General features: G+C 73.4%; 211 protein-coding genes, 5 pseudogenes and 1 riboswitch (2 of these 217 cut by a window edge). Of the genes and pseudogenes, 91 read left to right on the top strand and 125 right to left on the bottom strand.

The annotated features are described in order from the left end of the window. From ACQEVU_RS18980 to ACQEVU_RS18965, 4 genes are all read right to left on the bottom strand, one after another. Positions 1-849 carry the 5' portion of a phosphotransferase gene (locus tag ACQEVU_RS18980; protein WP_433325250.1) on the bottom strand. The gene continues 336 nt to the left of window position 1, outside the view, so the window shows 849 of its 1,185 coding nt (coding positions 1-849); its start codon is at positions 847-849; its stop codon lies off the left edge, out of view. Continuing rightward, entirely contained in the window at positions 846-1,166 is a 321-nt protein-coding gene (locus ACQEVU_RS18975) for a glycoside hydrolase family 15 protein (RefSeq protein ID WP_433325248.1), read from the bottom strand. Before ACQEVU_RS18975 ends, ACQEVU_RS18980 begins: the two co-directional genes overlap by 4 nt. 5 nt (positions 1,167-1,171) lie before the next feature. Then, a complete protein-coding gene (locus ACQEVU_RS18970) occupies positions 1,172-1,732 on the bottom strand; it encodes a putative glycolipid-binding domain-containing protein (protein WP_433325246.1) in 561 nt (186 codons plus the stop codon). A 97-nt stretch (positions 1,733-1,829) separates the two neighbouring features. Beyond that, positions 1,830-2,327 carry a MarR family winged helix-turn-helix transcriptional regulator gene (locus ACQEVU_RS18965; RefSeq protein WP_433325244.1) on the bottom strand — a complete coding sequence of 166 codons (498 nt, stop codon included), beginning with the start codon at positions 2,325-2,327 and terminating at the stop codon, positions 1,830-1,832. Between the two features lie 111 nt (positions 2,328-2,438). Between ACQEVU_RS18965 and ACQEVU_RS18960 the strand changes: the two genes are divergently transcribed. Continuing rightward, on the top strand, positions 2,439-3,458 hold the full coding sequence (locus ACQEVU_RS18960; RefSeq protein ID WP_433325242.1) for an SDR family oxidoreductase: 1,020 nt from the start codon (positions 2,439-2,441) through the stop codon (positions 3,456-3,458). Between the two features lie 94 nt (positions 3,459-3,552). Here the strand turns inward: ACQEVU_RS18960 and ACQEVU_RS18955 are convergent, their stop codons facing one another. The 3 genes from ACQEVU_RS18955 to ACQEVU_RS18945 form a co-directional block, all read right to left on the bottom strand. Then, the gene (locus tag ACQEVU_RS18955; RefSeq protein ID WP_433325240.1) at positions 3,553-7,497 is read right to left on the bottom strand and encodes an eCIS core domain-containing protein; all 3,945 of its coding nucleotides are present in this window, start codon (positions 7,495-7,497) and stop codon (positions 3,553-3,555) included. A 237-nt stretch (positions 7,498-7,734) separates the two neighbouring features. Continuing rightward, positions 7,735-8,961 carry an RNA polymerase sigma factor gene (locus ACQEVU_RS18950; RefSeq protein WP_433325238.1) on the bottom strand — a complete coding sequence of 409 codons (1,227 nt, stop codon included), beginning with the start codon at positions 8,959-8,961 and terminating at the stop codon, positions 7,735-7,737. Beyond that, complete coding sequence (locus ACQEVU_RS18945; protein ID WP_433325236.1) at positions 8,961-9,377, bottom strand: YciI family protein; 417 nt, start codon at positions 9,375-9,377, stop codon at positions 8,961-8,963. Before ACQEVU_RS18945 ends, ACQEVU_RS18950 begins: the two co-directional genes overlap by 1 nt. 248 nt (positions 9,378-9,625) lie before the next feature. On the opposite strand from ACQEVU_RS18945, the gene ACQEVU_RS18940 reads away from it, so the two are divergent. Beyond that, entirely contained in the window at positions 9,626-10,129 is a 504-nt protein-coding gene (locus tag ACQEVU_RS18940; RefSeq protein ID WP_433325234.1) for a DUF302 domain-containing protein, read from the top strand. Between the two features lie 23 nt (positions 10,130-10,152). On the opposite strand, the gene ACQEVU_RS18935 is transcribed toward ACQEVU_RS18940, so the two are convergent. Continuing rightward, positions 10,153-10,446, bottom strand: coding sequence for a hypothetical protein (locus ACQEVU_RS18935; protein ID WP_433325232.1), 294 nt, complete (start codon positions 10,444-10,446; stop codon positions 10,153-10,155). A gap of 448 nt (positions 10,447-10,894) precedes the next feature. Here ACQEVU_RS18935 and ACQEVU_RS18930 point away from each other — a divergent pair, with 448 nt between their 5' ends. Beyond that, the gene (locus ACQEVU_RS18930) at positions 10,895-11,824 is read left to right on the top strand and encodes a hypothetical protein (RefSeq protein WP_433325230.1); all 930 of its coding nucleotides are present in this window, start codon (positions 10,895-10,897) and stop codon (positions 11,822-11,824) included. A gap of 359 nt (positions 11,825-12,183) precedes the next feature. On the opposite strand, the pseudogene ACQEVU_RS18925 reads toward ACQEVU_RS18930, so the two are convergent. Beyond that, positions 12,184-12,309 (bottom strand): annotated as a pseudogene (locus tag ACQEVU_RS18925) (uridylate kinase); the annotation flags it as partial. A gap of 137 nt (positions 12,310-12,446) precedes the next feature. Then, the gene (locus ACQEVU_RS18920) at positions 12,447-13,256 is read right to left on the bottom strand and encodes a polysaccharide deacetylase family protein (protein ID WP_433325228.1); all 810 of its coding nucleotides are present in this window, start codon (positions 13,254-13,256) and stop codon (positions 12,447-12,449) included. Between the two features lie 203 nt (positions 13,257-13,459). Between ACQEVU_RS18920 and ACQEVU_RS18915 the strand changes: the two genes are divergently transcribed. The 3 genes from ACQEVU_RS18915 (at position 13,460) to ACQEVU_RS18905 (ending at position 16,482) form a co-directional block, all read left to right on the top strand. Further along, on the top strand, positions 13,460-14,074 hold the full coding sequence (locus ACQEVU_RS18915) for an HD domain-containing protein (protein ID WP_433325226.1): 615 nt from the start codon (positions 13,460-13,462) through the stop codon (positions 14,072-14,074). A gap of 575 nt (positions 14,075-14,649) precedes the next feature. Further along, positions 14,650-15,900: a PQQ-binding-like beta-propeller repeat protein gene (locus ACQEVU_RS18910; RefSeq protein WP_433325224.1), complete on the top strand. Its 1,251-nt coding sequence runs from the start codon at positions 14,650-14,652 to the stop codon at positions 15,898-15,900. A gap of 78 nt (positions 15,901-15,978) precedes the next feature. Continuing rightward, positions 15,979-16,482 (top strand): hypothetical protein, encoded by a 504-nt coding sequence (locus ACQEVU_RS18905; RefSeq protein ID WP_433325222.1) that lies wholly within the window; start codon positions 15,979-15,981, stop codon positions 16,480-16,482. Here the strand turns inward: ACQEVU_RS18905 and ACQEVU_RS18900 are convergent, their stop codons facing one another. After that, on the bottom strand, positions 16,483-17,022 hold the full coding sequence (locus tag ACQEVU_RS18900) for a hypothetical protein (RefSeq protein WP_433325220.1): 540 nt from the start codon (positions 17,020-17,022) through the stop codon (positions 16,483-16,485). A gap of 327 nt (positions 17,023-17,349) precedes the next feature. On the opposite strand from ACQEVU_RS18900, the gene ACQEVU_RS18895 reads away from it, so the two are divergent. Then, a complete protein-coding gene (locus tag ACQEVU_RS18895; RefSeq protein WP_433325218.1) occupies positions 17,350-17,862 on the top strand; it encodes a hypothetical protein in 513 nt (170 codons plus the stop codon). A gap of 519 nt (positions 17,863-18,381) precedes the next feature. Next, entirely contained in the window at positions 18,382-20,499 is a 2,118-nt protein-coding gene (locus tag ACQEVU_RS18890) for an FAD-dependent oxidoreductase (protein WP_433325216.1), read from the top strand. A 178-nt stretch (positions 20,500-20,677) separates the two neighbouring features. Here ACQEVU_RS18890 and ACQEVU_RS18885 read toward each other — a convergent pair whose 3' ends face one another. Continuing rightward, a complete protein-coding gene (locus ACQEVU_RS18885) occupies positions 20,678-21,187 on the bottom strand; it encodes a hypothetical protein (protein WP_433325214.1) in 510 nt (169 codons plus the stop codon). 317 nt (positions 21,188-21,504) lie between these two features. Between ACQEVU_RS18885 and ACQEVU_RS18880 the strand changes: the two genes are divergently transcribed. Then, on the top strand, positions 21,505-21,951 hold the full coding sequence (locus tag ACQEVU_RS18880; protein ID WP_433325212.1) for a GNAT family N-acetyltransferase: 447 nt from the start codon (positions 21,505-21,507) through the stop codon (positions 21,949-21,951). Here the strand turns inward: ACQEVU_RS18880 and ACQEVU_RS18875 are convergent. The 3 genes from ACQEVU_RS18875 to ACQEVU_RS18865 all read right to left on the bottom strand — a co-directional run bounded on the left by ACQEVU_RS18875 (position 21,924) and on the right by ACQEVU_RS18865 (position 23,940). After that, positions 21,924-22,130: a hypothetical protein gene (locus tag ACQEVU_RS18875; RefSeq protein WP_433325210.1), complete on the bottom strand. Its 207-nt coding sequence runs from the start codon at positions 22,128-22,130 to the stop codon at positions 21,924-21,926. The two genes, ACQEVU_RS18880 and ACQEVU_RS18875, sit on opposite strands and share 28 nt — an antisense overlap. 104 nt (positions 22,131-22,234) lie before the next feature. Next, complete coding sequence (locus ACQEVU_RS18870) at positions 22,235-22,705, bottom strand: hypothetical protein (RefSeq protein ID WP_433325208.1); 471 nt, start codon at positions 22,703-22,705, stop codon at positions 22,235-22,237. Next, positions 22,702-23,940 carry a molybdopterin-dependent oxidoreductase gene (locus ACQEVU_RS18865; protein ID WP_433325207.1) on the bottom strand — a complete coding sequence of 413 codons (1,239 nt, stop codon included), beginning with the start codon at positions 23,938-23,940 and terminating at the stop codon, positions 22,702-22,704. Before ACQEVU_RS18865 ends, ACQEVU_RS18870 begins: the two co-directional genes overlap by 4 nt. Positions 23,941-24,142: 202 nt before the next feature. Between ACQEVU_RS18865 and ACQEVU_RS18860 the strand changes: the two genes are divergently transcribed. Further along, positions 24,143-24,676, top strand: coding sequence for a DUF84 family protein (locus ACQEVU_RS18860; RefSeq protein WP_433325205.1), 534 nt, complete (start codon positions 24,143-24,145; stop codon positions 24,674-24,676). Positions 24,677-24,706: 30 nt separating this feature from the next. On the opposite strand, the gene ACQEVU_RS18855 is transcribed toward ACQEVU_RS18860, so the two are convergent. Genes ACQEVU_RS18855 through ACQEVU_RS18845 form a run of 3 tightly spaced genes read right to left on the bottom strand, consistent with a single transcriptional unit; the run spans position 24,707 to position 27,497 of the window. Next, positions 24,707-26,182, bottom strand: coding sequence for a glycosyltransferase 87 family protein (locus ACQEVU_RS18855; protein ID WP_433325203.1), 1,476 nt, complete (start codon positions 26,180-26,182; stop codon positions 24,707-24,709). Beyond that, positions 26,179-26,847, bottom strand: a complete 669-nt coding sequence (locus ACQEVU_RS18850) for a TIGR04282 family arsenosugar biosynthesis glycosyltransferase (RefSeq protein WP_433325201.1) — start codon at positions 26,845-26,847, stop codon at positions 26,179-26,181. The genes ACQEVU_RS18855 and ACQEVU_RS18850 overlap by 4 nt, the downstream gene beginning before the upstream one ends. Then, positions 26,844-27,497 carry a glycosyltransferase family 2 protein gene (locus ACQEVU_RS18845; protein ID WP_433325199.1) on the bottom strand — a complete coding sequence of 218 codons (654 nt, stop codon included), beginning with the start codon at positions 27,495-27,497 and terminating at the stop codon, positions 26,844-26,846. The genes ACQEVU_RS18850 and ACQEVU_RS18845 overlap by 4 nt, the downstream gene beginning before the upstream one ends. 155 nt (positions 27,498-27,652) lie before the next feature. Here ACQEVU_RS18845 and ACQEVU_RS18840 point away from each other — a divergent pair, with 155 nt between their 5' ends. Then, positions 27,653-28,705: an NAD-dependent epimerase/dehydratase family protein gene (locus ACQEVU_RS18840; protein ID WP_433325197.1), complete on the top strand. Its 1,053-nt coding sequence runs from the start codon at positions 27,653-27,655 to the stop codon at positions 28,703-28,705. A 290-nt stretch (positions 28,706-28,995) separates the two neighbouring features. On the opposite strand, the gene ACQEVU_RS18835 is transcribed toward ACQEVU_RS18840, so the two are convergent. Genes ACQEVU_RS18835 through ACQEVU_RS18815 form a run of 5 tightly spaced genes read right to left on the bottom strand, consistent with a single transcriptional unit; the run spans position 28,996 to position 33,017 of the window. Continuing rightward, positions 28,996-29,862 carry an HNH endonuclease family protein gene (locus tag ACQEVU_RS18835; RefSeq protein WP_433325195.1) on the bottom strand — a complete coding sequence of 289 codons (867 nt, stop codon included), beginning with the start codon at positions 29,860-29,862 and terminating at the stop codon, positions 28,996-28,998. 40 nt (positions 29,863-29,902) lie between these two features. Continuing rightward, entirely contained in the window at positions 29,903-31,081 is a 1,179-nt protein-coding gene (locus ACQEVU_RS18830; protein ID WP_433325193.1) for a hypothetical protein, read from the bottom strand. Positions 31,082-31,105: 24 nt separating this feature from the next. Continuing rightward, positions 31,106-32,035 (bottom strand): hypothetical protein, encoded by a 930-nt coding sequence (locus ACQEVU_RS18825; RefSeq protein ID WP_433325191.1) that lies wholly within the window; start codon positions 32,033-32,035, stop codon positions 31,106-31,108. Beyond that, entirely contained in the window at positions 32,032-32,529 is a 498-nt protein-coding gene (locus ACQEVU_RS18820; protein WP_433325189.1) for a hypothetical protein, read from the bottom strand. Before ACQEVU_RS18820 ends, ACQEVU_RS18825 begins: the two co-directional genes overlap by 4 nt. Further along, entirely contained in the window at positions 32,526-33,017 is a 492-nt protein-coding gene (locus ACQEVU_RS18815) for a hypothetical protein (protein ID WP_433325187.1), read from the bottom strand. The genes ACQEVU_RS18820 and ACQEVU_RS18815 overlap by 4 nt, the downstream gene beginning before the upstream one ends. Before the next feature lie 141 nt (positions 33,018-33,158). Between ACQEVU_RS18815 and ACQEVU_RS18810 the strand changes: the two genes are divergently transcribed. Both ACQEVU_RS18810 and ACQEVU_RS18805 read left to right on the top strand, forming a co-directional pair. Continuing rightward, positions 33,159-33,527, top strand: a complete 369-nt coding sequence (locus ACQEVU_RS18810; protein WP_433325185.1) for an integrase — start codon at positions 33,159-33,161, stop codon at positions 33,525-33,527. A gap of 204 nt (positions 33,528-33,731) precedes the next feature. Then, a complete protein-coding gene (locus ACQEVU_RS18805) occupies positions 33,732-34,469 on the top strand; it encodes an alpha/beta hydrolase (protein ID WP_433325183.1) in 738 nt (245 codons plus the stop codon). Between the two features lie 48 nt (positions 34,470-34,517). Here the strand turns inward: ACQEVU_RS18805 and ACQEVU_RS18800 are convergent, their stop codons facing one another. Beyond that, positions 34,518-35,405 carry an NmrA family NAD(P)-binding protein gene (locus ACQEVU_RS18800; protein ID WP_433325181.1) on the bottom strand — a complete coding sequence of 296 codons (888 nt, stop codon included), beginning with the start codon at positions 35,403-35,405 and terminating at the stop codon, positions 34,518-34,520. Between the two features lie 50 nt (positions 35,406-35,455). Between ACQEVU_RS18800 and ACQEVU_RS18795 the strand changes: the two genes are divergently transcribed. Together ACQEVU_RS18795 and ACQEVU_RS18790 are read left to right on the top strand one after the other, a co-directional pair. Next, positions 35,456-36,166, top strand: coding sequence for a TetR/AcrR family transcriptional regulator (locus tag ACQEVU_RS18795; RefSeq protein WP_433325179.1), 711 nt, complete (start codon positions 35,456-35,458; stop codon positions 36,164-36,166). Further along, positions 36,163-36,354, top strand: a pseudogene (locus tag ACQEVU_RS18790) (helix-turn-helix domain-containing protein); the annotation flags it as partial. The gene ACQEVU_RS18795 and the pseudogene ACQEVU_RS18790, both read left to right, overlap by 4 nt. A gap of 23 nt (positions 36,355-36,377) precedes the next feature. Here ACQEVU_RS18790 and ACQEVU_RS18785 read toward each other — a convergent pair. The 4 genes and pseudogenes from ACQEVU_RS18785 to ACQEVU_RS18770 form a co-directional block, all read right to left on the bottom strand. Then, positions 36,378-37,397, bottom strand: a complete 1,020-nt coding sequence (locus ACQEVU_RS18785; RefSeq protein WP_433325177.1) for an ImmA/IrrE family metallo-endopeptidase — start codon at positions 37,395-37,397, stop codon at positions 36,378-36,380. A gap of 61 nt (positions 37,398-37,458) precedes the next feature. Then, positions 37,459-38,016 carry a hypothetical protein gene (locus ACQEVU_RS18780; protein ID WP_433325175.1) on the bottom strand — a complete coding sequence of 186 codons (558 nt, stop codon included), beginning with the start codon at positions 38,014-38,016 and terminating at the stop codon, positions 37,459-37,461. 65 nt (positions 38,017-38,081) lie between these two features. Then, on the bottom strand, positions 38,082-38,528 hold the full coding sequence (locus tag ACQEVU_RS18775) for a hypothetical protein (protein WP_433325173.1): 447 nt from the start codon (positions 38,526-38,528) through the stop codon (positions 38,082-38,084). Positions 38,529-38,645: 117 nt separating this feature from the next. Then, a pseudogene (locus ACQEVU_RS18770) lies at positions 38,646-39,059 on the bottom strand (DUF1775 domain-containing protein); the annotation flags it as partial. 27 nt (positions 39,060-39,086) lie between these two features. On the opposite strand from ACQEVU_RS18770, the gene ACQEVU_RS18765 reads away from it, so the two are divergent. After that, complete coding sequence (locus ACQEVU_RS18765; protein ID WP_433325171.1) at positions 39,087-39,518, top strand: PepSY domain-containing protein; 432 nt, start codon at positions 39,087-39,089, stop codon at positions 39,516-39,518. On the opposite strand, the gene ACQEVU_RS18760 is transcribed toward ACQEVU_RS18765, so the two are convergent. Next, entirely contained in the window at positions 39,495-40,034 is a 540-nt protein-coding gene (locus tag ACQEVU_RS18760) for a copper resistance CopC family protein (protein WP_433325169.1), read from the bottom strand. The two genes, ACQEVU_RS18765 and ACQEVU_RS18760, sit on opposite strands and share 24 nt — an antisense overlap. Positions 40,035-40,147: 113 nt before the next feature. On the opposite strand from ACQEVU_RS18760, the gene ACQEVU_RS18755 reads away from it, so the two are divergent. Genes ACQEVU_RS18755 through ACQEVU_RS18740 form a run of 4 tightly spaced genes read left to right on the top strand, consistent with a single transcriptional unit; the run spans position 40,148 to position 43,389 of the window. Then, complete coding sequence (locus ACQEVU_RS18755; RefSeq protein ID WP_433325166.1) at positions 40,148-40,654, top strand: copper chaperone PCu(A)C; 507 nt, start codon at positions 40,148-40,150, stop codon at positions 40,652-40,654. A gap of 1 nt (position 40,655) precedes the next feature. Beyond that, positions 40,656-41,855: a Dyp-type peroxidase gene (locus ACQEVU_RS18750; protein ID WP_433325164.1), complete on the top strand. Its 1,200-nt coding sequence runs from the start codon at positions 40,656-40,658 to the stop codon at positions 41,853-41,855. A gap of 45 nt (positions 41,856-41,900) precedes the next feature. Next, positions 41,901-42,374 (top strand): hypothetical protein, encoded by a 474-nt coding sequence (locus tag ACQEVU_RS18745; RefSeq protein ID WP_433325162.1) that lies wholly within the window; start codon positions 41,901-41,903, stop codon positions 42,372-42,374. A gap of 4 nt (positions 42,375-42,378) precedes the next feature. Next, entirely contained in the window at positions 42,379-43,389 is a 1,011-nt protein-coding gene (locus ACQEVU_RS18740; RefSeq protein ID WP_433325160.1) for an RNA repair domain-containing protein, read from the top strand. Here ACQEVU_RS18740 and ACQEVU_RS18735 read toward each other — a convergent pair. Further along, the gene (locus ACQEVU_RS18735; RefSeq protein ID WP_433325158.1) at positions 43,373-44,035 is read right to left on the bottom strand and encodes a response regulator transcription factor; all 663 of its coding nucleotides are present in this window, start codon (positions 44,033-44,035) and stop codon (positions 43,373-43,375) included. The genes ACQEVU_RS18740 and ACQEVU_RS18735 overlap by 17 nt on opposite strands. A 148-nt stretch (positions 44,036-44,183) precedes the next feature. After that, positions 44,184-44,396: riboswitch (cobalamin riboswitch) on the top strand. Between the two features lie 111 nt (positions 44,397-44,507). Here ACQEVU_RS18735 and ACQEVU_RS18730 point away from each other — a divergent pair. Beyond that, positions 44,508-46,808, top strand: a complete 2,301-nt coding sequence (locus ACQEVU_RS18730) for a ribonucleoside-diphosphate reductase subunit alpha (RefSeq protein WP_433325156.1) — start codon at positions 44,508-44,510, stop codon at positions 46,806-46,808. Further along, positions 46,799-47,803, top strand: coding sequence for a ribonucleotide-diphosphate reductase subunit beta (locus tag ACQEVU_RS18725; protein ID WP_433325154.1), 1,005 nt, complete (start codon positions 46,799-46,801; stop codon positions 47,801-47,803). The genes ACQEVU_RS18730 and ACQEVU_RS18725 overlap by 10 nt, the downstream gene beginning before the upstream one ends. 98 nt (positions 47,804-47,901) lie before the next feature. On the opposite strand, the gene ACQEVU_RS18720 is transcribed toward ACQEVU_RS18725, so the two are convergent. Further along, entirely contained in the window at positions 47,902-48,876 is a 975-nt protein-coding gene (locus tag ACQEVU_RS18720; RefSeq protein WP_433325152.1) for a DMT family transporter, read from the bottom strand. A 73-nt stretch (positions 48,877-48,949) separates the two neighbouring features. On the opposite strand from ACQEVU_RS18720, the gene ACQEVU_RS18715 reads away from it, so the two are divergent. Beyond that, a complete protein-coding gene (locus tag ACQEVU_RS18715; protein ID WP_433325150.1) occupies positions 48,950-49,870 on the top strand; it encodes a LysR family transcriptional regulator in 921 nt (306 codons plus the stop codon). 64 nt (positions 49,871-49,934) lie between these two features. Here ACQEVU_RS18715 and ACQEVU_RS18710 read toward each other — a convergent pair whose 3' ends face one another. Continuing rightward, a complete protein-coding gene (locus tag ACQEVU_RS18710) occupies positions 49,935-50,075 on the bottom strand; it encodes a hypothetical protein (protein WP_433325148.1) in 141 nt (46 codons plus the stop codon). Between the two features lie 148 nt (positions 50,076-50,223). Here ACQEVU_RS18710 and ACQEVU_RS18705 point away from each other — a divergent pair, with 148 nt between their 5' ends. Continuing rightward, complete coding sequence (locus ACQEVU_RS18705) at positions 50,224-51,675, top strand: sialidase family protein (protein ID WP_433325146.1); 1,452 nt, start codon at positions 50,224-50,226, stop codon at positions 51,673-51,675. Here ACQEVU_RS18705 and ACQEVU_RS18700 read toward each other — a convergent pair. After that, a complete protein-coding gene (locus ACQEVU_RS18700) occupies positions 51,669-52,685 on the bottom strand; it encodes a hypothetical protein (protein ID WP_433325144.1) in 1,017 nt (338 codons plus the stop codon). The genes ACQEVU_RS18705 and ACQEVU_RS18700 overlap by 7 nt on opposite strands. Before the next feature lie 222 nt (positions 52,686-52,907). Here ACQEVU_RS18700 and ACQEVU_RS18695 point away from each other — a divergent pair, with 222 nt between their 5' ends. Together ACQEVU_RS18695 and ACQEVU_RS18690 are read left to right on the top strand one after the other, a co-directional pair. Further along, positions 52,908-53,657, top strand: coding sequence for a carboxymuconolactone decarboxylase family protein (locus ACQEVU_RS18695; RefSeq protein ID WP_433325142.1), 750 nt, complete (start codon positions 52,908-52,910; stop codon positions 53,655-53,657). A 103-nt stretch (positions 53,658-53,760) separates the two neighbouring features. After that, the gene (locus tag ACQEVU_RS18690) at positions 53,761-54,645 is read left to right on the top strand and encodes an alkaline phosphatase family protein (RefSeq protein ID WP_433325140.1); all 885 of its coding nucleotides are present in this window, start codon (positions 53,761-53,763) and stop codon (positions 54,643-54,645) included. Positions 54,646-54,657: 12 nt separating this feature from the next. On the opposite strand, the gene ACQEVU_RS18685 is transcribed toward ACQEVU_RS18690, so the two are convergent. The 3 genes from ACQEVU_RS18685 to ACQEVU_RS18675 form a co-directional block, all read right to left on the bottom strand. Next, on the bottom strand, positions 54,658-55,329 hold the full coding sequence (locus ACQEVU_RS18685) for a response regulator (RefSeq protein WP_433325138.1): 672 nt from the start codon (positions 55,327-55,329) through the stop codon (positions 54,658-54,660). After that, positions 55,326-56,915, bottom strand: coding sequence for an ATP-binding protein (locus tag ACQEVU_RS18680; RefSeq protein WP_433325136.1), 1,590 nt, complete (start codon positions 56,913-56,915; stop codon positions 55,326-55,328). The genes ACQEVU_RS18685 and ACQEVU_RS18680 overlap by 4 nt, the downstream gene beginning before the upstream one ends. Before the next feature lie 123 nt (positions 56,916-57,038). Further along, the gene (locus tag ACQEVU_RS18675) at positions 57,039-57,563 is read right to left on the bottom strand and encodes a DUF6221 family protein (protein WP_433325134.1); all 525 of its coding nucleotides are present in this window, start codon (positions 57,561-57,563) and stop codon (positions 57,039-57,041) included. Positions 57,564-57,803: 240 nt separating this feature from the next. On the opposite strand from ACQEVU_RS18675, the gene ACQEVU_RS18670 reads away from it, so the two are divergent. Next, positions 57,804-58,415 carry a hypothetical protein gene (locus ACQEVU_RS18670; protein WP_433325132.1) on the top strand — a complete coding sequence of 204 codons (612 nt, stop codon included), beginning with the start codon at positions 57,804-57,806 and terminating at the stop codon, positions 58,413-58,415. On the opposite strand, the gene ACQEVU_RS18665 is transcribed toward ACQEVU_RS18670, so the two are convergent. From ACQEVU_RS18665 to ACQEVU_RS18630, 8 genes are all read right to left on the bottom strand, one after another. After that, positions 58,391-58,570 carry a hypothetical protein gene (locus tag ACQEVU_RS18665; RefSeq protein WP_433325130.1) on the bottom strand — a complete coding sequence of 60 codons (180 nt, stop codon included), beginning with the start codon at positions 58,568-58,570 and terminating at the stop codon, positions 58,391-58,393. The genes ACQEVU_RS18670 and ACQEVU_RS18665 overlap by 25 nt on opposite strands. 11 nt (positions 58,571-58,581) lie before the next feature. Continuing rightward, on the bottom strand, positions 58,582-59,241 hold the full coding sequence (locus ACQEVU_RS18660; RefSeq protein ID WP_433325128.1) for a VanZ family protein: 660 nt from the start codon (positions 59,239-59,241) through the stop codon (positions 58,582-58,584). Between the two features lie 55 nt (positions 59,242-59,296). Next, positions 59,297-60,490, bottom strand: a complete 1,194-nt coding sequence (locus ACQEVU_RS18655) for an RNA polymerase sigma factor (RefSeq protein ID WP_433325126.1) — start codon at positions 60,488-60,490, stop codon at positions 59,297-59,299. An 8-nt stretch (positions 60,491-60,498) separates the two neighbouring features. Continuing rightward, positions 60,499-60,852 carry a YciI family protein gene (locus tag ACQEVU_RS18650; RefSeq protein WP_433325124.1) on the bottom strand — a complete coding sequence of 118 codons (354 nt, stop codon included), beginning with the start codon at positions 60,850-60,852 and terminating at the stop codon, positions 60,499-60,501. Positions 60,853-60,876: 24 nt separating this feature from the next. Next, complete coding sequence (locus tag ACQEVU_RS18645) at positions 60,877-61,290, bottom strand: DUF6069 family protein (RefSeq protein WP_433325122.1); 414 nt, start codon at positions 61,288-61,290, stop codon at positions 60,877-60,879. Between the two features lie 109 nt (positions 61,291-61,399). Continuing rightward, a complete protein-coding gene (locus tag ACQEVU_RS18640) occupies positions 61,400-62,335 on the bottom strand; it encodes an ABC transporter permease (protein WP_433325120.1) in 936 nt (311 codons plus the stop codon). Then, the gene (locus tag ACQEVU_RS18635; protein ID WP_433325118.1) at positions 62,332-63,210 is read right to left on the bottom strand and encodes an ATP-binding cassette domain-containing protein; all 879 of its coding nucleotides are present in this window, start codon (positions 63,208-63,210) and stop codon (positions 62,332-62,334) included. The genes ACQEVU_RS18640 and ACQEVU_RS18635 overlap by 4 nt, the downstream gene beginning before the upstream one ends. Continuing rightward, the gene (locus ACQEVU_RS18630) at positions 63,207-63,662 is read right to left on the bottom strand and encodes a GntR family transcriptional regulator (protein ID WP_433325116.1); all 456 of its coding nucleotides are present in this window, start codon (positions 63,660-63,662) and stop codon (positions 63,207-63,209) included. Before ACQEVU_RS18630 ends, ACQEVU_RS18635 begins: the two co-directional genes overlap by 4 nt. 177 nt (positions 63,663-63,839) lie before the next feature. Here ACQEVU_RS18630 and ACQEVU_RS18625 point away from each other — a divergent pair, with 177 nt between their 5' ends. From ACQEVU_RS18625 to ACQEVU_RS18615, 3 genes are read left to right on the top strand one after another with little or no spacing between them, the layout of a single operon-like run. After that, positions 63,840-65,078: a cation:proton antiporter gene (locus tag ACQEVU_RS18625; protein ID WP_433325114.1), complete on the top strand. Its 1,239-nt coding sequence runs from the start codon at positions 63,840-63,842 to the stop codon at positions 65,076-65,078. Beyond that, positions 65,075-65,521 carry a CBS domain-containing protein gene (locus ACQEVU_RS18620; RefSeq protein ID WP_433325112.1) on the top strand — a complete coding sequence of 149 codons (447 nt, stop codon included), beginning with the start codon at positions 65,075-65,077 and terminating at the stop codon, positions 65,519-65,521. Before ACQEVU_RS18625 ends, ACQEVU_RS18620 begins: the two co-directional genes overlap by 4 nt. Then, a complete protein-coding gene (locus ACQEVU_RS18615; RefSeq protein WP_433325110.1) occupies positions 65,518-66,816 on the top strand; it encodes an ArsB/NhaD family transporter in 1,299 nt (432 codons plus the stop codon). The genes ACQEVU_RS18620 and ACQEVU_RS18615 overlap by 4 nt, the downstream gene beginning before the upstream one ends. A 107-nt stretch (positions 66,817-66,923) precedes the next feature. Here the strand turns inward: ACQEVU_RS18615 and nhaA are convergent, their stop codons facing one another. Then, positions 66,924-68,138, bottom strand: a complete 1,215-nt coding sequence (gene nhaA / locus ACQEVU_RS18610) for a Na+/H+ antiporter NhaA (RefSeq protein WP_433334984.1) — start codon at positions 68,136-68,138, stop codon at positions 66,924-66,926. Between the two features lie 127 nt (positions 68,139-68,265). Beyond that, on the bottom strand, positions 68,266-68,445 hold the full coding sequence (locus ACQEVU_RS18605; RefSeq protein WP_433325108.1) for a hypothetical protein: 180 nt from the start codon (positions 68,443-68,445) through the stop codon (positions 68,266-68,268). Positions 68,446-68,629: 184 nt separating this feature from the next. On the opposite strand from ACQEVU_RS18605, the gene ACQEVU_RS18600 reads away from it, so the two are divergent. The 3 genes from ACQEVU_RS18600 to ACQEVU_RS18590 are packed head-to-tail and all read left to right on the top strand — an operon-like array spanning position 68,630 to position 71,262. Then, a complete protein-coding gene (locus ACQEVU_RS18600; protein ID WP_433325106.1) occupies positions 68,630-70,036 on the top strand; it encodes a ferredoxin reductase family protein in 1,407 nt (468 codons plus the stop codon). A 9-nt stretch (positions 70,037-70,045) separates the two neighbouring features. Further along, positions 70,046-70,468, top strand: a complete 423-nt coding sequence (locus tag ACQEVU_RS18595; protein ID WP_433325104.1) for an FMN-binding protein — start codon at positions 70,046-70,048, stop codon at positions 70,466-70,468. After that, positions 70,465-71,262, top strand: coding sequence for an FAD:protein FMN transferase (locus ACQEVU_RS18590; RefSeq protein WP_433325102.1), 798 nt, complete (start codon positions 70,465-70,467; stop codon positions 71,260-71,262). The genes ACQEVU_RS18595 and ACQEVU_RS18590 overlap by 4 nt, the downstream gene beginning before the upstream one ends. On the opposite strand, the gene ACQEVU_RS18585 is transcribed toward ACQEVU_RS18590, so the two are convergent. Continuing rightward, positions 71,216-72,313 (bottom strand): hypothetical protein, encoded by a 1,098-nt coding sequence (locus tag ACQEVU_RS18585; protein ID WP_433325100.1) that lies wholly within the window; start codon positions 72,311-72,313, stop codon positions 71,216-71,218. The two genes, ACQEVU_RS18590 and ACQEVU_RS18585, sit on opposite strands and share 47 nt — an antisense overlap. 56 nt (positions 72,314-72,369) lie before the next feature. On the opposite strand from ACQEVU_RS18585, the gene ACQEVU_RS18580 reads away from it, so the two are divergent. Both ACQEVU_RS18580 and ACQEVU_RS18575 read left to right on the top strand, forming a co-directional pair. Next, positions 72,370-72,501: a hypothetical protein gene (locus tag ACQEVU_RS18580; protein ID WP_433325098.1), complete on the top strand. Its 132-nt coding sequence runs from the start codon at positions 72,370-72,372 to the stop codon at positions 72,499-72,501. 16 nt (positions 72,502-72,517) lie between these two features. Further along, on the top strand, positions 72,518-73,255 hold the full coding sequence (locus ACQEVU_RS18575; protein WP_433325096.1) for a hypothetical protein: 738 nt from the start codon (positions 72,518-72,520) through the stop codon (positions 73,253-73,255). Positions 73,256-73,261: 6 nt separating this feature from the next. On the opposite strand, the gene ACQEVU_RS18570 is transcribed toward ACQEVU_RS18575, so the two are convergent. Then, positions 73,262-75,436 (bottom strand): ABC transporter permease, encoded by a 2,175-nt coding sequence (locus ACQEVU_RS18570; protein WP_433325094.1) that lies wholly within the window; start codon positions 75,434-75,436, stop codon positions 73,262-73,264. 112 nt (positions 75,437-75,548) lie between these two features. Here ACQEVU_RS18570 and ACQEVU_RS18565 point away from each other — a divergent pair, with 112 nt between their 5' ends. The 3 genes from ACQEVU_RS18565 to ACQEVU_RS18555 are packed head-to-tail and all read left to right on the top strand — an operon-like array spanning position 75,549 to position 79,323. After that, positions 75,549-76,130, top strand: a complete 582-nt coding sequence (locus tag ACQEVU_RS18565; RefSeq protein ID WP_433325092.1) for a PadR family transcriptional regulator — start codon at positions 75,549-75,551, stop codon at positions 76,128-76,130. Next, positions 76,127-76,852: an ABC transporter ATP-binding protein gene (locus tag ACQEVU_RS18560; RefSeq protein ID WP_433325090.1), complete on the top strand. Its 726-nt coding sequence runs from the start codon at positions 76,127-76,129 to the stop codon at positions 76,850-76,852. Before ACQEVU_RS18565 ends, ACQEVU_RS18560 begins: the two co-directional genes overlap by 4 nt. Then, entirely contained in the window at positions 76,849-79,323 is a 2,475-nt protein-coding gene (locus ACQEVU_RS18555; protein ID WP_433325088.1) for an FtsX-like permease family protein, read from the top strand. The genes ACQEVU_RS18560 and ACQEVU_RS18555 overlap by 4 nt, the downstream gene beginning before the upstream one ends. Positions 79,324-79,366: 43 nt before the next feature. Here the strand turns inward: ACQEVU_RS18555 and ACQEVU_RS18550 are convergent, their stop codons facing one another. The 9 genes from ACQEVU_RS18550 to ACQEVU_RS18510 form a co-directional block, all read right to left on the bottom strand. Then, positions 79,367-80,260 (bottom strand): undecaprenyl-diphosphate phosphatase, encoded by an 894-nt coding sequence (locus ACQEVU_RS18550; RefSeq protein ID WP_433325086.1) that lies wholly within the window; start codon positions 80,258-80,260, stop codon positions 79,367-79,369. Between the two features lie 65 nt (positions 80,261-80,325). After that, positions 80,326-80,865 (bottom strand): hypothetical protein, encoded by a 540-nt coding sequence (locus ACQEVU_RS18545; RefSeq protein WP_433325084.1) that lies wholly within the window; start codon positions 80,863-80,865, stop codon positions 80,326-80,328. A gap of 233 nt (positions 80,866-81,098) precedes the next feature. Beyond that, positions 81,099-82,565, bottom strand: coding sequence for a glutamate synthase subunit beta (locus ACQEVU_RS18540; protein WP_433325082.1), 1,467 nt, complete (start codon positions 82,563-82,565; stop codon positions 81,099-81,101). 223 nt (positions 82,566-82,788) lie between these two features. Next, a complete protein-coding gene (locus tag ACQEVU_RS18535) occupies positions 82,789-83,643 on the bottom strand; it encodes an amidohydrolase family protein (protein WP_433325080.1) in 855 nt (284 codons plus the stop codon). A gap of 64 nt (positions 83,644-83,707) precedes the next feature. Beyond that, positions 83,708-85,570 carry an RICIN domain-containing protein gene (locus ACQEVU_RS18530; RefSeq protein WP_433325078.1) on the bottom strand — a complete coding sequence of 621 codons (1,863 nt, stop codon included), beginning with the start codon at positions 85,568-85,570 and terminating at the stop codon, positions 83,708-83,710. 60 nt (positions 85,571-85,630) lie between these two features. Continuing rightward, positions 85,631-86,866: an ABC transporter permease subunit gene (locus ACQEVU_RS18525; protein ID WP_433325076.1), complete on the bottom strand. Its 1,236-nt coding sequence runs from the start codon at positions 86,864-86,866 to the stop codon at positions 85,631-85,633. Beyond that, on the bottom strand, positions 86,856-87,857 hold the full coding sequence (locus ACQEVU_RS18520; protein WP_433325074.1) for a sugar ABC transporter substrate-binding protein: 1,002 nt from the start codon (positions 87,855-87,857) through the stop codon (positions 86,856-86,858). Before ACQEVU_RS18520 ends, ACQEVU_RS18525 begins: the two co-directional genes overlap by 11 nt. Beyond that, the gene (locus ACQEVU_RS18515) at positions 87,854-88,840 is read right to left on the bottom strand and encodes an ABC transporter permease (RefSeq protein ID WP_433325063.1); all 987 of its coding nucleotides are present in this window, start codon (positions 88,838-88,840) and stop codon (positions 87,854-87,856) included. Before ACQEVU_RS18515 ends, ACQEVU_RS18520 begins: the two co-directional genes overlap by 4 nt. Next, positions 88,837-90,297, bottom strand: coding sequence for a sugar ABC transporter ATP-binding protein (locus ACQEVU_RS18510; RefSeq protein ID WP_433325061.1), 1,461 nt, complete (start codon positions 90,295-90,297; stop codon positions 88,837-88,839). Before ACQEVU_RS18510 ends, ACQEVU_RS18515 begins: the two co-directional genes overlap by 4 nt. 252 nt (positions 90,298-90,549) lie before the next feature. On the opposite strand from ACQEVU_RS18510, the gene ACQEVU_RS18505 reads away from it, so the two are divergent. The 7 genes from ACQEVU_RS18505 (at position 90,550) to ACQEVU_RS18475 (ending at position 98,939) form a co-directional block, all read left to right on the top strand. Next, positions 90,550-92,079, top strand: coding sequence for a UxaA family hydrolase (locus tag ACQEVU_RS18505; RefSeq protein WP_433325059.1), 1,530 nt, complete (start codon positions 90,550-90,552; stop codon positions 92,077-92,079). 34 nt (positions 92,080-92,113) lie between these two features. Next, positions 92,114-92,875 (top strand): SDR family NAD(P)-dependent oxidoreductase, encoded by a 762-nt coding sequence (locus tag ACQEVU_RS18500; RefSeq protein WP_433325057.1) that lies wholly within the window; start codon positions 92,114-92,116, stop codon positions 92,873-92,875. After that, the gene (locus ACQEVU_RS18495; RefSeq protein ID WP_433325055.1) at positions 92,872-93,624 is read left to right on the top strand and encodes an SDR family NAD(P)-dependent oxidoreductase; all 753 of its coding nucleotides are present in this window, start codon (positions 92,872-92,874) and stop codon (positions 93,622-93,624) included. The genes ACQEVU_RS18500 and ACQEVU_RS18495 overlap by 4 nt, the downstream gene beginning before the upstream one ends. Next, entirely contained in the window at positions 93,621-94,997 is a 1,377-nt protein-coding gene (locus ACQEVU_RS18490) for an FAD-binding oxidoreductase (RefSeq protein WP_433325053.1), read from the top strand. The genes ACQEVU_RS18495 and ACQEVU_RS18490 overlap by 4 nt, the downstream gene beginning before the upstream one ends. Beyond that, positions 94,994-96,070, top strand: a complete 1,077-nt coding sequence (locus ACQEVU_RS18485; protein ID WP_433325051.1) for a (Fe-S)-binding protein — start codon at positions 94,994-94,996, stop codon at positions 96,068-96,070. The genes ACQEVU_RS18490 and ACQEVU_RS18485 overlap by 4 nt, the downstream gene beginning before the upstream one ends. Then, on the top strand, positions 96,067-97,059 hold the full coding sequence (locus ACQEVU_RS18480) for a LysR family transcriptional regulator (protein ID WP_433325049.1): 993 nt from the start codon (positions 96,067-96,069) through the stop codon (positions 97,057-97,059). The genes ACQEVU_RS18485 and ACQEVU_RS18480 overlap by 4 nt, the downstream gene beginning before the upstream one ends. Positions 97,060-97,286: 227 nt before the next feature. Beyond that, entirely contained in the window at positions 97,287-98,939 is a 1,653-nt protein-coding gene (locus tag ACQEVU_RS18475) for a cellulose binding domain-containing protein (RefSeq protein WP_433325047.1), read from the top strand. Positions 98,940-98,989: 50 nt separating this feature from the next. Here the strand turns inward: ACQEVU_RS18475 and ACQEVU_RS18470 are convergent, their stop codons facing one another. From ACQEVU_RS18470 to ACQEVU_RS18435, 8 genes are all read right to left on the bottom strand, one after another. Beyond that, positions 98,990-100,384 carry a sugar porter family MFS transporter gene (locus ACQEVU_RS18470; RefSeq protein ID WP_433325045.1) on the bottom strand — a complete coding sequence of 465 codons (1,395 nt, stop codon included), beginning with the start codon at positions 100,382-100,384 and terminating at the stop codon, positions 98,990-98,992. 123 nt (positions 100,385-100,507) lie between these two features. Next, positions 100,508-100,828, bottom strand: a complete 321-nt coding sequence (locus ACQEVU_RS18465) for a GYD domain-containing protein (protein ID WP_433325043.1) — start codon at positions 100,826-100,828, stop codon at positions 100,508-100,510. Next, positions 100,809-104,897, bottom strand: a complete 4,089-nt coding sequence (locus ACQEVU_RS18460) for a glycoside hydrolase family 38 C-terminal domain-containing protein (RefSeq protein ID WP_433325041.1) — start codon at positions 104,895-104,897, stop codon at positions 100,809-100,811. The genes ACQEVU_RS18465 and ACQEVU_RS18460 overlap by 20 nt, the downstream gene beginning before the upstream one ends. Next, complete coding sequence (locus tag ACQEVU_RS18455; RefSeq protein WP_433334982.1) at positions 104,894-105,757, bottom strand: carbohydrate ABC transporter permease; 864 nt, start codon at positions 105,755-105,757, stop codon at positions 104,894-104,896. The genes ACQEVU_RS18460 and ACQEVU_RS18455 overlap by 4 nt, the downstream gene beginning before the upstream one ends. A 26-nt stretch (positions 105,758-105,783) precedes the next feature. Next, positions 105,784-106,770, bottom strand: coding sequence for a carbohydrate ABC transporter permease (locus ACQEVU_RS18450; RefSeq protein WP_433325039.1), 987 nt, complete (start codon positions 106,768-106,770; stop codon positions 105,784-105,786). A gap of 17 nt (positions 106,771-106,787) precedes the next feature. After that, the gene (locus ACQEVU_RS18445; protein WP_433325037.1) at positions 106,788-108,056 is read right to left on the bottom strand and encodes an ABC transporter substrate-binding protein; all 1,269 of its coding nucleotides are present in this window, start codon (positions 108,054-108,056) and stop codon (positions 106,788-106,790) included. Positions 108,057-108,480: 424 nt separating this feature from the next. Next, on the bottom strand, positions 108,481-110,637 hold the full coding sequence (locus ACQEVU_RS18440; protein ID WP_433325035.1) for an FUSC family protein: 2,157 nt from the start codon (positions 110,635-110,637) through the stop codon (positions 108,481-108,483). 73 nt (positions 110,638-110,710) lie between these two features. After that, positions 110,711-111,202, bottom strand: a complete 492-nt coding sequence (locus ACQEVU_RS18435; protein ID WP_433325033.1) for a hypothetical protein — start codon at positions 111,200-111,202, stop codon at positions 110,711-110,713. A 328-nt stretch (positions 111,203-111,530) separates the two neighbouring features. On the opposite strand from ACQEVU_RS18435, the gene ACQEVU_RS18430 reads away from it, so the two are divergent. Beyond that, positions 111,531-113,012, top strand: a complete 1,482-nt coding sequence (locus ACQEVU_RS18430) for an NCS2 family permease (protein WP_433325031.1) — start codon at positions 111,531-111,533, stop codon at positions 113,010-113,012. Positions 113,013-113,075: 63 nt separating this feature from the next. On the opposite strand, the pseudogene ACQEVU_RS18425 reads toward ACQEVU_RS18430, so the two are convergent. The 3 genes and pseudogenes from ACQEVU_RS18425 to ACQEVU_RS18415 all read right to left on the bottom strand — a co-directional run. Beyond that, positions 113,076-113,611, bottom strand: a pseudogene (locus tag ACQEVU_RS18425) (aldehyde dehydrogenase family protein); the annotation flags it as partial. Next, positions 113,572-113,784, bottom strand: coding sequence for a hypothetical protein (locus ACQEVU_RS18420; RefSeq protein ID WP_433325029.1), 213 nt, complete (start codon positions 113,782-113,784; stop codon positions 113,572-113,574). The pseudogene ACQEVU_RS18425 and the gene ACQEVU_RS18420, both read right to left, overlap by 40 nt. 133 nt (positions 113,785-113,917) lie before the next feature. Further along, positions 113,918-114,259: a hypothetical protein gene (locus tag ACQEVU_RS18415; RefSeq protein ID WP_433325027.1), complete on the bottom strand. Its 342-nt coding sequence runs from the start codon at positions 114,257-114,259 to the stop codon at positions 113,918-113,920. A 249-nt stretch (positions 114,260-114,508) separates the two neighbouring features. Between ACQEVU_RS18415 and ACQEVU_RS18410 the strand changes: the two genes are divergently transcribed. Next, entirely contained in the window at positions 114,509-115,129 is a 621-nt protein-coding gene (locus ACQEVU_RS18410) for a helix-turn-helix domain-containing protein (protein WP_433325025.1), read from the top strand. Between the two features lie 16 nt (positions 115,130-115,145). On the opposite strand, the gene ACQEVU_RS18405 is transcribed toward ACQEVU_RS18410, so the two are convergent. The 24 genes from ACQEVU_RS18405 to ACQEVU_RS18290 all read right to left on the bottom strand — a co-directional run bounded on the left by ACQEVU_RS18405 (position 115,146) and on the right by ACQEVU_RS18290 (position 141,322). Further along, positions 115,146-116,204: an alpha/beta hydrolase family protein gene (locus tag ACQEVU_RS18405; RefSeq protein WP_433325023.1), complete on the bottom strand. Its 1,059-nt coding sequence runs from the start codon at positions 116,202-116,204 to the stop codon at positions 115,146-115,148. Continuing rightward, positions 116,201-117,220, bottom strand: coding sequence for an LLM class flavin-dependent oxidoreductase (locus ACQEVU_RS18400; RefSeq protein ID WP_433325021.1), 1,020 nt, complete (start codon positions 117,218-117,220; stop codon positions 116,201-116,203). Before ACQEVU_RS18400 ends, ACQEVU_RS18405 begins: the two co-directional genes overlap by 4 nt. Next, entirely contained in the window at positions 117,217-117,540 is a 324-nt protein-coding gene (locus ACQEVU_RS18395; protein WP_433325019.1) for a TIGR04076 family protein, read from the bottom strand. The genes ACQEVU_RS18400 and ACQEVU_RS18395 overlap by 4 nt, the downstream gene beginning before the upstream one ends. A 3-nt stretch (positions 117,541-117,543) precedes the next feature. Next, complete coding sequence (locus ACQEVU_RS18390; RefSeq protein WP_433325017.1) at positions 117,544-118,518, bottom strand: NADPH:quinone oxidoreductase family protein; 975 nt, start codon at positions 118,516-118,518, stop codon at positions 117,544-117,546. Continuing rightward, a complete protein-coding gene (locus tag ACQEVU_RS18385; RefSeq protein ID WP_433325015.1) occupies positions 118,515-118,895 on the bottom strand; it encodes a nuclear transport factor 2 family protein in 381 nt (126 codons plus the stop codon). The genes ACQEVU_RS18390 and ACQEVU_RS18385 overlap by 4 nt, the downstream gene beginning before the upstream one ends. Next, positions 118,892-120,109 carry an amidohydrolase family protein gene (locus tag ACQEVU_RS18380; RefSeq protein WP_433325013.1) on the bottom strand — a complete coding sequence of 406 codons (1,218 nt, stop codon included), beginning with the start codon at positions 120,107-120,109 and terminating at the stop codon, positions 118,892-118,894. Before ACQEVU_RS18380 ends, ACQEVU_RS18385 begins: the two co-directional genes overlap by 4 nt. Then, a complete protein-coding gene (locus ACQEVU_RS18375) occupies positions 120,106-121,764 on the bottom strand; it encodes a hydantoinase B/oxoprolinase family protein (protein ID WP_433325011.1) in 1,659 nt (552 codons plus the stop codon). The genes ACQEVU_RS18380 and ACQEVU_RS18375 overlap by 4 nt, the downstream gene beginning before the upstream one ends. Further along, positions 121,757-123,436 (bottom strand): hydantoinase B/oxoprolinase family protein, encoded by a 1,680-nt coding sequence (locus ACQEVU_RS18370; protein ID WP_433325009.1) that lies wholly within the window; start codon positions 123,434-123,436, stop codon positions 121,757-121,759. Before ACQEVU_RS18370 ends, ACQEVU_RS18375 begins: the two co-directional genes overlap by 8 nt. Next, positions 123,433-125,469, bottom strand: a complete 2,037-nt coding sequence (locus ACQEVU_RS18365; protein WP_433325007.1) for a hydantoinase/oxoprolinase family protein — start codon at positions 125,467-125,469, stop codon at positions 123,433-123,435. The genes ACQEVU_RS18370 and ACQEVU_RS18365 overlap by 4 nt, the downstream gene beginning before the upstream one ends. Beyond that, positions 125,466-127,382, bottom strand: a complete 1,917-nt coding sequence (locus ACQEVU_RS18360) for a dipeptide ABC transporter ATP-binding protein (RefSeq protein WP_433325005.1) — start codon at positions 127,380-127,382, stop codon at positions 125,466-125,468. The genes ACQEVU_RS18365 and ACQEVU_RS18360 overlap by 4 nt, the downstream gene beginning before the upstream one ends. A 10-nt stretch (positions 127,383-127,392) precedes the next feature. Continuing rightward, positions 127,393-128,250 carry an ABC transporter permease gene (locus ACQEVU_RS18355; protein WP_433325003.1) on the bottom strand — a complete coding sequence of 286 codons (858 nt, stop codon included), beginning with the start codon at positions 128,248-128,250 and terminating at the stop codon, positions 127,393-127,395. Next, on the bottom strand, positions 128,250-129,260 hold the full coding sequence (locus tag ACQEVU_RS18350) for an ABC transporter permease (protein ID WP_433325001.1): 1,011 nt from the start codon (positions 129,258-129,260) through the stop codon (positions 128,250-128,252). Before ACQEVU_RS18350 ends, ACQEVU_RS18355 begins: the two co-directional genes overlap by 1 nt. Continuing rightward, entirely contained in the window at positions 129,261-130,895 is a 1,635-nt protein-coding gene (locus ACQEVU_RS18345; protein WP_433324999.1) for an ABC transporter substrate-binding protein, read from the bottom strand. Positions 130,896-131,145: 250 nt separating this feature from the next. Further along, the gene (locus tag ACQEVU_RS18340; protein WP_433324997.1) at positions 131,146-132,138 is read right to left on the bottom strand and encodes an amidohydrolase family protein; all 993 of its coding nucleotides are present in this window, start codon (positions 132,136-132,138) and stop codon (positions 131,146-131,148) included. Beyond that, complete coding sequence (locus tag ACQEVU_RS18335) at positions 132,135-132,653, bottom strand: 3-hydroxyanthranilate 3,4-dioxygenase (protein WP_433324995.1); 519 nt, start codon at positions 132,651-132,653, stop codon at positions 132,135-132,137. Before ACQEVU_RS18335 ends, ACQEVU_RS18340 begins: the two co-directional genes overlap by 4 nt. Next, entirely contained in the window at positions 132,646-133,062 is a 417-nt protein-coding gene (locus tag ACQEVU_RS18330; protein ID WP_433324993.1) for a RidA family protein, read from the bottom strand. Before ACQEVU_RS18330 ends, ACQEVU_RS18335 begins: the two co-directional genes overlap by 8 nt. Then, positions 133,059-133,781, bottom strand: coding sequence for a 2-keto-4-pentenoate hydratase (locus tag ACQEVU_RS18325; RefSeq protein ID WP_433324991.1), 723 nt, complete (start codon positions 133,779-133,781; stop codon positions 133,059-133,061). The genes ACQEVU_RS18330 and ACQEVU_RS18325 overlap by 4 nt, the downstream gene beginning before the upstream one ends. Continuing rightward, the gene (dmpG, locus tag ACQEVU_RS18320) at positions 133,778-134,797 is read right to left on the bottom strand and encodes a 4-hydroxy-2-oxovalerate aldolase (protein ID WP_433334980.1); all 1,020 of its coding nucleotides are present in this window, start codon (positions 134,795-134,797) and stop codon (positions 133,778-133,780) included. Before dmpG ends, ACQEVU_RS18325 begins: the two co-directional genes overlap by 4 nt. Positions 134,798-134,829: 32 nt before the next feature. Continuing rightward, complete coding sequence (locus ACQEVU_RS18315) at positions 134,830-135,711, bottom strand: acetaldehyde dehydrogenase (acetylating) (protein ID WP_433324989.1); 882 nt, start codon at positions 135,709-135,711, stop codon at positions 134,830-134,832. Further along, positions 135,708-136,520 carry a 2-keto-4-pentenoate hydratase gene (locus tag ACQEVU_RS18310; RefSeq protein ID WP_433324987.1) on the bottom strand — a complete coding sequence of 271 codons (813 nt, stop codon included), beginning with the start codon at positions 136,518-136,520 and terminating at the stop codon, positions 135,708-135,710. The genes ACQEVU_RS18315 and ACQEVU_RS18310 overlap by 4 nt, the downstream gene beginning before the upstream one ends. Further along, on the bottom strand, positions 136,517-137,977 hold the full coding sequence (locus ACQEVU_RS18305) for a 2-hydroxymuconic semialdehyde dehydrogenase (RefSeq protein WP_433324985.1): 1,461 nt from the start codon (positions 137,975-137,977) through the stop codon (positions 136,517-136,519). Before ACQEVU_RS18305 ends, ACQEVU_RS18310 begins: the two co-directional genes overlap by 4 nt. Next, a complete protein-coding gene (locus tag ACQEVU_RS18300) occupies positions 137,974-139,296 on the bottom strand; it encodes an FAD-dependent oxidoreductase (RefSeq protein ID WP_433324983.1) in 1,323 nt (440 codons plus the stop codon). Before ACQEVU_RS18300 ends, ACQEVU_RS18305 begins: the two co-directional genes overlap by 4 nt. Beyond that, on the bottom strand, positions 139,293-140,510 hold the full coding sequence (gene kynU / locus ACQEVU_RS18295; RefSeq protein ID WP_433324981.1) for a kynureninase: 1,218 nt from the start codon (positions 140,508-140,510) through the stop codon (positions 139,293-139,295). The genes ACQEVU_RS18300 and kynU overlap by 4 nt, the downstream gene beginning before the upstream one ends. Next, positions 140,510-141,322: a tryptophan 2,3-dioxygenase gene (locus ACQEVU_RS18290; protein WP_433324979.1), complete on the bottom strand. Its 813-nt coding sequence runs from the start codon at positions 141,320-141,322 to the stop codon at positions 140,510-140,512. Before ACQEVU_RS18290 ends, kynU begins: the two co-directional genes overlap by 1 nt. 119 nt (positions 141,323-141,441) lie before the next feature. Between ACQEVU_RS18290 and ACQEVU_RS18285 the strand changes: the two genes are divergently transcribed. The 3 genes from ACQEVU_RS18285 (at position 141,442) to ACQEVU_RS18275 (ending at position 143,951) form a co-directional block, all read left to right on the top strand. Further along, positions 141,442-141,873 (top strand): Lrp/AsnC family transcriptional regulator, encoded by a 432-nt coding sequence (locus tag ACQEVU_RS18285; RefSeq protein WP_433324977.1) that lies wholly within the window; start codon positions 141,442-141,444, stop codon positions 141,871-141,873. Positions 141,874-141,985: 112 nt separating this feature from the next. After that, positions 141,986-142,999: an AI-2E family transporter gene (locus tag ACQEVU_RS18280; RefSeq protein ID WP_433324975.1), complete on the top strand. Its 1,014-nt coding sequence runs from the start codon at positions 141,986-141,988 to the stop codon at positions 142,997-142,999. Between the two features lie 16 nt (positions 143,000-143,015). Continuing rightward, a complete protein-coding gene (locus ACQEVU_RS18275; RefSeq protein ID WP_433324973.1) occupies positions 143,016-143,951 on the top strand; it encodes a polyphosphate kinase 2 family protein in 936 nt (311 codons plus the stop codon). A 192-nt stretch (positions 143,952-144,143) separates the two neighbouring features. Here the strand turns inward: ACQEVU_RS18275 and ACQEVU_RS18270 are convergent, their stop codons facing one another. Further along, a complete protein-coding gene (locus ACQEVU_RS18270; RefSeq protein WP_433324971.1) occupies positions 144,144-144,671 on the bottom strand; it encodes a winged helix-turn-helix transcriptional regulator in 528 nt (175 codons plus the stop codon). 74 nt (positions 144,672-144,745) lie between these two features. Between ACQEVU_RS18270 and ACQEVU_RS18265 the strand changes: the two genes are divergently transcribed. Continuing rightward, positions 144,746-145,342: a dihydrofolate reductase family protein gene (locus ACQEVU_RS18265; RefSeq protein WP_433324969.1), complete on the top strand. Its 597-nt coding sequence runs from the start codon at positions 144,746-144,748 to the stop codon at positions 145,340-145,342. Continuing rightward, complete coding sequence (locus ACQEVU_RS18260; protein WP_433324967.1) at positions 145,336-146,133, top strand: MBL fold metallo-hydrolase; 798 nt, start codon at positions 145,336-145,338, stop codon at positions 146,131-146,133. The genes ACQEVU_RS18265 and ACQEVU_RS18260 overlap by 7 nt, the downstream gene beginning before the upstream one ends. 18 nt (positions 146,134-146,151) lie before the next feature. Here ACQEVU_RS18260 and ACQEVU_RS18255 read toward each other — a convergent pair whose 3' ends face one another. Beyond that, positions 146,152-147,399: an amidohydrolase family protein gene (locus ACQEVU_RS18255; protein ID WP_433324965.1), complete on the bottom strand. Its 1,248-nt coding sequence runs from the start codon at positions 147,397-147,399 to the stop codon at positions 146,152-146,154. 67 nt (positions 147,400-147,466) lie between these two features. On the opposite strand from ACQEVU_RS18255, the gene ACQEVU_RS18250 reads away from it, so the two are divergent. Continuing rightward, positions 147,467-148,123, top strand: coding sequence for a trimeric intracellular cation channel family protein (locus ACQEVU_RS18250; protein WP_433324963.1), 657 nt, complete (start codon positions 147,467-147,469; stop codon positions 148,121-148,123). Between the two features lie 25 nt (positions 148,124-148,148). Here ACQEVU_RS18250 and ACQEVU_RS18245 read toward each other — a convergent pair whose 3' ends face one another. From ACQEVU_RS18245 to ACQEVU_RS18235, 3 genes are all read right to left on the bottom strand, one after another. Next, positions 148,149-148,724 carry a DedA family protein gene (locus tag ACQEVU_RS18245; RefSeq protein ID WP_433334978.1) on the bottom strand — a complete coding sequence of 192 codons (576 nt, stop codon included), beginning with the start codon at positions 148,722-148,724 and terminating at the stop codon, positions 148,149-148,151. Between the two features lie 209 nt (positions 148,725-148,933). Beyond that, entirely contained in the window at positions 148,934-151,234 is a 2,301-nt protein-coding gene (locus ACQEVU_RS18240) for an FtsX-like permease family protein (RefSeq protein WP_433324961.1), read from the bottom strand. Beyond that, positions 151,231-151,914: an ABC transporter ATP-binding protein gene (locus tag ACQEVU_RS18235; RefSeq protein ID WP_433324959.1), complete on the bottom strand. Its 684-nt coding sequence runs from the start codon at positions 151,912-151,914 to the stop codon at positions 151,231-151,233. The genes ACQEVU_RS18240 and ACQEVU_RS18235 overlap by 4 nt, the downstream gene beginning before the upstream one ends. A gap of 205 nt (positions 151,915-152,119) precedes the next feature. Here ACQEVU_RS18235 and ACQEVU_RS18230 point away from each other — a divergent pair, with 205 nt between their 5' ends. Further along, positions 152,120-153,412, top strand: a complete 1,293-nt coding sequence (locus ACQEVU_RS18230) for a sensor histidine kinase (RefSeq protein ID WP_433324957.1) — start codon at positions 152,120-152,122, stop codon at positions 153,410-153,412. Beyond that, complete coding sequence (locus tag ACQEVU_RS18225; protein WP_433324955.1) at positions 153,409-154,101, top strand: response regulator; 693 nt, start codon at positions 153,409-153,411, stop codon at positions 154,099-154,101. The genes ACQEVU_RS18230 and ACQEVU_RS18225 overlap by 4 nt, the downstream gene beginning before the upstream one ends. A 7-nt stretch (positions 154,102-154,108) precedes the next feature. Here the strand turns inward: ACQEVU_RS18225 and ACQEVU_RS18220 are convergent, their stop codons facing one another. From ACQEVU_RS18220 to efeO, 6 genes are all read right to left on the bottom strand, one after another. Beyond that, positions 154,109-155,251 carry a glycosyltransferase 87 family protein gene (locus tag ACQEVU_RS18220; RefSeq protein ID WP_433324953.1) on the bottom strand — a complete coding sequence of 381 codons (1,143 nt, stop codon included), beginning with the start codon at positions 155,249-155,251 and terminating at the stop codon, positions 154,109-154,111. Positions 155,252-155,328: 77 nt separating this feature from the next. Further along, positions 155,329-156,000 (bottom strand): response regulator, encoded by a 672-nt coding sequence (locus ACQEVU_RS18215; RefSeq protein ID WP_433324951.1) that lies wholly within the window; start codon positions 155,998-156,000, stop codon positions 155,329-155,331. Continuing rightward, positions 155,997-157,271 (bottom strand): sensor histidine kinase, encoded by a 1,275-nt coding sequence (locus ACQEVU_RS18210; protein ID WP_433324949.1) that lies wholly within the window; start codon positions 157,269-157,271, stop codon positions 155,997-155,999. The genes ACQEVU_RS18215 and ACQEVU_RS18210 overlap by 4 nt, the downstream gene beginning before the upstream one ends. Positions 157,272-157,279: 8 nt before the next feature. Then, positions 157,280-158,128, bottom strand: coding sequence for an ABC transporter permease subunit (locus ACQEVU_RS18205; RefSeq protein ID WP_433324947.1), 849 nt, complete (start codon positions 158,126-158,128; stop codon positions 157,280-157,282). Continuing rightward, positions 158,125-159,051, bottom strand: a complete 927-nt coding sequence (locus ACQEVU_RS18200) for an ABC transporter ATP-binding protein (protein ID WP_433324945.1) — start codon at positions 159,049-159,051, stop codon at positions 158,125-158,127. The genes ACQEVU_RS18205 and ACQEVU_RS18200 overlap by 4 nt, the downstream gene beginning before the upstream one ends. Positions 159,052-159,188: 137 nt before the next feature. Continuing rightward, positions 159,189-161,111: an iron uptake system protein EfeO gene (gene efeO, locus ACQEVU_RS18195; protein ID WP_433324943.1), complete on the bottom strand. Its 1,923-nt coding sequence runs from the start codon at positions 161,109-161,111 to the stop codon at positions 159,189-159,191. Between the two features lie 109 nt (positions 161,112-161,220). Between efeO and ACQEVU_RS18190 the strand changes: the two genes are divergently transcribed. The 4 genes from ACQEVU_RS18190 (at position 161,221) to ACQEVU_RS18175 (ending at position 164,779) form a co-directional block, all read left to right on the top strand. After that, positions 161,221-161,613: a BlaI/MecI/CopY family transcriptional regulator gene (locus ACQEVU_RS18190; RefSeq protein ID WP_433324941.1), complete on the top strand. Its 393-nt coding sequence runs from the start codon at positions 161,221-161,223 to the stop codon at positions 161,611-161,613. Beyond that, on the top strand, positions 161,610-162,515 hold the full coding sequence (locus ACQEVU_RS18185; RefSeq protein ID WP_433324939.1) for a M48 family metalloprotease: 906 nt from the start codon (positions 161,610-161,612) through the stop codon (positions 162,513-162,515). Before ACQEVU_RS18190 ends, ACQEVU_RS18185 begins: the two co-directional genes overlap by 4 nt. An 84-nt stretch (positions 162,516-162,599) precedes the next feature. After that, complete coding sequence (locus tag ACQEVU_RS18180) at positions 162,600-163,406, top strand: COG4705 family protein (protein WP_433324937.1); 807 nt, start codon at positions 162,600-162,602, stop codon at positions 163,404-163,406. Positions 163,407-163,489: 83 nt separating this feature from the next. Next, positions 163,490-164,779 carry a COG4705 family protein gene (locus ACQEVU_RS18175; protein WP_433324935.1) on the top strand — a complete coding sequence of 430 codons (1,290 nt, stop codon included), beginning with the start codon at positions 163,490-163,492 and terminating at the stop codon, positions 164,777-164,779. A gap of 41 nt (positions 164,780-164,820) precedes the next feature. Here the strand turns inward: ACQEVU_RS18175 and ACQEVU_RS18170 are convergent, their stop codons facing one another. Then, positions 164,821-165,705, bottom strand: a complete 885-nt coding sequence (locus ACQEVU_RS18170) for an ABC transporter permease subunit (protein ID WP_433324933.1) — start codon at positions 165,703-165,705, stop codon at positions 164,821-164,823. Beyond that, entirely contained in the window at positions 165,702-166,613 is a 912-nt protein-coding gene (locus ACQEVU_RS18165) for an ABC transporter ATP-binding protein (RefSeq protein WP_433324931.1), read from the bottom strand. The genes ACQEVU_RS18170 and ACQEVU_RS18165 overlap by 4 nt, the downstream gene beginning before the upstream one ends. A gap of 611 nt (positions 166,614-167,224) precedes the next feature. On the opposite strand from ACQEVU_RS18165, the gene ACQEVU_RS18160 reads away from it, so the two are divergent. The 3 genes from ACQEVU_RS18160 to ACQEVU_RS18150 all read left to right on the top strand — a co-directional run bounded on the left by ACQEVU_RS18160 (position 167,225) and on the right by ACQEVU_RS18150 (position 171,406). After that, positions 167,225-168,214 (top strand): extracellular solute-binding protein, encoded by a 990-nt coding sequence (locus ACQEVU_RS18160; protein WP_433324929.1) that lies wholly within the window; start codon positions 167,225-167,227, stop codon positions 168,212-168,214. Between the two features lie 601 nt (positions 168,215-168,815). Beyond that, positions 168,816-169,784: an ABC transporter substrate-binding protein gene (locus tag ACQEVU_RS18155; protein ID WP_433334976.1), complete on the top strand. Its 969-nt coding sequence runs from the start codon at positions 168,816-168,818 to the stop codon at positions 169,782-169,784. A 107-nt stretch (positions 169,785-169,891) separates the two neighbouring features. After that, on the top strand, positions 169,892-171,406 hold the full coding sequence (locus ACQEVU_RS18150; RefSeq protein WP_433324927.1) for an alpha/beta hydrolase: 1,515 nt from the start codon (positions 169,892-169,894) through the stop codon (positions 171,404-171,406). On the opposite strand, the gene ACQEVU_RS18145 is transcribed toward ACQEVU_RS18150, so the two are convergent. Together ACQEVU_RS18145 and ACQEVU_RS18140 are read right to left on the bottom strand one after the other, a co-directional pair. Beyond that, complete coding sequence (locus ACQEVU_RS18145) at positions 171,380-172,456, bottom strand: DUF6183 family protein (RefSeq protein ID WP_433324925.1); 1,077 nt, start codon at positions 172,454-172,456, stop codon at positions 171,380-171,382. The two genes, ACQEVU_RS18150 and ACQEVU_RS18145, sit on opposite strands and share 27 nt — an antisense overlap. A gap of 23 nt (positions 172,457-172,479) precedes the next feature. Then, entirely contained in the window at positions 172,480-173,328 is an 849-nt protein-coding gene (locus ACQEVU_RS18140) for an ion transporter (protein WP_433324923.1), read from the bottom strand. Between the two features lie 179 nt (positions 173,329-173,507). On the opposite strand from ACQEVU_RS18140, the gene ACQEVU_RS18135 reads away from it, so the two are divergent. From ACQEVU_RS18135 to ACQEVU_RS18125, 3 genes are read left to right on the top strand one after another with little or no spacing between them, the layout of a single operon-like run. Beyond that, positions 173,508-173,996, top strand: a complete 489-nt coding sequence (locus ACQEVU_RS18135) for a cation:proton antiporter regulatory subunit (RefSeq protein ID WP_433334974.1) — start codon at positions 173,508-173,510, stop codon at positions 173,994-173,996. A 7-nt stretch (positions 173,997-174,003) separates the two neighbouring features. Continuing rightward, entirely contained in the window at positions 174,004-175,227 is a 1,224-nt protein-coding gene (locus tag ACQEVU_RS18130) for a cation:proton antiporter (RefSeq protein WP_433324921.1), read from the top strand. Then, positions 175,224-176,165: a glycosyltransferase family 2 protein gene (locus tag ACQEVU_RS18125; RefSeq protein WP_433324919.1), complete on the top strand. Its 942-nt coding sequence runs from the start codon at positions 175,224-175,226 to the stop codon at positions 176,163-176,165. Before ACQEVU_RS18130 ends, ACQEVU_RS18125 begins: the two co-directional genes overlap by 4 nt. On the opposite strand, the gene ACQEVU_RS18120 is transcribed toward ACQEVU_RS18125, so the two are convergent. Genes ACQEVU_RS18120 through ACQEVU_RS18110 form a run of 3 tightly spaced genes read right to left on the bottom strand, consistent with a single transcriptional unit; the run spans position 176,137 to position 180,166 of the window. Further along, positions 176,137-176,928 (bottom strand): class I SAM-dependent methyltransferase, encoded by a 792-nt coding sequence (locus ACQEVU_RS18120; protein ID WP_433324917.1) that lies wholly within the window; start codon positions 176,926-176,928, stop codon positions 176,137-176,139. The two genes, ACQEVU_RS18125 and ACQEVU_RS18120, sit on opposite strands and share 29 nt — an antisense overlap. Next, positions 176,928-178,070 carry a glycosyltransferase gene (locus tag ACQEVU_RS18115; protein ID WP_433324915.1) on the bottom strand — a complete coding sequence of 381 codons (1,143 nt, stop codon included), beginning with the start codon at positions 178,068-178,070 and terminating at the stop codon, positions 176,928-176,930. The genes ACQEVU_RS18120 and ACQEVU_RS18115 overlap by 1 nt, the downstream gene beginning before the upstream one ends. After that, positions 178,067-180,166 (bottom strand): hypothetical protein, encoded by a 2,100-nt coding sequence (locus ACQEVU_RS18110; RefSeq protein ID WP_433324913.1) that lies wholly within the window; start codon positions 180,164-180,166, stop codon positions 178,067-178,069. The genes ACQEVU_RS18115 and ACQEVU_RS18110 overlap by 4 nt, the downstream gene beginning before the upstream one ends. Before the next feature lie 110 nt (positions 180,167-180,276). On the opposite strand from ACQEVU_RS18110, the gene ACQEVU_RS18105 reads away from it, so the two are divergent. The 3 genes from ACQEVU_RS18105 to ACQEVU_RS18095 all read left to right on the top strand — a co-directional run bounded on the left by ACQEVU_RS18105 (position 180,277) and on the right by ACQEVU_RS18095 (position 187,417). After that, positions 180,277-181,320, top strand: coding sequence for a lysylphosphatidylglycerol synthase domain-containing protein (locus ACQEVU_RS18105; protein ID WP_433324911.1), 1,044 nt, complete (start codon positions 180,277-180,279; stop codon positions 181,318-181,320). An 80-nt stretch (positions 181,321-181,400) separates the two neighbouring features. Further along, positions 181,401-184,439, top strand: a complete 3,039-nt coding sequence (locus ACQEVU_RS18100) for an FtsX-like permease family protein (protein ID WP_433324909.1) — start codon at positions 181,401-181,403, stop codon at positions 184,437-184,439. Next, positions 184,436-187,417 carry an FtsX-like permease family protein gene (locus ACQEVU_RS18095; RefSeq protein WP_433324907.1) on the top strand — a complete coding sequence of 994 codons (2,982 nt, stop codon included), beginning with the start codon at positions 184,436-184,438 and terminating at the stop codon, positions 187,415-187,417. Before ACQEVU_RS18100 ends, ACQEVU_RS18095 begins: the two co-directional genes overlap by 4 nt. Before the next feature lie 3 nt (positions 187,418-187,420). On the opposite strand, the gene ACQEVU_RS18090 is transcribed toward ACQEVU_RS18095, so the two are convergent. Then, the gene (locus tag ACQEVU_RS18090; protein WP_433324905.1) at positions 187,421-188,284 is read right to left on the bottom strand and encodes a hypothetical protein; all 864 of its coding nucleotides are present in this window, start codon (positions 188,282-188,284) and stop codon (positions 187,421-187,423) included. Between the two features lie 147 nt (positions 188,285-188,431). Here ACQEVU_RS18090 and ACQEVU_RS18085 point away from each other — a divergent pair, with 147 nt between their 5' ends. The 3 genes from ACQEVU_RS18085 (at position 188,432) to ACQEVU_RS18075 (ending at position 192,186) form a co-directional block, all read left to right on the top strand. Next, entirely contained in the window at positions 188,432-189,379 is a 948-nt protein-coding gene (locus ACQEVU_RS18085) for a cation diffusion facilitator family transporter (protein WP_433324903.1), read from the top strand. A 215-nt stretch (positions 189,380-189,594) separates the two neighbouring features. After that, a complete protein-coding gene (locus ACQEVU_RS18080) occupies positions 189,595-190,734 on the top strand; it encodes a hypothetical protein (protein ID WP_433324901.1) in 1,140 nt (379 codons plus the stop codon). A 261-nt stretch (positions 190,735-190,995) separates the two neighbouring features. Next, on the top strand, positions 190,996-192,186 hold the full coding sequence (locus ACQEVU_RS18075; RefSeq protein ID WP_433324899.1) for a sugar efflux transporter: 1,191 nt from the start codon (positions 190,996-190,998) through the stop codon (positions 192,184-192,186). Positions 192,187-192,199: 13 nt separating this feature from the next. On the opposite strand, the gene ACQEVU_RS18070 is transcribed toward ACQEVU_RS18075, so the two are convergent. Further along, a complete protein-coding gene (locus ACQEVU_RS18070; RefSeq protein ID WP_433324897.1) occupies positions 192,200-193,051 on the bottom strand; it encodes a lytic transglycosylase domain-containing protein in 852 nt (283 codons plus the stop codon). A 122-nt stretch (positions 193,052-193,173) separates the two neighbouring features. Between ACQEVU_RS18070 and ACQEVU_RS18065 the strand changes: the two genes are divergently transcribed. The 5 genes from ACQEVU_RS18065 (at position 193,174) to ACQEVU_RS18045 (ending at position 197,990) form a co-directional block, all read left to right on the top strand. Beyond that, entirely contained in the window at positions 193,174-194,199 is a 1,026-nt protein-coding gene (locus ACQEVU_RS18065; protein ID WP_433324895.1) for an MGDG synthase family glycosyltransferase, read from the top strand. Further along, positions 194,196-194,912 carry a polysaccharide deacetylase family protein gene (locus ACQEVU_RS18060; RefSeq protein ID WP_433324893.1) on the top strand — a complete coding sequence of 239 codons (717 nt, stop codon included), beginning with the start codon at positions 194,196-194,198 and terminating at the stop codon, positions 194,910-194,912. Before ACQEVU_RS18065 ends, ACQEVU_RS18060 begins: the two co-directional genes overlap by 4 nt. Then, positions 194,909-195,874, top strand: coding sequence for a UDP-glucose 4-epimerase GalE (galE, locus tag ACQEVU_RS18055; protein WP_433324891.1), 966 nt, complete (start codon positions 194,909-194,911; stop codon positions 195,872-195,874). Before ACQEVU_RS18060 ends, galE begins: the two co-directional genes overlap by 4 nt. A 145-nt stretch (positions 195,875-196,019) precedes the next feature. Then, entirely contained in the window at positions 196,020-197,387 is a 1,368-nt protein-coding gene (locus ACQEVU_RS18050; RefSeq protein ID WP_433324889.1) for a sensor histidine kinase, read from the top strand. Positions 197,388-197,444: 57 nt separating this feature from the next. Further along, on the top strand, positions 197,445-197,990 hold the full coding sequence (locus ACQEVU_RS18045) for a hypothetical protein (protein ID WP_433324887.1): 546 nt from the start codon (positions 197,445-197,447) through the stop codon (positions 197,988-197,990). A gap of 7 nt (positions 197,991-197,997) precedes the next feature. Here ACQEVU_RS18045 and ACQEVU_RS18040 read toward each other — a convergent pair whose 3' ends face one another. Then, complete coding sequence (locus ACQEVU_RS18040) at positions 197,998-198,690, bottom strand: hypothetical protein (RefSeq protein WP_433324885.1); 693 nt, start codon at positions 198,688-198,690, stop codon at positions 197,998-198,000. After that, positions 198,687-198,998 carry a PadR family transcriptional regulator gene (locus ACQEVU_RS18035; protein ID WP_433324883.1) on the bottom strand — a complete coding sequence of 104 codons (312 nt, stop codon included), beginning with the start codon at positions 198,996-198,998 and terminating at the stop codon, positions 198,687-198,689. Before ACQEVU_RS18035 ends, ACQEVU_RS18040 begins: the two co-directional genes overlap by 4 nt. 94 nt (positions 198,999-199,092) lie before the next feature. Between ACQEVU_RS18035 and ACQEVU_RS18030 the strand changes: the two genes are divergently transcribed. From ACQEVU_RS18030 to ACQEVU_RS18020, 3 genes are read left to right on the top strand one after another with little or no spacing between them, the layout of a single operon-like run. Beyond that, positions 199,093-199,947, top strand: coding sequence for a hypothetical protein (locus ACQEVU_RS18030; protein ID WP_433324881.1), 855 nt, complete (start codon positions 199,093-199,095; stop codon positions 199,945-199,947). Beyond that, positions 199,944-200,666 (top strand): ABC transporter ATP-binding protein, encoded by a 723-nt coding sequence (locus ACQEVU_RS18025; protein WP_433324879.1) that lies wholly within the window; start codon positions 199,944-199,946, stop codon positions 200,664-200,666. The genes ACQEVU_RS18030 and ACQEVU_RS18025 overlap by 4 nt, the downstream gene beginning before the upstream one ends. Then, on the top strand, positions 200,653-201,471 hold the full coding sequence (locus tag ACQEVU_RS18020; RefSeq protein ID WP_433324877.1) for an ABC transporter permease: 819 nt from the start codon (positions 200,653-200,655) through the stop codon (positions 201,469-201,471). The genes ACQEVU_RS18025 and ACQEVU_RS18020 overlap by 14 nt, the downstream gene beginning before the upstream one ends. 17 nt (positions 201,472-201,488) lie before the next feature. Here the strand turns inward: ACQEVU_RS18020 and ACQEVU_RS18015 are convergent, their stop codons facing one another. Next, entirely contained in the window at positions 201,489-202,529 is a 1,041-nt protein-coding gene (locus ACQEVU_RS18015) for a LacI family DNA-binding transcriptional regulator (protein ID WP_433324875.1), read from the bottom strand. 32 nt (positions 202,530-202,561) lie between these two features. Between ACQEVU_RS18015 and ACQEVU_RS18010 the strand changes: the two genes are divergently transcribed. Both ACQEVU_RS18010 and ACQEVU_RS18005 read left to right on the top strand, forming a co-directional pair. Continuing rightward, a complete protein-coding gene (locus ACQEVU_RS18010; RefSeq protein WP_433324873.1) occupies positions 202,562-203,830 on the top strand; it encodes an MFS transporter in 1,269 nt (422 codons plus the stop codon). Between the two features lie 60 nt (positions 203,831-203,890). Next, positions 203,891-204,523: a hypothetical protein gene (locus ACQEVU_RS18005; protein WP_433324871.1), complete on the top strand. Its 633-nt coding sequence runs from the start codon at positions 203,891-203,893 to the stop codon at positions 204,521-204,523. Positions 204,524-204,542: 19 nt separating this feature from the next. Here ACQEVU_RS18005 and ACQEVU_RS18000 read toward each other — a convergent pair whose 3' ends face one another. Beyond that, on the bottom strand, positions 204,543-206,918 hold the full coding sequence (locus ACQEVU_RS18000; RefSeq protein WP_433324869.1) for an FtsX-like permease family protein: 2,376 nt from the start codon (positions 206,916-206,918) through the stop codon (positions 204,543-204,545). Next, a complete protein-coding gene (locus tag ACQEVU_RS17995) occupies positions 206,909-207,409 on the bottom strand; it encodes a histidine kinase dimerization/phospho-acceptor domain-containing protein (protein ID WP_433324867.1) in 501 nt (166 codons plus the stop codon). The genes ACQEVU_RS18000 and ACQEVU_RS17995 overlap by 10 nt, the downstream gene beginning before the upstream one ends. 219 nt (positions 207,410-207,628) lie before the next feature. On the opposite strand from ACQEVU_RS17995, the pseudogene ACQEVU_RS17990 reads away from it, so the two are divergent. Continuing rightward, positions 207,629-208,825 (top strand): annotated as a pseudogene (locus tag ACQEVU_RS17990) (ABC transporter permease). A gap of 11 nt (positions 208,826-208,836) precedes the next feature. On the opposite strand, the gene ACQEVU_RS17985 reads toward ACQEVU_RS17990, so the two are convergent. The 3 genes from ACQEVU_RS17985 to ACQEVU_RS17975 all read right to left on the bottom strand — a co-directional run bounded on the left by ACQEVU_RS17985 (position 208,837) and on the right by ACQEVU_RS17975 (position 211,786). Next, positions 208,837-210,015 (bottom strand): ankyrin repeat domain-containing protein, encoded by a 1,179-nt coding sequence (locus ACQEVU_RS17985; RefSeq protein WP_433324865.1) that lies wholly within the window; start codon positions 210,013-210,015, stop codon positions 208,837-208,839. 6 nt (positions 210,016-210,021) lie between these two features. Next, positions 210,022-210,825 carry a class I SAM-dependent methyltransferase gene (locus tag ACQEVU_RS17980; RefSeq protein WP_433324863.1) on the bottom strand — a complete coding sequence of 268 codons (804 nt, stop codon included), beginning with the start codon at positions 210,823-210,825 and terminating at the stop codon, positions 210,022-210,024. A gap of 94 nt (positions 210,826-210,919) precedes the next feature. Further along, positions 210,920-211,786, bottom strand: a complete 867-nt coding sequence (locus tag ACQEVU_RS17975; RefSeq protein WP_433324861.1) for an HAD family acid phosphatase — start codon at positions 211,784-211,786, stop codon at positions 210,920-210,922. A 171-nt stretch (positions 211,787-211,957) separates the two neighbouring features. Here ACQEVU_RS17975 and ACQEVU_RS17970 point away from each other — a divergent pair, with 171 nt between their 5' ends. Next, the gene (locus ACQEVU_RS17970; protein WP_433335384.1) at positions 211,958-212,917 is read left to right on the top strand and encodes a hypothetical protein; all 960 of its coding nucleotides are present in this window, start codon (positions 211,958-211,960) and stop codon (positions 212,915-212,917) included. 11 nt (positions 212,918-212,928) lie between these two features. Continuing rightward, positions 212,929-213,390 carry a MarR family winged helix-turn-helix transcriptional regulator gene (locus ACQEVU_RS17965; RefSeq protein WP_433324859.1) on the top strand — a complete coding sequence of 154 codons (462 nt, stop codon included), beginning with the start codon at positions 212,929-212,931 and terminating at the stop codon, positions 213,388-213,390. A 9-nt stretch (positions 213,391-213,399) separates the two neighbouring features. On the opposite strand, the gene ACQEVU_RS17960 is transcribed toward ACQEVU_RS17965, so the two are convergent. The 5 genes from ACQEVU_RS17960 to ACQEVU_RS17940 all read right to left on the bottom strand — a co-directional run bounded on the left by ACQEVU_RS17960 (position 213,400) and on the right by ACQEVU_RS17940 (position 218,933). Then, positions 213,400-214,065 (bottom strand): response regulator, encoded by a 666-nt coding sequence (locus ACQEVU_RS17960; RefSeq protein WP_433324857.1) that lies wholly within the window; start codon positions 214,063-214,065, stop codon positions 213,400-213,402. Then, positions 214,062-215,213, bottom strand: a complete 1,152-nt coding sequence (locus ACQEVU_RS17955) for a sensor histidine kinase (RefSeq protein ID WP_433324855.1) — start codon at positions 215,211-215,213, stop codon at positions 214,062-214,064. The genes ACQEVU_RS17960 and ACQEVU_RS17955 overlap by 4 nt, the downstream gene beginning before the upstream one ends. 17 nt (positions 215,214-215,230) lie before the next feature. Then, entirely contained in the window at positions 215,231-216,193 is a 963-nt protein-coding gene (locus tag ACQEVU_RS17950; RefSeq protein WP_433324853.1) for an ABC transporter permease subunit, read from the bottom strand. Continuing rightward, positions 216,190-216,918 (bottom strand): ABC transporter ATP-binding protein, encoded by a 729-nt coding sequence (locus ACQEVU_RS17945; protein ID WP_433324851.1) that lies wholly within the window; start codon positions 216,916-216,918, stop codon positions 216,190-216,192. The genes ACQEVU_RS17950 and ACQEVU_RS17945 overlap by 4 nt, the downstream gene beginning before the upstream one ends. A gap of 89 nt (positions 216,919-217,007) precedes the next feature. Further along, on the bottom strand, positions 217,008-218,933 hold the full coding sequence (locus ACQEVU_RS17940; protein WP_433324849.1) for a BTAD domain-containing putative transcriptional regulator: 1,926 nt from the start codon (positions 218,931-218,933) through the stop codon (positions 217,008-217,010). A 35-nt stretch (positions 218,934-218,968) separates the two neighbouring features. On the opposite strand from ACQEVU_RS17940, the gene ACQEVU_RS17935 reads away from it, so the two are divergent. From ACQEVU_RS17935 to ACQEVU_RS17905, 7 genes are all read left to right on the top strand, one after another. Next, positions 218,969-219,847, top strand: a complete 879-nt coding sequence (locus tag ACQEVU_RS17935; RefSeq protein ID WP_433324847.1) for an alpha/beta fold hydrolase — start codon at positions 218,969-218,971, stop codon at positions 219,845-219,847. Positions 219,848-219,947: 100 nt separating this feature from the next. After that, on the top strand, positions 219,948-220,916 hold the full coding sequence (locus ACQEVU_RS17930) for a DUF2804 domain-containing protein (protein ID WP_433324845.1): 969 nt from the start codon (positions 219,948-219,950) through the stop codon (positions 220,914-220,916). Between the two features lie 34 nt (positions 220,917-220,950). Further along, a complete protein-coding gene (locus ACQEVU_RS17925) occupies positions 220,951-221,445 on the top strand; it encodes a TspO/MBR family protein (protein WP_433324843.1) in 495 nt (164 codons plus the stop codon). 22 nt (positions 221,446-221,467) lie between these two features. Then, positions 221,468-221,632 carry a hypothetical protein gene (locus tag ACQEVU_RS17920; protein WP_433324841.1) on the top strand — a complete coding sequence of 55 codons (165 nt, stop codon included), beginning with the start codon at positions 221,468-221,470 and terminating at the stop codon, positions 221,630-221,632. A 69-nt stretch (positions 221,633-221,701) separates the two neighbouring features. Continuing rightward, positions 221,702-221,968: a hypothetical protein gene (locus ACQEVU_RS17915; RefSeq protein WP_433324839.1), complete on the top strand. Its 267-nt coding sequence runs from the start codon at positions 221,702-221,704 to the stop codon at positions 221,966-221,968. A 127-nt stretch (positions 221,969-222,095) separates the two neighbouring features. Next, entirely contained in the window at positions 222,096-222,968 is an 873-nt protein-coding gene (locus tag ACQEVU_RS17910) for a TolB family protein (RefSeq protein WP_433324837.1), read from the top strand. A gap of 193 nt (positions 222,969-223,161) precedes the next feature. Beyond that, a protein-coding gene (locus ACQEVU_RS17905) for an SDR family NAD(P)-dependent oxidoreductase (protein WP_433324835.1) crosses the window boundary here: on the top strand, positions 223,162-223,174 show its beginning. Its footprint extends 656 nt past the window's final position; only the first 13 of its 669 coding nucleotides appear in the window; it begins with the start codon at positions 223,162-223,164; its stop codon lies off the right edge, out of view.

Below are 223,174 nucleotides of genomic sequence, written 5' to 3'. Positions count from 1 at the left end.
GCGCCGGTGCGACGGCTCCGGAATGGTGTCGTGCAGCATCCGGAGGAGTTCCGCCGGGCCGTCCAGATCCTCCAGCCACTCCCCCGGTTCGGCGTCCTCGACCGGCGCCAGGCCGTCCACCATGGACAGTGGGATGGCGTGCAGGTCGCGCAGGAAGCGGCCGAGCGGTGCGGCCAGGGCGGCGGGCGCGGGCCGGCCGAGCAGGGGGCGGCCCGGCAGCAGGGGGTAGGCCAGGACGCCCGTGGCCGGGTCGGCGAAGCGGACCGCGGGCACCGGCAGCGACACGTGCGCGGAGACGACGGCCAGCAGGGCAGCCTCCCGCCGTACCACATCATGGTCCGCGGCCCGCAGGACCAGCTCGCCGCAGCGGAAGGCGGTGTTGTCCAGGCCCCGGCCCAGCTCGGTGATGCCGGCGTCGGCCAGGTCGGGGGCGTGCGTGCGCAGCGCCTGCCGGGCGCGCTCCCGCGGGGTCGGCACGATGGCGGCTCCCTCCGGGCGCGGGGCGGGGTCGTGTGGGGAGCATACCGGCGCGGACAGTTCGGCGTAGGCCCCGGTGAGCTGCAGGACGGTGCTGACGATGCCGTGGGCGCCGGTGACGTACAGGCCGGCGCCAGCCTCGGCGGCGTGGCGGCGGGCGGCGAGCATGGCCCGGATGCCGCCGGCGGCCAGCAGCCGCACGGTGGACAGGTCGACGACGATCTCGGTGCGCTGCCGCCGGCTGAGCACGCCGGCGATGCACTGGGTGAGGCGGCCGGTGGTGGCGGTGTCGATGACGCCCTGCACGGCGACCCGGACGGCGTCGCCGGACTCGTCGACGGTGACCGCGAACGGGTCCGCCGGGGCGTTCATCGCCCGGCTCCCTCCGCGACGGCCGGCGGGTCGACCGGGGAGGCGCCGTCGTGGCCGGGCAGCCAGTCCAGGGTCGACTCGGGCAGCCGGCGGGTGCCGTCGAGGCCGTACATGATCTGCCGGTCGGCGGGGTCGCCGGCGACGGCCCGCACCAGCCAGGACCGCCACGCCCTGGCCTCCTCGTCGTGGCCGGTGCCGAGCAGCGCCCGCAGGGTGAAGGTGGCGTCGCGCAGCCAGTCGATCGACCCGTCGCGGCCGACCAGGGCGCCGGTGTGCAGGTCGCCGATCAGGGCGTAGGCGTCGATCGGCGAGGGCATCGCCCTCACCGGCGCACGAGCCGGGCCCGGCCGGGCTGGAAGATGACGGTGCCGGCGTCGTCGAGGTCGTAGAGGGCGGCCGGCCCCTCGCCGGTGATGCGCAGCCGGTGCGGGCCGATCAGCTGGTACGTCGAGGTGCCGGTCGCCAGCGTCAGCGACGGCAGCAGCACCCGGGCGGTCGGCGCGTCAACGGGCCCGCCGTGGCTGGTCAGCGCCAGCCGGCGCACGGCCCAGGTGGCGAACACCGGCGAGTCGGGCAGGCGCAGCAGCGCGTCGTGCGGGATCTGGGCGGCGTCGTCGGCGCCGGACCAGCCCGTGGCGTCGCGCTGCAGGGTCAGGGTGCGCTCCCATCCGCTGCCGCAGCAGGTGACGGTGAGCGCCGTGACGGCCAGGTCCTCGTCGAGCCGGGCCAGCCAGTGGCAGGTGTAGGCGGATCGGCCGGTGATCACCGCGGTGCCCTCCGCCGTGCCGGCGTCGTGGTCGAGGAACACCAGCTCGGTGCCGACGGTGTCGGTGCGCTGCCAGGCCGCCTGCCCGGTGGTGGTCGGCGTCTCGGTCAGGGTCATGGTCACGCTCCTTGCCGTACCGGATGCATACAACCATGTTTGCACTATGCAATGAATCGTGCCAGCGATGTCCCCGGCGGGTCGCGCCCGGTCGGGGTTACGCCCCGTCGCCGTCCCCGGTGGTCCAGCCCAACCACCAGTCTTGCTCGCCGACCTCGCCGGCCGCCGCCGCAAAAGCCGTCAGCGCGTCGATGACCGCCGGCTGCCACAGATCGGCGGTCTCGGCGACGAGGGCCTCGAGGTCGCTGCGGCGGCGGGCGAGGACCTGCTCGACGACGTGCCGGCCCGCCTTGGTCAGCCGCAGCCGCACGATCCGGCGGTCGCTGACGCTGCGGGTCCGGCGCACCAGCTGCTTGCGCACGAGACGGTCGATCATCCGGGTGGCGGTGGACGGGTTGATCTGCAGCTCGTCGGCGATGTCGATGCCGCGCTGCGGGCCGCGCCCGGCCAGCACGGCGAGGGTGCGAAACTGCGGCAGGGTGACCTCGCCGTCGACGGCCGCAAGCGACCGGGCGGTGAGCCCGACAAAGGCGCGGCTGGCCAGCATGAGGGCCTGCACCGCGGCCTCACTGACCGCCGGCCGGGAGGACTGCATACGGCCATCATCGCAGGACGGCGAAATCCTTGCACATGGCAATGGTTGTTTAGGGACGAGCGCGACGGGCACGGGTCGCAGAGCTACCGGACGGAGATGGGAGGCGCGATCATGACGACGAGGGACGGCCGCCGGGTGGTCGTGGTGACCGGCGCGAGCGGCGGCATCGGCCGGGCCAGCGCCCGGGCGTTCGGGGCCGAGGGCGACGCGGTCGGACTGCTGGCCCGCGGCAGCGACGGGCTGGCCGGCGCGGAACGCGACGTCCTCGAGGCCGGCGGACGGCCGCTGCCCATCGAGGTCGACGTCGCCGACAGCGAGGCGGTGGAGCGCGCCGCGACGCACGTGGAGGCGGAGCTCGGCCCGATCGACGTGTGGGTCAACGTGGCGTTCTCCTCGGTGTTCGCCCCGTTCATGGAGGTCAAGCCGGACGAGTTCCGGCGCGCGACCGAGGTCACCTACCTGGGCTACGTCAACGGTACCCGCGCGGCGCTGCGGCACATGCTGCCCCGCGACGCGGGCACCATCGTGCAGGTCGGTTCGGCCCTGGCGTACCGGGGCATCCCGCTGCAGACCGCATACTGCGGCGCCAAGCACGCCATCCAGGGCTTCAACGAGTCGCTGCGCTGCGAGCTGCTGCACGACAAGAGCAACGTGCGGCTCACCATGGTGCAGATGCCGGCCGTCAACACGCCGCAGTTCGACTGGGTGCTGTCCCGCCTGCGCCGCCACCCGCAGCCGATCCCGCCGATCTACCAGCCCGAGGTGGCGGCCGGCGCCGTGGTGCACGCGGCCGCGCACCCGGACCGCCGCGAGTACTGGGTCGGCGCGTCGACGGCCGCCACGCTGCTGGCCAACAAGGTCGCGCCGGGGCTGCTCGACCGCTACCTGGCCCGCACCGGGTTCGACTCCCAGCAGACCCGCCAACCCGCCGCCGACCTCGAACCGAACCTCTGGCGGCCCGCCGACGACGCGCCCGGCACCGACCAGGGCGCCCACGGCTCGTTCGACCAGCGCGCCCACGAGCACAGCCAGCAGCTGTGGGCCTCGCAGCACCGCGGCCTGATCGGGGCCGTGCTCGGCGGGGCCGCCATGGCCGGCGCCACGGCCTGGCTGGCCGGCCGCCGGGCCTGACCACCCGGGGCAGCACACCGCACCGGACTCCCGGCAGCCGGCGAACGCCCTGCTGTCCACAGTGGCGTTCGCCGCCTGACCGGGTCGTCTCCCGTCAGCCGACCATGAGGCCCGACAGGTCGCGCAGGCGCTGCGCCGATCTGCGGGCCGGGCCGGCGGGGTTGATCGCCGAGTGGGCGAACACCTCGAGGCGGCCGGCCGCGCCGGTCATCGCGACGACCGACTGCATCGGCTCGGCGCCGCCGAAGCCGGTGTCCCAGCCGTGCCAGCTGGCGTAGATGTCCTGCCAGCAGTGGTACAGCGTGCCGTCCAGGCCGGTCGCGAACAGCTCCAGATGCTTCGCCGGGCCGGCCGCGGCGGTGACGGACTGGACCGGGCCCGGAACGTTGTTGAACCGGGGCGCCCACCCGTGCCAGCGACCGTCGGCGGTCATGCGGTTGTGGTACAGCGTGCCGTCGAGCTGGCCGACGGCGAACAGCTCCAGGTCGCCACGCTCGCCGGCGCCGCGCACGGCGAACGCCTGGCGCATCCGGGCCGGCGTGCCACCGGCCGCGGCCGTCCACGCCAGCCATTCGCCGGACGGCTTCTGGCGGGCGTGCAGCAGGGTGCCGTCCAGGCCGACCGTGAACACCGACAGGTTGCCGGCCGGGTCCGGCGAGGCGCAGACCTGCTGGATCGGGCCGGGCGCGCCGTTGAAGCCGGCCGTCCAGCCGCGCCAGCGGCCGTCGTGGTAGAAGTCGCGGTACAGGATGCCGTCCCGGTCGATCGCGAACAGCTCCAGGCCGGCGGGCCCGCGCACCGGCAGGGTCAGCTGCATCGGCACCGGCTGGCCGTCGAACGACGGCGACCAGCCGTGCCAGTGACCGTCGCCGTCGAGCCAGTTGTGGTGGACCCGGCCGTCGACGGCGCCGACGACGAAGACCTCGAGGTGGCCGTTGGGGTTGCGGGCCACGGCGACCGACTGCACCTGTGCGGGGGCCTTGTCGAAGTCCGCCTGCCACATGCTCCAGCGGCCGTCGTCGTCCTGGCTGATGTGGTACAGCTCGTTGTTGCCGGCGGCGAGGCTGTTGCCGCCGACGGCGAACACCTCCAGGCGGCCCCGGGACGGGCCGACGCCGCCGGCGACCTGCTGCACGGCGGTCGGGGCCTGCTTGAAGCCGCGGGCCCAGGCGCTCCAGTTCCCGGTGGCGTTCTGGTCGCGGTGGTACAGGTTGCCGTTGAGCGCGACGCGCTTGCTGAACAACCGGTTGACGTAGCCGTGGACCCCGGCGTAGAGGTCGTTGCCGTCGGCGGCGAACGTCACCGTGTAGTCGCCGGTGGTGTATGCGGCATAGGTGAGCAGCAGCTCGTGCAGGACGGTGCCGTCGGCCGGGTCGAGCTCGACGACGTAGCCGTCGGAGCCGGCGACGAGCTGGTTGCCGCACCGCACGACGTGGACCGGGTTGCGTTTGATGCCGCCGACCCGGGTGCTCCACCGCTTCGTGAAGTCGGCCAGGGCGACGCCGCTGGCGAAGCCGTGGGTGCCGCAGAACAGCCAGCCAGGGGCGGATGTCATCCAGGTGTCGTAGTCGCCGACGCCGATCTTCTGGCCGAGCATCAGCTCGTGGATGACGGCGCCGGTGTCGGGGTTGAGCCGGTACACGAAGCCGTCCGAGCCGGCGAACGTGCCCTCCGGGGTGTCGATGAGCGTCACCGGGTCGTTCTGGACGCTGCCGCCCACGCCGGTCTTCCAGGCCAGGCTCCAGTTGCTCAGCCGGATGCCGTACGCGGCGCCGTGCACGCCGACGAACAGCATCGTCGCGCCGAGCGCCAGCCGGGTCTCGACGCTTCCGACGCGCACGTCGGGGTTGACGTTGAGCGAGCTCACAATGTTGCCGGTGGCCGGATCGAGGCGGTACGCGGTGCAGTTCGCGCCGGCGTAGAGCACGCCCGGCGCGCACAGCAGGTGTACCTCGCCGGCCGACATCGTCCCGCCGACCGAACGCTGCCACGTTGCCTGCGCCCAGTTCTCCAGCGGGAACCCGAACACGTGACCCTGGCACGAGAAGTAGACGCGGGTGTCGTCGACGGCGAGGTGCGTGGCCGGGGTGGCGCCGGCGCCCGGCACGATCGTCTCGGCGCGCAGCACCCGGCCCGACACCGGGTCCAGCTCGTACAGCGCGCCCTTGCTCGCCGCGAACATCCGCCCGTCGTGCAGCACGACGTCCACCTCGCCAAGCGCGGGCAGGGTCCCCGGCAGCCCGGTGGACCACACCGTGGTGAACTCCTGGTCCTGCGACACGATGCCCAGCCGGGGCGAGGCGAGCCGGGTCAGCAGCGTCTTCAGCAGCGGGCCGAAGTCGTCGAAGGCCGCGGTACAGAACGGCTTCTGCCCGTCGTTGAACTGCTCCAGGTCCTGCAGGCCCTTCGCGCTCAGCCCGGCGCGGGTGGGGATGCGGCGGCGGATGTCGGCGACGCTGATCTGCGTTTCGCCGCCGTTGAGGATGTCCGCGATCGCCTGCTGCGACATCCGGGCCGCGCGGCTGGTCTCGGCCATGCCCTCGCGGCCGTTGGCGCCGGTGAGCAGCGTCAGATCGCCCCACACCTCGTACGCGTCGGGGTGCGCCGGCGACGCCACCCACAGCGAGCTCTCGTTGAAGTGGTCGTGGACCCGGGCCGAGCTGAGCTGGGTCGCGGCGCTGGTGAGGAACGTGAGGTAGTACTGGTACGCGGTGAACTCGTCGGCGTCGCCGTGCGGCCCGACGCCGCTGGCCAGCACCCGGCCGACGAGCGTCGCCGCCTCCTGCGCGGTCTGCGGGTCCGGCGACGGCCCGGCGTAGCCGGGGTCGTACAGCGACCGCCCGGCCAGGTGCGGCTGGTTGGCCTGGGTCATCCGCGTGATGGCGTCGAGGTCGACGATCGGCAGCAGGTCCTCGTGGGCCGCCCACTCGACGAACCACTGCATGACCATCGTCTTGTTCATGAGATGGCCGGCGGCGAACGAGTCCTGCAGGAAGTGGTCGGCGTAGCCGTTGAGCGCCCACGCCCGGCCCTTCAGGTCCGCATCCTGGCGCTCCCACGCGCGGCGGGCCGCGGTGCGGGCCAGCAGGTGGTTGACCTGCCACCGGTGCCAGGAGAAGGGCGCGAAGTGGCAGGCGTTGCGGGCGAGCAGCCCGAGGTAGTGGTCGCTGCCCTGCGGGCCGAGCCCGGACGTGAGCAGGTCGAGGGCCTGCGTCTCGAGCATCGCGTTGACCTGGCTCTGCCAGAACGGCGGGTTGGCGGAGCCGGGGAACGTCACCCGCGGGTCGGTGTTCGTGCGCAGCTGCGTCAGCCGGTTGTACCCCTCCTGCCGGATCAGCTGCAACAGCGGCAGGAGGATGTCGGCGCCGAGCGACTCGATGCTTTCGCTGCCGGGCAGGAAGTCGGGCAGGGCGTTGAGCTCGCCGGTCGTGGCCAGGACCCGGTCCGGGCCCAGCCGGACCGTGCGGATCCAGTTGCAGATCCGGTCGACGTCGGCCTCGGTGACCGTTTTCGGCGTCCGCCGCCACAGGTCGAGCAGCGCGATCTGACGCTGCAGTACCTCATCGCGCTGGGGCGAGCCGGTCACGATCGCGTTGAGCTGCTCCGGGATCAGGTCGCCGAGGACGCGGTGCTCGTGGGCCGCGTGCGCCTGCAGGACGCCCGTGCGACGGTCCAGCACCCGGACCCGGCGGTCGGGCGGCTTGGCGGTGCCGGCGACGACGGCCGCGGCGAGACGGTCCGCGGCCCGCTCCAGCGGCTGCGCGGGCTCCCCCGCGCGCACCAGCCCGGCGGCCTGCTGGACCAGATGCGCGGCCTCGTGCGCGAGCAGCCGCAGCCCCTCGCCGGTGCCCGGCCGGTAGGCGTCGGCGCGCAGGTGGATGTCGGCGCCGGTGGCGACCGCGTCGGCACCGACGGCGCGCGTGAGCCGCTCGGCGCGGGCGCCGGTGTGCACGCGCACGTCGCGCAGGTCGGCGTTGAGCGCGTACTCGAGGTGGTCGCGGACGGCCGCCGGCAGCGGCTGGCCACTTCGGCTGGTCATGAGCTCTCCCTGGGTGTGTCGGCACGCCGCCCGGGCGGTTCGGGACACGACGGCCCGGCGCGCCGCCGGCGGCGCGCGGGGATCGCACGAAGGGAATGGTGAGGTGTCCGGGCAGCGCTCGGGCGCAGGTTGGTGGTGGGTGGTCCGGTCCCGCACCGGACCCCCGAACCGCAAGATCGAGGTTAGGCGACCGCCGGCCGCGCGCGAGCCTCCTTACGCAGAACGCACCCGAGCACGTCAGCCCAGCGCGGCCGCCTTGCGCAGCAGCACTGAGCGTTCGCGCTGGTTGGCGCACAGACGAGCCGCCAGCTCCAGCTCGGCGCGGGCCTCCGGTCGCCGTCCGAGCCGGGCCAGCAGCTCGCCGCGTACGGTCGGGACCAGATGCGAACCGGGGAGCCGGTCCAGGGCGATCAGCTCGTCCACGATGGCCAGGGCCTGCGCCGGACCCGAGGCCATGGCCACGGCGACGGCCCGGTTGAGCTCGACCACCGGCGAGGGCGCGACCCGGCCGAGCGCCTCGTAGAGCAGCACGATCCGGTCCCAGTCGGTCGCCTCGACGGACGGCGCCGACGCGTGGGCGGCGGCGATCGCGGCCTGCAGGCCGTAGGGGCCGAGGCCGCGGGTCGATGCCCTGGCCAGCGCGGCCAGCCCACGGCGGATCGCCGAGAAGTCCCACCGCCGCCGGTCCTGGTCCTCGAGCAGGACCGGCGAGCCGTCCGGGCCGGTCCGGGCCGGGAAGCGCGCGGCCGTCAGCTCGCACAACGCGAGCAGACCGTGCACCTCCGGCTCGTCCGGCTGCAGCGCGGCCAGCGTGCGGGCCAGCCGGATCGCCTCGTACGCGACGTCGGGGCGCAGCAGCCGGTCGCCCGACGTGGCCGTCGACCCTTCGGTGAAGATCACGTAGATGACGCTGAGCACGCCGCCCAGCCGTTCCCGGCGCTCGCCGGCCGGCGGCAGCTCGAACGGCACCCCGGCCGCCGCGATCGTCTTCTTGCCCCGGGTGATGCGGGCCTGCACGGTCGGCACCGGTACGAGGAACGCGCGGGCGATCTCCTCGCTGGACAGCCCGCCGACCACGCGCAGGGTCAGCGCCACCCGGGCCTCCGGGGAGAGCACCGGGTGGCAGCTGATGAACATCAGCGCCAGGATGTCGTCGTCGATCCTGTCGGGGTCGACTTCTTCGTCAGCCGCCGAGTCGACCGTCAAGTCGGCCGCCAGCAGGGCGTATCGGTCGTGCAGGGCGGTCCGGCGGCGGATCGCGTCGATCGCCCGCCGCCGGGCCGTGGCCATCAGCCAGGCCGCCGGATTGGCCGGAGCGGCAACCGGCCACGACACCAGCGCCTCGGCCACCGCCTCCTGGGCGGCATCCTCGGCCAGCCCGAAATCGCCGGTGAACCGGGTCAGCGCGGCAACGATCCGCGCCGACTCGATCCGCCAGACGGCCTCGACGTCGGCCGTGCCCATCAGATCCGGCCGCTGCTCTCGCTGCCGACCCGCTCCTCGACAGACCCCTGGCCGTCCAGCGGCATCTCGTCGTCCCCGGCCACCCGCCGGACCTCGATCTTGGACCCGGTGACCGCCGGGATCCGCTTGGCCCACTCGACCGCCTCCTGCTTCGAGGCGACATCGAGCATGAAGTAGCCCCCGAACAGTTCCTTGGTCTCGCCGTACGGCCCGTCCGTGACCACCGGGGCCTCGCCGCTGAAGTCCACCACGACGCCCTGGCGCGCATCGTCGAGCCCCTCGGCCGCGACGAACACGCCGGCCTTGACCAGCTCCTCGATGTAGGAGTAGGTCCGGGCCGCCAACTCCTCGAACCCGGCCATCAGGGCCGCGTTCGACTCATCGGTGCCCCGCATGATCAGCATGTACTTCGCCATCGTGTGCTCCTTCTCGGCGGGGCCGCCTCTCGGCCCTCGCACCCCACTCGTCGAACGGGCGCCCCGCGGATCGACACAGCCCCGAAGAAAATTTTGACGGTACGCCCCGTGCGGCTCATCCATCGTGGGGCGCGTTTACCGCCCCGCCGCCCGGGAAGACCGCTCGTCGCGGGCTCGACGCCCCAAACAACGCCGCGGAGAGGAACGGAGACATGCCGGGTACGCAAGGGTTCTCCGCGGAGCACACGATGGTTCGCCTGGACATCCCCACCGGAATCGCCTTTGACGCCTTCACCGCCGCGTTCGAAGAGGCGGCGCCCGTGTTCGACACGAGCGCCGCGCTGCGCGCCGGCCAGCCCCCCGGCGGCTGGAACGAGTTCGAGGCGGCGGTGGCCGCCAATGCCCCAAACGAGCTGGTGATCTTCGGGAAGATCGAGGCGACGCCGCTGATGGCCATTGCCGGGCACCGGAGGAAATACACGGAGTACCTGCTGGGCAATCCGGTAATTGCCGAGAGCATGCTCCGCCACCACCCGGCGGTCATGCTCTATGCGCCGCTGCGCATCCTGGTACACAGTGACGACAACGACTGCGCCGTCTTCACGCTCGATCAGCCGAGCGCAGTGTTCGGCGGGTTCGGCATCCCGCAGGTCACCGAGGTCGGCGTCGGCCTCGACCGCAAGGTGGCCAACCTCCTCCGACTGATCGGCGTCGAACCGCCCGAGGCGCTGACCGGCCCGGCGTCCCGGTGAACGCCGTCGCCGCCCTCGGCCGTTCAGGCGGCGGAGCGCGCCGCCTCGAGCCCGTCAACGATGGCCTCGAGTTCCGGCCGCTTCGCGGCGTCGGTGATGAACCCGACGAACGGCCCACCCTCGAAGACGAGGGTGACCTGGACCAGTTGCTCCTTCTCGCGCCCGAACAACCTGACGCGCCGTTCCAATTCCTGCCACTGCGCTTCTCGGAACGATGACGCCGGTGTCCGGGTGACGGACTGACCGCCGCGCAGCTTCTCCAGCCAGCCACCGTCGAGTACGAGCCGTTCGTTCGACTGCCCGTCGACCACGATCATGGTGCGCAGGGTAACGGACCTTGCGCAGGTATGGGACGGCCCATTCAGCCAGAGATAAAACGATCTCGCGTATATGCATCTGGGTCTGTACCGTGCTCGCGTGACAACGCCATCGTCCCCCGTCGGGCCGGGCCCGGACCAGCCCGTTCACGGCGAGCCTGACGCCACTGGGCCGACCTGGGCCGCTCCGTCGACCGCTGCGGTGCCGACATCCGGGATTCCGACGTCCGGGATGCCGACATCTGGGGTTCCGACGTCTGGAGTTCCGACGTCCGCGGTGCCCGGCTTTGGGATGCCTGGCCCGGGCATGCCGACCGGCGATGTGCCGGTTTGGAATGCTCCGGGGTCCGGCGGGTTCGCCGGCGGTCCCGGCGCGGTGTGGCCGGCCGGAGCGCCGGTTGCGCCGAAGCGGTCTCGGACCGGGCTGGTCGTCGGAGTTGTCGTCGTCGTGCTCGTGCTGCTGTGCGGCGCTGGTGGGGTCGCGGCGTTCGTCGCCGTCAGTGATCTCCCATCGGGCGGCTCGGCCGCGGCGGAGGGCGGGGGCAAGGCCTCGAGCAGCCCCTCCAGTCCGCCGAAGCCGCTGTCCGTCGCCGACTACCAGGCGGTCCTCACCGAGGTGGACGCCCTGATCGGACCGGCGTGGCAAAAGGTCGTCGCGGCAACCAACCGGACCGCGATGTCCGAGGCGGCCGTGCTGCTGGCCCGGGCGGCCAAGGACAGCGAGGCCCGGCTGGCGTACGTGACCGCGCCCACGGAGGCGGAGGCCGGCCACGCGCACCTCAAGCGGGCGTTCGCGTCGACGGGCAATGATTTCAGCGACCTGGCCCTGGCCGTACAGCAGGGCGACGTGTGTGCCAGCTCCTCCGCGGTCTCGCAGGTGACCGGCTCGCCCGCGGCGACCGAGGTCCGAGAGGCGGTCAAGGCCTTCGGGACGACGTTCACGTTCGGCGCGTGGCTGCCGGCGCCCGCCGCCAAACAGGACCGCAAGCTGGCCAACGGCACGTACGTCAAGAAGGGCACGCTCAACGGCTCCGGCGAGTTCACGATCAACAACGGCGGTGGCGACACCGACGTCGTGGTGAGCCTCGTGCCGAACGGCACGAAGGTCGCCGCCACGACGGTCTACGTCACGGCCGGCAGCACGTTCAAGGTCAAGCATGTGCGGGACGGCAGCTACCAGGTCTACATGGCGACCGGCGCGGACTGGGACGCAGGCATCGCCGGCTTCACCCGCAACTGCGACATGTCGAAGTTCACGGACCCCCTGGACTTCAAGACCACCAGCAGGCAGTACACCACCTGGGAAATCACCCTCAAGAAGACCGCCGGCGGCAACGCACACACCGACCCGGTCGACGCGGCCGACTACCCACAATGACCGACGCCCCTACCCCGTTCGACGCCGCGCGTTCTCTCATCCTGCAGGGGCGCGTCGTCGAGGCCGAGTCGCTCATGGTGCGCGAACTCGACGCCGTCACCGCGCGGCACGGCGCTGGGACGCCGCAGTGGGCCTCCGCGCAGTGCGACCTGGGCAACGTGCTGTTCAACGCCGACCAGATCGGCCGGGCCGTCGACTGCTTCCGGGCGGCCGATCAGCCAGACGCTGCGCAACTGGGGCCTTGCCCTGCAGGATGCCGGCCGGATCGAGGAGGCGGAGGCGCGGCTGGACGAGGCGGTGCGGGTGGCGACGACCGGCACCGACGCCGAGGTCCTCGGCCGTGGCCGAGTCGCGCTCGGGCTGAGGGTGGTCTTGCCGGCGGCGGGCGGTCCGTCGATGGCAACCCGCGTCGGGTGTGCGACGGTGACGGACCCGACCGCCTCAGCCAGGCGGCTGAGCAACTCGTCGCGGGTGCCTTGGTCCATGTCCTGGCCCGTCCTCATCTCGCGACCGAGCAACGTTTCACAAAGTGATCCAGTACCGCCGCTTGGGCCCGATGATCGTCTCCCGGACATCTTCAAGCACCCCGCCGCTTCGCCGCTGGCCGCCGAACGGTGCACCGTCAGGCGCCGCCGTGGGAATCGGGGTCCGGGAGGGCGGTCAGTGTGTACCGACTGGCCAGGTCGGGCAGGATCGTTCGTAACGCGGTGACAGTCTGCGGCCCGGCGCCGTCATGCAGGAGCACGATCGAGCCCGGGCGGGTGTTTGTCAGCACGTTGGTGATGATCGACTGAACCCCGGGGCCGCGCCAGTCCTGCGGATCGACGCTCCAGTAGATCGAGGTCATCCCCATGCCGGCCGCGGTCGTCACGAGCTGCGGCGAGAAGTTGCCCCCGGGGGCACGGAAATAGCGGATCGCCGCGCCGGGTACGACCGCGTGGATCGCGTCGTTGGTGCGTTGCAGCTCAGCGTTGATCCGATCGGCGGGCCGGGTACGCAGCATCTCGTCGTGGCTCCACGTGTGGTTGCACAGCGTGTGTCCCTCGGCCACCATCCGCTGTACCAGCGCGGCGTGCGCCGCGACCTGCCGGCCGATCATGCAGAACGTCGCCTTGATGTGGTACTGGGCCAGCAGGTCCAGCACCGCGGGGGTGTCGTCCCATGGGCCGTCGTCGAAGGTCAGCGCGACCGTGGCTGACCCGGTGGTGCGCAGCGATCCGGCCGGGCCGGTGCCGGCAGTGACGGCAGGTGCGGGGACGGAGGCCGAGGGGGTGGGGCTCGGCGTCGTCGGAGGTGTTGTCGGCACCCGACTCGGTACCGCCAGCGGCACCGAACTGACCGGAGCGGTTGGATGCGAGGGCGGGCTGTCACTGCCACCGAGCGTCAGTGCCAGAACGGTCAACCCGAGTACGGCTGTGCGGCGCCAGGGCACGGATGAACTCCATTTTGGGGTGTCGCGCGGAGTGCCGCTGGCCGGTGATAGCACCGGGGGTGTTGCCACGGCTTAAGGACCGCCTGAGTACGCGGTGAGCATGGCCGGGAGCGTGTGGTGGTGTCAACCCGTCGAGCCCGGCTGGTCGCCGGGAAGGCGTTGGTCAGGCCGGCTGATCGGCTTGCGGCACCAGTCGTCCAACCGTGGCTACCGTTTCCATCATGATCTCGCCTGCTCTGCGTGGCCCGCTCACCGACCAACCCGAGTTGCTGCAGCTGCGGGAGATGCCGGTCGAGGCGGCCCGGCTGCTCGACGTACTGCACGCGCCGCCTCGCCTGGCGGCACACCTGCGTCTGGTCCACGACGTCGCCGCCACGCTCACCGTGGCGCTCGAGCACCGTCACCCTGATCTGGCGTTCGACCGCGTGGCCGTACTGTTCGGCGCGGCCACCCACGACATCGGCAAAGTCGTCCATCCCACGGAACTGACCGGCCCGGGATCGGCGCACGAACCAGCAGGGCACGCGCTGTTGCTCTCCTACGACATACCCGACCGGTTCGCCCGCTTCGCCGGTACCCACGGCACGTGGCACGCCCCGGACCGGACCATCGACGACCTGCTCGTCAGCTTGGCCGACGCGATCTGGAAAGGTCAGCGCGTAGCCGACCTGGAGGACCTCCTCGTCGACCGGATCGCCGCAGCAACAGGCCAACCGAGGTGGCAGGCATTCCACGGCCTCGACGAAATCCTCGACAACGTCGCCACCGACGCAGACCAACGCCTGGCCTTCCAGGCCAGCTACCCAGTCCGAACCTGACAACCGCCGTCCCCGCCGGGGCTGCAGCCACTACAGGATCGGGGCCGGGCGCCACGCTCGCGGGCGCGCGGAGCGAACAGCCGTCCGGGCCGGCGCCCCGCCGATGTCCGCCCACGCCCGCGACGCCGGCCGGCGCCGGCTCGCCGCAGCGATGGCGGACGCCGCCCCGAGCGTGCTGCACCGATCGGTCGACCGCAGGCGGCTCACGGCCGGCCTGGCGTTCGGTCTGACCCTGGCCGCCACTGCGACCGGCGCCGTGGTGCTACGCCGTTCCGGCACCCGTCCGATGCGGCTGGCCCGACCGGCGACCCGTCCGGGTCCGCGTCGAACCAGGTGCCGCGCCCGGACCAGTACGTGTTCACGGAGACCCGGCAGGGGTCCCAGGAGTTGGAGCGGACGGCCGCGCGCAGGACCGCGGAGCTCTCCTGCGGACCGCCGTCGTCGACCGCATCGGACAGCTACCGTCCTGACCCACCCAGGGCCGCGACCGCAAGCCTTCGCGCTCAGAGGCCGGACGCGACACATGGCGTTTTGGGTACAACGCGGCGTTGAGGCATCCGCGATGATGGTGCGTGATGAGGTGGCGTCGTTGGACCTGGATCATGCCGGTGGTGCTGCTGCTGGTGGTCGTGTCCGGTTTCCTTGCGTATCAGACGGTACGACCTGGGGAATGGGTGACGGCGGCGACCCGGCCGTACCCGGAGGTGGCGCCCTCACCGGTGCCGGGTGTGATCGCCTCGCTGCGGGCCGCCCCGCTGATCGTGGACCGCAGATTGCGCGTGTCCACCAGCACACACGATGTGTGGGCCGAACTGCTTGACGCTCCGGACGGGGTCACACCGTTCTGGTCCTATCACAAGTTCCCGGCTCAGGTCGTCAACGCCGTTGCGGTCGACGCCGAGGATGGGGCACCGCCCGTGGTCGTGGTGAAACTCTCCGGCGGCAGGCTGATCGGCATCGATGCGACCACCGGCCGGGTCGCCTGGCGCGCCACCGTCGGGGCGGCAGTCGGGGACGACAACCACGGCGGCCCGACCGGCGTGCAGACGCTCTACGGCACCGAGTTGAACAGCCTCTTCACCGCAGCCGACGCCCGCGGGCACGCGGTGGTCATCAATGCCGGGGACAGCTCCGCTGATGCGTTCGACCCGTCGACCGGACGACGGCTGTGGCACCTCGACACGCCGGACTGTCTCGGCGTGACCTGGACCGGACCGACTGTGTTCGTGGCCGTGCAGTACTGCGGCGAACCGAGAACCCTGCACCTGTACGACGCGGGCACCGGCCACCAGCTGACCACGTGGCGACCGCAGAAAGACCCCGATGCCATCGACTTTCCCACCGGCTGCTCGGTCGCCACATCACGATGTGACGGCTTCGACGCCGGCGGCGCGGGCGGTTCCTGGCGCATTCACCCGGACGGCACCCTGACCGCGGTAAGCGACCGCGACCCGCCGACGGTCGCGGCCGACATCGGTGACGTCACCCTGCGCCGAGCCGACAGCGGCCGGCGCACCATCCGGGCGGTGTCACGCGTTGACGGGTCCGAACTATGGAGCAGGTCCTTCGACGCCGACATCGACGAGGTCGCCGCCGACGGGACCGCCGCCTATGTCATCACCCGGGACCGGTTGTCGCGGCTCGACCCCCGTACCGGCGCTGTCGAACAACAGGTCGCGCTCCCGTCCGGCGCGTCCGAATCGGTCCACGTGTACGCGACGGACGGCTACGTCGTCATCGACCAGTCCAACTTCGACTTCACCGACCGCAACGCCGCCTGGTCACTACCCGGCACCGCACGGCCCGTGCTCCTGATCGCCACCTGAGCGCCGGCCACCCGTGGGTGGGCTAGCCTCTGCGCTGCCGCCTGCGCGGCGACCCTCTCCAGAGCTCGGATTGGCCTGATGAACGAAATCGAGTTGACGTTCGTGAAGCCGTTCTACCGGCAGATGATGGGCCTGAACGCGCGGCGTTGGGCCGATGAGCTGTGGCCGGACCTGACAACCGCCGGCCGCCGCGTGACGGGAAGTGACGTCAGCTGGATGCTGCGGACCGGACACTGGCGGCCCGTCGTGATGGGGGCATGGTTCAGTCTCGCCGTCCCCGCCGAGTCGATCACGGACGATCTACTGTCGGCGATGGCCGAGTCGCGGGGCTCGCTGACAGCCGGTCCCCTGGCAACCGCCGCGACCCTTGTGGCGGGGCGCAATGCCGTGACCGCGATGGCGGATTACCTTGCCTTCGTCTTCGGGCTCGGTCGGCGCGACGGGTCGCAGCATGTCGTCGCCGCCGCCATGGAGTACCTGGGAGCGGATCCCGTGGTTGATCCGGGCGATGACGGCCGCCGCCAGTTTCGAGTCCTCCACGACGTCGCCATACGCCTTCGTGAGGCGTTCCGGCCAACCTGATCAGCCGCGAGCGCCTTCCCGCACGACGGCGCGCGCGTCAACCGTCAGGCGTGTGTAGCTCAGGGCCGAACCTGCCCCCTCGGCGGCCCGCGGCTCCTCCGGCGGCCCTTCGGTGCCCAGCCCTCCAGCCAGCCGGGCGAGCAGCGCATCGACGGTTTCAGCCGTCGCACCCCGCGCGCCGAGCCCCGCCACGACGTCCGGCGGCCCGCTGCGGACGAGTGCGGCAAGCAGGTGCTCGGTGCCGATGTGCGCGGCCGCCTCCGCCACCGCGACATGCAACGACTGCGTCAGGACCGCTCGCGCCGCCTCATCGAACCGGTACGGCGCCTTCGGCGGCAGTCGCCCACCCTGGGTGCTCGCGGGTTCGGCCGGCTCAGGTGGCTGGGGCGCCGTCCAGATGCCGGCGGTGTTGCCGACCGGCCGGGAGACCAGCGCGGCGGCGAGATCGGCCGTGGTCATCTCCGATCGGCCGGCGGCGAGGGCGTAGTGCGGCACGAGGCCTACCACCTGCCGCACCTCGGCAGTGAACCGTTCGAACACGAGGCACTTTCTACCCGACCCCGCCGGCCTACGGAACCCGGCTAGGTCCGGCACTGCTGCAAGGGCGCGCAGTCATTTCGAACTGCGTGCGTCGGTGCCAAGGCCGACTTGCCGGCCTTGGCCGGCCCGCTCGCCTGCTGCGACCTTTGATCGATGTCGGGCTACTGCGTCTTAATCTTGCGGCCCCGCTGATCACCGCGACCCAACCGGGCCGGGCTGAGGTCGTAGATCAAATTAAACAAGTAGCCGCATCGGCGTGCTGGCGTTCATGAGCGAGGGGCAGGGGCCCGATCCGGGGACCAGCGGCGAGGCAAGGGTGAGACGATCATGTTCCTCAAGCCGCCGGTGTCGCTTCGCCGCCGCACTCGAATTTGCCGTAGGAATCATATGGTTAGGCACGCGCAGCGCTGGAATGCGTCGAAGTTCATACCGTTGCGTCCGACCCGGGCTCGCGGCGCGCTGATGCTCGCGGGCGTGCTCGTGGCGGCAGGGGCCTACGGCCTCGTCGGGCTCTGCGGCCAGCTGCGCATGGATGTCATGCGGACCGGCAGCTGCACAGTCGCCACGGTGACACATGTGAGCAGGGAGCACCTCACGGTCGAGCTGGACAGCGGGACCCAAGTCGGCCTTTACGGGTACGGTCTGGACCTCACCGAGGGAACGGCTCTGCGGGTCTGCGTCAGTAAGGACGGCACCTGGGCCGACGCGCGCGGTGACTCGAGCAACTGGCTGCTCACTTCGGAGCCGGCCGTTTTTCCGGCCGCGGCGGCGGGAGTCCTCATGTTGCTGGCGCTTTATGCTGGCGACGGCATCCGGATCGGGTGCCGAAACGAGGATTGAACCTGGGCTCAACAGTTCCGGAGCTGAGACCAGCGTTACGGATTCCGTATGACAGCTCCCGGCATCCGGATCCGCCGCGGTGGGAGCTCTGGCGTTCATAGTCGCTGCTGGCGCACCGTGATATATGGCTGCGTTTCCTGTTCCCAGCGCCCGTCTCGAGGCCCCCGGGTGAACGTGTCCTGCGGGCCGCGGTGGCGGCCCACCTCGGTCGCTACCGCGGCCAGACCGGCGGCACAGCGAGTCGGACCTGCGCGTCTTCCTGCGCTGGTGCACCGATCACGGCCTCGACCCGCTGGCCACGGTCCTCACCGGGCCGCTGACGCGGTCCGCACCAGCACCGAACGCTGGGCGCTCGATCCTGACCATCATCCCCATGGCTATCGTCTTGGTCGTCTTCCAGCTTCTTCGTCCGCGGAGTGGCGCAGTCCGGCATAAGGCGCTGACCAGGGCCGACGTGTGCCCGCACGAGGTGTGGTGGCCGCGCGAGGGGGCAGAGCACAAAGTATGGCAAGGTACAAGGTGGGTTACATCGTCGGCAGCCTCGCGGGCGCCTCCATTAATCGTGCGCTGTCCAGGGCGCTCATCCGCCTGGCGCCGCCGGAGCTGGAGTTCGTGGAGATTCCGATCCGCGACCTGCCGCTGTACAGCTACGACTACGACGCCGACTTCCCCGCCCCGGCACGGGCGTTGAAGCAGGCCATTGCCTCCGTCGATGCGGTGCTGTTCGTCACGCCGGAGTACAACCGCTCGATCCCCGGCGCCCTGAAGAACGCCATCGACTGGGCGAGCCGGCCCTGGGGCGACAACTCGTTCACGCGCAAGCCGTCGGCCGTGATCGGCGCGTCCCCGGGCAAGATCGGCACCGCGATCGCGCAGCAGAGCCTGCGCAGCGTGCTCGGCTACTGCAACTCCCCCCAGATGAACGCCCCGGAGGCGTACATCCAGTTTCGGCCCGGCCTGATCAGCGAGACGGGCGAGGTCGGCGACGCCGGCACCGAGCAGTTCCTGCGGAAATTCATGGCGGAGTTCCACGGGTTTGTCGCCCGGGTCATGACGGCGCTGCCCCGGGCCGGGGCGCGCGAAGCGGAGCAGCGGCCGCCCGCCGCCGACGAGGCGGACGCGCTGGTAATCGGCGCCGGTCCGGTCGGCCTGATGGCCGCACACGAGCTGCTGCGCCGCGGGATCGCCGTGCGGCTGGTCGACGCCGCATCCGGCCCGGCCACGACGAGCCGGGCCGCCGTGATCCATCCGCGCACCATCGAGATCCTGGACCAGCTGGGGTTCTACGAGGAGTTCAACGCCCGCGCGGTGCAGGGCAGAGGGATCGCCTTCGACGCCGACGGCCGGCAGTTGGGATCGATGGACCCGTCGTTCACCGGGCACGCCACGCGCTTCAACCGGATGTGGCTGCTCGACCAGGCCATCACCGAGCGACTGCTGCGCTCGGCGGTCGAGCGGCTCGGCGGTCGCGTGGAGTGGGGTGTCCGGCTGACCGGCGTCGAACAGGACGCCGGGACGGTACGCGCGACGCTGGATCACGACGGCAGGGTGGAGGAGACGACGGCGCCGTGGCTGGTCGGCTGCGACGGCGGGCACAGCACGGTCCGGGAGCAGCTGGGCGTAGTGCTGAAGGGCGAGTCCACCGAAACCTGGCTGATCGCGGACGCGGAGATCGACTTTGTGCGGCCGGTCGAGCACGACCGGATCCGCTGGATCCGGGCGGACGGCGCGTCCACGATGCTGTTTCCGCTGGTCGGCGAGCGCCGCTGGCGGCTGCTCGACACTGTCGACGTCGACTACGGGGGCGATGACGACGCGGTCGCCGAGCGGTTCGCCAGGAAGCTCAGCCGCGGTCTGGGGACCGAGGCGCGCGTGGAGCGCCCGACCTGGGTGTCGGTGTTCACCATCCAGCAGCGCGCGGCGCCTGTCATGCAGTCCGATCGTTGCTTCCTGGCTGGCGACGCCGCGCACGTGCACAGCCCGGCGAGCGGACAGGGCCTGAACGCCGGCGTGCAGGACGCCTTCAACCTGGCCTGGAAGCTCGCCGCGGTGATCCGCGGCCTGGCCGGCCCGAGCCTGCTGGACACCTACAGCGCCGAGCGGGTGCCGGTCGGGAAGGCCCTGCTCCGCTCGACGCGGACGGCGACAGAACTCGTGGAGCTGCGCAACGCCGTGGTCGACGAGCACCTGCCCGCCGTGTTCGAGGTGGCCAATGCATGGCCCCCGATCTTCCAGGCACTGAACCGGAGCCTCTTCGGGGCGATGTCGGGCCTCGGCATCGCCTACCGCACGAGCCCTCTGACGGTACCGGACACCGACACGCTCCGGCCCGGGCCCGCCCCCGGGGAGCGCGTGGTGCAGGTCCGCCACCCCGAGGCGGACACCGCCGGCTGGCGGAAGCTGTTCGACGCGCTGCGCGGCCCGAGCTGGCTCCTGGTCACCGCAGACCAGACCACCGGCGGTCAGGAACTCTCGCTACCGAGCCTGGCGCAGACGTGCGCCGTCGGCCGGCCCGCCGCCGACACGCTCGGCCTCGAAGATGGCGGGTGGGTCCTCGTCCGGCCCGACGGCTACGTAGCCGCCCGCGGGCATGGCCAGGACCAACTCAACAGCGCTCACTGCCGCATGCCGCTGTGAACGCCGAGACGACGCGGTTTCGGCGCTGGGAGTCCAGTGGATCGTGCAGCGCAGTTGCCACATCATGTCCTCGTCGTCGGCCTCGACGAACTGCCCGGTTGAGATCTGTACAGAACTCACGCACCCATCGAAGTCCGACGTTGCGGACTGGGCAAGGACCCCGTCGCCGCTCGCCGGTTCAGCCGACCGGGGGTCGGCGGCGGTTCGCCGAGCGGACGGCCAGCGCGATGACCAGGTTCCCGGCGCCCAACAGCGTGCCGAGGGACACCATGGCTCGGACGGTTGTGCGGGCGTTGTTGCGCCGATCAGCCGGGGAGTGTACCGCGTCGATGTGGACACGGTCACCGTCGAGGCGGATCGGTGCGCCCCGGTACACGGTCACCTGCACCGGGGTTCCCGGGGCCAAGCCGTCGAGCTGGTCCCGCGACACAACCATCGTCAGGTGCCAGCCGCCGGCGTCGATCTCGGCCTGCTTGGTGCTGAGCGCCGTGACCGTACCCTCGACCACGGCGCGGCAGGCGGTCCCCGAAAACACCTGCGGCGACTCGCAGACCGGCGCCTGGTCGACCCGGCGCTGCTGAGCCTCGGCCTGCCGCTGCACGATCAGCGCCGCACCGACCATGACCCAGCTGGTGGCCAGGCATGCCACCGAACCCCACACGTACCGCGCACGATGCCGCTCGAACACTGGCCCATTGTCGGCCTCCTCGGCAACTGGCTGAAGCTGGTTCCTCACCGAACTCGAGCAGGGCACCGGCGAGACGGCCCACCTGGCCAGCAGCTGGGCCGATAGATCGCTTTCGCCAGGGGCGTGTGAGCTCGAGGTCCTGCTCAGGGGTCAGCGGGGCGCGCAGCTCGCCAAGTGACGCCCGCGCCCTGACCCAGTGCGCAGTGGACCGCCGTTGCCGACCCGGAGGGCAACCTCTTCGATGTCGGCAGCCCGTCCGACCAGTAGTCTTCGGCGGTGCCGAGACTCAAGGTGCTGCTGCACCAGAAGATGGATCGATGGTGACGATAAGACGGTTCGACAACGCCGACGCCCTCGCCGTGGCGGGCCTCATCGAACGCTGCCTGCGTGAGGTCAACAGTCGCGACTATCCGAGCGAGGTCATCGAACGGATGTGCGGCCACTTCACCGAACAACGCATCAAGGAACTCGCCACGCAACGGCAGATGTTCGTCGCCGAAGCGAACGGGATCGCCGGCACGGTCTCTCGCGACGGCAACAAGGTCTACACCATGTTCGTGCACCCTCGGGCCGCCGGTCGCGGTGTAGGACGGCTTCTCATGCGCCACATCGAGGCGCTGGCTGCGATCGACGGCTACGACCACATGGAAACCGGCGCGAGCATCACAGCGCATGACTTCTACCGCCGGCTCGGCTATATCGACGTCCGCTCCACCGAGACAGAGTTCGGCTTCAACTACGTCCTGCGCCGCGATCTGCCCTGATGGAAACGTCTACCGAAGCCGGATACTCCGGATCCGGGTCGCGGGATGCCGCAGATGCACTCCGGCCACAGCGAGAACAGGTCGGCGTCGTCGATCTCGGCGGCGAGCAGCTTGGCGAACGAACCGGTCAGGTGCGCCCATGAGGCGGCGTCGTGCGGCATTGCCCCGTCGACGGTCACGGTGAGCCGTTTTGCCGGCGTGGCGGACCAGCCGCGGGCGCAGGTGCTTGGCGTGGAGGCGGACGTCTTGGCGTTGTCGGCGCTGTGTTGCTTACGCTACTGGACTATCCGCCGCCGGCCGGGCGGGTCCGGCGTACTGACAGGGCGAAGGCGAGGGCTGCCCCGCCGTACAGCACGGCGGTGATCGCTAACCAGCGGCCGAGGTAGACGTCTTGTGACAGCGCGGTGGCGGCTTCGAAGCCGGGCACGATCCTGAAGATCAGCGGGAACCACACCAGTAGCAGGAGGCCGGACAGCACTGTCGGTACGCGCAGGTAGTTGATCCACGGGATCGTGCGCAGATCCGCGGCGCGGCGGTACAGCACCGACCGGGCCGATCGGTCGGCGACCGCGTACAGCGGGAACAGGATCAGGTCGTGCGCGATGGCCGCGCCGACCAGCCACACGGCCACGCCGAGAGGCTGGACCGCGAACAGTCGCACGGCGGCATAGCCGGCCACCGCGAATGCGCAGATGAGAGCGAGCAGATGCAACGGGTTCGCGCCGTACCAGCGGATGAAGCGGGCCACGCTCACATCCGGAAGGTCAGTGCGCCCACCCACTTGGTGTTGTTCACACCCGGGTTGGCCGGCACGATCACACGAGCGGGATAGCCGTGGTCGAGCGAGAGTTCCGCGCCGTTGACCCGCAGGGCGAGCAGCGATCGCGGGTCGCGGATCTGGTTGTCGCGCAGGACGGCGGACCGGAAGGACCCGGTCCGCTGCACGGATTCCACCAGGACGTTCGCCGCGGCGGGCAGGCCGGCGAGGTCGGCCAGGTCGGCCAGGCGCACCCCACTCCAGTGCTGGTCCTCGGTGGACCACCCTTCGACGCAGGCGATCGGCAGTGCGGCGGCGTGCTGCGGCAGCCTGAGCAGCTGCTCCCGGGTCAGGGTGAGCTCACGGTCGCCACCCCGCACGATCAGCCGCCACGCATCGCCGGCGTCGGTCGCGGTGATGCCGACGGACGAAGCCGTCTTGTTGATCTGGAAGCCGTTGGGTCCGCCGCCGGGGTTGCGGTTGCGGGGGGCCAGCAGTGCCGTGTACCGCGCCCAGCCGCCGAGGCTCTGCCCGACCGTCACCGCGAGCAGCAGCAGGGAGCCGGCGCCGACCAGCCCTACCGCGCCGCGCCGCGAGATCGTCGGCGTGGCCGGTGCGGGTGACACGAGGCCGTCCGGGTCGGCGGGCTCGGGACGGGTGTGCGCAAGGTCGGTGCGAAGCTCGTCGCGGAGTCGGCGCGAGCGCAGGGCGCGCGTCATCTTGCCGAGTTTCAGGGCGACGTGGGCGGCGAACGCGGCGACGAAGACCCAGGCGCCGTAGAAGTGCAGGCTGTAGAAGGAGCCGGGGAAGACGTAGAACAGCTGGACGTTGAGCAGACCCGTGACGAACTCGAAGATCGCCCCGCCGACCAGCAGCAGCAGCGACAGCCGTTCCAGGGCCTGTGCGGGGCTGCGCACGGGCGGCCAGTCGAACAGCTTCGGGATGACCGACCAGAGCTTGGCCAGCAGTACCGGAATGAGCACGACGCCGAGCGTGACGTGCACGCCTTGGGTGAGCCGGTACAGCCAGGCCGGGTGCGTCGGCCAGTCGAACAGGTAGAAGCCCAGCAGCCCCTTGTCCGGGGTGGTGTCGTTGCCCAGGTCGGGGTTGTAGGCGGCGTAGGACAACAGGCCCGTCACGAACAGCGCTGTGACCCCGGCCAGCAGCACCAGGCCGAACACCGACGTCAGCCAGGGACCGCGGATCGGGCTGCGCCAGAATTCGCGACTCAAAGGTCCGGGCGGCCCAGCCGGCCGGCGGCCTGGTGACGCTGCGTCCGGACCCGCCCGATCGTCCGCCACTCCCCGGTTGCCTCTCGTGCTCGTGCCATCCGGACGCTGCCAACTACCCGTCCGTCCACGTGGCAAACCTGAACCCCCGTATCCCCATGTCGACCCGGGGCTCGCTGATGCTGTGAGGTGCTAGCATCCGGCGGTGCTGGTTGCCGTAGGTTCGAGGAACCCGGTGAAAGTCGCCTCCGTTCGCGCGGCATTCAACGCCGTGTGGCCCGGCAGCGAGTGGTGCGTCGAGGGATGTTCGGTCGCGTCAGGCGTCTCCGATCAGCCGATGAGCGACGAAGAAGCCCGCAGCGGCGCTCGAACCCGCGCGGTCGTGGCACGGCAAACCGCGAACGCCGACTATGGTGTCGGTCTCGAGGGCGGACTGCAGCAGGTGGGACCACATTGGTTCAACTGCGGGTGGGTGTACGTCGTGGACCGCGAGGGCATCGAAGGAATGGCGAGCACGGTCCGAATCGTCGTGCCGCCGACGGTGATGCAACTGATCTGGCAGGGGCACGAACTCGGTGATGCCTGCGATCAGATATTCAAGGCTCGAAACACGAAGCAACATGGTGGAATATTCGGGCTCCTGTCGAACGGCGCGATCGACAGGACGAGCGCATTCACCGACGCTGTCGTCGCCGCGGTGGTCACCTTCTTGCATCCACAGCTCATGGGAAACATCTGAGCTTGTGGTGCTGGGGTGCCGACGCGGTGCTCACGTATCGACGCCGGGTGTCTGTGGCGTGGGCGCTGTCCTCGACCGGTGCCGGTGGAGCGCGGCGACGATCACGACGGCGAGCGCGGCGGCATAGCCGATCCGCTGCGTGGATGCCGTGGTGAGGTGCAGGTTGGGGGCGTACTGGGCGAGGTAGGCGGCCGCCGCGACGGCCAGCCACTCGGTCCGGCCGCCGAGAGCGACCAGCAGGACGAGCAGCAGTGCGTACCAGGGGTAGCTGGGCGCTGCGACGAGCAGCGCCGTGCCGGTCATGACGGTAGCGGCCAGCCATGGCCGGTCCGGGTCGGCGGTGCGGACCGTGCGCAGCGCCACCACGGTGAGGACAACGACCGCGACCGGCCCGGCCCAGGTCGTCGGCATGAACAGGGTCAGCAGGGGGAACCGGGCGCCGGTGGCGTAGCCCTCTTCGGTGAGGTACCCGGGGATGTAGCCGATCACTTGGGTGCCGACGGCGAGCAGGTGGGGCAGGTAGACAGCGGCGACCGCGGTGGCGGTGGCCGTGGCGACGAGGACCGGGCGTCGGCGCAGCACGGCAGGGGTGATCAGCAGCGGGGTGAGCTTGGTGGCGATGGCGAGCCCGAGCAGGGCGCCGCCGAGGGTGCTGGCGCGGCGGGTGCGCGCCCGGGCGAGTACGAGCAGGGCCAGGCCGGTGAGGAACGCGGCGGCGACGTCGACGTGGGCGTTGTTGCCTGCTTCCAGCGCGACCGTGGGACACCACGCCCACAACACCGCCAGCCGGGGGTCGGCGCCCGTCGCCCGTAGCCCGATCAGCAGCAGGACCGTGGTGGCCAGCGCGAACCCGGCCATTGCCAGCTGCAGTGGCACCTGCCGGCTGTGCGGCGGCGACACGACGTGTACAGCCGCGAAGAGTGCCTGGGCGACCGGTGGGTAGATGGTGTGTACGGTCGGCCGGTTGATCACCGTGCAGCCTGCCGCGAGTGGACGGCCGTGGTCGGGGTCGACGGCGCCGGCCGGGACGCACCAGTTCGCGTGCTGGGGCCACAGGAAGTCGTTGCGCAGGCCGGTCAGCTCGGGTGCGGCCGGGACGTAGCGGTAGGGGTCGATGCCGGCGGCTTGTACCTGGCCGTCCCAGATGTAGCGGTACATGTCGTCGCTGCTGCGGGGCGGCGCGCTTGCGGCCGCCAGCGGCAGCACGGCGCCGCCGAGCAGGATGAGCACTGTGGCCGTGCGGAGCGGGAGCCGGCGCACCAGCCACCCCCCGACGGCGAAGACCAGCCAGGCGGCGCCGACGAAGACGACTGCCCGGGTCGGGCCGGTGAGGCCCGGCGCGACCGCATCGGGCTGGGCTACGAGTACGGCGAGGGTCGCCCCGGTCGCGAGGGCGCCGGCGACCGCGAGTCCGTGTTCGATTGCTCGGCGCCACCGCCGGTGCGGGGTCGGCGGCGCGTTGTCGGTGGCCATGGCGGGTGCGGCGGGCGGCTGGGCGCCGGTCACCGGGGGCCGGGCTCGGTTGGCGCCGCGGCCGGATCCGGCGTTGGCAGGTGCGCCCGTACGGCCGCGGCGAAGCGGCTGTCGGGGCACTGCGCGGCGACGGCGTGGGCGTCGGCGACCGTGTCGACGTCGCGGAGCGCGGGCAGCAGCGTGACGGTGAGGCCCAGTCCGGCCAGCGCGGCGAGGGTGTGCCGGCCGGTGTCCGGGGTGGACATCGGTACGCCGCCCAGCACGGCGGCGTGCGCCGGGTGGGGCAGGCCCAGGGTCCACCAGCCGCCGTCGTGGGCGGGTCCGAGCACGGCGTCGGCGCCGTCGTGGAGCGCCTGCACGGCGGTCGCGAGCAGCGCTGCGGTCACCTGCGGGGTATCCATACCGAGCAGGAGTGTGGCGGTATCCGGTAGGGCGGTGTCGGCGTAGGCGTGGACCAGCCGCTGTGCGAGGCCGTTGCCGCGCTGGGTCACGGTATGCCAGCCGGCCGGCGCAGGGTACCGCCCGCTGAGCACGATGGTGCGGCGGATCGCGGGGGTGGTGTCGAGGACGTCGATGGTGTCGGCCAGTGCGGCCGCGGCGATCGCGGCCGCCTGCCGGCCGGTGGCGGGTGGGCAGAGCCGGGTCTTGACCCGGCCGGGTGCCGGTGCCTTGGCGAACAGCAGGAGTTGGATGTTCATGTGGACAGGACCTTGGCCATGTCGTGGATCGCCTGTGCGGTGCCCCGAACGGTGCCGGTCACCTTGGACCGGGTTCCGGCCGTGCGGGGGGCGTAGTCGACGTCGGTCTCGTGGATGCGCCAGCCGGCCCGGGCCGCCGCGACCACCATTTCGAGGGGGTAGCCGGAGCGCCGGTCGCGCAGGCTCAGGGCGAGCAGGTCGGCGCGGCGTGCGGCGCGCATCGGGCCGAGGTCGTGCAGCGGCACGCCGATCCCGCGGCGAAGCCGCCGGGCGAGTAGGGCGTTGGCGAGCCGGGCGTGCACCGGCCAGGCGCGGCGGGTTGTCGGCCGGCGCCGGCCGAGCACCAGGTCGGCGGTGCCGGCGCGGACGGGGTCGGTCACCCGGGAGAGCTGCTGCGGGTCGAACGAACCGTCGGCGTCGCAGAAGCACACGATGTCGGCGGTGGCGGCCAGCAGCCCGGCGTGCGCGGCCGCGCCGAAGCCGCGTTGCGGCACGTGCACGACGGTGGCGCCGTGGGCGGCGGCGACCTCGGGTGAGCCGTCGGTGGAGCCGTTGTCGGCGACGATCGGCCGGTATCCGGCGGGCATCCGGGAGAGCAGCCACGGCAGCGCGGGTGCCTCATTGAGACAGGGCAGCACGACATCCGTCACGATCGGACGCTACCCAACGCCGTGGCAGGCCGATCCACGGTTCGGCGAATCGAGGATGCTACGACGTGCGAACGCGGCCGCTGACGGACGCTTCGGCGGTATCGTCGCCGGTGTGGCCGCTTGCGGCAACCGCCCACCGGGGGAGGAATCGGCGGATGCGGGTACTGGTCACCGGCGGTGCCGGATTCATCGGTGCGCACGTGGTGGAGCTGCTGATGGCGGCCGGGCACGACGTGGTCGCGTTCGACGTGCTACACCCGGCCGCGCACCGCGGCCTGCCTGACGCGCCGTCGGATGCGGACGTACCGCTGGTGCGCGGCGACGTTCGCGATCCCGGGGCGGTAGCCGCCGCGCTGCGCGGGGTCGACGTGGTGGTGCACCAGGCCGCGATGGTCGGCATGGGCGTGGACATGGCTGACCTGCCCGACTACGTCGGCTGCAACGACCTGGGCACCGCGGTGCTGCTGGCCGAGATGGCCCGTGCCGGCCTGCACCGGCTGGTGCTGGCCAGCTCGATGGTGGTCTACGGCGAGGGGGCGTACGCCTGCCCGGCGCACGACGCGGTCCGGCCGGCCCCGCGTGCGGTGGATGACCTGGCGGCCGGCCGGTTCGAGCCGACATGCCCGCGCTGCGCCGCGCCGCTGGTCCCGAGGTTGGTCGACGAGGATGCGGCGCTGGAGCCGCGCAGCGTCTACGCGTCGACCAAGCTGGCCCAGGAGCACCTGACCGCGGCGTGGGCGCGAGTCGTCGGGGCGAATGCGGTGGCGCTGCGCTACCACAATGTGTACGGGGCGCGGATGCCGCGCGACACCCCGTACAGCGGAGTGGCGGCGATCTTCCGCTCTACGCTGGAGCGCGGCGTGGCGCCGCGAGTGTTCGAGGACGGCGGGCAGCGCCGGGACTTTGTCCACGTCCGCGACGTGGCGATGGCGAACCTGGCCGCGCTGGATGCCACCGGCGGGCCGCCTGGCGGGTTCCGGGCGTACAACATCGCCTCGGGCCGGCCACGCACGGTGGGTGAGCTGGCCGCGGCGCTGGCGACGGCCTGTGGCGGTCCACCGCCGGTGGTGACCGGCGAGTTCCGGGCCGGCGACGTACGGCACGTGGTCGCCTCGCCCGAACGGGCCCGTCGGGAGCTCGGCTTCAACGCGACGGTCGGCTTCGAAGAGGGCGTCACCGAATTTGCCCGCGCACCGCTGCGGGTTTGAGCAGCCGGTCGCACGGGACCGCATCTCATCGATCAAGATCGGGTGCGCTGTCATGTCGCGATCAGCTCGCCAACTGACGCCCGCGCCCTGACCCAGTGCGCAGTGGACCACCGTTGCCGACCCGGAGGGCAACCTCTTCGATGTCGGCAGTCCGTCCGACCAGTAGAAATCATCCTGCCAAAGATCACAACCCGACTTCCGCTCATGCCACCGGCAGTGTGCGCCGACGGTCAAACGCCAGGGCGAGGGCAGCGTCTTCCGGGTCACCTTCCCGGCTGGTGCCGTGAGCCTCAGCTCGTCGGCGCGGGCGGGCACCCGCACGAGGTCAGTGTGGCGACGAACGCGTCCCGCTCCGCCGTGGTGACCGACAGGCCGTAGGCCGACTTGATCTCGACCTGGCGCGCGACGTACGCGCACCGGCCGGTCGCCGGCAGCCAGTCCGCCGCGTTCGCGTCGCCCTTGGCCCGGTTCTGCTGGACGGTTGTGGCCTGCAGTTCCCGCGGGTCATTGGCGAACTGGAGCCGCCGCTCGTCGGTCCAGGCCGAGGCGCCGCTGCGCCAGGCGTCGGCCAGGGCGACCACGTGGTCGATCTCGACCTGATCGCTGGTCACGCCCTTTTCGAAGGTGACCGTCGACCCGCCGTACGGGTCGGTGAGGACGCCGCCGACGACCGTGCAGGCAGGGTCGCCGGGCGCGGTGACGACCGACTGCAGGTCGCGGCGCAGGACGTCGTTGCGGGTGTCGCAGCCGTTGCCGTCGGTGTCGGACCAGGCCGGGCCGAACCGGTCCCGCGCATAGGCGGCGGTGACCGGGGCGTCGACGATCGGCAGCTGATATACCTCGGCGACGAGGTCGGCGACCCTGGCCTTCGCGGGTGCGACGCTCGTCGTGGGCGTCGCTGCCGGAGGCGGTGTGGGCATCGCTGCGGCCGGGGTGGTGGTCGTCGTGGCGGGCCTCGTGGTGGCCGGCGTTGTTCCGTCCAGTCCGCTGAGATCGGGGGCCTCAGTGACCTCGGCGACCGGGTGGGAGCCGGTCGTCCGGCCGGTTCCGGCCCAGGCCGCGGCGAGCAGGCCCAGCAGGAACGCGCCGAGCACGCCGGCGGTGATCAGCGGCCAGACCCGGCGCCGGGTCGCGCGGGGGCCGGCCGGGCCCGGCACATCCGGCCAGCGTGCGTGAGTGCGCCATCGGCTGTCCACGTCAGGGCCGCCGGACCTCGACGATGACCTTGCGGTTCTGCGCCGCCGGGCCGGGTAACAGGTGTCCGTTCGCGTCCGTGTCGGGCACGTGCCCTGGCGCCTTCGCGCCGAGGCCCTCGGTGGCGATGGTGGCCGGATCGACGCCGAGCCCGACCAGGGTCTGCTTGACCGCGTCGGCCCGCTGCCGGGAGAGCGTGATGCCGCCGGTCGTGCCCGCCGTCGCCCCGGTCAGGCTGACGAGCAGGTGCCGGGCGATGATCTTCTCCGCGAGCGGCTTCAACGTCTGCTGCACGGCGGCCGGGTCGCGGTACACGGCCTGGTCCGGCAGAAATCCGACCGTCTCCTGGCCGAGGTCGATGCTGGAGACGGGTTCGACGCCGATGGTGGCGAACGGGTCCGTGGCCGGCAGCGTCACGGTCGCGACCGCGGGCAGCCCGTCGGTCGCGACCCCGCTGAGCGGCTCGTCCTGAACAGTGACGCCTGCCCCGGCCTTCTCGAGGATCGCGGTCCAGATCGCGACGAGGTTGGCCCGCTGGGCCGTGCTCAGCGGCTGCTGCGGCGCGGCCGTGTCGCCGATGCCGCTGAGCACGACCGTGACGCCGGTTAGGTCGGGCAGCGCGCCGGCGCTCGCGAGCGACTCGGCGACGTCGGCCGGATCGGCACCGAGGACGCCGGGGTCCTGGAAGCGCAGCGGGGCCACGGTCTGCAGCCCGCTGTCGATCACCACGGGCGTCCGCGTGCCGGTGGCACCGGAGGTCGCCCGGGCTGCGAGCGTGATCGCGCCGAGCAGGTCGTTCTCCGGTACCGCCGCGCGCACCGCGACCACCCTGGCGGCGAAGCTTGCGGAGACTTTGGTGATGCTCTGCTTGCGCGCCTCGTCGTTGTTGCCCTGCGCGGCCAGCGCCACCGGCCCCTTGAGCACGGGCTGCCCGTCGTTGACCACGATCGAGGCCCGGCTCCCCTCGGTCACCGCGGCGTCGATGAGCGAGCCGACGCCGCCGACCAGCGCCGGGCGGGGGCTGTTAGCGTGCGCCCCGACGACAACCGCGAACCCGTTGCCCGGCTGGGCGCCGCCGGTGCCGGAGGCGGACCCGGGCTGGGTGCCGCCCGAACAGGCGGCCAAGGTGCCGGCGGCGAGGGCGAGCGCCGTGGCGACGGCGAGCAGACGGTGGACGGGCATGCGACCTTCCTTCGGTTCGGGGCGTCACCGGTGCGGTGTCTCGGGCTGCTGGTGCGTGATCGCCGATGTGGCGGCTGGGCTGCCGAGCCGCGCCGTCAGGGCCACGCGGGCGAGCTGTTTGAACTCGTCAGCCTGGGCGAACGTGCCGGCGCGCTGGGCCTCGCGGCGCTCCGGGTCCCGGCCGGCGTCGGCGCGGGTGTGCTCGATGAGGCGCCGCAACCGCTCGGCGTCGGCGGTGGCGCGCTGATGCCGGGACCGGGCCCGCCGGTATGCCCACGGGTGCGGTCGGCCGCGCAGCCGGCGTCGGTGCTCGCTGCGCTCGGCCCGCCCCGCCAGCCGGCCCGCCCGCCAGAGCCGCAGGTGCCGGCCGAACAACGCGATCCGGTCCGGGCCGTGGTCCAAGGCGAGCCAGAATGCCATGAGCCCGCCGCCGAGGTACAGCAGCAGGAACAGCACCGCCATCGGCAGGTCGGCGAGGTCCACGGTCGGCAGCCCGCCGGCCGGGGCCGTGCCCGCTGCGCCGTCGAGTCCGGCGAGGGGATCGACCGGATCGAGTCCGGCAAGCGGGTCGCCGCCGGCGGCCGAGCCGTGAGTGAGCCGGATCCACAGGGCGGCGGCGCCGAGCGCGAGCCACAGCACCGCCAGCATGACGGCCGCGACGACGCGTCCGGCGCCCGGCCGCCCGGAAGACCGGTCGGGGCCGGTCCCGCGTAGCGCCGCTCCCGCGACGTGCGCCAGGCCGATCGCAAGGATCGTGAACGCGAGCACGAGCACCCAGACCTCGCCGTCCTGGAGCACGCCGGCCAGCTCGGCCACAACGACCTTGAAGTTCATGACGTCGCCGGCCATGGCGCCGGCCACGAACACCCAGCGGCCCCAGCCGCTCCAGGCGCCCTGCTCGGCGAGGCTGAGGCGGGGCTCGTCCGGCCGCCCGGGCGGCCCGGCGGCCGTCACGACGCCACCCGGCCGGTGCCGTCCCAGCCCGGCCCGGCGGCCCGGAACGGTCCGGACCGGGGCGCCCGGCGACGGCCCGGCCGCCGTCCGGTCACGGGCTCGGCGATGCCGGTGGAGCCGGCGGGTTCGTCAGCGGCGGCCGGGCCGGCCTCGGCGCCTTCCTCGGCGCCGGACACGGCGGCATAGCGGTCGATAACCCAGGCGGCGCGTTCCTGTCGCAGCTCGGCCGCGCGCAGGCGGTCCTGAAGGTCGAGCAGCGCGGCCTCGTGGGCGCGCCGCCGGTCGATGTAGTAGGCGTCGATGCGCTGCAGCTGCTGCTCCCGCCAGGCGTCGATCATCCGGTCGAGCACGCGGGCGTTGCCTTCGTCGACGGAGCCGCCGGCGGCGAGCCGCTCGATCCACAGCTCGACGTCCCGGCGCGGATCGGCGGCCGACGGCTCGGCCGGGGCGGGGCCGGCCGACGCGAACAGCCGGCGCAGCGGGTTGTGGCTCATGGGGAGACGCCGTTCTCCAGTGCCCAGCGGGGCCACGGCTCCGGCAGCGGTTTCCAGCCGCCGCGGCGGTTGAACCGATTCGAGCGCAGCAGCGAACGCCAGTAGGCGGCGATGCGCCACTCGGTGTAGTGACCGAAACCCGCGCAGCGCTGCCGCATGGCCTCCACGCGCCCGGTGTACCGGGCCGCCGCGGTCCGCAGCGCGGCCTCGGCGTCCAGCTGCGCGGTGCGCCGTTCGCGCAGGGCCGTCTCCAGCGCGGCCCGCTCCCGCTCGTGCTCGGCCAGGCGGCGGCGCCGGACGGTGGCGATGTCCAGGTCGTCCTCGCCGAGGCGGCGCTCCTGGCCGGGCCGGGTGGCGACGAAGCGGATCCTGGCTCGTCGGCGAGGCCGAGTCCCGCCGGGCGGCCACTTCGCGCCGATCGCGTCGAGCCCAAGCTCGTGGCGCCGCCGGTGCACTATGGGTAGGCCCGAGGAGTTGGTCACCGCCACGACGGCGGGGTCGAAGGCGCGGAAGTCGCCGGCCGCCTGGCCCTCGCGGAACAGGCCGACGAGCCGCGTGCTCGGTCATGCCGCGGCTGACGGTACCGAGGCCCGCCGCCGGCACGGTCCGGTCGCTGGGATCATGGGGCAATGAAGTCGAGGCTGCGGAAGCTCCACATCGACGGCCGGGAGTACGCCTGGAAGGCCGACGTGCGGGCGGCGCCCGGCCCGGACGGCCGCCGGCACCGCTGCATCCGGATCCGGGTGTGGGGCGGCGGCAAGACCAGCTGCGCCCTGCAGGCGGACGTGACGCAGCGCGCTCTACCGGCACCGACCGAGGAGGTGTACCCCTACCCCGCGGCCGCCGACGTCCGCGCGCTCATCGACCACGGCCTGCGCGCCGGTTGGGCCCCAGCGGCCCGCGGCGGCACCTTCCAGGTCACGTCGGGGGCCGGCGTGACACTGCCCGGCTTCGTGCTGACCGACCTGCTGTGGACCGCCGAGCAGCGCCGAACCTAGCCCCCGCCGGCAGTCGGTCCCGAACACCGTCACAAATCCTGTTGGCGGGAGACGGCGGCCGCTGCTAGCCTGCCCGAGGCCGTGCGAGAGACCGAGGAGGTGGTACCCGTGAACGTTTCGACATGGGTGCTCCCCTCTGGGGTCACGGCCGGGCGATAGGTCGTCCGGGAGCGCCGTTCACGAGCACTCCCGAAAGGCACGACCATGCAATTCACTGCTGAGCTGCGCTTCGACGACGGTGTCCTCGAGCGCGAATTCACCCTCGGCGAGATTCCCGGCATCCTGTGGACGCCCGGATCCGCATCCGCATCCGCACCGGCCCCGCTGATCCTGATCGGCCACCCCGGGGGAATGCGCAGGATGTACCCGCGACTGGCGGCCCGGGCCCGGCACGCTGCGGCGGAGGGCTACGCCGGGGCCACCATCGAGCTACCCGGGAGCGGTGACCGGCCCCGTTCCGCCGTCGCCGAGGAGGCCCGCGCCGACCTGCGCCGGGCGCTGCAGGCCGGCGAGCCGGTCGCCGACGAGATCGTCGACCGGCTCGTCCTCCCGCTGGTCGAGCAGGCGGTCCCGGAATGGCGGGCCACTCTGGACGCCCTCCAGTCGCTGCCCGAGATCGGCGGGCCGGTCGGGTACTCGGGCGGGGTGATCGCCATCGGCGTCCGGCTGGCGGTGGTCGAGCCGCGCATCTCGGCCGCCCTGCTGTTCGCCGGGAGTTTCGTGCCCCGCGCCATGTTCGAGGAGGCCCGGCAGGTCACCATTCCGCTGCAGGTCCTGCTGCAGTGGGACGACGAAGGAAACGACCGGCAGATGGCCCTGGACCTGTTCGACGCCTTCGGCTCCAAGGAGAAGACGCTGCACGCCAACATGGGCGGGCACACCGGCGTCCCGCACTTCGAGGGCGACGAGGCGAGCCGGTTCTTCGCCCGCCACCTGAAGTAGGGCCGGCCGCCGACGCTGGGGGCTGCCGGCCAGGATCGGCCGGCAGTCTCACTCGGCGAGCTGGGCGCGCAGCGCGGCGGCGCCGGACTCGGCGAGCCAGTCTTCGAAGGTCCGCAGTCCCGGGTGGATGACGCGCAGGGTCTCGATGTCGGCGTGCCAGCGCCCGCCGGCCCGCCACCGCTTGAGGGTCTCGATGAACATCGGGCCGAGCGCGGCCGCCTCGTCGTCGCCGAGCTGCTCGTAGCGGACGGGGATGCCGGTGGCGGCGGTGATCGCCGCGGCCGCCTCGACCGGGGTCGGCTCGTCGCCGGCGAGCTCCAGGGTGCGCCCGGCGAAGCGGGCCGGGTCGGCGAAGGCGAGGGCGGCGAAGTCGGCGATGTCCTCGAGCGCGATGACCTGCATCGGTTCGTGCGGCGGGAACAGATGACGGTGTACGCCATGAGCGATCCCGTCGACGCCGCGCACCCCGGCGCCGAGGTAGTTGGTCATGAAGCGGACCGGTCGCAGTACCGTGGCGAACTCGATCCGGTCGTGCAGGTACCGCTCGATGAGCGCCTTGCCCTCGGCCGACTGCGCCTTCGGCGACGACGACGCGACGGTGCTGAACACGATCTGCCCGACCCCGGCGGCGGCCGCCGCGTCGATGAGCGCCCGCCCGCGGGCCACCTCGACGTCGCGCTCGAACGTGACGGGCGGGATGGCGAAGATCCCGGCGGCGCCGTCGAGCGCGGCCGCGAGGCTCGCCGGGTCGTCGAGGTCGCCGTGGACGAGGTGGGCGCCGGCGTCGGCGAGGGCGGTCGCGGCCGGCGCGGTCGTGTCCCGGACGAGGGCCCGGACCGGCCGGCCGAGCGCCAGCAGCCGCCGGGCCGTGACGCCGCCCTGCTTGCCGGTGGCGCCGGTGACGAGAATCGGGTCGTGGGTGCGAGGTACTGTCATGATTCGGAACGATCCACCCGGTTCCACCACCCGGACAAGGATTTCGTGACATGACCGCCGCCCGCACGGACGCCCTGCGCAACCGCGAAGTCGTGCTGCAGACCGCGATGCGCGTCTTCGCCGAGGAAGGGCTGGAGGTGCCGCTGACCCGGATCGCGCAGCGCGCCGGGGTCGGCGCCGGCACCGTCTACCGGCACTTCCCGAGCAAGGAGATCCTGTTCGAGGCGGTGCTCGCCGAGCACATTCACGAGCTGGTGCGCGCCGCCGACCGGTGGGCCGCCCGGGCCGCGCCCGGCGACGCGCTGGTGGGCTTCCTGATGGAGGCGATCGAGCAGTCGGCCGGGCGGATGCGGGTCTGCGACGGCCTCACCGCCGACAAGAGCTGGCCGCGGGCCACGCTGGCCGCGGCCACGGTGGACTTCCGCGCGGCCCTGGACCGCCTGCTGGTGGCGGCGCGGCGCGGCGGCGCGGTGCGCGCCGACATGCAGGCCGACGACCTGAGCGCGCTCATCGCCGGGGGCGCGGCACTGCGCTCGGCGCATCACAGCCGGGCCCGCGGCCGGCGCCTGGTGCGGCTGCTGCTCGACGGCCTGCTCACGAAAGACACCGAGTTTCGTGACGGTACCGCGGGCCGGCGTCACGAAACCGGGCACTGCCTCGAGTGCGGCGCGCGGATGCGCGTGCACACCACCGGCCGCCCGCCCAGCTACTGCGGCCCGACCTGCCGCCAGCGCGCCCGCCGGCGCCGCCTCGTGACATGACGGCTCATCCGATGCCGGCCGAGGACGAACACCGGCTGCTCGCCGGGCCCGGGCTGGCCCTGACCGAGCTCGCCGAGCGCGTCGGCGTCACCGTGGTGAACCTGTCGGTACTGAAGAACGGCCGCGCCAAGGCGATCCGCTTCACCACGCTGACCGCGCTGTGCGAGGCCCTGCAGTGCCAGCTCGGCGACATCCTGTCGATGCGGCTCCGTCAACGCAGCCAGTCGATCGCGCCGTTCGGGGTCTGCGCCAGATCGTCGCGGATCGTACGGAAGTTCACGCCGTACTCCTGGTCGTCGTTGGCCTCCATCCGCGCGATGTGGTCGGTCGCCTCCTGCTGGTCCGCGGCGCTCTGGCCGTTCGCCTCGATGTGGCGCATGAAGCAGTACGCCACGTAGTTGCAGAATCCTTCGATCTTGTCGTGGTTGCCGAGGTTGAGCTCGTTGGTGATCGCGTGGGTCAGCTCGTGGACCAGGGTGCGCTGGAACGCGATCGGCCGGATGAAGTTCAGCACCTGGATCTCGTGCCGCTTGGGCTCGTTGCCACGGGTCTTCGTCACGCACTCGCCCAGGGTCTGGCCGCCGGCCTCCGTCGTGAACGTCGCATCGCGCGCGACGTCCCACGTCAGCCGGTTGCCGTAGTCCGGGTAGGCCACGCCGTTGTTCTGCGCCCAGCCGGTCATCCACTGCACGACGACGTCGTAGTACTGCTGCGCCTCCTGCCTGGAGTTGAGCGAGCCGGGCGAGCAGACCCCGCACCGCCGCCCCACCACGGTGTCCTCGTTGCCGACCGGCGTGACTTCCGAGGCGTCACGCAGCGGCCGCAGCCCGTCCGCCGTCCGGTACGCCGCCGGCGCGCCACAGGCCCGGCAGTCGCACCCGTCGACCACCTGGCCGACGCACGTGGCGCACAGCCGGATCTTCCCGTCGCGGTAGCTGCTGGAGTTGCCGATCGGGTTGTTCCCGACCCGGACGATCCTGCGGCAGCCGGCGCAGCGGTCCTTCGGCAGGAGGTCGCAGGTCTTGGTGCAGAGCCGGAAGTCGTCGGGTGGCCCGTAGGGCCGGTTCCCGCGCACCGGGGTGTCGGCGATCCGGACCGCCTTGCGGCAGCACCGGCACAGGGTCCGCGGGTACAGCTCCTTATCGGCATGCTCGTCGCACAGGTCGAACGAGTCCTCGCCCTCCCCGACCGTGGTGGTGCCTTCCTTCTCGCAGCCGTTGATCGCGCACATGTCGCCTCCCGAACGTCGTCGTGGTGTTCAGCAGGACTGCGCACGGCGGCCCGTCCGGACGTCAGGAAGCCGACACCACCCGTTCGGGTCGGCCGGCCGGCGCGGGGGTGTAGCCGTCCAGGGCCCGCCACAGCGCCGGGTGCCCGGCCAGCGCGGTCGCCACCACCTCGTCGCCGGCGCGCAGCCACGCCAGGTGCCGCACGGCGTGGGTGGCGACCGCGTCCGGGCAGATCCGCGGCGGGCTCGGCGCGACCGGGTCGCCGGAATGGGCGATGCCGTGCGGGCCGAGCCGCACCGCGCCCGGCTCGGGCTCGCCGTCGACGACGGCGACGTAGGTGAGCACCACCGCACCGTCGGCGTAGCGCCACGAGGTGGAGTGCAGGATCGTCAGCGGCGGCGCCCAGCCGGGCTGAGGACCATCGCTCTGGGCGCCGCCGAACCCGGCCGGCGCAGCCACCGGCCGGGCGTCCACGAGCGAAGCGGCCAACCCGGCCGCCACGGCGTCCGGATGCGCCTGCGGGGGCAGCTCGCCGTCGACCGGCCGGTAGTACACCGCCCCGTCGCGAGCCCCCGCCACCAGTACTTCGACCCGGATCCGGCCACGATCATCCCGCTCCACCACTGCCACTGTGCTGTATTTGCCAGTAACTTGCAACAGTGGGGCAACGACCGGCGTGTCCCGGACTACCGGACGACGAGCTGGACCAGGACGAGGTCGCTGAGGTGGGTCTCGACCTCGAACAGGCCGGCGGTGTCGGCGCGGAAGGCCACGGACGCGGGCACGCCCGGCGTCAGGGTGGCCCTGCGGTCGTGGCCGTGCACGTGCAGCTCGTCGGCGGCGTCCGAGGTGACGGTGATCCGGATCGTGCTGCCGCGGGCGATCTCCACGCGGCTCGTCGGCGGCGTGGCCGTCCGGTTGGCGATCGTGATGCTCACCGTGCGGTCGACGGGCCCGTCGCCGATGTCGGCCGCGGGCGGACCGGCGGCCGGCTCGGGGTCGTTGCCGCGGGCGAGCAGGACGGCGGCCAGCACGGCGACCGCGACCAGGGCGACGGCGGCGACGCGCAGCCATGTGTCGCGGGGACGGGACGGCGCCGGACGTTCCGTGACGGCTTCGGCGGCGGCAGGCATGGCGGGGCTCCTTCACGAGGTCGAGGAACCGGTGCACCGCCACCGACATCGCTGGGTCGCGGCCGCCGAGCCGCTGTGCGGCCGAGCGTACCGGGCGCCGCCGGCCCGGTACAGTGGTCAGTGCACGCGGCCCGCCCGGCGGTAGGCGAGCAGGCCGGCGACCAGGCCGGCCAGGCCCAGCACGAGGGCGATCACGCCGAGGGTGACGGCGGTGCCGTCCCGGTCGCTGCGGCCGCTGTCCATAATGGCCTTCGCGTCCTGGGCCGCCGCGTTCGCGCCCGCCGTCGGGGTGGCTGAGGCGCCGGCCTTGGCGAGCTTGAGCACCGGGGCGGGGTGTTCGGCCTCGGCGCCGGCGGCCGGCTCGTCGATCCAGCGCACTACGTCGCCGTCGGAGTACGTCTGCAGGGCCTTGAAGACGATCTGGTCGGTCTGCGGCAGCGGACCGAGGGAGACGTCGAACTCCTGGAACTGGTGCGGCTTGATCTCCGCCCCCGGGTCGGCGGTCCAGGTGATCTTCGACACGGCCTCGGTGACGTCGCCGTCGTCGGTCTGATCGGGGTGGCGAGCTTCGACGTCTCGGTGACCGCGGTCGACTATGCCGACTGGCCGGTGCTGGCCAAGCTCAGCGCGCTCGGCGTCCAGGCCCACATGGGCTACCTGTTCGGCCTGGCCAACCAGCTGTTGCTGGCCGCCCTCGCCCTCGGCCTGCTCTGCGTCATCACCTGGGGCTACCGGATGTGGTGGCAGCGCCGCCCGACCCGCATCGACCGCCGGGCCCCGGTCGGGCCGCCGCCCGCCCGCGGCGCCTGGCGGCGGCTGCGCCTGCCGCTGCTCGTCGCCGGCGTCGTGGTCACGGCCGCGATCGGCTGGGCACTGCCCACCTTCGGCGTGACCCTCGCGGCGTTCCTCGTGCTCGACGCGATCGCCGGCCTGATCCGGCGACGGCGCACACCGCCGGCGCCGACCTCACCCGCTCCGGCCGGCGCTTGAGCGCCGCCACCACACGGCGCCGGCGGCCACCACGACGAGCACCACGCCGCCGGCGACCGACCACAGCCACCCGGCCGACTCGCCGTCGCCGGCGGCCGGACCGGCCGTCGCGGTCACCGGCGGCCGGGACGGGGCGACGGGCGCCCCGGACGCGGCATTGGTGAACCCGAACTGGCCCTCGATCGGGTGGCCGTCGGCGGAGACGGTCCGCCAGGCGACCCGCACCGCCCCGGCCGGCAGCGGCTTCACCGCCTGAACGAGGGTCCGGTCGACGACGCGCGGCGCACCATCCACATAGGACTGTCCGTCCGCGCCCGTCACCACGATCGTGCTGAACTGCTGCTTGACGTTCTCGTTGAACGTGAGGGTCACCGCCGCGACGGCCACGGTGACGGTGGCACCGTCGGCCGGGTCGGTCCTGAGCAGCGTGGCGTGCGCCCATGCGGGCGTCGCCGGCAGGAGCGGGATCAGCACGGCCGCGGCGAGCAATGCACGGATGGTGGCAGACAGGCGCATGAGCCCATCGTGTACCGCACCCCCGCGGTCGATTCGCGTGGGGTCCACGGGAACTTTCGGCCCGCGGCCGCCGACTCTCATATGACCGTCCACATGCGACCGGAGGATGCTCGATGTCAAGGACCCTGCGAGCCCGCCTCCTCGCGGCCCTCGCCGGCGCTGCCGTTGCCCTCACCCTCTCCGCGTGCGGCTCCGCAGCCCCGCACGACGCCGGCGCACAGGCCACAGCACTGGTCATGAAGGACCCGTGGGTGAAGACCGCGGAGTCGGGCATGTCGGCCGCCTACGGCACCCTGGTGAACACCGGCGGCAAGGACGTCGTCGTGGTGTCGGCGACGTCGTCCGTGTCGCCGGTGATGGAGCTGCACGAGACCACCATGGTCGACGGGAAGATGGCCATGCAGCCGAAGGCGGGCGGGTTCACGATCCCGGCCGGCGGCAGCCACGAGTTCAAGCCCGGCGGCGACCACCTCATGCTCATGGACGTCAAGACTCCGGTGAAGCCGGGCGACGAGGTCACCATCACCCTCACCCTCAACGACGGCGGCACCATGCGGTTCACCGCGCTGGGCAAGGACTTCGCCGGCGGCAACGAGTCCTACCAGCCCGGCGCCGGCTGACATGACCGACCGCACACCCGCCCCGGTCAGCCGGCGGGCGCTGCTGGCCGGCGCCCTCACCGTCGGCGGCACCGCGGCCGTCGCCGCCTGCTCCGGCTCGGAACCGAAAGCGTCCACAGTGGACCTCGGAGCACAGATGGTGCCGTTCCACGGTGTCCATCAGGCCGGCATCGAAACACCCCCGCAGGCGCACGCCGCATTCGTCGCCCTGACCCTCAACACCGGCGTCGACCGCGCCGCGCTGCGCCGGCTCATGCGGCTGCTCACGGACGACGCCGCCCGGCTCACCCAAGGCACGCCGCCGCTCGCCGACGGCCAGCCCGAGCTCGCCGACATACCGGCCCGCCTCACCGTCACGTTCGGCTTCGGCCCGGCCCTGTTCGACGCCGCCGGCCGCACCGACCGGCGGCCGGAGACGCTGCAACCGCTGCCGCCCTTCGCCATCGACAAACTACAACCCCGATGGTGCGGCGGCGACCTGCTGCTGCAGATCTGCGCCGACGACCCGGTCACCGTCGCCCACGCCCAGCGGATGCTCGTCAAGGACGCCCGCGCCTTCGCCGCCGTCCGGTGGGTACAGCGCGGGTTCCGCCGCGGCCGCGGCATGCAGGACGACGGCGTCACCCAGCGCAACATCCTCGGCCAGGTCGACGGCACCGCCAACCCGCCGCCCGGCACCGGCGTCTTCGCCGGCGCCGTGTGGAGCGACGACGGCCCGGCCTGGCTGCACGGCGGCACCACCCTCGTGTTGCGCCGCATCCGCGCCGAGCTCGAGACCTGGGACGCCGCCGACACCGCCGGCAAGGAGTTCGCCGTCGGCCGCCGCCTCGCCGACGGTGCCCCGCTCACCGGCCGGCGCGAGCATGACCCCCTCGACCTGGCCGCGAAGACCGCGAACGGGTTTCCGGTCATCTCCGAGTTCTCCCACGCCGCCCGGGCCCACGTCCTCGACGACCGGCAGCGCATCTTCCGCCGCCCGTACAACTACGACGAACCCCCGGCCGCCGACGGCACCGCCGACGCCGGCCTGATCTTCGCCGCCTACCAGCGCGACATCGGCGCCCAGTTCCTGCCCATCCAGCGCAACCTCGCCGAGGCCGACCTGCTCAACGACTGGACCACGCCGATCGGCTCCGCCGTGTTCGCCGTCCCACCCGGCTGCGCGCCGGGCGGCTGGATCGGTCAGGGGCTCCTCGACTGAGCCGACGGACCACCGTGGTGTGCGGCCGGCGGATATCGTGCGCCGATGACGATCGCGTTGTCGCCCGTGCCGCCGACGCCCGGCTGGGCCCTGGTCGGCCTGGTCGTGGCCGTGTGCGTGGGGACGGCCGTGGGGCTCGGGGCGTACCGCCGCAATCGGCGCATCATGCGGCGCGGCGCGCGACTGCCCGCGCAGATCGTGGCGGCGGAGGCGGAGCAGACGCCAGGCCCGTACTCGGCGCGGCTGCGCAATGTGCGGCTGCGGCTGCGCTTCGAGGGCATCGAGGATCACGAGCTGGACTTCCTCGGCTACCGGCTGCGCGCCGACGACGCCGCGGCGCTCACGCCGGGCGCGACCGTGCAGGTGTGGGTGCTGCCCGAGGATTTGTCGGAGGTCCGCATCGCCCGTCCGGACGGCGTCGAGCGGATCCTGCCGTTCCAGTCCGCCCCGGAGGTTGCCGGCGAGTACCCCACCGGCGGCATCGACGGCCTCGGCACGCTGCTGGACCGGCCGAGCTGACCGCATGCGACCGATCCAGGAGGTCGTGGCGCGGATCCGGTACGACGCCGCGATCGACGCGAGCCGGTTCGTCATCGGCTACGAGGAGCGCGGCGCCGGCATCCGCGAGTCGCCGCTGCCCGCCTTCGTCGCCGGGTCGGACGTGCCGTGGCATCGCATCCGGTACGTCCGCGCCGGCGACACCGTCGTCTGGGACCGGCAGGCCCGCATCGACCTGGTCGGCGCCGACCTCGCGGCGCTGAGCCCGTCCGCACCTGAAACCACGCCGCCGCCGTTGGCCGGGGAGCCGGTGCAGGTCGCGGTGTACAACGTGCTCTCCGACGCCCACGACCGCCACCGCACCTACCCGCACCGGCGGTTCCCGGCCTGCGTCGAGCTGCTCGGCGGCCTCGGCGCCGACGTCATCGCGCTGCACGAGGTGACGCACGAGCTGTGGTCGGCGCTGCTCGCCGCGGACTGGGTGCGGTCGCGCTACCACGTCTCCGACGGCCCGGCACCGGACGCCGCCTACGGCACCGTCCTGCTGAGCCGCCGGCCGCTGCGCTTCGAGTCGCACCGGCGGCTCGTGGTCGGCGTCGACGGCCGGCGGGTCGCCTTCGCCGCCGCCCACCTGACGAGCAACCGCGCGCCGGACGCGCCGCGGCGCCGCGCCCGCGAGCTGCGGGTCCTCGACGAGCGGCTGTCCCGGCCCGACGTCGAGGACGCCGTGATCCTCGCCGACGTCAACTTCGGCGACGACACTCCGATCCCGATGCCCGGCCTCGTCGACGTGTGGCCGGCCCTGTACCCGTACGACCCGGGCTACACCTTCGACCCGGGCGCGAACCCCCTCGCGGCGATCGGCGACCCGAACGGCCGCCCGGGCCGCCTCGACCGGATCCTGCTGCGCGGCGAGCACCTGGTCCCGGTCGAGATCCAGCGCTTCGGCGACCGGCCGTTCGCCGTCGACGACCGCCCGCGGTACGTCTCCGACCACTTCGGCCTCACGGCGCTGCTGGTCACGGCTGGTACTTGAACCCGATCCCGCGCACGGTGAGCAGATGCCGCGGCGCGGCCGGGTCGGGCTCGATCTTGGAGCGGAGGCGCTTGATGTGCACGTTGAGGGTGTTGCTGTCCTCCTGGATGCCGTCCCAGACCGCCTCGATGAGCAGGCCGCGGCCGAGGGCCCGGCCCGGGTTGCGCACCAGCGTCTCCAGCAGCTGGAACTCCTTCAGGGTCAGCTCGAGCGGCTGCCCGGTGACGGTCGCGATGTGCGCCGCCGGGTCCAGCGCGACCGGCCCGGCAGTGATGACGTCTGACCGGCGGGCGCCGGCCGGGCTCGGGCAGCGGCGCAGCACCGCCCGGATGCGGGCGACGAGCTCGCTGATCCCGTACGGCTCGGCGACGTAGTCGTCGGCGCCGTGCTCCAGGGCCGCGACGATGTCGTCCTCGCCGCCGGCGCCGACGACGATGATGCCGGCCGTGGACCGGGCCCGCAGCGCCCGGCACAGCGCCGGGGCCGGCAGATCCGGGACGGCCGGATCGAGCAGGACCAGGTCCAGGCCGCCCGCCAGGATCTCGTCGAGGGCCTCGGCGGCGGTCGCGGCCGATCGGACGTCGAGGTTCTCGCGGCACAGCACCACCGCCAGGTGGTCGGCCTGGACGAGCAGCAGGCGGGTCACGGTCCAGGCGCCTCCCTCGCGGACGGTGCGCGGGCACGATCGCGCAGCGGCTCACGCTGCGCCACGCGTCCTGAGAGGACCCTGAACGTGGCGAGCGCGACACGCCGACACACCATCTGGTGTTTCGCTTTCTCGATGCCTCCCATATATGGTGTTGCCCGCAGCTGGTTCGCCCGTCCCGCCAGGACGGGCGTCGCAAGAGGGAACCCGGTGCAAGTCCGGGACTGCCCCGCAGCGGTGAGTGGGAACGAAAGCCGTCAACGAAGCACTGGGCCGCCCGGTCTGGGAAGCGACGGCCGGTAGGCGACCGAGCCCGGTCAGGCCCGCGAGTCCGAAGACCTGCCAGCGCGCCGCGCGCCCAACCGGGGTGTGTGGCGGTCGAAGGCTGCGCGGGACGGCCGACGCCAACGCCGATGACGGCCGTGCCGTCCTGCGGTGGCGTCGCCCCTGCGCCGTGACGAGGGGGACACACATGATGCAGGTGCGCAAACGCAACGGCGACCTGGAACCGGTCGACGTCAACAAGATCGTCAAGGCGGTCGAGCGGTGGGTCGGCGACCTCGACGAGGCCGACCCGCTGCGGGTCGCCACGAAGACGATCAGCGGACTGTACGACGGCGCGACGACCGCCGAGCTGGACCGGCTGTCGATCCAGACCGCGGCGGAGCTCATCGGCGAGGAGCCGCAGTACTCCCGCCTCGCCGCCCGGCTGCTGGCCGCGTTCGTGGACAAGGAGGTACGCGGGCAGGGCGTCGCCAGCTTCAGCCAGTCGATCCGCTACGGCCACCAGCTCGGGCTCATCGGCGACGAGACGGCCGCGTTCGTGGCCGCCAACGCGCGCAAGCTCGACGACGCCGTCGACCTCGACGGGGACCTGCGCTTCGAGTACTTCGGGCTGCGCACCGTCGCCGACCGCTACCTGCTGCGCCACCCCGAGACCCGGCTCGTCGTGGAGACGCCGCAGTACTGGCTGCTGCGCGTCGCCTGCGGACTGTCGCAGACGCCGGGCGAGGCGATCGGCTTCTACCGGCTCATGTCGTCGCTGGCGTACCTGCCCAGCTCCCCCACGCTGTTCAACTCCGGCACCCGGCACACCCAGATGTCCTCCTGCTTCCTCGTGGACTCCCCGCGCGACGAGCTCGACTCGATCTACGAGCGCTACCACCAGGTGGCGAAGCTGTCCAAGTTCTCCGGCGGCATCGGCATCGCCTGGTCGCGCATTCGCGGGCGGGGCGCGCTGATCCGCGGTACCAACGGGAAATCGAACGGCATCGTGCCCTTCCTGAAGACCCTGGACGCCGGCGTCGCCGCGGTGAACCAGGGCGGCCGGCGCAAGGGCGCGGCCTGCGTCTACCTCGAGCCGTGGCACCCGGACGTCGAGGAGTTCCTGGAGCTGCGCGACAACACCGGCGAGGACTCCCGCCGCGCGCACAACCTCAACCTGGCCAACTGGATCCCCGACGAGTTCATGCGCCGCGTCGAGGCCGACGCCGACTGGTCGCTCATCGACCCGTCCGACGCCCCGCACCTGCCCGACCTCTACGGCGACGCGTTCGACGAGGCGTACCGGGCGGCCGAGAAGCAGGCGGTGCGCACCGTCAAGGCCCGCGAGCTGTACGGCAAGATGATGCGCACCCTCGCCCAGACCGGCAACGGCTGGATGACGTTCAAGGACCGCTCCAACGCGCTGTCCAACCAGACCGGGGCGCCGGGCAACACCATCCACCTGTCCAACCTGTGCACCGAGATCCTCGAGGTCAACAGCGACGACGAGACCGCGGTGTGCAACCTCGGCTCGATCAACCTCGGCGCCCACGTCACCGCCGGCGGCGTCGACTGGCAACGGCTGCGCGACACCGTACGCACCGCCGTGGTGTTCCTCGACCGGGTCATCGACATCAACTACTACCCGTCGGCGCAGGCGGCCGCGTCCAACCCGCGCTGGCGCCCGGTCGGCCTCGGCCTGATGGGCCTGCAGGACGCGTTCTTCACGCTGCGCCTGCCGTTCGACTCCGCGGCCGCGCGCGAGCTGTCGACGCGGGTGCAGGAGGAGATCCTGCTGACCGCCCTGGAAACGTCGGCCGAGCTCGCCGAGCGCTTCGGCGCGCACCCCGCGTTCGCCGAGACCCGCGCGGCCGCCGGCGCGCTGCACCCCGACCTGTGGGGCGCCCCGGCCGAGGGCGAGCGCTGGTCCGCCCTGCGCGCCCGGATCGCCGCGACCGGGCTGCGCAACTCGCTGCTCGTCGCGATCGCCCCGACGGCCACCATCGCGTCCATCGCCGGCTGCTACGAGTGCATCGAGCCGCAGGTGTCCAACCTGTTCAAGCGCGAGACCATGTCCGGGGAGTTCCTGCAGATCAACGGGTACCTGGTCGGCGAGCTCAAGGCGCGCGGCCTGTGGACGGCGGCGGTCCGCGACCGGATCAAGCGCGCGGAGGGCTCCGTGCAGGACATCGCCGAGCTGCCGGCCGAGATCCGGCAGTTGTACCGCACAGCCTGGGAACTGCCGCAGCGAGCGCTCATCGACCTGGCCGCCGCGCGGGCCCCCTACATCGACCAGTCACAGTCGCTGAACCTGTTCCTGAGCGCCCCGACGATCGGCAAGCTGTCCTCGATGTACCTGCACGCCTGGAAGTCCGGCCTCAAGACCACCTACTACCTGCGCTCGCGCCCGGCCACCCGCATCCAGCAGGCGACCGTGCCCGTCACGCCGGCCGTGTCGCTGCTCACCCACTCGGTCGAGAACCCCGAGGTCTGCGAGGCGTGCCAGTGAGCCTCCTCGACCCCGGGCTGGACCTGACGCTGCGGCCGATGCGGTACCCCGCCTTCTTCGACCGCTTCAAGGACGCCATCAAGAACACGTGGACCGTCGAGGAGGTCGACCTGCACAGCGACCTGCCCGACCTCGCGCGGCTCACCCCCGCCGAGCGCCACCTCGTCTCGCGGCTGGTCGCGTTCTTCGCCACCGGCGACACCATCGTCGCCAACAACCTGGTGCTGAACCTGTACCAGCACGTGAACTCCCCCGAGGGCCGCCTCTACCTGTCGCGGCAGCTGTTCGAGGAGGCCGTGCACGTCCAGTTCTACCTGAACCTCCTCGACACCTACGTCCCCGACGAGGCCGAACGGTTCGCGGCGTTCGCCGCGGTGCAGAACATCCCGTCGATCGCGCGCAAGGCCGAGTTCTGCTTCCGCTGGATCGACTCGGTGTTCTCGCTGCGCCGCCTGGAGACCCGCGCCGACCGGCGGGCGTTCCTGCTCAACCTGATCTGCTTCGCCGCGTGCATCGAGGGCCTGTTCTTCTACGGCGCCTTCGCCTACGTGTACTACCTGCGCTCCCGCGGCCTGCTGCACGGCCTGGCCTCGGGCACCAACTGGGTGTTCCGCGACGAGTCGATGCACATGGCGTTCGCCTTCGAGGTCGTGGACACCGTCCGCGCCGAGGAGCCCGACCTGTTCGACGCCGACATGGAGCGGCAGGTCCGCGACATGCTCGCCGAGGCCGTCGAGTGTGAGGTGCAGTTCGCCGCCGACCTGCTCGAGCAGGGCATCTCCGGGCTGTCGCTCGCCGACATGCGCGAATACCTGCAGCACGTGGCCGACCGGCGCCTCGCCGTGCTGGGCATCGCCCCGATGTACGGCAGCCGCAACCCGTTCGCGTTCATGGAGCTGCAGGACGTCCAGGAGCTGTCGAACTTCTTCGAACGCCGGGTCTCGGCCTATCAGGTCGGCGTCACCGGCACGGTCACCTTCGACGACGACTTCTGACCAACGGTGACGGCCTTTCGCGACACATTGATCACCGCCATTCATTGTTGCCGGTGATACCGGAAGGGCGGGGCCGTTCGGAGGGGCTTCCGGAGGCGTCACGGCGTGCGAACACGGACGACGTGACCTCCGGGAGCTCCGCATTCGGCCTGCATATCGTGCTGCCGCCGATGACCGGGGCGACGGGTCTGGAGGACGGCGACGGAGGCGAGGACGAGGGCGCCGCCGATGAGCTGGAGCGTCGTGAGGGACTCACGCAGGATGAGTGCGGCGAGCGCGGTGGTGACGACGGGCTCGAAGGTGGAAAGAATGGCGGCCGTTGAGGGTCCGGTCCGTTTCAGGCCGGCGAAGAAGGCCAGCATCGCGGCGACGGTCGACACGATCGCTATACACGCGAGCCAGAACCATCCGGCGGGCCCGAAGCTCAGATCGACTCCGCCGGTCAGCCCGGCGCGTACCGCGAGCGTGCCCGCCGCACCGGCCATGACGAGTGTCGACAGGAGTACGGGAGACAGCCGGTCGACGATGGTGTCGGAGACGAGGATGTAGGTGACGTACACGAGCGCGGCGCCGAATCCCAGCAGCGCCCCGAGTGGGTCGAAGCTCATCCTGCCGGCCCCGAGGAGCACCAGCAGCGTGCCGCTGGACGCCGCCGCCAGCGCGACGCCGCGTGCCGGGGTGAATCGGTCGCGGCCGAGCAGCACTGCCGCGACGGTCACCAGGATCGGGTACGTGTAGAGGATCAGCGACAGCAGCGAGGCGTCCATCCGCTGCAGCGCCGCAAAAAACAGGCTTGCCTGCAACGCGTACCCGACCGCGCCCAGGCCGATCGCGATGGCCAGCACCCGGACGCGCGACGCCGATGGGCGACCCGCTGCCGCCGCCTGCGGATCCGGTTTCACCCGGCGCAGACCTGGCCGGGCGAGCAGCACGATCGCCAGCAGCATGGCGGCCAGTGTGAAGCGGACGAGCAGCAGCGCCCCGGCCGAGACCCCGGCGCTGTAGGCGAGCTTGCCGAAGATCGCCATTGCGCCGAAACCCGCCGCGGAGGCAAGACACAGGACCAGACCCATGCCTTGGAGCATCGGCCACAGCAACGGTCGGGACCAGCGACGATATCCGCAGGCGAATCGTTAGGATTCCCGCATGGTCGAGCTGGACCTTCGCCGTTTGCGCTTCCTGCGCGAGTTCGAGGAGCGGGGCACGCTGGCCGCGGTGGCCGCAGCGCTGGGTTACAGCCCCTCCACCGTTTCTCAGCAGCTGTCCCTGCTGGAGAAGGACGTCGGTGTTGCGCTGCTGGAGAAGGCCGGGCGCGGCGTGCGGCTCAACGACGCCGGTCGCCTGCTGGCCCGGCACGCGCGGGTGCTGCTGTCCGCCGCGGAAGAAGCGCAGGCCGACCTGGCCGCCCTGGGCGGCGAGGTCCGCGGCACCGTGCGCGCCGGCGGTTTGCAGTCTGCGGCTCGTCGCCTGCTCGTGCCCGCTGTCGCGCGGATGAAGACTGATCATCCGCGGGTCCGCACCGAAGTCTTCGAGCTCGAGCTGGAACAGGCGTTGCCCGGCCTGCGGTTGGGCGCGGTCGACCTGGTCATCGGTGATGAGTACGACGGCCACCCGCGGCCACGCCCGGCCGGCATGCGGTTCACGGTGCTGCTCGAAGAGCCCATCAAGGTGGTGCTGCCGGCCTCGCATCCGCTCGCCCGGCCGGGGACACCCGTCCAGATCTCTGCATTGCGGTCGGAGGTGTGGACCGCCTCGGCCGAGGGCACCGGCCACCACGCCATGGTCGTCGGTACCTGCCGGACACTCGGCGGGTACGAACCCGATTTGCGGCACCGCTCCAGTGACTCCGACGTTCAGCTCGAACTCGTCCGCGTCGGCGCAGCGGTGGCGTTGATGCCGCCGCTGGCCCTGCCCGCCGACGATCCCGCGGTCGCCGTCCGGGACCTGGCGGAAACCAACCTCAAGCGCCGGCTGGTCACCGTCACCCGGGAAACTCCACCTCCGCCCGCCCTGGCCGAGTTGCTGGCGACCGTCGCACAGCTCGCAGGCCATCTGAGCGTGTTTTGAACCTCCGAGCCGGATCTTGGGGCGTGGATTCTCCTTCCGACTCGGCCGGAGCCATCGGTGTGGCTTACGCCCGCGGTGCGTCGATGACGCGCACCGAGTATCTCCTCGACAGGAATCCTGTGTCCTTGTACGTGACCGCCAGCCGGGTGCCATCGGTGTCGAACGCGGCGTTCCAGTAGTCGCCCGCTACGAGCCGCGTCGCCATGCCGGCGATGCTAAGGGTGCCCTGCCCCGCAACGACATTCACGGCATTTGTAATCCTCTATTTACGACCGGGGACCGTTCTGGTAGGCACCAGGGATTGACGTCAGTGAATCAGTCACCGACGCACTCCGTGGAGAGGCGCTGTCACCATGGACCCACGCACCCTCCTGCGCACCGTCCCGGCCACCGGACTGATCACGGGCCTGGCCACCGTCGGGGCGCTCCTGCTCACCGCCGCGCCGGCCGCGGCGAACGTCGCGCTCACCCAGGTCAGCACCGACCCCTACAGCGATGCGCAGGCCCAGCACCAGACCGAGGTCGAACCCGACACGTTCGCGTTCGGCAGCACCATCGTGTCGGCGTTCCAGGTCGGCCGGGTCTCCGGCGGCGGCGCGTCCAACATCGGCTGGGCCCGCTCCGGCGACGGGGGCGCCACCTGGACCAACGGCTTCCTGCCGGGCATCACGACCAACGGCGGCGGCACCTACGGGCAGGCCAGCGACGCCTCGGTCGCCTTCGACGCGAGGCACAACGTGTGGCTGATCTCGAGCCTCGGCATCAACGGCTCCGCGGTCAACGTGCTCACCAGCCGCTCCCTCGACGGCGGCCTGACCTGGTCCAACCCGGTCACCACGGCCACCGGCTCGCTGGACAAGAACTGGATCGTCTGCGACAACACCGCGAGCAGCCCGTTCTACGGCAACTGCTACACCGAGTACGACATCACCAGCTCCGGCGACTCGATCCGGATGAAGACGTCCACCGACGGCGGCGCGACCTGGGGCGCCGCGCTCGCACCGGGCGGCAGCAACACCGGGCTCGGCGGGCAGCCGGTCGTGCTGCCCAACGGGCACGTGGTCGTGCCGTACATGTCGCTGTCGGACACCATCCGCTCGTTCCGCTCCACCAACGGCGGCGCGTCGTGGAACTCCACGGTGCAGGTGTCGACGATCAGCCACCACACCGTCGCCGGCGGGCTGCGCGAGGAGACCCTGCCCTCGGCCGAGGTCGATGCGGCCGGCACCGTGTACGTCACCTGGTCCGACTGCCGCTTCCGCTCCGGCTGCCCGCGCAACGACATCGTGCTGGCGAAGTCGACGAGCGAGACCACGTGGGCCGCGCCGACCCGGGTGCCGATCGACGCGACCAGCAGTACCGTCGAACACTTCATCCCCGGCATCGGCGTCGACGTCTCCACGTCCGGCGCGTCGGCGCGGATCGGGCTGGCCTACTACTTCTACCCGAACTCCTCCTGCACCGCCGCGACGTGTCAGCTCAGCGCCGGGTACATCTCGTCGACCAACGGCGGCATCAGCTGGAGCAACGCGACGCAGCTGGCCGGGCCGATGAACCTGTCGTGGATTCCGAACACCTCGCAGGGGCGCATGTTCGGCGACTACATCTCCACCTCGGTCCGGCCCGGCGGCAACGCCTACCCGGTCCTGCCCGTCGCGACGGCGCCGACGGGCAGTACCTTCCACCTCGGCATGTCCGTCCCGACCGGCGGCCTGCCGGTGACCGGCGGCACCAACACCGCCGCGATCACCGGCGCCGCACCGGGCGGCCCGGCGCGCACGCTCAACCCCGGGGCGACCTACTGAACGTCGATGTGGAACGGGGTGCCGGGGCAACGGTCGCAGGCGAACAGGCGCATCGCGCCGTAGCGGCCGAGCAGCACCCCGGTCGGCTCCTGCGGCTGCTCGAAACCGTCCGCCGGGAACCAGCGCCCGGTTTCGTCGCTCCCGTCGTACTCGCAGGAGTCGGCGGTGAGCAGCAGCCGCGTGGGGCCTCCGCAGGCCGGGCACGGCGTGGGCAGCAGGTCGGTCACGTTCCAGGTTGCGTAGCCGCCGACCTTCCAGCCCGGGACCATGTACTCGTCCGTGTAGCCGTGCTCGTCCTCGCGGCTCCACGCCTGGATCCGGTCGCGGAGGGCCGGCGGTAGCTCGTCCGGGTAGGGGTACTCGACCACCTGCTGCGGGCGAACCCGGCAGGCGGCCGGCACGTAGTACTCCTCGCCGGGCTCGACGGGCGGCGCCACCGCGAGCGGGCCGGTCACGTCCGCCTCGCGCCGCCAGACGAGCAAAGGCGCCGGGCCCCAGGCCGTGTCCTCGTGGTCGAACGGGCACCACAGCACCTGGAGCAGATCGGCGCCGTCGGGCCGCGGTAGGTCCGGCACGTCGGACGCGCGCAGCTGGGCCACCGGGATGAGCGGCTGGGCCGTGGCGTGCGCGGCGGCGGACACGAACCGCGCCGTCAGCGGTCCGCCGCCGGTCGTGCCCCAGCTCATCAGCTGGCCGGCCTCGTCCAGTGCGCCGAGCGCCGCGTACAGGTCCGCTCCCCCGCCGGAAGTCGCACGCACGCGGGCCGCGAGCTCGTCGGGCACGACGACCTCGGTCGCGACCATGTGCGGCGTGGCGCACGCCGGCCACGGCTCGCCGGCCGGCCACAGCAGCGGCCCGCCGATGTGGCTGTCGGCGGCGCTCACCTCTCCGGGCAGCGGCCGCAACCGGGTCGCGGTGCGCCCGTACGCGGCCAGCTCCGGAAACCGGGTCAGGTCGGCCGGGCGCGCGAGCGGCTCCCGGGCCGGCTCCGCGAAAGCGTCGTCGTCCATGGCCGAATGCTAGTGGCGCTGCCGCGCGGGCATGACCTGCACCGCGTGAGGGGTTCTGGGAGTACCCGTAACGACAGCCACTGCCACATCGGTCTCGGCGCCGGTTCGATGGACAGCAGAGGGGTAGCGGTCACGCGCCAGCCGCGCCCGCGGTACGAACCATCGGTTGAACGGACATTTCGGAGGAAAGAGCCATCGACCTCCTGAAGGGACAAGCCTGCCGTGGCACCCAACGAACAAGCCCGCAAACATCACGACGAACTGTTCCCCGGGCACGTGTCGACGCTCGCGGTCACCGACCCGGAGCTCATCGAGTACTTCGACAACTTCGCCTTCGACGAGGTCCTGCGCTACGGCAATCTCGACACCCGCACGCGGCTCATGGTGCAGCTCGCCGCGCTCATCGCCGGGCAGGGGCTGCGCGAGTACCGGATCATGCTCGGCGCGGCGCTGACCGTCGGCGTGACGCCGGTGGAGGTCAAGGAGATCGTGTACCAGGCGGTGCCGTACGTCGGCATGGGCAAGGTCTTCGACTTCCTGCACGCCACCAACGACGTCCTCGCCGCGCACGGCGTCGAGCTGCCCCTGGAAGGGCAGTCGACGACCACGCCCGAGACCCGGGAGGATCGGGGCCTGGCGGTGCAGCGGGAGATCGTCGGCGCCGATCGGGTCGCCGCCATGTACGCGAACGCGCCCGCCGACACGCTGCACATCCAGCGGTACCTGTCCGCGAACTGCTTCGGCGACCACTACACGCGCAGCGGCCTCGACCTGCGCACCCGGGAACTGCTCACCTTCGCCATGCTCGTCTCGATGGGCGGCTGCGAACCGCAGGCCAAGGGCCACGTCGCCGCCAACCTCAACGTCGGCAACGACCGGCAGACCCTGCTGAGCGTGGTCACGCAGCTGCTGCCGTTCATCGGCTACCCGCGCACCCTCAACGCCATCCGCCTCATCGACGAAGGAGCATGACACGTCCGCATCATCCACCGCGCGCTCGACGCCGGCATCAGCGATGCCCTCCCGTGCAGCGCCTCGGTCACGCCGAAGGGCTGAACTGGGGCAAGATGGACCGGTGATCCGGAAGGCGGCGATGGTGGCCGCAACGCTCTGTCTTGCCGCGGGCTGCAGCGCAAAGCCCGCGCCGCCCGCAACCGTGCCCTCGACGGCGGCCGCACCACCGGCGACGGCCGCACCGCCGACGGCGACGGCCTCGGCGTCAGGGCCGGGGCACGTCGTCGTGGTCGTGTTCGAGAACAAGGCGTACCAGCAGGTCGCGAGCGCGCCGTACTTCGGCTCGCTCATGGCCCGCTCGGCCGTGTTCACCGACGCGCACGGGATCACCCATCCGAGCCAGCCGAACTACCTCGCGCTGTTCTCCGGCTCGACGCAGGGCGTCACCGACGACCACTGCCCGGTGCGGGCCGGCGACGCCCCGAACCTCGGCCAGCAGCTGCGGGCGGCCGGGCTCACGTTCACGGGGTACTCCGAGGACCTGCCCGCGGCGGGGTACCGCGGCTGCTCCACCGGCCGCTACGCCGCCAAGCACAACCCGTGGGCCGACTTCACCTCGGTGCCGGACGAGGCGAACCAGCCCTACACGGCGTGGCCGGCGGCCGACTTCGCGCGGCTGCCGACCGTCGCCTTCGTCGTGCCGAACATGTGCAACGACATGCACGACTGCGACGTGGCCACCGGCGACCGCTGGGCCCGCGAGCATCTCGACGCCTACGCGCGGTGGGCCGAGACGCACGACAGCTGGCTCGTGGTGACGTTCGACGAGGACGACGGCCGCGCCGGCAACCGCATCCTCACGCTCGTGACCGGCGCCGGCATCACGCCCGGCCCGCGCAACGGCACCGTGAACCACTACTCGGTGCTGCGCACGATCGAGGACCGCTACGGGCTGGCGCCGCTGGGCCGGGCGGCTGATGCGGTACCGCTGCCGCTGCATCACTGACAAGCACCGCCGTCAGCCGGTGGCGGCGGCCCGCCAGTGGTACTGGTGCTCGGGCCGGCCGGTGACGCCGTAACGCAGGTGGACCTCGGCGCTGCCGTCGCGGACCAGCGCGGCCAGGTACCGCTGCGCGGTGGCCCGGGAGATGCCGAGCTCGTCGGCGATGCCGGCGGCGGTGCGGGCCCGGCCGGCGCCGCGCAGCGCGTCGCTGACGAGGCGGACGGTGACCGCGGACTGACCCTTCGGCGCGGCCGGCCGGTCGCCGTCGTGCAGCACCCGCCAGCAGCGGTCGATCTCCGCCTGGGTCAGGGCGCGGTCGACCGAGACCATCGCGCGGTAGTGCCGGTAGGCGGTCAGCCGGTCGGCGAGCTGCTCGGCGGTGAACGGCTTCACCAGGTAGTTCAGCGCGCCGCGGGCATAGGCGGCGCGGACGGTCGCCGCGTCGGAGGCGGCGGTGAGCATGATGGCGTCGACGGTCAGCTCGGCCAGCAGGTCCAGGCCCGACTCGTCCGGCAGGTACGTGTCCAGCAGCACCAGGTCGACCGCGCCGGCGGCGAGCTCGCGGCGGGCCTCGGCCGCGGAGCGCGCGGTCGCCACGACGGTGAAGCCGTCGACCCGGGACGCGAAGCCGACGTGGACGCGGGCGACGCGGAAGTCGTCCTCGACGACGAGTACGCGGATGGTCACACGGGCTCCCGGGCCGGTTGCAGCGCCGCGGGCAGCCGGGCCTCGAACACGGCGCCGTGGTCGTCGTGCGACGCGGCGGCCAGCCGCACGTCGCCGCCGAGGCGCCGGGCCGCCTGGCGGGCGAGGGACAGCCCGATGCCGCGGCCGTCCTCGCCGTTGGTCGACACGCCCGAGTCGAAGATCCGGGGGGCCAGCTCGGGCGGGACGCCGTCGCCGGAGTCGACGACGGAGATGTGCAGGGTGGAGCCGTCCTCGAGCAGCGCCAGGTCGACCCAGGCGGGGCGGCGGGCGCCGCGGCGGGCCGCCTCCAGGGCGTTGTCCACGAGGATGCCGAGCACGGTGGTGACCTCGACCGGCGCGGTGACGCGGGTGCCGACCCAGCTGCTGTCGGCCAGCGCCAGCCGGACGCCCTTCTCCGCCGCCTCGGCGCTCTTGGCGTCGACGAACGCCTGCAGGTACGGGTCGTCGACCGTGCGCCCGGCGGCCGGCGCGGCGGCGTCGGACACCGCGTGCAGGAACTCGAGTGCCTCGCCGCCGTGGCCGTTCTGCAGCAGCCCCGACAGCACGTGCAGCCGGTTGGCGAACTCGTGCCGCTGCGCGCGCAGCGCCGTGCTGAGGGTGCGCACGCTCTCCAGCTCCCGGGTGATGTTCTCCAGGTCGGTGCGGTCGCGCAGGGTGAGCACGCCGCCGAGGTCGCGCTCGTCGCGGCGCACGGACCGGTAGTTGGCGACGAGGACCCGGTCGCCGGCGACGGTGATGACGTTGTCGACCGGGGCGCGGTCCACGACCGCCTGGCGCAGCACCGGCGGAAGGTCCAGCGCCGCGACGGTACCCCCGCTCTGGACGCCGAGCAGCCGCGCCGCCTCGCCGTTGCACACCGATACGCGGCCGTCGGCGTCCACGGCCAGCACCCCCTCGCTGATGCCGTGCAGCACCGCCTCGCGCTCCTGCACCAGCTCGGCGAGCTCGCGCGGCTCCAGGCCGAGGGTGAGCCGCTTGAGCCGCCGCGACAGCAGCGCCGAGCCGATGAAGCCCAGCAGCAGCGCCCCGCCGGCGAACACCGCGGCGAAGCCGAGCTCGCGGTTCACGTGCCCGCGGATGTCCTCGATGCGGAACCCGACGCTCACCTCGCCCACGATCGTCCCGCTCGCGTCGCGCAGCGGCGTCTTGCCGCGGGCGGACAGCCCGAGCGTGCCGCGCTCGACGTTGATGGTGTCGTGGCCGCTGAGCACCTCCGACGGGTCGGTGCTCACCGGCTCGTGGATGCGGTCCGGGTTCGGGTGGGCCAGCCGGATCCCGCGGGCGTTGGTGATGACCACGAACAGCGCGCCGCTGGAGACCTTCGCCGCGTCGGCCCGCCCGGGCAGCATGCCCTGCGGGTCGTCCGCGGCGGCGGCCGCCGCGATCGCCGGATCGGCGGCGAGGGTGCGCGCGACCGCGAGTGCCCGGGTGCCGTACTGCTGGGTCAGCTCGTCGTCGAACAGCCACCCGACGAGCGCGAAGCCGACGCCGACCACGACGACCAGCACGCCGGCCTGTAGTGCGAGCGCCTGCCGGGCGAACGGGGCGTAACGCAGGCGAAACATGACGGGAGCGTACCGCCAGGGGTGCCCGTCCGGCGCCGTGAGCAAAACGCCTAAGAGCGTCCGAGCGGGCACCGGCATCGACGATGCCCGTGCCCGCGATTCCGTCATCCCGGCCGAAGCCGGCTATACCGCCCATTCGGGGAAGTCGGGGTGGTCCGACCAGACCGATGCGTCGTTGCGAAGCTCCCGGCACGGCGCGGGCTCGGCGCAGGTCCGGCACCAGTTCGGCTCGCGCGGCTCGTCGTCCTGCACCAGTACCTCGATCGTCTTGCCGTCATCGCGCCGGTACACCTCGTGATGCTGGCCGTACTCGACCCGGCCGCTGGCGTAGCTCGGCTTGTGCCGCTCGAGCCGCTGCCGCTTGGCCGCCACCTCGCGCAGCACCCGGGCGGGATCGTGGCTGGCGATGTGGATGTGCTGGTTGCGCCCGCCGGGCACGACCGCGACCAGCTCACCGCCGTCGTTGTACACCGGTGTCGGGTCCGTGGCATAGGTGCGGTCGAACGCCCGGATCTCGCGCCAGCCGCCCGGCTGGTCCGGTTTGACGTGCCACACCTGCACTGAGTAACCGCCGCCCGAGATGAGGCTGGCGAGCGACTCGTCCTCGGCGAGCCGTGCCTCGATGAATGCCACCAGGTCGTTGCTCATGCCTTCGATTCTCCTCAGGCGGCGCCCTCCGCGGTGGCGGATCGGTCACCCGGACGAATCGGCGTCACCGACGAGCTGCTCGATCGCGGTCCGCTCATCACATCGGGTGACGCCGGGTGAAATTGCCGGATTCCAGGTGTACGCCAGGTCATTGCCAGGCTCCGCCAAGGTTCACTGCCGACACTGCACCACGAAAGCGCAGGTAGCGGACCTGGGCTCGGGGAAACACGGGAGTTTCGCGTGTCGATGAAGTCGACGAAGAGCATCAAGCGGATCGGCCTGGCCGCGGCCGGCCTGGTGGCAACGGGCGTGGTGGTGTTCGGCGCCGCCTCGCTGGCCAGCGCCGAGACGACGTCGCCGTCGCCGAGCGCGTCGGCCACGACCGGTTCCGGCGACTCGGGCAAGCGCGGCTCGAACGACGCCGCGGTGACGGGCGAGGAGCTGGCGAAGGTGACCGCGGCGATGAAGGCGAAGGACTCCGCCGTCACCGTCTCAAAGGTCCGCAAGGACTCCGACGGCTCCTACGACGTCCTGGGCACCAAGGACGGCACCAAGGTCTTCTACGAAGTCAGCGCCGACCTCAAGACCTTCACCCTGCACACCGGCCACGGCGACCACCGCGGCCGGGACCGCGACAGCTCGACCGCGGTCACCGGCGAGGAACTGGCGAAGGTCACCGCCGCCATGAAGACCAAGGACTCCGCCGTCACCGTCACCAAGGTCCGCAAGGACTCCGACGGCTCCTACCACGTCCTCGGCACCAAGGACGGCACCAAGGTCTTTTACCACGTCAGCGCCGACCTCAAGACCTTCACCCTCCACACCGGTCACGGCGACCACGGCACGAAGTAGTCGAGGACGGGCGGGTGACGACCCGGGTGACCGGGGTCGTCACCGCCGCCCCGCCGGGTCGGGGCGGGGATGACGACCGGCTCCCGCCCGACCGTCCACGGTGGACAGGCCAGCACGCCGGGCACGTGGTCCATCGGCGCGTATGAGATCCCCATGGGCCCGTACGTTACGCGGTCGTGCGCCACCAGCGGCGCGACGCCAGCCCGGCCAGCACGGCACCGGCGGTGTTGACCAGGACGTCGTCCACGGACGACACCCGGTCCAGCTGCAGGACGTACTGTGCGGTCTCGACGAGGATCGAGCAGCCGGCCCCGAGCGCCAGAATGCGCGGCACGGAGGCCAGGGCCGCGAACCGCATCGGGGCGAAGAACCCCAGCGCCGCGAAGACCAGCAGGTTGCCGACGATTCCGAGCAGGCCCATCGTGGCCAGGTCCCGCAGCGGTACGAGGCTCACCCGGCCGGGGACGATGCCGGCGCCGGGGCCCGGCATCATGGTGATCCACACGAACGGCACCGTCCCGTAGACCATGCCCACCTCGGCCAGCGACGCCCGCCACGCCGATGTGACGCCCGCGGCCCGCCGGAGGCTCGCCAGCACCCACACCGCCAGCGCGGCCAGCGGCAGCCCGACCAGGGTGAGGAGCACGACACCGTTGTCCGTGTCGACACAGCCGTGCCACCGCCCGGCCAGGCAGTTCGGAGCGGGCATCCAGAGCATCCGCCGCAGGCCGAACATGACGGCGGCCACGCCGAGGACCGCCAGGCTGAGCAGCACGATCGTGCGCGTGCGACGGGGCGGTGCTGACACGGTTGCGTTGTGGTTCACGGCCCCATTGGACAGGAAGGGCTGTTGCGGTGACATAAGCAACGCATTCATACGTTCAGCGAGCGCGCCGATCGAGCCGGGACTGACGGGTCCGGAGGAACTCGCGCTCGGTCTCGTTGGTGGCCAGCGCTACGGCCTGGTCGTAGGCGGCGTGGGCCTCCTCGTCGCGGCCGAGGCGGGCCAGCAGTTCGGCGCGGGTGGCGGGAAGCCGGTGGTAGCCCGGCAGGTCGACGCCCTCCAGGGCGGCGAGGGCCATCGCCGGTCCGTGGACCTCGGCGACGGCGACCGCGCGGTTGAGCTCGACGATCGGGGTCGGCGCGAGCGCGAGGAGCTGGTCGTAGAGGGCCAGGACCTGCGACCAGTCGGTGGCGGCGCCGTCGGTGTGCACGGCGTTGATCGCCGCCTGGATCTGGTACGGGCCGGGCCGGTTGCGCCGCAGGCAGCGGCGGACCAGGTCGTGGCCCTCGCTGATGAGCGCCCGGTTCCACAGCGACCGGTCCTGGTCGGCCAGCAGCACGACCTCCCCGGCCGCGTCGAGCCGGGCGGGGCGGCGCGCCTCGGTCAGCAGCAGCAGGGCGAGCAGGCCGAGGACTTCGGGCTCGTCGGGCATCAGCGCGGCGAGCTCGCGGGCCAGCCGGATCGCCTCGGCGCACAGGTCCGTGCGGATCAGCGGCCCGGCGGTGGCGGCGTGGCCCTCGCTGAAGATCAGGTAGAGCACGGTGAGCACGGGCGGCAGCCGGTCCGGCAGCTCGTGCATGGCGGGCACCCGGTACGGGATCCCGGCGTCGCGGATCTTCTTCTTGGCGCGCACGATCCGCTGGGCGACGGTCGCCTCCGGCACCAGGTAGGCCCGGGCGATCTCCGGCACCTCGAGGCCGCCGAGCAGGCGGAGCGTGAGGGCGGCCCGCGCGTCGGGACCGAGCGCCGGGTGGCAGCAGGTGAAGATGAGTCGCAGCTGGTCGTCTCGCACCGGTCCCACCTCCTGGGGCTCGTCGGGCTGGTGCAGCAGCAGGGCCTCGGCGTGCCGGGCCTCCCGGGTCGACTCACGGCGCAGCCGGTCGACGGCCCGGTTCCGGGCGGTGGTCACGATCCAGGCGCCCGGATTCGGCGGCGGCGTCTGCCACTTCTCCAGCGCGGTGGTGAAGGCGTCCTGGACCGCCTCCTCAGCGAGGTTGATGTCGCCGAGGAGGCGCGCCAGGGTGGCGACGCAGCGGCCGTACTCCGCGCGGTAGATGCCCGCGAGATCCATGGTTCCGTTCAGCCCTGGGACAGCTCGTCGAAGGGCCGCACCTCGATCGGGCCGCAGGCCGCCGCGCACTTCTCGGCCCACGACAGCGCCTCGTCCAGATCCGCGCACCGGATGACCCAGAACCCGGCGAGGTGCTCCCTCGTCTCGGCGAACGGCCCGTCGGTCATGCTGGTCGCGCCGTTCTCGACCCGGACGACGGTGGCGCTGTCCTGCGGCAGCAGCCCCCCGCCGAACACCCAGGTGCCCGCGGCCCGCATCTCCCCTTCGATCTGCTCGTTCAGCCGGAACATGGTCTGCATCTCGTCGTCGGTCATCTCCGGCGCGCCCTCGACGCTGTGCACGGCCAGCATGTACTGCTTCATGACGGCTCCTCCAAGAGCTCGATGTCAGGCGGACAGGCGACGCGCGAGCGCGGGGATCACGATGGCGGCCGCGACGAGGTGCGTCACCATCAGCAGCGCCTTCGTGGCCGGCGCGGCGTCGGCGATTGCGTCCGGCACCAGCGACAGGGCGGTCAGCACCAGCGTGGTGCGGACGAACAGGCGCCGCGGACGCCGGGCGAACCGGGACATCACCGCCGCCATGACCACGCCGACCAGCGAGAAGACGGCGGTCAGCGTGCCGAACCCGGAGGGCGGGATCGGGGCGCCGGCCATGTCGAGGCTGATACCGGCCGCATCGCCGGCCGCCGCGACGGCCGTGGTCGCGACGCTCGCGGCGACGGTCGCGATGACGCCGGTCCCGATCAGCTTACCGACGGTCGAGGTGGCGGCGCGGGGCGTGTGCACGGTGGTGGTCATGAGGTCCTCCAGCGGGTGCGTGGCCCGGTCCGTTGCCGGGCTCTCACCAGGGCTACGAACCGGACCACGCCCAATCGACACACCCGCCAAAATTTTTCCGACCGTCCGGTCAGGTCGGCCGGCGGCGCAGCCACCACAGTGTGGCGGCGACGAACGCGGCGGCCAGCGCGACGAGCCAGGACGCGTCCAGGCTCTGGAACGCCCAGAAACGGGAGCCCGGCTCGTACAGCATCCAGGTCGTGTAGTCGGCGCGGCTCCAGGTGCGGTCTCCGGCGTGCAGCGCGACGACGGCGTTCCACTCCGCGTCCGACAGGCGGTGTCCGGCGGCGTCGACCTGCCAGCTGTCCACGACCCACGGCTGGCCGCCGTGGCCGAGGCCGGTGGTGGCGGCCGCGGCCAGGATCGGGGCGGCGTAGTGCGGGCGCAGCAGCTGCCAGTCGGTGAAGAACACGGCGACCCAGGCGGCGCCGGTGACGAACATCGCCAGCACGGTGCGGCGCAGCACGGCGCCGGCGAGCAGGCCGAGGGCGAAGCAGAACAGGGTGGCGGCGGCGAGGTAGACGCCGTCGGCGTGATACGGCCACGGCGCCAGCCGGTCCTTGACGACGACGATCGGGGTGTACCACCAATGAAAGAATGCGCTGAAGGCGAGCGTGGCAACGAGCAGCGCGCCGCCGAGGAGGCCGACCTTGGCCAGCAGCAGCCGGCGCGGCGTGACCGCCTGCGTCCAGGCGAAGCGGAACGTGCCGGACTCGTATTCGCGGGCCAGCAGCGGCGCCCCGACGAACATGCCGAGCAGGCCGGGCAGCAGCGCGAGGAACTGCGTCCACAGCCCCCAGCGCTGCGCCTGCTCCGCAAACGCGTTGAGCTGGGCGGCGCTGCAGGCGGATCCGCAGGCGTCGAGGCCGAGCTGGTGGTACGACATCCGGATTTTGCCGCCCGTGTACACCAGGAGCGCGGCCAGCACCAGCAGCACCCCGGCGCTGGTGAGCAGCGCGGTGCGGTGCAGCCGCCACGTGGGCCACAGGGCGCGCGGGCGGCTCATCGGGTCACCAGCTCGCGCGGGCCGGGCAGCGCCGAGGCGTCCGAACGCAGGTAGGCCAGCACGAGCTCGTCGAGCGTGACCGGCCGGCGCTGCCATCCGGGCGGTGGCCCCGGCGACGGCTGCCGGGTGCGCACGACGAGGTGGGCCTGCGCGGCCCCCGTCACCCGCGACACCACCTGGTGGGTGATCTCGCCGGCGCGGTCGACCGGGCCGGTCAGCAGCTGGTGGTGCTCGAGCAGGTCATCGACGTCGCCGGCCAGCTGGACGGCGCCGTCGCGCAGCACGACGAGGTAGTCGCAGGCCCGCTCGAGCTCGGCGAGGTCGTGCGAGGAGAACAGCACCGAAATCTCGTGCTCGGCAACGGCGCCGAGCAGTGCCGCGAGGAACTCGTGCCGCGCGAGCGGGTCGAGGCGGGCCAGCGGCTCGTCGAGCAGCAGCAGCTCCGGCCGCTTGCCCAGCGCGAGGGCGAGGGCGACCTGGGCCTGCTGGCCGCCGGACAGCGCGGCGAACCGGCGCCGCGGCGACAGGCCGAGCGCCTCGATGCGGCCCCAGGCGGCCGCGGCGTCCCACCGGGTGTTGAGGTGCTCGCCGAGGCGCAGCAGCTCCCGGATGGTCAGCGCCGGGTAGAGCGCGGCGTGCTGGTCGACGAAGCCGACCCGGTCGCGGCGGGCGCCCGGCTCGGCGCCGAGGACCTCGATGCGCCCGGCGGCCGGCCGGCGCAGCCCGATCGCCAGCTCGAGCAGCGAGGTCTTGCCGGCGCCGTTGGGCCCGACGAGCGCGGCCACGCGGCCGGCCGGAACGGCCAGGGTGCAGTCGTCGAGGGCGACCGTGCGGCCGTACCGCTGGGTGAGCCGGAACGTCTCGACGGCGTTCATGCCGCACCCGCCCGGCCCGGCCGCGGCGGCTGCGCGGCCGGGACGGCCCCCGCCTCCTCGTGCAGCACGCTGGCGACGAGGGCACTGATACCGCCGCGGTCCAGGCCGGCGGCCCGGGCCGCGCGGACCCAGGCGACGAGCTGGCGGCGCAGGGCCGCCTGCCCGGCGAGGTCGACCACGGGCAGCGTGCCGCGCACGAACGTGCCGACGCCCTGCTGCGTGGACACCACGCCGCGGGTGGTCAGCTCGCGGTACGCCTTCTGCACGGTGTTGGGGTTGATCGCCAGGGTCTCGACGACGTCCTTGATGCGCGGCAGGCGGTCCCCGTCGCGCAGCACGCCCAGCCGCATCGCCTGCTCGACCTGCTGCACGAGCTGCAGGTAGGTCGGCACGCCGGAACCCGGATCGAGCACGAACCGGACACGACTCTCGACCTCTTTATCTAGTTCCATAGTAAAAGCATAAAAGTTGGCACCGCGGCCGTCAACGGATCCGGGCGTGACCGGCCGGAGCGGGCGCTGGTCGCGTCCGGTTGCTTCCGGTGGCGGTCACGATCCGATAGGTTCGTTGCGGAGTGCCGGGAAGTCTGGTCGGCGTGTGTGTTCACCGTGCCGATCGACAGGACCCGTATGACCCTGCTGCTGTGCTTCGCCGCGACGTTGTTGCTGGCGGTTCTGCTGTCCGCGCTCGCGCACCGGACCGTGTTGTCCACGGCCGTGGTGGTCCTGGCGGCCGGGTTCGTGCTCGGTGACGGTGTGACCGGCGTCGTGCACGTGACCGCCGGGTCGCCGGTGGTCACGTCCCTGGCGGAGCTGGCGCTGTTCGCGGTGCTGTTCACCGACGGCATGCGGGTCGGCTGGGCCGACCTGCGCAGCGCGTGGCGGCTGCCGGGCCGGGCGCTGGGCTGGGGCCTGCCGCTGACGCTGCTGATCACCGCGGTGGTCGCGCACTTCGTGGCCGGGCTGGGCTGGCCGGAGTCGCTGCTGATCGGGGCGATCCTGGCGCCGACGGACCCGGTGTTCGCGGCCGCCCTGGTCGGCAACGACAAGGTGCCGGCCCGGCTGCGGCACCTGCTCAACGTCGAGTCAGGCGTGAACGACGGCCTCGCGCTGCCGTTCGTCGTGGTCCTGCTCGCCGTCACGGCGGGCTCGCACGAGCTGCACCTGGGTGAGATCGGACTGGAGCTGGTCGGCGGGATCGCGCTCGGGGTGGTGGTGCCGTGGGCGGCGATCCGCCTCGAGCGGACCCGGCTGTTCGCGGTGTCGGAGCAGTACCTGCCGCTCAACGCGGTGGCGATCGGCCTGCTGGTGCTGGCCCTGGGCAAGGTGACGCACGCGAACCTGTTCCTGGCCGCGTTCGCCGCCGGGATCACCGTGGCCACGATCGGCCGGCGGGAGCGTGAGGCGTTCGAGCACTTCGGCGAGCTGGTTGCGGAGATCTTCAAGCTCGCGGCGCTGCTGGTCTTCGGGGCGCTGCTGACGCCCGGCCTGTTCGGCAGGATCGGCTGGGCCGGGTGGGTGTTCGTGGTCCTGGCCCTGGTGCTGGCCCGGCCGCTGGCGCTGTGGGTGTCGTTCCTGCGCTCCGGCCTCGGCGTGCGGGAGCAGGCGGCCGCGATGTGGTTCGGGCCGAAGGGCTTCGCCTCGGTCGTCTACGGGCTGCTCGTGCTCGCCTCCGGCATCGGCGCCGCCGAGCAGGTCTTCGCCCTCGTCGCGGTCACGATCGTGCTGAGCATCGTCCTGCACTCCTCCACCGACATCGTCGTCGCCCGCGGCTTCGAGCCCCAGCTCATGCCCGCGTGGCAGCAGCGGCTCACGACCAAGGGACGGCAGCTGCTGCGCCGCTCGCCGGCCGAAGGGACCACGCCATGAAGGCCCGCGACCTCGCCGCCGAGTTTCCGGTCGTCCGGCCGGACACCCCCGCGCTCGAGGCCGCGCGGCTGCTGGCCGGGCAGGACCTGCCGGGGCTGATCGTGCTCGACGAGCGCGGCTACCCGTTCACGATCCTGGCCGGCACGCAGGTGCTGCGCATGGCGATCCCGCAGTACTGCCAGGACGACCCGGCCCTGGCGCGCGTCGTCGACGAGCCGGCCGCCGACCTGCTGCTGCGCGAGCTCGGCGACCGCACCGTGGCGCAGGCCCTGCCCGCGCAGCAGCGCGAGCTCGCCGTCGTCGCGCCGGACGCGACGGTGCTGGAGATCGCGGCGGTCATGGCCCGCACCCGCACCCCGCTCGTCGCCGTCGTCGACCGGGACCGGCGGCTGCTCGGCGCGATCACCCTCGACGCCCTGCTCGACCGGATGCTCGCCGCGTGAGCGTCACCGCCTGGGTCGCCGTCGCGGTCTTCGCCGCCGCCTACGTGCTCATCGCCACCGAGAAGATCCACCGGGTCGCCGCCGCGCTCGGCGGCGCCGTCGTCATGCTCGTCATCGGCGCCACCGACGCTGAGCACGCCTTCTTCTCCGCCGAGGCCGGCATCGACTGGAACGTCGTGTTCCTGCTGCTCGGCATGATGCTCATCGTCGCGGTCCTCAAACGCACCGGCGCGTTCGAGTACCTGGCGATCTGGGCGGTCAAACGCGCCCGCGGCCGGCCGTTCCCGGTCATGGTCATCCTCGTCACCGTCACGGCGGTCGCCTCGGCCATGCTCGACAACGTCACCACCGTGCTGCTCATCGCCCCGGTCACGTTCCTGGTCTGCCAGCGCCTCGCCGTCCCCGTCGCCCCGTATCTCATCGCGGAGGCGATGGCCAGCAACATCGGCGGCACCGCCACCCTGGTCGGCGACCCGCCGAACATCATCATCGGCAGCCGCGCCGGGCTGTCGTACAACGACTTCCTCAACCACCTCGCCCCGCTCATCGCCGTCCTCCTCGTCGTGTTCGTCGCCCTGTGCCGGGTGCTGTTCCGCTCGGCGTTTCGCCCCGACCCCGAACGGGCCGCCGCCGTGGTCGGGCTGCGGGAGCGCGACGCGATCCGCGACCCGCGGCTGCTCGTCGTCAGCCTCGCCGTCCTCGCCCTGGTCACGGCCGCGTTCGTGCTGCACTCGGTGGTCCACCTCGAGCCGTCCGTGGTCGCGATCGTGGGCGGCCTCGCGCTCCTGGCGTTCTCCCGGCTCGACGCCGGCGACGTGGTCAAGGACGTGGAGTGGCCGACCCTGGCGTTCTTCGCCGGGCTGTTCGTCATGGTCGGCGCCCTCGTGCACACCGGCGCCGTCGGCGCCCTGTCCCGCACCGTCGCCGACGCCGTCGCCGGCGACCCGCACCTGGCGGCCATGGGCCTGCTGGGGGGCTCCGCGGTGCTGTCGGCGATCGTCGACAACATCCCGTACGTGGCCACGATGAGCCCGATCGTCGCCGACCTCGCCGCCGCCGACGGCAGCGGCGGCGGGCCCCACGTGCTGTGGTGGGCCCTCGCCCTCGGCGCCGACCTCGGCGGCAACGCCACCGCCGTCGGTGCCTCGGCGAACGTCGTCATCCTCGGCCTCGCCGAACGGGCCGGGCACCGGATCAGCTTCTGGCAGTTCACCAAGTACGGCCTCGTCGCCGCCGCGGTCACCGTCGCCATCTCCGCGGCGTACCTGTGGCTGCGCTACCTCGCCTTCGCCTGACCGGCGGCTCAACCGGCCGGCGCGCGGACGAACGCGAGGAGGCGCCCGGCGACGGCCGGCCAGCCGGGCGAGCACCACACGAAGTGGCCGGCGGCCGGGCCGGCACGTCAGGCTCCCCGGGCGGTCACGGCCTCGTGCCGGGCCGGAGGCGGACTCGCGGGCCGGCGCCGGCGGGACCGCAGCAGCAGCGTGGCCGCGGCCGCCGAGGCGCACGAGGCGAGCAGGATCGCCAGCCGGGCGTGCTCGCCGGCCGGGGTGCCCGCGCCGAACGCGAGCTCGGCGATGAGCAGCGACACCGTGAACCCGATCCCCGACAGCAGACCCGCCACGGCCAGTTCGGGCCAGCCGAGCCCGCCCCTGCCGGCCGCGCCCGTCGCGCGCCGGGCCAGCCACGTCGCCGCCAGCACACCGGCCGGCTTACCGAGCACCAGCCCGGCCAGCACACCGAGGGCCACCGGGTCCCGCATCGCGGCGCCGAACGACGTGGCTCCCGTGAGGGGCACCCCGGCGGCGAAGAACGCGAAGACCGGCACCGCGAACCCGGCCGACACCGGCCGCCAGCGGTGCTCCAGCCGCGCCGCGACGTCGTCGCCGCTCGGGCGCACCGGCACCACGAATGCCAGCAGCACGCCGGCCACCGTGGCATGCACCCCCGACGCGTGCACGAACAGCCACACCACCGCCGCGAGCGGCCCGAGCAGCCACCGCCCGAGCCCGCCGCGGCGCGCCAGCCACCCGAACACCACCAGCGCCACCGCCGCGGCCAGCAGCGGCAGGACCGCCAGGGCGGCCGTGTACGCGACCGCGATGATGCCGATCGCGAGCAGGTCGTCGACCACGGCCAAGGTCAGCAGGAACGTGCGCAGTGCCGGCGGCACCCGGGAGCCGCCCAGTGCGAGCACCGCGAGCGCAAAGGCGATGTCGGTGGCCGTGGGCACCGCCCAACCCCGCAGGTCGCCGGCCGTGGCGTTGACGGCCGCATAGATCAGCGCCGGTACCGCCATCCCGCCGACCGCCGCCGCGACCGGCAGCACCGCCCGCCGCGGATCGCGCAGGTCTCCGGCGACGAGCTCGCGCTTGAGCTCCAACCCGGCGACGAAGAAGAACACGGCCAGCAGCCCGTCCGCGGCCCACGCCGCCAGCGTCAGGTCCAGATGCCACGCCGCCGGCCCGACCCGCAGGTCGCCGAGCCGCGCGTAGCCGCCGGCCCACGGCGAGTTCGCCCACCCGAACGCCACCACGGCCGCGGCGAGGAGCAACACCCCGCCGGCAGTCTCAGTACGCAAGGTCTCGGCGAAACGGCGCGACGGCACCCTCCGCATGGTCTGGCCGGACATGAGCATCCTCCCGGGGTCGATCGGCACCAACACGCCGACCAGACTTCCCGGCACACCAGTTCACGAGCCTACGCGACAGACCCACCCGGCGCGCGGCGCCGACAGCTCCCGGCTACCGCACCGGATGCCACAGCCCCGCGGAGACGCCGAGCACGCACAACGCCACCAACATCACCAGCGCGTCGTCGAGCAGGATCCCCGCCGGCATTCCGAGCGCCCCACCGGCGCTCGTACCGAGCGCCGCCCAGCGCCGGCCACGACCGATCGACGGTTCCCCGAGATCGCCCGGCATGACTGCCCCTCTCCCCCGAAGCGGGCCCAACCCCACCCTCCCCAGCCGTTGTGACGAAGAGTCCAAGAAGCCATGACGAACCGACGACATCGCCGACCAACCCCGGGGTGACCGACGGTTGCTCTTAGGCAATCTTTAATCGGTTCCCCGGATGCTCACAGGAACCCGGCCGATGGTTGCGGTCATGACGACGACGAGCATCGCCCGACCCGCCGCGCCCGCCGCCCCCGCGGCCGCGCGCCCGGCGCCGCGGTGGTGGGCCGACGCCGGCGGCGCGGTCGCCTGGGTGAGCCTGCTGGCGGTCACCGCGCTGTGGGTCGCCAACCGCGGGCTGCAGGACGCCGCCGGGTCCTGGCCCGACGCGACGACCTCGCTCGGGCGCCTCACCGGGCTGCTCGCCTCCGACCTGCTGTTGCTGCAGGTACTGCTGATGGCCCGGGTACCGCTGATGGAGCGCGCGTTCGGCCAGGACCGCCTCGCCCGCTGGCACCGCTGGACCGGCTTCACCTCGTTCCACCTGATGGTCGCGCACATCGTGCTCATCACCATCGGCTACGCCGGCGCCGCGCACGTCGACGTGCCCGGCGAGCTGTGGGACCTCGTCGTCGACTACCCCGGCATGCTGCTGGCCACCGCCGGCACGGCAGCCCTGGTCATGGTCGTCGTGACCTCGATGAAGAGGGCCCGCCGCCGGCTGCGCTACGAGTCCTGGCACCTGCTGCACCTGTACGCGTACCTCGGCGTCGGCCTCGCCCTGCCGCACCAGATCTGGACCGGCACCGACTTCGTCAACTCGCCGTGGTCGCGGGCCTACTGGTGGACGCTGTACGCGGCCGCCGCCGGCGCCGTCATCGTCTACCGCCTCGGCGTGCCCGCCGGGCGCAACTGGCGCCACCGCCTGGTCGTCGACCGGATTGTCCCCGAGGGCCCGGGCCTGACCTCCGTCTACCTGCGCGGCCGCGACCTGGACCGGCTCCCCGCCCGCGCCGGGCAGTTCTTCCAATGGCGCTTCCTCGACGGCCCGGGCTGGTCCCGCGCCCACCCCTACTCGCTGTCCGCGACCCCCCACACCGGCGTACTGCGCATCACCGTCAAGGACCTCGGCGACGGCAGCGCCCGCGTCGCAAGCCTCCGCCCCGGCACCCGCGCGCTCATCGAGGGCCCGTACGGCAAGCTCACCGGCGAGCACTACCGCGGCGGCCCGGTCGTCATGCTGGCCTGCGGCATCGGCGTCACCCCGCTGCTGGCCCTGCTCGGCGAGCTGCGCTACGCCCCGGGACAGGCGACCCTGGTCTACCGGGCGCGCAGCGAGGCCGAGGTCGCCTTCCGCGACGAGATCGACTGGCTGGCCCGGCAGCGTGGCGTGCGGGTGGTGTACCTCACCGGCCCCCGCGCCCGCGAAGCCTCGTGGCTGCCGGCCTCCGCCGCCGCCTGGACCGACGCCCAGGCGCTGCGCCGGCTCGTGCCGCACATCGCCGCCGCCGACGTGTACCTCTGCGGCCCCGACGCCTGGACCGCGGCCGCCTCCGCCGCGGCCCGCGCCGCCGGCGCCTCCCCCGAGCACATCCACACCGAACAGTTCGCCTGGTAGGAGTCACCGTTGCGACGCATCACCTTCTGGCTGTTATCCACCCTCGCCGCCCTCGCGCTGGTGTTCAGCTACCGCACGAGCCTCGGCTCGACCGCCCCCGCCCCCGCCACCACCGCCGTCGGCACGGCCGGCGCCGCCGGCACATCGGGCAACGGCACCACCTACCAAGGTTCGGCGGCCTCGACGCGGTGGGGCGACGTACAGGTCTCGATCACCGTCGCCGACGGAAAGATCACCGCTGTGTCGGTGCCGGTCTATCCGAACGAGAACGGCAAGGACCAGCAGATCAACGCCCGCGCCCTGCCGATCCTGGTCCAGGAGACCATCGCCGCGCAGAACGCCGACATCGACACCGTGTCGGGCGCGACCGTGACCAGCAACGGCTACAAGGAGTCGCTGCAGGCCGCCCTCGACGCCGCCCACCTGTCGTGAACGCCGCCACCCTCCCCCGCCGCGCCTGGGTCGAGCAGATCATGGGCCTGCCGGTGAGCATCCACGTGCGCGGCGACGAGCCCGCCGGCGCCGACGTCGAGTCCCGGGTCGCGGCCGCGTTCGCCGACCTGCGCCGCGCCGACGCGATGTTCAGCCCGTACCGCGACGACAGCGACCTCGCCCGCTGGGAGCGCGGCGAGCCGGTCACCGACCCGGCGTTCGCCGAGGTACTCGCGCTGTGCGAGGAGGCCCGCGAGCGCACCGGCGGCTGGTTCGACCCGCGCGGCCTGCCCGACCCGCGCACCGGCGCGCCCCGGTTCGACCCGTCCGGCCTGGTGAAGGGCTGGGCCGTGCAGCGGGCCGCCGGACATTTGCAGACCCTGCGGCGGTACTCCTGGTGCCTCAACGCCGGCGGAGACGTCCTCGTCCACGCCGAGGAGGACCACCCGGCGTGGCGGGTCGGCATCGAGCACCCCGACGACCCGTCCCGCCTGCTGCACGTCCTCGAGCGCCGCGGCGGCGCGGTCGCCACCTCCGGCACCGCCCACCGCGGCCGCCACATCATGGACCCGAAGACCGGCCGCCCGGCCACGGCGGTCCGCTCGGTCACCGTCACCGGCCCGCGGCTGCTGTGGGCCGACGTGTACGCCACCGCCGCGGCCGCCCGCGGCCCCCGCTCGCTGGCCTGGCTGGAAACCCTCGACGACCACGACGCGCTGCTGCTCACCGCCTCGGGCCTCGCCCAGGTCACATCCGGCTGGCCGGCGCCGTCGCCGCCGGCCACGGGTGACTGACCGCCGGCGTGGCGGCAGGCACCCGGGCGAAGAGGTGACCCACAAGCGCGACACCCACGCCGAGGAGCACGGTCAGCACCGGGGCTGACGCGTCGGTGTCGGCGGCGTTGACCGGCGGGTCGGCCGCGATTCTGGTCATTGCCTCCCCGGCCAGCACGCTGCCGACGAATGCGGCCACGATCGCCACGGGGGCGGCCACGAGGCAGGCCACCGCCGCGCGGGCCAGCCGGGCGACCGGCAGCGGACGGGCCGACAGCCCCAGCAGGGCCGCGGCGACAAGCGTGACGACGAGCGCCGCGGCCGCCGCGAGGTCGTCGGAGCCGATCACGTACGAGGCGAACCAGAAGGTGAACGGCGCCGCGACCAGCATCGCCGCGCAGCCGGCCGCGATCAGGCGGCGGCCTCTGGTCAGCCGCGGCGCGAGCAGGGCGAGCACGACGGCGGCGAACAGCACCGCGAGGCCGCCCCGCAGCCACGCGACGCCCTGACTGAGCGCCTCGCTCGGCACGCGCGCGACCGATTCGCCCGACGGCAGGGTGACGTCGTGGTCCAGGTCGTTGCCGAGCACCCCGACCGTCAGCGCGGTCACCAAGGCGCCGACGACGGCCAGGTGCCGGACCAGCTCGCCGTCGCGTTCCCCGGCCGACCACCACCACGCGGCGCCGGCGGTGACGGCGAAGCCGCCGGCCGCGACGGCGCCCAGCGACCACGCGGCCGCGCCGCCGGACACGTCGACCCGGTCCAGCCAGAGGTCGGCGCCGGACCAGATCGCAGCCAGGGTGCCGCCGGCGGTGACCGCCGACCGGCGCGGCCCGGCGATGAGCAGCACCCCGGCGAACGCCAGCAGGATCGCCCACTGCCGCTCGTCGCGCGGCCAGTAGGTGCCGTTCTCCGCCGACGTCAGGCCGCCCGGCAGGTCGGGCGGCTCCATGAACGGCTGGTAGACCGCCAGGCTCACCGCCCACACTGCAGCGCCGGTGAACCCGGCCAGCACACCCGCGACCGTGATCCACAGCGTCCGGAACCGGCCCTCATGACGATTGATCTCCACACAGGGGACACGCCTGGACCGGGCCCGCGGTTCCATCCGTACTACGCTCGCCTGCCATGGACGACCTCGAGTCGATCGCCGACCGTGAGGGTCACGTGGGCGGCATCGAGTCGATGGTTCGCGACTGGCAGTTCATCGCCGACAACCTGCCGGCCAACTGGCCCGAGGTCTTCGCCGCCCTGCGCTAACCGCTATGGTGCATCAATGCATCGACCCGGACGACCGGAAGACCTCGAACACCCCGATCGGCTGTGGGCCCGGGCGGCCACGCTCACCACCATCGCCGCCGCGGGAGGCCCCGGCGGGTTCCGGGTCGGTTCGACCGGCCTGCACTACTGGTCCCCCGGCGGCGCCTACTGGTGGCAGCTCACGCTCGCCCCGGCCGGTGAGGCCGTCCTGAGCGGTCAGGACTCCGACGCGAGCCACACGCACCTGCAGCCCCGACCGCTGGATCTCCTTGCCGGCCTGCCGGATCGGCTGATCTGGGACGAGCTGCGCCGCGATCATCGGGACTTCGTGCTCGGCTACGCGTACTGGTTCGTCGACGGCGCATGGCACCGCGTTCCGTATCCGGACCGGGTCAAGGACGATGGGCTGGCCTTCTCGGCCAAGTACCTCGCCGGCGACTCCGGCATCCCGACCGCGCTGGCCGAACAGGTCGAGTGGGACGAGTGGGACGAGGACGAGGACGCGGATCTCGACGCGGCCGGCGATGCCGTCGCCGCGGCCGCGGCCGCGTTCCTGGCCAGGGCCCACGCGCGCACGGTCGACGCCGCTGCGGTGGCGGAGCTGGTCGACGCCCTGGCCCCGGGCCGGCCGCCGGACGGACGATCCATCACCGACTACGCGGACGCGGCACTGCGAGCCGCGACGCACCTGGGCCTCACCGGCACCCAGCGGCCGCCGATGCTCGGTGACGGGTCGGCGACGCAGAAGTTCTGAGCGCGGTCACTCGTTGCGGGCCGTCTCCGGGCCGGTGACCCGCTCGAGCAGCGGCAGGGTCGAGGCGATGATGGCCAGCGACGCGGCCAGGCCCAGCCCCGCCGGCACGTAGTACGACCAGCCGGGCGGGCTCAGCGTGTACCCCATCTGGGCCCGCAGGAACAGCTGGGCGGCCCCGAATCCGGTGGCGGTGGCCAGGGCCGCGGCCGCGAGCAGCGGGACCGCCGACTCCAGGCCGACCACGCGGCGCAGCATCCGCAGCGGTACCCCGGTCAGCCGCAACAGGCTGAACGGGCGCTTGCGGTCGGCGATGCCCGCGGCGACGCTCACGGCCAGGCTGCAGCCCGCGATCGGCAGGCTGAACAGCATGATGACGTCGGCCAGGCGCTGGAACAGCCGCAGCTGGGTGCGCGAGTTGTTGCCGTAGTCGACGTCGGTGCCCGGCGGCACCTCGAAGTCGGGGAACGCGACCTCGAGCGCGGTCCGGGCCCGCTCGTGGGCCGCGGTCGTGCCGTCGAAGCCGACGACGAGCGTGTCGACCTTCATCGACGCGGCCTGCGCGGCGGTGACCGGGGACGAGGCCCAGACGGTCGCCGCGCCGGCGCCGGTGCGGACGCGGTCGAAGCCGACGAGGTTGTTCCAGATCTGGGCGTACTCGGCGCCGGGTGCGCACCGGCCGTACTGCGGGATCGTCGCGAGATCGGCGCACGCCACGATGCTGGAAGGGTCGTTGGGGCCGTTGTCGGGGTTGTCGTGCAGTACCACCGCGAAGGTGACGCCCTCGATGTGCCGCAGCCGGTCGGGTAGGCCGTCGGGGACGGTGCCGCCGTCGCCGCCGAACTGCTGCAGCAGGGTCACCGAGGCCAGGTTGCCGTAGCGGATGCCGCGCTCGTTGACGATCGTGGTGATGACGCCGGTGGCCACGCTGACCACGAACAGGCCGAGCATCACGCCGCTGATGGCGCGGAACGCGGCCTGTGGGTTGTCGGCGAGGCGGCGGGCGGCGACGAGGGTGGGCAGCCGGCGGGCGCGGCGGGCCATCAGGCGGGCGCCGACCATGGTGATCCACGGGCCGGCGATGACCAGGCCGATCATGATGAGCAGGAACCCCGGCAGGAAGGCGGCGGTCTGGCCGTTGGAGGTTTCCGGTGTACGGCCGATGAAGTACGCCAGCTCCAGCAGCCCGGCGACCACGGGGATCAGCCGCCAGGCCCGTGGCGGCTTGGGCGTGACGCGGCGGGCGACGCCGAGCGGTGAGATGCGCACCCGGCGCATGGCGAGCCGGGCGGCGACCACGGCGGCGACGGGCACGCCGAGCGCGACGAGCACGGCGGCGGGCCAGCCCGGGGCGAGGTCGTCGGCGTAGAAGCGCTCGGTGCTCAGCGGTACCGCCGCCATCCCCGCCCGCAGCGCCGGGAACAGCGCGAAGCCGGCGACGGTGCCGGCCACGGCGGCGGCCGCGGCCTCGACGGCGGCGAGCCGCGTGACCTGCCGCGGCGTCGCGCCGACCAGGCGCATGGCGGCGAAGCGCTGCTCGCGCCGCGTGGCGGAGAGGCGGGTCGCGGTGCCGATGAAGATGAGGACCGGAAAGAGCAGGCCGCCGGCGACGACGGACAGGACGAGGTCCAGGGCGGCGGTCGAGATCTTCGGGGCGGCCGTCGACACCGAGGTGATCTCGTGGGCACCCCGGAGCGCGCCGGCCTCGGCCGGGGTGCGGCCGACGACGGCGACGAGGGAGTCCGGCGACGGCACGGCCGAGTCGGCGATGATGCCGGCCTCGCGGCCGGGGAAGCGGGCGCCGAGCTGGTCGGCCGGGTGGGCGGCGATGAGGTCGTGCAGGGCCCGGGAGACGTAGTACTGCCCGGGGTCGGGCAGCCGCGGGATGCCGGGCACGGTGGGCGGGTTGGCGCCGGTGACGCCGACCTCGACCCGCTCGATGGCGCGGCCGTCGAAGAAGTCCCAGCGGGCGGCCCACACGACGGGGTCGGCGGGGGGCGCGCCCGCGGCCGGCTCGCCGCGCACCCATCCGCCGCGGCCGGTCTGTGCGTCGAGGGCGCGCACGCCGGCGATGGTGCACAGCAGCAGCCCGACGCCGAGCGCGACGGCGGCGGCGAGGATGACGAAGCGGACGAGGGCCTCGCGGCCGGTGGCGACGGCGAGGCGCAGACCGAGGCGGATCATGCGGTCACCATACACCGCGGATATACACCGCGTATATACGCCGGGTTTATATCTTCACTTTGGCCGCTATACTCAGTATGCTACCGAGCATGATATCGAGTGAGGTGACGCCGTGAGCATCCGGCACGCGCTGTTGGCGCTGCTTAGCGAGGGTCCCAAGTACGGGCTGCAGCTGCGCGAGGAGTTCGAGGAGCGCACCGGCGAGGTGTGGCCGCTCAACGTCGGGCAGGTCTACACGACGCTGCAGCGGCTGGAGCGCGACGGGCTCGTCGAGTCCGACGACGACGCCGACCCGGGGCCGCAGAAGGGGTTCCGGATCACCGCCGACGGCGCCGAGGAGCTCGCCGGGTGGCTGCGCACGCCGCCGGACCTCGCCTCACCGCCGCGGGACGAGCTGGTCATCAAGATCCTCGTTGCGGTACGGCTGCCGGGCGTCGACGTGCACGAGGTCATCCAGGCGCACCGGCGCTACCTCGTGGAGCTCATGCAGCAGTGGACCCGCCTCAAGGAGGAGGAGGCCGACCTTGACCTCGGCCTCGCGCTCGTGGTCGACGCCGAGCTCTTCCGCCTCGACTCGGTCGTGCGCTGGCTGGACACCGCCGACGGCCGGCTCAAGCGGGCCGCCCTCGAGCCGCCCGCCCCGGCCCGGGCGCCGGCCCCGCAGATCCGCCGCCGGACGGGGGTGCGCCGATGAGCGGGGTGCTGCAGCTGCGCGGGGTCGGCAAGACCTACCTCGACGGCGCCGACGAGGTGCACGCGCTGCGCGACGTCGACCTCACCGTCGAGGCGGGCAAGATGGTCGCCGTCATGGGCCCCAGCGGCTCGGGCAAGAGCACGCTGCTCACCATCGCCGGGGCCCTCGAGACGCCGACCGCCGGCGAGGTGCTCGTCGCCGGCCAGGCCCTGTCCACCATGTCCCGCGACGACCGGGCCCGGCTGCGCCGGCGCGCCATCGGCTACGTCTTCCAGGACTTCAACCTGCTGCCCGGCCTCACCGCCGCCGAGAACGTGGCCCTGCCGCTCGAGCTCGACGGCATGAGCGCCGGCAAGGCCCGCGCCGCCGGGCTGCGGGCGCTTTCCGACCTCGGCCTCGCCGACCGCGCCGCGCGCTTCCCCGACCAGCTCTCCGGCGGCGAACGCCAGCGGGTGGCGATCGCCCGGGCCATCGTCGGCGACCGCCGGCTGCTGCTGGCCGACGAGCCCACCGGCGCCCTGGACTCGGCCAACGGCGAGGCCGTCATGCGCATGATCCTCGCCGCCTGCAAGCACGGCGTCGCCGCCGTCGTCGTCACCCACGACGCGCAGCTCGCCTCCTGGGCCGACCGCGTGCTGTTCATCCGCGACGGCCAGGTCGTGGACCGCACCGCCCCGCGCCCCGGCCCGGACTCCCTGCTGACCGAAGAGGCCGCCCGATGAGCGTCGCCGTGCAGGACCCGCCCCTGGCGCTGGGCACCGGCAACGGCGGCATGCCCGCCCGCCGCGCCGTCGTGCGCTGGGCGTGGCGGCTGTTCCGCCGCGAGTGGCGCCAGCAGTCGATCGTGCTCGCGCTGCTGCTGGTCGCCGTCGCGACCACCGCCGTCGGGCTCGCCGTCGCCGCCAACGCCCCGTCCGAGGCCGCGGTGTTCGGCACCGCCGACCACATCGTCACGCTGGGCAGCACCGGCGCGCCGGCCGACGCCGACCTCGCCCAGCTGCGCGGCGCCTTCGGCACCGTCGAGGTCATCGAGCACGCCAAGAAGGTCCCGGTGCCGGGCACCGCCACCGGGGTCGACCTGCGCGCCCAGGACCCGCACGGGCCGTACGGCCACGTGATGCTGCGCCTCGACGAGGGCCGCTGGCCGCAGGGCCCGGCCGAGATCGCCGTCACCGGCCGGGTGGCGACCCTCGCCGGCCTGCACCTCGGCGGCACCTGGGACGCCGGCGGCCGGACGCGGACCGTGGTCGGCATCGTGGAGAACCCGCTCAACCTCACCGAGGCGTTCGCCCTCGTCGCGCCCGGCCAGCTCGGCGCGGTCGACCGCATCGACACGCTCCTGCGCGCATCGCAGGCCCAGTTCGTCGCGAAGCCCCGCCCCAACGGCAGCAGCAGCCAGCGCCGCGGCCAGGACGGGGACCCCGCCGGCACCCTCGTGCTCACGCTGGCCACGATCGGGCTGGTGTTCGTCGGGCTGCTGTCGGTCGCCGGATTCAACGTCATGGCCCAGCGGCGGCTGCGCGCGCTCGGCATGCTCGGCGCCATCGGCGCCAGCCATCGGCACGTCCGCCTCGTCCTGCTCGCCAACGGCCTCGTCATCGGCGGCGCCGGCGCGCTCGCCGGCGCCGCCACCGGGATCGTGGGCTGGATCGCGCTCGGCCCGGCGCTCGAGCCGCTGCTCGGGCACCGCATCGACCGGTTCACCCTGCCCTGGGCGCCGCTGCTGCTCACCGTCGCGCTGGCCACCGTGACCGCCGTCGCCGCCGCCTGGTGGCCGGCCCGCACAGCCGCCCGCGTGCCCGTCGTCGCCGCCCTCTCCGCGCGGCCCGCCCCGCCCCGCCCGGCGCACCGCTTCGCCGCGATCGGCGCGGTGCTGCTCGCCGCCGGGCTGACGTTGCTGTACCTCGCCCAGCAGGCGAAGCCGCCGTACATCCTCGGCGGGGTGCTCGCCACGGCGGTCGCGGTGCTCCTGCTCGCCCCGGTCGGCGTGGCCACCATCGGCCGCCTCGCCCGCCATGCTCCCCTGGCCACCCGGCTCGCCATGCGCGACCTGGCCCGCTACCGGGCCCGCTCCGGCGCCGCGCTGGCCGCGATCGCCCTCGCCATCGGCATCGCCGCCACGGTCGCGCTCGGCGCCGCCGTCTTCGTGGCCAGGAACGCCGCGCCCACCGGCGGCGCCCTGCCCGCCGACCAGCTGATCGTCTGGGTGTCCCGGGAGCGGATGAGCGGGCCGGTGCCGGTGGTCACCGACGCGCAGCTGGCCGACCTGCGCAAGCGGGCCGACGCAATCGCCGCCGACCTGCACGGCGCCGCCGTAGTGCCGCTGGTCGGCGTCGTCGACCCCGACGCACCGCTCGAGCGCGACTCCGGCGGCCGCCCGCCGGCCGTGCTGGCCGTGCCGCACGCGTCCGGCCCGGGCGAGCCCGGCGGCGTGATGTACAACGACAACGACATGGTCCCGTTCTACGTCGCCACCCCCGAGCTGCTCGCCCACTACGGCATCGACCCGGCGAGCGTCCACGCCGACACCGACCTGCTCACGCCCCGGGCCAGCCTCGCCGGCTTCGACACCGTCCTGGGCCGCAACACCCGCTGGCAGCCGGTCCTGCAGCACGTGTCGCTGCCCGACTACAAATCGCTGCCCAACGTCCTCATCACCCAGCGGGGCATGGACAAGCTGCACGTGACGGCGATGCCGGCCGGCTGGCTCATCGACGCGCCCGGCAAGCTCACCGCGGCCGACATCGACCGGGCGCAGGGCGCCGCGGCCGCCGCCGGCCTCTTCGTCGAGTCCCGCCCGACCGGCGCCGACCAGACCCGCCTGGCCGCGCAGTTCACCGCGGCCGGCATCGCCGTCGCCCTCGGCGTGCTCGCCATGACGGTCGGGCTCATCCGCAGCGAGACCGCCCGCGACCTGCGCACCCTCGCCGCGGCCGGCGCCCGCCGCCGCACCCGCCGGGCCCTGACCGCCGCGACCGCCGGCTCCCTCGCCCTGGCCGGGGCGGTGATCGGCACGGGGTGCACCTACCTGGCGGTGCTGGCCTGGTACCACAAGGAGCTGCACTGGCTGGCCCACCCGCCGCTGCTCAACCTGGCGGCCATCCTGGTCGGGCTGCCGATCGTCGCCTACCTCGGCGGCTGGCTGCTCACCGGAAGGGAGGCCCGGTCGATCGCCCGTCAGCCGCTGGAATGATGCCTGGCCGCCGGCCGCGGACCACGCCTCAGCCCGCCCGGAATCAGGCGACGCTGAGCCAGATCAGGCTGGCCAGGCCGGCGACCACGCTGTACACCGCAAACGGGGTCAGGGTGCGGGTCTCGAAGTACCGCGTCAGGAACCGCACCGACAGGTATGCCGCGACGCCCGACGCGAGGCTGCCGGCCAGCACCTGCCCGCGGATGCCGTCGCCGAGCGACCCGAACAGGTCCGGGATCTTCAGCACCCCAGCGGCGAGGATCACGGGCGTGGCGAGCAGGAACGAGAAGCGCGCCGCGTCCTCGTGCGCCAGGCCCTTCATCAGCCCCGCCCCCAGCGTGACGCCGGACCGGCTGATGCCCGGCAGCAGCGCGAGGATCTGCGCCGAGCCCACGAGCGTCGCCCCGCCGAGCGTGTCGGCCGCGATCCGCCGGTCCGACGCCACCGCGGGATCCGTCTGCGGTACGTCCACCGCCGCCGCCCGCCGCCGCAGCCGTTCGGCGCCGTACAACAGGATCCCGTTGACGGTGAGGAAGATCGCCGCCGGGACCGGCCGCCCGAGCACGGTGCGAAACGTGTGCTCCAGCAGCAGTCCGGTCACGCCGACCGGGATGGTCGCCAGCACGATCATCCACGCCAGCCGCTCGTCCGGGTGCTGGATCCGCCGGTACCGCACCGAGGTCACGAACCCCGTGATGATGCGCAGCCAGTCGCGCCAGAAGAACACCACCAGCGCGAGCGCCGTCGCCACGTGCAGCCCCACGACGAACGCCAGATACGGCGACTCCGGCGTCGACACGTTCAGGTCGCGGGCCCAGCGCCCGCCGATCAGCGCCGGCAGCAGCACGCTGTGCCCCAGGCTGGAGACCGGAAACAGCTCGGTGACGCCCTGCAGGAGGCCGACGACGATCGCCTCGGGATAGGTCAGGTGGTTCACGCGGGCACCGTAGTTCGCGAAAACTGAGAATTCGCCTTGCCGCGAAGCCACATCGAGCCGGACGTCTACGCAAGCCAGCGGACCGACTCGGTGACGGTGCGCCAGGTGTCGACGTTGTCGGAGCCGTGGGGCGCGGCCAGCGTCACGGTCAGCAGCGCCGAAGGCGCGCGCCAGTACTCGTAGCGCTCCACGTCGTCGTTGACCACCTGGCCGCCGGCCGCGTCGGGCGGCGCGTCGGCGCGGTACGTGACGAGCAGCACCTGCCCCGCCGGCCGCTCGATCACCGACACGGTGGGGTCGGCGAACCCGCGTGTCTTGCCCCGCAGCGCCTCCAGCTCGTCCTCCCCGCCGGAGACATTCGGGGCCGCACTGGCGGTGCCGAGGTCGACGGTGATCGTGTCACGCTGGTCGGTGAACGTGACGGAGGCACCGGCCTCGGCCCGCGCCCACCCCGGCGGCACGCTGATCGCGTACTCGCCGCCGGCCGGGCGGTACTCGACGAACGCCTGGGCGGCGGACGCGGCACCGGGGTCCGCGGCGCCGCCGTTGCCGCAGCCGGCGAGCACGAAGGCGGCGGCCACCGCGCACAGCCGGATGCTCCGCATGCCCGCCACCGTAGCGGCGCCCCGCTGAAAGGCCGCTGAACGTCAAGCCTCCCGGGTCGGGTCGGTCGCCATCAGGGCCTTGCGATCGAGCTTGCCGAACCCGGTCCGGGGGAGAGCTGCATCGGCGTCGGCCAGGCCCTCGCCGTGGTCCTCGAGAACGTGGTCTGCGAACGGAGAACGCGCCCGTCTCCCGGCGAGGCCGGACAGCCTCGCCGAGACCGGGCGCGCCGGGACTACCGTGCGTTGAGGGGCATCGAGACCGGGGTGATCGGGGCGGGCAGGCGTCCGCCGTCGCCCAGGTACTGGTTGACCGCCGCGGCGGCCGAGCGGCCCTCCGCGATCGCCCAGACGATCAGCGACGGTCCACGGCGGGCGTCGCCGGCCACGAAGACGCCCGGCGCCTCGGTCTGCCAGTCTTTGCCCGCGTCGATCGTGCCGCGCGCGTTGCGGGTGAGGTTCGCCTGGGCCAGGTGCGGTCCGGGCTGCGTACCGGCGAATCCGATCGCCAGCAGCGCCAGGTCGGCCGGCACCTCGCGAACCGTGCCCTCGACCTCGCTCAGCGTGAATCCGGGGCCGACGAGGACGTCCACCAGCTCGACCGCGCGCAGCTTCCCCTGGTCGTCGCCGATGAAACGGCGCACCGCGCAGCCGAAGTTGCGCTCGCCGCCCTCCTCGTGCGCCGAACCGCTGCGCAGCATCGTCGGCCAGGTCGGCCAGGGATCGCGGCTGCCGTCCCGCTTCGGCGGAGGCAGCGGCGCCACCTCCACCAACCGCACGCTGGCCGCACCCTGCCGGTGCGCGGTGCCGAGGCAGTCCGCGGCCGTGTCGCCACCGCCCACGACGATGACGTTCAGGCCGGCCGCGTCGATCGGCGGCGCGTCCAGCGAGCCGGCGACGACCCGGTTCCCGCCCTCCAGGTACACCATCGCCTGGTGAATACCGTCGAGCTCGCGACCGGGAGTGGTCGGCACGTCGCGCGGGTCGAGGGCGCCGCAGGCCAGGACGACGGCGTCGTGCCGCTCCCGCAGCTCGGCGAGCGAGACGTCGACGCCGACCTCACAGCCGGTGACGAACTGCACTCCCTCGGCGGCGAGCTGAGCGGCCCGCCGGTCGATGTGGAACTTCTCGAGCTTGAAGTCCGGAATGCCGTACCGGAGCAGGCCACCGACGGCGTCGCTGCGCTCGTACACGGTCGTCGCGTGCCCGGCCCGGGCCAGCTGCTGCGCGGCGGCCAGACCGGCCGGCCCGGAACCGACCACGGCCACGCTGCGGCCGGAGGGCGTCGCGCCCGTGAAGGGCTTGAGCGGCCGGTCATCGGTAAGCCGGTTGATGATCTCGACCTCGACCTGCTTGATCGTGACCGGGTCGTCGCCGATGCCCAGGACGCAGGCCGCCTCGCACGGTGCCGGGCAGAGCCGCCCGGTGAACTCGGGGAAATTGTTCGTGGCGTGCAGCGTCTCCGCGGCGCGCTCCCAGTCGCCGACGCGCACCAGGTCGTTCCAGTCCGGGATCAGGTTGCCCAGCGGGCAGCCGTTGTGGCAGTACGGGACGCCGCAGTTCATGCACCGGCTGGACTGCTCGTGGATCACCTGGGCGTCGACGCGCTGGTACACGTCGCGCCAGTCGGCGACCCGCTCGGCCACCGGACGCAGCAGTGGCAGCTGCCGGCGGTACTTCATGAATCCCGTCGGATCAGGCATGTCTGGCCTCCGTTGCCTGGCGGTGCACCCGGATCGCGATGGGACAACGTTGGCCCAAAATGTGAGACGGCCGTCCCACGGCCGTGCATGGCACCCTAACCGAACCACCTGGGGGTCTCACAAGGTCCAAAATCGCCAAGTGCGCCACACCCGCCACCGCAGGTCCCGGCGACAACGGGCCATCGGCCGCCTGGCGTAGCGACAACCGCCAGGAGATGACGCGCTACAGCAGCGTGCCCAGACCGTAGACACGCGCCGCATTGCCGCCGAAGAGCTGGTCGAACTCGGCCTGGCTCAGGGCGGGCAGCGCCGCCGTCAGGGCCTCCAGCATCGCCTCGTAGGAGCCGGCGAGCAGGCAGACGGGCCAGTCGGAGCCGAAGAGCAGGCGCCGGGGCGCGAACCAGTCCACGACGCGCTCGACGAACGGGCGCAGGTCGGCCGGCGTCCACGCCGCCCAGTCGGCCTCGGTGATCATCCCGGACAGCTTGACCGACACGTTCGGCTCGGCGGCGAGCGCCGGCATGGCCCGCACCCAGGCCTCGTCGCGGCCGTCGGCGATGCGCGGCTTCGCGATGTGGTCGAGCACGAACGGCAGCCCGGGCAGGCGTCGCACCGCCTCCGTCGCCGCCGGGAGCTCCCGGGCCCGCACCAGCAGGTCGTAGGCGAGCCCTCGCTGCTGCACGGCGGCCAGGCCGCGCAGCACGTCGTCGCGGCGCAGCCAGTCCGGGTCCGGCTCGTCGTGGACCTGGTGGCGCACGCCGACCAGCCAGCGGCCGGTCGGGCCGTCGAGCAGCTCGTCGAGGTCGTCGCCGACGGCCGGGGAGGTCAGGTCGACCCAGCCCACGACGCCGCGCACGACGTCGGTCCCGTCGGCCACCGCCAGGAACTCGCGGGTCTCGGCGAGGCTGGACAGCGTCTGCACGAGGACGGTCGCGTCGATGCCGGCCGCGCCGAGGGCCGGCCGCAGGTCGTCCGGTCCGAACGCGCGGCGCATGGGGTCCATGGCCGGCCCCGCCATCCAGGGATAGGTGTACCGGGCCGGGTCCCAGAAATGGTGGTGAGCGTCGATGCGGTGCAACCGGTGCCTCCTGATGACTGCCGGACCGGCCGCAGCATAGTCGGTGCTGCGGCCGGTCGATGCGCTACACGAGCAGGTCGAACGATTCCCACGGGCCGACGGCGGTGCGGTTGGCGATCAGCGGCTGGGCGCCGGCCGACTCCGCGGCCACGAGCCGGCCGTTGATGCGGGCGCGCAGGCTGATGCTGCCGTCGGGGTTGTAGACGATGTCGAACGACTGGCCCGGTCCGATCGCGGTGGCGGTGGCGATCAGTGACGAGGCGCCGCCGTTCGGCGCGTCGACGTAGCGGTTGTTGACGCGGGCACGCAGGCTCACGCTCCCGTCGGCGTTGTCGATAAGGTCGAACGTCTCCCAGCCGTCGACGACCGGCCGGTTGGCGATCAGCGGCTGCGCGCCGGCCGACTCGGCGGTGACGATCCGGCCGTTGGCGTGGGCGCGCAGGCCCACCGGCGAGCCGAAGAGGAGCCACCGCTGGTTGCTCCCGCCGCCGCACGCCCACAGCCGCAGGTTCTGCGGGTTCGCCGGGTCGGCGTCGAGGCACAGCCGCGAGTCGACCCCGCGGATCGTGCCGTCGGAGAAGAAGCGCCACTGCTGGTTGGCGTTGCCCAGGCAGTCGTGGATGACCACGCGCGTGCCGTTGGTCTTGCCGAACCCGAAGGCGTCCAGACACTTGCTGCCGTTGTACACCGTGATCGTCCCGTTGGCCTGCCGGGTCCACCGCTGGTTGTTCGCGTTCTGGCAGGCCCGTACCTGGAGCTGGACGTCGTTGGCGGTCGACGAGCCGGGCACGTCGAGACACGCGTTGAGGCCGGCGTTGCGCAGCTCGGTGGTGCCCGAGCCGAGGCCGCCCCAGGAGTACTCGAGCCGGTCGACGGCGGTCGGGTTGGGCGTCCACAGCGGCACGTTGCCCAGGCCGCCGCCGAAGGCGGTGCCCAGCCGCTGGATGTTGAGCGTGTCGTGGTCCGGCGTGGTGGTACGCCCGCCGATGACGTGGCACCAGATCGTGCCGAGGTGGTACTGGCGGGCGACGTCGGTGATGGCCCGCAGGTACGCGACCTCCTTGTCGGTCGTGCCGCTGGGCGTGGCGTTGAAGTCGACGCCGGTGTCCGCCGACGCGCCGAACTCCTCGATGACGGTGCGCGAGGAGCAGTTGCCCATGAGGCTCGTGATGTCGCTGACCCACTGCGCGTACGTCCGCGAGCCATACGGGAAGGCGTAGCGGTGCATGGCGAGGTACACCCCGTTGAACCGGGCGTCGTTGCACAGTGGCCGCAGGTCGCTGCCCCAGCCGCCGCCGTCGAGCTGGGCGCCCTCGATGAAAAGCCGGTCGTTCGTCAGGCCGGCCCCGTTCATGCGGGTGATCCAGGCGGCGGCGAAGTCCAGCCACTGGGTCGTGTTGAAGCCGATGGGCTCGTTGATCGGGTCGAAGTAGATCAGCGGGTTGGCGCGGTACCGGGCGGCGAGGGTGTCCCACATCTGGTTCCAGGCCGGCAGCAGGCTCCCGGGGACCATGTTGGTGCCGTCCTGCGACCAGTAGCAGAGGATGACCTTGAAGCCGCGGGCGGTGGCGGCGTCGATGACCCCGTTGTAGGTGTTCCAGCTGGTGGTGGCGGGGTTGATCGGCAGGCGGACGGTGTTGGCGCCCAGGCCGGTGGCGAACGCGGCGAACATGGCGTCGGCCTTGCTGCGGGCGGCGTTGTAGTCGTCGCTCGCCGACAGCCCCTGCAGGACGAGCCGATCGGGGCTGAAGTTGTCGCCGAGGCGCGACCAGTGCACGCCGTGGAACTGGCTGGGGTCGAGCGGCGCGGCGGCGGCGGCCGGGGCGGCGGCGGTCACCACCGCCAGCACGGCGGAGGCGAGGGCGGTGAGCACGGCGGCGGCGAAGCTCAGCAGCCTCCGTTTGCGGCCATGTTTGGAAACGGCCATGGCTTTCCTTTCCGGTAAGGCGGTTTCAACCGGTCGGAAACGAAGCTAGCGACGTCGCCCTTAGGCGTCGATCGCGTCTTTCGGAATTGACCGATCTGTATGACGAATGCGTCCCCTCCACGACCCCACCCCATTGGCCGCGGCGGCGACGAATATGAATGCACCGGTGACCATCTGCTGATCGAAGCTCGGCAGCCCGAAAAGGCTCATCCCGTTGGCCAGGAATCCGAGGAACAGCACGCCGATGCCGGTGCGCAGCAGGGAGCCGCGCCCGCCGGTGAGGCGGGTGCCGCCCAGGACGACGGCGCCGACGATGTTGAGCAGCAGCGGGCCGCCCATGCCCGCGCCGGCCCCGGCCAGCCCGGAGGTGAGGACCAGGCCGGCGATCGCCGAGCAGAGCCCGGCGGCGGCGTAGACGGAGATCCGGATGCGGGCCACGTCGACGCCGCTGATGCGCGCGACCTCGGCGTTGGCCCCGACGTGCAGGACGCGGCGGCCCCACGCGGTTCGGGTGAGCGCGACCTGCGCGACGACGTACAGGGCAACGGCCAGCCAGACGGCGTACGGCACGCCGGCGGGGCCGTCGATGCTGAAGCGGATGAAGCCGACCGGCACCGGCGCGATCGTGCGGCCGTGGCTGAGCAGGGTGGTGGCGCCGCCGACGACGTACAGCGCGGCGAGCGTCACGGCGAAGGGCACCACGCCGAGCCGCGCGACGACGAGCCCGATCAGCGCGCCGATCAGGGTGCCCGACGCCAGGCCGGCGGCAACACCGGCCGCCAGGCTGCCGGTACCGACCAGGACCGCGGCGCCGGCCACTCCGCCGGCCCCGATGACGCTGCCCGTCGACAGGTCGATCCCGCCGGTGAGGATCACGAACGTGGCGCCGATCGCCGCGATGGCGACGACCGCCGACTGGCTCAGCACGTTGATCAGGTTCGACGGCGTGAGCAGGCCGTCGGTCGTGACGGCGAGGACCGCGACGAGGGCGAGCAGGGCCGGCAGCATCGCGAGGTCGGCGAGCCACCCGGGGCGGGCGCGGCCGCCCCGGGTGGCCGGGGCGGCGGCGGAGGGCTCCACGCCGGAGCCCTCCGTGCGGCCGGAGCCCTCCGTGCGGCCGGAGCCCTCCGTGCGGCCGGAGCCCTCCGTGCGGCCGGAGCCCTCCGTGCGGCCGGAGCCCTCCGTGCGGCCGGAGCCCTCCGTGCGGCCGGAGCCCTCCGTGCGGCCGGAGCCCTCCGTGCGGCCGGAGCCCTCCGTGCGGCCGGAGCCCTCCGTGCCGGTGACCTCAGGACGCACAGCCCCACACCTGCGCGCTGGTCGTGGCGTAGTTGGCCTGGTTGAGCGTGAGCCCCTTGGCCTGGACGCTCTTGGGCTCGACCGGCCGGCCACCCAGCGCCGCGGTGACCGCCGCGACGGACTGCCGGCCGAAGTCGTCGACGGGCGTGGCGATGTCGGCGTCGAGGGTCTTGGCCTGCATGGCCTTGCAGCCGTTCTGGTCGCCGTCGATGGTCACCAGGAAGACGTGCTTGGGGTCGCCGATGGGTGCGAGCCGGCCGGCCGCGGTCAGCGCCGACTGCACCGAGGGCAGCAGGAAGTCCGACGGCACGTAGATGGCGTTGATCGCGGGGTCCTTCTGCAGCGCGTTCGAGGTGCCGTCGAGGGCCTGCTCGGGCTTCCAGTCGGTCGGCACCTGGCTCGCGAGCGTGATGTTCGGCTGGCCGGTGACCGCGGCGTTGAACCCGTCGCGGCGGCCGATCGCGTTCTGGTCGGTGAGCCCGCCGACCAGCTCGAGCACCCGCAGCGGTGTGGTCTTCGCCGCGGCGACGAACTCGGCGGCGACCGCCTTGCCGTCGGCCACCGGGTCGCCGGTGATCTGGAAGGTGACGTTCTGCTGGTCGGCGACCGCGCGGTCGATGGCCAGGAACGGGACGTTGCGGGCCTTGGCGAGGCTGGCCGACGAGGCGATCTGCTGGCCGTCCTGCGCGATGACGATGACCGCGTCGACCTTCTTCGTCTGGATGAAGTCCTGGATCTGGGCGGCCTGCTTCTGGGCGTCCTGGTCGGCGACGGCGAACTCGACCGAATAGCCGGCCGCCTCGGCGGCCTTCTGGATCGAGCCCTTCTCCGCCTGGCGGATCGCGTTGAGCAGGTCGAAGCTCACCCCGATCGTGCGCTTCTTCCCGGCCGAACCGCCCGAGTCGGCGGTCGAGCCGCAGGCGGCGGGCAGCAGCGACGCGGCGGCGGCCACAACCACTGCCAGGCAACGGGCAATACGGAATCGTTTCACGGCAACTCCATTTCAAGGTGGCGGGAAGGGCGCCGGCGCATCCATCGGACGCCGGCGGCGAGGACGGCGGCGAGCAGCACGCCGCCGCGAACGATGTCGAAGGCGTACGGCGAGGCGCCGGAGAACACGAGGCCGGTCTGGACGGTGGTGAGCACGAGCGCACCCAGGACGGTGCCGGCGATGCTCCCCCGCCCGCCGAGCAGGGTGGTGCCGCCGAGGACCACGGCGGTGATGACGGTCAGCTCGTAGCCCTGTCCGATGGAGGGCTGCACGGCGCCGAGCCGGGCGGTCTGGGCCAGCGAGGCGATCGCGGCCAGCAGGCCGGCCACCGCGTAGGCACCGACGAGGACCCCGCGGGCCGGCAGACCGGCGTTGACGGCGGCGTCGGGGCTGGAGCCCACCGCCTGGACGTACCGCCCGAACGTCGTGCGGCCGAAGACGAACGCCGCGGCGAGCGCGACCGCGGCCGCGAGCAGGACCGGCCACGGTACGCCGAACAGGCTCGCCGTACCGATGCCGCGCAGGTGCACGGGCAGGTCGATGTTCTGCTGCCCGGTGACGTGGCCGCCCGCGCCGCGGAACACCTGCATGGTGGCGAGGGTGACGATCAGCGCGGGGACCCGGGTGTAGGCCACGGCGAGCCCGTTGACCAGGCCCATGCCGAGGCCGGCCAGGGCGACGACGGCGAAGACCGCGGCGGCGGGCCGGCCGGCGAGGGCCCCACCGGTCTCGATTGCCGCGGCGAGGAAGAGCATGGAACCGACGGACAGGTCGATCCCGCCGGTCATGATCACGTAGGTCATGCCGACGGCGGCGACGATCAGCGGGCTCGCCTGCACGGCGACGTTGCGGAGGCTGTCGACGGTGGCGAACTCGCGGTACACCAGCGACAACCCGCCCAGCAGCACGAGCAGCACCGGCAGCAGCGGCTCGCGCCGGACGGCCGCGACGAGGCGCCCGGCGGCGCCGGCCCGCGGGCTCACGCCGCGCCGCCGGTGGCCAGCCGGATCACGGCGTGCTGCGTCGCCGCGGACCGGTCCAGGATGCCGGCGAGGCGGCCGTCGTGCATGACGCCGACGCGGTGGCTGAGCCCCAGAACCTCCTCCATCTCCGAGCTGATGAGCAGGATCGACGTGCCCTCGCGGGCGAGGTCGACGAGGAGGCGGTAGATCTCGGCCTTGGCACCCACGTCGATGCCGCGGGTCGGCTCGTCGAGGATGATCAGGCGCGGCCGCCGGGCCAGCCACTTGGCCAGGACGACCTTCTGCTGGTTGCCGCCGCTGAGCGAGCCGCCGCCGGCGCCCAGGCCGCCGCGGGCGACCAGCCGGACGCGGCCGGCCAGGTCCTCGGTCAGGCGCCGCTCGCGGCCGCCGTCGAGCCAGCCGAGGCGGCGGGACCGGCAGACCGCGGGTAGGTCGACGATGGACAGGCTCTCGCGTATGGGCCGGTCCAGGAACAGCCCCTCGTGCCGGCGGTCCTCGGTGACGAACGCCAGGCCGGCGGCGATGCCGGCGCGGACGCTGCCGCGCCGCAGCGCCCGCCCGCCCACCTCGACCCGGCCGATCGCGCCGGCCAGGCCGAAGATCGCCCGCGCCACCTCGGTGCGGCCCGAGCCCATCAGGCCGGCCAGGCCGAAGATCTCGCCCTCGGCGATGTCGAACGAGACGCCGGCGACCCGGGCGCCGTCGCCCAGGTCGCGCACCGACAGCGCCGTCGCGGACCGGGGCGGCGCCGGGGCCGGGTAGCCCCGGGCGAGCTCCCGGCCCACCATGAGCGCCTCGAGCGCGGCCCGGCCGAGCTCGCCCGTGGGGCGGTCCGCCACGACCCGGCCGTCGCGCATGACCACGACGCGCTGGCTGAGCCGGGCGACCTCCTCCAGGTAGTGCGAGATGTAGAGCACGGCGACGCCGTCGGCGCGCAACTGCTCGACGATGCCCATGACCAGCTCGCGCTCGACGAGGTTCAGCGAGGCGGTCGGCTCGTCGAACACGATCGCTCGCGGCTCGCCGGCCAGCGCCTTGGCGATCTCCACCAGCTGCCGCTGCCCGGCCGACAGGTCGCGCACGACCGCCTCCGGGCCGAAGCCCGCCCCGACCCGGCGCAGCACCGGCGCGGCGGCCTGGCGCAGGCGGGCCGGACGGACCGTCGCGCGGCCAGGCTCGCGCAGGCGGTCGATGAACACGTTCTCGGCGACGGTGAGGTCCGGGAACAGGCTGGTCTCCTGGTGCACCGTGGCCACACCGGCGGCATGGCGAACGTGCCCGCTGTCGGGCCGCAGCGTCCCGCCGATGATGTTCTTGATGGTGGACTTGCCGGCGCCGTTCTCCCCGACCAGCGCGACGACCTCGCCGCCGGAGACGGTGAACGAGACGCGGTCCACGGCGGTGATGCCGCCGAAGGACTTCGACACGTCGCCGACCGCGATCGCCGGCTCGGACATCAATGCCTCCCGGGCAATATAGAAATGGCTGGAACCGGGCTCAAGGTGCCGCTGACGCTACGCCCGGCGATCATGCCGGTGAAGCGCATGTTTCGGCATGCGATCATCCGGAAATCGGATCGCCGCAGCATTCGCGATACGGATGGCGGCGTTTCGTTACTCACGCTTCGCGGCGGCCGCGCGGCAACCTATGGTCGACGGCATGACGCTGCCGATTCCAGCCGCCGAATCCGCGCCCGAAAGAATGCCTTCATGACCACGGCCGCGCCGGCCGACGTTGTGGAACCCCTGGTGCCACGCCCCGGCGTGGACGACGTCGGCCTCGTCCCGGCGGACGTCGGCCGCGGGACGCCGGTGCGCACCGCCGCCGGCGTGGTCGCCGCGGCCGACGACATCCCGGCGGGGCACAAGGTCGCCGTCCGGGCCGTCGCCGCGGGCGCGCCGGTGCGCAAGTACGGCGAGGTGATCGGCACGGCCCGGCGCGACATCCCGGCCGGCGCCCACGTCCACGTGCACAACCTCGGCGTCGGGCCGGACACCGGCGGCGGCGCCCCGCATCCGGCCGGCGCGGGCTGGCGGCCGCCGGCCGCTCCCACCCGCGAGCACTTCCTCGGCTACCGCCGCCCCGACGGCCGGGCGGCGACACGCAACTACATCGCGGTGCTGCCGACCGTCAACTGCTCGGCGACGGTCGCGCGCCTGGTCGCGCAGGCCGCCACGGCCGCGCACGCGGGGACGCCGGGCCTGGACGGCGTCATCGCGCTGACCCACGGCCTCGGCTGCGGGCTGGCCGAGGGCACATTGGGCGACGACCTTCTGCGAAGGACGCTGCGGGGGTACGCCGCGCACGCCAACGTCGCCGCGGTCCTCACCATCAGCCTCGGCTGCGAGGTCAACCAGCCGGAGCACGTCTTCGGCGGCGCGGTCCCGGCCGAGACACTCAGCATCCAGGAGCTGGGCGGGACGGCGGCCACCGTGAACGCCGCGCTGGAGCGCATCGCGCGGATCGCCGGCGACGTCGCGGCCCTGCGGCGCGAGCCGATCCCGGTCGCCGAGCTGACGCTCGGGCTGCAGTGCGGCGGCAGCGACGCGTACTCGGGCCTGACCGCCAACCCGACCCTCGGCGTCGCCGCCGACCTGCTCGTCGCGGCCGGCGGGCGGGTCGTGCTCGGCGAGACCCCGGAGATCTACGGCGCCGAGCACCTGCTGCGCGACCGGGCCGCCACACCCGGGGTCGCCCGGCACATCGACGAGCTCATCCGGTGGTGGCAGGAGTACACCGCGCGGCACGGGGCGGCGCTGGACAGCAACCCCTCCGCCGGGAACAAGGCCGGCGGCATCACCACGATCTGGGAGAAGTCGCTGGGCGCGGTCCTCAAGGCCGGCACCAGCCCGCTCAACGACGTGGTCGCCTACGCCGAGCCGGTCACCGCCGCCGGCCTGACGTTCATGGACACGCCCGGCTACGACCCGGTGTCGGCGACCGGCATGGTGGCCGGCGGGGCGAACCTGCTGGCGTTCACCACCGGGCGAGGATCGGTGTTCGGATCCCGGCCCACCCCATGCCTCAAGATCAGCACGACGTCGCGGCTGTTCGAGCACATGCGCGGCGACATGGACTTCGACGCCGGGCCCGCGATGTCGCGCGACGAGCAGGTCCGCCACGGTGTCCGGCTGTTCGAGGCCCTGGTCGACCTGGCCTCGGGTGCCCCGAGCAAGTCCGAGACGCTGGGCTTCGGCACCGACGAGATCGTGCCGTGGCAGATGGGGGCCGTCCTGTGAACACAGTTCCTTCGATCGGCACGAGAGGTACACCATGAGATTCAGCGACAAGGTCGCGGTCGTCACCGGCGCCGGCTCCGGCATCGGCCGGGCCACGGCGGCGCGGCTGCTGGCCGAGGGGGCCACGGTCTTCGCCGTCGACGTGCGGCACACCGAGCCGTGGCCCGAGGCGGGCGCGGGCCGCGTGCACACCGTCGAGCTCGACGTCGCCGACCCGGGCGCCCCCCAACGGCTGTCGGCGCGGCTGCGCGCGGAGACCGGGCGCGTCGACGTGCTGGCCAACGTCGCCGGGGTCCTGCACATCGCCCCGTTCCTGGAGGTGACCCGCGAGGACTGGGACCGCGTGCTCGCGGTGAACCTGGCCGGGGTGTTCTTCCTGAGCCAGGCCGTCGCCCGCATCATGGTCGACACCGGGACGGCGGGCCGGATCGTCAACGTCTCGTCGGTGCACGCCGTCGTCTCCGAGCCGAACGCGGCGCCCTACACGGCGAGCAAGGGCGGCCTCGAGGCGATGAGCCGCACGATGGCCTCCGAGCTCGCGCCGCACGGCATCACCGTCAACTGCGTGCGCCCCGGCGCCACCCGCACCGGCATGAGCGCGCCCATCTACACGCCGCAAATCGAGCGGGCCCTGCGGGCGAAGATCCCGCTGGGCATGATCGCACCGCCGGAGTGGGTGGCCGCGGCCATCTGTTACCTCGCCTCCGACGAGGCGTGCTACACCACCGGCGCCAGCCTCGACGTCGACGGCGGCTACGCCATGGACGGCTCGCTGCCCGGGACGGCGTACTCGTGAGCGCCGTCGCCGTGGTGACCGGCGCCGCCTCCGGCATCGGCCGCGCCACCGCCGTGTCGCTGGCCCGCGACGGCCACCGGGTCGCCCTGGTCGACCTCGACGTCGCGGGCCTGGCGGGGACCCGCGCGAGCATCGAGGACTTCGGCGGCAAGGCGCAGGAGTTCGCGCTCGACCTGACCGACCCGCTGGCCGTCGGCTCGGTCACCCGGGAGATCGCGGTGACCTTCGGCGCCCCGGAGGTGCTGGTGAACGTGGCCGGCATCGGCGTGGCCGCGACCGTGCTGGAGACCAGCGACGAGGACTGGGACCGGGTCCTCGCGGTGAACCTCACCGGCCCGTTCCTCACCACGCGGGCGACGCTGCCGCTGATGCTGGACCGCGGCAGCGGCGTGATCGTGAACATCGCGTCGGTGGGCGGGCTCGTCGGTCTCAGCCGCCGGGCCGCCTACTGCGCCTCCAAGGCCGGCCTGATCGGGCTCACCCGGGCCGTCGCCGTGGACCACGCCAGCGACGGCATCCGCTGCGTCGCGATCTGCCCCGGCACCGTGGAGACCGAATGGGTCGGCAAGATTCTCGCTGGCGCGCCGGACCCGGCGGCCGCCCGCGCCGCGATGGCGGCCCGGCAGCTTGACGGGCGCATGGGGACGCCGGAGGAGATCGCCGCCATGGTGTCGTTCGTCGCCGGGCCGCAGGGCCGGTTCATCAACGGCGCCGCCCTGGTCGTCGACGGCGGGATGACGGCGGCATGACCGTCGCGATCGCCGCCGACCTCGGCCGCATCGTCGGGGCCGCGAACGTTGAGACGCGACCGGCGGCGCTGGTGCCGTACCGCACGGACGCCACATTCGGCTTCGCCGGCACACCCGCGGCCGTCGTGCGGCCCGGCTCCACGGACGAGGTGTCACAAACCCTGGCCTGGGCGAGCCGCCACAGCGTCCCCGTCGTGCCCCGCGGCGCCGGCACCGGCCTCGCCGCCGGCGCCGTGCCGATCCGCGGCGGCATCGTGCTCGCGCTGACCCGCATGAACCGCATCGTCTCGATCGACCCCGTCGACCTGACCGCGGTCGCCCAGCCCGGCGTCACCACCCAGGAGCTGGCGCGGGCCGCCGCCGGGCACGGCCTGCACTACCCGCCCGACCCGGGCAGCCGGCACGTGTCGACGCTCGGCGGCAACGTCGCCACCAACGCCGGCGGCCTGCACGGGCTCAAGTACGGCAACACCGCCGGCTACGTCCTGGGCGTCGAGGCCGTCCTCGCCGGCGGCGACGTCATCCGCGCGGGCGGCCGGCTGCTCAAGGACGTGGCCGGCTACGACCTGGTCCGCCTGCTCACCGGCTCCGAAGGCACCCTCGCCGTGCTCACGGAGCTGACGCTCGCGCTGCGCCCGGCGCCGGCGGAAAGCCTCACCGGCCTGGCGTACTTCGCCGACCTGGAGACGGCCGGCGCCGCCGTCGGGGGCGTCATCGCCGCCGGGTTCCTGCCCGCGACGCTGGAGTTCCTCGACGCCGGCTGCATCCGGTCCGTCGAGGCCCACGCGCGCCTGGGCCTGGACCCGACGGCCGGCGCGATGCTGCTCTTCGGCGACGACGGCGGCGCCGCCGAGACCCGGCGCACGGTGTCGGCGATGGCCGACGTGATGCGCGCACACGGCGCCGCCTCGGTGCAGGTCGCCGGCGCGGCGGCCGAGTCCGAGGCGCTGCTGGCGGCGCGCCGCTGCGCGCTGCCGGCGCTGTCCCGCCTGGGCGGGGCGACCATGCTCGAGGACGTCGGCGTGCCGCGCTCGCGCCTGCCCGAGCTCGTCCGGCGCATCGACGCGATCGCCGAGCGGCACGGCGTGACCATGGCGACCTTCGGCCACGCCGGGGACGGCAACGCGCACCCGGTCGGCTGCTTCGACCCCGCCGACGCCCGGCAGCGGGCGCGCGTCGCGGCCGCGTTCGACGACGTCTTCGCCGCCGCAATCGAGCTCGGCGGGACCATCACCGGGGAGCACGGCGTCGGCGCGGCGAAGCTTCCGTACCTCCAGGCCCAGCTCGGCCCGGCGCAGACCGCGCTGCTCACCCGGATCAAGCGTGCGTTCGACCCGGCGGGCATCCTCAACCCCGGAAAACTCGGGTCATGACAACCGGGCCCGTCTTCGACCCGGCCGGCCTGCGGGCGTGCATCTCGTGCGGGTTCTGCCTGCCGTCCTGCCCCACCTACCGGCTCACCGGCGACGAGGCGTCCTCGCCGCGCGGGCGGATCGCGCTCATGCGGGCCATCGACGACGGCACGGTCGACGTCTTCGACGCCGCCGCCCGCCATCAGGGCGCCTTCTGCCTCGGCTGCCGCGCCTGCGAGCCGGCGTGCCCGGCCGGCGTGCCCTACGGCCGGCTCCTGGAGCAGCTGCGCGACGCGCAGTGGGCGGGCCGCCGCCGGCCCCTGCGCATCCGGCCGCTGCTGTGGTTCGCCGCAAGCCGCCGCCTCGTCCGCCTCGCCGGCCGCCTGCGCCGCCCGGCCCGGACCGAGCCGCCGCAAGCGGCCCCGGATGGCCGCGACACGCTCATGCTCGGCTGCTTCGAACGGGTCCTGTTCCCCGCCGTGAGCCGCGCCGCCGCCCGGACTCTTCCCGGCGTGCGCGTGCCCGCCGACCAGGGCTGCTGCGGCGCCCTGCACGCCCACAACGGTGACCTGGCCCGCGGCGAGCGGCTGGCCGCCGAGCTCGCCGACCGGCCCGGCCGGATCGTCTCCACCGCGGGCGGCTGCGCGGCCCACCTCGCCGCAGTCGCGGGCCGCGACCGGGTCCTCGACTACTCCGAGGCGCTGCTGGAGCGCGGTCCGCTGCCCGGTCCCGTCCTCGTCGGCGGCCGGCCGGCCCGCATCGGCCTGCAGGACTCCTGTCACCTGCGCAACGGCCTCGGCGTCCACGACGCCCCGCGCGCCGTGCTCGCCGCGCTCGGCGACTACGTCGAGATCCCCGGCGCGGGCGACTGCTGCGGCGCCGCCGGCACCTACGCGATCCTGCGCCGCCGCGACAGCCGCCGGGTCCTCGCCACGAAGCTGGCCACGCTGGCCGAACTGGATCTAGACTTCCTGGTCGTGGTGAACCCGGGCTGCCAGCGTCAGCTGCGGACGGCGGTCCGCCGCGCCGGGCTGCGCACCCGGGTGGTCCACCTGGCCGAGCTCGTGGCCGCCGCGCTGGACGGCCACCGGTGAGCGGCCCCGAGGAGCCCGAGGACCTCGACGACGCCGAGGCGGCGCCGCGCGACCCCCGCGACGCCATGTCACTGCAGACCGCCTGGCTGCGCAGCTTCCTGGCGGTGGCCGACCGAGGCGGCTTCGGCGCCGCCACCGTCGCGCTGCACCTGTCGCAGTCGAGGGTCAGCGCCCACATCGCCGCGCTGGAGCACGCCCTCGGCGTGACGCTGTTCGACCGCAAGGCCCGCCCGATCCGCACGACCGCCGCCGGCGAGCTGTTCCGCGGTCACGCAATGGCGGCCATGCTGGAGCTGCAGCGGGGAGTCGAGGCGGTCCGCAGCACACTGGACAACGTCGTCGCCCACGTGACCATCGGCAGCTACCCCAGCGTCAGCTCGACCTACCTGCCGGGCGTGCTGCAGGAACTGCAGGCCCGCCACCCCGGCGTCACGGTCGAGCTGCACGAGGGCACGGCCGCGACGCTGGAGGAGATGGTCGCGGGCGGCACCGTCGACCTCGCCTTCCGGCCGCTGCTGCCGAAGATGCGTGAGAACACGCTGTGCCATCGCACCATCTGGCACGAGGACATCGTCGTGGTCATGCGGGACAACGACCCGCTCGCCGCGCGGGCGACCGTCAGCGTCGAGGACGTCCTGGCCCGGCCGCTGATCGGCAACCCGGCCGGCACCGAAGAGGAGGGCGGCGGGTTCGACGTGCGCAACACTCTCGGCGAGGCGGCCGGGCGGGCCAACATCGTGTACCTGACCGACCAGCCGACGACTCTGGTCGCGCTGGTGCGGGCCGCGTTCGGCATCGGCGTCATCAACCGCCTGGCGCTGCAGACCACCAGCACCGAGGGCCTGACGATCCGCACCATCGACTCGCCGACCGCGCACCGCGACGTCGCACTGTTCTGGACCCGCCGCCGCGCCGGCAGCGCCGTCGTCCAGGCGTTCCTCGACGCGCAGGCGTGCGCGCCGCTCCCCCCGGGCGTGCTGCCGGTCTAGCACTCCCCCGGGAAACTTTCAGGGCCGCCGGACGGGCGGCCCATTCCGTTTGTGCGCACCGCGGCGACGTTCGCCCGGGTCCGCTCCTGCTGCGGTTGCCCGGGCGTTGACACCGATCGCTGACGTGAGCTTACTGAAGCGGTTCAGTTGCGCGGTGGCCAGGGGCCGCCGCGAGTTCACCGTCCACACCGATCACGTTCGGGGTCCACGCCAGGAGGCGCGCTCCTATGCATCAGTCCCATCCCGCACCCGTCGGCTGGCGAGGCGCGCGGCGCCGGTTCGCGCTCGCCGTCGCGGCCTGTGTCGCAGTGCTCGCCACCGCGGTCGCCGTGCCGCTCGTGCAAGCATCCGCCGCCACCACCGGCTTCGTCACCCGCTGCGGCATCCACTTCTGCCTGGGCGGCCACACGTACTACTTCGCCGGAACCAACGTCTACGACACCTTCACCTACGGCGGCAGCTACGGGGACACCGAGACCCAGTGGATGGACAAGGCCCGCATCGACAACCACATGGCCGAGATGGCCGCCGACGGGGTCACCGTGCTGCGCACGTGGATGTTCGACCATGAGACGTGGCACGGCTTCGAACCCAGCAAAGGCGTGTACAGCGAGCAGCAGTTCTCCGAGTTCGACTACGTCCTCTACTCGGCGGCGCAGCACAACATCCGGGTGATCCCGGTCCTGGAGAACTACTGGGAGGCGTACGGCGGCATCGACACCCGGTTGTCCTGGGAGGGCCTGCCCACCGGACAGGCCAACCGGTGGCGGTTCTTCAACCAGTCCGCCTGCCCGGGCTGCTTCACGCAGTACCAGAACTACGTGTCGTACGCGCTCAACCGCACCAACCACTACACGGGTGTCAAGTACAAGGACGACCCGACCGTGTTCGCGTGGGAACTGATGAACGAGCCGCGGTACGAGGGCCAGGGCACCACGGAAAGCGTCAACGGGACGACGCTGCGCAAGTGGGTCGACACCATGGGCGCCTACATCAAGGGCATCGACGGCAACCACATGGTCGACGCCGGCCTGGAGGGGCACGGCACCAAGTACGGCTTCGGCGGCGACGAGGGCAACCCGTTCGTCGCCATCCAGCAATCGCCGTACATCGACTTCACCTCGGCCCACCCGTACCCGAACGAAGGCTGGGCCAACCTCACGCTGGCGCAGACGCTCACGCTCATCAACGCCTGGATCTCCGACTCGCACACGGTGGTCGGCAAGCCGTTCTTCATGGGTGAGTTCAACACCCAGGGCGTGGACCGCAGCACCTGGTGGACCTCCATCTACAACGACCTGCAGACCCAGGACGCGGACGGCAGCGCGTTCTGGTGGAACCCGGACGCGCAGGCCGGCGGCGACAACTACAGCGTCAAGCACGGCGCACCGGAGCTGTCGGTGTTCAGGACGCACTCCGCGTACATGGTGGCCAAGAGCGGGGGCAACCCCTCCACCAGCCCATCGGCGTCCCGGTCGGCCTCGCCGTCGGCGTCGGCGTCCCCGTCGCGTTCGCCGTCCGCGTCCCCGTCGCGTTCGCCGTCGTCCTCCGCGCCGACCGGGGCCGCCTGCACGGTCGGGTACAGCCTCAACGACTGGGGCAGCGGCTTCACGGCCAACGTGACGGTCACCAACACCGGTGCCGCCGCGATCACCGGCTGGACGCTCAAGTGGACGTTCGGCGGCAACCAGGCGATCAGCAACACCTGGAACGCCACGGTCACGCAGTCGGGGCAGGCGGTGACGGCGGTCAACATGTCGTACAACGCCACCATCCCGGCGAAGGGCAACGCACAGTTCGGCTTCCAGGCCGCGTACAGCGGCGCGAACGCGGCACCGGCCCAGTTCACCCTCAACGGGACGGTCTGCGCCAAGGTGTAGCCGTCAGCGGCGGCCGCCCCGTACGCCGCGGGGCGGCCGCCGCGAGCCGGTCAGCAGACCGCTCCGCTGCGGCGGCGCAGCGTCCGTTCGATGTCCTCCAGGCTGCGGCCCTTGGTCTCCGGCAGGTTGCGGAACAGGTACACGAAGCCCAGCACACCGAAGAAGGCGTAGAGCCAGAACAGACCGGTGGCGCTCAGCGCACCGATCGCCGTGAGCACGGTCAGCGAGATCAGGAAGTCGAGCGTCCAGTGGGTGACGGTGCCGGCGCCGGCCGCCTTGCCGCGCACCGCGGTCGGGAAGATCTCGCTGTTGATGAGCCAGATGCCGAGGCCGAGGCTCGCGGCGAACGCGGCGATGTACACGCACAACACGGCCACCAGGACGGCCCCGGTGACGCCGGTCTGGCTCGGCAGCAGGTAGAGCACGCCGAGCACGACCAGGCTGAGCACGACGATCGCCGTACCGCCGAGCAGCAGCGGGCGCCGGCCGACCCGGTCGATGGCGAGCAGCGCCACGATCGTGACGAGCATGTTGACCAGCCCGATCCCGACGGTGGACAGCAGCGCGGCGGCGTCACCGAATCCGGCCCGGGTGAGCAGGGTCGGCGTGTAGTAGATGACCGCGTTGACGCCGACGAGCTGGTTGGTCGCGGCGACGGCGACGCCGAGCAGCACGGCCGGACGCAGCTGGCGGCCGAACACGTCGCGGATCGACATTCCACGCTCCGCCGCGCTGATCTGGCGGATCTCGGCCAGTTCCTCGTCGGCCTCGCGCGGTCCGCGGGAGCGCAGCATGACGGCCCGGGCCTCGTCGTCGCGGCCCCGCGACAGCAGCCAGCGCGGGCTCTCCGCCAGGCCGAGCAGGCCCAGCAGCATCACCGCGGCCGGCACGACGGCAAGCCCGAGCATCCAGCGCCAGCCCTGGTCCACCCCGGAGAACGCGAAGCCGACGAGGTACGACACGAAGATGCCGACGGTAATCATCAGCTGCTGCAACGACACCAGGCGCCCGCGCACCTGCCGGGGCGCCATCTCGGCGATGTACGTGGGCACGACCAGCGACGACGTGCCGATCGCCAGGCCGAGCACGAACCGGGCGGCGATGAGCACCCCCGGGTTCGGGGTGAACGCCGACGCGAGCGCGCCGACGCAGAACACGGCGGCGGAGACGATGAGCAGCCGCCGCCGGCCGAAGCGGTCCACGAGCGGGCCGCCGCCGACCACGCCGCCGATCGCGCCGAGCAGCAGCGCGGCGACGACCACCTCCTGCAGCGTGCTCGACAGGCCGAACACCGCCGTGAGGTACAGCAGGGCGGCGGAGATGACGCCGGTGTCGTACCCGAACAGAAAGCCACCGAGCGCAGCGACGAGTGCCGGACCGAGGACCGACCAGCGAACGGTGATAGTGGCTCCGCGGTGGCTCTCGGCCGCGGGATAGCCGGCCATGTCGGCACACCTCCTGCGCGGTCCGGCTGAACAGCCCGAGCCCGGCCGAACCCACGACGCCGGAGCTCGCCGCCCGCGCCGCGCGACGAGCTCCGCAGGATGGGTTCGGGCGGTGTGGTCGGATCAGGCGCCGGGCGCGCGGTAGTCGACGGTCTGGTGAACCGCCTGATCGATCTCTGCCGGGGTCACCAGCGGCACGGTCTTGATTCGGGCTCCACCGGATGCGTCGATCGTGAGAGCGACCGCGGCCGCCGACTTGCTGTCCGGCAGTTCGCAGATCGCGTACGTGTCGGGCTCCCCCATGGCGAAGTCGAACGACTCAAGTCGCCCGCCGGCACTTTCGGCCATCTTCCGGGCCGCCTCGACCCGTCCGCTGCCTCCGTCCTTGAACAGTCCTTGGAGTCCATCGAGCGTGTACGTTGCCTCAAATAGGAATCTGGGCATTCGAGATCACCCCCTCAAGTCCGAGGGTAACCGCGAAAGGAACGCCCGCCGAACGGCTCTCACCCCGGGCTCGAGGTCCGGCGCCGCCGGGGCCGACGACGATGCGGACGGGTTCGCAGTAGGCGATCCGGCCGAAGGCGCAGATCTTGGGCTGGGCCCAGAACTGCCCGGGTGGCGTCCCGACCGGGACGGTGACGGGGAACTCGACGCACTGCGTCGAACCGGGCGCGATCGTGAAGCCCTGCGTCGGCTCGCTCGTCAGCGGCCAGATGTAGTGCGGGGTGATGAGCTGGGCGTGCCCCCGCAGCGGGGTGCGCAGCTCATGGCCCACCCGTACGCGGACGTGGCCACGCGTTCCGGGGGTCAGCGTGAGCTCCCGGGCCTCGGCGCGCGCGTGCAGCAGCGGCCCGGGCGCGGGCCGGCCCACGGGCACGACGAGGGCGTCCTGCAGCTCCTGGCCCCGGTGGGCGATGCTCGCCTCGACCGCGTACCAGCCGGGTTCGGCGTCGTCGGGAGCCGTGACGGTGACAGGCACGCCGAGGTGGCCTCCCGCGCCGACGGTCACGTGCCCGGACTGCGGGGTGGCGACCCAGCCGTCCGGCGCCGTGACGAGCAGGTCCCCGTCGTAGCCCGCGTCGTTGTCGTCGCAGACGATCTGGGCGCGCAGCCGCACGCCGGCCGCGGCGCCGTCGTCGCGCGGCCGGTCGTCCGGCCGGAGGGTGAGCGCGACCGGCAGGTTGCCCATGGGCGCGGGGCCGCAGTTGTGCAGCCAGTAGCGGGTGAACACGGGCTGCACGGGTTCGGTGCTCGCGGCGAGCGCCGTCCCGCCCCGCTCGGCGCGAGCCGGTGACAGGGCCAGCGACGTGATCCGGTACCCCTCGACGTCGAGCCGCAGCTGCCGTCCGTCGTGCTCGAGGGGCGCGCCGGGGCGGTCGAGCAGATCGGCGGCCGTGGCCGCGGCGATACCGCCGGCGAGGCGGATCGCGACGCTGCCGGACCGGCCGTGGGGCTCGTAGCCGCGGACGATCAGGCTGTCGCACGCGTCGGCGGCCGATGCGGAGCCGGTGGCGAGCGGCTCTCCCGCCGGCTTGACCGCGGTGACGACGAAGCTCTCGGCGGGCTCGACGCTCAGCAGGGATCCGGTGGCCGGCAGCGCCCCGTCGCCGGCCGGCGCGGCGGTGGCGGCGAGCGGATGGTTGACGGACAGCCCGGCGGCGACGAACCCGGCGGTGCGCCATCCGCCGGGGCCGCTCACCAGGTGGTAGTCGAAGCGCCGGCTGGTGTGGTGCTGGAAGCTGCGCCCGCCCGGGGCGTTGCGGTCCGGGAAGTTGATCGCGGTTCCGGTGGGCCAGCCGGTGCACGCGCGGGTCAGCGACATGTTGAGCGTGCCGTCGGGCTCGACCGCGAAGCCGGGGGTACCGCGGTTGAGCAGCGCGACGGCGTAGTCCTCGACGGTCGCCTCGGCGTGGTGCAGCGCGAACGGCTGCGTGACGTGCACGTTCGCGTCGCGGAGGTCGTCGAGGAGCTCGGTGAGGGCCCACTGTTCGGCCTCGGCGTCGTCGCCGGCGATCAGCAGGACGGGCAGGTCCCGGATCGGGCGCACGTCGGCGCCCGGCCGCCAGACCTCGCCGAGCGGCCGCTCGGCGGGGATCCAGAGGCGGGCCGCGCCGGTCGCCGCGAGCTGCGCGGCCAGTTCGGCGGCGAACGGTGCCGGCGCCCGGTCGAGCAGTTCGGCGACGAACGCGTTGCGCTGCGGGGTGCCGACCGCGACGCGGCAGTCGGGGAGGTTGGAGTCGGTGTCCAGGGCGCCGTAACGGTTTCCCGTCGCGGGCGTCACGGTGGCGGTGACGCCGGCCCGGGCCAGCCCGACGGCGAGCCGCCGGGTCGAGTGACGGCCCTCGTCGCCGTCGGGGACGACGATCTCGGCGACGGACACCGCTCGCGAGCGCTCGGAGCGCGCCTGTGGATCGTGCAGGTGGACGGTCAGCGCCGCGGCGAGGCCGAACCACTGGTGCGCCGTGTTGTCCAGGGTCCGGGGGTGCTCCGCCGCGTCGGCGTCGAGCAGGGCGTAGCCGCGGCCGATGACGGCGGCCGCGGTCTCGCTGACGGGCATGCCGCCGGGGACGTCGCAGGGTATGCGCACCCGCAGGAGCCGGTCGGTGGCGGCGAACCCGTCGATGCCGGTGCTGAAGTCGATGCGGTCGATGCCGTACCACAGCGTGGTCTGCTGCGTGTAGTGGCATCCGTCGACCGTCGCGGTGGCCGTGATGCGCTCGCCGATCGGGCAGCGTTCGACGGTGACGTCGGCCGCGGTGTCGGCGCTGCGCCAGGCGACGGCGTGCGGCAGCAGGTGCCACGGGCCCTCGCCGAACTCGGGATGGTCGCGGTGCTCGGCGACGCAGACCAGCTCGTTGCCCACCCGGCCCGGTGGGAGGATGTCCCGGCCGGCGGCGAGGTCGGTGATCTCGGCCAGGGTGCCGCCCCGCGCGGGATCCGCACGAACCCGGTAGCGGTCGTTGGCGATGCTCGTCGCCTCAACGGCCTGCCAGCCGGACGCCGACGGCTGCGCGGCGGGCACCAGGCGGTACGTGCGGTAGCCCATCGACGGCACATCGCGCGCGACCCACCGCAGCAGCGCCCGGCCCGGCCGGCCGTCGGCGGCGTGCGCGAGGGTCTCGGTGAGGTACGGAACCGGGACCCCGCCGTCGTCGGTGAGCGTGACACCCGCGGCCGGGTCGACGTCGATCTCCAGGCCGACGGTGTCCGTCCGGGCGTGCGTGAGCGGGTTGAACACGACGACCGCGGTGCCCTCCCCGCGGGTGTCGACGTGCCGGGCCAGGTGCCGGCGGGCCGAGCGGTCCACGTCGGCGGCCAGGTCGTGCGCCTCGCGCCAGCCGGCGACCAGGTCGAGGTAGACCTGGTCGGACTGGGTGCCGGTGACCGCGTCGTGGTGCGCGCCGAACAGCAGCAGCCGCCACGCCTTGTCCACGGCCGCGGCGGGGTAGGCCGCGCCGTGCAGCGCGGCGAAGGTGGCCCACTTCTCGGCGTCCAGCAGCCGCGTCTCCGCCAGGCGGTGGGCCTGCTTGGTGTCGATCGCGGTGACGTCCTTGCCGGTGTAGATCGGGTTCATGTCGCGGGTCTGCGGCGTGGCGTGCACGCCCCTCGCGGCGAGCTCGTCCCGCACGGCGGTGAAGAAGTCGCGCGGCAGGCCGTACCGCAGCCGCACGTGCGGGTACCGCTGCTCCCAGGCCGCGCGCAGCTCGGTGACCCAGCGCATGGGAGCGCTGAAGTCACTGCCCATCGGAATCATGACGTTGCGGGTCGCGGCGGCCGGGCGCAGCTGGGTGAACAGCTCGTGCAGCTCGTCCGCCGCGGTCCGCGGATCCTGGGCGGCGTCGAGGCTGAAGCCGGCCGAGTAGTGGGCGGCCATGTAGTGGGTGAGCAGGCCGTCCCCGCCGGGCGACACCCACTCGAACTCGGTGGGGAACTGGGTCGGCGCGAACGGCTTGCGATGCTCGCGGATGTTCCAGCTGGTCAGCATCGGCCCCCACTGGTGGTGGGGGCCGCGGGCGAAGGCGATCGAGGTCAGCCCGGCACCGGCCATCACCTGCGCGAACTGCGGATCGTGGCCGAACACGTCCAGCTGCCACGCGGTGGAGGGGACGCCTCCGACGACGTGGCGCTGGAACCCGGCGCCGTGCACGGCGTTGCGGATCGTCGTCTCGATGCCGGTGAGGTTGGTGTTCGGCTCGTTGTAGGTGCCGCCGACCAGCTCCAGGCGGCCGTCCGCGATGAGTCGCCGGATGAGCTCGCGGTCCTCCGGAAACGTGTCCCAGTACGGCTTGAGGTAGTCCACCTCGGCGAGGACCACGCTGTACTGCGGGTCCTCGCCGATCTTCGCCAGATGCGCCTTGACGAGGCTGAACGCGCTGTGCCCGGGCCAGGCGAAGCGCTCCTCCCCCGCCTCGGGCACCTGCGGCTGGTCCCACGTCTGGGTGTACGCGGACTGGGTGTTCCACCACACCGGGTCGTAGTGGAAGTGCGGGATGAGCCAGACGGTCCAGTTCACGCCTTCACGGCCCCCTGCATGATCCCGCCGATGATCTGCTTACCGAGGAAGAGGAACACCAGCAGCACGGGCGCGGTGCTGATCAGCGTTCCCGCAAGCACGAGCGAGTAGTCCATGTAGTAGCCACCGGCCAGTGTGGACAGTGCGACCTGGGTGGTCGGGTTGCCCTGGCCCAGGGCCAGCAGCGGCCAGAAGAAGTCGTTCCAGGTGTTCATGAAGGTGAACAGCGCGAGCACCGCGGCGACGGGCCGCGCCGCCGGCAGCACCACGTGCCAGTACAGCCGGTGCGTCGAGCATCCGTCCATCCGGCCGGCCTCCAGCAGCGCATCGGGCAGCGCCTCCGAGAGGTACTGGCGCACCAGGAAGACGCCGAACGCCGAGGTGGCCGCCGGCACGATGACCGCCTGCAGGTGCCCGGTCCAGCCCAGCCACTGCGACATCATGATGTACAGCGGGATGATGCCCAGCTGGGCCGGCACCATCATCGTCACGAGCAGGAACCCGAGCAGGGCGTTGCTGCCGCGGAACTTGAGCTTCGCGAAGGCGAAACCGGCCAGCGTGCTGGTGAGCACGACGCAGGCCGTGACCGCGGTCGCGACGATCATCGAGTTGAGCAGGGCGAGGCCGAAGTTCGCCTGGGTGTACGCCCGCTGCAGGTTCTCCCACAGGTGGCTGCCGGGCAGCAGCCGGGGCGGCCAGCTCCCCGCCGCGGAGTTGTCGTTGGACGCAGCGACCACCGACCAGTACAGCGGGAACGCCGACACCGCGGCGATGAGCCCCACCAGCACGTAGGTCCTGGCTCCGGCGCTGCGCTGGCTGGGCGCCGCGGACCGCCGGCGGACGCGGCGATCGCCGGTCATGGCCCGGGAGACCGGTATCAGGGTCGTCATGACGAGCTCCGAATGCGTCGGGACAGCAGGTAGTTCCCACCCACCGCCAGCACGATGATCATGAACATGGCCCAGGAGACCGTGGCGGCGTAGGAGTACTTGCCGTGGGTCCAGAACTGCTCGTACACGTACATGGCGAGCGTCTGGAACTGGCGGGAGTCGCCGCCGGTCGGACTCATACCCGGGTTGAACATCAGTGGTTCGGTGAACAGCTGGATCGTGCCGATGGTCGACATGATCACGCTGAAGATGATGGTCGGGCGCAGCGCCGGGATGGTGATGGTCCGGAACTTCCGGAACTGGCTGGCGCCGTCGAGGTCGGCCGCCTCGTAGAGGTCGTCCGACACGGCCTGCAGCCCGGCGAGGTAGATCAGGGAGTTGTAGCCGGTCCAGCGCCAGGTCAGGATGACGGCCAGCGCCACCCACGACTGCCAGGTGCCCGCCTGCCAGTCGACCTTGCCCAGGCCGACCAGGCTGAGCACCCAGTTGATCAGGCCGAGGTCACGCCCGAACAGCTGGGCGAAGATCAGCCCGACGGCGGCCACCGAGGTGATGTTGGGCAACAGGACGCCCATCCGCAGCAGGGTGCGGCCGCGCATCTTGCGATGGAGCAGGTGGGCGATCCACATCGCCAGCAGCAGCTGCGGCACGGTGCTCAGCACGCCGATCACGGCGGTGTTGAACAGCGCGTTCCAGAAGTAGTCGTCGTGGAAGAGGCGCACGAAGTTGCCCAGCCCGACGAAGGTGTGGTCGCTGCCGGGGATGTCGCGGTTCCACTGGTTGAGGGCCATCCAGCCGGTGTAGAGGAGCGGGAACAGCCCGAACGCCGCGAAGACCACGAAGAACGGTGCGATGTAGAGGTACGGCGTGCCGCTCACGTCGAACTTGCGACGCAGAACAGACCACCGCTCAACCTTTGCCGGCTTCGCCGGTGGGGTTTCCCGCCGCTCGGGCAACACCGGCGGAGGTGCGATTACTGCCATCAGCTCGTCCTTCCTTTCTACGGCTCGGTGGCGTTCGCGACGTCTTTGAGCACCTGGCGCCACGCCTGGTCGGGTCGCTGCTTGCCCTTGTCGACCCGGGTGATCCCGAGGCCGATCAGCGGACCGATGTCGCCGTCCTTGGGGCCCTGGTACTGCGGCCGCAAGGTCTTGGCCGCCGCGGTGAAGATCTGGCCGGTGGGCGCGTTGTTGAAGAACGCGTTGGTGTTGCTGAGCACGGCCGGGTCGTCGTAGAGCGCGGCCTGGCTGGGCAGGTGACCCTGGGTGCGGAAGATCCAGCTCGCCTGCTCGGGTGCGGTCAGCCACTGGGCAAGCTCGGCCGCTTCCTTGCGGTGCTTGCTCTGCTTCGGCACGGTCAGGAACGAGCCACCCCAGTTGCCGCTGCCGCCGGGAATCTTGGCGATGTCCCACTTGCCGGCGGTCTGGGGGGCGTTCTGCTTGATGGTGTCGGTCATCCACGCCGGGCAGGCCACGGTCGCGAACGACCCCTGCTGGAAGCCGGCGTTCCACTGCTGGCTGAAGGTCGCCAGCTTCGCCGACTCGCCGGCCTGCACGGCCTCGACCGCAAGGTTGAACGCGTTCTTGACGGCCGGGTTGTCAGCCACCACGACCTTGTTGCCGGGGGCGGTGTAGCCGACCGGCGCCTGGCCGACGATGGCGTTGAAGATGTTGGAGCCGGAGTCGAACCAGGCCACGCCGTCGGGCGCGTTGGCCTTGAACCGCTTGCCGGTCGCGATGTACGACTCCCAGTCCGGCCACAGCGCGGCGACCTGGTCGCGGTCGGTCGGCAGGCCGGCCTGTGCGAACAGGTCGCGGCGGTAGCACATCGCCAGGCCGCCGACGTCGGAGCCCAGCCCCATCAGGCTGCCGTCGGCGCCGGTCGCCTGCTGCGACTTCCACGCCAGCCACTGACTCGGGTCGGCGCCGTAGTCCCTGAAGTCGACGAACTTGTCGGACATGACCTTGAACTGCGAGATGTAGCCGCCGTCGATGGCCTCGATGTCGCCGGTTCCCGATCCGCCCAGCAGGTGCGCCTGCAGGTTCTTGTGGTGGTCGTCGTACGAGACGATGTGCTCGACGATCTTCACCCCGGGATGGGTCTGCTCGTACTTGGTGTACAGGTCGTGGTATCCCATGTCGCCGAAGATCTCGACGACGAGCTGCGTCTGGCCCGGCTTTGCGGAACCGCACGCGCCGACCGCGGTGGCGACGAGCGCCAAGCAGCCCAGCATCAGCGCGGTCAACGCTGCGGGCCTGCGGGTGCGCATCCAATCTCCTTCAGGGTTCGGGGGTGCTCGGACTGCTGGCGGGATCGGATACGCAGGAACGAGTGCACGGCATCGCCGCACGACGAGTGCGTCACCGAATCCGAGGTCGGCCCAGGGGACCGTCGCCGACCCGGTCGACCGGGCACGGACGCGAGGCCGCGGCGGAGGCGCTAGCAGGACGACGGCTTCATGCAATGCGATCAACAGCGCAGTGCACCCGGCCTCCGCGGCGACGGTCGGCGCCGGCCCGCAGTGAAAAGCCTCGCGGGAGCGGCCCCAACTGCCCGAAACAATAGCCGGTAAATTTTGTGCCTGTAAAGTCCGAATTGCGGGGAAAATTCGTACTATCCACTACGCAATTGTTGAGCGCTCAGATGCGGTACAGGGCGCTACCCGGCCGTTTGCGTCTACGCGCAGGCCGGGCTCATGTGCCGGCCCGGTCGAGCGCGGTCACCGTCAGGCCCAGCTGCTCGGCGATCACCGCGAGAGAGCCGTCGATGAGCTGGAGGTCCCGCAGCGCCAGCACGGGCGGCGCGGTCCCGGGCAGGTCCAGTCCGGCGCCGAGGGTGTCGAAGCGCGAGGCCGAGCGGACGTACGGCCCGCATTCCCGCCCCCGCAGCCGGGTGACGATCTCCTCGATCGAGGCTTGCAGCGTGCCGACCGCGAGCCGTAGCTCCTCGGCCTGTCCGGCGTCGAGGGGCACGGCACCGGCCGCGTCGGTGAGCAGGTTGCGCGCGTAGTTCCGCGACGCGGAGATGCTGTTGCTGAACAGGATCCGCTCGGACGGGGCCGGTAGCAGCGGTACGCCGAGCACCGACATTGTCGCCATTAGCGCCTGATACGCGGCATCGAGCCGGCGTTCCGCGGCCCGCAGGTCGGAGCCGGTACCGAGGAGCTGCCGCTGCGCGGACGCGACGACGCCGTCCAGCATGGTCAGGTACTCGCGGGTCGCCACCCGCACGACCCGCCCGGTGCGCAGCGGCACCACGACGAGCACGGTCAGCAGCGCCGCCCCGGCGCCGATGGCGGTCTCGCCGAGCCGCAGCAGCAGCAGGTCCTCGGAGTACTCGCCCAGTTCGACGTACAGCTGCGAAACCGCAATCGTCACGGCCATGACGAACCACGCGTAGCTGGAGCGCATCAGGTAGAGGCCGAGGAACAGCGCGGCCAGGATGACCGCGAGCGCGGCGTAGACATGCGGGCCGATCGCGTGCGCGAGCAGAGCGCCGACGAGGACGCCCGCGACCGTGCCGACCACCCGGAGCGAGCCCTTGCGCAGCTGCTCGCCGGCGTTGTGTGCGCCCATGAACGTGACGAACGCGGCGATCACGGCCCAGTACCAGCGGCGGTGGTCGACCGTGTAGCCCAGGACGAGTGCGGCGGTCGCGGCCACGGCCATCTGCCCGGCGATGCGGACGTTGGGCGGCAGCCCGGACCGGCCGATGCGGCGGGCGATCTGCGGTTCCTCGGAGGCGGTTTGGCTGACCCCGGCCGAGCCCGGCAGGAAGCCGCCCGCAAGCTCCGCGGCCGCCACGAACTCGACCTCGGGCTGCTCGTCGCCGCCGAGGCCGCCACGCAGGCCGTGCAACGCCTCGGCGACGGCGCGCAGGCAGCCACCGAACCGGTGCGCCACGATGCGCGCCGGCCCGTCGGGCAGTTCCTCCAGCACCAGGCGGCCGGCGGCGTCGGCGCGGGCGGCGTCGAGCTCACCGACGGCCGCGAGTCCCTCCCGCACCAGCTCGCGCAGCGCCGGCGACAGGTCCGCGTCGGCGAGGGTGACGGCGAAGCGGGCCAGGTTGGTGACGGCCAGCTCGAGGTCGAACAGCCGCTGGTGCACGATGCCCGGGCTCGCCCCGGCCGGCAACGCGCCCGGGCGCTCCAGGTACGCGTCGGCCATGAGCGCGGCCTCGTTGAACGCCAGCGTGCGCCGGCGCAGGAGCCGGACGAGTCGCGCGCGGCGGCGAGGCGCCGGGGCCTCGGTGAGCGCGAGCGCGACGGCGGCCACCGCGCGCGACCGGGCGCCGAAGGAGCGGCGGAGCCGGGCCAGGGTGCGGTCGTTGCGGATGCGGAACACGGTGAGCTGCAGGGCGATGGTGACGGCGACGGCGAGGAGGACCTCGACGGTTACCCAGCCGAGGGATGCCAGCGTGATCACGCCGTACAGGAACAGCCCGAAGAAGGTGCCGTTGAAGGCGAAGGCGCCGCCGAAGAAGCCGCGCGGGCCGAACCGGCGCAGGTACGCCCCGCCGGTCAGCACGACGATGACGGCGCCGAGGCCCCAGAACGGGTACGGGGCCAGCGCCAGGCCGAGCGTGATGCCGCCGAGCACCGGGATCGGGATGAGCGCGAGGTTCAGCGCCTGCTGCCGCGGGGTGTCGAACATCGGGGCGGCGAACACCCCGCAGAGGGCGACGACCGCGCCGAGCATCAGCGGGACGACGGGCACCGGGTCGCGCCGGGCCTGGACGAGGAGCCATTCGGCGGCCATGGCGGCGGTCATGGTGACGACGAGCTGGGCCGCGAGGCGCGCGCGGATTCCGCCCGGATCGTACGCCCGCAGGCGATCGATCAGCGGATTCACCGTGCGAACCTACCACCATTCGGAGGGACGCCTCCATTAAGTGTGTGGATCTTCATCCGGGCGAGCGGAGCGGTCAGCCGCCCGTCCGGCGCTGCCGCGCAACCCGCAGCCGGGTCTTGACCGTCTCCTTCGGCACACCCATCGCGACCGCCAATGCGTTGACCGGCTCCGGATGCCCCCTTCCGACGATGTCCTCGTAAAGGTCGAGCAGCCCCCGGTAATAGGCGTCGCCGCCGGACCGGGGATCGGCGGGCAGCTCGGCCAGGCGCCGCTGCAGGTACTGACGGATCATGACCTGATACGCGCCGACGGCCGGCACGGCGTTGTACTCCGCCGTCAGGTCGGCCAGGTGGCGCTCGGCACGGCGCATGACGCCCGAGGTGACGCCGCGCCGGCGGGCCTCGGGTGCGGCGTCATCGGTGATCCGGATCAGCACCTCGCGCGGGCCGGGTGGCGGGGCGTCAACCAGGTCACCGCCCTCCCATCGAGCGACGACCTGCAGGCCGGGCTCGCGCCGCTCCAACTCGACGACCGACAGCTCCCCATGGCGATCATGCGTTCCCATGATCTCATCATGATCACTAAACCCTAACCTGTCAACCTTGGGTTGTCAGGCGGGGGTTCGAGGTGGCCGGGACGGTCCCGGACGTGACCTCGCCCACCTCGACCCAGTGCGACCCATATGGACAGGTCAACTGCTGTTAACCGGCGATTAGAGTGGCGCTGCGACGTCGTGCTCCGACCAGGGTGCGGCCTCGAAGGGCTTCACGGGATCCGTGGAGCCCAGCCGCTCCGAACGTTCTCCGGGCCAACCGAGTCGGAGCGGCTGCAACCACCCCCACCCGCCCGGTCGGCGCGTCCGTCGGGCCAACCCGGAACGGAGCAGCCACGCCATGAGCGTGACGAAGCAGGATCCTGATGTCCCGGTCGAACCGGCGCAACCCGCCGCCCGCGGCCGCCTCGACCGCTACTTCGAGATCACCCGCAGGGGCTCGACGGTCAGGCGCGAGGTGCTGGCCGGGCTCACCACCTTCGCGACGATGGCGTACATCGTCGTGCTCAACCCGCTGATCATCGGAACCGCCCCGGACAAGCACGGCACCCTGCTCGGCATCGCGCCGGTCGCCGGGGTCACCGCGCTCGTCGCCGCGGTCATGACGATCATGATGGGCATCGTCGGCCGGGTCCCGTTCGCCGTGGCGACGGGCCTGGGCCTCAACGCGTTCGTCGCGTACGCCGTCGCCTCCCAGATGAGCTGGGCCGAGGCGATGGGCCTGGTCGTGGTCGAGGGTCTGATCATCACCGTGCTGGTGCTGACCGGCTTCCGCCAGGCCGTCTTCAGGGCCATCCCCGCCGAGCTGAAGGCGGCCATCGCCGCCGGCATCGGCCTGTTCATCGCGCTGATCGGCTTCGTCGACGGCGGCCTCGTCCGGCCCAGCACCGGCGTGCCGCTGCAGCTCGGCTCGGGCAGCAACGGCACGCTGCACGGCTGGCCAACGGTCGTCTTCGTGGTCGGCCTGCTGGTCACCGGCGTCCTCGCCGCCCGCAAGGTGAAGGCCGGCGTCCTCATCGGCATCGTCGCCACCACGATCTTCGCCGTGATCGTCAACGCGTTCGCCAAGCCCGGCGCGGCCGTCGTCGACGGCAAGCCCAACCCGGACGGGTGGCGGCTCAACGTCCCGACCCTGCCGGACCCGCTGGTCCAGAAGCCCGACCTGCACCTGATCGGTCACGTGTCGTTCAGCGCGTTCGCGCACGTCGGCGTGATGACCGCGCTGCTGCTGGTCTTCACCCTCGTTCTGGCCGACTTCTTCGACGTGATGGGCACCACCGTCGGCCTGGCCAAGCAGGCCAACCTGGCCACCCAGGACGGCACCGACATGCCCCGGCTGGGCAAGGTGCTCTTCGTCGACGGTGTCGCCGCGGTCGCCGGCGGCGCGGGCAGCGCCTCCTCCGCGACCACCTACGTGGAGTCCTCCTCCGGCATCGCCGACGGTGGCCGCACCGGCCTGACCAGCGTGGTCACCGGCATCCTCTTCCTCGGCGCGCTGCTGCTCACCCCGCTGGTGACGCTGGTGCCGAGCGAGGCCGCCGGCCCGGCCCTGGTGGTCGTCGGCGCGCTGATGATCCGCCAGGTCAAGGACATCGACTTCACCGACGTGGGGGTCGCCGTTCCGGCCTTCCTGACGATGACCCTCATGCCGTTCACCTACTCGATCACCAACGGCATCGGCGCCGGCTTCATCAGCTGGGTGGTGATCCGCGTGGCGCAGGGCAAGGCCCGCCAGATCCACCCCCTGATGTGGGCGGTCGCCGTCGCATTCGTGATCTACTTCGCCATCAACCTGGTCAAGGCCCTCACCGGCGTCAGCTGACCGGTCCCCCGACGCGCCCCCGCCGCCCCGGCCCGAGGCAGCGGGGGCGCGGCATCCGAGGACTCAGGTGTTGACCGGGAAGCCCAGTTCCAGGCCGCGGCGGCTCGGTTCGGTCCAGCGGGTGGTGACGACCTTGGCCCGGGTGAAGAAGTGCACGCCCTCGGTACCGTGCGCGTGCACGTCGCCGAAGAGCGAGGACGTCCAGCCGCCGAACGAGTAGTACGCCATCGCCACCGGGACCGGGACGTTGACGCCCACCATGCCGACCTGCACCTCGCGGCAGAGGCGCCGCGCCGCGCCGCCGTCGGCGGTGAAGATCGCGGTGCCGTTGCCGTACGGTTGGCGTTGATCAGCACGACGCCCTCCTCGTATGAGGCGACCCGGACGACCGAGAGCACCGGGCCGAAGATCTCGTCCGCGTAGACGGACATACCGGGCTCGACGCCGTCGAGCAGGGTCGGGCCGACGAAGAAGCCCTCGCCCTCGGCGTCGTAGCTGCCCTCCCGGCCGTCGACGACCACCCGGGCGCCGGCCGCCGACCCGGCGGCGATGGACGACATCACCCGGTCCCGCGCGGCGGCCGAGACCAGCGGTCCCATGATTCCAGCAGGGCGTGCACGGGGACCGGCCCGAGCGCGCCGACGATCCGCGCGACGTCTGCGGGCGACTCGACCTTGGGTACGCGAACCGAGTGGAGCGGGGTGACGCCGGCCAGGGCCGCGAGGTCGGCGTCGCACGCCGGCGTGCCGACGGCGTTGACCCGCACCGACACCCGGGCGCCGGCGAGCAGGTGCTCCCACAGCGCCCGGCGACGGCCGCCCGCCGCTGGGCCGGCAGGTGCGGTGCCACCATGACGAGCAGCGCGGCAGCCCGGTCCGGTGCCGGCAGGCGGGGCGCCAGCGCGGTCAGGGCCCGCGCCCGCGACGCCGCGTACTGCAGCCCGTCCGCCGCGGCCACCGCGCCCGGCAGCAGCTCGGCCGGCAGGTAGGGGCGAGCCCGGCGAGGGCGTCGCCGCCGACCCACTCCGCCTCGGGCGCGGCGGCGGTGGCCAGGGCGGCGCGCAGCTGGGCGGGGTCCAGGTGCGGCGCGAGCAGGGCCAGCGGTTCGGCGCTGCCGTACGGCTCCGTCGCCGCTTGCCGGGCCGCGGCGAGGGCCGCAGCGATCGCCGCCGCGCGGCGCCCGGGCGGCAGGTACGGCAGGAACCGGCCCACCAGGCGCGCCGGGTGTCCGCCAGCCCGTAGCGCCACGCCGGCGGCCTCGGCGCGCTCCGCGGGCGCCAGGTGCGGGATCAGGCTGAGCCGCCCCGCGCTCGACCTCGCCGAGGTAGGCGTCGACCGCGTCGTCGCCGTCCGTCATGGCGGAATGGTATTCCAGCGGCCGGCCACACCCATTTCGAAGTATAGATCCCCGCAAGAACGCCGGAATTGGACTTTCGGGGGTCCTCCCGCCGGACGAAGTTCGATAGGATCGAACAAGTTTCGGCAGGAGGTTGGAACGTGCGCACGACGGCGAGGCAGAACCGCGTCGAGGACAACGGGCAGGCGCTGGTCGGCGCGCGGATGCGCCAGTTCCGCAAGGAACGCGGCCTCACGCTGCGCGGCCTCGCCACCCAGTCCGGCCTGTCCATCGGGTTTCTCTCCCAGGTCGAGCGGGGCATCTCGGCGATCGGTCTGACCGCCCTCAACGGCGTCGCCGCGGCGCTGGACCGCCCGGTCGCCGAGTTCTTCCACACCGACGACGAGCCGGCACCGCCGGCGGCGGCGACCGACGACCTGCCGGACCATTTCACCTTGACCCGCGCCCAGAACGGCGCGACGGAGTACGTCTCCGGCCAGATCACCTACCGCATGCTCTCCGACCGCGGCCCGCACCTGGTGCTCGAGCCCATGGTCGTGCACATCGCGCCCGGCGGGCGCCGCGAGGAGGCCTACGGCCACGCGGGCGAGGAGTTCGCCTACGTCGTGTCGGGGGAACTGCTCTACGAGGTCGACGGCATCGAGCACCGGCTCTTCCCGGGCGACAGCCTGCACCTGCGCTCGAGCACCCCGCACCGGCTCTACAACGACACCGACGGGGTCACCACCGTGGTGTCGGTGGTGACCCCGCGCCTGTTCTAGAGGCCGCTGTTCACTCTCACGTCAAAATTTCGTTCACCGCGTCCATGGTGGCCGCCCAGGCCGGCGTGCGCGGGTCGATCACGTCGAAATGGTCGGCGGCCAGTTCGACCCGGATCACCCGGTCGCCGGCGGCCAGCGCGGCCCGGGCGTAACGGCGGGACATGTCGACGAGGTCCAGGCCGTCGGCCCGGCCCTGCACCACGACCACCGGCACGCCCAGCGGCAGCCGCAGCAGCGGGTCCGCCGCCGCCAGCGCAGCCTCGTCGCCGCGCAGCGCTCCGGCGACCGCCCCGGTGCCGATCCCGCGCCGCTGCCCCTCGGTCAGATCGAGCACGCCCGCCTGCGACACGACCACCGAGACCGCCCCGGGCGCGTCGGCCGCCGCCCGCACCGCGAGCTGCCCGCCGGCCGAATGACCGAACAACACCAGCCGCGAGGGGTCGATCCGGGCATCGGCGACGCCCGCGAAGGCCAGGCCCGCGGCCACGTCGGCGGTCGTGGCCGCCCAGCCGTGGCGGTCCGGCCGCCGGTACTCGAGGTTCCACGCGGCGAACCCGCGCCCGGCCAGGTCGATCGCCATCGCGTCCATGAGGTCCGCACCCCAGACCGAGCGCCAGAAGCCGCCGTGCAGCAGTACCGCGACGGGCGCCGGGCCGGTGCCCGCGGGCAGCCGCAGCTCGCCCCACTGCTCCGCGTCCGGGCCGTACGCGATGCGCCGGGCCGGGTGGCGCAGCCGGTGCACGGCCCGGCGGACGGCCCAGCTGACACCCCAGATCTCGCGGCCCTGGTGGTGCTCCGACCCGGCCGCGACCGGCTGTGGCCCGGTCGCGGTCAGGTCGAGCCACACCGTGCGCGCGGCGTAGGGGGCGGGCGTCGTCATCAACGCCCGGGCCGGTGCCGTGGGCCCGGGCAGCGCGACGACGGCGCCGGTCGTGGCCTCCAGCGCCGCCGCGAGGTCCGGCGCCTCCCGGACGGCGCCCGGCACGCCGAGCCCGGCGAACTCGGCCGCGGCCAGCTCGCGCACCAGGTCGAGGTCGGCGACCACGCCCGGGCCCACGATCACGTCGACGTTCATGCCGCCTCCCGCCGCAGCAGGGGCAGCACCGCGCCGCCCAGCAGGTCCACGCCGCCGTCGTCGGTCAGCCCGTGCGGCGTACCGAACTCCACCCGCCCCACACCGGCGTCGATCAGCGCCTGCGCCTGGGCCGCGACCTGCTCCGGCGTGCCGGAGAACGCGAACAGATCGAGCACGTCGTCGGGCACGAGCCGGCCGGCGGCCTCGTGCTCGCCCCGGTCGACCAGGTCGGTGACCCGGCGGACGAGATCCGCCGGCACGCCCGCGGTCGGGTCGAGCTCGGCGACCACCGCGAGGTACATCGCGACCTCGGTGCGGGCCTTGGCGCGGGCGGCGGCCCCGTCACGGTCGACCACGGTCACCGCGCCGAGCACGATCCGCACGTCGGCCGCCGACCGGCCGGCCGGCTCGGCGCCCGCCCGCAGCCGCTCGCGCATCACGGCGACCATCGCCGGGTTGGCGCTGCCGCCGACCTTGATCTCGGCGGCGATCCGGCCGGCGAGCGCCGCGCCCTGCGCGCCCCAGGCGCCGATCAGCAGCGGCGGGTCGGGCCGCTGGACCGGATAGCGAAGCGCGACGCCCGGCGCGAGCCGGAACACCCGGCCCTCGAAGCCGTCGGTCCGGCCGCCGAGCAGGCGGTAGACGACCTCGGCCGCCTCGCCGAGCGCCGAGATCGGCCGGGGCTGCTCGATCCCGACCGCGCCGAGCCAGGTGCCCCGGGCCAGCCCGAGGTAGGCGCGGCCGGCCGAGGCGAGGTCGAGCGCCGCGAGCTGCCCGGCGATCTCGTACGGCGCCATGGAGTACGGGTTGAGGCAGGCCGCGCCGAGCCGGACGCGCGAGGTGGCGCCGGCCATCTCCAGCAGCGGGAAGATCGGCGGCTGGAACATGAGGTCGCCGAAGACGGTCAGCACGTCGACGCCGTGCGCCTCGGCCGCCCGGGCCAGGCGGGCGTAGTCGCCGGGCCGCTTGTCGCTCTGGATGCCCAGGCCGATCTCGACCTGTGCCGGGGCGCTCATGTGAGGTCGGCCGATCGCATCCCGCGCTGCCGGGTCCGCTCGACCCGCATCACCAGGCGCTCCTCCGGGTCGGGGCAGCAGAACAGGGTGTCGCGCTCCAGCCAGTCGCCGGCCGGCAGCGCGCGCTGCTTGGCCGCCAGGAAGGGCAGGACGGCCGCCAGCGCGTAGACGCAGAAGTGCTTGCCGTCGGGCAGCCGAAGGTGGGCGCTGTTCTCGAGCTCGAAGCAGTCACCGACCGCCATGCCGCAGACCGAGCGGCCCTCGATGTGGTCGACGGTGACCCTCAGGTCGTAGATCTCCATGTCGTTGTCTTCGGACATTCCTCACCCTCCGATCCGGACGACGATCTTGCCGGTGGTACGCCCGGCGGCCAGGTCCTGCAGCGCTGCGGGCGCGCCTTCGAGCGGCTCGACCCGGTTGACCGGCGGCCGCACGGCGCCCGTGGCGCAGAGCGCAAACAGGGCCTCGTAGGCGGCGGCGACCTCGGCCGGCCGCCGCCAGGGGTAGGCCGATCCCCACGAGAGTCCGACCAGGGTGGCGTTGCGGGCGACGAGGCGCATCGGGTCGATGGCGGGCGGCGGGCCGGCCGCGGCGCCGACCGCGACGATGCGGCCCTCGAAGGCCAGGCAGTCCAGCGACCGGGCGAAGACGTCGCCGCCGACGGGGTCGATCACCACGTCGACGCCCGCGCCGCCGGTGGCGGCGTCGACGGCCTTCGGGAAGTCCTCGGTGTGGTAGTCGATCGCAACGTCGGCCCCGTTGGCGCGGCACGCCTCGACCTTCGCGGGGCCGCCGGCGGTGCAGATCACCCGCGCGCCGCGGGCGACGGCGAGCTGGGTGGCCGCGACGCCGACCCCGCCGGCCCCGGCGTGCACAAGCACGGTGTCCCCGGCGGACACTCCGGCCCGCTCCAGGGCGAACCACGCCGTCTGGTACGTCACCGGGATTCCCGCGCCGGTCACCGGGTCGAGCGCGGCCGGCCGCGGCACGAGCAGGCCGGCGTCGATGGTGACGGTCTCGCCGAGGGCGCCGTGCGGCAGCGCCGGGCACCCGATCACCTCGCGGCCGGCGTCGGGGCCGGTCAGGACCCGCCCGCTGAACTCGACCCCGGGCGTGACCGGAGGCTCCGGCCGCACGGGATAGGTCCCGCGGCACAGCATCACGTCGAGGAAGTTGAGACCGACCGCCTCGACCTCGACGGTCACCCGCCCGGGGCCGGGCTCCGAGTCGTCCGGCACATCCGCGACGGCGAGCACGTCGAGCGGCTCGCCGTCGCGGTGCGCGACGAGGCGCCTCACGGCCGCACCAGCTCCGCGTGGTGGTGGACGATCCGCCAGCCGTCGCCGGTTCGGCGCAGCACGTCGGTGACGCGGGTGACGGACGCCTCGTCCTCGCCGCGGCAGTGCAGCTCGTATCGGGCCACGCCGACGTCGCCCCACACGTCGATGCGCTTGGCGCGGGCGGCCATCTCGGCCAGCACCGGACGCCGGCCGGCGGCGTCGCGGCGGTCGCGGTACTCGTCCAGCTCGGCCCGGGTGCGCAGCGGCCCCGGCAGGTGCGTCTCCCAGGTGGTGACCTCGGGGTCGAGGTGGGCGTCGAAGCGGCCCCGGTCGCCGGCGAGGAAGGCGGCGTACATGTCGTCGATCGCGTCGGCGATCTCCACGCAGTCGGTCACGGCCGCACCCCGGCCCGGTCGTCGCGCACCACGGCGCCTCCCTTCATCACCCACCGCACGCCCCGCAACGCCGAGGTGTCCGCGGACGGGTCCTGGTCCATCGCAATCAGATCGGCGTACTTGCCCGGCTCGACCGTGCCCAGGTCGTGCTCGGCCCGCAGCCAGCGCACCGGCCCGAGCGTGCCGGCGTAGAGCGCCCGCTGCGGCCCGATGACCGCCGACATGTGCTCCAGCTCGCGTACGGTGGCGCTGGTGCCCTCGAACTGCCAGAACGGCGGCATGTCGCTGCCCAGCAGCACCTCCACCCCGGCGGCGACGGCCATCGCGAAGCTCTCCAGGTGCCGGTCGCCCGCGCCCAGCGACCGCTGCTGCATCCACTCCGGGACGCCCAGCTCGTCGAAGAACGCCTTGCACCGGGTGACGAGCAGGGTCGGCACGAGGGCCGTGCCGCGCTCGGCCATGAGCGCCGCCAGTTCCGCGGTCAGCTCGTAGCCGTGCTCGACGCAGTCGAGGCCCAGTTCGACCGCCTCGGTGATGACCGGCGCCGGCCCGGCATGGGCGGTGACCCTCCGGCCCCAGTCGTGCGCGGTCTGCAGTACCGCCGCCAGCTCGTCGGGGTGCAGCTGGCGGGTGTCGATCGACTCGTGCTTGCCGGCGATGCCGCCGGAGATCATCACCTTGATCAGGTCGGCGCCGGCCTTGACCTGCTCGCGTACGCCGCGGCGGAAGCCGTCGACGCCGTCGCACTCGAGGGTGTCGCTGCTCTCGTGGCCGTGCCCGCCGGTGCACACCAGGGCGCGACCGGCGGTGAAGATCCGGGGTCCGGGCGCACGGCCGGCCTCGATCGAGCGGCGCAGCGCGAAGTCGGCGTGGTCCTTCTCGGCGACGCACCGGACCGTCGTCACTCCACAGTGGAGGGTGCGGCGGGCGCCGTCGGCCATGTAGAGCGCGAGCTCGTGCGGGCCCATCTGCTTGAGCCGGTCACCGGCCGCGCCCGGCAGGGTGAGCGACAGGTGGGTGTGCATGTTGGCCAGGCCCGGGGTGAGCCAGGCACCGTCGAGATCGATGCGGACCGGATCGCCGTCGATCTCGGCCAGCACCCGTTCGCGGGGCCCGACGGCGGCGATCCGCTCGCCGATCACCCAGACGGCGGCGTCCTCGACCGGCTGGATCCGCCCATCGACGACCGTGCAGTTCTCCAGCAGCAGGCTCATCGTTGCACTCCGTAGATCGTGCGGGCGGCGTCGGCGGAGACGTAGCCGTCGGCCACGTCCTCGCGGACCGCGTCCGGATGGCGCAGGGCGGGGTCGCCGTGTCCCCCGCCGCCGGCGGTCAGCACCGTCACCCGGTCGCCGGCCGCAACGGCCGTGCGCTTGGTGCTGACGGCGCGCTCCCGGGCAGTGCCGGGGAACACCAGGATTCGGTTGGCCTCCGGGGCCGCGCCGCCGTCGCTCGCCCACGGCCGGGACTTGGTCTTCTTGATCACCGAGAGGAACTCGCCCGGGGTCACGAACCGGATGTCGCGGCGCAGCCCCGGTCCGCCGCGGAACCGGCCGGCCCCGCCCGAGTCGGTGCGGATCTCCATCCGCTCGAAGAACATGCCGGTCTTCGCCTCCAGCACCTCGACCGGCGTGATCCGGGCCTGGGTCTGGCACGGGTGGTTGGCCGGCCCGATGCCGTCGTGCCCGGGCGCGCCGCCCCAGCCGACCGGCTCGTTGTTGGACACCGCGAACAGCGATCCGGTGTCCGGGTGGACGCCGACCATCATGAACCCGGGCACGTCGCCGCCCGACGAGGCCGGCAGCCGGTCGCCCATGCCCTGCGCCAGCGCCTTGTAGATCAGCTCCAGCGCGACGGTGCCCGTCCACTGGGTGAACGTCGCCGCCGGGTAGACGGCGTGGAAGAGCGTGCCCGGCTCGGCGCGCACGACCAGCGGCGCGAAGTGGCCGGCGTTCGTCTGCTCGGTCGGCGTGGTGATCGCCTTGAACGCCACCCGGCAGGTGGCGATCGTCGCGCCGAGGGGCAGGTTGACCGGCCCCGGCACGGCCGGCGACGAGCCGGCGAAGTCGACGGTGAACGTGCCGCCGGCGATCGTCACGGTGACCCGCATCAGGATCGGGTCGTCGGTGATCCCGTCGTCGTCGAGCCAGTCCTCGGCCGTCCACGAGCCCTGCGGCAGCGCGTCGACGGCCTCCCGGGCCGACTGCTCGGCCGCGGCGATGACGGCGTCGACCACCGCGCCCACCGTCTCCCGGCCGTACGTCGCGAACAGCTCGCCGACCCGCCGCTCGCCGGTGCGCAGGCACGCCACCTGGGCGTGCAGGTCGCCGAGCACCGCGTCGGGCATGCGCGAGTTGAAGCGGATCAGCTCGTGGATCTCCCGGACCGGCTCGCCCTCGGCGAACACACGGGTGCCCGGGAAGAGCAGACCCTCCTGGTGTACGTCGGTGGAGTCGAGCACGTAGCCGGGGTCCTTGGCGCCGAGGTCCATCCAGTGGGCCCGGACGCACAGGAAGGCCACGAGCGCGTCGCCGACGAACACCGGCGCGAACAGCGTGGCGTCGTAGGCGTGCGCGGCGTTCCAGTACGGGTAGTTGAGCAGCACGACGTCGCCCGGCCGCAGCGTGTCCCGGCCGACGTACTCCACGCCCTTGCGGATCGAGTAGTCGTTGGCGCCGAGGAAGCGCGACAGGCCCGTCGACTCGGCGACCAGGCGCAGTCCGGCGTCGTAGATCGAGATGCCGAAGTCGTGGACCTCGTAGATGACCGGGTTGAACGCGGTGCGCACGAGCGCGGCGCGCATCTCCTCGGCCGCGGCCACGAGGTAGCTGCGCACCACCTCGGCGGTGGCGCCGTCGACCTCAGGCATCGCTCACCCCAGGCGCGTTGACCCCGTAGACCTCGCGGGCCTGCTCCGCCGACACGTACCCCTCGGCCACGTCCTCGCGTACCAGGCCCGGGTCGCGCTCGCGCGGGTCGCCGTGCCCGCCGCCACCGGCGGTCAGCAGCGTGATCCGGTCGCCGACGGCGACGGCGGTGCGCTTCGTGCTGACCGACTGCTCCCGCTCGGTACCCGGGAAGATGATCACCCGGTTCGCCTCGGGGGACAGCCCGCCGGCAAGCGCCCACGGCCGGGACTTGGTCTTCTTGATGACCGACAGGAACTCCCCCGGCGTGACGAACCGGATGTCCCGGCGCAGGCCCGCCCCGCCGCGGAACCGGCCGGCCCCGCCCGAGTCGGTGCGGATCTCCATCCGCTCGAAGAACATCCCGGTCCGCGCCTCGAGCACCTCGATCGGCGTGATCCGCCCGGTGCTGCCGGAGACGTGGGTGGCGGCGTTCATGCCGTCGTGGTGTGCCGTGCCGCCCCAGCCGACGGGCTCGTTGTTGGAGACCGCGAACAGCGCGCCGGTGTCGGGGTGGACGCCGACCATCATGAACCCCGGCACGTCGCCGCCCGACGAGGCCGGCAGCCGGTCGGGCATGCCCTGGGCGAGCGCCTTGAGGATCAGCTCGACCGCGACGATGCCGGTCCAGAGGGTGAACGTCGGCTGGGGGTAGACGGCGTGGAACAGCGTGCCGGGCTCGGCCTTCACCACCAGCGGCGCGACGGTCCCGGCGTTGGAGGGCTGGTCGGCCGACGTCAGCGACTTGAGGATGACCTTGCAGATCGCCTCGGTCGCGCCGTAGGGCATGTTGACCGGCCCGGCCACGGCCGGCGACGAGCCGGCGAAGTCGACCGTGAACGTGCCGTCGGCGATCGTGACGGTCACCTTCATGTGGATCGGCTCGTCGGTGATGCCGTCGTCGTCGAGCACGTCCTCGGCGGTCCAGGAGCCCTGCGGCAGCGCGGCCAGGGCCGAGCTGGTGCGGGCGGCGCCGTCGGCGATCATCCGCTCGATCGTCGCCTCGACGGTCGGGCGGCCGAACTTCTCGACGATCTCCAGCAGCCGGCGCTCGCCGGTGCGCAGGGCGGCGATCTGGGCGTGCAGGTCGCCCATCACCTCGTCGGGCATGCGCGAGTTGAACCGGATCAGCTCGTGGATCTCGCGGACCGGCTCGCCGCGCGACACCACCTTGGTGCCCGGGAAGAGGATGCCTTCCTGGTGTACGTCGGTGGAGTCGAGCACGTAGCCGGGGTCCTTGGCGCCGAGGTCCATCCAGTGCGCGCGGACGCACAGGAAGCCCAGCAGCGGCCCGCCGGGCTCGAACACCGGGGCGAACAGCGTCGCGTCGTAGGCGTGCGCGGCGTTCCAGTACGGGTAGTTGAGCAGGACCACGTCGCCCGGGTGCAGGTTCTCCCGCCCGACGTACTCCACGCCCTTGCGCAGCGAGAAGTCGTTGGCGCCGAGGAAGAACGTCAGCCCGGTCGCCTCGGCCACCAGGCGCAGGTCCGCGTCGTACAGCGAGAGCCCGAAGTCGTGGACCTCGTAGATGACCGGGTTGAACGAGGTGCGGATGAGCGTCGCGCGCATCTCCTCGGCCGCGGCGAGCAGGTAGGAGCGCACGACCTCGGCGGTGGCGCCGTCCAGTTCGGTCATGCGGCACGCACCAGGAGGTAGCCGTGGGCGTCGACCGACACGCGCCGGCCCGACGGGACCACCGTCGTCGACGTGCCCTCGTCGACCAGCGCCGGGCCGTCGAACGCGTCGCCCGGCGCGAGCAGCGCCCGGTCGTAGACGTCGAACGGCACGATCGCCCGGGCGCCGAAGTCGAACGCGTCCCGGCGCCCGAGCAGCGCCCGGGCGGGATTGCCGTCGCCCGGCGGCGGCTCGACCAGCGTCGGGTTGGCCGTGCGGCCCACCGCACGCAGGCGCAGATTCAGGATCTGCAGGCGGTTGTTCATCGCGTGGCCGTACCGGGCGGCGTGCAGCTCCTGGAAGGCGGCCCGCGCGCCGTCGGGGTCGAGGGTGTCGCGCCCGATCGTGACCGTGAGGCTGTGCTCCTGCCCGAGGTAGCGCAGCTCCAGCTGCCGCTGCAGCACCGCCAGCTCCGCGGGCACGCCCTGCGCGCCCAGCGAGGCCAGCGCCTCGGCCTCGATCTCGGCGAACGTCGCCTCGACCGCGGCCGGGTCGACCTCGTCGAGCGGGGTCATGAGGGTACGGCTGAAGTTGTCCTCGATGTCGGCGCTGAGCATGCCCCACGCCGAGAACCCCGACGGCGCGAACGGCACGATGACCTCCGCGATGCCCATCTCCCGGGCCAGCAGCGGCGCCAGCAGCGGCCCGGCGCCGCCGAAGGCGAGCAGCGAGAACTGCCGCGGGTCGCGGCCGCGCTCGACGGTGATCTGCCGGACCGCGCCGACGGTGCGCGCGAGCAGCACGTCGAAGATGCCCGCGGCCGCCGCCTCGACCGGCAGCCCGAGCGGCCCGGCCACCTGCTCGTCGAGGGCCTTGCGGGCCGCGTCGGCCTGCAGCCCCATCTCGCCGCCGAGGAACCGGTCCGGGTCCACGTAGCCGAGCGCGACGGCGGCGTCGGTGACGGTCGGGCGGGTGCCGCCGCGGCCGTAGCAGACCGGGCCCGGGTCGGCGCCCGCGCTCTGCGGGCCGACCTTGAGCAGGCCCCGGTCGAGCCAGGCGATCGAGCCGCCGCCGGCGCCGATGGTGCGGATGTCGTACGTCGGGATCAGCAGCGGGAAGTGCTCCAGCTGCGCCTCGTGGGCGGCGACCGCGCTGCCCTGCTCGATGACGCACGCGTCGAGCGAGGTGCCCCCGATGTCGAAGGTGAGGAGGCTGTCGCGGCCCAGCGCGCCGGCGAGGTAGGCGGCGCCGACGATGCCGCCGGCCGGCCCGCTCAGGACGGTGTGGGTCGGCGAGCGCTTGGCCGCCTCGCTGGTCATCGACCCGCCGCCGGAGCGCATGATGAGGAAGCGCCCGGCGAAGCCGCCGTCGGCCAGCCCCTGCTCCAGCTCGTCGACGTAGCGCTCGAAGATCGGGCGGATGTAGGCCTCCAGCACGGTGGTGCTGGTGCGCTCGTACTCGCGGTACTCCCGCGCGATGTCGGTCGACAGCGAGAGGCTGACGTCGGGGTAGCGCTCGCGGATGAGGGCCGCCGCGGCGCGCTCGTGCGACGGGTCGAGGAACGCGTGCAGGAAGCAGATGGCGATCGACCGCACGCCCTGCACCTCGACCAGCTCGCGGGCGGCGGCCAGCACCGAGCCGGCGTCGAGCTCGTCGACCACGCGGCCCTTGTAGTCCAGCCGCCCCTTCACCCCCGCCGTGTGCCGGCGCTTCACCAGGCTCGCCGGCCGCTCGTACTGGAAGTCGTACATGTGGTCGGAGGGGACGTTGCCGCGCCCGATCAGGAACACGTCGCGGAAGCCCTCGTTGGTGATGATGCCGGTCGCGGCGCCGCGGCGCTCCAGCACCGCGTTGAGGCCCAGCGTCGTGCCGTGGATGAACAGCTCGACGTCGGACAGATCCGTGCCGAGCGCGGCCACCGCGGCGAGCACGCCGTCGGCCGGGCGCGCCGGGGTCGTCGACGCCTTGCGGAACCGCACCTGATTGGTCCGGGTGTCCAGCTCCATCGCGTCGACGAACGTACCGCCAATGTCGACGGCCAGCCTGAGACTCACACCAACTCCCCAATCTCCGGCACCCGCCAGCAGGCGGCCCGGCTCTGCCCGTACTGCTGCAACTGCTGGTCCTCGCTGCGGCACCGGTCGGTGACGAACGGGCACCGGGCCGCGAGCGCGCACCCGGTCGCCGCGTCGGCCTCCTCCAGGTCGCGGACCAGGGCTGTGCCCGGCGAGAGGCCGCGCGACAGCAACGCCCGCGTGTAGGGGTGCCGCGGCCGCGCGAAGACCTCCTCGACCGGACCCTCCTCGACGATCCGGCCGAGATAGAGCACGACGACCCGGTCGGCGAACCCGCGGACGGTGGCGAGGTCGTGCGAGATGAACACCGAGCCGTGCGAGCGGCCGGCGGTGAAGTTGGAGGCGACCTCGTCGATCACCGCGAGGATCTGCGCCTGCACGGTCACGTCCAGCGCCGACGTCGGCTCGTCGAAGACGATCAGGTCCGGCTCGGCGACGAGCGCGCGGGCGATGCCGACCCGCTGCGCCTGGCCGCCGCTGAGCTCGTGCGGTCGGCGGGCGAGGATCGAGCGGTCCAGCTCCATCCGGTCGAGCGCGGCGGCCGCCCGGGCGGCCCGCTCCGCGGCGGGGACGCCGAGCGCGCGCAGCGGCTCGCCGATCGCGTCCTCGACGGTGCGGCGCGGGCTGAGCGAGCCGACCGGGTCCTGGAAGACCAGCGCGCTGCGGGCGGCCGTGACGCTGCCGCGGGTCGGCTTGGCGAGCCCCACGATGAGCCGGGCGAGGGTGGACTTGCCGCACCCGCTCTCCCCGACGACGCCGATCCGCTCGCCCTTGGCGACGGTGAGGCTGACGCCGCGCAGCGCGTGGTGCCCGCCGCGGCCGAACCGGCTCTTGTAGACCACGTGCGCGTCGTCCACGACGAGCACGGGCTCGGCGCCCGCGGTCGTCGCGGCCCGCCGGGCGGCCGTGCCGACCGTCACGTCGGTCGCCCGGGCCGCCTCGACGGCGTCGTGCAGCGGGTGGAAGCAGGCCGCCGTCCACTGCCGGCCCTGCTCCTGCAGCTGCGGGCGAGCCATCCGGCAGTCGTCCTCGGCGTGCGCGCAGCGCGGCGCGAAGGGGCACGCGGACGGCGCCTCGCGCATCAGCGGCATCGCGCCGGGCGTCACGACCACGGGCCGGCCGTCGAGGTCGGGCACCGAGCGCAGCAGCGCCCGGGTGTACGGGTGCGCCGGCGCGGTCAGCACCTGCCCGGCCGGGCCGGCCTCGGCCACGGTGCCGGCGTAGAGCACCACGATGCGGTCGCACACGGCCGCGATCGCGTTGATGTCGTGGGAGACCAGCAGCACGCCGCGGCCGTCGGTGTCGGCGGCGTGGCGGAACTGGCGCAGGATCTCGGCGGTCAGTGTGACGTCGAGGCCCGTGGTCGGCTCGTCGGCGATGAGCAGGCGCGGCGCGCACCCGGTGGCGAGCGAGATCATCACCCGCTGGGCCATGCCGCCGGACAGCTCGTGCGGGTAGGCCTCGAGGCGGCGCCGGGCGCTGCGGATGCCGACCGCCTCGAACAGCTCCAGCGCCGACGTGCGGGCCCGCTCGCGGTCCATCTCCTGGTGGGTCCGGAGCCGGTCGATCAGCTGCCGCCCCGCGGTCCGGGTCGGGCTGAGCGCGCCGCGCGGGTTCTGGAAGCACATCGCGGCACCGTGGCCGCGGTGGTGGGCCAGCTGCTCGGCGGACATGGTCAGCACGTCGGCGCCGTCGAAGCCGACCCGGCCGGTCGCCACCGAGCCGGTCGGCAGCATCCCGACGATCGCCCGGCCGACCATGCTCTTGCCGCCGCCGCTCTCCCCGACCAGCCCGACGACCTCGCCGGCCTCGACGGTGAACGACACGTTGCTGAGCGCGGCGACGCGGCCGCCGATGACGACGGAGAGGTTGTCGATCGAAAGCAGACTCACGTGCGGCTCCTCACCGTCGGACCCGGTCGGCGCGCTCCTGCAGGCCCTCGCCGAGGAGGCTGAAGCCCAGGACGCAGACGAGCAGTGCGATGCCGGGCGGCACCGAGGTCCACCACCGGCCCGCCACCACGTCGCTGGTGCCGAGGCTGATCATGGCGCCCCACTCGGCGTCGGGCACCGCAATGCCCAGCCCGAGGAATGACAGGCCGGCCAGGGTGAGCATCGCCCAGCCGCAGTTGAGCGGGGCGATCACCCGCACCGGCGTGATGCTGTTGGGCAGCACGTGCCGCCACAGCAGCCCGATCGTCGAGGCGCCGGAGGTGCGCGCGGCGTCGACGAAGGTCAGGTCGCGGATCGTGCGGACCTCGGCCCGCACCAGGCGGGCGTAGGCGGGCGCGTTCACCAGCGCGATCGCCACGGTCAGGTTGAGCGGTCCGCTGCCCAGCAGGGCGGCGACGGCGAGCGCGAGGATGAACGTGGGGAACGCCTGGAAGATGTCGGTCAGGCGCATCAGCACGTCGTCGAGCCAGCCGCCGAAGTAGCCGGCGACCACGCCGAGGATGCTGCCGAGCACGACGGCGGCGGCGACCGCGGCGACCGCGATGCCGAGGTCGACGCGGCCGGCGTACAGCAGCCGGCTCCACACGTCCATGCCGTTGACATCGGTGCCGAACAGGTGCGCGCCGCCGGGCTCGGCGAGGGTGGTGCCGGCCCCGTCGATCTCGTTCGGCCCCCATGCGGTGAACAGCGGGCCGATCAGCACCGCCAGCGCGACAACGGCCAGAATCCCGGCGCCGGTGGCCATCAGGACGGTGCCGAAGCGGCCGTCGCGGTCCGGCCGGCGCCGGCCGGTGCGCAGCAACGACATCAGATCCTCACCCTCGGGTCGAGCATGGCGTGCACGACGTCGGCGATCAGGAACACCACGACGTAGCACAGCGCGATCACCAGCACCGACGCCTGCACCACCGGGTAGTCGCGGTAGAGCAGGCCGCGCAGCGCCCACTGGCCGAAGCCCTGCCAGGAGTAGACGTACTCGATGAGCACCGTCGAGCCGATCGCGAAGCCGAAGACGAGGGCGGCCAGCGACGGCAGGCGGACCAGGGCCGCCCGCACCAGGTAGCCGCGCCGCAGCAGCCGGCCCGGCAGCCCGTGGGCCTCCGCGGCCGCGTAGGGCTCGGACCGCAGCACCTCCAGCGCCGACGCGCGCACGCTGCGCAGCAGCGGGGCCACGATCACGATGACGAGCGTGAGCACCGGCAGCGCCAGGTGCCACAGCGCCGACGTCAGCGCCGGCATGTTGCCGGTCAGCAGGGCGTCGAGCGCGTCGGCGCCGGTGATCGGGGTGAGGTCGGTGTCCGGGTCGACGCGGCCGCTGGGCGCCGGGAACCAGCCCAGGCCCGCATAGCCGACGAGGATCAGCACCAGGCCCAGCCAGAACTCCGGCATCGAGTTGCCGATCAGCGCGAGCACCCGGATGCCGTGGTCGCCGGCCCGGTTCGCGTGCCGGGCCGACCACAGGCCCACGACGGTGGCGATCACCACGGCGATCGCCACCGCCAGCACGACCAGCTCCATGGTCGGGCCGATCCGCAGCGCCATCTCGCTGCCGACCGACTGTCCACTCTGGATGGACGTGCCGAAGTCCCCGGTGAACAGGCCGCCGAGGTAGTCGGCGAACTGCCGCCACAGCGGCTTGTCGAGGCCGAACCGGGCCCGCGCCGCCGCCTCGTCGGCGGCGGTCGCGTTGGGCCCGAGGATGGTCCGGATCGGGTCGCCGGGCAGCACCCGGACCAGCAGGAATGTCAGCACGACCACCCCGAGCAGGACCGGAATGAGCTGGAGCAGCCGGCGGGCGACGAACCGGAGGATACGCATTTAGGCCGACGCACCCAGGTAGCGCAGGCGGGCCAGGCCGTCCATCGGCTGCACCCAGCCGGACACCGACTTGCGCACCGGCAGGTTGAAGTTGGGCTGGCAGATGACGACCCACGGCACGTCCTCGGCCATGGTCTCCTGCACCTGTGCCCAGAGCTGGTTGCGCGCGCTGGCGTCCACAGTGGTGTGCGACTGCTCGTACAGCTGCTCGATCTTCGGGTTGGTGTAGTTCGAGTAGTTGAGGTTGGCGCCCTTGACGAAGCTCGTCGCCAGCATGTACTCGACGTCGTTGACCCACAGCTGGCCCGAGGTGATCTGCAGCGGGATGTTCTTCTTCCCGCGCCGGTCGGCGAGCGTCGCCGGGTCGAGCGGCGTCAGCTTGAGCTCGATGCCGGCCTTGCGGGCCTCGCTCTGCACGAGCACGGCGAGCTGCTGCTGCTCGTCGTTGTTGGCCTGGAAGACCAGCTCCGAGGAGATCGAGGTCTTGCCCGACGCGGCGAGCGCGGCCTTGGCCTTGTCGATGTCGTACGTGTACGGGTACCCCTTCTCGGAGTAGCCCGGCATGTCCAGCGGCACGACGCTCTTCGTCGGCCGGGCGTCGCCGCCGTACACGTTCTTGATGATCTGCTCGTACGGCGTGGCGTAGGCCAGCGCCTTGCGCACGTTGACGTCGTCGAACGGCGCGGTGGTCGTCGACATCTGGATGGCGACCTGCGAGTTGCTGGCCGCCGACAGCACCGTGATGCCGGAGGCGCTCTTGAGGTCCTTGATGTCGCGCGGGCTCGCGCCCAGCGCCACGTCGATGTCGCCGGACTGCAGCTGCAGCCGCTGGTTGGCGGCGGCCGGCACGACCGAGATGCGGATCGTCTTGGTCTTGGCCGGGTCGGGGCCCGGGTAGGCGCTGTTCGCGGTGAGCTCGATCTCCTGGCCCTGGGTGGCCTTGGAGACGTTGAAGTAGCCACCGGTGGGCGGGTTCTTGGCGAACCACTCCTTGGCCCACGGGTCGGCGTCGGTGGCGTGCTTCTTCGCTTCGACCGAGTCGAAGACGTAGAGCGAGATGGCCTGGATCTGCCGGGTCAGCGCGCTCGGGAACTCCTGGTGGAACTCGACCGTGTAGTCGTCGACCACGACGACCTGCTCGGGCTTGGTGAGGCCGATCGTGCGGTAGATGCCGGCGACGTTGGCCTTGGCGGCGAACGCCCGGTCCTTCGACCACTTGACGTCGGCGGCCTTGAGCTCGTTGCCGCTGGGGAACTTGACGCCCTTGCGCAGCTTGAGCGTCCAGACCTTCTTCTCGGCGTCCGGCTCGAAGGACTCGGCGAACGTCGGCATGATGTTGTCGGTGTCGAGGATCTTGCTGTCGCCGACGGTCTTCACGCCGTAGTCGATCATGTATGGGAAGACGTTCTTGTACAGCATCAGGGCGGTCAGGTCGAAGCCGACGAAGTCCTGGTCCCAGCTGCTGATGTAGCTGGACACCGCGATCTTCAGCGTCGACGACTTGGCGCCGCCGGATTCCGACGACGAAGTGTTGTTCTTGCTGCCGCTCGCGCAGGCGCCGGTGGCGAGCAGGAACGCGCCCACGCCGCCGAGCTGAAGTAACGAGCGGCGGGAGAGAGCGGGAGAGTCTGCCATGTTCACTCCTCTGTGAGCCCGACCTGCTCGATGTTCTATCAGGCGCGAGTTCAGTGAACAAGACTCGTCCCGCAGTGAACAGGAAAGATACAGCTCATGGCGGCACTCTCCGGCCGGATGGGGGATGCCTCGGACCAGGTTTGTTCACAGATTTTCACAAGCATGAAACCGCGCCCCGGAAACGGCGCCGGGCCGTGCGACGTCGTCGTCGCACGGCCCGGTGTCCGTGGGGCGGGTTCGCGGCCTGGGCTCAGCGGCCGAGGAACCGCAGTGCGTTGCCGCCCAGCAGCTTCGCGCGCTGGGCCTCGCTCAGGAAGGCGGCCCCGTCGACCACCGCACCGACCGGGCGTTCGCCCAGCGGATACGGGTAGTCGCTGCCGACCATGACCCGGTCCTCCCCCAGCGTCTCGACCAGCAGCCGCAGGGCGGCCGGGTCGAACACGACGGAGTCGACGCTGATGCGGTCGACGTAGTGCGACGGCGGATGCGCCGAGCGGCCCCGGACCACGTCGCCGCGGCGGTGCCAGGCGTTCTCGGCACGGCCGAGCCAGAAGGCGAAGCTGCCGCCGCCGTGCGCGAAGCAGATGCGCAGCGACGGCGGTACCGCATCGAAGACGCCGCCGAGGATCATCGCCACGATCGACAGGTGCGTCTCGGCCGGCATGCCGGTCAGCCAGCGGGCCATCCACCGGTCCAGGCGCGGACCGGCCGGCATGTCCCACGGGTGCACGAACACCGGCGCATCGACCGCCGCGCAGTGCTGCAGGAACGACACGATGCCCGGGTCGTCGAGGTCGCGCTCGCCGACGTGGTTGCCGATCTCGACGCCGACGTGCCCGTTGGCCAGGCAGCGGTCGAGCTCGGCGCAGGCCGCGTCCGGGTCCTGCAGCGGCACCTGGCAGAACGGTACGAACCGGCCCGGGGCCTCGGCGGCCAGCTTCAGCGTCAGGTCGTTGAAGATCCGCGCGACCTTGACCGCCTGGCCGGCCGGGCGGTCGTAGGAGAAGAACACCGGCGTCGGGGAGATCACCTGGACGTCGACGCCGTCGGCGTCCATGTCCTCCAGCCGTGTCGGCGCGTCCCACGCCGACGGGCCGATCGGCCGGAACTCGGTGGAGCCCACCATGACCATTGCCGCGCGCTCGGAGTCCACCCGCAGCCACGGCCACCCGGTGCCGCCGCACTCGGCCGCGAGGTCCGGCCAGCCGAACGGCACCAGGTGCGTGTGGACGTCGACCCTCATCCTTTCCCCGGGTGGACCGTGCCGCACTGGGTGCAGGTCCGGGCCTTCTCGTCGTCGTAGAACGCCTGGAACACCGGCGGCAGGTCGACCACGATGTCGCGCACCTGCAGCTCGACCTCGTGCAGCTTGTTCCCGCACGACGGGCAGTACCACTGGAACTTCTCCAGGGTCCCCTCCTCGCGCACCCGCTCCACCACGATGCCGATCGAGCCGGCCTCGCGCTGCGGCGAGTGCGGCATGTTGCCCGGCAGCAGCCACATCCCGCCCTCCTTGATGTGCACCGTGTCGGGGCCGTCGGGCGTCATGACGTTGAGGTGCATGTTGCCCTTGATCTGGTAGAAGAACTCCTCGTACGGGTCCACGTGGAAGTCGGTGCGCTGGTTGGGGCCGCCGACGACCATCACGATGAAGTCCGACCCGGTCGGGAACACCTGCTTGTTGCCGACCGGCGGCTTGAGCAGGTGCTGGTTCTCCGCGAGCCAGTCGGGAAAGCTCACCGGGGACATGTCAGTCATCTCCACCTCCATGGGGGATCAGCGCGACGGCCTGGATCTCGATCAGCAGGTGTGGGTGCGGCAGCTGGTGCACCGCCACGGTGGTGCGGGCCGGCCCGGTCTCGTCGAAGAACTCGCCGTAGACCTCGTTGTAGCCGCCGAAGTCGTTCATGTTCACCAGGTACGTGGTCACCTGCACCACGTCGGCGAGCGACGCGCCGACCGCGGCGAGGATGTCGTCGATGTTGCGCAGCACGGCCCGCGTCTGCTCTCGGATGTCGAGGCTCGTCGTGCCCATCGCATCCACCGAGGCGCCGGCGATGGTGTTGTCGGGCCGCCGCGACGACGTGCCGGAGACGAACGCGAACCCGCCCGCGACCTTCACGTGCGGGAACCGGCCGCGCGGCCGGGCCGCGCCGTCGACGATCATGACAGCGCCCGCAGGGAGGCGGTGCCCAGGCCCTCGACGACCGCGCGCACGTGCGCACCGGGCGCGAGCGGCACGGCCGCCGTCGCGGCGCCGGCGAGCAGCACCCAGCCGTCCTCCAGCAGTACACCCGCCGAGGAGGCCAGGGCGGCCGCGGCCGCGAGGGCCCGGCGGGGGTCGCCCAGGATGGCGGCCGTGGATCCGATCTGGGTGACCCGCCCGTCGACCTCCAGCAGCACGCCCAGGTTGTCCAGCCCGGCCGGCAGCGGTTGCCACGCACCGACGACGAAGCCGGCCGCCGAGGTGTTGTCGGCGATCACGTCGGGCAGCGTGAACTTGAAGTCGGCGTAGCGGGAGTCGATCAGCTCCAGGGCGGGCGCGACGGCGGTGGCCGCGCCGCTCGCGTCGAGGAGGAACGCCACCTCGGGCTCGACCCGGGGGTGGATGTACCGGCCGGTGTCGACCGTGCCGCCGTCCTCGATCCGCATCGCGTCGGTGAGCCGTCCCCAGATCACCTGGTCGACGCCGACCTGCGCCATCTTGGCCCGGCTGGTGAGACCGAGCTTGAGGCCGACGAGCCGTTCGCCGCGGCTCACCCGCCGCGCCACGAGCGCCTCCTGGATGCGGTACGCCTCGTCGGCATCGGCGCCGCTCTGCGAGACCACCTGGGCGATCGCCGTGCGGCTGCGCTCAGCCCCGTCGAGTTGCTCCGCCAGGCTCATGCGCGCTCCTTCACCAGATCGAGGGCCACGTCGACGATCATGTCCTCCTGGCCGCCGACCATCCGCCGCCGGCCGAGCTCCACCAGGATGTCCCGCACGTCCACGCCGAAGCGTTCCGAGGCCCGCTCGGCGTGGCGCAGGAAGCTGGAGTAGACCCCGGCGTAGCCCAGCGAGAGCGTCTCGCGGTCGACCCGCACGGGACGGTCCTGCAGCGGCCGCACCAGGTCCTCGGCCGCGTCCATCAGCGCGAACGTGTCGCAGCCGTGCTCCCAGCCCATCAGGTCGGCGACCGCCACGAACACCTCCAGCGGCGCGTTGCCGGCGCCGGCGCCCTGCCCGGCGAGGGAGGCGTCGACCCGCACGGTGCCGTGCTCGACGGCGACGACGCTGTTGGCGACGCCGAGCGACAGGTTGTGGTGGGCGTGGATGCCGATCTGGGTGGCCGGGTCCAGCACCTGACGATAGGCGTCGACCCGCTCGGCGACGTCGCGCATGAGCAGCCGGCCGCCGGAGTCGGTGACGTACACGCAGTGCGCGCCGTAGGACTCCATCAGTTTGGCCTGCTCGGCCAGCGCCGCGGGCGGGTTCATGTGCGACATCATCAGGAAGCCGGAGACGTCCATGCCGTTCTCCCGCGCCCAGCCGATGTGCTGGGCGGCGATGTCGGCCTCGGTGCAGTGGGTGGCGATCCGCACGCTGGTGACCCCGAGGTCCCGGGCCTGCCGGAGGTCGGCGATGGTGCCGATCCCGGGCAGCAGCAGCGTGGTCAGCCGCGCGTTGGTGATCGCCTCCGCGGCCGCCGCGATCCACTCGGGGTCTGTGGCCGCGCCGCGGCCGTAGTTGACGCTCGACCCGGCCAGGCCGTCGCCGTGCGCGACCTCGATGGCGTCGACCCCGGCCGCGTCGAGCGCGGCGGTGATCGTGCGCACCTGTTCGACGGTGTACCGGTGCGCGATGGCGTGCATGCCGTCGCGCAGCGTCACGTCCTGGATGTACAGGCGCTCGCTGTTGTGCATGTTCGCGGCCCCTCCGCTTCGCTCCGGACCGCTCATGCCGCGGCCATCCTCTCGGCGACCTGGAGCGCGGCGGAGGTCATGATGTCGAGGTTGCCGGCGTAGGCGGGCAGGTAGTGCCCGGCGCCGGACACCTCGAGGTACACGGACACGAGCAGCCCCTCGGGGTCGGTGGAGAACTGGACCCCCTGCTTGAGGCGGTAGCCGGGCACGTACGCGCCGACCGCCTTGACCATCGCCTCGACCGACGCGGCGATCGCGGTCCGGTCGGCGTCGCGGTCGGGGCAGACGCAGTACACGGTGTCGCGCATCAGCAGCGGCGGGTCGGCCGGGTTGAGCACGATGATGGCCTTGCCCCGGGCGGCGCCGCCGACGACCTCGAGCGCGCGGCCGGTGGTGACGGTGAACTCGTCGATGTTGGCCCGGGTGCCGGGGCCGGCCGACTTCGAGGCGATCGAGGCGACGATCTCGGCGTAGGCGACCGGGGTCACCGCCCCGACCGCGGCGACGATCGGCACGGTCGCCTGGCCGCCGCACGTCACGAGGTTGACGTTGGGGGCGGCGAGGTGCTCGTCGAGGTTGACCGGCGGCACGACGTACGGGCCGATCGCCGCGGGCGTGAGGTCCACGACCCGGCGGCCGTGCGCCTGCAGCACCTCGTTGTTGTGCCGGTGGGCCCCGGCGCTCGTCGCGTCGAAGACGATCCGCACGTCGGCGAACTCGGGCATGGCGACCAGGCCGTCGACGCCGGCCGCGGTCGTGGCGACGCCGAGGCGCCGGGCCCGGGCGAGCCCGTCGGAGTCCGGGTCGATGCCGGCCATCGCGACCATCTTCAGTGACTCGGAGAGCCGCAGTACCTTGATCATCAGGTCGGTGCCGATGTTGCCCGACCCGATGACCGCCACGCCGACGGTCATGCCTTCGCCCCTTCGACGTTTCCTTCGAAAACCGCCCGGACCGACCCGAGCCCCGACACCCGCGCCTCGTACACGGGTCCCGCGGCCGTCACGGGCACCGGCACCATCGGGCCGAGCGCGCCGGACAGCACGAGGTCGCCGGCGCGCAGCGGGCGGCCGGCGCCGGCCAGCGTGGTCGCCAGCCAGGCGACCGCGTGCACCGGGTTGCCGAGGCAGGCCGCGCCCGCGCCGACCGACACCGGCTCGCCGGCGTGCTCCAGCACGGCCCCGCACAGCCGCAGGTCGACGTCGGCCAGCCGACGCGGCGCGGTGCCGAGCACGTACAGGCCGCTGGAGGCGTTGTCGGCCACGGTGTCCACGATCGAGATGTCCCAGCCGGCAATGCGCGAGTCGACCACCTCGATCGCCGGCAGCAGGTACTCGGTGGCCCGGATGACGTCGACGACGGTGACCTGCTCGTCGGGCAGGTCCCGGCCGAGCACGAACGCGACCTCGACCTCCACGCGCGGCTGGAGCAGCTTGCCGGCCGGGATCGGGGCGCCGTCGGGCACGGCCATGTCGGCGTACAGCACGCCGAAGTCCGGCTGGAAGACGCCGAACATGCTCTGCACGGCCGGCGAGGTCAGGCCGATCTTCGCGCCGACCGGCCGCCGCCCGGCGGCCTCCCAGCGCGCGGCCTGGGCCCGCTGCACGGCGTATGCCGTGACGACGTCGCCCTCCGGCAGCACCGTCCCGCGCAGCGGCGGGATCGGGGTTCCGGTCTCGTAGGCGCCCAGCAATGCCTCGGCCGCCTTCTGCACATCGGTCATGAGAGATCCACGCAGACGTTGGTGAGCTCGGAGTAGAAGTTGAGCGAGTGCACGCCGCCCTCGCGGCCGACGCCGGATGCCTTGACGCCGCCGAACGGCGAGCGCAGGTCGCGCAGGAACCAGGTGTTGACCCAGACCAGCCCGGCGTCCAGCGCCAGGCCGGCCCGGTGCGCCCGGCCGACGTCGCGGGTCCACACGGTCGCGGCGAGGCCGTAGTCGCTGTCGTTGGCCAGCGCGAACGCCTCCTCCTCGGTGTCGAACGGCGCGATGTGGCAGACCGGCCCGAAGATCTCCTCGCGGTTGGTCCGCGCGTCCGGCGGGAGGCCGACGAGCACCGTCGGCTGGACGTAGGCGCCGCCGTCGCGGGCGTCGTCGAACGTCGGCACCCCGCCGCCGGTCACCACCGTGGCGCCCTCCGTGCGGGCGAGGTCGTAGTAGCCGAGCACCTTCTCGCGGTGCTGCCTGGAGATCAGCGGCATCGTGCCGGTGCCCTCGTCCTGCGGCCATCCCCACGACAGGGCGGACGCCGCCTTGCCCAGCCGGGTGACGAACTCGTCGAAGACCGGACGCTGCACGTACAGCCGCTCCGTGCACAGGCACACCTGGCCGCCGTTGGTGAAGCTGGAGCGCACCGAGCCGGCGACGGCGGCGTCGAGGTCGGTGTCGGCGAACACCAGGCCGGCGTTCTTCCCGCCGAGCTCGAACGAGACCGCCTTCACGCCGTCGGCGGCGGCCCGCATGATCGCCGAACCGGTCGCGGACTCGCCGGTGAACGTGATCGCGTCGACGTCCGGGTGGCGGGTGAGGAACTCCCCCGCCGAGTCCGGCCCGAACCCGTGCACGAGGTTGAAGACGCCGTCGGGCACGCCGGCGGCGGACATCACCTCGGCCAGTACCGTCGCCGAGGAGGGTGTCTCCTCCGAGGGCTTGACCACGACCGCGTTGCCGCAGGCGAGCGCCGGGGCCACCTTCCAGGTCAGCAACAGCAGCGGCAGGTTCCACGGCACCACGATCGCGACCACGCCGACCGGTTTGCGCACCGCGTAGTTGAGCGCGCGCCCCCCGGACGGGGTGACGGTGGTGAACGACTCGGCCGGTGCCGCGGCGACGATGTCGGCGAACGCCCGGAAGTTGGCCGCTCCGCGCGGGATGTCGAGCGTGCGCGCCTGGCTGATCGGCTTGCCGGTGTCGGCGACCTCGGCGGCGACCAGGTCGTCGAAGCGCCGCTCCAGCTCGTCGGCGATCCGGCGCAGCACGGCGGCGCGCTCCAGCTCGCTGGTGCGCCCCCACGGGCCGCGCACGGCCGCCCGCGCCGCGGCCACCGCGGCGTCCACAGTGGACCGATCCGCCTCGCACACCTCGGTGACGCGGTTGCCGGTGACCGGGCTCAGCTTCGCAAACGTCGAACCGGTGGCGACGAAGCGCCCATCGACGAAGTGACGCAGCGGCATCGTCATCGCCGCCGCCCCCTCGCCACGGCGGCGCCGAGCACACCGAGCCCGCCGAGCGCGAGCGCTCCCACCGCCCCGAGCACCTGGTGCTGCCGCCGCACCCGGTCCCGCACCTGCGCGTAGGGCGTGGTGCTGAACGAGACCAGTTCGTAGCGGGACACGTACCGGCCGGGCAGCGCCCGTTCCAGCGCGTGCTCGAGCTTCTTGCCGAGCTGGAACAGCGGCGAGGCCACCTTGTCCCTCATCTCCACGAAGTTGTTGAGCGCCATCGTCGCGATCGCCTCGACGTCCTCGCGGCGGCGGGCCTCGAACAGCGGCAGCGCGGCGGCGAAGTCGTCGCCGGTCTCGTCGAGCACCCGGTCGAGCACGACGCAGTCCTCGAAGCCGCAGTTGGCGCCCTGCCCGTAGAACGGCACGATCGCGTGGGCGGCGTCACCGATCAGGCCGACCGGGCCGCCCGTCGTCGCCGCCTGCCACGGCCCGCAGCGAACCGTGCCGAGCAGGCCGACCGGGTTGAGCCGGTAGTCCTCGACCAGGTTCGGCATCAGTGGTACCACGTCCGGGTAGACCGCCTGGAAGTGCCGCTCGATCGCGGCCGGGCTGCCCAGCGAGGCGAGGCTCGACGTGCCGCCGTGGGGCCAGAACAGCGTGCAGGTGAACGTCCGGTCCGGATTCGGCAGCGCGATCATCATCGACGTGCCGCGCGGCCAGATGTGCAGCGCGCCGGGGGCAAGCGCGAAGTCGCCGTCCGGGCCCGCCGCGATGGTCAGCTCCTTGTAGCCGTAGTCGAGGAAGTCGACCGACTCGTCGAGCAGCCCCATGCCGAGCAGCTGGCCGCGCACCGCGCTGCCGGCCCCGTCGGCGCCGATGACCACGTCGGCGCTCGCCTTCGCCTCGCCGGACGGCGTCGCGAACACCAGCGGGTCGAGCCCGATGAGCCGGTGCTCGAAGACGATGCTCACCCCGGGGGCGGCGGCGGCCGCGTCGAGCAGGGCGTTGTTGAGCGCGCCCCGGCTGATCGAGTTGATCGCCCGCTGCCCGTCGAGGCTGTACTGCTGGAAGTCCAGCTCGCCGGCGACCGGATGGATCATGCGCCCGCGCATCGGCAGCGCGTCGACGAGCACCCGCTCGTGCAGGCCGACCCGCCGCAGCGCGTCGATGCCCCGCTCCGACAGCGCCAGGTTGATCGACCGGCCGCGCTCCGCCCCGGTGGTGCGCGGGTCGGGCCGGCGCTCGTAGACGGTCACCTGGTGCCCGCGCCGGGCCAGGAAACAGGCGAGCAGGCTGCCGGTGAGGCCGGCCCCGATCACGGCTACGTCCGTCATGTCCCCACCTCCTGTGCGATCGCGGCGGCGGCCCGCCAGCAGTCGTGGTACGTCGAATACAGCGGCACCGGCGCCAGCCGCACGATGTCGGGCTCGCGGCTGTCGGCGATCACCCCGTGCCGGTGCCGCAGGGTCTTGCTCAGCCCGCCGGCGTCGGCGACCCGCAGCGACAGCTGGCAGCCGCGCCGCGCCGGGTCGCGCGGCGTCACGACCTCGACGCCGATCGGGTCCAGCAGCGACTGCAGGTACGCGGTGAGCCGCTCGCTGCGCGCCCGCAGCGCCGGCATGCCCACGGCGTCGAACAGCTCCAGGGACGTGCGCACCGGGCTCATCGCGAGGATCGGCGGGTTGGACACCTGCCACGCGTCGGCGGTCCGCGGCGGCCGGGACACCGGCGCCATCTCGAACCGGGTCGCCGCCTCGGTGCTCCACCAGCCCTCGAACCGGGGCACGTCGGCGCCGGCGTGCCGCTCGTGCACGAACGCGCCCGCCACCGCCCCCGGCCCGCTGTTGAGGTACTTGTACGAGCACCACGCGGCGAAGTCGACGCCCCACTCGTGCAGCCGCAGCGGGACGTTGCCCGCCGCGTGCGCCAGGTCCCACCCGACGACCGCGCCGGCCGCGTGCCCCGCCGCCGTGATCCCCGGGATGTCCATCAGCTCGCCGGTGAGGTAGTTGACCCCGCCCAGCAGGACCAGCGCGATGCGGTCGCCGTGCTCGCGGATCGCCGCCAGCGGGTCGTTCGTGCGCACCACCGTCTGGTCCGGGTCGTACCCGTGGAAGGCCGCCTGGCTGCGCACCGCGTAGCTGTCCGACGGAAACGCCGTGTCCTCCACGACGATCAGCGTGCGGGCGCCCTGCGGCCGGTAGAACGAGACCATCAGCAGGTGCAGGTTGACGGTCAGCGAGTTCATCACGACCGTCTCGGCCGGCAGCGCGCCGACCAGGCGGGCGGCCGGCTCGCGCAGCAGCTCGTGGTACGGCAGCCAGGGCCGCTCGGCTTCCAGATGCCCCTCGACGCCGAGCCGGGCCCACTCGTCGAGCTCCTGCAGCAGCTCGCCCCGCACGGCGCGCGGCTGCAGGCCGAGCGAGTTGCCGGCCAGGTACGCCGTCTCGGGGTGGTCGCCGCCGTCGGCGGGTGGCACGAGGAACAGCTCCCGGTGCCCCGGATCGGCGGCGTCGAGCCGCCGGGCCTCGTCCTCTGCGAGCCTCATCAGATCTCCGTCCGGGCCGACCAGAGCTCGGCGAAGACGACCCGCGCCATGCTGCGGGTCAGCCAGGCCGCGCCGGAGGAGCCGCCGCTACCCGGCTTGTTGCCCATGGTCCGCTGTACTGCGGTCAGGTGCTTGTACCGCCAGTCGCCGAACACGTCCGCGACGTCGGTCAGCGCCTCGCCGAGCAGGTAGAGCGGGTTGTCACCGCGGTCGTCGCGGTAGATCTGCACCCAGGCCCGCTCGACCTCCGGCGACGGCTCGTACTCGCGCGAGTGGTCGCGGTCCAGCACCTCCGCGGGGATCTCGAAGCCGCGCCGGGCGAGCATCGCGGTGACGTCGTCCCACACGCTGGGCGCGCGCAGGGCGGCGGTCAGGTCCTGGTACAGGTCCGCCTGCCGCTTGAACGGGCGGATCAGCGCCTCGCTCTTGAGCCCGAGCAGGAACTCCAGGTGGCGGTACATCGCCGACTGGAAGCCCGACGCGTCGCCGAGCTGCGCGCGGAACCGGTTGAAGTCGGGCGGCGTCATCCAGCGCAGCCCGTTCCAGGCGGCAACGAGCCCCTCCAGATGCAGCTTGATGCGCCGCAGCGGGGCGAGAGCGCCCCACACGTCGTCCTCACGCAGGAGCCGCTGGGTGTCGCGCAGTTCGTGGCACGCCAGCCCGAACCACAGCTCCATCACCTGGCTGACCATGAGGAACGACATCTCGCCGGGATCCTTGGTCAGCGGCTGCTGCAGCGAGTGCAGCGTGCTGGCGTGGACGTACGCGTCGTATGGGACCTGATCGGGGAAGTCGAGGATCGGACCGCTCACACCTCAATCCTGGTACCGTGACCCACCTCCGCGAAATAGTGGATCAACGGTCGTTTACGCTGCTCACGTACGGTATGGAAACCGTCCGGGCCGATTGGCTTTTCGAACGGAAGGTGTCCGTGGACAGCATGGACTGGGCGCTGCTGCGCGAACTGCAGGATGACGGTCGGCTTTCATACTCCGAACTGTCCCGCCGGGTCCACCTCTCACCCCCGGCGGTCGCCGAGCGGGTCCGCCGTCTGGAAACCGCCGGGGTGATCACCGGCTACCACGCACACGTCGACCCGGCCAAGGCCGGCCGGCACGTCGTCGCACTGATCACGATGTCGTGCTACGGCGCACGTTGCGTGCTGCGCGACCCCGAGGTGCTGAAGTGGCCGGAGGTCATGGAGGTCCACCGCGTGACCGGCGACGCGTGCTCGATCCTGAAGGTCGTGACGGCGTCGATGGAGGACTTCGAGTCCACCATTGATCGTTTGGCCCCGTACGGCAAGCCGTCGAGCACCATGGTCCTGTCGACCCCGCTGAGCTGGCGCCCCCTGTCGCCCTAGCCGTTCGGCAGGATTGCCCGCGCCCTGCGGGGGTACTGCCCGCCCGATGCTGAACCGCCTTGATCAGCCGCCTTCACGGCCGTTGTCCCACCGGCTCCGGACAGCCGGCGCCATGGCCTGGTCGCTTGTCGGCGTGTTACTGCTGGTGGCCGCGGCGATCTTCCTGCTCGTCGTCCTGCGGCCCATCGTGATCGCGTTGGTGGTCGCCCTGTTCCTGGCCATCGTGTTCCTGCCGGTCATCGACGCCATCGCGCGGCGCCGCGTGCCCCGCGCGGTCGGCGCCGCCGCCACGCTGCTGCTCGTGATCGCGCTGGGCGCCGGCGCCGTCGCGCTCGTCGTGTGGGGCGTGGCCAGCCAGCGGGCACAGATCAGCCAGAACCTGGACGCGGCCGTCAGCGAGCTGCACCGCATCCTCACGTCGGCGGGCGTCAGCGGCGACGTCGCCGAGGCCGGCCAGCGGTCCGTGCAGCGGTCGGGAAACACGCTCCTGGCCGGCCTGCTGCCCGCACTGGGCAACCTGCTCGGCACCGGCGTCAACCTCCTGCTCGGCCTGTTCGTCGCGCTGTTCATCTGCTTCTTCCTGCTCATGAACGGTCACGCCATCGCCGACCGGGCCGCCGCACGGCTCCCGCTGCCCGAGCACCTGGCTCGGCGCCTGCTCGGCCGCGCCGCCGTCGTCATCCGGCGCTACTACGGCGGGCTGAGCCTGATCGGGGCGTTCAATGCCGTCGCGGTCGCGATCGGCGCGCTGATCCTGCACGTACCGCTGGTAGGCGCGATAGCGGTGATCACGTTCCTCGGAACGTACGTGCCCTACCTCGGCGCGGCGGTCGCCTCGATCTTCGCCGTGCTGATCGCGCTCGGCAGCGGCGGGCGGCCGGCCGCGCTGTGGATGATCCTGGTCGTCGTGCTGGCCAACGGCCTGCTCCAGAACCTCGTCAGTCCGCTCGCCTTCGGCGTCACGCTGCGCATGAGCGCACCGGCGGTCCTGCTCGCCACGCTGGTGGGCGGCGCGCTGGCCGGCGTCGCCGGGCTCGCGCTGGCCACGCCGGTGACCGCAATCGTGGCGCGCAGCATCGAAGTCCTGCGGGAGCCGCCTGAGGCCCAGCCGGACCCGGAGGAGTAAGGGGGAGCCGAGCGCCGTGCCCAGCAAACAGCGTGACAGCCGCCATCACAGCGACGCCCCGGGCGGACCGGTTGACCGCATCGCCGAGCTGATCGCGCCGCTGCGCGTGCGGCCCGGCACGAAGGTCCGGCTGCCGCGGGACTTCGACCCCGGCCACACCGGGGACCTGGTCAACAAGCGCGCCGGCGCCGAACTGCTGCAGCGGGGCGTGGCGATGCTCGCCGACTACCAGGCGCGGCTCGCCGCCGAGCACCGCCGGGGGCTCCTGGTCGTGCTGCAGGCCCTCGACGCCGCCGGCAAGGACAGCACCATCCGCCACGTCATGAGCGGCGTCAACCCGCAGGGCGTGCGGGTGCACAGCTTCAAGGTCCCCTCGGCGGAGGAGCTCGACCACGACTACCTGTGGCGGTACGCCTGGCGGCTGCCCGCCCGCGGCGAGATCGCCATCTTCAACCGCTCCCACTACGAGGAGGTACTCGTCGTCCGCGTCCACCCCGCCCTGCTGGACAACGAGAAGCTGCCGCCGTCGGTGCGCACGCGCGACATCTGGGGCCACCGGTTCCGCGCCATCAACGAGTTCGAGCGGCACCTGAGCGAGACCGGCTTCCGGATCGTCAAGCTGTTCCTCAACGTCTCCAAGGACGAGCAGCGCAAACGGCTGCTGCAGCGCATCGACCGGCCGGAGAAGAACTGGAAGTTCTCGGCGGCCGACCTGCAGGAGCGGCAGTTCTGGGACGACTATCAGCAGGCGTACTCCGACATGCTCTCGAACACGAGCACCGAGTGGGCGCCGTGGTACGTCATCCCGGCCGACCACAAATGGTTCGCCCGCATCGCCGCGGCCGCCACCATCGTCCATGCGCTCATGGAGCTCGACCCGCAGTTCCCGTCCCCGGACCCCCAGGCACGCCGGGAGCTGGCCCAGTTCCGCAGGGCGCTCGAGGAGGAGTAACCCGCTCCCCGGCTTCGCCACAGTCCGGCGCGACCCGGGCGCAGCATGAGACCTACGAGGCGGTTTCCCTTCGCCAGCATTGCCTGGATCAGGTAGTGGGGATCGCCTGCCGACCTCTTGGTCGTTCAGCCTCTCAGCTCGACTGTCATCCAGCCGGGCTCTCCCGCACGTCTCGTAGGCCTGACGCCAAACCTACGCCGAGGGCGAGACCCCGCGGGGTGAGTCACCGGGGGATCGTTCCTGCTCGGCGGCGGCGTATGCGGCGCTGAGCCGCTCGAACGCGCCCGGGCCGTCGTGCGGCTTCGGCGGCGCGCCGAGGTGGCGAACGCGCAGCTCGTCCATGAGCTCCTCGATGAACGCCGGACCCTCATCGCGCATGAACTGCTGCCGGCTTCGCAGCTCGGCGCTGCCGGAGGTCCAGTCGAGGCCCCAGTTGCCGAGGGCGTAGATGATCGGCAGCGTCTGGATGCCGGCTTCGGTGAGGCTGAAGCGCGCGCGCTGCCCGCGGGCGGCGGTGCCGCGGGTGAGGATTCCCGCGTCGATGAGCCGCTTGAGGCGGTCGGCGAGGATGTTCGAGGCGATGCTCTCGAGCGACCCGGTGAGCAGGGCGCGGAAGTATCGGCGGTCGCCGAAGATGACGTCGCGCAGCACGAGCAGCGACCAGCGATCTCCGAGCACCTCGACGGCGGCGTTGATCGGACACCCGGACCGTGGTTCCACGACGCCTCCTTGACAGGTACTTCGCCCCCAATATAGTGGTTGCAGAATGCAACCACTACGCGGAAGGGGAGCTGATGGGTCGCTTCACATATTGGATGAACGTGTCCCTCGACCTGCGGATCGAGCAGGTTCCCGGGGACGACGGCGCCGGCGAGTGGCTGCGCATCAGCGAAGAGCTGCACCGCGAGTTCAACGCGCGGGCGCGGGCGCTCGCGATGATGGTCCAGGGCCGGGTCGTCTACGAGACGATGGAGGAGTACTGGCCGCGAGCGCGCGCAGACGCGTCGCTGCCGGACGTCCTGCGTGAATACGGCGAGATCTGGACCTCAGCGCCCAAGGTGCTCGTCTCCCGCACCCGCCACAGCGCCGATCACAACACCCGGATCATCGGCGGCGACGATGCGATCGAGCAGCTCGCCGCCCTCCGGGACCAGACCGACGGTACCATCGGCGTGGGTGGCGCGACGCTCGCCACACAGCTGCTGCGCGCCAAGCTGCTCGACGAGCTGCTGCTCTTCACCCATCCCGCGATCCTCGGCTTCGGCCGGCCGCTGTTCGACGAGTACGACGTGCCGATCGAGCTCGACCTGCTCGAGCAGCGCTCGTTCGAGCAGGGAGTCACGATGCACCGCTACGCGATCCGCAGCGAGCTCGAGGACAGCCCATGCTGACGCCGGTCGCCGACGGCGTGTCGGTCCATGAGAGCGAGTTCTGCCAGAGCAACGCCGTGGTCGTACAGGGCCGGGCCGGCGTGCTGCTCATCGACGCGGGGGTTCACGGCGACGAATTGGCCTGCCTCGCCAACGACCTGTCCGAGTCGGGGCAGACCGTGGCGGCCGGCTTCTCAACGCACCCGCACTGGGATCACCTGCTGTGGCATGCCGCGCTCGGCGCGGCGCCTCGTTACGGCACGGCCCGCTGCGCGGCCACTGCCCGCGAGCGGCTCTCGGGCGGGGTGGCTGCGGTGGCCAAGGCCGTCGGCATCCCCGAGCAGGTACCACTGGACCTGCTCGGCCTCATCACCGGTCTGCCCGCCGAGACGGCGCAGGTTCCCTGGGACGGCCCGCAGGTCCGCATCATCGAGCACCAGGCACACGCCCCGGGCCATGCGGCACTGTGCATCGAGGAACGCGGCGTTCTCGTCGCCGGCGACATGCTCTCCGATGTCCTGATGCCGATGCTCGACCTGACCGCCGCCGACCCGATCGAGAACTACCTCGCCGCGCTGGGCCTGATCGAGGGCGTGGCGGGCGGCGTAGATGTCCTCATCCCCGGCCACGGGTCCGTGGGCGGGGATGATCAGGTACGCGCGCGGATCGACCAGGACCGGGCGTACGTGCACGCCCTGCGTGACGGCCGGGTTCCCAGCGACCCGCGGATCGGCCCATCGGCCAAGGAAGGCTGGGACTGGGTCGCCGGCGTGCATGAAGGTCAACTCCAGCGTCTCGGCCAACGACGCTAGCGCGAGGGCACCGAGCCGTCACGGTGAGTCGATCGGGCGATGTACGGCGCCGCGGTACATGACGAAGTCGACGCCGCCGGTGGCCTCGATGTCGTCGAACGGGTCGCCGGGCAGGGCGACCAGGTCCGCCGCGGCGCCGGGCTCGATCCGGCCGAGATCGGGCCGTTGCAGCAGGTCGGCGGCGGTGCTGGTCGCGGCGCGCAACGCCCGCAGCGCAGTGATGCCGGTGTGCACCATCGCGGGGAACTCTTTCCAGTTCTGCTCGTGCGGGAACATGCCGGCGTCGGTGCCGAACGCGATGCGCACGTCGCTCGCGGCCACGTTGCGGGCGCTGTCGCGCAGCTCGCCGGCGTAGCGGTGGAACTTCTCGCGCTCGGCGGGGTCCTTGCCGAGCCAGTAGTCCTCGTCGCCGAGGTGGTCCAGCGCGTCGAGGACCATGTACTGGGTGGGGACGAGGAACACCCCGCGCCGCTGCATCAGCGACAGGGTTTCGGCCGAGGCGAGGTTGCCGTGCTCGATGGAGCGGGCACCGGCCCGCACGGCGCGGGCGATGCCGTCGTCGCCGTAGGCGTGCGGGGTGCACGGGACGCCCAGATCGGCGGCGGCGGCCACGAGGGCGTCCATCTCCTGCTGGGTGTAGGTGGCCTGCCCGGGGTCGTCGGCGGGCGTGCCGAACCCGCCGGTGGCACCGAATTTGATCCAGTCCGCGCCGGCGCGGACTTCCTCCCGTACGGCGCGGACGACGGCGTCGGGGCCGTCGGCCAGGACGCCGATCTCACGGCCGTACTCGGGCGCGAGCAGCGTGGAGATGTCGCCGTGGGCGCCGCGGGCCGAGATCAGGTGCGGGGCCACGACCATGCGCGGCCCGGTGATCAAACCATCGGCGATCGCGTCGCGCAGGTACACCGTGAGCGGTTCGGCGGCGAAGGTGGCCAGGTCCCGCACGGTGGTGAACCCGCGGTCGAGCAGATCCCGCAGCACCGGCAGGGCGCGCAGGGCCAGCACCGTGGCCGGGCCGCCCACGAACGCGGTGAGCAGGGCGGACGGCTCGACCGTGGTGTGGATGTGGCAGTCGATGAAGCCGGGCAGCAGCATGCGGTCGCCGAGGTCGATCACCTCTCGGCCGCCGCGCTCGACGCGGTCGCCGACCGCGGCGATGCGCCCGCCGCGCACCGCGACCTCGGTATGGGCGGACGGCGCATCGGCCAGCCCGTCCCAGCTCCGGCCGGCGACGACGACGGTACCGCCCGAGGTGTCCGCGGTCATTGGACCCCTCCCCTGGTTCGCGCGCTCGTACCGCACTTCCCGGTTGCTGGCTGGGTATGCGGGCCGTGTGACGTCCGAGCCGCCCGTACTGCTCGCCCTGGACCTGGCCGGCACCTTCGCCTTCGGACTCAACGGTGCGCTGACGGCGGTACGGGCGGCGCGGCTCGACGTGGTCGGCGTCGTCGCGCTCGGCATGATCACGGCGCTGGGTGGCGGCGTCATCCGCGATGTCCTCATCGGCGCCATACCACCGGCCGCCTTGCGCGACTGGCCCTACTTCACCCTCGCCGCGGCCGGCGGACTGATCGCGTTCGCGCTCAGCAGGAGGCTGCATCGGCTGGAGACCCCGATCGTGGTGCTCGACGCGATCGGGTTGAGCGTGTTCGCGGTCATCGGCGCGAGCAAGGCGCTGGCCTTCGGGCTCGGCACCGCGCCCGCGATCCTGCTGGGGATGGTCACCGGGGTCGGCGGAGGCACGATCCGTGACACGCTTGTCCGGCGGATTCCGTCGGTGCTGCACAGCGACCTGTACGCCATTCCCGCCCTGGCCGGGGCCGCCATCACCGTCGCCGCCGTCCGGTTGGACGTCTACGGCGTGCCGGCCGCGCTGGCCGCCGCGGCGGTCTGCTTCCTGATCCGCATGCTCGGCGTGCGGTACGACCTCAACGCGCCCCGCCCACCCGGGGCCTCAGGCCGGCGGGGCTCACCCGGCGACGACGCATAGGCATCCTGGGCCGGTGCCGAGAGCGTCATGAACGGGCGCTGCGGGCGCGGGACCGGCCACGCAGCAGTTCGACCACGATCGGCACGACGGACAGCGCCACGATGCCGATGAGGATGAGCTCGATGTTGGACTTCACGAACTCGACCTGCCCGAGGAAGTAGCCGAGCAGGGTGACGCCGGTGCCCCACAGCGCACCACCGATGACGTTGTAGAGGCTGAAGGTGCGGTAGTGCATGCGTGAGGCGCCGGCGACGATCGGGGTGAACGTGCGCACGATCGGCACGAACCGGGCCAGCACGATGGAGCGGGCGCCGTAGCGGTCGAAGAACTCCTGGGCCCGGGTCAGGTTCTCCTGTTTGAACAGCCGGGAGTTCGGGCGGCGGAACAGTGCCGGTCCGACCCGGCGGCCGAAGACGTAGCCGACCTGGTCACCGGCGACCGCCGCCACCACGATGAGCAGGATCACCAGCCACAGCGGCAGGTGCAGGTACCGTCCGCCGGCGACCAGCAGCCCGGTGGTGAACAGCAGCGAGTCACCGGGCAGAAAGAAACCGATCAGCAGGCCCGACTCCGCGAAGACGATCGCGAGGATGCCGAGCATCCCGAACGTCGAAATGAGCCATTCGGGATCCAGGAACTTCACGGATACACCTCGTTTCAGGGCGGTCGCAGCGCAGGCCAGGCTGGTCACGGTAGGTCGGCGAGCCTGAGAATCCGGCAAAAGCGGCCTGTCCCACCCCTGCGCGTCGGCCCGCGCCCTCACTCCTACATATTGTAGGAGTGAGGGCGTGATGGCGCCCGTCGTGCGGGCTACTCGAACCGGGCGCCGTCGGGGTCGCTCATCCGACGCAGCAGCGGCAATGCGGACGCGATCACGGCCGGCGCCGCGGCGAACCCCACCGCCATGGTGGCGAAATAGCCGGCACCGGGCGGGTGCAGCAGCGGGCCGCCGGGCGCCAGCGTGTGCGTGACCGACGCCGCGACACCCGCGCCGGCCACGATCGCCACCGCCGTGGCGAGCAGCAGCGGCACCATCGCCTCGAACGTCACGACGCGGAACAGCACCGACGCCGCAGTACCGGTCACCCGCAGCAGGGTGAACGGGCGGCGGCGCTCCACCAGACCGCCGCCGACCGCCACCGCCAGGCTGCATCCGGCCACCAGCAACGTCACCGCCACCACGGCCAGGGCGACCTGCTGTACCTCCCGGTAGCGGCCATCGCGCAGGTCGATGCTCTCGCCGATCGTCTTCGGGGCGCTGGTCGCGCCGATCCTGCTCGTGTACCCGGACAGCACCGTCCGGATCCGCTCGAGGCTTGCCGGATCGCCGGAACGGACCAGGAGCGCCTCGAGCGGCCGGGCGGTGGGATCGGCGCCGAACACCTCGCTGTCGGCGCCGGCGAACGGCAGCCGCAGCCCGGCGACGTTGTCGTGGCTGAGCAGCAGCCCGAACTGTGCCCGGATGGCCGGCACACCCGCCGCGCACCGGCCCAGCGCCGGGAACGGCGTAAGGTCGGCGCAGGCGATCGCGGCCTCGGTGGGTCCGCACGCGTTGGCACCGACGCACGCGTAGCCGGTCAGCCGTGCCTCCGGCGCGTACAGCGGCAGCACGTCCGTGCCGGGCAACGCCCGCAGCCGATCCACCAGGGCCCGCCCAGCGTCCGCCTCCAGTCCCAGCACCGGATGCTCGGCCGCCGGATCCGGTTGCGGTACGAAGGACACCCGCAGCACGTCGGTGAGGGTGCCGCCGCCGGCGGCGCGCATCCCGGCATCGACGGCCGGGATGACGCAGGCGATCACCGTGCCGACGAACACGGCCAGGACCAGGCCGCCGACGGAACGGAACGCGGCCTTCGGGTTGTCGGCCAGTCGCCGCGAGGCCAGCAGGGTCGAGGCCCGTCGCGCCGCCCGGGCCACGAGCCCGGCGCCCTGCAGCGTCAGCCAGGACCCGGACAGCACCAGCCCGGCCATGGTCAGCAGCAGCCCGAGCAGCGACACCGGCAGTACGGCGTTGCCGGGCCCGTTGGACAGACCGGACGCCGCCGGCTGCGTCGACTGCCGGTCCAGGAGCACCGGGGCGACCGCGAACAGCAGCAGGCCGGCGGCGAGCGGCGCGAGCCGCCACGGCGAGGGAGCCGGCGGCGTGATCTTGCGGCTCGCTCCGAGCGGGGACAGGCGCACGCGGCGCAGCGACACCACCGCGGCCAGCGCGGCGGCGAGGGGCACACCGAGCACGACCGCGGCGTACTGCCCGGGACTCGGCGTCACGAGGTCGCCGAAGTACGGGGTTCCGGCCACGGCCCATCCGGCGATCACCGGCCGCAGCGGCTGGAAGGCGGCGATGCCGAGCAGGGAGCCCGCGGCCGCGCCGATGACGGCCTCAACCGAGGCGATGACGCCGACCTGCGACGGGGTCGCGCCGGCGAGCCGGAAGGCGGCGAAGCGCTCCTCACGGCGAGCGGCGGCCAGCCGGGTGGCCGTGCCGATGAGCGTCAACAGCGGCACCAGCAGGCCGGCCGCGACCATGCCGATGCCGTACCGGTACAGGCTGGTCGTGCCGTCGATCCGGGTCCGGGTCGAGATCTCGCCGACGACGCGGGTGGCCGGCAGCGCGGCGAGGTCGCCCGGCGTCCGCCCGACGATGATCACGAGGTCGTCCGGACGGGCGAGCCCGCCGGCGCCGATCTCCCCGGCGGCGGCCCCGGCGAAGCGGTCGGCGAGCTCGTCGCGCGGCACACCGGCCAGCAGCCGGGTCAGCGCCGCCGAGGCGTAGTACTGCCCGGGGCCGGGCAGCCGCGGCAGGCCGGGGACCACGGGTGCGTCGGCGGACAGCGCGGCGACGTCGAGGCGCTGCACGACCCGTCCGGCGAAGTAGTCCTCGCTGTAGTTCCACAGCTCCCCCCGCTCGCCGGGGCCGGCCGCGCCGATCGGCTCCCCGCTGGTGCACTGCCAGCACCGGGTCTGCGCGGTGGCCTGGAACGCGTTGAACTCGGCCAGCACGGCCAGCAGGACGGTGACGCCGACCGCGACCGCGGCGGCGATCAGGACGAGCCGGGCGAGCGCCTCCCGGCCGCTGCGCAGCGTCAGCCGCGCGCCGAGCACGAGCATCATCGGGTTGCCTCCGCGTCGTACCCGGCGAAGACCTGGCCGTCGCGGACGATCACGCGGCGGTCGGCGTGGTCGGCGACCCGGGTGTCGTGGGTCACCAGCACGACCGTGACGCCCTCCTCGCGGGCCAGGCCGACCAGCAGGCCCATCACGGCCGCCCCGGTGACCGAGTCGAGCGATCCGGTGGGCTCGTCGGCGAACAGCACCCGCGGGCTGATGGCCAGGGCCCGGGCGATCGCGACCCGCTGCGCCTGGCCGCCGGACAGCTCGCCGGTCCGGCGCCGGCCGAGGCCGCCGAGCTCGAGCCGGTCCAGCCACGCCGAGGCGGTGGCGTACGCCGCCCGCCGGGGCACCTTGTTCAGCAGCAACGGCAGGGCGATGTTGTCCGCGACGGTCAGCTCCGGCACCAGCTGGCCGAACTGGAACACGAACCCGAACGCCGTGCGCCGCAGTGCGGTCCGGGCGGACTCGGACAGCGTGTCGAGCCGGCGACCGTCGTAGCGGATCTCGCCGCTGTCCGGGGTGAAGATGCCGGACAGGCAGTGCAGCAGGGTCGACTTGCCGGACCCGCTCGGGCCCATCACGGCGAGGATCTCGCCGGCCGGCACCGCGACGCTGGCATCACGCAGCGCCGGGGTGGTGCCGAACGACCGGAACAGGTGCTCGGCCTCGACCATGAGCATCAGGGTTCTCCTCCGCCTTCGTCGGGATGTCCCCGCACGCTATGGATCAGCGCCCGCAGGCCGCGTCGATCCCGGCGACGACATCGACTTCCCCGCCGGTACGACCCGCGGCGGCGCGTCCTCCTGTAGTCGTACGACCCGCGGCCCGCCCGGATGCTGCTCCGCGGCCGATGTGGCCGACCAGCGGCTTTGACACACTGGCCCGATGACCGGGACGACGTTCGGTGAACGGCTACGGCGCAGCCGCGCGGCGCTGCGCCGCGACGCGGTCACCCCGCCGGCCCGGTCCCGATGGGCGTTCGTCACCGACACCGTCCTGGCCGTCGGCCTGGCCGTCGGCGCGTTCGGCGGCTTCGCCGGCCGGGTGCAGGGTCAGGTGACGATGACGTCGACCGGCGCGCCGATCCCGCCGCCGCCCGCCCGGCTTCCCGACGACATCCCGTACTTCGGCGCCATGCCGTGGCAGCAGGCCGTGCTGTGGGGGCTGCTGACCGCGCTGGCCACCCTGCCGCTGGCGGTGCGGCGCCGGTACCCCCTCACGGTGTTCTGGATCGTCGGGCTCGCCTCGCAGACCTACCATCTGGCGCCCGGGTTCGACCCCACGTTCACCTTCGCTGCGTGCGTCATCGCCGCCTACGGCGCGGTCATGTACAGCCCCTACCGGATCCCCGCGATCGTCAGCGTCGCCGCCGGCGGCCTGCCCTTCGTCCTGCACCGGGCGAACCTGCCGGTCGGCCGGCCCGGCCTGATCCTGCTGTTGCTGCTCATCCCGGTCGGGCTGGCCGCCAACGCGGTGCACACCATGCAACAGCGGGTCCGGCAGGCCGAGACGCAGCGCGAAGCCGAGGCGACGCTGGCCGTGCAGCGCGAACGCGCCCGCATCGCCCAGGAACTGCACGACGTGGTCACCCACAACGTCAGCGTCATGGTCGTGCAGGCGGCCGCGGCCCGCCGCGTGCTGCCCACCGCTCCCGACAAGGTCGAGCAGGCGCTGGCCGCCATCGAATCCGGCGGACGGGCGGCGATGAGCGAACTGCGGCACGTCATGGGGCTGCTGAGCATGAGCGGCGACGAACCGGACCAGGACGGCCCGGAGGACCTGCTGCCCGCACCCGGCCTGGACCGGCTGCCCGAGCTCGTGGAGCGGGTCCGCGCCGCCGGCACCCAGGTGGACGTCACCGTCGGCGGCACACCTGGGCCGCTCCCGCCGGGCATCGACCTGACCGCATACCGGATCGTGCAGGAGGCGCTGACGAACACCGTCAAGCACGCCACCGGCGCCCGCGTCCGCATCGTCGTCGAACACCAGCCGGCCGCGCTGCGGATCGCCATCACCGACACCGGCGGGGCAGCCGGCCCGTCCGCGCCCGCCGGCAACGGCCGCGGACTGATCGGCCTGCGAGAACGGCTCGCCGTCTATGGCGGCACCCTCCACAATGGACATCTGCCCGCCGGCGGCTACGAGGTGCTCGCCACGATCCCCCTGGAGCCCGCATGAGCACGCCCGACCGCGATCGGGACCGGCCGCTGCGCGTGGTGATCGCCGACGACCAGGCGCTCGTCCGCACCGGCTTCGCGATGATCCTCGCCGCGGACGGGATCGAGGTCGTCGCCGAGGCCGGCGACGGCGCCGAGGCGATGCACGCGGTCCGGCGCACCCGGCCCGACGTCGTGCTGATGGACATCCGCATGCCCACCATGGACGGGCTGGAGGCCACCCGCCGCATCCTCGCCGAGCATCCCGATCCGCCACGCATCCTCATCCTGACCACCTTCGACCTGGACCGGTACGTCTACGCCGCGCTCAGTGCCGGCGCGAGCGGGTTCCTGCTCAAGGACGTCACGGCCGACCGGCTCGTCGCGGCCGTACGCATGGTCCGCGCCGGCGACGCGCTGCTCGCGCCCAGCGTCACCCGCCGGCTCGTCGAACGCTTCGCCGGCCAGCACGACGGCGCAACGTTGCACCGCGACCTGTCCACCCTCACACCGCGGGAGCTGGACATCCTGCGGCTCATCGCCCGCGGGCTGAGCAACCAGGAACTCGCCGGGCACCTGCACATCAGCGAGACGACCGTGAAGACGCACGTCACCCGGGTGTTCTCCAAACTCGGCATCCGCGACCGCGCCCAGGCGATCATCGTCGCCTACGAGACCGGGTTGATAACGCCGGGCGGTCAACGAACGTAAGAAGCCGCTACGGGGTTCTCGTCGCCCACTGCGCCAGCAGCGGCCGCGGTGCGGGGCGGCGCGGGCCGAGCAGGATGCCGCAGGCGGCCACGAACAATGCGATGAGCAGCCAGCCGTGCACGACGTCCGGCATCGGAATCCAGCGGGCGACGAACAGGCACAGGCACGCCGACAGCGTCCACCAGGGTAGGTCGTACCGGGACCCGGCGAAGTCCCAGATGATGGTGCCGACGACGACGCCGGCGATGTAGTACTTGTTGCCGCCGGGCTCCAGCACCAGCCGGGACGCCACGGTCAGCAGCGGGATCGCCGCCCAGCGCCCGCGCCGGACGGCGATGGCGCCCAGGGTCAGGGCGAGCGCCAGCTGCGCGGGGCGGTCCCACGGCGGGGTCCGGGGATCGTCGATGCCGAGCGCGTGCAGCGCGGACACGGGATTGTTCTGGATGGTGTACTGCAACGCATTGCTGGTGCCCGGGTCGGCGACGAAGAACGGCAGCCACGCCACGGCGAGCGCGGCCGTCAACGCTGCCGCGGCGGTCAACCGGCGCCGCCATCCGGGCAGCAGGAGCAGCATGGCCGCGAACCCGACGGCCCAGGGCTTGGCATCGGCGGCCAGTCCGAGCAGCAGGCCGGTGAGCCATCCCCGTCCGGCCCGGGCGGTGCGCAGCGCGGCGACGGACAGCAGCAGCGCGAGGACGTCGTCGAGGTGGGCGACGCCGACGGCGAGGAACATCCACACCGGCATGAAGTAGGCCGCGCCGAGGGCCAGCCAGCCGGCGTCGCGCTGCCACCGCGGCACCAGGCCGCGCACCAGCCACAGGATCAGCAGCCCGGCGGCGGCGCCGAGCACCTGCCAGCCGGCCAGGGCCACGAGCGTGCCGGCGGGCAGGAGCAGCAGGACGGCCAGGAAGGTGAGCGGGCCGATCTGCAGCACCGGCGCGGCGGCGTACAGGTGCAGCCCGCCGGCCACGGCGTCGTCGGCGTCGGCGAGCGCCGCCGCGCCCTGCGCGAAGAAGTGCCACGACGAGCCACCGCCCAGCGCCATGAACACGAACCAGGCGATCGCCCACGCCAGCACGAGGCCGGCGATGGTACGCGGCGGCGGAGCCGTCAGAGCCGATGGGCGAAGGCCGCGCAGCCGATCCAGCATCCGCCGAAGGTAGGCGGGCGGCGCTGAGGTGCCGCTGAATCGTCAGCGCCCGCTGTTCAGCGTGCTCTCAGCACCGGTCAGCCGCTGGTGCTGGGGCGGGTCAAGCGCTGGTCGTAGGCGAAGATGACGGCCTGCACCCGGTCCCTGGCGCCGATCTTGGCAAGGATCTTGCCGACGTGGGTCTTCACGGTGGACTCGGACAGGACCAGACGCTCGGCGATCTCGCGATTCGTCCAGCCGGTGCCGATCGCCACCAGAATCTCGCGCTCGCGCTCGGTGAGGCTGGCCAGGCGCGGGTCATTGCCGGCCGGCTCGGCGGCGGGCCCCAGCTGCCCGGCGAACTGGTCCAGCAGGCGCCGGGTCAGGGCGGGGGCGATCACCGCGTCGCCGTCGGCGACAGCGCGGATGCCGGCCAGCAACTCCTCGGGGCGGGCGTCCTTGAGCAGGAAGCCGCTGGCCCCGGCGCGCAGCGCGGCGTGGGCGTACTCGTCAAGATCGAACGTGGTCAGCACCAGCACCCGGGACCGGTCCCCGGCGGCGACGATGCGGCGGGTGGCCTCGATCCCGTCCATGCCCGGCATGCGTACGTCCATGAGGATGACGTCGGGATGCAGCTGCGCCGCGCGGCGCACGGCCTCGGCACCGTTGCCGGCCTCGCCGAGCACGTCGGTGTCCTCGTTGCTCTCCAGGAGCATGCGGAAGCCGAGCCGCTGCAGGGGCTGGTCGTCAACGATGAGCACAGTGATCATGGCTTGCCTTCGACGCTCGGGAACAAGGTGGCCCGCACGGTCCATCCTCCACCTGGGCGGGGGCCGGCCTCGACGGTGCCGCCGTACAGGGCCGCACGCTCGCGCATGCCCGCGATCCCCTGTCCGGCCGCGCGTGGCCGCGCTGGCGGCTCGGCGGCCGGCTGCGGGCCGGTGTCGTGGACGGTGATGTCCACGCACGGGCCGTCCCTGGCGACGGCGACCTCGAGCCGGGTGCTCGGCCCGGCGTAGCGCAGTGCGTTGGTCAATGCCTCCTGCACGATGCGGTACGCCGCGAGCTGCACCCCGCGGTCCAGGGCGTCCAGGTCGCCGACCGTGTGGTAGACGACGTACGGCCCGGCCGCCCGGACGCGGTCGCACAGGGCGCCGATCTCGGCGACGCCGGGCTGCGGGTGCAGCTCGGCGGCATCGCTCTCCTCGCGCAGCACGCCGAGGACCCGGCGCAGCTCGGCGAGCGCCAGCCGGCCGGTGTCGCCGATGCGCTCGAGGGCCTCGCGGCCGCGCGGCGGGTTGCCTTCGACCGCGTAGGCGCCGCCGTCGGCCAGGGAGATGATCACCGACAGGCTGTGGCCGACGATGTCGTGCATCTCGCGGGCGACGCGGGTCCGTTCGGTGGCCGCGGCGAGGCGGCTGCGCTGGTCGCGCTCGATCTCCAGGCGCAGCGCGCGGTCGCGCAGCGCGGCGAGCTGGGCCCGCCGGATACGGATGGCGACGCCCAGCGCCGCGGCCGCGGTGGCGGCGGCGTACAGGAAGAACAGCGCATCCCACGGCGACACCGCACCGGAGACTCGCCACGCGACCAGGCCCAGCGCCGCGGCGACGGTCAGTGCGGCCCACGGCAGCCCGGCCGGGTGGACGCGCAGCACGATGCCGTAGACGGCGATGAGCAGCGCGACGTCGGCGCGCAGCAGGACGCCGACGGACCACTGCACGACGAAGACGGCGGCGATCGCGTAGAACGTGGCGGTCGGGGCCCGGCGACGCCAGAACAGCGGCAGGACGAGGCCGGCCTGCAGGGCGATCGTGGCCGCCGGCGGCGGATGGACCAGCAGCAGCTGCAGTTGCTCCCGCTCCCTCTCCGCGTCGTGGTGGACGAGGTCGGGGACGCAGAACACAAGCAGTACCGCCACCACCACGCCCGCGTCGAAGCGCCAGGGCCGGCGGGCGTCCAGCCGCCGCACCCACTGGCCGAGGCCGGCGAGCCGGTCGACCAGCGGGTGGGCGGCGAGATGGTCGGTACTGTCGTTGCTCATCTCGGAGGTCATGCGTCCTTACGCAGCAGGCGGTAGGCGGCGCCGGCGAGCGCGAGGACCGTCCAGCCGATCAGGACCAGGGCACCGGCGCCCGCTGACAGCATGCCGGTCGCCGGGTGCAGCGAGTACAGCGACTCGCCGGCGTTGCTCGGCAGGTACTGCGCGACGTCGGCCCGCCAGGAGCTCGGCAGCAGCGACACCAGGCCGGGCACGAGCAGCAGCGCGGCGACGAGGACGGAGATGCCGCCGGCCACGGACCTCAGCAGCATGCCGAGCGCAATCCCGATCACACCGACCAGGGCCAGGTAGAGTCCGGCGCCGAACAGCGCGCGCAGGACCTCGTTGCCGGACAGGCCCAGGTGCGCCGGAGTTCCGGAGACGACCGCGTCGACGATCAGGAACCCGCCGAACGCGCCGGCGAGGCCGACGAGGACCGCGACCACGCCGTACACGGCGGCCTTCGACCACAGCACCGGCAGCCGCCGCGGCACCGCGGCGAGGGTCGAGCGGATCATGCCGGTGGAGTACTCACCGGCCGCGAACAGCACGCCGAGCACCCCGAGCGCCAGCTGGCCGAACCGGACGCCGAACAGCGTCAGGCTCACCGAGGTCGCGTCGGCGAAGTCGGGGTCCATCCGCCCGCCGGTGCTCGTCAACGACTTGTAGCGCAGCGCCGCGATGGTGCCGAACGCCAGCAGCGCGAGCAGCCCGAGCCCGAGCGTGATCCAGGTCGAGCGCAGTGTCCACAGCTTCGACCATTCCGAGCGCAGCACCCGCCGGCCGGTGACCCGGTACTGCGGCCGCGTTGCCGGCCCGGTCGCGGCGCCCGGGACCCGGTCCTGCGTGATCGTGCTCATGCGGCCACCCCGCTCGTGACGCCGCCGTGGTACTCCACGGCGTCCTTGGTCAGGTCCATGAACGCCTCCTCCAGCGAAACCTGCTTCGGCGTCAGCTCGAACAGCGCGATGCCGTGCTCGGCGGCCATCAGCCCGATCTGGCGCGCGGTCAGGCCGGTGACCCGCAGTTCCTCGGTGCCGGCCCGCCCGGTGATCCCGACCCCCGGCCCCGCCAGCACGCTGCGCAGGCGTGCCGGATCGGCGGTGGCCACATCGACGGCGTCACCGCCGGCCTGCCGGACCAGCTCCTGCACGCTGGTGTCGGCCAGCAGCCGGCCCCGGCCGACCACGATGAGATGGTCGGCGACGAGCGCCACCTCGCTCATCAGGTGCGACGACACGAACACCGTCCGGCCCTCCGCCGCCAGGCCGGAGAGCAGGTTGCGGATCCACAGCACGCCCTCGGGATCCAGGCCGTTGACCGGCTCGTCGAGCATCACCGTGGCGGGGTCCCCGAGCAGCGCCGCGGCGATGCCGAGCCGCTGCCCCATGCCCAGCGAGAACGACCCGGCGCGTTTGCGCGCCACCGACGTCAGTCCCGTCAGCTCGATGAGTTCGTCGACGCGCCGCCGCGGAATCCCGTGCGTGTAGGCGAGGGCCATCAGGTGGTCGGACGCGGTACGCCCCGGATGAATCGACCGCGCCTCCAGCAGCGCCCCGACCTCCTGCAGCGGCGCCGCGTGCCGCGCGTACCGCTTGCCGTTGACGCTCACGTCCCCGCTCGTCGGCGCGTCAAGCCCGATGATCAGCCGCATCGTGGTCGACTTGCCCGCCCCGTTCGGGCCCAGGAACCCCGTCACCGCACCGGGTTTGACGAGAAAGTCGAGGCGGTCGACCGCGGTCTTCTCCCCGTAGCGCTTCGTCAACTGCCGTGCCTCGATCATTGAGCACTCCTCGCGTCAGCCGCCGCACTCCGGCGCCCTGGCAGCAACGCTAAGGAACGAAACGACCCCCGCCGCGGTACCGCGGGACGATCCGCCGTCCGGCGCGTAGTACTGCGGTACCACCCGGGCGAGCGTCGTCACCTGTGGGCGACGGCGGCCGGGACGGCGCTGACCTGTTCGGCGAGCGCGTTGACGACGGCCGCCAGCCGCTGCGCCTGGGGTGGCTGCAGGGTGTCGTACGCGGCGTATCCGGCGCCCTGCCGGTACTTCGCCAGCTCCGCGTCGACGGCGGCGAACTGGTCGTCGAGGTGGGCGTCGTAGGCGGGTTTCAACGCGGCGACCGCGGCGCGGCAGCCTTCGACGTTGGCGGCGAAGTCCCACAGGTCGGTGTGCGAGTAGCGGTCCTCCTCGCCGGTGACCTTCTTCGTGGCCACCTCGTCGAGGAGGCTCTTGGCGCCGTTGGCGATCTCCAGGGCGCTCAGCGTCACGCCGCCGAGACGCGTGCGCAGCTCGGTGACGTCGGCGAGGAGCTGGTCGGCGACGCCGGCGACGGCGGTCAGGTCTCCGCCGTTCCACAGCTGCTGCTCGATGCGGTGGTAACCGGTCCATGCGACCGCTGGGTCGAGGTCGCCGTCGCGGGCGTCGATCTTCGGGTCGAGGTCGCCGAAGCTCTCCGCGACCGTCTCGATCCGCTCGTACGGTGCCCGTGCCGGCGCGTACAACGCCTGTGCCTTGGCGCGGTCCCCGGCCTTCACGGCGGCGACGAACGCGGTGGTCTGCTCGACGAACGCGGCCGCCTGCTGCCGCACATAGTCCTGATAGGCGGCCACGGCGGCGGCGAGCGCCGGGTCGGCCGAGGAGGCAACGGGTGTACCACTGCCGGATCCCGAAACCGTGAACGCGGCGCGGATCCCGGCGCCCGTCATGCCCGGGCGGCACGAGGTCGTGTAGGCGCCGGCCGGCAGGTCGACGTGCAGGCTGCGGGTGAGGCCCGGCGCGATGTTCTCGACCTCGCCGACGATGCGGTCGCCGGCCGCGTACACGTAGAACTCGGTGACCTTGCCGCCGGTGTTGTGCACGTCGAACACCTGCGGCCCGGCCGGGGCGTGATCGGCGCTCAGGCGGCACTCCGTGTCGGTGGCGGTGACCGCGATGGCGCCGGCGTCCGCGGGCGCCGGCTGCGGGCCGCCGCACGAGGCGAGGGCGGCAACGGCACCCAGCACCGCGACCGCCTGCGTGCGGGGCCGCGGGGTCGCGTGCGCGGGGCGGAAGAACAGCGCGAGCATGATCATCGCGAAGGCCAGCCACGCGCCGATCTCGAGCACGCTCGCGCGCGGGGTGAGGTTGACGGTGCCGGCGAGCACGGTGGCGTACCACGACGTCGGATCCATCAGGCCGGCGAGGTCGAACGCGATCCGGTTGCCGCCGGGCAGCACGCCGGCGCTCTGCAGCCCGTGCACCCCGTACTTGAGGATGCCGGCGGCGACCAGGATGAGCAGCGCGCCGGTCCACGTGAAGAAGCGTCCGAGATCGATCCGGGCGGTGGCGGTGGACACGGCCCAGCCGAGCCCGACGGCGGCGGCGACGCCGGTGAGCATGCCGGCCAGCGGTGCGGCCCCGGCGCTACCGGCGCTCTCCGCGGCCGCGAACACCAGCAGCACCATCTCCACGCCTTCGCGTACCACGGCGAAGAACGCCATCGCGGCGACCGCCCAGCCGCCGACGCGCATCGCGTTCTCCAGCCGGCCGGTGAGCTCGCCGCGCAGGCTGCGCGCGGTGCGCCGCATCCAGAAGATCATCCAGGTGACCAGGGTGACGGCGGCCAGCGAGGTGACCGCCTCGAACAGCTCCAGCCGGGTGCCGGCGCCCAGCCACGCGGCGGCGGAGGTGAGCAGCACCCCGACCGCGGCGGACACCACGACCGCGCCGCCGACGCCGGCCCAAACGTGCCGGATGCGGTCGCGCCGCCCGGCCCGAGCGAGGAACGCGACCAGGATCGCCACGACGAGCGACGCCTCGAGACCGTCCCGCAGGCCGATGAGCAGGCTGGCGAAGAACACGGATCACTCCCACGTCGGGTTAGGTTAGCCTCGTCAAAGTCCTACAAGTTGTAGGTCCATGTCAAGCTGGGGAGGTGAACGCCGCCTGGTAGCTCGGTACGGTGAAGACGTGACCCGACAGGACACTCCCGAGCGGCGGCCGTGGGGCTCGCTCGAGGCGGACGTGCTGGCCGTGCTGCGCGCCGCCGGTGAACCGCTCACGCCCGCTCAGGTGCAGGCCGGGCTCGACGGCGCCGCGGCGTACAACACCGTCCAGACGATCCTGACCCGCCTGCTGGAGAAGGGTATGACGCAGCGCGGGCCCAGCCCGCACGGCGGCCGCGGGCACGTCTACTGGCCCACCCAGGGCACCGCGACCGTCATCGCCCAGCAGATGCGAGCGTTGCTCAACGGCCCCGGCGACCGGCGCGCCGTGCTGCGTGAGTTCACCGCCGAGCTCGACCCGGCCGACGCCGCGGTGCTGCGCGGGCTGCTCGGCCAGGTCCGGGACGATCGGGCATGATCTGGCTGGTCTACCTCCCGCTGGTCCTGCCGGTGCTGCTGGTCCCGGCCGCCCGGCGCGCGACCGCGGCGAGCCGGCCGGAGGCGGCGGCCCGGGCGCTCACCGCCGCGGCGCTGCTCGCCGCCGCCTGCTCCAGCGCCTGCCTGGGCCTGCTGACCGCGACGTTGCTCGACGATCTGCCGGCGTTCGAGCAGCACGAGGACCGGGCGGCCGTGGTCGGCCGGGTCCTGCCCGAGCCGGTGCCGGACTGGCTGGCGCTCGCCGCCGCGCTGCTGCTCGCCTGGTTCGCCGCGCGCCTGGTGCGTGAGGCGTGGCGCCGCGACCGGGCGGCCGCCATCCTGCATGGCGTCGGACGCCCCTTTGCCGGCATCCTGGTGGCCGACTGGGCGCCCGCCCGGGCCGTCGCGGTGCCGCCGCGCTTGGGCCGCGACGGCCATGTGCTGGTCACCACCGGCCTGCTGAAACTGCTCGACGCCCGGGAGCGCGCCGTCGTGTACGCGCACGAGCGGGCACATCTGCGGCGGCGGCACCATCGCATCGCCGCACTCGCGGCCGCAGCGGCGGCGGCCAACCCGCTCCTGCGCCAGGTTCCGGCGGCCGTGGAGGTCCTCATCGAGCGCAGCGCCGACGAAGACGCGGCCCGCGACACCGGGGACCGCATCCTCGTCGCCCGCACGATCGGCAAGGTTGCCCTGGGCGGCGAGGCCGCCCACGCGAGCGAAGGCGGGCTCGGGTTCCACGGCTCGTCGACCGTACGGCGCGTGGCGGCGCTGCTGACACCACCGTCCGGCCGCGCACTGCCGGTGTTCGCGCTCACCGTCGCCGGCCTTGCCCTCGCCGCCACCGGCACCGCGCTGATCGAGTTCGTCGAGCTGGCCCGCGCCTGGATGCCGGGGCACTGACCCGGCGCGCGGTCCGGGACCTTCAGCCGCGAATCCGGTTCCGATTCAGCGATTCCTCAGCGTCCGGCCGCCAGCCTGGCGCGCATGACTTCAGCGCGGCAGCCAGGCGCCGTCCTCACCGGTGTATCCGCAACTCCCGGCGTCCGGGCCCGGCTGTCCAAAGTGCCGCAGGTCACGATCCTCTTCTGGATCATCAAGGTGCTGACGACCGGCATGGGCGAGACCGCCTCGGACTTCCTCGCGCACACCGTCGCACCGCCGGTGGCGGTCGGGCTGGGCGGCCTCGGGCTGGTCGCGGCGCTGATCCTGCAGTTCCGGGTGCGCCGCTACCTGGCCGGCGTCTACTGGTTTGCGGTGATCATGGTGAGCGTCTTCGGCACCATGGCGGCCGACGTCCTGCACGTGGGCCTCGGCGTGCCGTACGTGGTCTCCACGATCGGCTTCGCGGTCGCGCTCGGCGCAATCTTCGTGGTCTGGTACGCCAGCGAACGCAGCCTGTCGATCCACAGCATCGACACGCCGCGCCGCGAGTGCTTCTACTGGGCCACCGTGCTCGCCACGTTCGCGCTGGGCACGGCCGCCGGCGACCTGACCGCCATGACGTTCGGCTGGGGCTACCTGCTGTCCGGCGTGATCTTCGCGGCCTTGATCGCGGTGCCGGCGATCGCCTTCCGGACCGGCGCGCTCAACGCCGTGGCCGCGTTCTGGACCGCGTACGTGATTACCCGTCCGCTCGGGGCCTCCTTCGCCGACTGGATGGGCGTCTCGCACGAGCGCGGCGGCCTGGGCCTGGGCACCGGCCCGGTGACCGCGGCCTGGGCCGTGCTCATTGTCGGCCTGGTCGCATATCTGGCCATTACCCGCGCCGACGCCGAGCCAACCGGTATTTAAATCCGCGAGGAGCGACCTCTTCAGCAAAAGTTCAGCACGGCCGGCGTACGTTTTCATCGCATTGTGTTGAATCGACGTTTGTCGTGCTGTTGCGAGGGAGAGCTGTGTCCGTTACCGCCAACGAATTGGCGAGTTCGCGCAGGTGGCTGACCAAGGTACCCGCGATTACCGCCACGTTCTGGGTCATTAAAGTTCTGTCCACGACGATCGGGGAGACGTTCGCGGACTACCTGACCGTGAATGCCGGTCTCGGTCCCGCGGTGACCGATGCGATAATGTTTGCTCTGCTGGTGGCCGCGCTTGTCGTCCAGTTCCGGACTCGCAGCTACACGCCCTGGATTTATTGGCTCTGTGTGGTGCTCGTCAGCATTTTCGGCACGCAGCTCACCGACTTCTTCACCGACACCCTGGGCGTGTCGCTCTACGTCAGCACCGCCGTCTTCTCGGTCACCCTCGCGGTGGTGTTCGCGATCTGGTACCGCCAGGAGCGCACGCTGGCGATCGCCTCCATCAACACGCCCCGCCGCGAGGGCTTCTACTGGGCGGCGATCCTGACCACGTTCGCGCTCGGGACCGCCGCCGGCGACCTGGCGACCGAGGCGCTCAACCTCGGCTTCCGCAACGGCGCGCTGATCTTCGGCGGTCTGATCCTGGCCACGTGGATCGCCAATCGCCTCGGCGCCGGCCAGGTGCTGACGTTCTGGATTGCCTACGTGCTCACCCGGCCGCTCGGCGCTTCACTCGGCGACCTGCTCACCCAGGACAAGGACCTCGGCGGCCTGGCGCTGGGTGCGAGCGCCACCAGTCTGCTGTTCCTGGCGGCCATCGTCGTGCTGGTTGTCCGCGAGCAGATGCTGGTCAGCCGCCACGGTGTCCTCGACAAGGGCGCCGGGCCGCACGGTGGCCGCGTTCCGGACTACGCATGGGCCGGTGCCGCTGCTGTGGCCGTTGCCGTCATCGGCTTCGGGCTCAGCCTGGCGCACGGATCGCAGCCGGCCACGGACCCGCAGGCCGACGTTGCGCCGGACACGGTCGCGACGGGCGAGCCGGGCGCCTCCACCGCGGCCCGTCAACCGCACCCGACGACCAAGCTGGGCAATCTCAGCAAGTTCGCGGTGATCGTGGCCGACGTGCAGGGCAAGGTCGCCAAGAACGATCTCGCGGCTGCCAGGACCCGCGTCAAGGACCTCGAGGTGGCATGGGACGACGCCGAGGCCGGACTCAAGCCGCGCGACGCCGCCAAGTGGCACCAGCTCGACGACCAGATCGACGCCGTGCTCACGGCGCTGCGCGCGTCGCAGCCGGCCCAGCCGGACTGCGCATCCGCGGTTGCGAAACTGATGAACACCCTGAACACGTACGACGGGGTCTGACACGAAAGGGGGTCCGGCGGCGCGCCGCCGGACCCCGTACGTCAGGAGATGTCGCGGCGGCGGAGCAGCCGCGTGCCGGCCAGGGCGGTCACGACGCCGTAGCCGAGCAGGACCGCGGCGCCGACCCACTGCGACGGGCTCTGGTCGAACGTCTTCGTCGGCGAGATCATGACCGTCGAGGCCACCGGCGGGACGATCACCTGCGCGGTGAGGATCCAGTCCTGCTTGATGACATAGGTGTACAGCAGGTCGAACACGCCGCCGGCCGCGGCGGCGCCGGCGAGGTACAGCACCGTGGCGGCCACCGTCGCGGTGAGCTGGCTGCGGATGAGCGCACCGAAGCCGACGCCGAAGACGGCCCAGATGGCGTACGCGGCGAGGTTGAGCAGGATCGCGCGGACGACGCCCCACTGGCCCAGCTGTGTGCCGTACCCCTCGCCGGAGAGGAACACGGCGCCGACGGCGAGAGCGAGCACGGTCGAGACGAGCCAGGATGCGGCCGCGACGATGACGGCGGTGACGAGCTTGGCCGCGATCACCGCGCCGCGGTGCGGAGTGAACAGAAACGTGGTGGTGGCGGTCTGCTGATGGAACTCGCCGGTGATGAGCACGATGCCGAGCAGGCACGCCAGCAGCACGCCGATGAGCTGGCCCGCGGTGAAGATCGTGGCGGCCTGGGTGACCGCGCTGTGGCCCAGCTCCCACTCGCCGCGGAGCCGGTTGAGGAACTCCGGCGGCATCTGCGAGACGTTGCGGCCGTGCGCGTGGAGCGCGACGAACTTGTCGAACGGCTGCAGCAGTTCGTGCGCCTGGACCAGATCGACCGCGAGCACGACGCCGGTGCTGATGAGCGTGGCGGCGGCGAAGAGCCACCAGAGGCTGGTGGTGCGCAGCTTGAACAGTTCTGCGCGGACGAGTCGCGTCATCGGATGGCCGCCTTCGCCTGGGTCAGGTCGAGGAACACGTCCTCGAGGTCGGGCTGTTCGGTGACGAGCTGGTGCAGGGCGACGCCGGCCGCGAGGGCGGCGTCGCCGACCGCCTCGGCGGCCATCCCGGTGACCCGCAGCCGGTTCGGGCCGTCCGTTGTGACGGTGCCCCCGAGCCGCTCCAGCGCGGCGCTGAGCTTGTCCGGCTCCGGAGTGCGCGCGTGCACGCGGGCGTCACCGCCGACCGAGCTGAGCACGTCGTTGACCGGGCCCTGCCGCATCAGCTTCCCGGCCGCGACGATCACGACGTCGTCGGCGAGGGCCTGCATCTCCGACAGCAGGTGGCTGGAGACCAGGACCGTGCGGCCCTGCGCGGCCAGGCCCTGCAGCAGCTCCCGCATCCAGCGGATGCCTTCGGGGTCCAGGCCGTTCGCCGGCTCGTCGAGGATCAGCACCCGCGGGTCGCCGAGCATGGCGGTGGCGATGCCGAGCCGCTGCCGCATGCCCAGCGAGTAGCCCTTGAAGCTGCGGTCGGCGGCCGGGAGCAGCCCGACCAGGTCGAGCACCTCCTCGGCGCGCGTGCGGGGCAGCCCGGCGGTGATGCAGCACGCGCGCAGGTGGTTGCGGCCGGTGCGGCCCTTGTGCGCCGACGACGCCTCCAGCACCGCACCGACGACGCGCACCGGCTCGGCGATCTCGGCGTACCGGCGCCCGCCGATGGTGGCCGTGCCGGCGCTCGGCGCGACGAGGCCGAGCAGCATGCGCAGTGTGGTCGTCTTGCCGGCCCCGTTCGGGCCGAGAAACCCGGTCACCCGGCCGGGCTCGACGGTGAACGAGAGGTCGTCCACCGCGGTCACGCCGCCGTACTGCTTGCGCAGTCCGGACACGACAATACGAACGTCGTCCATGGATTCCTTCCAGCGACACCGATGACCGATACGCGTCCCACGCGCAACGGCCCCCGGTCATCGTCGGCGGGAACGATGAGAGTGCCGCCGTACGTCGGCTAAGAATTGCGTGAGAACGCGGCCCCGGCCGCTGCCGGCGTGACCGCGCTGCACGACGCGCATCCTCGCGCCGGAATCCTGAGAAGGAGTTGAACAGAAGCGGCAGGCGCAGCAAAAGACCTACGAGGCGTTTCGCCTTCCCCAGCGTTACCTGGTTCAGGTGGTCGGGATCGCCGGTCGACCTTTCGGTCGTTCAGCCCCTCAGCTCGACTGTCATCCAGTCGGGTGATCCCGCGTCTCGTAGGTCCACTCCACAAGCTACGCCGAGGGCGAGGCTCGGCGGGGTGAGTCATGGGGTGATGGTTCCAGCACCGCCGCCAGGCGCAGCAAAAGACCTACGAGGCGTTTTGCCTTCACCAGTTTTACCTGGCTCCGGTAATCGGGATCACTGTTCGGCCTTTCAGCCGTTCAGCTTTCCCGCGCGTCTCGTAGGTCCACCCCTAAAGTTACGCCGACGGCGAGACCGCGCGGGGTGAGTCATCGGGTGATCCCCGCGAACGCGGGCGACCGACGTGCTCTACGCGCCCAACTACGCGTCCAAGGGCGTGTTCCTGGACATCACCGGCCGGGTCGCCACCCTGCCGTTCAAGGACAGTCTGGCCCCGGCGCACATGCGGGCCGCGACCGCCGGCGGGCGCAACTTCGGCGTCCCGTTCGACATCGACGTGGCCGCGCTGTTCTACAACAAGAGCCTGTTCATCGCGGCGGGCCTCGACGGCGAGACGCCGCCCGCCGACCTCGACACCCTGCGCGCGGACGCCGAGCGCATCACGCAGCTCGGCGGCGGGGTGCGCGGGTTCGGCTTCGCCGGCGCCTGCCCGTACTGCATGCTCGTGTCGACCTGGCCGATGCTCTGGGCCTCGGGTGCGCCGGCGCTCAACGAGAGCGGCACCGCCTCGCTGCTCGACAGCCCCCAGGCGGCCGGGATCTACGGGCTGTACCGCCAGATGTACGCCGACGGCCTCGTGCCGGCGGCGGCGAAGAACGAGAGCGGCCCCACCTGGGTCCGCGACTTCAACAACGGCAAGGTCGGCATGCAGGTCATGGGGGCCACGGCCCTGCAGGGCATGCGCAACAGCACCAAGACCCAGATCGGCGTCGCCCCGATCCCGGGCCTCACCGGCGGGGCGTCGTCCTTCGTCGGCGGCGACGTGCTGGGCATCGGCGCCAACACCCGGCACGCGGCGCAGGCCTGGGACTTCATCGCCTGGACCCTGTCGGAGGACGCCCAGGTCAACGTCGTCGCGCTCACCAAGAACGTGCCGGTGCGCCGGGACCTGGAGAACAACGTCTTCGCCGAGGCCGATCCGCGGGTGGTCACCTTCACCGGGCTGGCCCGGCTCGGGCAGACGCCGTACGCGGTCAACTTCGGCAAGACCTTCAACGACCCCAACAGCCCGTGGATGTTCGCGCTGACCGACGCGCTGTTCGGATCGCCGGACGCCGCCGCCGGCCTGCGGCAGCACAACGAAGAGATCACCCGATCGCTGACGGAGGACTGAGATGGTGGTGCTCCACAGCCGGACCGAGCTGCTGGCGCCGTCGCGGCACACCCGCCGCCGCAACCTCATCGGCGCGCTGTTCGCCGCGCCGATGGGCCTCGTCGTCGCGGTGCTGTTCGTGATCCCGGTCGTGCTCATGGTCTGGATGTCGCTCAACCACTGGCCGCTGCTCGGGGCGTCCAGCCCGAACGGGCTGGCCGACTACGGGGCGCTCGACGACCCGCTGTTCGCCTCCGCGCTCGTGTTCACGGTGAAGTACACCATCGTCACCACCGTCGTGCTGGCGCTGCTGGCGTTCGGCCTCGCGCTGCTCGTGCAGGACGCCCGCCCGGGCGTGCGGGTGTTCCGCACGGTGTTCTTCCTGCCGGCGTCGGTCGGCGTCGCGTCGGCCAGCCTGCTGTTCTACGCGGTGTTCAACGACGAGACCTCGCCGCTGAACCGGGTCGCCCGCTGGCTGGGGCTCGGCGAGGACGGCGTCGACTGGCTGGGCACCGGCGACCATGCGCTGCTGTCGACGGTGGGCCTGACCACGTGGCGGTTCGCCGGCCCACCGGCGGCGCGACGTCCGCGGCTTCATCCGCGGCGCCCTGAAGGGGTAACCATGCGCAGACGTGCTGTTCTCGTGCTGCTCGGCGCCGCGCTCTCGGGGTGCGGCGGCGAGCGGCGATGGGACACGGGCGTGGACGGCAAGCCCCAGCTCGTGCTGGGCTTCGCGCAGGTGGGTGCGGAGAGCGGCTGGCGCACCGCGAACACGAAGTCCATCCAGGAGGCCGCCGACGCGTCCGGCATCGAGCTGCGGTTCTCCGACGCGCAGCAGAAGCAGGAGAACCAGATCAAGGCGATCCGCAGCTTCATCGCGCAGAAGGTCGACGTCATCGCGTTCTCGCCGGTCGTGGAGTCCGGCTGGGACACGGTGCTGCAGGAGGCCAGGGCGGCCGGCATCCCGGTCATCCTGACCGACCGCGCGATCGACTCGAAGGACACCACGCTGTACCGCTCGTTCCTCGGCTCGGACTTCGTGCTCGAGGGCCGGCGGGCCGGCGAGTGGCTGGTCAAGGAGTACCAGGGCCGCACCTCACCGGTGAACATCGTCGAGCTGCAGGGCACGACGGGCTCGGCGCCGGCCAACGACCGCAAGGCCGGCTTCGCCGAGACCATCAAGGCCAGCCCCAACCTGAGGATCGTCGCGTCGCAGACCGGCAACTTCACCCGCGCCAAGGGCAAGGAGGTGATGGAGGCGCTCCTCAAGGCCCACCCGAAGATCGACGTGCTGTACGCCCACAACGACGACATGGCCCTCGGCGCCATCGAAGCGATCCAGGCCGCGGGCAAACGCCCGGGCGTGGACATCAAGATCGTCTCGGTGGACGCCGTGAAGGACGGGATGACCGCGCTGTCCCAGAACCGGATCAACTTCATCGTCGAGTGCAGCCCGCTGCTCGGCCCGCAGCTGATGGACCTGGCCAAGAAGGTCGTCGCCGGCGAACCGGTCGACGCGCGCATCCTCACGGTGGAGACCACGTTCACGCCCGAGCAGGCGAAGGCCGCCCTCCCGCAACGCAAGTACTGAACACCGCGGACGTCACCGCCCGGTCACGTTCCGCTGTTGCCACGGACGCGGGCGGCTGGATACCTTTCCGCTCGTCTGGTGGGATCTCGGCCGGGGGGCTACGGGTCATGAGGGTCTACCACGCGGAGGAGCCCACGGATGAGGTTCCCGCCGCTGACGGGCGCGCGAGCCGCGGATGGCCCCGCGGCCGGCGGATCGGCGCGGCGGCGGTGGCGGTGGTCGCGGCGGCCGGACTCGCCGCGGCGGCCTGGGGCGGGGCGTTCGACCGCGTGCCGCTGCTCGACCGGGCCGTGGCCGCCGGCTTCGAGGTGGTGGGCTGCGCGCTGCTGATCGCCGCCTTGTGGAGCCGGGAACGCCGCTGGATCACCCGTACGCTGCCGATCCTGCTGCTGTCGGTCGCCGGGCTCGTCGGCCTGATCGCGCTCACCCTGTGGATCACCGGCACGGTGACGGACCCCTACCCGCCCTCGTTCGCGATCTGGGTCGGCGCCGGCTTCGCCGCGCTCGCGGCCTGCCCCCTGGTCCTGCGCCGGCGCCCGGTCGAGCGGGCCGCCGAGCCGGCTTCCCGGCCGCCGCTGCCCTGGCGCAAGGCGGCGGCCGTGGTCGCGGTGCCGGCGACGCTCGTCGGCGCGTTCATGCTCATCGACCAGGAGTACGGCATCTGGCCGCAGATCGGCGACGTGCTCGGCCACTCCGGGGCCGTCGGCGGCCAGCAGGCCCACGACCTGATCGGCGGCGCCACCGCATCCGGCAACACCCCGCCGGCACAGGGCGTGATCGTCGATCTCGACGCCCCGGGCACCCGGTCACACTTCAAGCACCGGCCCGGCGTCGTGTTCCTGCCGCCCGCCTACTTCGGCCCCGGCCGCGCCACGCTGCCGGTCCTCATCATGATGGTCGGTTCGCCCGGCACCCCGATCAACTGGCTCAAGTCCGGGCACGCCCAGGCCACCGACGACGCCTACGCCGCGGCCCACCACGGGCGGGCGCCGGTGCTGGTCGTCGTCGACCAGAACGGCTCCGCCACCGGCGACACCGAGTGCGTCGACGGCCCGCAGGGCAACGCCGAGACCTACCTGACCGTCGACGTGCCCGCGTTCATCACCGGCACCCTGCACATCCAGCACAACCCGTGGAGCTGGGCCATCGTCGGGTTCTCCGAGGGCGGCACCTGCGCCCTGGACCTCGTCCTCGGCCACCCCGACATCTACCGGCACGCCATCGACTTCGGCGGCGACGCGCGGCCGAACCTCGGCAACCCCGAGCACACCCTGAGCGTGCTGTTCGGCGGCAATGCCGCCGCCCAGCAGGCTCACGACCCCGGGCACCTGCTGAGCACCCGGCGGTACCCCGGCGTGACGCTGTGGTTCGGCGCCGGCGCCGACGACGCCAAGGGCATCGCCATCGGTCAGCAACTGGCCGCGGACGCCACCCGGGACGGGATCGTCACCCACCGGTTCGTCGACGCCGGCGGGCACAACTGGCAGTTCGCGAGCGCCGGCTTCGCCTGGGTGCTGCCGCAGCTGTGCGACGAAATGGTCACCAGCCGCCTGGAGCCCGCCCCGGGCCGGCCTGACCCGTCGACGGCCCGGCGCTCAGTCGGTGTCGGTAGCGGCCAGTAGGGCGAGGCGCCGGCCGTCGGGCGAGACGGCCGCGAGGCCGATGTCCCAGCCGTCGCGCCGGAACCAGTCGGTCTCACCGGCGAAGCCGTACCAGGCGCTCGCCCTCGTGATGCGCTCGGTCTCGGCCGCCGAGGCGCCCGCCGGCGCACCGGCCAGCGCGCCCGCCGACCGCCAGGCCGCGAGCCGACCGTAGGCGCCGTACTCGCCCGCGTTGTACGCCCCGCCGGCGGAGGCGGCGGCGAACAGCTGCTGCCACGCGTCCCCGGCGGTGCAGGAGCCGAGGCCGCCGAATCCCTGCAGGCACTCCAGCCCGAGACCGCGCAGCGTCGCCCCGACGGCGCCCGGGCGCAGCGTGCCGTCAAGGGCGTACGTGTGCGCCGCCACGTGCCCGTTGGACTCGGTCGCCCAGTTGCGCACGGCGGCCCCGATGGCCGCCGCCTCCTGCTCCGTCGTCGTCTCGCGCGCGGCCGGCACCGGGCCGCCGCCCTCCTCGAAGCACGTCGGCACCGCCGGCAGAAGGCCTGCGCGGCCGCCGTCCAACGTGTACCGGGTCACCTTCGGCCGGCCCTCCAGCGCGGTCAGCTTCGCCGGCAGCCAGGCCAGCGGGTGCTCGCGCCACCATGCCTCGCCGGTCCACCCGGGCTCCACGTCCGACCCGCGCAGCACCAGCTCGTGCAGCAGGCAGGCGCGCAGCTCGTTCGGCGCGGCGGCGCCCAGCGCGGGTTGCAGTTGGCCGGCGCCGTGGCCGGACGCGAGCAGCGCGGCCGAGAATCGCAGCGGCCTGCCCTCGCCGACGACCGCGAGCAGCCGCACGGCGTCGGCGACGGTGCCGGGCGAGAGAGCCAGGAGCCGCACGACGCGATCGAAGATGCTGCGGTACTGCCACGGCGGGTACGGCTGCCCGCCGTACCGCCGCCACAGCGCGATCCCGAGCCCGGCGACGAACGCGCCGTCCCCGCCGGCGACCCGCCGGTCGGCCAGCTCCCACAGCGCGGTGACGTTCTCCCGCTCGGCGAGGCCGTCGATCAGGGCTTCCGGATCATCCTGCACGCCTGGCACTGTACGGCGCCCGGTCACGCCGTGCGGTCGATGCGCAGATCCCGTTCCAGCTCCTGCACCAGCGCGCGCAGGTCGTCGAGGCGCTGGCTGACGGCGATCCGGTCGATCTCGTCGGGCACGCCGTCGCCGTCGACGTCGTAGTCCGGCGAAAGGCCGTCGGTCATCTCCAGCCGGCGGGCCTCCTCCATCGAGTTGACGATGACGGCGATGAGGATGTTCATCAGCAGGTTGGCGGTGAGCAGCACATAGCTCACGTAGTAGATGAGCGTCCAGGGCGAGAACTCCACCCCCTTCTGGATCAGGTCCGGCAGGTTCTCTAGCGACAGCAGCACGAACAGCGTCAGCACCGCGCGGCCGATGGTCCCGTAGTCCTGCGGATAGACGTCGCCGAAGATCAACCAGCCGGCCATCCCGTACACGTACAGCGACACCAGGGCCAGGGCGAGGAAGCCACCGACCCCGGGAAGGCTGCGCAGCAACGCCGTCACGATCGTGCGCAGTCCCGGCGAGAAGCGGACCAGGCGCACCACGCGGGCGATGCGGATCACCCGCAGGGCCGCCGAGTCGCCGTGCAGCCCCGGCACGAACGCGGCCGCGATGACGACGAAGTCGAAGACGTTCCAGCCCTGCTTGAAGAAGTCCTGCGGCCGGCGGCCGTGTGCGAGGATGCGAATCACGATCTCGGTGACGAACGCGATGCGGAAACCCCACTCCAGCTCGTCCAGCACGGCGCCGAGCACGCCCGGGTGGGGATAGGTCTCGACGGCGAGGACCAGCGCGTTGGCGCCGACCAGCAGCACGATCGCCACCTCGAACGTCCGCGACTTCGTCGCGGCGGAGCACCATCGCGCAACTCGCGTCATATCGATCACCGCACGATCTCACCGTCGTGGGTCGCGGCTGGGCAAGTCCACCGTCGCCGCCCCGCGAGGAGTCATACAACTGTCATGCCACCGCGATGCGATCGCCATGCCAGACCGAGAACCTTGCGCGGGCGGTGAGCCGGGCGACCTGTGATGCGACCGGTGTGCGGAGGGAGATGCTGGCGGTGGAAGTTGAACGTACGGGCCTGCCCGGGATCGGTCTCCGGCACGAGTTCGTGACGTCCCGGGGCCAGCACGCGGCGGTGGTGTCCCACGTCTCCGGCCGCCGGGACGTGGTCCTCTACAGCAGCGACGACCCGGACACGGTGACGGCGACGCTGTCGCTGAACAGCGACGAGGCCAACGGCGTGGCGGAGCTGCTGGGTTCGGCGCGGATCGTGGAGCGGCTGGCCGACCTGCAGCGGCAGGTGACCGGGCTGAAGACGATCCAGGTGCCGATCATCGCCGGCTCCCCGTACGACGGCGCGACGCTCGGCGACACCCAGGCGCGCACGCGCACCGGGGCGTCGATCGTGGCGGTCATCCGGGCCGGGCAGATCCTGGCCAGCCCGCGGCCGGACTTCGGGTTCGTACCCGGCGACCTCGTGGTCGTCGTGGGCACGGCCGAGGGCACCGCCGCGGTCACCGACATCTTCGCCAACGGCTGAGCCGCCCATGCATGCTGCCGAAGCGCTGATCGAAATCGGTGCGGTCATCCTCGGGCTCGGCCTGCTCGGGGCGGTGTCCGCGCGGTTCGGCATCTCGCCGATCCCGCTGTACCTGCTGGCGGGGCTGGCGTTCGGCCGGGGCGGCGTCCTGCCGCTGGCCACCAGCGAGGAGTTCACCGCGACCGGCGCCGAGATCGGCGTCATTCTGCTGCTGTTCACCCTGGGCCTGGAGTACACCGCTCCGGAGCTCGTCGGCACGCTGCGGCACAACGCTGTCGCCGGCGTGGTCGACCTGGTGCTCAACGCCGCACCAGGGGTGGCGACCGCGTTGCTGCTGGGGTGGGGCCCGGTAGCCGCGGTCGCCCTCGGCGGCGTCACGTACGTGACGTCGTCCGGCATCACCGCCAAGGTCCTCGCCGACCTGCAGTGGCTCGGCAACCGCGAGGTCCCGGTCGTGCTGTCGCTGCTGGTCTTCGAGGATCTCACGATGGCCGTCTACCTGCCGATCCTGACGGCCCTGCTCGCCGGCGTCAGCCTGGTCGCCGGGCTCACCACCCTCGCCATCGCCGCCGTCACGATCACCGTCATCCTGATCGTGGCGCTGCGCTTCGGCCGCTACGTCGAACTGTTCGTCGCCTCCCCCAACGAGGAGGTGCTGCTGCTCAAGGCGCTCGGCCTCACGATCCTCGTCGCCGGCGTCGCCCAGGCGCTGCAGGTCTCCGCCGCGGTCGGCGCGTTCCTCGTCGGCATCGCGCTGTCCGGGCCGCTGGCCCACACCGCGCGGGAGCTCCTCACGCCGCTGCGGGACCTGTTCGCCGCCGTGTTCTTCGTCTTCTTCGGCCTGCACACCGACCCGGGCGCGCTGCCACCGATGCTGGGCATCGCCGTGGCACTCGCCTTCGTCTCCATCCTGACGAAGCTCGCCACCGGCTGGTGGGCCGCGCGGCGGGCCGGCATCAGCCCGCTGGGCCGGGCCCGCGCCGGCGTCGCCCTGACGCCCCGCGGCGAGTTCAACATCGTGATCGCGGGCCTCGCCGTCAGCGCCGGCGTCAACGACCGGATCGGCCCGCTGGCCGCGGCCTACGTGCTGATCCTGGCCGTCCTCGGCCCGATCCTGGCCCGTTCCCTCGAGCCGATCGTCCGCTGGCGCGCCCGCCGCCGCAACGGCGGCCCGCCGGCCGCGGAAGAGCCACAGAACCCCAGCCCCGAACCGGCGGTGAGTGCAACATGACTTCGAGCTTCGTGACCCATGCCGAGCCGGAGACGGGCACCGACCCGGCGCCGCCGGTCGCGACCATCGTCCTGCCGTGCTTCAACGAGGAAGCACACGTGCGGGCCGAGCTGGACCGGATCTGCGCCGCGATGGACGACGCCGGCCTGACCTACGAGCTGCTCGCCATCGACGACGGCTCGACCGATGCCACCCTCGACGTGCTGCACCAGGCGCAGGCGGCGCTGCCGCACCTGCAGGTGATCGCCATGCCGCGCAACGGCGGCGCCGGCACGGTCCGGCGGCTCGGATCACGGCTGGCCCGCGGCGAGATCGTGGTGTGGACCGACGCGGACCTGTCGTACCCGAACGAGCGGATCCCGGAGCTGGTGCGCCGGCTGCTCGACGACCGGTCCGTCGATCAGGTGGTCGGGGCCCGCCGGTCGGAGCAGGGCAGCCATCGACTGCTGCGCATCCCGGCCAAGTGGACGATCCGCAAGATCGCCGAGTGGCTGGTGGGGCAGCCGATCCCGGACCTCAACTCCGGGCTGCGGGCGTTCCGGCGCAGCGTCGCCGCGCCCTACCTGCGCCTGCTGCCGCCCGGATTTTCCTGCGTCACCACGATCACGCTCGCCTTCCTGTCCAACCAGCACCCGGTCGCGTACGTGCCGATCGAATACGCCAAGCGCGCCGGGCGCTCGAAGTTCCGGTTCGTCCGTGACGCCTACCGGTACCTGCTGCAGGTGCTGCGGATGGTCATGTACTTCAACCCGCTCAAGGCCCTGATGCCGCTCGCCCTGCTGCTGCTCGGCATCGGCGCGGTGAAGAGCGTGTTCGACGTGATCGTCCACCCGGTGCGGCTGGCCAACAACACCGTCATGGTGTTCCTGACCGGGCTCATCATCGGCTCCCTCGCGTTGCTGGCCGACCTCATCGTCCGGTCCCGCCCGGACGCCTGACGCCCGCCGCCGATCCCCCTCCGGCGGCGGGCGTCGGTGCACTCGCCACGGCGACGAGCCCGGGGCCCCGGCCCGGGCTCGCCCGCTGCAGCAGACGGAACGGCAGCGTGCCCCAGCGGTGCGCCAGGCCGCGCAGCGGCCGGGCCGGCTGCAGCAGCCGGCCCGAGGCGGCCGTGCGCTGCGCCGGCAGGACGTCGCCGACCCGGCGCAGGCGCCGCCGGGCAATGATGTTGCGGCCGGTTTCGAGGGCGTACCCCAGCGGCATCCCGTAGTGGCGGACCTCCACCCGCTCCAGCCCGGCCCCGGCGAGCAGGGCTTCCAGGCCGGCCGGGTCGTAGCGGCGCACATGCCCGACGAGCTGATCGGCGGGGCCGAAGCGGTGCTGGTAGGCCGGCACGGACACCACGAGCCGGCCACCGGGGCGCAGCCGCCCGGCCCACGCGGCGACCGCGGCGACGTCGTCGTCGAGGTGCTCGAGGACCTCGAACGCGCACACCACATCGAAGCGGGCCGGCGGCAGCTCCTCCAGGCGGATGTTCGCCACCGTCCCGGCACCGCCGAGACGGTGCTGCGCGACCGCGAACGACTGCGGGTCGGGCTCGATGCCGGTGTACCGGTACCGCCGGGCCAGCCGCACCGCGAACCCGCCCTGGCCGCAGCCGACCTCGAGCACGTCGGTGGCCTGCGGCGGCAGCAGCCGGTCGACGACGTCGAGGCGCAGCCACGCGTTGAGCGACAGCGGCGCCGAGCGGTCCAGCTCCATCAGGTCGTCACTCCAGTGATCCAGGGCCACAGCGGGGCCGCGGCGCGGGCGGGGGTGAAGTCTCGCTGCGCGAGGTCGCGACCGGCCGCCCGCATCCGGGCCAGCTCGGTCCGGTCGGTGGCGAGGCGGTCCAGGGCCGCGGCGAGCGCGACCGGGTCGCCGGGCGGCACGAAGACGGCCGCGGCCCCGAGGGCCCGCCGCTGCGGCGCGGTGTCCGACGTGACGACGGCGCAACCGGCGGCCGCGCCCTGAAAGACCTTGTTCGGCACGACCCGCGCCGCCTTGGCGCCGGTGCCGAAAATGCCCAGGCACACGTCATGCCCGGCGACCAGGGCGGGCAGCTCGGCCGCATCGACCCACGAGCGCCACTCGACGTCGGCGCCGCCCGCGGCCCGCCGGGTCGCCGCCTCGTCCTGCCCGTGCCCGATCATCGTGAACCGGACCGGCCGCCCGGCCAGCAGCGCGGCGGCGGCGCCGATCGCCGGGGCACCCTGCAGCGGCGTGTACAGGCCGAAGAACACCACCCGCAACGGCCCGCCGGCATCGGGCGGCGGCGCGGCGGCGCCCGCGGCGAACCAGCCGTCGGCCGCGCCGACCGGGCAGACGACGGCGCGTGAGCGGGCCGGTTCCGGCAGGGTGTCACGATGCTCGCCGGTGTCGACGACGACCAGGTCGGCGCGGGCCAGCGCGGCCCGGTCCACGGCCCGCAGCAGCCGGCCCCGCCCTCCCCCGCCGAGCCGCCGGTCGGCCGCGGTGGCCGCGGCCGGCGCCATGTGGTCCAGCACGATCGGGGCGGCGCGGAACAGCAGCCGCGCCAGATGGATGTCGAACAGCCCGAGGTAGCCGACGACCACGGCGTCCACGCCCGGGCCACCGCGGCCGGGCCGCAGCGCACGGGCGGCCCGGGCCAGCCGCCACCAGCGGCGGCCGAGCCGGGCCGACAACGGGATCGCCCGCCACGGCCGGCGCAGCGCCGCGACCCGCTCGGCGGTGCCGATGCCGAGGGGCGCGTTGCACTCGACCACGCTCGCGCCCAGCGCCCGCAGTCCCTGCACCAGGACGAGCACCCGTGGGTGCGTGGCCGTGTCGTAGGTGCCGAAGAAGACGACGGACGGGCCGCCGGCGCGGGCCGCGTCGGTCACGGCCGCACCAGCCAGCACTCGAGGCGGCGGGAGTCGGTCCCGGTCGGACGGCGCACCAGCTGATGCTGGTCCTCCCGCTCGTCCTGGTACACCACCCGCTCCAGCGGCTGGCCGTACGGCAGCAGCGGCAGGGTCGACGAGGACATCAGCACCGGATCGTGCCCGGTCCGCCGGACCGCCGTGACCACCGCCTGCAGCCGCTCGACCGTCGGGTCCGGCAGCGCCGCGACCGGCAGGCCGCACTCGTTGCGCACCGTCGGCGCCCACTGGGTGTCGATCATGATCACGGCGTCGTCGGGCCGCAGCGCCCGGCACACGGCCGCCGCGGCCGCGGGCTCGCCGAGCTCGGTGCGGTGCGGCGCCAGCGGCACGCAGATCGCGACGGCCGGCACGACGGCGGCCAGCACGAGCATCGCCGGTACCACGGTCGATGATCCGGGCCACGTGGCGCGCCGCAGCGCGGGTACGACCCGGGCCAGCGCGAACGTCGCAAAGATCACCACGGCGGGCAGCACCTCGAGCACCAGGCGCCGGTCCGCCCACGGATGGTCAGGGGTGATCGCCGGGCGCAGCAGCGATGCAAGCCCCGAACCGCCGTACACCAGCAGGACCGGCAGCAGCCGCCAGCCGCGGCCCCGGACGGCGGCGGAGGCGGCCGCCGCGATCCCGGCGCCGGCGAGCGCAACGGCCGGCCAGCCGACGTACCAGGCGACCCAGTCCAGGCTCTGCTCGGCGTAGCCGCGGCGGCCGTCGACCGGCAGGCCGAACGCGTCCTGGTGCGAGGCGACATAGTCCATCGTGTCCGGCGCGGTGATGGAGCGGTCGACGTACAGCAGCGGCCGGGCCGCCAGCAGGAACCCGCCGATCACGACCGCGGCCACCGTGGCCCGGGCGATCGTGCGGCGCCGGGCCGGGCCCAGCCGCAGCGGCCGGCGGCGCAGCGCCACGACGCCCGCGACGGTGCCGATCACCGACGCCACCAGCAACACGATCATGAGCCGGACCGAGGACCAGTTCACCTCGATGTACGGCAGGGTCACATACCGGCAGTCGAGGTAGCCGAGGCCGCCGCCGAGCAGCGCCCCGGCCACGAACGCCGGGGCGCCCGGTCGGCGGCGCAGAAACCACCAGCCGACCGCGGGCAGCACCAGCGCGAAGTCCACGCCCATGTCCAACCGGACGAGCTCGCCGGCGGACAGCACCAGCCCGGCCAGGCCCAGCAGCACGACCGCCGGTCGGCGCCCCCCGGCCGAAGCGGGCGCCGACCAGCCGGCGACGAGGAGACTGAGGCCGCCGGCGAGCATCAGGCACGCCAGCGGCTCCGAGTAGGTCGTCTGGCTCACCCGCAGCACCGGCCACGCCGCGGCCAGCAGCAGCGCGGCGAACGGCGCCCACCGCGGCCCGCACAGCCGGGCGGCGAGCCCGGCGACCGCCAGCACGGCGCAGGCGCCGACGATCCCCGGCAGCAGGAAGATCCCGGTCCAGCCGCCGGCCCAGTAGCCGGCCGCGAGCATCGTCGGCCAGCCGGTCATGAACTGCGGCACGATCCGGCCGCCCTGGACGTAGAACCCCGGGTGCGCGAAGTTGACCATGTCCGCCGCGGGGCCGTACGCCTCCGCCGGCACCGGCGACGTCAGACCCGGATGCCCGCTGAGCCACAGGCCGATCTGGGCGTACGTGCCGGCATCGCGGTGCAGCACCGCCTGCTCGCTGTGCGTGACCATGGCCAGGGCGGCGAACCCGGCCGCGACGAGCAGCGTGGCGACGAGCACCCACCACGGGACCGGCCGCGCCCGCTCGGCGAGCAGCCGCGGCCACGCCCACCGCACCAGCAGGGTCACCACGAGCGCGGCCGCGGGCAGTACCGTCCACCAATAGAAGCCGCCGAGCGCCGCCAGGGGCACCGCCACGAGCAGCCAGCCGGTCACCGCGAGGACCGGCAGGGCCGGCAGGACGAGCAGCAGCGAACCGGCCCGGGCACTCGGCGCCAGCAGCGCCCGCCGCCACGGGGCGGCCACTGTGACCGGCGCCTGACGAAACACGCCCGAGCGATGCCGCCGCGACGCCGTCCTGATCACCGCGTCATTGTCCGTCACGATTACGACGGAAATACCGACGCCGTATGACAGTGCCGCAACAGCCCGGCCCCCGCGCGGCCGGGGCATACCGGGCTCAGCGCCGCCGAGCGGAGGGATAGGCTCGGGCGATGCTCCGCCGGAGATCATCCCCACCGCCTCCGGCCGGAGCGGGAGCAGCGCCGCGCCCCGGAAGGTGGGGCCGCGCAACGGCCCCGCTGGCCGCCGGCGCGGTACGGCTGGGCCGCGCGGTGGTGGCCAGCCGCTGGGTCCGGTGGGGATTCCTGGCCGTGGCCGTGTTCGGCGGCGCGGCCGCGCTCGCCCCGCACCGGCACGCGATCGTCGCGTCGGCGGGGCAGATCGGCGCGGGCGCGGTGCTCGCCGGCTCGGCCGCCGCCCTGGCCGGCCTGGCGGCCACGCTGCAGGCCTGGCGGGCGATCCTGGCCGGGCTCGGCAGCGACCTGCCCGCGGCCAAGGCAGCGCAGGTGTTCTTCGTCGGCCAGCTCGGCAAGTACATCCCCGGCTCGGTGTGGCCGATCGTCGCCCAGATGGAGCTCGCCCGCGCCCACGCCGTACCCCGCCATCGCAGCAGTACCGCCGCCCTGCTGACCATGTTCCTGTCCCTCGCCGCCGGCCTGCTGACCGCGGCCGCGACCCTGCCCGCGGCGCTGGCCGGCCGGGACGCCCGGTACTGGTGGCTGCTGGCCACCGTGCCCGTCGTCGCCGCCGCCCTGCACCCGCGGCTGATCAACGGCGCCCTCGCCCTCGCACTGCGGGCAACCCACCGCCCGCCGCCCGCCCGGCCGATCCCCGGCCGCGCCGTGCTCGCCGCCACCGGCTGGTCGGTCATGTCGTGGCTGCTGTTCGGCACGCACGTCTGGCTGCTGCTCGCGCCCCTGGCGTACCACCCGGGCCAGGCCGCCGCCATCTCGGTCGGCGGGTTCGCGCTGGCCTGGTGCGCGGGCTTCCTGCTCGTCGTCGCGCCGGCCGGCGCGGGCGCGCGGGACGTGCTGCTGATCGCGCTGCTGACCACCCAGACCGGCGCCGCCGAGGCCGCCGCGGTGGCCCTGCTGTCACGCGCGGTCATGACGGTCGCCGACGTACTCCTGGCCGGCGCCGCCGCACTCACGGCCCGCCCGCCACGACAGCCGCCCGACCCGGACGCCACCGGCTGACACGGTCCACCGGCGGCCGCGCACCGCCCGCACCGAAAGCGGGAGAGCGCTCTCTGCGCGCAGCCGGTAAGGTCCCGCCCATGCTGCGACTGGTGATCGGCGCGCTGCGGCGACGCGGCGCGCAGAGCCTGGCCGTCTTCGCCCTCGCCGCGCTCCTCGTCGCCGTGGCCGCCGCCGGGCCGCTCTTCGACGCCGGCGCGGCCGAGCGCACCACCGCCGCCGACCTCGCCGACGCCCCCGCCGGGCAGCGGCTGCTCTCCGTGCACCGGCCCGCGGCCACCGGCGAGGACCCGGCCGCCGCGCTCGCCGACTTCCGCGCGGCCGCCGAGCGGGTGCTGCCCCCGCCGACCGGGCCGGTCACGCTCGGGCTCGTCCAGACCCTCGCCGCCACCGTCGACGGGTTCGGCAGGCTCGTGCCCGTCGCCTACCGCGACGGCGCGTGCGACCACATGCGCCTCGACGGCGCCTGCCCCCGCGCGCCCGGCGAGGCCGCCGTCAGCCGCGGCGCCGCCGCCTCGCTCGGCGTCAAGGCCGGCGACGAGCTGCGCCTCACCGCGCAGCGCTCCGGCGGCGGCCCGGCCGTCACCCTGCGCGTCACCGGCGTCTACGACCGCGACGACCCCGGCGGGCAGTGGTGGGCCGACCCGATGTTCTCCCCCGGCCGGATCGTCGCCGGCGACGAGACCGTCGACCCGGTCTTCGTCCCGATCGGCGCGTTCACGGGCATCCTCGGCGCGCCCGCCGCCGTCTACGCCGTCGAGGCGCCACGGGCGCTGCTCACCGCCGGGCTCGACGCCACCGGCTACGCGCTGAAGGCCGCCGGCTTCGACTACGCCGGGCCGCCCCAGCAGCTGCTCGAACGGATCGCCGCCGACCGCACCGCCACCCGCCGCGGCGTGCTCGCCGGCTGGGTGCAGGCGCTCGTGCTGTGCGCTCTCGCGCTGGGCATCGTCGGCCGCTACACCGCCCAGGACCGCCGCCCCGACTACGCCCTGCTGAAGCTGCGCGGCGCCGCCCGGGCCCGCATCTTCCGGCTCACCGTCGCCCAGCACCTGCTGCCGATGCTCGCCGCGCTGCCGGTCGGGGCCGGGCTCGGCTGGGCCGCGGCCCGCCTCGCCGCCGGTGCCGCCGCGCCCGCCACCGCCTACCCGGCCGCCGCGGTCACCGCCGCCGTCGCCGTCACCGCCGGCCTCGCCCTGCTGGTGCTGGCCGACCTGCCCCTGCTGCGCGCCGGCGTCGCCGAGCTGCTGCGGCGCGCCCCCGCGCCCGGCCGGCGCGGCGCGGCCCTGTTCGACCTGCTGCTGGTCCTCGGCGCCGCCGCCGCGCTCTTCCAGCTGCGGGCCCAGGCCCCGGCGGCGGTACCGTCCGGGCTCGGCCTCGTCGCCCCCGTCCTGCTCGCCTTCGCCGCGGCCGTGCTGCTGGCCCGGCTGGTGACGGCCCTCGCCGGGCGGGCCGGGCGCGCGGCACTGCGGGCCGGGCGGCTGCGGGTGGCCCTGGCCGCGCTGCAGTACCACCGCCGCCCCGGCATCGACCGGATCTTCGCCGTCGTCACCGTCGCGGTCGCCCTGCTCGGCCTGGCCGGCCAGGACCTGCTCGCCGGCCGCGACGCCCGCGCCGAACGCACCGCCGAGGAGCTCGGCGCCGCCCAGGTGCTCACCGTGCGCGCCGCCGGGCAGAGCGCGCTGCTCAGCGCCGTGCGGTCGGCCGACCCGACCGGCCGCGCCGCGATGGCCGTCGCCGTCGACGACACCGCCGCCCCGCCGATCCTGGCCGTGGACGCCGCGCGGCTGGTGGCGGTCTCCGGGGGTACCACTGCGGCGCTTTCCGACGCCCTGAACGCGGCCCGTGCCGCACTGCCCGCCCCGCCGGAGCCGCTGCCGGCGGTCGGCGGCACCGGGCTCGTCGCCACCGTCGTCAACCACGCGCCGGCGCCGCTGTGGCTGGAGGTCCAGCTTGCCCACGCCGGCACCGGCGCGCTCGTCTCCGCGCGGCTCGGCCCGATCGCGCCCGGCGAGCACGACGCCGCCGCCCCGCTCGCCGGCTGCGCCGCCGCCCCCGGCTGCCGGCTCGTCGGCCTCACCCTCACCGGGCCGCCCGGCACCGGCGGCGCCAAGCCTGAGGCCCCGCCGGCCGGCGCCGAGCTCGTCATCCGCGGGCTGCGCCAGTCCGGGCCCGACGCGACCGTGCTCGACGGCGCCCGCCTCGGCGACCCCCGCTCGTGGCGGGCCGCGCTGAGCGGCGCCGCCCTCGTCGTCGCGCCGCGCCGCCAGGCGCTGACGCTGCGGGTGCCGCAACCGCCGCCCTCGGACGACGAGGAGGGGACGACGACCGTCGTCAAGCCCGACACCCACGCGTACGTCGTGGACAGCCCCCTGCCGATCCCGGCCGTCCTCGCCGGTGACGCGCCGCGGGCCTGGTCGTCGGACGAGCCGTCCACGACGATGTTCGGCACGCACGGGGTACCGCTGCGGCCCGCCCCCGCGCCCGCCGCCCTGCCCGCCCTCGGCCGCACCGGCCTGCTCGTCGACCTCGACGCCGTGCGCAACGCCGTGCCCGGCGCCACCGTCCCCGGCACGCTGCAGGTCTGGGTCGCCGCCGGCGTCTCGCCCGCCGCCGCCCGCGCCCTGGTGCAGCGCCTCGCCGCGGCCGGCGTGGACGTCCTCGGCACCGAGACCGCCGCCGAGCACACCGCCCGCCTGGCCGAGCAGGGCCCCGCGTTCGCCGCCCGCTTCCGGCTGCTGTCCGCGGCCGCCGGCCTGCTGCTCGCCGCGGTCGCCGCCGGCGTCGCGGTCGGCGTCGAGCGGCGGGTCCGCGCCGCCGAGCAGCGCGCGATGCGGGCCCAGGGGCTGCCGGCCCGCACCGCCGTCGGCGCGGCCGCCGGCGGCCAGGCCGCGCTGCTCGTGTTCGGCGCCCTCGGCGGCGTGCTCGTGGCCGTCCTCGCCGGCCGGCTCGCCGGCGGCCCGGTCGCCGCGTTCGTCGACGACTGGCGCCCCGCCGCGCCGCCGCCGGCACTGCACCCGGCCGCGCTCGCCCTCGCCGCGCTGCTCAGCCTCGCGATCCTCGCCGCCGCCTCCGCGGGCGCGCTGCGCACCGGCGACGCCAAGGGGTACCAGCGATGATCGGGCTCGTCCTGGCGATGCTGCGCAGCCGGCGCGGGCAGGCGCTCACCCTGTTGCTGCTCACCATGCTGGCCGTCGGCGCGACCGTCGCGGTGCCGGCCTACCTGCGGGCCGTCGACGCGGCCGTGGTGCGGGGCGAGGTCGCCGCGGCCACGCCGGCCGAGCGCTCCATCACCGTCAGCGCCCTCGCCGACACCCGCGGCCAGGCCGCCCAGTCGGACTTCGACAGCGTCGCCGGCGCCCTGCTCGACCAGCCCGGCTTCGACCACGTCTACGCGGCCGAGTTCCACGTCCTGGGGCTGGAGACCGGCGGCGACCTCAGCTCCCGGGCCGTCTACCGCCAGGACGTGTGCGCGCACCTGCGGCTGCTGAGCGGGCGCTGCCTGCTCGGCTCCGGCGAGATCCTGGTCGGCGACGGTACCGCCCGCCGGCTCGAGCTGGCCGCCGGCGACCGGGCGACGGTCACCTACGCCCGGATCGTCCCCGGCGGGCTGACCGCCGGGGTCACGTTCACGCCGGACGGTCCGCCGGCCGAGGTGACCATCGCCGGCATCTACCGCCCGGCCGACGTCCGCGACCAGTACTGGGGCGCCCACGACTACTTCGCCGCCGGCCCCACCGGCGAGCCGGCCGAGCCGGTCTTCACCGACCCGGCGACCGTCGGGCTGCTGCGGCCCAAGCAGGTGACGGTGACGCTCGACGCGACCGCCGGGCCGGGCCCGTTCGCCGACGTGGCGGCGCTGCGCGCCCAGGTGGCCGCGCTGCAGCAGCGGGCCCGGCAGGTCAGCGGCGAGTACCAGGTGAGCACGGGCCTGCCGGCGCTCATCGACCGGGTGGAGCAGAGCCGGGCGCTGGGCCGCCGCAGCGTGCCCGCGGGCGCGGTGCCGCTGCTGCTGCTCGCCTACCTGGCGCTGTACCTCGCGGTCGACTACGGCTCGGAGGGGCGCCGCCCGGAGCTGGCGGTGGTGGCGCTGCGCGGCGCGCGGTGGTGGCACCGGCTGCTGCTGGCCACCGGCGAGACGGTGGCCGCGATCCTGTGCGGCGCCGTGGCCGGGTTCCTGGCCGGGCGCCTCGCCGTCGGCTCGCTGGTCGCGTGGCGTCTTCCCGGCATCGGCACCCCGGTGCTCACCCTCGACGGCGCCGGTTATGCGGCCGCGACCGCCGCCGGCGCCGTCCTCGTCGCCGTCGCCGCTCAGCGCGCTCACCTGGCCCGCCCGGTCGCCGAGCTGCTGCGCCGGGTGCGGCTGCGCGCGTCGCTGGGCTGGCGGGCCGGCACCGTCGTGGCGGTGCTCGCCGCCGGGGCGGTGGTGCAGCTGTTCACCAGCGGCGGCCGGCTCGACGGCGTCGGCATGCTCGCCGCCGCCCTGTGCATGGTGGCGCTCGCCGTCGGCTGCGCTCACCTGCTCGCCCCGGCCGCGCGGGCGGTCGGCCGGTGGGGGCTGCGCCGGGGCCGGCTGGGCGTGGCCCTGGCCGCGCTGCAGGCCGGCCGCCGCCCGGCCGCGCAGCGGATGCTGCTGCTGCTCACCGCGGCCGTGGCCGTGCTCGGCTACGCGGTCAGCGCCACCGACGTGGCCGCCCGGGACCGCGACCTGGCGGCCCGGATCGGCACCGGCGGCGCGCGGGTGCTGTCGGTCGGCCCGGTGACGCGCCAGCAGCTGCTCTACGCGGTGCACCGCGCCGACCCGCAGGGCCGCTACGCGATGGCGGTGGCGCAGCTGCCGCCGGGCGCCCCCGGCGAACCGTCGAAGCTGGCCGTCGACGCGGCGCGGCTGCCGGCGGTGGTGCCGTGGCTGCCGCAGTACGGCGGCGTCGACCCCGCGCAGATCCCGGCCCTGCTGCACCCGCCGGCCCGCGACCCGGTGGTCCTCGACCCGGGCCCGGCCCGCTTCGACGTGGACGTGCGCAGCGCCGGCAACGAGCCGGTGCGCGTCAAGGCGGTCCTGACGTCGGTGACCGGCCGCGGCTCGGCCGTGCTGGATCTCGGCGCCGTCACCACCGGCCCGTACACGCTGCAGAAGACCGACGCGGTCTGCCGCGACGGCTGCCGCCTGGCCGCGCTCAAGTTCGGCACCGACCGCCTCGGCGGCGCGGCGGTCGACGCGCAGATCACGCTGCGCGGCCTGTCGGCGGCCCGGGCCGACCTGGCTGACGCCGCGCACTGGCGCGCCACGGGCGGCACCCTGACCGCGACCGGCGACGGGCTGCGCTTCGCGATCTCGGGCGTGCTCACCGGCGGCGCCTGGATCCAGCCCGCCGACGCGCCCTATCCCCTGCCGGTGCTGGCGACGGTACCGCTGGGTCCCCGCCTGGCGGGCCTGGACGACGTCCCCACCGAGGTGCGGGAGGCGGGCCGGGCGGCCGCGCTGCCGCGCCTGGGCACCGTCGGCGCGATCGTCGACCTCGAGTACGCCGACCGGATCTCGGCCGACGGCGGCGGCGCCCGGTTCCCCGAGGTGTGGCTGTCCGCCGACGCCCCGCCGGACCTCCGGTCGCGCCTGAGCGCCGCCGGCCTGATCGTCACCGGCGAGCGCGACCCGGCCACCGCGCGGGCGCGCCTGGACGCCGAGGGCCCGGCCCTGGCCCTGTGGTTCCACCTGTTCACGGCGGCGCTGGCGATCCTGCTCGCCGCGGGCGGCATCACGATGATCGCCGCCGTCGACCGGGCGTCGCGCGCGGCCGACCAGGCGGCGCTGCGGCGGCAGGGCCTGCCGCGGCGCACCGCCCGGCGGGCCGCCCTGTGGACGTACCCGTTGCTGGTCGTGGCGGCCGGCGTACTCGGTCTGGTGGTGTCGCTGGCCGTGTGGCGGCTGACCGGGTGGGCGCTGCCGATCTTCGGCGCCCCGGCGGAGCTGCCGGCACTGCCGCTGCCGACGTGGCCGGTCACCCCGGCGCTGCCCGCGGCCTGGCTCGGCTGCGTGGCCCTGCTGACCGCGGTCGCGGCCCGGGCCGGCGCGCCGCCCGCCCGGGCCACGCCGTGACGATCACGCCGTCGAGTCGGGCTGCAGGTAGATGTGGCGGGCGGAGGGGACGAAGTCGCGGATGTGCGCGCGGGCGCGGTGCAGGGTCTCCGCGACGTCGGCGTCGGCGGGCAGCCCGACGCGGGCGGTGACCATGAGCTCGTCGTGGGTGACGTGGACGACGTGCAGCTGGGCGACGGAGCGGATGTCGGCGGCGAGCAGGGCGAGCTCGATGCCGTCGGTGTCGGCCGCGCGGGCCGGGGCGAGCACGGCCAGACCGACGAGCCGAGCGGCGAGGAGCAGGTCGACGCCGGTGATCGCGGCGGCGACGGTGCCCGCGGCGACGGTGTCCCAGAGCCGGGTATGGCTGACGTGGCAGGCGGCGACGCCGGCGAGCGCGGCGAGCGTCGCCGTCGCCGCGGCCACGTGCACGACGATCGTCAGCGAGGCCCGGATGTGCGGGTTGTGCCGCAGGTAGGCCCGCCAGGACGCGTGCCCGCGGTCCTGCTGCGCGGCCCGCAGCACCACGATCGCGGCACCGAGCTGGACGGCGAACGCGGCGGCGAGCTCGAGGCGGGCGGTGCCGGACGGCCCGACGCACGGGATCGGACCGGCCGGGGTGACCGCCGCCCACACGACGGACAGCGCGGCCGGCGTGGACACGGCCACACTCGCCATCAACGGCAGCAGGAGCCGGTCCCGCCGGGCGGCGCGCGCCGCGGCCGGGATGACCGGACGCGGCAGCTGGGTCACCAGGCCGGCCACGGCCAGGGCCGCCACCGCCAGGATCATGGTCGCGGTGGTCGCCGCGTACGCGGCGGCCAGCAGCGCGGTCGCGGCGGCACCGCAGCCGAGACTGGTGGCTCGGACGGTCGCTGTGGTGCGCACCCACCCATCTTGACCGATGGCGGCCGGCACCCCGGCACCGCCGGGGCCTTCTGCCGGCGTCGGCCGGAGCTGCGGGTGTCTGCGACACTGGTGATCGACTCGAGGCCCGTCCGGCGCCCGGGCAGACGATCGTGGAGGTTGGTGTCGGTGGCGGCGGAAGGTGGCAGTACCCGGGCGGTGCTGACAGCATTGGCGGCAAACCTGGGCATCGCGGTGAGCAAGGGCGTCGGCGCGTTGATCACCGGGTCGTCGTCGATGCTGGCCGAGGCGGTGCACTCCCTCGCCGACACCACGAACCAGGCGCTGCTGCTCGTCGGGGGGCGGCGGGCGAAGAAGGCAGCCGACGAGCAGCACCCGTTCGGCTACGCCCGCGAACGCTACATCTACGCGTTCATCGTCTCGATCGTGCTGTTCACCCTCGGCGGGCTGTTCGCACTGTACGAGGGCTACCACAAGATCCTGCATCCGAAGGACCTGGACAACCCGCTCGTCGCCGTGATCATCCTGGTGATCGCGGTCGGCCTCGAGGGCTACGCGCTGCTGACCGCGGCGAGGTCCGCGAACGAGACCCGCGGCAACCGGACCTGGTGGCAGTTCATCCGCCACGCCAAGGCCCCGGAGCTGCCGACGATTCTGCTCGAAGATGCGGGCGCGGTCACCGGCCTCGTCGTCGCGCTGCTCGGCGTGGGGTTGAGTGTGCTGACCGGCAACGCGGTCTTCGACGGCATCGCCACGCTCGTCATCGGCCTGCTGCTCGTTGCGATCGCCTGGATTCTCGCGATGGAGACCAAGAGCCTGCTCGTCGGTGAGTCCGCGTCGAAGGCGAACATCGCCAAGATCCGCGAGGCGCTGCTCACCGAGGCGCTCTTCGACCGGGTCGTGCACCTGCGCACCATGCACCTCGGCCCGGACGAGCTACTCGTCGCGGTGAAGGTGACCGTCGCGGCGGGCACCGTGGCCGAGGACATCAGCGTCGCGACGAACAGCGCCGAGGCCCGGATCCGGGCGGCGGTGCCGATCGCCACGCTCATCTTCGTCGAGCCCGACATCTACCAGCCGCAACCCGGCACGGTCGCCAAGTCCGGCATCGCCTGACCCCGGCCGAGGGCAACGACGCGGCCGGGGTGGGCGTTGCGCGGCGCGGGCACAGCCATGCGTGCGGGCTCGGTCGATCGGCCAGACTTCGCCGGGGCGGGCATCGATCGATGGATTGCCGGCCGCCGGCACGGCCCGCGCCCGCTACGGTCACCGCCATGCCCTTCGCCCGATTCGCTCGATTAGCCCGAAACCTACGATTGTCGTGGCGCCGGTTGCCGGTCCTCGCCGGCGTGCTCGCGGCACTGTGCGCGGTGCCGGCGGCCGCAGTGGTGGTTTCCGGTACGGCGTCGCCGGCGCCGTCGTTCGACGGGCCGGTCTACGCGGTGGCCTACCGCGGCTCGACGGTGTACGTGGGTGGCGCGTTCACCGCCGCCGTCGTGGGCGGGCACCGGGTGCCGCGGCTGCGGCTGGCCGCGTTCGACGCGGGCACCGGCAACCTGCTGAGCTGGGCGCCGAGCGCTGACGCGACCGTCCGGGCGCTCGCCGTGGCCGACGACACGGTGTACGCGGCCGGCGACTTCGGCACCGTCGGCGGCGCGGCCCGGCAGCGGCTCGCCGCGCTGGACGCCGGCAGCGGCACGGTCACGGGGTTCCAGCACCGCATCGCCGGGCAGCCGGCGACCCTGGCCACCGGGCACGGCCGGCTGTACCTGGGCGGCCGGTTCACCGCCGTCGACGGCGCCGCCCGCGCCAACCTCGCCGCGTTCACCCTCGCCGACGGCACCCTCGACACCGGCTGGACGCCCGGCACCGACGACACCGTCGCCGGCCTGGCCGTCACGACGACCCGGGTCTACGCCGGCGGCGGGTTCCATCGCGTCAACGGCACGCCCGCGCTGCGCCTGGCCGCGCTCGACCCGGCGACCGGCGCGGCGGAGCGCGGGTTCCGGCCGAACCCGCCGGCGGTCGTGCTGGGCGTCGCCGCCACCGACGGCCCCGACCCGGCCCCGTCGTTCGTCGCGGTGGCGATGGGCGGGCAGGGCGGCCGCGCCGCCGCCTACACCCCGTCCGGCGCGCTGAGCTGGCAGCGGGTGTTCGACGGCGACGTGCAGGCCGTGACGGTCCTGGACGGGATCACGTACCTCGGCGGGCACTTCGACGCGGCCTGCACCACCACGCGCAACAAGGCCCGCGGCATCTGCACCGACGGCTCGGCGGTCCGGGTCAAGCTCGCCGCGGTCGGGCCGTCCGGGCAGCTCACCGACTGGGCGCCGCAGGCCAACGGCATCGTCGGCGTACGCGCGCTGGCCGCCGGCCCGGTCACCGGCACCGTCACCGCGGGCGGTGAGTTCACCACCATCGGCGGCATCGTGCAGAAACGCGTCGCCGTGTTCGGCCGGCCCCCGGCGTGAACCGGGCCGGACCCGTACGCACGCCGCCCGTTGAAACTTGCAACGGTGCGCGTCCTGGACAGCGGTGCCGGCCGAGCGGGAATCGACCGCTGCGCGCTGGTGAGCGGCAGACGCCATCGATGAACAGCCATTGCGGAGCGCGCGGACGGAGTGACGGTGACGTTGGTGAGCTGGTAGCGTCCCCGGCGCGCCCGGCACGGCAGGTACCGCCGTCGATGCCGCTGTGGCGGGCGCTGCTGCCGTCGCGATCCAGGGATGTGGATGCAGATGGTCTTCGGCGCGGGGCGCGTGGTCGAGGCGAAGCTGCCGCACCTGCTGGTCTGCGTCCTCCTGCTGGGCATTGCCGACTCCATGATCGGGCCGTATCTGGTGCTGTTCGGTGCGGACCGGGCGCGCCTGTCTCCACTTCAGGTAGGCGTATTCCTCTCCGTCATCGCCGTCAGCGGCCTGTTCGTCACGCCCTGGCTCGGTCGCCGGTTCGACCGCGGTGCCGGCCGGTGGCCGGCGTTGGTCGCCGTGCTGGCGCCGGCCGTCGGGTACCTCGCGCTGAGCACGACCACCAGGTACGCCCTGCTGCTGGTCATCGGGGCGGGCCTGCTCGGCGCCGGCCTGGCGGCCTTCTCACAGGTGTTCGCGCTGGCGCGTACCCACCTGGACCGGGCGTCCGGTGGCGCGCCGGGACGCGGAACATTGGCGCTGCGGTCGGTGTTCTCGCTGGCCTGGGCCATCGGCCCGATCCTCGGGTCGGCGGCGCTGGCGTGGCGGGGATATGGCGGCCTGCTCCAGCTGACATCCCTGGCGTTCGCGCTGATCACGGTACCGCTGCTGCTATTGGGCGCGACGCCGGTCGCACCCCGGTCCGCGCCGCAGTCGCGGACGCCGTCCTGGCTGCGGCGGCCGGTGCTGTTGGTGGCGGCCAGTTTCACGCTGTTCAACACGGCGATGTGCGCCGGCTCGGTCGCGCTGCCGCTGTACGTCACCCGTACCCTGGCCCGGCCCGACCAGGACGTGGGGCTGCTGGCCAGCACGGGCGCACTGGCGGAGATACCGGCGGCGCTGAGCCTGATCCTGCTGCCGGCCCGGGTACGCCAGCAGCGGGTGATCCTGCTGGGCATGCTGCTGTTCGTGGTGTACTTCGCGCTCGTCCCGGCCGGCTCCAGCCTGCCGCTGCTGCTCGCTGCCCAGGTGGCCCGCGGTGTGGCCATCGCCGCGGTCAACGCGCTGGGCATCACCTACATCCAGGACCTGATGCCCGAGGCCACCGGCCGCGCGACGGCGCTGTTCGGCAACGCGTTCATCACCGCATCGCTGGTCTCCGGGCTCGTCGCGGGCGCGACCGCGCAGGCGCTCGGATACCGGGCGGCGCTGCTGCTGTGCGGTCTGATCAGCGCCGCGGGCTGCCTGCTGCTGATCAGCGCCCGGCCGGCGCCACGTCAGATCGCCTCCGGCTGATGGCTTCCTCCGCTCAGGGCACGCAGGGGCAGTTGGTCATCAGCGCCTCGACGTTGTCGACGTAGCGCTGGTTGGGGATGCCCGCCCGGCCCTTCGTCGGATCGATGGCGCCGGGCCCGTAGTTGTACGCCGCCACGACGCTGTCCAGCAGCGACACGCCGCCGGCCGGGGCCGGGACGGTCAGGTCGTAGCTGGCCTGGTAGTAGGCGTCGCCGAAGTACTTCACGAGCCAGGCGAGGTACTCTCCGCCGATCATGACGTTGCCGTTGAGCGTGTTCAGGTCGTACGAGGTCTCGAACCTGGTGTTCATCCAGGTGGCCGTGGCGGGCATGATCTGCATGGTCCCGATGCCGCCGTCGCACGCGACGATCGTCGACTGCCAGCCGCTCTCCTGCCAGGCCACGGCGTACAGCAGCCGGGCCGGCAGCCTGATCGACGGCGCGCTCACCGGCCAGAACTGCTTGGCCGCGGCCGCGTCGAGGGCCGAACGCACGTCGGCCGCCGGCGCCTTCGGGCCGGCGTAGGTCGGGCAGCTCGCGCCCGGCGCCGGCGAGCTGGGCGGCGCCGCGGGCGGATGCGGGGCCGGGGGCAGCGGCTGGGAGACCTTGGCCGGGTCTTTCGACGGCACGACCGGCGACTTGCTCGTGGACGGCCGGCGCGACGGCGTCGGGCTGTGGCTCGCCGACGGCGCGGCCGCGGCCGGCCCGAGCGCGGCGACCGGCTCGGGCGCGACGGTCGTGGACTCGGCCGGCTCCGCCTGGCCAGGCCCGTCGTTGTTGTGTCCGCCGCAGGCCGCCAAGGCCAGCATGGCCGTCGCGATCGTGATACCCAGCGCTGCCGCCCGTTTGCCCCCGCCACCGGTCATGAACGTGAATCTAGACCGTCCGGCCGCGGCCGCGTGCAGGCGGGGTGTTCAGCAATCCTTCAGGTCGGCGCGACCACCATCCCTGCATCCGGGCACCGGCCGGGGTCGACAAGGGAGGTCAGATGCACCGGCTTCCATCCGTGCACATCGTCTCGGGCAGTTTCGGCGCCGGCCACGACGGCGCCGCCGCGGAGCTCGCCCGGCGGCTGCGGGAGCACGGCCACACCGTGCATCGCCACGACTTCGTCGACGTGCTACCCGGCCGCGCCGGCGTGCTGCTGCGCGGCCTCTACCGTCGCCAGCTCACGTACGCGCCGCGCAGCTGGGGATGGCTGCTGGCGCTCGGCGGGCCGGCCACGGGGCTCACGGTCGCCGCCGACGACGCGATGCTCGCCGCCGTCGGGCCGGACGCGGGGCTGGTCGTCTCGACGTACCCCCTCGCCAGCCAGGTGCTGGGCCGCCTGCGCCGGCAGGGCCGGCTGCACGCGCCCGTCGCGACCTACCTCACCGACCTGTCCGTGCACCCGGCCTGGGTCGCCGGCGGCGTGGACGTGCACCTGGCCCTGCACGAGGACGCGGCCCGGCAGGCCAAGGAGCTCGGCGCGACCGACGTGCGGGTGGTCGCGCCCGCGGTACGGCCGGAGTTCGCCCGGACCGGGCCGCCTCCGGCGGGGCTGCCGGCGCGCGGGCCGCGGGCGCTCGTCGTCGCCGGGGCCTGGGGCGTCGGCGCGGTCGAGCGGGCCGCCCTCGACATCGCCGGCACCGGCCTGGCCGTGCCGGTCGTCGCGTGCGGCCGCAACGACGCGCTGCGGCGGCGGCTCAACCGCTCCGGGCGGGTCGCCGCGCTCGGCTGGGTCGACGACATGCCGGCCCTGCTGCGCGCCTGCCACGTCGTGGTCCAGAACGCCGGTGGGCTGTCGTCGCTGGAGGCCCTGACCGCGGGGGTGCCGGTCGTGACGTACCGCTGCCTGCCCGGGCACGGCGCCACGAACGCCGAGGTCCTCGACCGCATCGGGTGGGTGCCGTGGCTGCGCGACCGGGCGAGCCTCGCCGCCGGGCTGCGGGCCGCGCTCGGCCGGGGCGACCGGTTCACACCCTCGCCGGTACTGCCCGAGACGGTCCTGACCGAGCTGGCGGTGACCGCATGAAACGCGCCCTCGCCGCCGTCACCGTCGCCGGGCTCGCCGCGCACGCGCTGCCGGCGCTCAGCTCGTTCGCGCCCGGGCGGCGCGCCCTGCTGCCCGGGCTCGCCGGCACCGGGGCCCCCGATCACATCGCGCTCACGTTCGACGACGGGCCCGACCTGGAGTCGACGCCGAAGTTCCTGCGGGTGCTGGACGACTACGACGTACGGGCGACGTTCTTCCTGCTCGGCTCGATGCTCGACCGCGACCACGGGCTCGGCCGGGAGCTCGTCGCCGCCGGGCACGAGGTCGCCGTGCACGGCTGGTTCCACCGCTGCCTGCTGTGGCGGGCCCCGCGCCCGACGTACGACGACATCGCCCGGGCCCGGGACCTCGTCGGCTCGCTCGGCGGCGGGGAGCCGCGCTGGTACCGCCCGCCGTACGGGGTGCTCACCACGTCCGCCCTCGTCGCCTGCCGGCGGCTGCGGCTGGAGCCGAAGCTGTGGACCGCGTGGGGCCGCGACTGGCGGGCCGGCGCCACGCCGGAGTCGATCGTCGAGGACGTGACGAGCACGCTCGTCGGCGGCGGCACGATCCTGCTGCACGACTCGGACTGCACCTCGGCGGCGGGCTCCTGGCGGCGTACCCTCGACGCCCTCCCCCGGCTGATCAACTGGTCCCGGGCCCGCGGGCTGCGCCTCGGCCCGCTCGGCGAGCACGACACGGTGCGGCCGTGAGCTGGCTCGTCACCGGTGGGGCCGGGTACATCGGCGCGCATGTGGTCGCGCGGCTGCGCGCCGCCGGCGAGCCCGTCGTCGTCCTCGACGACCTGTCGACCGGCGACCCGGCCCGGCTGCCCGCCGACGTGCCGCTGGTCGTCGGCGACGCCGGGGAGCCGGCGCTGGTCCGCGCGGCCCTGCACCGGCACGGCGTCACCGGGGTCATGCACCTGGCCGGCAGCAAGTCGGCGCCGGAGTCGCTGGGCCGCCCGATCCGCTACTACCAGCAGAACGTCGGCGTCACCGCGGCCGTGCTCGAGGCGATGGTCGCCGCCGGCGTCTCCCGGCTCGTGTTCTCCTCCTCGGCCGCCGTCTACGGCCACCCGGAGACGCCGACGGTCGCCGAGGACGCGCCGGCGCGGCCGCTCAGCCCGTACGGGATGACGAAGCTCGCGGCGGAGCAGCTCATCGCCGCCGCCGGGCGCGCGCACGGCATCTCGTGGATCGCCCTGCGGTACTTCAACGCCGTCGGCGCCGCCGCCGTGCATCTCGGGGACCGCGGCACCACGAACCTCTTCCCCCTGGCGTTCGAGGCGCTGCGCACCGGCTTGCCGCTCACCGTGGCCGGCACGGCGCTGCCCACCGCCGACGGCAGTGGCGTGCGCGACTACGTCCACGTCGCCGACCTCGCCGACGCCCACGCGCGCGCCGCGCGGCGCCTCACCGGCGACCGCCACGCGCACGTGTACAACGCCGGCGCCGGCCGCGGCCACTCGGTCCTGGAGGTGCTGCGCGCCGTCGCCGAGATCGCGGGCGCGCCGGTGCCGACCCGGGCGGGTCCGCCGCGGCCGGGGGACGCGCCGGAGGTGGTCGCCGCGATCGACCGGATCGCCGCCGACCTGGGCTGGCGGCCGCGCCACACGCTGTACGACTGCGTCGCCTCGGCCTGGCTGGCCCGCGCCGCCGCCGTGCCCGCCTGAGCGTGTCCCGCACTTCTGACGGACCGCGGCGCGGCAACGCCGGGAGGCGGTTCAGCGTTCCTTCAGGCCGCCGCGGCGAGCATGCAAACGTGGACGACTTCACCGGGCAGGCACTCGCCGACGTGCGGCCCGCCGTCGTGCCCGCGTGATCGGGCGCCGGCTGCGCGAGCGGCTCGGGGTGCGGATGCGCTCCGCGCTGGCCGCCGCGGCCGTCGTGGCGATCGCGTCCGTCCTCAGCGGCATCGCGCTGGTCGTGGCCGCCCGCATCATCCTCGACCAGAACGTCGACCAGTCCACGTCGCAGCGGGCCGCGCAGGTCGCCGACGCGCTCGGCGCGGGCGGGGCGGGGCTCACCGCGGCGCTGCGCCCGTCGCCGCACGACCGCACCATCGTGCAGGTCGTCGACGAGCGCGGCCGGGTGATCGCCGCGTCGGCGCTGATCGGCGGCGCCGGGCCGATGTCGCCGTTGCGGCCCGCGGCCGGGGAGACCGAGCGGGAGCGCCGGCGGCTGGCCGCCGACCACGACGAGACGTTCCAGGTCGTCGCCACCGGCGTCGCGACCGCGGACGGCCTGCGCACCGTCCTCGTCGGACAGTCGCTGGACGAGGTGAACGACGGCACCGAGGCGACCATCGGGGCGCTGGCCGTGGGCATGCCGGTGCTCACCGTCGTCGTCGGCGTGGCCACGTTCCTGTTCGTCGGGCGCACCCTGCTGCCGGTGGAGGCGATGCGCCGCCAGGCCGACACCATCACCGCCGAGAACCTGCACACGCGGCTGCCCGTGCCGGAGACGGCCGACGAGATCGCCGCGCTGGCCGCCACGATGAACACCATGCTGGACCGGATCGAGGACGCCACCGCCGCCCAGCGGCGCTTCGTCGCCGACGCCAGCCACGAGCTGCGCAGCCCCCTCGCCACCATCCATGCGGGCCTGGACATCCTCGAGCGCACCGAACTGCCCCCGCACGCGTTCGCCCACGTGCAGCGCATGCACCGCGAGAGCGGGCGCATGGCCGCGCTCATCGCCGACCTGCTGCTGCTGGCCCGCGCCGACGAGTCCGGGCTGCGGCTGCGCCGCGACGACGTCGACCTCGACGACCTCGTGTACGCCGAGCGCGACCGGACCGCCGCCGAGTACCCGCATCTGCGCCTCGAGACCCGCGCGGCGCCGACCCGCGTGCAGGGCGACGCGCAGCACCTGCAGCGCGCGCTGCGCAACCTGCTCGACAACGCCGCCCGGCACGCCGCCGCCCGGGTGAGCATCGAGCTGTACGGCAACGACGCCCACGCCGAGCTCATCGTGAGCGACGACGGCCCCGGCATCCCGGCCGCCGACCGCGAGCGGGTCTTCGACCGCTTCGTCCGCCTCGACGACGCCCGCTCCCGCGACGGTGGCGGCACGGGCTTGGGCCTGGCCATCGCCCGCGACATCGTCAACGGCCACGGCGGCACCCTCACCGCCGGCGAGGCGGCCATCGGCGGGGCGGCGCTGCGCATCCGCCTGCCGTACTGAACCGGCCGCCTCTTATTGGGGAAGCCCCGCCGGCGGGCCGTCGCCGACCATCCAGGTATGAAACTGCGCAGGTTTGCCCTGGTGGTCATCGCACTTGTCGGCCTGGCCGGGTGCGACGGCAGCGGCGGCGGGGCGCCGGCCGCGACGACCGGCGGTCCGCAGAGCCAGCGGCAGGCGCTGGCCGCCGCGGCCCAGTGCATGCGCGACAACGGGCATCCGGACTGGCCCGATCCGGTCCAGAACGGGAACGGCGACTGGGTGTTCCCCGACTCGGCGCCCGACGTGCCGCCCGCGCCCGCCTGCGCGGCACTGTTCAGGACCGCCAAGGGCGGCGGCGCCGGCCCGTCCCGGCGGCCGCTGAGCGCCGCCGAGATCGCGCAGGCGCGCACGTGGTCCGCCTGCATCCGCGAGCACGGGGTGCCCGGCTGGCCGGATCCGGACGCGGACGGGACGATCGACCCGCCGGCCGCGCTGCTGCCGCTGGAGAGCAATGAGGCGTACCTGCGGGCGCTCCCGGAATGCCGGTCGGTCGAGCCGCCGAACGGGCCGCGGCTGCCCCCGCGCAGCGCCGGGCCCGGCGACGCCACCAAGCCGCCGCAGTAGCGCGGCCTCAGGCGGCGGGCCGGTGCAGGTTGCGGCCGGCCTGCAGCGTCACGGCGGCCAGCAGGGCGAACGCGGCGGTCGCGGCGAGGGTGCCGGCGGTGGCCGCCTGGACCGCCGCGACGGCCAGGCCGGCCCCGACGAGCAGCAGGGCCGCGCGCAGCCGCCGCGTCGTCGGCGCGACGCACGTGCGCAGCACGCGGGCGACCAGGGCGCACCCCCGGATCGCGACGAAGGCGAGGGTCGCCCAGTAGTACGCGAACGGCGCCGGGCCGCCCCCGACGCCGCCCCAGGCGAGCGCGAACATCCCGGCGACGGCGGCGGCCGGGGCGGCCATGATGCGCACCGCGTCGGCGAGCAGCGAGCGCAGCGCGCGCCACCGCGGCGGCGGCAGCGGGGCCGCGACGAGCACCCCGGCGGCGAGCGCCGGCAGCCACAGCGGCCGCGGCCCGGGCTCGGCGGCCCGCAGCACCAGCATGGCGGCGGCGGTGACCCCGGCCAGGGCGACGGCGAGGACCCGCCGGGTCTGCCCGGCGGCGCTCTCCGGCCAGTCGCTCGGGTGCAGCCAGAGCCGCAGCGCCCCGGCGACGGCGTCGGCCCACGAGCGGGGCCCGGCCTCGGCGACCTCGCGGCCGATCTCGGCACCCCACCGCTCGCGAACGGCGGGCGGGTACAGCGCGACGATCACCCCGGGCGCGCTCATGCCGGCTCCACGCCGAGCGCCCGCAGCCCGGCCCGCGTGACGCGCGAGAGCTGCTCGAGCTCCGCGCGCAGCGAGGACCGGCCGGCGTCGGTGATCCGCATCGTGCGCTGCCGCTCCTGCCCGTCGCCGTCGTCGGCGACGGGCTCGATCAGCCCGCGCGCCTCGAGCCGGGTGAGCGCGCCGTAGAGGCTGCCGGGACCGAGCTTGCGGCCGGTGAGCGCCTCGATCGCGGTGTTGATGGCGTACCCGTGGCGGGGCCCGTCGGCGAGCACGGTGAGCACGACCATCTGGGCATCGGTGCTGTACATCGGCCTCCCATCCTTCCCGAAGAATACTACCCGCCTCGTACTACTTGCCTCGTACTACTTGCCTCGTACTACGAGGCGCGTACTATTGGGCGGCATGAGACCCGCGATCGTGGCGGCGCTCGGGTCGGCGGTGCTCTTCGAGGCGCTGACCGTGCTGGCCACCCACGACAAGTCGATCCGCGCCGTGAGCCCCTGGCAGGACGACCCGTACGACGTGCTCGTGTCCTTCGCCCTGTTCGCCGTCCCCATGCTCGCGGCGGCCATCGCCCTGTGGCGGGCACCCGGCGCCGCCGATCGGGCCGCCGCCGCGCTGACGGCCCTGGTCGGCCTCACCGTGGCGGCCGAGTGGGCCGCCGTCGCCGTCCGGGCGCACGCCGAGGCCTGGAACCGCTGGACGGCGGTGCTGGTGGGCGGGCTCGCCGTACAGTCGCTGCTGACCCTGACGGCCGGTGTCCGGCTGTGGCGGCACCGGTCGCCACACGCGACCACCGGCGACGGCCTCGAGTACGTCGCCGGCCGCCTGGTGCCGCCCGCCGGCCTCGCCTGGATCCGCGCCCATACCAGCGCCGTCTTCGTGACGCTGAGCCTCCTGGCCGCCGCCGCCATGGTCGGCGCGCAGGCGGTCGGCGAGGGCTGGACCGACCCGCTGCTCATCGGGTGGGCATTCACCGTGTCGGCGACGTCGAACTACGCGTTCTGCGTGGTCAGCAACGCCGTGGCCGGGTTCATCACCCGCCCGCCCATCACCCGCGCCGAGCGGATCGTCATCGCCGGCACCCTCGGCCTCCTGCTCACCACCGCGTTCCGCGATCCACTGTGGACGGCCGTCACCGGCGGCCCGGTCACCACCGTGCCGGTCCTCGTGACCCTCACCGCCGGCGCCGGCCTGGCCGCGGCGGCGCTCACCGCCGCCGCGCTGGCGGCCCGCCCGAACGGAGGCTCCCGATGATCCTCGTCGACTCGCTGTCCAAGCGCTACGGCCGGCACACTGCCGTCGACCGGCTCAGCTTCACCATCGAGCCCGGCCAGGTCTGCGCGCTGCTCGGCCCGAACGGCGCCGGCAAGACCTCCACGATGCGTGTCCTGGTTGGACTGTCCACACCGGACGAGGGCCGGGTCAGCATCCTCGGCGAGCCGATCAGCCTCGGCGCCGCGGTCCTGCGCCGCGTCGGCGTCCTGATCGACGGCCCGGCGTTCGTGCCGCACCTGAGCGGCCTGGCCAACCTCCGCCTGCTGTGGTCGGCGACCCGCCGCGCCTGGCCGCCACCGGCGCTCGACGACGCCCTGTCCCTGGCCGGCCTCGGCACCGCCCTGGACCGGAAGGTCCGCAAGTACTCGATGGGCATGCAGCAGCGCCTCATGCTCGCCCAGGCCCTGATGCGCGCCCCCGACGTGCTCGTCCTCGACGAACCGGCCAACGGCCTGGACCCCGCCGAGGTCCGGGCGCTGCGCGGCCACCTCACCGGCCTGGCCGAGCGGGGCGCGACGGTGCTGCTCTCCAGCCATCAGCTCGCGGAGGTACAGCAGGCCGCCACCCACGCCGTCGTCATCGACCGCGGCCGGCTCGTGGCCGCGAGCCCCCTCGCCGACCTCCTCGGCGCCGGCCGGTCCCTCGAGGACGCCTTCCTGTCGCTGACCGAGAACGGAGACCCGGATGCTGCGCGTTGAGCTGACCACCCAGATCCTGCGGCTGCGCACGCTGATCGCGCTGGGCGGCGTGGCCGCCGTGCCGATCGCCGCCGGCCTCGCCACCGCGTCCTCGGCCGGCACCCGCCACCACAACCAGGACGGCCTGTTCGGCGCCTCCACGTACTCGGCCCTCAACCATGCGATGGCGAGCCTGCAGTTCACCGGCCCGCTGCTGCTGCCGGTCGTGGTCGCGCTGCTCGCGAGCGCCGTCGCGTCCTCCGACCGGGACTGGGGCGTGCTGCGGTACCTCTACGTCGCCCCCGTCACCCGCGGCCGCCTGCTGGCCGGCAAGCTCGCCGCGGTGCTGACCGTCACCGCCGCGGCCGTCCTCTGCGACCTCCTCGCGGGCGTCCTCGTCGGCCTGGCCGTCTTCGGCTGGCACCCGTTCCACGTCATCGGCGCCCCCGACCTGTCCACCACCGCGGCGCTCACCCGCGTCCTGGCCGCGACGGCGTACCTGACGCTGTGCATGCTCAGCATCGCGGCGATCGCCTTCACCCTCGCCATCCTGCTGCCCCGCGGCGCCGAGGCCGTCGCCGCCGCGATCGCCTTCGTCGTCGTGGCCAGCATCCTCAACGGCCAGGCGGCCACGCACGGCTTCCTGCACGCCGTCGCGGTGGTGCTGCCGGTCCACTACTGGCAGAGCTGGCCGGGCCTGCTCGAGCGCGCCGGCGCCGAGCACGTGCCCGCCCTCGGCACCGGCGTCGCCGTACAGCTGGCGGTCATTGCCGTCTGCACGGCCCTCGCCGCACTCGTGCTCGCCCGCCGGGACCCGGCGGCCTGACCGTCGGCGACGGTCGTTCACCTGCGGGTGGAGCCGCGGACCGTGATGGACCAGGCGCTGGAGCCGCCGCCCGGGTGTGATCCGGTCAGCACCTTGGCGGCACAGGCCCGTCCCTGCTCGCGCAGCGACTGGGCGGCCGAGGTCAGGTCCCGCTGCCGGGCGGTTTCGGAGTCGTCCCAGCCGGTGACGGCGAGCCGGTCGGGGACCGCGATGCCGGCCCGCTCGGCGGCGCGCAGGACGCCGAGCGCCTGCTGGTCGCTCATCGCGGCGATGGCGTCGTGCCCGTCCCGGATGAGGCCGGCGGCGGCCGCCTGCGCGAGGTCGGCGTCGTTCGTGGCGCACACGGCGACCGGGACGCTCTGCCAGGCGATGCCGGCGTCGGTCGCCGCGTCGCGGAATCCTTCGAGGCGGTGACGGGTCACCGGGAACGACGCGGAGGCCGGGTCGGGGCCGTGAACGACGGCCGCCGTTCGGTCCCGGCCCAGCGGGAAGCTCACCACCGCAGGACGCCGCGCGGCGTTGAAGGCATGTGCGCCGATGGCGCGGGCGGCGGCGCGGTCGTCCGCGCCGATCATCGTGAAGCCCGGCCGCGCGGGGCCGCCCTGGATGGCGGCCGGCCGCCGGGTGGCCGCGACCGCGTCGAGGACCGGATCGTCGTCGCTGGTCGTCCAGAGCACGAACGCATCGACCGCGGCGTCGCGGACCCGTTGCACGTCGGCGTCGGAGCCGCTGGTCGGCAGGATGGTCATGCCGAAGCCGTGCTCGGCGGACACCTCGGCGATGCCGGCGAGGAACTGTACCGCCTGGGGGTCGTCGAAGGCGTAGGTGAGGCGTTCGCCGAGTACCACGCCGAGGGTGCGGGTCGAGCCGCGGCGCAGCGAGCGCGCGGCGGGGTCAGGACCGGCGTAGCCGAGCTCTATGGCGGCGAGCAGGACGCGCGCCCGGGTCTCGTCGGCGACCCGTGAGGGCTCGTTGTAGGTGTACGAGACCGTCATCGGGCTGACGCCGGCTCGAGCGGCGACCTCGGCCATGGTCGCGCGCCTGGACTTCCTTGACACCAGCGCATCATAGCTGTGTATCGTTACACAACATGTCGGCCTTCCTCTATCCCTTCCGATCCAGAACGCTGCCCAGCTATCTGGTCTTCGCGGCGTTCGGCGCGTTCTGGGGTGTCTGGGGCGCCTCGATCCCGCGCATCCGCGAGCAGGCCGGCGTCGACGACGCCCAGTTCGGTGTCGCGCTGCTGTTCATCGGCGGCGGCGCCCTGCCGGCGATGCTGCTCACCGGGCCCGCGGTGGACCGATGGGGCCGGCGGACGACGGCGCTCATGCTGACCGCGCTCGGTGTGTGCGGGGTCGGTGTGGCGGTGACCGCGCACGGCCTGCTCACGCTGTGCGCCGCACTGACACTGCTGGGCGCATCCAGCGGCGCGACCGACGTGGCGATGAACTCGATGGCCGGCGACGCGGAACAGGCGACCGGCAGGCCCGTGCTCACCCGGGCGGCCGGCGCCTTCTCGGCCCTCGTCGTCGCCGGAAGCCTCGGGACGGGCATCGCCGCGCAAGCCGGTGCGCCCACCGTCATACCGTTCGCGGCCGCCGCCGTGCTCGATGCCGTCATCGCCGCGGCGGTCCTCGCCGGAACACGGGCCGCCCGTTCCAGCGACCGCGCGCCCGCGGCGAGGCCGGCCGTGGCCCCCCTCGACCGCCGCCTGGTCGCACCGTTGCTCATCGTCGGCGCCCTCGGCACCCTGGCGTTCGCCAGCGAGAACGCCCACCAGAGCTGGCAGGCGGTCTTCTTCGAGCAGGAGCTCGGCTCCGGGCCCGGCCGCAGCGCCCTTGCGCCCGCCGTGTTCGCCGCGGTGGTCGCCGTCGCCCGGCTGAGCCTGAGCGCCGTCCCGCCCCGCTTCGCCGCCCACATCCTGGTGCTCGGCGCCACGGTCGCGGCGGCCGGCGCCGTGGTGGTCTCGATCGCGCAGAGCCTGCCGGTGGCCGCGCTCGGCATCGTTCTGGCCGCCGCCGGCACGGGCGGGCTGTTCCCGACGCTGCTGAGCGTCGGTGCCCGCAACGTGCCGGAGGCCTACCGCGGGCGCTCGACCGCGATCATCTCGACCGTTGCGTACCTCGGCTTCCTCCTCGGACCGGTCTACGTCGGCTTCTGGGCCGACGGGACCGGCCTGCGGGGCGCCATGGTCGCCGTCGCGGCGCTCGGTGCGGCCCTCGCCGTCCTGGCCGTTCCCGCCCTGCGCGCGTCGGGGTTCGTCATCCACGGCACCCGCGCCATCGCGCCGCCCGACGGGAGTGAGGCGACCGCCATTCGCCCTCACGTCATGCCTGTTGGTGATGGATCGAGGAGGTGAGGCCGGCCGGAGCCGGGGCGAGCTAGCGTCTGAGCTGGTTGCGTTTGAAGGGATTTCGCCATGTCATCGACTGAAGCCCTGCTCGCCATCGTCCTGCTATTGCTGATCGTCGCCGGTGTCGCGGCTGCGACGTTCGGCCGATTCCGCGGTTCGTCGCGGCGGCGCGGGCGGCGGGTCCGCGGCGCCGGCGGGACGGGCGGAACCGCAATGCAAGACGGCAGCTCGATCGATCCCGCGGCGGCCAGCGCGGCACCACCACCCCCTCAGGAGCCACCACCACCCACGGAGGTCGATGCTGCAGGCGGCCCGGTCTATGCGGCACCGGCCGGCGGCGACGTCTACAGGACGGACGACACCGACGCGCAGCAGGCAATCCACCAGCCACGGGCGGCCGCTGCCCCGCAGCCGCAGTACCCCGCCACGCAGCAGCCGGGGATCTGGGACACCACGCAGACCGACGACTTCTGGCGGCGCTGGCACAGGGTGGAGAGCCGGTTCGTCCAGGACCCGCCGGGCAGCGTCACCGAGGCTCGGCAGCTGGTGGACGATGCGGTGAAGGCCCTCGCCGAAAACGTGCACAGCCGCGAGGAGCAGGTCGCACGCGGCAGCGCGCGGGCGTCCGACGGCATCGCGGACATGCGCGACTCCGTGCTGCAGTACCACCGCCTGCTCGATCGCCTGTTGTCCATCTGAGGCGCACGAGGCGCCGGCGCTACTCGGAGCGCAGCGCCGCGGCCGTGCCGGACCGGGCCGACCAGCCGGCCGGGACCAGCGCGCCGCCGACGGCGATCAGCAGCCCGCCCAGCAGCAGCGGCACGAGCACCGGCGGGTGGTACACCTCGATGTCGGCCCTCGGAATCGTGGTGCCGGCCGCCTCGCCCATCGCCGGCACGACGAGGTGGTGCAGCGCGACGCCGACCGGCACGCCGAGCGCGCCCGCGGCCAGCCCGTTCACCGCCACCGAGGTGAGGACCATCGCGACGGCCTGCCGGGGCGCCAGGCCCAGCGACTTGAGGATGCCGATGTCGCGGGCGCGCTCGCGGATGTCGAGCACGACCACGTTGAGCACGCCGGCGCCCGCCACCGCGACCAGGAGCAGCGTGAGCGTGGCGGCCAGCGCGTCCATGGCCACCAGCACGCCGCTCACGTGGGCGTGGTTGGGCTGGGAGACGATGCCGTAGGGGCGCAGGGTGTCGTCGAGCGCCGCCATGTACGCGCGCCGGTCGACGCCCGGCGCCAGGTCGATGTCGAACTCGACCGACTGCGGCAGCACGTACGCGTCCAGCCCCGCCAGCGACCCGGCGTCGGTCAGGATGACCGGCCGCATGGCGAGGGCCTCGCCGACGAGCCGGACGGAGGCCGAGCGGCCGCCGTTCGTCAGGGTGATCGTGTCCCCGAGGTGGGTCCCGGTCGCGCTGAGGAACCCGGACGGGACGACCGCCTCCCCGGGGCCCTGGAACCACCGGCCCGCCAGCATCCGGTACGCGCCCCAGGACGATGCCCCGCGGTACGCGATCACCCTCGTCGGCCCGGCCAGCCCGCTCACGCTGAGCTCGGTCTCGCCGGTGCTGAAGTACCGGCCGGTGCCCGGCTGCGCCTGGATCATCGCCGCGACCTGCTCGGCGCCGGCGGGCTGGATCGGCCGGCCCTGCTCACCCGGTACGGGCGGCGCCGGCGGCCCGGACACCTGCACGACGATCGCCCCCGGCGAGCGCCGGTCGGCGTCGCGCTGGATCGCGCCGAGCGAGACCGCCAGCCCCACCCCCAGCGTCACCCCGACGGTGCCGAGCGCCACGGCCGCCGCGATCGTCGACGCCCGCGCCGGCCGGCTGAAGGGGCTCGCCAGCCCGAGCGTGACCGCGCGCGGCAACGGCAGCCGGCCCAGCACCTGCCGGACCCGCCGCCCGCGCCCGGCCCGCGGGGTGCGCCCGACGACCAGGGCCTCGACGGTGCGCAGCCGGCCGGCGCGCAGGGCGGGCACCAATGCGGTACCGGCGACGAGGGCCAGGGCGAGGCCGGCAACCGCGACGTCGACCCACGGCGGGACCACCGCGGGCCCGGCTCCCCGCACGGCCCCGGCGTCGCCCAGCACGGCAACGGCCAGCAGGTCGCCGCACACGACCCCGGCCGCCGTGCCGGCCGTCGCCGGGATGAGCGCCTGCCCGGTGTACGCCCACACGATCTGCCCCGGCGTGAACCCGATCGCCTTGAGCACCCCGATGCGGCGGGTCGCCGCGCCCACCGCTCCGCTGACGACGACGGCGATGACGAGCACCGACATGCCGAGCCCCAGCAGCCCGAACGCCACCACGAACGGCGCGAACGTCGCCGGCGTCCGGTCCGCCTGGAGCCGCAGCGTCAGATACGACGACACGCCGGTCATGGCCCCGGCGGGCACCGCTGCCGCGATCGCCTCCCGGTCGGCGGCCACCTGCCGCTGCGTCGCCGCGGCGGCGAACCGGTACAGCATCTGGTAGTCCGGCCGCGCCCCGGGCGCCGTGAGCTCCCGCAGCTCGGCCGGCGACACCCACGCGTTCGAGCTGCGCCCCACCGACCGGGCCATCCCGACGACGCTCAGCGTCGGCGCCCCCGGCAGGTCCGGAAACCGCAGCCGGCCGCCGACCCCGAACGGCGCGTTGTCCGCGTCCAGCACCACCTCGCCGGGGCCGGTCGCCCACCGCCCATCGGTGATCTGCAGACGGTCGACCGCCCCGCCGGCATCGGCCCGCCCGACGATCGTCATCGGCGCCAGTTCATCCCCCTCGGCAATCCCCTCGCCGTTCGCGCCCGCCCGCGGTCGCAAAGACAGCATCCGGTACGGCCCGGCCGCCTCGACCACGCCCGCGACCCGTGCCGTGGCCCGCACCTGCTCCTCGCCGACGCGCCCCGCGTCGAACCGCGCCGTGAGCTGCGCGCCGTGGCGGTCCTGGAAGGCAGCGTCGAACGACGCCGGCGACGCGACGAGGAGCCCGACCCCGAGCACGGACGCGGTCACGGCCAGCATCGTCGTCAGCCCCATCGCCACCGCCGGCCCGCGCCTGCGCCCGACACCGGCCCGCACGACCTGACCCAACGCGCTCATCGCCATCCGCGAAGGCTAGGCGGCACCGCCACGCCGGCACGCCCGCCGCAACGATGATTTCCCGTACCTCGCCAGGAGGACCCTCGCCGCGTCATCCTCCAGACCGACACCAACCGGTCCAGCAGCGCCGGGTCGCCGGTGACCGGGGCGGGGCGCAGGTCGCTCGTCACGGTGGGCCCGGCCCGTTCGGCCTCCTCGTCGGCCTCGCCCAGCGCGGCGGCCGCGGCCAGGGCCAGGTCGTGCGGGGCGGCGGCGATCGCGCCGCTGTCGCTGCGGGCCAGCGCGAGCAGCCCGTCGGGCATCCGTTCGGCGCGGGCGGTCGCGGTCAGTGCCCGGCCGGCCATGCAACGCCACTGGTCGAGCGTGGCTTCGGGCGTGGCCAGCTGGACCTCCAGGCCGGTCCGCACGATCGCCAGCGGGGTGCGCAGGTCGTGGGCGGCATCGGCGACGAAGCGGCGCTGGCCGCGGGTGCTGTTCGCGCCGGGCCAGATCCGCATCGACTCGGTGGCCGCCGGGCCTCAACCTGTCCACCGGCGGCGGCGAGGACGTGCTGCACTACACCGGCACCGCCCGGCGGGTGACGACCCTGCTCGAGGTGTCCAAGCAGCGGCCGGCCCGCAAGAACGCCCAGGTGCAGATCCGGCTGCCCGACGCCGCGAGCTCGCCGCCGGCCTGCGGCGCCAGATCTGCATGCGCGACGGCCGGTTGGTGGCGCCGTGACCACTCCCGCACCGGCGCGGTCCGCTCTCGTCCCGGCCCGCCTGGCCCCCGGCGACGTCGTCCGGGTCGGCGCCGCCAGCCCGCGCACCCGCCCCGCCCGGGCGCTGCTGTCCGCGCTCGGCATCGCCGCGATGGTCGCCGTCGTCGGCATCTCGTCCTCGTCCCGCGAGCAGCTCGACCGGCAGCTCGCCGCGCTCGGCACCAACCTGCTGACCGTCGCGCCCGCCCGGACCATCGAGGGCCGGCCCGCTCCCCTGCCCGCCCCGGCCGAGGCGATGATCGCCCGCATCGGCCCGGTCACCGCGGTTGCGGCGACCGGCGAGGTGCATGGCGTCCGGGTGTACCACAGCGAAGGGGGAGACCAACGGCCTGACGGTCATGGCCGCCCGGCTGAGCCTGCCGGCGACCGTCGGCGCCACCGTGCGGGCCGGCACGTGGCTCAACGGCGCCACCGCCCGCTATCCCGCCGCGGTCCTCGGCGCGGCGGCCGCCGAGCGGCTCGGCATCGGCCGCCCGAGCCCGCAGACCGAGCTCCTCGTCGGCGACGCCCGCTTCACCGTGATCCGCGTCCTCGCCCCGGTCCCCTTGCCCCGGAGCTGGACTCGGCCGTCCTCGTTGGCTGGGACGCCGCCACCGAGCGGCTGCGGTTCGACGGCCGTGCGACCACGGTGTACACCCGCACGCGCGACAGCCAGGTCGAGGCGGTCCGGGCCGTGCTGGCCGCCACCGCCAACCCGCAGGCCCCCGGCGACGTCGCCGTCTCCAAGCCGTCCGACGCCCTGCTGGCGCGCCGGGCCGCCGCCGCGACCCTCAACGCGCTGCTGCTCGGCCTGGGCGCGGTGGCGCTGCTCGTCGGCGGCGTCGGCGCGGCCAACACGATGGTCATCTCCGTCCTCGAACGCCGCGGCGAGATCGGCCTGCGCCGCGCGCTGGGCGCCACCCGCGGCCAGGTCCGCCTGCAGTTCCTGGCGGAGTCGCTGCTGCTGTCGGCGCTGGGCGGCCTCGGCGGCGTCCTGCTCGGCGTGGCCGCCACCGCCGTGTACGCCGCCTCGAGGTCCTGGCCGACGGTGGTACCGCCGTGGGCCACCGCGGGCGCCCTGGCCGCGACGATCGTCATCGGCGCCGCGGCCGGCCTCTACCCGGCGATCCGGGCCGCCCGCCTGTCCCCCACGCAGGCCCTGGCCGCGCCGTGACGCTGCCGGGGCTAAGGACCGAGCTGCCGGTCGAGTTCCTCGAGCACGTCGACGATCTCCAGCCTGCTGGTACCGGCGGGCAGGACGCGTGTGGTGCCGTAGGCGAGCTCGACCAACGCCGAGCGTGCGGCAGCGAACTCGTCCGCGGTGACCTCCAGCTGAAACCACGAAGCGTTCGACGCCGGGACGGCCTCGTGGCGCAGCCGCACGGCAACGGCCCGGGCCGTATCAGCGTTCCCGCCCGTCCGAGCCGCCCACTCGTCGTCGCCGAGGTCGTCCAGCGCGATGTCGATGACGCTCGCCAGCAGGTGCAGCATCGGCGGATCACCCTTGAACCGGACACCGGTCGGGACGATCGAGACGACGGTGCGAGTGATCGGCACGTCGTCCCGCCCGGCGCGGTGCTCGCCCAGCATGAACTGGACATTCTGGCGCTGCCAGCCGCGGGCCAGCTCCAGGGCGGTCATGCCGTCCGCGCCGACCGCGTCGACGGCGGCGCCGGCCAGCAGCAGGACGGCGATCACCCGTTGTTCGTTGCGTTCGACCGCGTGCATCAACGCGGTCCGCCCGTGCCGGTCGCGGGCATCCGCGTCGGCGCCGCCCTGCAGCAGCACGTCCACCGCGGCGTGATCTCCTCGCCGGGCAGCTACGACGATCGCCGGCGAGCCGTCACTGCGCCGCTGGTTGACGTCGGCGCCCTTCGCCAGGAGAAGTCGCAGGACCGCCGGTGCGACCGGTTGCATGACCGCGGTGATCAGCGGCGCCTCCTCGCTCGGGCGCGGCGTCGCCCCCGCGTCCAGCAGCACCTGCAGCGTCGCAAGAGCCGCCGGCCGAGGACGATGCATCGCGTAGGACACGGCCTCGGTCAGCACACTCGTCCTCGTCGTGGGCTCCGCCGGAAGCGCCCCGCGGGCGACGAGGTACCGCACCACGTCCGTGCGCGCCTCGAGCACCGCGACGCGCAGCGGCGACACGTTGAAGTGACCGACGGGTCCGATGCGGGCGCCGGCATCCACCAGCAGGCCGACGACTCCCGACCGGCCGCTGCGGGCCGCCTCGATGAGCACCGAACCCTGGAACCGGCTCACTGAGGCATCCGGGTCCGCCCCGTCGGCCAGCGCCCGCGCGACGGCCACCTCGTCACCGGCCCGCACCGCCTCGACCAGGCGCTGATCGGGATCATGGTTCATCGGTCATCACCGGACTCGTTCGGCGACCCTCAGCTCGGTCAGGTAGCGCTTGACGACTCGGCCACCGTAGTTCTCGTCGATGAGCGCCGCAATGGAGTTCAGCAGTCCGCTCTGCTGGTCCTGTGGCAGAGCACGGTGTCCGGAGTAGGTCAGCAGCAGGTCCAGGTACTCCGCCGTCGAGTACGACGCCTCCCACTCGTACCGATGGAAACTCGCGGGCCCGAAGCGCCCGGACGAGGTCAGCTCCCGATCGTCCTGCGGAATGTCGCGAGCGGTTTCGAGGCGCAGATCCGTCGGGACCGTCGGATCGAAGCGCTCGTAACACCGTTGGATCTCGGCGAAGAACGCCTCGGTCCAGGTGCCGCCTGCTATGTGGTGGGTTCCCACCGTGGCCAGCAGACCGCCGGGGCGCAGGGCATCCGCCGACTTCGGCACCCGCACGGCCGGGTCGATCCAGTGAAATGCCGTCGCGGAGAACACCACGTCGAACGGCTCGCTGGGCAGCGGCCACTCCTCGTAGGCCGCCGTGACGACCTGAACCGAGTCGAAGCCGGCAAGATTTCGCCGCGCCACGGCCGCCAGGTCCGCGCCCAGCTCGACAGCCACGATGCCGTAACCCCGCTCGGCCAGCGACACGGTTGCCTGCCCCGTTCCACAGCCGATCTCCAGCACCCTCGCACCGCGAGGCACTCCGGCCGCGGCCAGGTCGTCGAACAGCTGCGCCGGGTACCGCGGCCGGGCCCGGTCATACCGTTCGGCGTCCTCGTTGAAGGTCTCTCGCAACCTCACATAGCCGTTGCTGTCGCTCACCCAGCGAGCGTACGAGAGCTGCTCCCCGGCAGAAACCCGATTCTCCGCCCGAGCGCTCGTCCCGCCGCGCGGCGGGGCGAGCGCTCACAGCAGGTCAGGGCAGGAAGTAGTTCGGGTTGGGCAGCTTGAACGTGCGGTCGGCGTGGCCGCCCTCGAGGTCGCTGTACTGGTCGCCGAAGTTGGCGACGATCTCGTAGCCCAGGGACTCGATGTGCGCCCGGGTGGCCGACTTGTAGTGGATGGTCGTGCAGGCGCCGTTCGGGTCCGCGGCGCACGCCGCCTTCAGGTAGTCCGGGTAGTCGGCGACGGCGGGCTTGGTGAACAGGCCGTCCTCGCCGTCGCTGAGCGTGGTGGGCTTCGGGAAGCCGGCGTCGACGCCGATGCCGTCGGCGGTCAGGTTGCCCAGCGTGGCCTGCTCCTGCGCGGCGCCGCGGCCGGTCAGGAAGATGATGGCGTACCCCTCGCGCTCGGCCGCCTTCGCCAGGTCCACCATGCCGGGCACGGCCGGGAAGCGCTGCTCGGTGACGAACTGGGCATTGGTCGCCGGGTTGTACGCCCAGTTGCTGAACACCTCGTAGTTCCACGTCAGCAGCGCGGTGTCGTCGACGTCGAGGATGATCGCCTTGGTACCGCGGACGTGGTGGCGGGTCTCGATCCACCGCTGGCCGTCGGCGGCCACGCCGCGCGCCTCCTTGGCGTAGTTGCTGTCGGCCGGCGAGATCCCGGTGCCGAGCGGGTCGCCGTAGTAGTTGCGGATCTGCTGGCGCAGCACGTCGATGTTGGTGACGTCGCGCTCGGAGCGCGGCGTGAACGTCTTGATCGCCGGCGCCGCGGCGGTGGCGGCGTAGGCGATGCCGCCGCCGGTCAGGGCGGCCACCAGCACGGCCGCGACGGCGGCGAGTAACCACCGCTTCGACGGCCGCCGGGATACGGGCTCCGCGGCGCCTGCATCGGTCGACATGGGGGACCTCCTCATTGAGGGTCGGGCATACCGCGAGCAACGTAGCCCCGCCGCGCGGCGCCCGCACGCCGAGCGACATCTCCATTCCATGGAATGTTTGACGCGCCGGCGGGCGCGACGCTAACGTATTCCACGGAATACTTCTCCTCCTTCCCCCTCAAGGACCCCCTCATGTCCATGCTCAAGTCCAGGACGCTGTGGATCACCATCGGTGCGATCACCGCGGCCAACCTCGCCGTGTTCGCCCTGGCCGACCGGGCCGGGGTGGCCGGCGCGGCGACGATGGCCGCCGGAGCCGACGCCAACCTCGCCGTCGTGGCGCTGCTCATCGGCGTCATCTACCTGCTCACTCGCCGGCGGGCCGCGGTCGACCTCGGCGCGCGGGCGCCCGAGCGGCGCACCGCCGGGCGCGAGGTGGCCGGGGTGCTCGCCTACGCCGCCGCCGGGCAGCTCGTCGGGGCGGGCCTGGGCCGGCTGCTCGGCGGGCACCCGATCAGCTTCCACCTGGCCGGCACCCTGTACGGCCACCAGCACGTCACGCCCTACGAGGCATACGTCTGGGCGGGGTACAACTTCGTGGTCTACGCCCTGCTGCCGTGGCTCTACTTCCGCCAGCGCTACACGGCCGAGCAGCTGAGCCTGCGCTCGTCCAACCGCCGCAACGACCTGCTCGTCATCGTCGTCGTCATGGTCCTGGAGTCGCTCAACGAGCTCGGCGGCCTCTCCGACGCCGTGCTGCACCTGAGCGCCGGCCAGCTGCTCAAGGGCGTGCCCGCCGCGTTCGGCCTGTACTTCCTGGGCTCCGTCCTGCCCACCATGGTCCTGGTCTACTCGATCCTGCTGCCCCGCTACCGCGCGCTGACCCGCTCGGTGCCCGCCACCGTGGTCCTGGGCGGCCTCACGTATGCGCTGCTGCACGTTTTCGAGGCGTGGACGGTGCTGCGCTCGCCCGCCGGCGCGGCGGTGTCGATCGGGCTGCTGCTGTTGCAGTACACCGGGCCTGGCATGGTGAAGAGCGTGCTGACGCTGCGCACCGGCAACGCCTGGGTCCACGTGTGGGCCTACCATGCCGTCGCGCCGCACACGCTGGTCGACACCCCGCACGTCGTGGGGATCTTCAACATCAAGTAGGAGGGCGCCGCATGGCCCGGCCGCAACGACCGCAGCAGCAGGGCGCGATGGTGCGCGAGCTCGCCATCGTCCACCAGCTGATGACGACCCGGCTCAACCGGGCCCTGCGCCCCCTCGGCCTGACCATGACGCACACCAGCCTGCTGCTGCACCTCACCGGGCATCCGGACGGCTGCACCATCGGCGAGATCGCCGACGCGATGGAGGTCAACCAGCCCGCGGTGTCCAAGACGGTGAAGGCACTCGCCGACCGGGGCGCGGTGAGCATCCACCTCGACCCGGCCGACGCCCGCCGCCGCACCATCCGGCTCACCGAGGACGGCGGCGCGCTCATCGGCCAGGCCATGCAGGCGATGCACCCCGAGGCCACCCTCGGGCTCGCCGACCTCGACGACGAGCGCCTGGCCACGCTCATCGAGCTGCTCCGCACCGTGCGCATCCGCCTCGACGGGGCCCGCACCCAGGACGGCTGACCGGCGCGGTCACGGTCCTGCTCCAGCCGGGTCAGGCGGCGCCAGGCCGGTCTCGTAGGCGGCGATGACGGCCTGGACGCGGTCGCGCAGGCCGAGCTTGGCGAAGATGCGCCCGACGTGGGTCTTCACCGTCGCCTCGCCGAGGGCGAGCCGGTCGGCGATCTCGGTGTTGGACAGGCCGGCGCCGATCAGGGCGAGGACCTCGGACTCGCGGGCGGTGAGCGCGGCCAGCCGGTCGGGACGGGCGCCGGGGCGCGGGGCGGCGTGCCGGGCGACGAGCCGGGTGGTGATCGACGGGGCGAGGAGCACGTCGCCGGTGAGCACGTGGCGTACCGCGGAGACGAGCCGCTCCGGCGGAATGTCCTTGAGCAGGAAGCCGCTGGCGCCGGCGCGCAGGGCGGCGTAGACGTACTCGTCGAGGTCGAACGTCGTGAGCATGACGATCTTCCAGGGAACCGGCCCGGCGAGCAGGGTGCGGGCCGCGGTGAGCCCGTCGGTGCCGGGCATGCGCACGTCGAGCAGGACGACGTCGGGGCGCTCGCGGCGCACGACCCGGACGGCGGCGGCGCCGTCGCCGGCCTCGGCGACGACGGTGAGGTCCGGCGCGGCGTTGAGCATGATGCCGAGGCCGGTGCGCACGAGCGGGTCGTCGTCGGCGACCACCAGGCGGATCACGGCGCGGACCCGGCATCGGGGATCGGTATGCGCACGGAGACGGCGAACGGGCGGGCCGGGTCGTCGTCGATCGCGACGCTGCCGCCGTAGGAGGCGACGCGCTCGCGGATGCCGATGAGGCCGCGGCCCCCGCCGGATCCGCGCGGGTGCGGCGCCGGCGGCGGCTGGTCGTCCACGACGGCCAGGGCCAGGGCTTCGTCGCCGATGTCGACGCTGATGCGGGTGCCGGCGCGGGTGGAGTACCGCAGCGAATTGGTCAGCGCCTCCTGGACGATGCGGTAGGCCGCGAGCCCCAGCCCGGGCGGCAGCGGCCGGGTTTCGCCGGTGACGCGGCAGGTGACCGGCAGGCCCGCGGCGCTGACCCCGGCGACGAGGTCCGGCAGCATCGCCAGGCCGGGCTGGGGCTGGACCCCGGCGTCGTACGGCACGGTGGCGAGCAGGCCGAGCATGCCGCGCAGGTCGCCGAGCGCGTCACGGCCGCCGGCCTCGACCAGGCGCAGCTGCTCGGCGGCCCGGCCCGGGTCGGCGGGCAGCAGCGTCCGGGCGGCGCCGGCGGCGATGACCATGACGCTGACGCGGTGGGTGACGACGTCGTGCAGCTCCCGCGCAATGCGGGCGCGCTCGTCGCGCACGGCGCTCGCGTAGGCTTCGTCGCGTTCGCGGGCGGCGCGGCCGGCCTCGGCCCGCCAGGCCGCGGCGCTGCGGGCCCGCGAGCGCGCGGCGGCGCCGGCCAGCCACGCGCTGCCCAGCACCAGGAACGGCACGGCGGCGTCCGGCACCGGGAACCGGCTGCCGCCCGCGAACGGCGCGACGACCGCGGCCAGGATCGCGGGGCCGAGCCACGAGTGACGGGCGTGGACGGCGGCGGCGTAGCAGGCGAGGACCAGGCACGCCACGGCCAGCAGGAGGACGGCGTCGCCGACCGGCCACGGGAACGTCGCGAGCAGGCCGGCGCCGGTCACCGCACAGGCCGCGGTCGGGAACCGGCGCCGCCACGCCATCGTCGCGGCGGCCGCCAGCACGCCGTACGGGAACGGGTCGGTGGCCCGCAGGCCGAGGACGACGGCCGCCAGCAGCAGCGCCAGTGCGCTCGCCGCGTCCCCCGGCGTCGACCCGGCCCGCCGGATCAGCCGCGCTCCTCGCTCCACCTGGGCGAGCATATGGCTCAGCCGACCCGCCGCACGACCCGCAACGCGAGCACCGCCAGCAGCAACCCGGCGAGCCCGGCGAACACCACGGCGTCGACGGCCTGCAGGTGCCAGAAGCGGTCGGCGGGCAGGTACCACTCGAGCCGCCGCGCGCCGTGTTCGGCGAGGCAGCCGTCCAGACCGCCCTTGTCGCCGCCCATCGCCCCGGCGCACCACTGGGAGGCCTGCCCGGCGCCGATCGGGTGGCCGGCCCGGTCCACGAGGCCGGTGGGGTCGAGCCGCCAGTCCTGGCGCGGCCGGCCCGGCGGCCGGGCGGCGTCGAGCGGGTAGACGACCCGGACCGAGGAGATCAGGCGGTACCGCACCTGCTCCCACGCCAGCCGCACCGGCACGAAGATCGCGAGGGTGACCACCATCGCCGACAGGTTCCGCCGCGCGTAGGCGCCCACGACCGCGCCCAGCGCGAACGCGAACAGCGCGTACCCGGCCGGCGCGACGCCCAGCAGGCCGACCCAGTTGCGCTGGACCGGGCTGATCACGCCGGCGGTGATGTACGGGTCGAGGAACCACCGGTCGAGCGCGCCGACCGCCAGGCCGCCCGCCGCGCAGCCGGTCGCGAGCATCGCCACCTTGGTCCACAGCCAGCGCGGACGGCCGACGCCCTGCGTCCACGCCAGGCGGTGCGTGCCGGCCTCGACCTCGCCGGCGATGAGCGGGGCGCCCCAGAACAGCCCGATGAGGGCGGGCGCGAGGTTGAGGTACGGCAGCGCGTCCAGCAACGCCGGGTACTTCGCGCGCAGTCCTCCGACGAGCGCGCCGCAACCCTCATCGGGCCGGGCCAGGCACGCGCTCAGCCCGCTGCCGTGCAGGTAGGCGACGAGCGCCGCGCGCATCGCCACGTACGCCACGGCCAGCCCGGCGACACCGAGGGCGGCGGCGAGCAGCTGGTTGCGGTGCTGGCGCCAGGACAACCAGATCATGCCGCCGCCTCCGCCGGGCGGGTGCCGCCGAGGGCGCGCAGCACGAAGTCCTCCAGGCTCTGGCCCGGCGCGACGAGGGCGTCGACCGGGCCGTCGTGCGCGACGGTGCCGCCGCGCACGACCACGAGGTGATCGCAGGCGCGGTCAAGCTCGGCGACGTCGTGCGAGGAGTGCACGACCGTGATGCCGCGGGCGGCGGTCTCGCCGCGCACGTCGTCGAGGAACGCCCGCCGCGCCAGCGGGTCCAGCGCCGCGGCCGGCTCGTCGAGCAGCAGCAGCCGCGGCCGCTTCGCCAATGCCAGGGTCAGCGCGGTCTGCGCCTGCTCGCCGCCGGAGAGCGCACCGGCCCGCCGGCCCGGATCGATGCCGAGGCCGCGCAGCCGCCGCAGCGCGTATCCGCGATCCCAGCGCGGGTTGAGCGCCGCACCCATCCGCAGCAGCTCGTCGACCCGGAACCGGCGGTACAGCGGCTTGTCCTGCGCGACGAAGCCGACGTCGCCGCTCCCCGTCGCCGCCCGCGGCGAGGCGCCGAACACCGCCACCCGCCCGGCGTCGGCCCGCAGCAGGCCGACGGCCAGGTGCAGCAGCGTCGTCTTGCCGGCGCCGTTGGGCCCGACCAGGGCGACGACGCCGCCGGCCGGCACCCGCACGCTCGCGTGGGCCAGGGCCCACCGCCGCCCGTACCGCTTCCCGGCATCCCACGTGACCAGGGCATCAACATCCATGCCGACGACGCTAGGCATCCGGCCCGGCCGCCGCGTCCGCCCACGGTCCGACTTCCCGGCGCCGGGTCCACCCACGGTCGGACGGCGCGTCAGGACGCGCCGGCGAGTGCCGCGTCAAGGCGGTGGAGGTGCTCGGCGACCGGGCCGGCGGTGAGCAGGCCGCTGCCGGCGCCGGCCCACTCCCCCGCGGCCGGGACCAGCGCGGCACGCGCCCGGGCCGCTGTGGCGTGGTCGCCGGCGGCCACCGCCGCCCGCCCGACCAGGCACCACAGCGCCTCGGTGAACAGCCCGGCCGGCGGATCGGGCAGCGCGGCGAGCGCCGCCGGGTCCGGGCGGGCCCACCGTTCGTACGGGCCGCAGTCGGCGCCGTCGTCGGGCTCGCCGCGCCACACCCGCAGGCAGCGCAGCGCCAGCGGGAGCAGGCCGTCGCTCAGGCCGGGCATGCCGGCGTCGTCGAGCAGCACCGCCGCCGACCGGTAGGCGCGCTCCACCGCCGCGACCGGGGCCGCGTCCGCGATGGCGAGGCGCAGCACGCGGTACCACTGCGTGAACACCCCGACCAGGGGCCGTTCGTGGCGGGCGGCCAGGTCCTCGGCGGCCTCGGCGTCGCGGTCGGCGGCGGCGAAGTCGGCCTGGCCGCTGCGGGCCTGCATGCGGATCAGGTGGCCGAGGACCTGGAAGCTGACCAGGCCGCCGCGGGCGGCGAGGTCGACGAGCGCCGAGCCGATCGCGGCCCGCCGCGGGCCGGTGCCGGTGTCGCGGCAGGCCTGCATGAACACGGCGTTGAGGGCGAAGGCGAGCAGGGCCGGGTCGTCGAGCTCCCGCGCGATCGCCTCGGCCTGGCGGGCACAGTCCAGCGGGCGGGGTTCGCGGGTGCCGCGGGACTCGATGCCGATCGTGGCCAGCAGGCGGGCCCTGGTCGCGGCGTGCTCGCCGGGCGGCAGTGCGGCCAGCGTCCGCTCGGCGGCGGCGACCACGGCGGCCGCCTGCGCCGGGTCGTCGGAGCGGGGCCAGAGTCCGGGCACGTCGTAGGCGCCGATCACCCGGGCGGTCAGCAGCGGGTCGCCGAGCCGCTCGGCGGCGTCGATGGCCGCGGTCCGCTGCTCGCGGGCCGCCGTCAGCCCGCCCCCGCCGGTCATCGCGAGGTCGCGCAGGAGCCCGGTGGTCGACTCGAGCCGGGACCGCGAGCCGGCGGCGACGAGCCGGTCGTACGCCGACGCCGCCTGCGCCCACACCCGCTCGGCCGCGGTCTCGAGCTCGTCGCGGTGGTGCAGGATGTCCTCCTCGGCGCGGCGCAGCGCCGGCCCGGGATCGACGCCCAGCTCGTCGACGAGCAGCCGGCGGGCCCGGCGCAGTACCGCGAGGGCGTCGCCCTGCCGCCCGGAGCGGTACAGCGCGATCGCCAGCAGCCGCCACCCCTCCTCCCGCTGCGGGTGCCGGTCCACGTGCGCGTCGAGGTCGGGCACGGCCTCGGCGGCGAGGCCGAGGTCGAGGCGGGCGGCGGCCTGCCGCTCGACGGCGTGCCGGCGCAGCTCGGCGAGGCGGGCGCGGTCGGCGGCGGCCCACGGGGCGTCGGCGAAGTCGGCGTACGCCGGGCCGCGCCACCAGCCCAGCGCCGCCTCCAGCCGGACCAGGGCCGTGGCCGCCGGCAGGGTTCCGGCGTCGGCCACCGCCTGTTCGAACCGCCAGGCGTCCACGGCGGCGGGCTCGGCGCGCAGGGCGTAGCCGGGGCCCTCGGTGACGAGCAGCGTGGCCGGGGCGCGCGGGGGACGGTCCGGCTCCAGCGCCCGGCGCAGCGCAGCCACGAAGGTGCGCACCGCGGCGACCGCGCCGGCCGGCGGCGCCACCCACAGGTCGTCGACGAGGTCGCCGACCGGCACGATCCGGCGGCGGGCCACCAGCAGCCGGGCGAGCACCGCGCGGTGCTGCGGGCCCTTCAGCGCGAGCGGCCGCCCGGCGCCGTCCCACGCGGCGACCGGGCCGAGGACGCCGAAGTCGACCCGTGCGCCGCTCATCGGTTGCTCATCCGCATCGCGAAGACTCCTCCGGCATGACCTCCGTTATTCCCGGATTCGAGTATCAGCGGGTCCCCGTCGCCGACGGCGTGGCGCTGCACGCCGCCGTCGGCGGGACGGGCCGGCCCGTCGTGCTGCTGCACGGCTTCCCGCAGACGCACCTGATGTGGCGGCACGTCGCCGCCGACCTGGCCGCCGACCACACGGTCATCTGCCCCGACCTGCGCGGCTACGGCGCCAGCGACAAGCCCGCCGAGGCCGGCCCGGACACCTACGCCAAGCGCACCATGGGCGCGGACGTCGTCGCGCTGGCCCGCGCGCTCGGCCACGACCGGTTCGCGCTGGCCGGGCACGACCGCGGCGCCCTGGTGGCGATCCGCACGGCGATGGACCACCCGCGGGCGGTCAGCCACCTGGCCTCCCTGGACGTGCTGCCGACGCTGGACATGTGGGACGTGATGCACGGCGCGAGCGCCGCCGTCGGTTTCCATCTGTACCTCATGGCGCAGCCGCCCGGGCTGCCGGAGCGGATGATCGCGGCGAGCGCCGACGCGTTCTTCGGCCACTTCCTGGATCTGTGGGCCCGGGACCCGGCGGCGATCCCGGCCGAGGTACGGGCCGTCTACCTGGACGCCTGCCGGGCGGCCGTACCGTCGATCGTGGCCGACTACCGCGCCTCCGCCGGCATCGACGTCGAGCACGACCGGGCCGACCGGGCCGCCGGTCGCCAACTGCAGATGCCGGTGACGGTACTGCAGCAGAACTGGGGCGCCGCCCTCGGCTTCGACGCCGCGGCGATCTGGCGCGCCTGGGCCCCCGACCTGCGCCACGAGCTGGTCGAGCACGGGCACTTCATGGCCGAGGAGGCCCCGGCCGACGTCGCCGAGGAGCTCCGCGCGCTGCTCACACGCTGAAGCGGCCCACCAGCCGGTGCAGGTGCTGGGACATGCCGGCCAGCACCGCATCGGCATCCGGGCCGCAACGTTGCGTGATATTGGGGGCTACGGTGAGCCGGTGACGCACGAGAAAGAGATCACCGAGCCGGTCGACCTGTGCCGGCCCGACGGCCGGCTCAACCCGGCCGCGGTCGGGTGGACCCGCCGGCCGCTGCACCGGCCCAACCTGCGCGGCTGGGGCCGGGTCAAGCGGTGGGAGTACTGGGGCATCGTCACACCCGCCCACATCGTCGGCCTGGTCGCCTCGTCCCTGGACTACGCGGGCGTGCACGGCGTCTACGTCCTCGACCGGCTCACCCGCGAGGAGCTCAACCGGGACGCGGTGGTGCCGTTCGCCCGCGGTGCGCGCTTCCCGGCCGGCGGCGGCGCGAGCGTGCGCGGCGGCGGCCTCGCGATCGACCTCGAGGAGGGCCCGGCCGGCACCGCGATCCGCGCGACCGCGCCCGGCGTCGAGGTCGACCTCGTCGCCGATCGCCCCGCCGGCCACGAGTCGCTCGGCGTCGTGGTGCCGTGGTCGGCGCGCCGGTTCCAGTACACCGTGAAAGACCTCGGCCGGCCCGTCCGCGGCACGCTGCGGGTGCGCGGCGAGGAGCACGCGGTCGGCGCCGGCGCGTTCGCCGTCCTGGACCACGGCCGCGGCAAGTGGCCGTACTCGGTCCGCTGGAACTGGGCGGCCGGCTGCGCCCCGGGCCGCGCGATCCAGCTCGGCGGCCGGTGGACCGACGGCACCGGCCTGACCGAGAACGCCCTGTTCGTCGACGGGCGGCTGCACAAGATCGGGGCCACGCTGCGGTGGGCGTACGACCGCCGGGACTGGCTGCGCCCGTGGCGCATCCACGGCGAGCGGGTCGCGGCGCAGTTCCACCCGTTCCACGAGCGCGCCGCCCGCACCAACCTCGGCGTCCTCGCCAACGAGACGCACCAGTGCTTCGGCGGGTTCTCCGGCTGGGCCGAGACCGACGCCGGCGAGCGCGTCGATCTCGACGGCCTCACCGGCTGGGCCGAGGAGGCCCGCAACCGCTGGTAGTTTCGATGCCCCGGCCGCCGGGCAGTGGGTTCGTATGGCATCGCCGAACGTCGGTCTGGCCCGCCCGCCGCGCCCGCGCTGGCTCGGCCTGGCCGCGTTCGTGCTGGCCGTGGCGGTCGTCGCCGGCATCGGCGGCCTCGCGGTGGCCGGCACCGCGGCCGAGTACGACGGCCTGCGCCGGCCCGGCTGGGCGCCGCCGTCCGGGCTGTTCGGTCCGGTGTGGACGGTGTTGTACGCCACCATCGCCCTCGCCGGCTGGCTGGCCTGGCAACGAGCCGGATTCGGTACGCCGCTGTGGCTCTACACCGCCCAGCTCGCGCTCAACGCGATCTGGACCCCGCTGTTCTTCGGCGCCGGCCGCCACGGCCTGGCGTTCGCCGACATCGTGGTGCTGTGGCTGCTGATCGGCGCGACGATCGCCAGCTTCCGGCGCATCCGCCGCGCCGCGGCCCTGCTGATGCTGCCGTACTGGGCGTGGGTGACCTTCGCCGGCGCCCTCAACCTGTCCATCTGGCAACTGAACCGCTGATCCGACACCTTGGAGGTGGAGCGTGACGACCCCGTCTACGCCGCAGGTCCCGATCGTCCCCGTCATCATCCGCAACGACGAGGCCGAGGAGGAGCGCGTGGAGCGCGACTCCGACGGCACCCCGGTCGGCCGCGACGACCTGCGCGCCGACGTCGAGCGCTCCGGCGGCGACCCCGACGACGTCTGACGTCCGGCCGCCGACTCGCGGTGGCCGAAGAAGTGCCGATCGGCCCCGGCTGTCGTAGGCTCGCCCGCTGTGACCATTGATGTTGCCGCTGAGACCCCCGACACCCTGTCCGAGCCGGCCGAGGAGCCGGGTGCCGGGCCGTCGATCATCTACACCGCGTACTTCTCCGCCGTCGAGGAGCTCGTCGAGCACATGCGGGCCGCCGACGTGCTCAACCTCGGCTTCCGCGTCGAGTCGTACCTCGTGACCCCCGAGGACGCGCCCGACGCCCCCCAGGTCGAGTTCGAGTTCACGCTGCTCAGCGAGCTGCCGGCCCGCGACGAAGAGCGCGACTGACGCGTATCACCGCATCCGCCCGTCCCGCACCGGGGCGGGCGGCTGCGCTCGCGGAGGGCTTCGCCCGGCCGCGGCCACGGTAGGTTTTCGGCATGTTGCCTGTGCCGCTTCCTGCCGGAGCTCACTGATGGCGCCCCGCCGGCTCGCCACCGGCCAGCAGTGCCGCGTCCTCACCTACGACGTCGCCACCGGCACCAGCACGCTCGTGCACGCCGGCACCTCCGTGCTGTTCGAGGCGCCGAACTGGACCGCCGACGACGCGCTGATCCTCAACGGTGACGGCCTGCTCTGGCGCCTGCCCGCCGACGGCACCGCGGCGCCGCGGCAGATCCCGCTCGACGGCATCCCGGAGCTCAACAACGACCACGTCCTGGCCCCCGACCACCAGACGATCTACCTGTCCGCCGACGACGGGCACATCTACCAGGCACCGGTACGGGGCGGCTCCGGCCGGCGGGTGACGTCCGGCGACACGCGCCTGCACTTCCTGCACGGGGTCAGCCCGGACGGCTCCACCCTCGCCTATGTCGGCATCGACCAGCCCGACTGGGCGACGGCCAGCCTCTGGACGATCGGCGTCGACGGCTCCGGTGACACCCGGTTGACCGCGGCCGGCGGCATCGACGACGGGCCGGAGTACACCCCCGACGGCGCCTGGATCTACTGGAACACCGAACGCTTCTCCGCCGACCCCGGGCATGCCCAGATCGCGCGGATGCGGCCGGACGGCACCGGGCTGGAGCAGCTCACCGCCGACGATCGGGTCAACTGGTTCCCGCACATCGCCCCCGACGGCCGCCACGCCGTGTACCTCAGCTACCCGCCCGGCACCCAGGGCCACCCGGCCGACCTGCCCGTCGAGCTCCGCCTCGTCCGGGCCGACGCCTGGCACGCGCCGCAGACCGTCGTCGAGCTCGACGGCGGCCAGGGGACCATCAACGTCAACAGCTGGTCGCCCGACTCCCGACGGTTCGCCTACGTGGCGTACCCCATGTCCTGATCGCCCTCGCCGTGCTCACCGACGACGGTATGGTCAAGGTCGTCGCCGGCGCGCCCGCGCACGTCGCCGAGGTTCGCCGGCGCTTCTTCGACCCGCTGACCAAGGCGCGGCAGCGCCGGCCTGAGGGCGATCGCGAGGCGGCTGCTGACCGCCGCCGGCCCGCAGGGCCCCGCCGCGCGGAGGGAGCTTGTTCATGCCCACCATCG

The sequence above is a fragment of the Dactylosporangium sp. CA-139066 genome, from assembly GCF_050936175.1.
Lineage (GTDB): Bacteria > Actinomycetota > Actinomycetes > Mycobacteriales > Micromonosporaceae > Dactylosporangium.
Note: the sequence above shows the minus strand (reverse complement) of the source record. Positions and strands in the feature narration are given on the sequence as shown.

What these genes read in the sequence shown, in the direction of transcription:
- ACQEVU_RS18975 (WP_433325248.1), bottom strand. Translation starts at nt 1,166, where the DNA reads ATGCCCTCGCCGATCGACGCCTACGCCCTGATCGGCGACCTGCACACC.
- ACQEVU_RS18970 (WP_433325246.1), bottom strand. Translation starts at nt 1,732, where the DNA reads ATGACCCTGACCGAGACGCCGACCACCACCGGGCAGGCGGCCTGGCAG.
- ACQEVU_RS18965 (WP_433325244.1), bottom strand. Translation starts at nt 2,327, where the DNA reads ATGCAGTCCTCCCGGCCGGCGGTCAGTGAGGCCGCGGTGCAGGCCCTC.
- ACQEVU_RS18960 (WP_433325242.1), top strand. Translation starts at nt 2,439, where the DNA reads ATGACGACGAGGGACGGCCGCCGGGTGGTCGTGGTGACCGGCGCGAGC.
- ACQEVU_RS18955 (WP_433325240.1), bottom strand. Translation starts at nt 7,497, where the DNA reads ATGACCAGCCGAAGTGGCCAGCCGCTGCCGGCGGCCGTCCGCGACCAC.
- ACQEVU_RS18950 (WP_433325238.1), bottom strand. Translation starts at nt 8,961, where the DNA reads ATGGGCACGGCCGACGTCGAGGCCGTCTGGCGGATCGAGTCGGCGCGG.
- ACQEVU_RS18945 (WP_433325236.1), bottom strand. Translation starts at nt 9,377, where the DNA reads ATGGCGAAGTACATGCTGATCATGCGGGGCACCGATGAGTCGAACGCG.
- ACQEVU_RS18940 (WP_433325234.1), top strand. Translation starts at nt 9,626, where the DNA reads ATGGTTCGCCTGGACATCCCCACCGGAATCGCCTTTGACGCCTTCACC.
- ACQEVU_RS18935 (WP_433325232.1), bottom strand. Translation starts at nt 10,446, where the DNA reads ATGATCGTGGTCGACGGGCAGTCGAACGAACGGCTCGTACTCGACGGT.
- ACQEVU_RS18910 (WP_433325224.1), top strand. Translation starts at nt 14,650, where the DNA reads ATGAGGTGGCGTCGTTGGACCTGGATCATGCCGGTGGTGCTGCTGCTG.
- ACQEVU_RS18905 (WP_433325222.1), top strand. Translation starts at nt 15,979, where the DNA reads ATGAACGAAATCGAGTTGACGTTCGTGAAGCCGTTCTACCGGCAGATG.
- ACQEVU_RS18895 (WP_433325218.1), top strand. Translation starts at nt 17,350, where the DNA reads ATGTTCCTCAAGCCGCCGGTGTCGCTTCGCCGCCGCACTCGAATTTGC.
- ACQEVU_RS18880 (WP_433325212.1), top strand. Translation starts at nt 21,505, where the DNA reads ATGGTGACGATAAGACGGTTCGACAACGCCGACGCCCTCGCCGTGGCG.
- ACQEVU_RS18850 (WP_433325201.1), bottom strand. Translation starts at nt 26,847, where the DNA reads ATGAACATCCAACTCCTGCTGTTCGCCAAGGCACCGGCACCCGGCCGG.
- ACQEVU_RS18840 (WP_433325197.1), top strand. Translation starts at nt 27,653, where the DNA reads ATGCGGGTACTGGTCACCGGCGGTGCCGGATTCATCGGTGCGCACGTG.
- ACQEVU_RS18830 (WP_433325193.1), bottom strand. Translation starts at nt 31,081, where the DNA reads ATGCCCGTCCACCGTCTGCTCGCCGTCGCCACGGCGCTCGCCCTCGCC.
- ACQEVU_RS18820 (WP_433325189.1), bottom strand. Translation starts at nt 32,529, where the DNA reads ATGAGCCACAACCCGCTGCGCCGGCTGTTCGCGTCGGCCGGCCCCGCC.
- ACQEVU_RS18810 (WP_433325185.1), top strand. Translation starts at nt 33,159, where the DNA reads ATGAAGTCGAGGCTGCGGAAGCTCCACATCGACGGCCGGGAGTACGCC.
- ACQEVU_RS18805 (WP_433325183.1), top strand. Translation starts at nt 33,732, where the DNA reads ATGCAATTCACTGCTGAGCTGCGCTTCGACGACGGTGTCCTCGAGCGC.
- ACQEVU_RS18800 (WP_433325181.1), bottom strand. Translation starts at nt 35,405, where the DNA reads ATGACAGTACCTCGCACCCACGACCCGATTCTCGTCACCGGCGCCACC.
- ACQEVU_RS18795 (WP_433325179.1), top strand. Translation starts at nt 35,456, where the DNA reads ATGACCGCCGCCCGCACGGACGCCCTGCGCAACCGCGAAGTCGTGCTG.
- ACQEVU_RS18785 (WP_433325177.1), bottom strand. Translation starts at nt 37,397, where the DNA reads ATGTGCGCGATCAACGGCTGCGAGAAGGAAGGCACCACCACGGTCGGG.
- ACQEVU_RS18775 (WP_433325173.1), bottom strand. Translation starts at nt 38,528, where the DNA reads ATGCCTGCCGCCGCCGAAGCCGTCACGGAACGTCCGGCGCCGTCCCGT.
- ACQEVU_RS18760 (WP_433325169.1), bottom strand. Translation starts at nt 40,034, where the DNA reads ATGCGCCTGTCTGCCACCATCCGTGCATTGCTCGCCGCGGCCGTGCTG.
- ACQEVU_RS18755 (WP_433325166.1), top strand. Translation starts at nt 40,148, where the DNA reads ATGTCAAGGACCCTGCGAGCCCGCCTCCTCGCGGCCCTCGCCGGCGCT.
- ACQEVU_RS18750 (WP_433325164.1), top strand. Translation starts at nt 40,656, where the DNA reads ATGACCGACCGCACACCCGCCCCGGTCAGCCGGCGGGCGCTGCTGGCC.
- ACQEVU_RS18745 (WP_433325162.1), top strand. Translation starts at nt 41,901, where the DNA reads ATGACGATCGCGTTGTCGCCCGTGCCGCCGACGCCCGGCTGGGCCCTG.
- ACQEVU_RS18740 (WP_433325160.1), top strand. Translation starts at nt 42,379, where the DNA reads ATGCGACCGATCCAGGAGGTCGTGGCGCGGATCCGGTACGACGCCGCG.
- ACQEVU_RS18730 (WP_433325156.1), top strand. Translation starts at nt 44,508, where the DNA reads ATGATGCAGGTGCGCAAACGCAACGGCGACCTGGAACCGGTCGACGTC.
- ACQEVU_RS18720 (WP_433325152.1), bottom strand. Translation starts at nt 48,876, where the DNA reads ATGGGTCTGGTCCTGTGTCTTGCCTCCGCGGCGGGTTTCGGCGCAATG.
- ACQEVU_RS18715 (WP_433325150.1), top strand. Translation starts at nt 48,950, where the DNA reads ATGGTCGAGCTGGACCTTCGCCGTTTGCGCTTCCTGCGCGAGTTCGAG.
- ACQEVU_RS18710 (WP_433325148.1), bottom strand. Translation starts at nt 50,075, where the DNA reads ATGGCGACGCGGCTCGTAGCGGGCGACTACTGGAACGCCGCGTTCGAC.
- ACQEVU_RS18705 (WP_433325146.1), top strand. Translation starts at nt 50,224, where the DNA reads ATGGACCCACGCACCCTCCTGCGCACCGTCCCGGCCACCGGACTGATC.
- ACQEVU_RS18700 (WP_433325144.1), bottom strand. Translation starts at nt 52,685, where the DNA reads ATGGACGACGACGCTTTCGCGGAGCCGGCCCGGGAGCCGCTCGCGCGC.
- ACQEVU_RS18680 (WP_433325136.1), bottom strand. Translation starts at nt 56,915, where the DNA reads ATGTTTCGCCTGCGTTACGCCCCGTTCGCCCGGCAGGCGCTCGCACTA.
- ACQEVU_RS18675 (WP_433325134.1), bottom strand. Translation starts at nt 57,563, where the DNA reads ATGAGCAACGACCTGGTGGCATTCATCGAGGCACGGCTCGCCGAGGAC.
- ACQEVU_RS18665 (WP_433325130.1), bottom strand. Translation starts at nt 58,570, where the DNA reads ATGGGGATCTCATACGCGCCGATGGACCACGTGCCCGGCGTGCTGGCC.
- ACQEVU_RS18655 (WP_433325126.1), bottom strand. Translation starts at nt 60,490, where the DNA reads ATGGATCTCGCGGGCATCTACCGCGCGGAGTACGGCCGCTGCGTCGCC.
- ACQEVU_RS18650 (WP_433325124.1), bottom strand. Translation starts at nt 60,852, where the DNA reads ATGAAGCAGTACATGCTGGCCGTGCACAGCGTCGAGGGCGCGCCGGAG.
- ACQEVU_RS18645 (WP_433325122.1), bottom strand. Translation starts at nt 61,290, where the DNA reads ATGACCACCACCGTGCACACGCCCCGCGCCGCCACCTCGACCGTCGGT.
- ACQEVU_RS18640 (WP_433325120.1), bottom strand. Translation starts at nt 62,335, where the DNA reads ATGAGCCGCCCGCGCGCCCTGTGGCCCACGTGGCGGCTGCACCGCACC.
- ACQEVU_RS18635 (WP_433325118.1), bottom strand. Translation starts at nt 63,210, where the DNA reads ATGAACGCCGTCGAGACGTTCCGGCTCACCCAGCGGTACGGCCGCACG.
- ACQEVU_RS18630 (WP_433325116.1), bottom strand. Translation starts at nt 63,662, where the DNA reads ATGGAACTAGATAAAGAGGTCGAGAGTCGTGTCCGGTTCGTGCTCGAT.
- ACQEVU_RS18625 (WP_433325114.1), top strand. Translation starts at nt 63,840, where the DNA reads ATGACCCTGCTGCTGTGCTTCGCCGCGACGTTGTTGCTGGCGGTTCTG.
- ACQEVU_RS18620 (WP_433325112.1), top strand. Translation starts at nt 65,075, where the DNA reads ATGAAGGCCCGCGACCTCGCCGCCGAGTTTCCGGTCGTCCGGCCGGAC.
- nhaA (WP_433334984.1), bottom strand. Translation starts at nt 68,138, where the DNA reads ATGCGGAGGGTGCCGTCGCGCCGTTTCGCCGAGACCTTGCGTACTGAG.
- ACQEVU_RS18605 (WP_433325108.1), bottom strand. Translation starts at nt 68,445, where the DNA reads ATGCCGGGCGATCTCGGGGAACCGTCGATCGGTCGTGGCCGGCGCTGG.
- ACQEVU_RS18600 (WP_433325106.1), top strand. Translation starts at nt 68,630, where the DNA reads ATGACGACGACGAGCATCGCCCGACCCGCCGCGCCCGCCGCCCCCGCG.
- ACQEVU_RS18580 (WP_433325098.1), top strand. Translation starts at nt 72,370, where the DNA reads ATGGACGACCTCGAGTCGATCGCCGACCGTGAGGGTCACGTGGGCGGC.
- ACQEVU_RS18575 (WP_433325096.1), top strand. Translation starts at nt 72,518, where the DNA reads ATGCATCGACCCGGACGACCGGAAGACCTCGAACACCCCGATCGGCTG.
- ACQEVU_RS18570 (WP_433325094.1), bottom strand. Translation starts at nt 75,436, where the DNA reads ATGATCCGCCTCGGTCTGCGCCTCGCCGTCGCCACCGGCCGCGAGGCC.
- ACQEVU_RS18560 (WP_433325090.1), top strand. Translation starts at nt 76,127, where the DNA reads ATGAGCGGGGTGCTGCAGCTGCGCGGGGTCGGCAAGACCTACCTCGAC.
- ACQEVU_RS18555 (WP_433325088.1), top strand. Translation starts at nt 76,849, where the DNA reads ATGAGCGTCGCCGTGCAGGACCCGCCCCTGGCGCTGGGCACCGGCAAC.
- ACQEVU_RS18545 (WP_433325084.1), bottom strand. Translation starts at nt 80,865, where the DNA reads ATGCGGAGCATCCGGCTGTGCGCGGTGGCCGCCGCCTTCGTGCTCGCC.
- ACQEVU_RS18540 (WP_433325082.1), bottom strand. Translation starts at nt 82,565, where the DNA reads ATGCCTGATCCGACGGGATTCATGAAGTACCGCCGGCAGCTGCCACTG.
- ACQEVU_RS18530 (WP_433325078.1), bottom strand. Translation starts at nt 85,570, where the DNA reads ATGGCCGTTTCCAAACATGGCCGCAAACGGAGGCTGCTGAGCTTCGCC.
- ACQEVU_RS18510 (WP_433325061.1), bottom strand. Translation starts at nt 90,297, where the DNA reads ATGTCCGAGCCGGCGATCGCGGTCGGCGACGTGTCGAAGTCCTTCGGC.
- ACQEVU_RS18505 (WP_433325059.1), top strand. Translation starts at nt 90,550, where the DNA reads ATGACCACGGCCGCGCCGGCCGACGTTGTGGAACCCCTGGTGCCACGC.
- ACQEVU_RS18500 (WP_433325057.1), top strand. Translation starts at nt 92,114, where the DNA reads ATGAGATTCAGCGACAAGGTCGCGGTCGTCACCGGCGCCGGCTCCGGC.
- ACQEVU_RS18490 (WP_433325053.1), top strand. Translation starts at nt 93,621, where the DNA reads ATGACCGTCGCGATCGCCGCCGACCTCGGCCGCATCGTCGGGGCCGCG.
- ACQEVU_RS18485 (WP_433325051.1), top strand. Translation starts at nt 94,994, where the DNA reads ATGACAACCGGGCCCGTCTTCGACCCGGCCGGCCTGCGGGCGTGCATC.
- ACQEVU_RS18475 (WP_433325047.1), top strand. Translation starts at nt 97,287, where the DNA reads ATGCATCAGTCCCATCCCGCACCCGTCGGCTGGCGAGGCGCGCGGCGC.
- ACQEVU_RS18470 (WP_433325045.1), bottom strand. Translation starts at nt 100,384, where the DNA reads ATGGCCGGCTATCCCGCGGCCGAGAGCCACCGCGGAGCCACTATCACC.
- ACQEVU_RS18465 (WP_433325043.1), bottom strand. Translation starts at nt 100,828, where the DNA reads ATGCCCAGATTCCTATTTGAGGCAACGTACACGCTCGATGGACTCCAA.
- ACQEVU_RS18455 (WP_433334982.1), bottom strand. Translation starts at nt 105,757, where the DNA reads ATGACCGGCGATCGCCGCGTCCGCCGGCGGTCCGCGGCGCCCAGCCAG.
- ACQEVU_RS18450 (WP_433325039.1), bottom strand. Translation starts at nt 106,770, where the DNA reads ATGGCAGTAATCGCACCTCCGCCGGTGTTGCCCGAGCGGCGGGAAACC.
- ACQEVU_RS18445 (WP_433325037.1), bottom strand. Translation starts at nt 108,056, where the DNA reads ATGCGCACCCGCAGGCCCGCAGCGTTGACCGCGCTGATGCTGGGCTGC.
- ACQEVU_RS18435 (WP_433325033.1), bottom strand. Translation starts at nt 111,202, where the DNA reads ATGGGAACGCATGATCGCCATGGGGAGCTGTCGGTCGTCGAGTTGGAG.
- ACQEVU_RS18430 (WP_433325031.1), top strand. Translation starts at nt 111,531, where the DNA reads ATGAGCGTGACGAAGCAGGATCCTGATGTCCCGGTCGAACCGGCGCAA.
- ACQEVU_RS18405 (WP_433325023.1), bottom strand. Translation starts at nt 116,204, where the DNA reads ATGAACGTCGACGTGATCGTGGGCCCGGGCGTGGTCGCCGACCTCGAC.
- ACQEVU_RS18400 (WP_433325021.1), bottom strand. Translation starts at nt 117,220, where the DNA reads ATGAGCGCCCCGGCACAGGTCGAGATCGGCCTGGGCATCCAGAGCGAC.
- ACQEVU_RS18395 (WP_433325019.1), bottom strand. Translation starts at nt 117,540, where the DNA reads ATGTCCGAAGACAACGACATGGAGATCTACGACCTGAGGGTCACCGTC.
- ACQEVU_RS18380 (WP_433325013.1), bottom strand. Translation starts at nt 120,109, where the DNA reads ATGAGCCTGCTGCTGGAGAACTGCACGGTCGTCGATGGGCGGATCCAG.
- ACQEVU_RS18375 (WP_433325011.1), bottom strand. Translation starts at nt 121,764, where the DNA reads ATGCCTGAGGTCGACGGCGCCACCGCCGAGGTGGTGCGCAGCTACCTC.
- ACQEVU_RS18370 (WP_433325009.1), bottom strand. Translation starts at nt 123,436, where the DNA reads ATGACCGAACTGGACGGCGCCACCGCCGAGGTCGTGCGCTCCTACCTG.
- ACQEVU_RS18355 (WP_433325003.1), bottom strand. Translation starts at nt 128,250, where the DNA reads ATGTCGTTGCTGCGCACCGGCCGGCGCCGGCCGGACCGCGACGGCCGC.
- ACQEVU_RS18350 (WP_433325001.1), bottom strand. Translation starts at nt 129,260, where the DNA reads ATGCGTATCCTCCGGTTCGTCGCCCGCCGGCTGCTCCAGCTCATTCCG.
- ACQEVU_RS18345 (WP_433324999.1), bottom strand. Translation starts at nt 130,895, where the DNA reads ATGGCAGACTCTCCCGCTCTCTCCCGCCGCTCGTTACTTCAGCTCGGC.
- ACQEVU_RS18340 (WP_433324997.1), bottom strand. Translation starts at nt 132,138, where the DNA reads ATGAGGGTCGACGTCCACACGCACCTGGTGCCGTTCGGCTGGCCGGAC.
- ACQEVU_RS18335 (WP_433324995.1), bottom strand. Translation starts at nt 132,653, where the DNA reads ATGACTGACATGTCCCCGGTGAGCTTTCCCGACTGGCTCGCGGAGAAC.
- ACQEVU_RS18330 (WP_433324993.1), bottom strand. Translation starts at nt 133,062, where the DNA reads ATGATCGTCGACGGCGCGGCCCGGCCGCGCGGCCGGTTCCCGCACGTG.
- ACQEVU_RS18325 (WP_433324991.1), bottom strand. Translation starts at nt 133,781, where the DNA reads ATGAGCCTGGCGGAGCAACTCGACGGGGCTGAGCGCAGCCGCACGGCG.
- dmpG (WP_433334980.1), bottom strand. Translation starts at nt 134,797, where the DNA reads ATGCACAACAGCGAGCGCCTGTACATCCAGGACGTGACGCTGCGCGAC.
- ACQEVU_RS18315 (WP_433324989.1), bottom strand. Translation starts at nt 135,711, where the DNA reads ATGACCGTCGGCGTGGCGGTCATCGGGTCGGGCAACATCGGCACCGAC.
- ACQEVU_RS18310 (WP_433324987.1), bottom strand. Translation starts at nt 136,520, where the DNA reads ATGACCGATGTGCAGAAGGCGGCCGAGGCATTGCTGGGCGCCTACGAG.
- ACQEVU_RS18305 (WP_433324985.1), bottom strand. Translation starts at nt 137,977, where the DNA reads ATGACGATGCCGCTGCGTCACTTCGTCGATGGGCGCTTCGTCGCCACC.
- ACQEVU_RS18300 (WP_433324983.1), bottom strand. Translation starts at nt 139,296, where the DNA reads ATGACGGACGTAGCCGTGATCGGGGCCGGCCTCACCGGCAGCCTGCTC.
- kynU (WP_433324981.1), bottom strand. Translation starts at nt 140,510, where the DNA reads ATGAGGCTCGCAGAGGACGAGGCCCGGCGGCTCGACGCCGCCGATCCG.
- ACQEVU_RS18280 (WP_433324975.1), top strand. Translation starts at nt 141,986, where the DNA reads ATGGCCTGGTCGCTTGTCGGCGTGTTACTGCTGGTGGCCGCGGCGATC.
- ACQEVU_RS18265 (WP_433324969.1), top strand. Translation starts at nt 144,746, where the DNA reads ATGGGTCGCTTCACATATTGGATGAACGTGTCCCTCGACCTGCGGATC.
- ACQEVU_RS18260 (WP_433324967.1), top strand. Translation starts at nt 145,336, where the DNA reads ATGCTGACGCCGGTCGCCGACGGCGTGTCGGTCCATGAGAGCGAGTTC.
- ACQEVU_RS18255 (WP_433324965.1), bottom strand. Translation starts at nt 147,399, where the DNA reads ATGACCGCGGACACCTCGGGCGGTACCGTCGTCGTCGCCGGCCGGAGC.
- ACQEVU_RS18245 (WP_433334978.1), bottom strand. Translation starts at nt 148,724, where the DNA reads ATGCTCGGCATCCTCGCGATCGTCTTCGCGGAGTCGGGCCTGCTGATC.
- ACQEVU_RS18240 (WP_433324961.1), bottom strand. Translation starts at nt 151,234, where the DNA reads ATGATGCTCGTGCTCGGCGCGCGGCTGACGCTGCGCAGCGGCCGGGAG.
- ACQEVU_RS18235 (WP_433324959.1), bottom strand. Translation starts at nt 151,914, where the DNA reads ATGCTCATGGTCGAGGCCGAGCACCTGTTCCGGTCGTTCGGCACCACC.
- ACQEVU_RS18230 (WP_433324957.1), top strand. Translation starts at nt 152,120, where the DNA reads ATGACCGGGACGACGTTCGGTGAACGGCTACGGCGCAGCCGCGCGGCG.
- ACQEVU_RS18225 (WP_433324955.1), top strand. Translation starts at nt 153,409, where the DNA reads ATGAGCACGCCCGACCGCGATCGGGACCGGCCGCTGCGCGTGGTGATC.
- ACQEVU_RS18220 (WP_433324953.1), bottom strand. Translation starts at nt 155,251, where the DNA reads ATGCTGGATCGGCTGCGCGGCCTTCGCCCATCGGCTCTGACGGCTCCG.
- ACQEVU_RS18215 (WP_433324951.1), bottom strand. Translation starts at nt 156,000, where the DNA reads ATGATCACTGTGCTCATCGTTGACGACCAGCCCCTGCAGCGGCTCGGC.
- ACQEVU_RS18210 (WP_433324949.1), bottom strand. Translation starts at nt 157,271, where the DNA reads ATGAGCAACGACAGTACCGACCATCTCGCCGCCCACCCGCTGGTCGAC.
- ACQEVU_RS18205 (WP_433324947.1), bottom strand. Translation starts at nt 158,128, where the DNA reads ATGAGCACGATCACGCAGGACCGGGTCCCGGGCGCCGCGACCGGGCCG.
- ACQEVU_RS18200 (WP_433324945.1), bottom strand. Translation starts at nt 159,051, where the DNA reads ATGATCGAGGCACGGCAGTTGACGAAGCGCTACGGGGAGAAGACCGCG.
- ACQEVU_RS18185 (WP_433324939.1), top strand. Translation starts at nt 161,610, where the DNA reads ATGATCTGGCTGGTCTACCTCCCGCTGGTCCTGCCGGTGCTGCTGGTC.
- ACQEVU_RS18180 (WP_433324937.1), top strand. Translation starts at nt 162,600, where the DNA reads ATGACTTCAGCGCGGCAGCCAGGCGCCGTCCTCACCGGTGTATCCGCA.
- ACQEVU_RS18170 (WP_433324933.1), bottom strand. Translation starts at nt 165,705, where the DNA reads ATGACGCGACTCGTCCGCGCAGAACTGTTCAAGCTGCGCACCACCAGC.
- ACQEVU_RS18165 (WP_433324931.1), bottom strand. Translation starts at nt 166,613, where the DNA reads ATGGACGACGTTCGTATTGTCGTGTCCGGACTGCGCAAGCAGTACGGC.
- ACQEVU_RS18155 (WP_433334976.1), top strand. Translation starts at nt 168,816, where the DNA reads ATGCGCAGACGTGCTGTTCTCGTGCTGCTCGGCGCCGCGCTCTCGGGG.
- ACQEVU_RS18150 (WP_433324927.1), top strand. Translation starts at nt 169,892, where the DNA reads ATGAGGGTCTACCACGCGGAGGAGCCCACGGATGAGGTTCCCGCCGCT.
- ACQEVU_RS18140 (WP_433324923.1), bottom strand. Translation starts at nt 173,328, where the DNA reads ATGACGCGAGTTGCGCGATGGTGCTCCGCCGCGACGAAGTCGCGGACG.
- ACQEVU_RS18130 (WP_433324921.1), top strand. Translation starts at nt 174,004, where the DNA reads ATGCATGCTGCCGAAGCGCTGATCGAAATCGGTGCGGTCATCCTCGGG.
- ACQEVU_RS18125 (WP_433324919.1), top strand. Translation starts at nt 175,224, where the DNA reads ATGACTTCGAGCTTCGTGACCCATGCCGAGCCGGAGACGGGCACCGAC.
- ACQEVU_RS18120 (WP_433324917.1), bottom strand. Translation starts at nt 176,928, where the DNA reads ATGGAGCTGGACCGCTCGGCGCCGCTGTCGCTCAACGCGTGGCTGCGC.
- ACQEVU_RS18105 (WP_433324911.1), top strand. Translation starts at nt 180,277, where the DNA reads ATGCTCCGCCGGAGATCATCCCCACCGCCTCCGGCCGGAGCGGGAGCA.
- ACQEVU_RS18100 (WP_433324909.1), top strand. Translation starts at nt 181,401, where the DNA reads ATGCTGCGACTGGTGATCGGCGCGCTGCGGCGACGCGGCGCGCAGAGC.
- ACQEVU_RS18095 (WP_433324907.1), top strand. Translation starts at nt 184,436, where the DNA reads ATGATCGGGCTCGTCCTGGCGATGCTGCGCAGCCGGCGCGGGCAGGCG.
- ACQEVU_RS18075 (WP_433324899.1), top strand. Translation starts at nt 190,996, where the DNA reads ATGCAGATGGTCTTCGGCGCGGGGCGCGTGGTCGAGGCGAAGCTGCCG.
- ACQEVU_RS18070 (WP_433324897.1), bottom strand. Translation starts at nt 193,051, where the DNA reads ATGACCGGTGGCGGGGGCAAACGGGCGGCAGCGCTGGGTATCACGATC.
- ACQEVU_RS18065 (WP_433324895.1), top strand. Translation starts at nt 193,174, where the DNA reads ATGCACCGGCTTCCATCCGTGCACATCGTCTCGGGCAGTTTCGGCGCC.
- ACQEVU_RS18060 (WP_433324893.1), top strand. Translation starts at nt 194,196, where the DNA reads ATGAAACGCGCCCTCGCCGCCGTCACCGTCGCCGGGCTCGCCGCGCAC.
- ACQEVU_RS18045 (WP_433324887.1), top strand. Translation starts at nt 197,445, where the DNA reads ATGAAACTGCGCAGGTTTGCCCTGGTGGTCATCGCACTTGTCGGCCTG.
- ACQEVU_RS18040 (WP_433324885.1), bottom strand. Translation starts at nt 198,690, where the DNA reads ATGAGCGCGCCCGGGGTGATCGTCGCGCTGTACCCGCCCGCCGTTCGC.
- ACQEVU_RS18035 (WP_433324883.1), bottom strand. Translation starts at nt 198,998, where the DNA reads ATGTACAGCACCGATGCCCAGATGGTCGTGCTCACCGTGCTCGCCGAC.
- ACQEVU_RS18030 (WP_433324881.1), top strand. Translation starts at nt 199,093, where the DNA reads ATGAGACCCGCGATCGTGGCGGCGCTCGGGTCGGCGGTGCTCTTCGAG.
- ACQEVU_RS18025 (WP_433324879.1), top strand. Translation starts at nt 199,944, where the DNA reads ATGATCCTCGTCGACTCGCTGTCCAAGCGCTACGGCCGGCACACTGCC.
- ACQEVU_RS18020 (WP_433324877.1), top strand. Translation starts at nt 200,653, where the DNA reads ATGCTGCGCGTTGAGCTGACCACCCAGATCCTGCGGCTGCGCACGCTG.
- ACQEVU_RS18010 (WP_433324873.1), top strand. Translation starts at nt 202,562, where the DNA reads ATGTCGGCCTTCCTCTATCCCTTCCGATCCAGAACGCTGCCCAGCTAT.
- ACQEVU_RS18005 (WP_433324871.1), top strand. Translation starts at nt 203,891, where the DNA reads ATGTCATCGACTGAAGCCCTGCTCGCCATCGTCCTGCTATTGCTGATC.
- ACQEVU_RS18000 (WP_433324869.1), bottom strand. Translation starts at nt 206,918, where the DNA reads ATGGCGATGAGCGCGTTGGGTCAGGTCGTGCGGGCCGGTGTCGGGCGC.
- ACQEVU_RS17995 (WP_433324867.1), bottom strand. Translation starts at nt 207,409, where the DNA reads ATGCGGATCTGGCCCGGCGCGAACAGCACCCGCGGCCAGCGCCGCTTC.
- ACQEVU_RS17985 (WP_433324865.1), bottom strand. Translation starts at nt 210,015, where the DNA reads ATGAACCATGATCCCGATCAGCGCCTGGTCGAGGCGGTGCGGGCCGGT.
- ACQEVU_RS17975 (WP_433324861.1), bottom strand. Translation starts at nt 211,786, where the DNA reads ATGTCGACCGATGCAGGCGCCGCGGAGCCCGTATCCCGGCGGCCGTCG.
- ACQEVU_RS17970 (WP_433335384.1), top strand. Translation starts at nt 211,958, where the DNA reads ATGTCCATGCTCAAGTCCAGGACGCTGTGGATCACCATCGGTGCGATC.
- ACQEVU_RS17965 (WP_433324859.1), top strand. Translation starts at nt 212,929, where the DNA reads ATGGCCCGGCCGCAACGACCGCAGCAGCAGGGCGCGATGGTGCGCGAG.
- ACQEVU_RS17950 (WP_433324853.1), bottom strand. Translation starts at nt 216,193, where the DNA reads ATGATCTGGTTGTCCTGGCGCCAGCACCGCAACCAGCTGCTCGCCGCC.
- ACQEVU_RS17945 (WP_433324851.1), bottom strand. Translation starts at nt 216,918, where the DNA reads ATGGATGTTGATGCCCTGGTCACGTGGGATGCCGGGAAGCGGTACGGG.
- ACQEVU_RS17940 (WP_433324849.1), bottom strand. Translation starts at nt 218,933, where the DNA reads ATGAGCGGCGCACGGGTCGACTTCGGCGTCCTCGGCCCGGTCGCCGCG.
- ACQEVU_RS17935 (WP_433324847.1), top strand. Translation starts at nt 218,969, where the DNA reads ATGACCTCCGTTATTCCCGGATTCGAGTATCAGCGGGTCCCCGTCGCC.
- ACQEVU_RS17925 (WP_433324843.1), top strand. Translation starts at nt 220,951, where the DNA reads ATGGCATCGCCGAACGTCGGTCTGGCCCGCCCGCCGCGCCCGCGCTGG.
- ACQEVU_RS17910 (WP_433324837.1), top strand. Translation starts at nt 222,096, where the DNA reads ATGGCGCCCCGCCGGCTCGCCACCGGCCAGCAGTGCCGCGTCCTCACC.